Here is a 230,686-nt window from a genome sequence, read left to right on the forward strand (position 1 = left end):
AAGGACGTCCCTCAGAATCACGGATGATATAAGGATTGGTATAACCACTTGGGTCTACCATAGACCAATCTGTTACCACAACCGGAGTGGTAGGATCCAGGTTTACTGCTGAAGCCAAGGGTCCTCCGAATTCTTCGTTTGCACTTACTCCCTGAGATTTCACATGGGTATAGGCAAAGGTTTGTCCTATGGTCAGGTAGTCTGTGACTTTATGGGTTGAGTTGAATCTCGCATTGATTCTTTTGTAGTAAGAAATATCACTCAATACAATACCAGACTGATCAAAATATCCGAATGATGTATAGTAGGTTGATTTTTCATTACCACCCGTAATGCTTACTTCATGAGACGATTTTTCACCTGTTCCGAAAATCGCATCCTGCCAGTTGGTTCCTTTTCCAAATGATTCAGGATTAGTAAATCTAGGTGCTTGTCCATCATTAACAAAGCCTTCATTGATAATTTTAGCATATTGAGTGGCATCTAGAAGATCCAGCTTTTTTGAGGCGTTTGAAAAACCGTAAAAACCATTATAAGACAAAGTCAGTTTTCCTTTTTTTCCTTTTTTGGTTGTTACCAGGATTACCCCTTTTGCAGCAGAGACTCCGTAGATCGCGGATGAAGCACCATCTTTTAAGACTTCAATACTTTCTATATCCGACTGGTTAAGCCATCCGATATTGTCCACCACAATACCGTCTACTACCCACAAAGGACTGTTACTTCCCGCTCCAAAACTGGTAATTCCTCTTACACGTACTGTAGCAGCGGCACCAGGTTGTCCTGAATTGGTTACTACAGAAACCCCGGCAGCTCTTCCCTGTAAAACCTGTTCCGGTTTACCAGACGGAATGTTCTCTATATCGCTGGCTTTAATACTCGCTATAGCTCCTGTTACGTTACTTTTTTTCTGAGTACCATAACCGATAACTACCACTTCGTCTATTTTGTTTTCTTTCGCAAGTGTGTCCTTCGCCTTATTGGTTTGGGCACTGAAGTTGGCCGTAAAATAGAGGACGGCAACCACTCCTACGCTTCTTGATATTCTTACATTCATATACAGTTATTGTTTAATTCTCAAATTGAGACAATAAAAATATATTTTTTTTTAATTAATTAACATTCTATTCATAAATATTTTAATTTTTCTTTTATTTTTCAGGGTTAGAAGCCCTATCTTCGCATCAATATTTCATAAAATATCATAAAAAATTAATAAAGTTATCTCCCAAAATGATCGTCAAGCCATCCAAAATTTCCCTTCCATTAAAACTTACCTTTCTCATTTTTTCAATGGTTTTGAACTGTATGGGATTGGTGATTCTGCAGTTGTCAGAAGAGAAAATCACCTATGGAGAACTGGGGCTTTTAGAATCTTTTAAAGATCTGCCCATTGCTTTTATTTCCCTTTTTGCAGTAAGCTTTATCAATAAAACCGGTCCTAAAAAGGCATTGATTCTTGCCCTGGCCATTGTTGGATTCTGTTCCTGCCTTCTTCCTTTTGTAAAGGTTTTCTGGTTTTATAAACTGTGGTTTGCGATTATAGGAGCCTGTTTCGCTATTGGAAAAATCTGTGTTTTTGGGATTATAAGGAATAATATTTCGGATGAAAAATCCCTGGCTAAGACCATGAATAATGTAGAAGCCTCTTTTATGATCGGAATTTTCGTAGTGAATACCGGTTTTGGATGGGTAATCTCCAGCCAGTATTCGGAATTCTGGAAGTTTGGTTTCTTACTGATTGCTTTATTATCTGTGTTGACTATTTTTCTGCTTTCGAAGATAGAAATAGTAGAGTCCAAGCCTATGGAAAGCAAAAGTATTCTCTCAGAACTATCAGGGTTTACTACACCAGCAGTAGCTTTATTTTTAGGAGTGGTCTTTTTTATCGTCTTTGTAGAACAGGGATTCAATTCATGGCTTCCTTCTTTTTATAAAAACCACCTGAAAGTCAATTCTTTTTTTGCGCTTCAGGCCACTTCTTTTCTATCCATCTTTTCTTATGCCGGGCGAACGGTTACTGCCAATATTATCAAAAGATTTTCACTGCCCAGGTATTATATTACTTGTATGACTCTTATTATCACCTTACTGATCATTATACTGGGCATACAGTATTTTGATTCCGAAGATTCCAGATTCTTACTTTTTTTATTTCCGGTTATTGGCTTGTTTCTTTCACCCCTCTACCCTGTGATCAACTCAAGAATGATTGCGCAGGTGGATAAAGATAAAATCAATCTTTTCACCTCCCTTATTGTTATATTTTCCTCTCTGGGCAGCTCTGTAAGCTCTATTATTATGGCTGTTCTGTTTGAAAAGCAATTGTTGAATTATTATCCATTATACATCTTATCTTCTGTAATTCTGCTTTTTGTGATTAGTTTTATATATTTTACTGTCACAAATAGAAAATAGTTTTATTTTTACTGCCATGAAAATCAAAGACACAAAAAGTAAAGAAACGCTACAAGAACTCATTGACACGAAAGATTTCGTAGCGCATATTTCTGTTGACTGCACCATATTCGGCTTTCATAATAACATTCTGAAAGTTTTGCTTTTAAAATATCATGATCTGGATCTATGGTCACTTCCAGGTGGTTTTGTTTTCAATGACGAAGACCTTAGAGAAGCTGCTGAAAGGGTTTTGTTTGAAAGAACCCATCTTAAAGGATTATTTTTGAAACAGTTTCACACCTTTGGAAGGATAGACCGTACAGAGAACAATGTACATCAGATTCTCCTTAAAAATAAAGGAATAACCGTTCCTGAAGATCACTGGATCTTCCAGCGGTTCGTTACAGTGGGATACTGCAGCCTTATCGATTTTTCACTGACTGACACTTTCCCTGATGCTTTCAATGAAAGCTGCGAATGGTTTGAGGTAAACAACCTTCCTAAAATGGCATTCGACCATGACAGAATTATTGAGACAGGATTGGAATATCTGAGAATGAATATCAATACAGAGGTTGCAGCCAGTAACCTGCTTCCGGAAAAATTTACCATGAAAGACCTTCAGGCTCTTTATGAAACTATTTTAGGACAGAAATTCAGAAGAAATAATTTTCAGCGAAAAATTCTAAGTTTAAATATTCTGGACAGAATGGAAAAACTGTATGACGGCTCGGCCAATAAAGCGCCTTATCTGTATAAATTTAAAACTGAAGTTCATAACTCTACCAATCAGTATCCCATCTCTAATGATGAGGAGTCATAAAAATATAAATTTAACTAAAATTATAAACAAAGTAGCAGTAGCTCTCTGAAAATCAATAGTAAAACAAGTTTTTAAAAAAATTTTCCAGACACCACGAAAAATGTTACTTTTAACCAAATCAAAAAATCATGTCATATTATCCTCTTACAAGCATCCCTGATTATTATGGAATTGATGCTTTACTTACTGAAGAACATAAACTCATCCGCCAATCCGTAAGAGATTGGGTTGAAAGTTTTGTAATGCCGCAGATAGATCAGGCCGCTCAAAATCATACAGATATTCCTAATCTTATGAGAGAATTGGGGAAAATCGGAGCACTGGGACCTTATATTCCGGTTGAGTATGGCGGTTCAGGATTAGACCAGATTTCTTATGGTCTGATTATGCAGGAATTGGAAAGAGGAGATTCTGCAGTACGTTCTGCTGCTTCGGTACAGAGTTCATTGGTGATGTTCCCTATTAACGAATTCGGTTCTGAGGAACAGAAAAAGAAATATCTTCCAAAGCTTGCTGCCGGAGAAATGATCGGATCTTTTGGATTGACTGAGCCTAACCATGGTTCTGACCCGGGTTCAATGGAAACTTATTTTAAAGATATGGGTGATCATTATCTTTTAAATGGGGCTAAAATGTGGATCACCAACTCTCCTTTATGCGATATCGCTGTTGTATGGGCAAAAAATGAGGAAGGAAAAGTACAGGGATTAATCGTTGAAAGAGGAATGGAAGGCTTCACCACTCCGGAAACTCACAATAAATGGAGCTTAAGAGCTTCCAAAACCGGAGAACTGGTATTTAATGATGTAAAAGTTCCGAAAGAAAACCTTCTTCCTGGAGTAACAGGATTAAAAGGACCTCTATCTTGTCTGAACTCTGCAAGATATGGAATTTCATGGGGAGTAATCGGTGCGGCTATTGACTGCCACTGTACTGCTGTTCAGTATTCTAAAGAAAGAAAACAGTTTGGAAAACCAATTGGTTCTTACCAGCTTCAACAGAAAAAACTGGCTGAATTCCTGACAGAGATTACAAAAGCTCAGTTACTTTGTCTTCAGTTAGGAAATCTTAAAAATGCTCACAAAGCAACTCCTGCTCAGATCTCTATGGCTAAACGTAACAACGTACATATGGCCATTGAAATAGCAAGAGAATCCAGACAAATCCTTGGAGGTATGGGAATCATGGGTGAATTCCCGATGATGAGACATGCAGCAAACCTGGAATCTGTAATTACTTATGAAGGAACGCATGATGTTCATTTACTGATCACCGGATTGGATATTACAGGAATCAACGCTTTCTAAAAAAAGATAAAAATATAAATAGAGAGTCTGGCCCATGGTCAGACTCTTTATTTTACTCACTTTGCAGAGAATTGATATTCAATGAATAATTGTTGATATCATAAAGTTTTTGTGATTTTATTAAAATTATTACTTTAATACCACACAAAAACAAACAATATGAAAAAAATTACGATTTTTTTATTGAATCTTGCCGCACCATTTTACTTTGCACAGCAGGCTGGTGATGTTGTAAGTGCCGAACAGAAACTGGATTTAACACCACAGGGAGTCATCAATTTTATCGCCAGTAATCTTGGTGATCAGAATGCTCCGGAATTTGCCAACTATCTCAATGGCTTTAATGTAGGCTTAAAGGGTTACAAAATTACCTATTACACCAAAAACGAAAACAATGTTCTTGTAAAAGCTACAGGATTATTGATGTACCCTAACGTACCCTTCAAACTCTCAACAGTAGTATCCGATCACGGAACAACAGACAGCAGAAATAATGTTCCTTCTAATTTTAAAGGAGCTTTAACAGCAGGATTTGTTGTTGAACTTTCCTATGTACTCAACGGCTATATTTTGATGGCTCCCGACTACGTAGGGATGGGAACTGGAGATGGAGCTCACCCTTATGTAGATTATGCCACAGAGGCTGGTGCTACCATAGATTTTATAACCGCAGCGAATAAAGTATTGGCACAACTGAGCATTAAGCGTTATGATGAATATTTCTTAGCCGGATATTCTCAGGGCGCTCATGCTGCCATGTCTACATTAAAAAGATTAAGCATTTCAAATCCCAATAATATAAAATTCAAATATGCCTATATGGGAGACGGACCGTATGATTTCTCAGGAGTAACTTTAAATAAAGGAGTCCTTGAAAAAGATATCTACCCCTTCACCTCATTCCTGGCCAATGTACTTCATACCTGCAACAATACAGGTTATAAAACCTATAATAATGATATTTCAGAAGTTATTTCTGCAGAATATCTCGATAAATACAATTATCATGTTGTTCAGGATAACGGAGGACTTTTGTGGGGGCCTGTTATCTGGAGAAAGCTCTTTACAACCAACTTTGTAAATGATGTCACCAACAATCCCAATAACAAGCTAAGACTATGCATGAAACCTAAGGATGTGTATGACTGGTACAATAAAACTCCAATGACATTGGGACATTCTACTGTCGATTTAGCAATTCCGCCCGAAAATACTTCTAAAACTATTGATGTTCAGCGTGGCTATTATCCATGGTGGGATCTGAATAAGTATAAGCTGGATTCTTTTTACTGGGGACCACTGGGCCATGTGGGAGGAATTCTTCCCTTTACATTAGCTTCCAATGCTAAATTCAATACGCTGAGAAGCGGTGGACTTCTAAATGAATGGGCTATTGCAGGATCAATTTTCGGTAAACAATCAGCAGAGAAAACATCTGAAAAACCTTCCCTTCTGTCTTCACAGATCAAACCGGATCTGGGCAATATGCAGCTGGTAGAAATTACAGATTTTAATAAAGAAAAAGCACAGAGCAGAACGGCCAGCAATCAAAATTTATCAACTTTAAAAGACGGAGTTTATCTTTTGAAAGTATCGGAAAACAATGAAAATAAAATAATTCCATACATCAAAAATACCCCTCAGGAAGTTTCCGAAAACGAAATTGTACAATCTGTGAATGCATCGGTTTTGCAATTAAAAGTAGATCAGGAAGAACTTACTGCTGTACATATTTTTGATGAAAACAGAACCCTGATCAAAAGCATTTCCAAAAAGCAATATCGGGAAGACGGAGGAATCAACATTCAGGAACTGGAAAACAAAAACTATACGTTTGAAGTGGTTACTCCTTACTACAATCTTCAGTTCAGTAAAGCGGTGGGAGGAACAATATCATCAGAAAACAGTACTGATGTCTATACTCAGAGACAACAAATTGTAGCTAAATCCGGCAATGACATTAAAAACATCAGCATTTACAGCATTTCCGGAACTCTGATTATTCAGCAGGAAGTAAACAAACCATTGTTTGAATCCAGAAACTTAGAATCAGGAGTATATCTCGTACAAATCACTCTTTCTAATGGAAAAACCATTAATAAGAAAGTAAAACTGTAAAAACAATCACTCTTCATATCTCATTTCAAGTTAATTTTGGCACTTCAGCAATGAAGTGCTTTTTTATGGATGAGCAATTACAATAACTCCACTAAAAATAATTGGAGATAAATTTCATCTTAAAATACTAAAAATTACGTAATCCATTATTATTTATCATTTTACAACATCCATTTTTAACTTTTCACAAAAATTACATTAAAATAACATAAATGATTCTTGTCATTTATTTTGAATTATTCTAAATAAAATTAGCAAACTTACACTGAGGCTACTACTTTTGCCGAAAGAATAATGCCAGATGGTACATCATGACTCCCTATTCCGTTTGAGGATCCGATTTTTAAGTTTTCTTATTTTTATTATTACGATTACAACCGTCAAGTCACAAAACTTACAATTCACCATCACTTTTGAAATAAAAAGTCTTGATTCAAACTTAATCAATGGTTCTGAAATCAAGATCTACAACGACAAAAATTCCTATTCAGTTTCTACGAATGAAAAAGGAATAGCAGTAATTTCATTGATTCCCGGAAAATATAAAGCAGAAGCCTGGAAAAATGGGATCCTTGGATATTCCGGTAAGATATCTGTAACAAAAACAGAAACATTCATCTTACCGGTTCAGGAGAAACTCAACTCCATCGAAGAAGTGGTGATTACTGCCAAAGAAGGAAAAGGGCTTACCTCTTCTTCCATCATTAATCAGCGGGCTATGCAGCATTTGCAGCCGTCAAGTTTTTCCGATCTTCTAGAACTTCTCCCAGGTGGAAGATCCAATGATCCTGTTCTTAATCAGGCCAACAAAATCAGTCTCCGTGAAACCGGAAGGCCTGGTACTGATTACAATACTTCTTCCATGGGAACTACATTTTTGGTGGATGGTGCTCCTTTAAATTCTAATGCAAATCTTCAGTATTCCTATGATTTTTTAGACAAAACCAATAACGGACTGAAGCGAAGGCTTACAGTAAACAGTGGTGTTGATATGCGAACCATTTCTACAGATCAGATTGAAAGTGTAGAAGTTCTTCGTGGAATTCCTTCTGTGGTCTATGGAAATCTTACCTCAGGAATTGTAAAAATTACCAACAAATCCGGCTATACAAAATGGAAGGCAAGATTTAAAGCAGACGGTTACAGCAAACTCTTTGCCGTGAGCAAAGGTTTTGAAAATAAAGAAAAAGATCTGAAAATCAATACAGGACTGGATTATCTGAATGCAAAGACCGATCCAAGAGACCGATTGGAAAGCTATAAAAGAATCACCGCCCATCTTGGTATCATGAAAGAAAAAAAATATGATCATGGAACGGCAAAATGGCAAAGTAATCTCAGCTACACAGGCTCATTGGACGGTTCAAAATCTGATCCAGATATTGACTTGTCCGAACTGAACTCTTATGAAGTGAATAACCATTTTCTAAGCCTTTCCAATGTATTCAATTATACTAAAAACGAACCGTCCTTCTACCGTTCCACCGAAATTCAGGCAACGGTTAACCAAAGATTTGACAAAATAAAACAAACTAAGTTTATCCAGCTTGAAAATGCAACGGCCTTTCCCCTATCCAGGATCGAAGGAGAATATGATGGCTACTACCCTGAACCACGCTACATTTCAAATTATACAGTAGATGGAAAACCTCTTGATCTGTTTGTTAAAATGATCAATAATTTTCAATTTAATTCTCAATCGATGACGCATGAGTTCAATGCCGGATTCGACTGGCAAATGAGTAAAAACTGGGGCAAAGGACAATTATTTGACATCTACAGACCTATTGATCCCAAAGCTACCTTCAGGCCACGTGCGTATCGTGATATTCCTGCTTATATGACTTCAGCCCTGTTTCTGGAGTCTATCAACTCATTGAATGCAGGTAAGCATAAACTTACACTGGCCTTAGGATTAAGAGGAAACACCATGCTGAATTTACCCTCTTTCTTCAAAATGAACGGAAAGTGGTATGCAGATCCCAGAGCCAATTTTCAATGGGAACTTCCCTCTTTTGACTGGATGAACAAAAAAGCAACTTTAGCTTTAACATTAGGATATGGTAAGCAAAGTCTATTCCCGGATCTCAATCTTCTGTATCCGGAACTCATTTATAAAGACATCCAACAGCTTAATTATTTCCACAACAATCCAAACTACAGAAGAATCAATTATAAAACCCTGATTTACAATCCACAAAACCCAGATATAGAACCCGCTGTTAATGAAAAATTTGAAGCTAGAATAGATTTCAGTCTCGGCACACATCAGCTGTCTGTGACGGTTTTCAAAGAAAATATGCGTAATGCATTCCGTTCTATGAATGAATATGCTTTGTATCAGTATAAAAAATACGATACTTCAGGACTGAATCATGATGCCATCACTTCCCCGCCGGATGTGAATACACTTCCCTACCAGACAGTGAATGAAAACTTTCTCTATACCACTCAGCGAAATGGCAGCAAAGTAGATAAAGAAGGGATTGAATTTCAATATTCTTCCAACAGAATTCCCGTGATCAATACAAGATTTACTTTAAACGGAGCCTGGTTCCGAACAAAATATGGAAACAGTCTACCCGTATACAGAGGAAGAGATTTACTGATCAACGGAAGACCTTATCCTTATCTTGGATTATATGAAGGGATGGAACCCAATTCGGTGAATGAAGTATTGAATACCAATCTGATGCTGGACACTTATATCCCTCGTCTGGATCTTGTTTTTTCATCATCATTCCAGTTTTCTTGGTATTCTACGAGACAAATTCTTCCTATGAGCGGAATTCCAAGCCATTATGTGGATCAGAATGGTACTGTTCTCCCCTATAACCCGGATTCAGTAAAAGGAACTATTCTGGAAAGCCTGATCATTGCTCAGAATGAGGATGTATACAATACCACCAGAAGACCTATGGAAATGAATCTTAATCTGAAAGTGACCAAAAGCTTCAGAAATAAATCAGTGGTCGTTTCCATGTTTGCCAACCGATTATTCAGTTATTATACACCCTACAACATCAACGGATTTACCATCAACAGAAAAGGAGCTTATGATCCCTACTTCGGAATGGAAATCAATTTCAATTTATAAACAATTTCAATTCAATAAATTATGTTAAAACATGTATTAAGAACACTGTTCGTATTGTGTGCAGCATTTGCCATTACAGCCTGTTCTTCAGATTCCAATGAAGCTCCTGAAGCAAAAACCTCATTAAAGCTGGAGCTTAAAGTCGTTCCGGACAATATTCAGGTTAAAGAGTATAAAAATCTTACAATCAGCTTCAAAGAATTAAATTCAGGATTTACTATTACTCAGGAGCTTAAAAACAACAATATTTTGCAGGTTGTTCTACCTTCAGGAACGTATAACATTACTGCAGAAGGAAGCATTGTATATGGTGACAGCTCCGGATCGGTAGAAGCTAAAGTTGCCGGTGTACAGAACGGAATCGTTATCAATGGTAATGAAACCAGCAAAACGCTGGATCTCTCTTTGAAATCAGGTAACAGCAGTGATCTTATCCTTGAAGAAGTTTTCTTTACCGGAACAAAAACACCGCAGGGAGCAATGTATTTCGGTGATCAGTATTTTAAAATTACCAATAATACGGACAAGACTTTGTATGCAGATGGTATGCTGCTGATACAATCCAGTTTTATGACCAATGAAAAACAGGATTACAGCCCTAATATCATGGGAACTACTCTATCTGCAGGTGCTATCATCAGAATTCCGGGAAATGGAACCATGTATCCCGTAAAAGCCGGAGAATCTATTATTATTGCAGAAGATGCTATTAATCATAAAGATTTTAATCCTTCTTCTATTAATCTTTCCAATGCCAATTTCCAGATTTTCAAGGAAGACTCAGATGATATCGACAATCCGGCCGTTCCGAAAATGGTGAATGTTTTTGAAAAAATGGTGATTCATACCCAAGGATATTACGCTTATGCATTGGCACGTATGCCTCAGGGAATGACTAATGAAGCTTTGGTTGCTCAAAACTCTTATACTTACACGTATAACCTTACCATCAACGGTGATGTATATCCTATGGATGGAACAGCAGTTAAAATCCCCAATGAATGGATTACAGATGCCGTTAATTTAAGTGTACAGGATTCATTCCAATGGCTGGTAACGTCACCTTCTTTAGATATGGGATGGTCTTCCGTAACTACTTTTGACGGAGATAAAAACCGTTTCGGAAAAGCTGTCCGCAGAAAAGTGACAGGAAAAACAATGAATGGTAAAAATATCCTTAAAGACACCAACAACTCCACTACAGACTTTGAACATGGTGTAAAGCCATCTTTATTCAATTAAAATGAAATATTTTCTTTCCATATCGATCCTGCTCACCACCTTTTCGGGGATAAAAATGCATGCTCAGATCAATGACACTATCAAAGAGAAAGTGCGCGAAGAATATAGCTTTGAAAGGCTTATTAAAAACAGTCTCACCATTAATCCAGCCAGTTATGCAGGAGCAAGGAAGCACAGCATCACAACCTTTACTATATTGACAGAAAAAAGCAACACTCCCAATCAGCTGCAGCAAAAAGGAAAAGGAAAAAACTTATGGGGCGCAGAAGTGTACAGCTTACAGAAACTCGATGATAAAACATCAATTTGGGGAAATGCTTCTTACACACAAGGGAAAAATAAGCAGGTGATATGGAACGAAAATTCAGATTATGACCTCATCTACCCTTATGTAGCAGCGGACAGTGTGGGTGGTGATATGAAATTTGAAAACTATAGTTTTTCAGGAGGCTATTCTAAAAAAATCAATACCTATACTCTAGGGATTACAGGAAGTTACCAGGCAACATTGAGTTACCGAGATGCAGATCCACGACCGAAAAATACTGCCGCTCATTTTTCTCTGGCAATGGGAGCTGATAAACTGATCTTGGAGAAGTTCAGAGTCGGAGCTTATGTACATGCTGAAAAATATACTCAAAAACATTATCTGAGCTTTGTCAGCAATCAGGGATATCCTATGATTTATAATATGAGCGGACTGGGAAATTACAACGAGCTGCTTTCCGGAAAGCTTCGTCAGGCCTATTACGAAGGCTGGTCTTACGGAGGAGGTTTACAGATCTTTGAAGCAGACAACAGAAACTGGTATCTGAATATAGGTCTTAAAAAGTTTAATCTTGATAAATTATTGACAGAATACACAGACCTCAATGCCTCAAAAATTGATGAACAGCAGTTTACCTTTTCGGCTGGAAAATTCTTTGATTCAGGGAAAACAGTCTGGGGAATTTCTGCAGAAGGAAACAATACGGAAAGAAGAGGAACTGAAAACCTTTTCCTTAACGAGAACTCAAGAAATTATATACAGATTGGAAGTGTGGAAAAATACAACCATAAGATCAATACTATTATTTTCAAAGGACTTATACAGATGGGCAATGAAAAAACAAAATCGTCTCTGCTTCCCTTCTTTGGATGGATTCGGGAAAAAGAAAAGTACAGCAGTCCGGTATCAAGAATAGAATTAAGTAAGCTTATGTATGGAGCGGATTATCAATGGTTGAAAACATTCGAAAATCTACAGACCTTGTCTGTTGTAGCCGGACTTTCAGCAACCAATGTCTATCAAAAAGATTCGCTTTTCAACAATTCAGGAAAGCCTTCCATCAATACGATGCTTCAGGAAAACTATGCCTTCCAGTCTTCGGATTTCTGGCAGGCAAAACTTGATATTTATTTTCATTTTAACTTCCCTGTCGTGAAAAATGCTTTCGTAGGAGGCAAGATGATTTACAGTAATTTTAATAATGGCAGTAATACTTTGTTTGCCATCAGTATAGGAAGTATATTTTAAACACATGATGATAAAATTTTCAGATATTAAATTAGCCGTTGTTCTTGGAGGAATTTCCTTGTTTTTTATGCAGCACACCTTCCAAAAGTACAAGGTAGATTATGGAGAGGCTGTAGAACAATATAAAAAACCCGTAAAATACTGGCCCAAACCTACAGTGGATGCAGAAGTCAGCTGGAAAGAATTTGAAGCGATAGAATGGGATTCCAATTATTATGATACACAGGAGCTTCCCGAAGTAATGCTTGGAAAAAAACTGTTTTTTGATCCCAAACTGTCACAATCCAGTCAGGTATCCTGCAGCAGTTGTCACAACCCTGAACTGGGTTGGGCAGACGGTCAGGAAGTGGCGCTGGGAACCGATCATTTGCAGGGAAAAAGAAATACACCCTCTCTTTTCAATATTGCAGACCGCCAATCCTATTTCTGGGACGGAAGAGCCAAAACATTGGAAGAACAGCTCGTAGGACCTATTTCTGCTCATAACGAAATGAATATGAAGCCGGAAAAACTGGCCGGAAAACTTTCAAAATTTAAAGAATACAAGAAGCTTTTCAAAGAAGTCTATCAAACTGATAAGATTACATTTGATAAAATCGCTAAAGCTCTGGCTACTTTTCAAAGAACCATCAGAAGCCAGCCCAGCAAACTGGATAAATTCATCAAAGGTGATTATAAAGCCATGAGTGACAAAGAAATCTACGGAATGCACCTGTTCCGTACCAAGGCAAGGTGCATGAACTGCCACTACGGAAAAAACCTTACAGATGAATCTTTCCACAATATAGGACTCACCTATTACAAACGGGAATATGAGGATCTGGGTCTCTATCATATTACCAAGAATTCTGATGATACAGGCAAATTTAAAACTCCTTCATTGAGAGATCTTGACTATACCGCTCCATGGATGCATAACGGACTGATGGACGATATGCATGGTGTTGTCAGCTTATACAACAGCGGTATGCAGATGATTAACCCTACTCCGGAAGAAAAGAAAGCTGATCCTAATTTTCCGGTCACTGATCATCTGATAAAACCTTTACATCTGAATGAGCAGGAAATAGATGCTATTGTAGCATTTTTAAAAAGTATGTCCGGAAGCTATTACAAAATGCCAAGACCGGAAATCCCAAGAAAATAGATTAAATAATTGATTTTATAAACAGTAAATCCTTTTATCTAAATAAGCACTTTAGATAAAAGGATTTTTTAATATCTTCTAAATTGATAAAAGTTTTGTTTAAAATTTGAAGCCAATACTGAAATAGATCCTTGAAAAATCAAGCTGACTGTTTCTGGAAATATTCATGCTGATAGGACCGATCAGGGATTCGTAGCCCAGGTTCAATCCATACCCAAACATATCAAAACTGTCATTAAAAGGAGAAAACTCTTCACTCACCTTTCCATAGCTGAATGATGGAGTAAGATAGAGTTTTTTCATAATTCTGTACTGAAAGGATATTGCAGCCTTAGCCACAGAAGTCATCGGAAGTTCTTTCTGACGAAGACCGTTGAATTCAGGGCTTAGCAGATCATAATTATATTCACTCCCACCCAGGTTATATTTCTGATTCAGGAACAAATACGGAACTTTATCTTCTTTCTTGGAACCGAAACTCGTTCCCAAAAACACATTCGCTTTTACGGTCAGTCTTCTCGTGATGGGATAGAAAAAGTTCTCATTCAATGTGAATGAAACAAGGTTTTTAGGCTCAGAATAGTAAGATTCTTTCGGGTTAAGGATCAGATACAGGAGAGGCTGCACGGTATTCAGATCATAAAGCTCATACCGATCTCCGTAATAAAATCTCGTGCTCACCTGCAGATGATTCCCTTTTGTAGTAAAATATCTTTTATTAAGATTGTTCTGTTCAAATTTCAGGAAAGTATTGAAATTACTGTGATTATACAGCTTCTTGCTGTAATTATCTACTTTCGATTGATCTACCTTATCCAGTAAGCTGTACATTCTTTCGGTACTGAATTCTGTTCCCAATGATATATAGGCGTTGGGGTTGATATTATAATTCAGCGCAATCTTTCCGGTTATATTACGGTACATATGGTTAGGAAAACGATCACCTCCATCTTCATTTACATCATACAACCTGAAATTTAGGTCATTACTTTTAAGATGAACCATCTTAGCCTCCAGATCCAGCCATAGACGCTCTCCGCTATCCAGGAACTGCTGATAAGCAAGTTTCGCTTTGAAACGTTCGGAAATATCTACTGTTGCCAGAAATCTTGATCGGTTCAGAAGAATATTTCTGTAGGTATAATTGACAATGATTCCTACGGACTGCTCCGTATCATAGTGTAAGGCCAGTTTAAATGCCCCTTTTTTCGCTCTTTTCACAAATACATTCATCACAAGACCATCGTTTGCATTCGTGTAGGTATAATACACTTTAACGTACTGACGCATTCCAAACACACGGTCTATAGCTTCATTAACCGTTTTTGCATCGTAATACTTCCCTTCCGTAAGTCCCATCTGCTTTTTCAGTACTTCAATTTCTGCCGCGTCAGTAATAGGCGTTCCGTCTTCTTCGTTAAAAGTAAATTTTGTGGTAGGCAGTTTCACCTCTTCAATCATCGTATGCTCATATTGAATTCCGGCTTTTCGCTGCGCCTCTGCCAGAGCAACAAACTCGGGAAGATGTTTTCTCGCTTCAATCTCTCCTATTTTGATAATCTTTCTGTATCTGGCAAAATCCTTCGTGGTAATTTCCCCCAATGGATCTACAAAATCTACGAGAATATTAGAGAGTTCTTTTTGATGCTTAAAGTCTTCCACGGAACGGATGGCATGAGTCTGATAAATCATCTTCATCGGGTTTTCAATCTCCTTTTTCGTAAAAAGCCTGAAACCCGTGTATCCTCCAATCACAAAATCGGCACCCATCTCACGAACTTCATTGGCCGGATAATTACGGTCCAAACCACCATCCACCAAAAGTTTCCCATCAATATAAACAGGAGCAAAAGCAGCAGGAATGGCCAGTGTAGAACGAATGGCCAACGGTAATGATCCTTCTTTCTGCATCACCAGACCACCGTTTTCAATATCGGAGGAAGTAAGCTGAACAGGGATTCTCAGTTTGCTGAAATCGTTGATATGTTTGGCATTGAAAGTAAGCGTATTAAGAACCTCTCCCATGTACTGTCCTTCAATATAAGAACTCGGAAGAGTCGGAAATCCTTTCACTACAGGAAATTCAAGGATATACTTGTCATATTCGTCTTTCTCACTGATATTGACTTTATTGTAAGGAATTTTATTGCTCAGAATCCTGTTCCAGTCCATCTTATAGATCGTATGCTTCAGTTGGTCTGCATTATATCCCATTGCATACAATCCGCCCAGAATTCCTCCCATACTGGTTCCAGTGATATAATCTACTTTGATTCCCAAGGAATCAATCATCTTGAGAATTCCGATATGGGCAAACCCTTTTGCGCCACCACCACTGAGAGCAAGACCAAATTTGGTATCCTTAGTTACATTCTGAAGGGCAATATTCAGAGAATCATTCTTTTGCTGAGATTGGACAATAAGAGAAAAAGCAATAGCTAAAAATATCAGGATCTTTTTCATTGATGGTGTTTAATGTATCTGATGTAAACTTTAAAAGTTTTAACAAGCAGTAAAGATACACAAAAAAACGCCATATAATCTACATTATCAACAAAGTAAACAATTCTAATCCAGCCTATTCATCGAGAATAAACAAAGATTTGAACCCAATTAAAAGTAAAAATTTTTAATAAGTTTTTATAGTTTCTACGAAATTTATATCCGGATTAAGGATTTCCAGGATAAGGCTTTTAACAGATTTCATGGCATCATCAATATTTCCTTTATCAAACTGTAAGGAAACCATTCCCTTTTTGGCGTCTGCAAAACTCCATATTCCTGTTTCAATCGGGAATCCCCAAAACTCAGGAAGATGCTGAACAACGTAATGATAGATACAAAGCTGAAGCGCCTGTTTTCTGTCGCTGTTATGAAAATATTCATCTACATTATCCTGATCAATCTTTACATTGAGATTTTTAATCTTCGCTGTTTTGTAATCAATAATTCTTAGAGTACCATTCAACTTATCAATCCGGTCAATGAATCCGAAGAAAGAAATTTTATCATTTCCATCGAGAGGAAAATCTATATTTTCGAACCTCCTTTCAATGTCAATAATCTCCAGTTTATTGCCTTGCTTTATGAGTTCAAGATCATGATTCAACACATTTTCAATAACCTTTTTAGCAATGGCCTTATGGATGTAATTCATTCCTTTTTCATAGAATTCCGGCTGGTGCTTCAGTTTTTCAATAGCAATATTTATATATTCATCTACTGCTTTAACTGAATTCTTTAAATCACTTTCTTTTAAAACCTTACCCTTTAACACCTCATACACTTCTTGAAGTGAATAATGGACTAGATTTCCGTAATTTTTTATCGACAGCTCTTCTTCAATTTCATCTGTTTCCGAAGTATTTAAAATCTTGGAAAGGTAGAAATCAATCGGATTGTAAAGATAGCTCGTCAGGTGGGAAGCAGATACTTTTTCCTTCCATTTTTGAAGACGTTCCTGTACAATTTGTGTCTTGGAAATTTCTATCGGTTTGGTGGCAATAGGTTCAGAAGAATTTTCAATAATGAGATGTTCGATCTCATGAGAACTTTCCATTTCGATCTGGGTAATGAAACGGCTCTTCTCTCCGGTATTGACTCCGGAACTTAAGGCATTGTAAAGTAAATGTACATTCTTCGCATCCTGAATCAGTCTGTAAAAGTGATAGGCATAAATGCTGTCATTTTCAAGAAAAGTATGAAGATCAAAGAACCTTCGGATATCAAAAGGAATATAGGTATTCTGAGAGTTTCCAAGCGGAAGTTTTCCTTCGTTTACGGAAAGCAGAATAACGTTTTCAAAGTTCAGAAGACGCGTTTCCAGTAATCCCATGATCTGAAGTCCTCTCAGAGGTTCTCCCTGAAAGTCAATGCTCTCAGAATTGATATGCTGATTGATCAGAATTTCCAGCGTTTCCATTTTAATCTCAATATTATAGGGAGTCAGCTGGTTTTTGATGATTCTGAATGCATTTTCAAAGTGAGAGACATTCTCATACTGAATATCGTCTATATCAAGCCATTTTACCTGCTGGCAGAACTCAATAAGCATATCCAGATAGCCGTTGGTTCCTGTTGCTTTTTGAAGAAGGCCATAATAAGACAGCCCGCTCAGCAGTTCATGTAAAAGTTTCCTGGAAATATAGACAATATTCCTCTCTTCTACTTTGGCTTTAAAATCATTGATAATCTGTTCATCTTCTACAGATTTGGGCAGTTCTTCCAAAATGGGGAAAACATCTCTGTAATAATAAGACAGTTTGTTTTTTTCCAATTGTTTCTGCAGATAGAAAAGACGTTTCACCGCATTGGAGAAAGATAAGTTTTTCAACGGGAATCCCATTGTAATATTCAGATTATCAACACCATGCATCACATCAAGACTGGCAGGAAGAAGGTTTTCATCCAGCAGCACTACCGCAGTATTGGAGTAGGTTTTATTATTGATCTCTTTAAAGATCTCAGGCAGTACTTTGGTCTGGGTTACATTCCCGGACACTTCGTATACCTTAATTTTTTTAGGTTGGTTAAAATCATCTTCTATCCATTGAAAAGCTCTGTTATCATCAAATTCTTTCCATGTTTTATGATTTCTAAGGAATTTTCCGGCCTCCTGTCTCTCATCATCGAAATAATAGCGGTCTGCCTGAAAGAAGCACTGCGCTTTATTCCACTGCAAAAGGCTTCTTACAAGCTTTTCTTCTACCGGAGTAAAGGCATTGAAGCCACAAAAAACAAATTCTTCTTTGGTATTTTTTGCAAAGTCGGCAATCCTGGCTTTAGCCGCCTCGTGAATCATTCCGGAAGTTGCCCAGTTTCTCTCCTGCAGTCTCTCCTTGAGTACAGGGAGAAAAACGCTCATATTCTGCCAGAAATTAAGAAACTTTTTTCTTGGAACATCATCATCCTCTCCAAGGTCCTGAGCCCATTCTTTGATCCTTTCTTCATCAAACATATACTGCAGAACTGCCTGATCGCTATCTGAAAATTTGAGAATATCATCCCAATCCTTCTGTAAGGTGGGAAACCATTTCAGAAAATCGGAAAAATCATCTCTGGGGATAAGATTCAGACTTCGGTACACATCAAAAGAGAAAAGCCACAACGGAATCCCCTGAATAGTCTGATGATCCGCTATTTTATTGATAAGCTCCTCGATGGTAAAAAAGTTGGGAAGAAACCCTGAATAGTTATTTTCCTCCAGAATCTGTCTGATAAACACAATGGGACGTTTTCCGGGCAGAATAATATTAAACGCAGAAAGGTCAGTGTTTTGTGCTAGCAGTTCGTGAATGATCTTATTGAGGAATTTCAAAGGGTTTTATAGCTTTTTAAGTTATCTAGTTGTTCAGAAATCAACTGATTATATTCGTTCTGTTTTTCTTTATCAATTCCATGACGGGTTTCGCTGTCATAGGACATCTGAAAGTTTTTATAATCAATAGCGATTCCGTCATAAATGGCTTTGAAATATTTATTATAATCTCCAGAATTTTTAATTTTCTCAGCAACAGCTTTTCTGAATTTTCTCACAAATAATTCTGCAATATCAAAATGCTTTTGCTCATGAAGAAGAATATAATCATCCATTCTTTTGACATCTTTCCAGGATTTATCTTCATGAAACAGGGTTTTGATGGTAATCGTAACCGGCGCCTTTGGATCGGAAGATTTTTCAGAATAAAATTCCCAGCCACAATGGGTGTAAGCTGCTACATCAGGATTCTTTTTCTTGCTAACCGGGCTTTTAAAGTTATCCCATGTTAATTTTTTGCCTTCTTCCCAGATAATTTTCTGTCCGGATACAGCCTGCGCTGCCAATAAACATAATACAAAAGTCAATCTCATTATTCCACTACAATTGTTTTCGTGATCCAGTTATTTCCTCCATTCCAGAATTTAAAAGTATAAGTACCTTTTCTTTGAGGACTGAAGTTGATTTGATTCGCTCCCACGTAATTCCCTTGCGTACAAGGTCCGTTGGTAATATATTTATAGGAAGTAACTGTTCTTTCCAGATTGGTATTGTAAACATAATCATATCCGTAAAAACCCTCACAATGAGACGGATAAGTGGAATAAGTTTTAATGCTCTGTATTGCAAAAACATCCATGGTATCATTGACAATTTTTACGCTGTCTATTTTGATTTTACCAATAGATTCAATGGTATGATAATCATCATCATCACACGAAACCAGAAGCACGCCTAACACGAATACTGAAAATCCAATATTTAAAAGTTTTTTCATACCTTTTACTTTTCTGATTATTAACAAATATTAGCAAAAATTATTCCTTATTCACATAAAAATCAGGAATTAAAATTACCTTTTGATACATAAACTACTTTCTTCGTATCAAAAAATTCTTCATCAAAATAGTGTTTAAGATTGAAAATTTCACATTTAAGTCCGGCAAGCTCTTCAGCAAGATCACCGCCTTTCAAATATAAAATTCCGTTATGTTTAGGGTTAAACTGTTCTTTTTCAAATTTCCCTTTCAGCCATCTTAAAAATTCCGGCATTTGAGTTACCGCTCTGCTGACTACAAAATGGAATTTTTCTTTAAGCTTTTCTGCTCTTCCATGGATAGCCGTTACATTGGTCAGTCCTACTCCATCTGCCACAGCCTGTACCACGCTGATTTTCTTACCAATAGAATCAATCAGGGTAAATTCTGTTTCAGGAAACAGGATCGCCAGAGGAATACCTGGAAAACCACCTCCGGTTCCGATATCCAAAACTTTGGTTCCCGGTGCAAATTCCATCACTTTTGCAATTCCCAACGAGTGCAGAATGTGCTTTTCATACAGTGATTCCATATCTTTTCTGGAAATTACATTGATCTTTTCATTCCATTCATTGTACAGAGTTTCCAGTTTTGAGAACTGTTCTTTCTGTTTTTCAGTAAGATCCGGGAAATATTTTAATAGTAACGATGCAGACATGTGAATTATTATAAACCGCAAAAATAAGTTTTATTTCTCTTGTATTCAAATCTACTTTTCCTGATCCGGCAGTAAATTCTGGTTTTCAGCACAATCCATTACCTTGCAATTCCTGGTATAACAGGAACACTCAGGTTTCCTGACGGGCTCACACTCTGTACAGCAAAAATATAATTGTCTTTCGAAAGCGGAATCTTCATAGAAAGTTCAGTGGTGAATATTTTTTTCTGCCATACCGGACTGTCTGTTTCCCTTGCCAGCACATAATATCCTGCCGGAATTCCGGATTTTGGTTTTTCCCAATGTAAAGTTGTTGAATTTGTCAGTTCCTTCACATCCATTTCCACTTTCTCCGGTTTTGAAGTGGATTTTGCAAGGCTTGCCAATACGGCAACATTGGCTGCGACATTCTTTTTCAGATATTTGAAATCTATAAACTCAGGAAGATCACCATACTGCTTATTGTTTTCAATTCTTATGTCCTGATGCTGATGATCGTAATTTTCATAATATTCGGTCAGTCTTACAGAAGGGAATCCGTTATTCACAAAGCTGGTATGATCCCCTCCACGCAAAAACCTGTCATTTCTATAGATCAGCTTAATCTCCAATCCTTTGACATATTGCTCTGTAATTTCTTTGATATAACGAGCCAGCTGCCTGGATTCACTATCGTTTTCAAAACCAAGATTTCTGATTGTCATTGCCTTTTTATCAAGATCTTTGTAAGGCAGACCTTCGCTGAAAACACGAAGTATACGGGTGTTGATCTCTCCTGTTTCTCCTGCTTTGGGATTACCGATCATATCATTATTCAAAACAGCTTCCAGTTGCCCATTTTCTCTTTTAATTTTCTCGGCCAATTGCTTAGAGCCTAACAAAGATTGTTCTTCTCCCGAAAAGGCCACAAAAATGATAGATGCCGGAAACGAAGATTTGCTCAGTATTCTGGCAGATTCTATCACAGCACTTACTCCACTGCCGTCATCATTGGCACCAGGCGCTTTGGAAGTTCTGTTCATCACATCAGTAACTCTTGAATCCAGGTGCCCTCCGATCAGGAAAATTCTTTTATCATTCGGATCTATTCCTTTCAGAAACGCAACAGCATTTCCAAGATTTACCATTTTATCAATTCGTTTTCCATCCGGCTGAATATCTTCCTGTTGTAGATACACCTCCATTCTTCCTCCCGAATTTTTAGCATAATCTTTGAATTTCCTGATCACCCAGTTCCTTGCTGCCCCTATTCCGTGCTTAGAATCATCTATCGAACTCAAGGTATGTCGGGTTTCAAAGCTTACCAACTTGCCGATATATGATTTTAATGAATCTTCATTCACCTGTGAGACATATTTTTTCACTTCATCATCTTTTGAGTATTTCTGAGAAAAAACAGTACAGGAAATAAGTAATAAAAAAACGGAATATTTCATAGGACAGATCTTAGATGGTTAAAGATACAAAACCCTGTGCTGCAAAATCATTCCTTATGAGAATTTATTTTATTCTCTTTCAATAGGATTAGTGCCCAGTTTTAATATTTCTGCGATCACATCATCCATTTTTGCTCCATATTTTTTGAGCTTATTGATATCCAGCTGAGCAACATAACCATCCTTCAGCTGCATTTCCATTGTTCCGTTTTTGGAATCCACATTCATCGCTGCAATGTCTTCGGCCGGATTAAAAGTATAATTTTTAATAAGCTTTCTATATTCTTCACCACTCATCTGCTTATTATTTTTCGGTACAAAAGCTGTGATTGCATTAATTTTCTTAATCTGAACCAATTCGAAAACATGATCATTGTCCCCGTCCTTAATGGCAACAACAAGTCCCGGAAGACCACTGAATTTGTATGGGCCGTCACTTATGGGAAAATCCTTGCTAAACCAAGCTTCCCATGTTCTACCTTTATAATCTGCAACGGCCTTCTGACAGTTCAGATCATTGATCTTTTTAAACTCTTTTTCAATTTTCCATTTTGGGATTTCCTGATCTATAGTTACCAGACTTACGCTTTTGTATTTATCGAACAGGTTTATCGTCTTTTGGGAATAGTTTTTCTCGATAATATAGCCCAGGTTACGATCATAATTTTTGCCTTTCAACAACGCAGAGTAGTTTTTGTCTGCCCGATATACTGAATCTCTTTCATATTTAACAGCATTAGTGAAATAGGATTTCTTCCCATCCGTATCCAGATTCATATAATTGATCACTACAGAATCTTTTTTTTCAATAGCAGGTTTCATCTTATATTCATAGACAAAACGGTAATTCTGTGCATATAAAAGCGGCACGGATAACAAAAACAGTGCTTTGAATATCTTCTTCATGGAATTAAGTTTTTTGGCTAAAATAAGATTAAAATTAGTCCCATACATCAAAAGAAAAGATTTTTATAATCTAAAAGAAGATTTGACTAAAACCTGACAAAAATCTTTAAAGTACCCTTACTTTTATTACCTTCACAAGACGTTTTTATTATATATTTGTTAAAATTCAAAAAAATACAATGGACAAACTTTCAGATAGAGTAAAAAGATTAGGATACTCCCAGACATTTGTAATGTCTAACAAAGCCAGAGAAATGAAAGCCAGCGGAATAGATGTGATCAGCTTAACTCTTGGCGAACCGGATTTCGATGTTCCGGACAACATCAAACAGGCAGCATTCGATGCCATCAATCAAAATTACAGCCACTATTCTCCTGTTCCAGGATTTCTGGAACTGCGTGAGGCTATTGCATATAAATTAAAAAGAGATAATAATCTGGAATACAAACCTACCCAGATTTGTGTTTCCAATGGAGCTAAGCAGGCTATTATCAATGTTTTGGCAGCTATTATTAATGATGGTGATGAAGTTCTGCTTCCTGCACCTTACTGGGTAAGCTATGATGAAATGGTAAAAATGATGGGGGGAACTTCCGTAATGCTTCCTACGTCTTATGTTACCGATTTCAAAGTGACTGCAGAGCAGCTTGAAGAAGCTATCACTGAGAAAACCAAAGCTGTACTTTTCAGCTCGCCATGTAATCCGTCAGGTGGATATTATACTTATGATGAATTAAAATCCATCGCCAAAGTAATTGCCAAATACCCTCAGATAACAATAATTTCTGACGAGATTTACGAATATATCAATTACGAAACTAACACAACTTCCATTGCTCAGTTTCCGGAAGTTTATGAACAGACAGCCGTAATCAACGGTATGTCAAAAGCATTTGCGATGACCGGATGGAGAATCGGGTATTCTGCATGTCCGGAATGGCTGGCAAAAGCTTGTGAAAAAGTACAGGGACAGATGACCAGCGGCGCTAATACGGTAGCACAAAGAGCCTCTATTGTTGCCCTGAAAGCAGATCCTTCCGAATACAGATACATGATTGATGCTTTCAAAAAAAGAAGAGATCTTGTCTATGAACTGATCAAAGAAATCCCAGGATTCAAAGTAGTCCTTCCAAAGGCTGCCTTCTATTTCTTCCCGGATATTTCGTACTATATTGGAAAAACCCTGGATGGAACAGAAATTAAAAACTCTGACGACTTTGCCATGTTCCTTCTGGAAAATGCGCATGTCGGATGTGTAGGTGGATTCTCTTTTGGAAGTCCTGAATGTATCAGATTCTCTTATGCTGCTTCTGAGGAGGAATTAAGAGAAGCTATGAAAAGAATTAAAAATTTATTGGAAAAATTCAATTAACAACTTAATAACCCAAAATAAAACACGACAGCAATGAATCTGTTAAAAAAACTAACCATCGCTACAAGTATTGCCGCTGCAAGTTTCGCAGGATATGCTTTTGGCCAGGACTTCCAATGGAAAGAAGCGACTTCCAATGGCTACAAGTACAAATACGTGACCAACGACCCTACTTCTGCAAGGTATTACACTTTGAAAAACGGATTAACGGTTATTCTGAGTCCTACCAATAAAGACCCGAGAATACAAACGTATATTGCAACAAAAGCCGGAAGCAAAACCGATCCTGCAGACCACACAGGTCTTGCCCACTATCTGGAGCACATGCTTTTCAAAGGAACAAACCAGTTTGGATCTAAAGACTGGGCAAAAGAAAAACCTCTTTTAGACCAGATTGACGCTCTTTACGAAAAGTACAACCAGACTAAGGATGAAGCCAAAAGAAAAGAAATCTACAAAGAAATCGACAGGGTTTCCGGAGAGGCAGCAAAATTTGCAATCGCAAATGAATACGATAAAATGATGGCTGGTATGGGAGCTGATGGCACCAATGCCTTCACTTCTTTTGAACAAACGGTGTACACCGAAGATGTGCCTGCCAATGTTCTTGACAAATTTCTTGCTGTACAGGCTGAAAGATTCAGAGAACCGGTCTTAAGACTTTTCCATACTGAGCTTGAAGCGGTATATGAAGAAAAAAACAGATCTCTTGATGATGACGGAGATAAAGTTTTCGATACCATGTTTGCCAACCTTTTCCCTAACAACAATTATGGAAAGCAAACCACAATCGGAACCATTGAACACCTGAAAAATCCTTCTCTACATGCAATCAGAGAATATTATAACAACTACTACGTTCCCAATAACATGGGAATCATTATGTCCGGAGATTTTAATCCGGATGAAGTGATTGCAAAAATTGATAAGGCTTTCTCTTATATGAAGCCTAAAGCAATTCCTGAATATAAAGTTGGACAGGAAAAACCTATCACCGCTCCGGTTGTAAAAGAAGTGGTAGGACCGAATCCTGAAAACGTAATGCTTGGTTTCAGATTTCCGGGAGCTTCTACCAAAGATGCCAGAATGCTGAACCTTGTTGGAAATATGCTTACCAATGGGCAGGCCGGGTTAATCGATCTTGATCTGGTAAAAAAACAAAAATTACTTGGAGCTTACGCAGGGTCTTATGCTTTGAAAGATTATTCTGTTTTACTTTTACAGGGTAAGCCCACTGAAGGACAGTCTCTGGATGAAGTAAAAAACCTTCTTCTTCAGGAAATTGATAAATTAAGAAAAGGAGATTTTTCTGATGACCTTATCCAATCTATCGTGAACAATGAAAAGAAAGGGATTATTCAGAAAGATGAAAAATATTCGTCAAGAGCAAGCATTCTGATGGATGAATTCACTTCGGAGGTTGATCACAAAGCATCGCTTGAGTATGTTGATGAGATTTCAAAACTGACGAAAAAAGATATCATGGATTTTGTATCCAAATATCTTCAGAATAATAACTATGTTGCAGTCTACAAAAGAAAAGGTGAAGACAAGAGTATTGTAAAAGTTGATAAACCAACCATTACACCGGTTTCCGTTAACAGAGAAGACCAGTCTCCTTTCCTTAAGAAGATTGACGAAATGCCTGAAAACCCTATCGCTCCGGTATGGTTGAATTATGACAAAGACATCGCTAAAAACAAATTAGCTGCTGTAGATGTACTTTCTGTAAAAAATACAGACAATGCTCTGTTCAGAATGTATTATCACTTTGATTCAGGAAAATGGAATAACAAAATTCTTCCATTGGCAGCAGAATATCTTCAGTATTTAGGAACGAAAGACAAATCTTCAGAAGTGATCAGTAAGGAATTCTATAAACTTGCTTCAAGCTTCAATGTAAGCGCAGGAAACGAGGAAACTTATGTGTCACTGGAAGGCTTAAATGAAAACTTTGATAAAACCATTTCTTTATTTGAAGATTTAATCAAAAACTGTCAGGCAGACCAGGCTGCTCTTGATGCTTACAAAGTTAGGTTGAAGAAAGCCAGAGCGAATGCAAAACAAAATAAGGGAGTAATTATGTCCGGATTGAGAAGTTATGCTCAATATGGTGCTCAGAATCCTTTCAACAACGTACTAAGCGATGCTGAACTTGATGCATTAAAAGCAGAAGACTTAATTAATGTTCTTCATGATTTATTCAATTTCAAGCACAAAGTACTGTATTACGGACCAAAATCAGGAAATGATGTGGTAGCAGCTTTGAAACCTATCCACAAACTTCCTGCTACCCTGAAAGATCTTCCTAAATCTAAAACTTTCGCTCAGATCCCAACTGATAAGAACAAGGTTTTATTTGCTCATTATGACATGGTACAGGCTGAAGTGTTCTGGGTAAGAAATTCTGATCCGTACAATGCATCCACTACTCCAACCGTAAGTTTATTCAACAACTATTTCGGGGGCGGAATGGGATCTATTGTATTCCAGACTATCAGAGAATCAAAAGCACTGGCTTATTCTACGTATTCTTATTTTGCCCTTCCAAGTAAGAAAACAGACAAAGACATGGTGATGGCTTATGTAGGAACACAGGCAGACAAATTCAATGAGTCTACAACGGCGATGAATGAGCTTTTGACTACCCTTCCAAAATCTGAGCAGTTATTCGAAACAGCGAAAAGCGGATTGAAAAAATCAATTGCTTCTGAAAGAATTACTCAGGATGGAATCATCTTCTCTTATCTGAAATCTCAAAAGCTTGGAAACAACTTTGATATGAGAAAAAATGTTTATGAACAGGCACCAAAACTGTCTTTCACAGACATCAACTCATTCCATGATAAGGAAATGAAAAACAAGAACTACACCTACTGCCTTGTCGCTTCTCAAGACAAAGTAAATGAGGCCGATATGCAGAAATTAGGCGAAGTAAAAAAACTTAATTTAACTGAAATATTTGGTTATTAAAATAAACAAAAAGCCCTGATATCAGGGCTTTTTTATTTAACAACACACTAAAAACAATTATAGATTTTATTTATCGATTTTAGTTTGTTCGATAGATGAATCTTTCATATATTTGCATAAGAAATTTAAATATAAAAACAGAAAAATTATGTCTTTAGTAGGAAAAAAATTCCCAAATTTAACAATTGACGCAATGTCTGAAATGGGTGACGATTTAAGAATCAACATCCTTGATGAAGCAGTAAACAACCAGCAAAAAGTTCTTTTATTCTGGTACCCTAAAGATTTCACTTTCGTATGCCCTACTGAGCTTCATGCTTTCCAGGAGGCTTTAGGTGAATTCGAAAAAAGAAACACTAAAGTAATCGGTGCATCTTGTGATACTAACGAAGTACACTTCGCTTGGTTGAACACACCAAAAGATAACGGAGGAATTGAAGGAGTAACTTACCCACTTTTAGCTGATACTCACAGACAGTTAGCTAACACATTGGGAATTGTTGATCAGGACTTCGAATATGACGAAGATGGAAATGAAGTTTTCACAGGTTCTAACGTAACTTACAGAGCAACTTACCTTATCGACGAAACTGGGAAAATCTTCCACGAAGCGGTAAACGATATGCCTCTAGGAAGAAACGTAAAAGAATTCTTAAGATTAATCGACGCTTACACACACGTACAAAAGCACGGTGAAGTATGTCCTGCAAACTGGGAAGAAGGAAAAGACGCTATGAAAGCTGACAGAACTTCTACAGCAGAATACTTAGCGAAGAACTAATATAATGTGTTAATTTGAAAATGAGATAATTGGAGAATTATCAAAAATTATCTCATTTTCTTTTTACAAAGCATTAGCACATTTTCAAATTAACAAATTTTCAAATTACAATCATGTACACAGAATTAACCGAAGATACATTACAAAATATAGTGAACGACAATGAAAAAGTAGTTGTTCAATATGGCGCAACATGGTGCGGAAACTGTAGAATCATGAAGCCGAAATTCAAAAAATTAGCATCTGAAAATGACTCTATTCCATTTTTATATGTAGATGCTGAAAAGCTTCCTGAAAGCAGAAAATTAGCAAAAGTAGACAACTTACCTACTTTCGCCATCTTTAAAAACGGACAACTAGTGAACCAGGTTCAATCTAACCAGGCAGAAAGTTTAATTAACCTTTTTAATGAATTAGCATAATGAAATTACCCGTAATCAGACAGTTTTATCAGAATCAGACTCCTGAAAATCTTGAAAAGACTTTAGAAGTACTGGAAAGTTTCTGCGAATTCAGAGGAACAAGCGAAGAAGATCTGAATGTTGCAGGAGAATTGATCACCAACATCTGCGGAGCTTTAGAAGTTCACGCGAATGTACAAAACGGAATGAGCGAGAAAGATGCTTTAAACTCTTTTGCTCAGAAGGTTTTAGGATCAATTGACAAATAACATCTTTCGATTATTTTTAATCAAAAGACTGTAAAAACACAAACTATACAATACCTGAGGTTTTCCTCATTACTATACTTTTTTCTATTCTTTAAGAATCTTTTCTTTCAACTTAAAATGTACTTCAAAGGACTTTAACCAGTCACATGAAGCTGGAAGTTGTATGAAAAATTGTAAAGAATAACCAATTAAAATCCCGGTGATCATTTCATCAGGATTTTTTGGGTTTTTGGTTTAAAACACTAATAACACAAATGTTTTTCACAAATTTCACAAATATTAATAGAACTGTTCAAAAATTATCTATCAAAAAAATATACTTAATCATCCGTGTCAATCTGTAGAATCTGTGGGATACTTATAAGTTTAGGCAAAAGCCGTTGGAAGGCATCCATAAAATATAAAACGGGCTAAAGCCCGTTCCCATTGATCCTATTAAAATGTTTTAATTAGTGTTATTCGTGAAAACATTAGTGAACTTTGTGTTTAATTTTTTTAAAACCACAAGTAACACAAATATTCCATCACAAATAACACAAATAAATTATACACAATCATCCGCATCAATCTGTGGAATCTGTGGTTAAAAACAAACTAAAACCATTCCTATTGAATTTGTGTTATTCGTGAAATCATTAGTGACATTTGTGTTTAAATTTTGTGTTCAAATAATAAAAAATCCCGATGAAGAATCACCGGGACTATATTTTTAAAGCTAAGACAACTTATCAATTAGCTTCTTCTATTCATCAAAATACTCAGAATGTACCAGAATAAAAGCATAATTGAAGCAAAAAGCTGCAATGCCGCTCCTACATACTGATTCGTTCCATAGGAATCTTTTAATTTACTTGTCTGATATAGAATGGTAGCTGACGCTAAAATCACCATTCCAACAGAGAACCACAACCCAAGGTTAAATCCGAAGATCATCCCTCCTACAATTAATCCAATGGAAATAAACCCACCGATTACAATGATATTTCTTAAGAAAGAAAAATCTCTTTTAGAAGTGAATGCTACTGCAGAAATACCTGCAAACATTGCAATCGTTAAAGTAGCAGCCTGGAAAATTATGTTAGCTCCACCTTCAATTCCGGTTGCAATAAAAAGAAGTGGTAAGAAGATAATCGCTTCCAGTAAAATGTAAAAACCTAATCCCATATATTGGGTAGATTTACTTTGTGAAAGTGACCACTTGGAAGCTAAAACAGAAGCCAACCAGAAAACTCCGATAATCAGCAGCCAGATGTATCTCTGACCGAACATCATGGCAATCAATTCTACCGGAACAGTTTTTAATAGTATCGTTTCAACTCCAATAAATGCAAGAATAGATAAAGCAACATGCAAATATGTCTTCTTGTAAAAATTCGCTTTCTCCACATCTGAAGAATGAGCGACTAAAACATCTGTCATCATAGTTAATATTTTTTTAGTTAATCGAAAATAATTTCATCTATTTCGCAGGCAAAACACCCAGGATTTTACCATCATCTTCAAATACGGCTGTAATTGCCTCTTTCGAAGATGATTCTCCTGCATATTTATATTTAATACTTGGATGATTAGTGCCGTCCATCGTTTTATAATACCCAGCTTTTAAGATTTCAAGCTTTTTATTGAGATCAATACCTTCTTTGACTTTTTTAAGTACATCATCCGTAACAATTTCCTTTACCTTATCGGAAAGCAATCCATTAATGGTTGTACGGTCAGAAGCCTGTAAAGCCTCAACAAACTTCAGGAAGTTATCATTATACAAACTAACCTTCTCCTTACTTATACTCGCCTGCTGCTCTTTTTTGGGACTGTTTTCAACCTTTGCACCCGTTACTTTCTGTGCAAAAATCAACTGTCCGCTCACGAGAGCAAGTCCCAGCAATAATTTTTTCATAGTATTCATTTTTGTTCTGGTGAAATAAGTGATGGAAGATACGAAAATCAGACCAGTTCTAAAAATTTCATTGTATCTACATTATCTGCATATGTATCAAGACCTGGATTTTGTGCTTCCCCAAACGGAATAGCATTCAGTTCCAGCTCTCCTTTCGCCACTACACACTGAATATTTTCTTCATTTTCTGCAATAAAGCTTTTCATTTCATCCAACGATTCATATCTGCTGAAATTGATTACAGAAAGCGGACTGAAGAGTTTATCATCCTCTTTCAGCATTACAAAATTATTATCCCAGAATTTATCCTGATTCAAAAGATAAACCGCTCTGTTATAATCATAATTGTTGGCATATTTATTATGATTGATAATATCCTGGAAGCCTAAGAAGTTTTCAAACAACCTGTCAATCACAAAATCCTGCGGAATGAAAATTCTCGTCACATTTCTGCATCCTAATCCAAAATACTGGAAAATATCTTTCGCCAGAAGCTGCAGTTCTTCATTCGTTTCATCACCTTTCAAAACCGCAACGGAAGTTCTGTTCTTACGGATAATATTTAAATGGTTTTTAAAATAATACTCCAGATATCTTGCCGTATTATTACTTCCAGTAGCAATAACGGCATCAAAATTCTCTAATTTTTCTACAAATTCAAAAGCTACATTCTCATTGGAAAACTCATTCCACTTCTTTAATAAAAACGGAATCATATACTTATCCTTTGAAGAAAGCTTAATGACCGGAATATGATTGCCTAAAACAACAGAAATCACATCATGAAACCCTACCAAAGGGATATTTCCGGCTAAAATGAGCCCAACTCTTTTAGAAATTTTAGAGATTGAATAATTTCCAAGCCAGTTTTTGATATTTTCTTCAGTCAGAAGATCTGTCCATTGCTGTAAAGCAAATTTCTGATTATCAATGGTAAACCACGGATTCTCTATTTCAGATCTTTTTAACAATAATTCGATATCAGCATCATCTTCATTGTGATTTTCTGGTTTCTTAGCTAAAAACGCTTTTATATAACCACTTAATTTAATAAGTCCTAAAACTTGATTTTCGGTATTCATAATTACTTTAAAATTGGGTAAAATTTTGTAATTTTGTGCAAATTTAAAAAAAATTAGCGATGGCTATTAAAATAACTGATGAATGCATTAACTGTGGGGCTTGCGAACCGGAATGCCCAAACAATGCAATATATGAAGGAGCTGTAGATTGGAAAGCTTCTGACGGTACGGCTCTTCAAGGTACGATTACGATGCCGTCGGGACTTACTGTAGATGCCAATTCACCACAGGAACCCGTAAGTGATGATGTATACTTCATTGTAACAGATAAATGTACAGAATGTAAAGGATTCCATGAAGAACCTCAGTGTGCAGCGGTATGCCCTGTAGACTGCTGTGTGCCTGATGAAGATCACGTAGAATCTGAAGAAGCTCTTCTTAATAAAAAAGCATTCTTACACGGCGAATAAAAAATTCCGTCTCATTATCTGTGAGGCGGTTTTTTTAACCCAAAATCCAATTAAATCAAAATAAAGCAGAAGGATATCCAAGTCCCGAAGCACCCAAAAAATAAAAATATGAACAAAAAGCACAATTTCAGCGCAGGACCATGTATTTTACCACAAGAAGTATTTGAAAAATCAGCACAGGCTATCCTTGACTTTAACGGTATTGGATTGTCTCTTCTTGAAATTTCTCACAGAAGCAAGGATTTCGTGGCGGTAATGGACGAAGCGCGTGCCATTGTAAAAAGATTGATGAATCTTGGTGATGATTATGAAGTGCTTTATTTAGGAGGTGGTGCCAGCCTGCAGTTTGCAATGGTTCCTTACAACCTGATGAAAGTAGGAGGAAAAGCAGCTTACCTGGATACAGGAACATGGGCAGCCGGAGCTATTAAAGAAGCAAAAAAAGTAGGAACAGTAGATGTAGTAGGTTCTTCAAAAGAAGAAAACTATTCTTTTATTCCTAAAGACTATACGGTAGGTGCAGAATACGATTATTTCCACTGTACTTCCAACAACACCATTTATGGAACTCAAATGAAATCTTTCCCTGAAGTAGATACACTGATGGTATGTGATATGAGTTCTGATATTTTCTCAAGACAACTGGATTTCTCTAAATTTGACCTGATCTATGCCGGAGCTCAGAAAAATATGGGACCTGCAGGAGTTACTTTAGTCGTTATCAAAAAAGAAATTCTTGGGAAAACAGGAAGAGAAAACATGTTCTCCATCCTGGATTATTCTCAGCACATTGCTAAAGAATCTATGTACAATACACCACCGGTATTCCCTGTATACGCTTCTTTACTTACCCTTCAGTACCTTGAAAGAAATGGAGGAATTGCTGCTGCAGAACAGAGAAACGAAGCTAAAGCCAAGCTTTTATACGATGAAATCGACAGCAACCCGTTATTCGAAACCTTCTGTGTAAAAGAAGACCGTTCACTCATGAATGTTTCTTTCAAAATTACAGACGAAAGCAAGAAAGAAGAATTTGACAATGCATGGAAAGCTGCAGGCATCAGTGGACTAAACGGACACAGAAGCTTAGGCGGCTACAGAGCGAGTTTATACAATGCCTTACCTATCGAAAGTGTACAGGTTTTGGTGGATGTAATGAAGTCAATAAAATAGCTTATATTAGGCGACCGAAAAATAAAAGGATATCAGACAAAAGATGTCAGATAACAGAACTCAAAATCTAACTTCTGACATCTTCAATCTAACATCAATAAAATAACTCATGAAAGTTTTAGCAAACGACGGAATTTCAAAAGCAGGAGAAAAGACTCTAAAAGAAGCCGGAATTGAAATTCTGGACAATAGAGTGGCTCAGGATCACGTTATTAATTTTATCAACGATAATAATGTGGACGTTCTTCTGGTAAGAAGTGCAACGAAAGTAAGACAGGATCTGATTGATGCATGCCCGGGCCTTAAGATTATCGGAAGAGGCGGTATCGGAATGGACAATATTGATGTAGAATATGCCAAAAGTAAAGGCATCAAAGTCATCAATACGCCTACAGCATCTTCAAAATCAGTGGCTGAACTGGTTTTTGGACACTTCATTTCATTGGCAAGATTCCTTCACGAATCGAACAGATTGATGCCTCTGGAAGGAGAAACTCATTTCAATGCTATGAAAAAGTCATTCAGCAATGCGTATGAACTTTCAGGAAAAACATTAGGAGTAATCGGCTTTGGAAGTATTGGTCAGGAAGTCATAAAGATAGGAATTGCTTTAGGAATGAAAGTAACCGTTCTGACAAGAAGCCCGAAAACAGAAGTTCTTACGCTGAACTTCTTCAACGGACAGTCTGTGAACTTTGAAATCACTTCCACCAATGATATGGATGCATTCCTTAAAGATGCAGATTTCATCAGTATCAATACGCCGAAAACGAATGAGTATATTATAGACACCCCTCAATTTGAAAAAATGAAAGATGGAGTCTATATTGTAAATACTGCAAGAGGAGGTGTCATCAATGAAGTGACCCTTATCGATTTTATCGAGTCAGGAAAAGTAGCCGGAGCTGCATTGGATGTTTTTGAAAACGAACCAAGCCCGGAACTGCCTTTACTAATGAACCCTGCATTATCACTTTCCCCTCACGTAGGTGGCAATACGGTGGATGCGCAAGAAAAAATCGGTATCGAACTTGCAGAACAAATTATTAAGCTACAAAAAGAAACTATAAGATAAATATGCCTGTTTTTAAACCTTTCCGTGGAATAAGACCTCATAGAGACTTTGAGAGTACTTTCCCTACCCATCCACTGGATAATTTCACCCAGGAAGAGATCGCAGAGAAGGCTCAAGTTGAAAATACTTACATCAATATGATTAAACCTTATGTTGTAAGTAAATCTAAAGATATTGACCGGAACCTTCGAAAGATCCGTTCCACATTTGAAGAGCTTCTGGAAGAAAAGAAATTGGTCCAGGACAATTCAGCCTACTATCTTTATGAGCAGATCTACCCCAACAAACAGATGTTCAGAGGACTTCTGGGATTGGCAAGTATTGAAGATTTCTGGAATGGAAAAATCAAAAGACATGAAAGTACCATCCCGCAGAAAAAGGAAAAACTGGCTCATTACCTTGAAAAAGTAAACCTGCAGGCAGAACCTGTGCTTCTTACCTACCCTGCCAATTCAAAAATTGAATTGCTGATGAATCATGAGGAAAAAAATGTTCCTATCTTCAATCATGTAGATTCTATGGGTATCAGACATAAAATCTGGAGAATAGATAACCGTCTGAAGCTACAGCAGTTTAAAGAAGTGATTGATCAGATTGATTCGTTTTATATTGCTGACGGACACCACAGAATTGGTTCCACAGCAATCAATGCAAAATATCATAAGGAGAAAAATAAGAAACATAATGGTACAGAGCATTACAACTTTGTATACAGTTTCATTGTTTCCAACCAGTCGATAAAGATTCATGATTACAACAGAATCTTACATGACCTGAATGGTATTTCTCCGGCAGATTTCCTGAAAGAACTTGAGAAATATTTCCTGATTCACGAAAAAGGAGAAGCATCATACTACCCTTCTCAAAAATTCCATATTTCAATGTATATGGATGGGAAGTTCTATTCTCTTCACGTGAAGCATGATCTTCGTTCCAAAGAAATGTCTCTGGATAATCTGGATCACCATCTTTTAGATAAGTATATTTTCAAAAACATTCTGAAAATTGAAGATCCTGACAGCTCTGAACTTATTTCTTATGTGAAAGGAACTTCCAATATCAATGGAATTAATCTTTTAAAAGAAAGAGTAGACAACGGTGAAGGTAAAGTTGGTTTTGGAATTTATCCTGTAAGTTTTAATGATATGATTAAAATTTCAGACTTAAAATTAAGCATGCCTCCGAAATGTACATTTATTGAGCCAAAATTAATTACTGCTTTATTAATGTACGACATGAAACCTTAATAAATTCCTATTTTTTCCCTACTTTTATCAACGGAAAAGATAAGTAAATAATAAATGAAAAAAATATTCATTATACTTCCACTCTTTTTGAGTGGATTTTTATTTTCTCAGAAAAAACCACTTAAAAACCCGGCAAAAAAAGGTACCGTTGCCAAGTTCAACTATCATGATGAATTCAGAAAAATTTCAGATGAAATTATGACCAACGGTACTGCTTATGATAATCTTGGAGAGCTCACCAAAAGAATTGGTCCACGTTTCAGTGCAACTCCCGGTTATACCAAAGCCGTAGAATGGGCAGAAAAAAAATTCAAGGAAATCGGGATTAATATGATCTGGAGACAGGAAGCCAAAGCACCAGTCTGGATCAGGGGAAAAGAATCTTTACAGATCAAATCCGGAAATGGAGACTGGAAAAACATCAGAATGCTTTCTTTCGGAAACTCTGAAGGAACAGGCGGAAAAGATCTGGTGGGCGAAATCGTTTTAATCAATTCCACATCAGAGCTGAATGCTATGTCAATCGGCCAGTTAAAAGATAAAATAGTTTTTGTGAATGTTCCTATGGATCCAAAAATTATTAATACAAGTGATTCCTATTTACAGACTGCAAAATCAAAATTAATTTCCGCTTCTGTGATTGCTAAGACAGGTGCAAAAGCATTAATTATAAGATCACTGACCACTGCTAGTGACGATACTCCTCATGCTAAAATGATTTATTACGAACCAGATGATAAAGTTAAAATTCCAGCTTTATCAATTGGAGTAAGATCTGCAGATGAATTGGAGAAAACCTTAAAAAAACAAAAAGTTACGGCTAAAATCAACATGACAGCCGAAGCGAAGGGCGATACTACAAATCCTAATATCATTGCTGAAATTGGGGGCAAAAAAGATTCTAAAGTAATTGTTTTAGGGGCTCAGCTTGACTCCTGGGATATTGGTGAAGGTGCAGTGGATGATGGAACAGGCGTTGTGCAATGCATCGAGGTGTTAAGAACTCTGAAAGCACTTGGATATGAAAACAACCACACCATCCGTGTAGTTTTGTATGCCAACAGTGAAAACGGAGGCCAAGGCCGTGAGATGTATGCTGCGTATGTAAAAAAGAAAGACGAAAAACATGTATTTGCCCTAGGAACCGATGCCGGAGGCTATTCTCCACGAGGGTTTTCACTGGATATGTCTCCCCAGAGAAGAAGACTGGTGTATCCTTGGAAAGAATATTTTCTTCCATATGGTGTTTATGATTTTGATCAAACAGAGGCAATTCAGGATATTTCTCCTTTAAAAAAACTCGATATTCCTTTAGCGGAGCTAGTTGTAGATACTCAAAGATATTTTGATTACCACCACTCCGAGCAGGATACTTTTGATAAAGTAAATAAAAGAGAGCTTCTTCTTGGAGCTGTCACCATAACACAGATGATTTTTATGGTTGATAAAAACTGGTAACAATGAAAAAGATAGCAGAAACAGCATTATTGCTTTTTGGAATGGTTGTTTTTGGTCAGACCAAAGATGATTCCATCCAATTCAAAAGAATTTCCACTGAAATTCTGAATAACGGTCAAGGATACAATGAACTGAGAGAACTAACCAAAACTATAGGCAACCGTTTAAGCGGTTCCGAAGCCTATGAGAAATCCGTACAGTGGGCAGCTCAGAAGCTTCGTGATGCCGGAGCCGATAAAGTATGGCTTCAGGAAGTCATGATTCCGGTTTGGATAAGAGGAAAAGAGTCATTGCACATCAAAACTTCTAATGGAAATTGGAAAAGTATGAAAATGCTTTCCCTTGGAAATTCCGAAGGAACGGGTGGAAAAGATGTTTCAGGAGATATCATCATGGTGAAATCCCTGGAAGAATATGATAAGCTTCCTGCTGAAAAAGTAAAAGATAAAATTGTATTTTTCAACTACCCTTTTAATCAGGGAAATGTACAGACATTCATCTCTTATCGTGATGCAGGGGCTTATAGACGAACTGCCGCTTCATTAACGGCTAAAAAAAGAGGAAAATTTGCCATCATCAGATCTCTTTCTTCCGCTTTCGATGATGTGCCTCACACAGGAAACATGCGCTATGACGAAAATATTTCCAAAGTACCAGCCATAACCATTGGAAATATATCTGCTGATGAACTGGAAGCTTTATTGAAAAGCCAGAAAGTAACAGCAAAACTCAATTCCAATTGCGGAATGAAAGGAGAAAAGCTTTCTCATTCTGTGATCGGAGAAATTACCGGTAAAAAAGACCAAAGTGTTATTGTTGTTGGTGGACACTTGGATTCCTGGGATGTTGGAGAAGGTGCTCATGATGACGGCTCTGGAATTGTTCAAAGTATTGAGGTTTTAAGAACCTTTAAAAAATTAGGTATTCAGAATAATCATACCATTCGCGCCGTTTGTTTTGCCAATGAAGAAAATGGTACAAAAGGCGGAAAACAATATGGCAAAGTTGTCAAAGAAAACAACGAAAAACATCTCTTTGCTATAGAATCGGATGCTGGAGGTTTTTCACCACGGGGAATTTCTCTGGAAATGAACGAACCTCAAAGGAACCAGATCAAAAGCTGGATAAATCTGTTTCTACCTTATGGGGTTTACAACTTTGAAGGCAAATATTCCGGATCGGATATCGCTCCACTTCATGAAATGGGAGTTCCCACTGCCGAACTGGTGCCGGATCCACAACGTTATTTCGATATTCATCACACAGAAGAAGATACTTTTGAAAAAGTCAACCGAAGAGAGCTGTTGCTCGGTTCTGCGGTGATGACACAACTTATTTATATGATTGATAAAAATTGGTAAACAATGAAAAAGATACTAGGAACTTCATTATTGCTTTTTGGAATGGTCGCTTTTGGTCAGTCTAAAGAAGATTCTATCCAGTTCAGAAAAATCTCAACAGAAATTCTGAACAACGGAAAAGGATATACAGAGCTGAGAGAGCTTACAAAAAACATAGGCCACCGTTTAAGCGGTTCTGAAGCCTATGAAAAGTCAGTAAAATGGGCAGAACAAAAGCTTCGTGATGCCGGCGCTGATAAAGTATGGCTTCAGGAAGTCATGATTCCGGTATGGGAAAGAGGAAAAGAATCTCTGAACATCCAAACTTCCAACGGAAAATGGAAAAGTCTTAAAATGCTTTCTCTTGGAAATTCTGAAGGAACCGGAGGAAAAGATGTTTCAGGAGAAATCATCATGGTAAAATCTATGGAAGAATACGATAAACTTCCCGCTGAAAAAGTGAAAGATAAAATTGTATTTTTCAACTACGCGTTCAGTCAATCATTCGTAGAAACCTTTAAAGCCTATGGTGATGCAGCAAAATACAGAACTACCGCCGCTTCTCTAACTGCTAAAAAAGGAGGGAAATTTGCCATCGTAAGATCTCTGTCTTCTGCTTTTGATGATGTGCCTCATACCGGAGCCATGCGTTATGAAGACAAAGTTTCCAAAATACCGGCAGTTGCTATCGGAAGCACGACTGCGGATGAACTGGAAGCTCTACTGAAAAGCCAGAAAGTTATTGCAAAACTCAATTCCAACTGTGGAATGAAAGGAGAAAAACTATCCCATTCTGTGATCGGGGAAATCACCGGTAAAAAAGATCAAAGTGTTATCGTTGTAGGTGGACACCTTGATTCCTGGGATGTAGGCGAAGGCGCCCATGATGACGGAGCCGGAATTGTACAAAGCATTGAAGTATTAAGGACTTTTAAAAAATTAGGAATTCCGAATAATCACACCATCAGAGTTGTTTGCTTCGCCAATGAAGAAAACGGAGTAAAAGGCGGAATTCAATATGGTAAAACCGTAAAAGAGAAAAACGAAAAACATCTTTTTGCCATTGAAACAGATGCCGGAGGTTTCGCCCCAAGAGGTATTGCGCTGGATATGGATGATGCGAAAAGAAATCAGATTAAAAGCTGGTCGAATTTATTCCTTCCTTACGGAGTTTATAATTTTGAAGAGCGGTTTTCAGGAACAGATCTTTATCCGCTTCACGACATGGGAATTCCAGCTGCTGAGCTGATGCCGGATTCTCAACGTTATTTCGATATCCATCACACAGAGGAAGATACTTTTGAAAAGGTGAACCGAAGAGAACTTTTATTGGGAGCAACCGCTTTAACCCAGATTATTTATATGATTGATAAAAACTGGTAATACATATGAAACCGTCTTATAAAGGCGGTTTTCTTATTTTAATAGGAATGACTCTTTAGTTCATCATGAATTTTACAGTATTCCATTAGTGGAATTTGTGAAAAGATATTGGTGGTATTTGTGGTTCTTAAAATTAAACACAAATTACACGAATGATTTCACCAATAACACAACTTCTATAGGAACGAACTTTAGCTATAGCTTATAAGAATCCCACTGATCTCAAAAATTGATACAGATGATTGTATACAATTTCATTAATAAATTTTCAGACTTCTTTAATTAGTGACATTTGTGAAAAAATATTGGTGGTATTTGTGGTTCTTAAAACTAAACACAAATTACACTAATGATTTCACGAATAACACAATTTCTATAGGAACGGACTATATCCTTAGCTTAGATAAAGGAAGCCCGATTATCTTTATAGAAATCTTCCACGGGTTTTACTATAAATGTTTTTAAATTACATAAAACGAAATGTTTCTGTAATATTTTCTTTACTTCAGGTTATTTAAGATTAAAAACAGAAAATTTTTCTTTGTTTAAGGAAATAACAGATAAAAACACGTTTCACACTGATCTCATCAATCCCGTGAAACAATGTGTTAATCGCTAAAACAGAACTTTGGCATGATATTAGCATGTAAAATATTGAGAAAAAATTAAAAAAACACTAAGGATGAGAAAAGAGGTTTTCTGTGGATTTTCAGTTTTTCCACCGATTCAAGTTCATATCTAGTATATGAATCCTTTTTTTTCTACGATGCCGTAAAAGATACGGGTCCGTGATTAACTAACCCCCGTTAGTTCTTCACAGCAGTTTTGCACCCCGTATCTAACTGGTATCACAATAAGCAAGAGTCTTTATTGATTCGAAAAAAACAAAAATATCCCGGACTTTCAGCCCGGTGTTATGATATAAATAAATGGCAAAGTCATCGTGAACCTTAGCCCAGTAAAGGAATTTATTCTTTTTACCGTGATGAGTGCGCCTTTATCCTATTAATTAATGTATAACCCTTAAAATGTTAGTAATGATGAGAGCCTTTTTTGAAATGATTTTTAAGAGAAATGAAGATGCTGCAAAATTGCATATATGGAGCCTATTGCTGGTATTAAGTTTTGCTGCATTTTCTGTGTTGGTATACGCCTTAGAACCAAGCTTTAACAGCTTAATTATATACCTGACGGCATTTACCGCTTATATCGGGTTTGGCCTTGTATTCATCAGTTCCTTAGCCGGAACGAGTATGAAGAAAAGATAACAGAACATATAACTTTCAATTTATTTTTACTGAAAAAACCGTCCTATTTGGGGCGGTTTTTTGTTTACAGTCCTACTCCATTATTATATCATCAGTATTTCCAGCAAAAAAGCCACTCCTTCCGGAGCAGCTCTGGTGATAACAAAGTTATCTTAACATCGTAAAAACTTATTCTTTAAACAGATCCTTCATCATTTCTTCAAGGATCTTTTTGGTTTCTTCTTCAATCATTTTCCCTGACTTTTCAACAAGCTCTTCTCTGAAAGGTTCACAGCAGGCTTTTATTCCGAAACCTTCATCTGTTTTTACAAATTCCGGATGCATGCCATGTTCTTCGCATACTTCAGATTCTATTTCTTTCTTTATCTGGTCATAATTCAGGTTAAACATATTCTTTTATTTTGTTCTTTTAAGGGCATGATAAAGATAGAAGGAATAAAGTCTTGGCGAAATCCGTATTTCTACGGTATTTACAAAATAAAAAAACGTCTTTTTCAAGACGGCATTATTTTAATATCCTGGAATGAAATGAATTTTGGATTCTAATTCATACAACATGAGATCACTTTCAATTTTTGGTAAAAATAATACCTCCAATTCATACACTAAAACGCACTTAAACATTAGATATAGAGCAAAAAACTACAACCCAACCAACGTAATCCCTTCTTAACTAACACACTAATAAATGGTGTACATTTGATGTATGTACGTTTTCTAAAAAAAACAAAAAATATAAGCAAATTTGCCGACTGAAAAAAACACCCATACCGGGTAAATAATAAACTTTAAAACATATATGATGATTTCTAAAAAATTATTAGTTGGTTTACTATTTGTGAACCTTTCACTCTATGCTCAGAAAGGTAATGTAGGTATTAATACATCCAACCCAGGAACAACACTGGATATTAATGGAGCTATCACCACCCGTGAAACAACCTTACCCGTGAGTGGTAATACAGCCACCATCCCAAGCAATGTGAGTCAGGTACAACTTACGGGAGCAGCTACTGCAACAATAACTATTGCAGCACCGGCAGCACCTAATCCAGGTCAGCGTCTGATTGTGTATAATAATACAACAGGCGGATTTGATGCTATATTAAACGGAACTACTGTTCCTAATGATAAAATACAGGAATTCGTTTTCACGAATTCATCATGGAGGGCTACGACAGGCAGCGGAGGCACAACTTCTCCTTTTAATATTTATACAGCAGATGGTAGTCTTACAAGAAATAGAACTGTAACACAGGGCTCAAATACTCTAGCATTCACAGGCAACAAGGTAAATGCTTTTTCTATAGATGGAAATACTGTTTCCGTAGACGCTGCCAATCACCTCCTTGGTGTAGGAACAACCAATCCTGACACCAGATTAACCGTTCAAACACCTGATAATAGTTTTGGAATCAGTCACAGCAACGGAACCACTCATTTAAAAACCTATATCGGAGGAGGAGCGGCCTATGTAGGAACTACTACCGCTAATGACCTTAACCTGACCACTAACAACACATCAAAAGTAACAGTAACTTCAAACGGAAATGTAGGGATAGCGACAAACACACCGGACACCAAACTGACCGTACAAACACCGGATAATAGCTTCGGGATCAACCACAGTAATGGGGCCATTAATCTGAAAACCTACATTGGTGGAGGAGCTGCTTTTATAGGAACAACAACCGCTAATGACCTTAACCTGACCACTAATAATACATCAAAAGTAACAGTAACTTCAAACGGAAATGTAGGGATAGCAACAAACAACCCGGACACCAAACTGACTGTACAAACACCGGATAATAGTTTCGGGATCAACCACAGTAATGGGACCATCAATCTGAAAACCTACATTGGGGGAGGAGCTGCTTTTGTAGGAACAACAACTGCCAATGACCTTAATCTGACAACCAACAACAAGCCTAAAGTAACAATAACTTCAAACGGAAATGTAGGTATTAATCATAGCAACCCTGATCGCATACTGGATGTGAATGGGAATGTAAGAATCCGCAAGATAGATTTTGTCAATACTGCTCTTAATTCAGGAATTGTACTGGCAGACAGTGGTGGTGCTATTTCGCAAATCAGCGCCAGCAACTTTATCAATTCCCTGAAAATACCTAATAATATTTTTAATGCCCAACAAACATCATCTATCCCGACTTATATGCCAGGAAATGGGGCGATGAATACTGTAAAATTCGGATCAGTCAACATTAATACATTAAGCTCAGGTACCTGGAATGCATCAAGCAACACATATACAGTGGCAAAAACGGGGGTGTATCAGATTGTAGCAGGAGTAAAGCTTGAAAATATAGATCCAAATGCTGCAGTCAGTTTATATATTAACGCAGGCCAGGATAGCTGGGCATTTTCCGGCACCAAACTACTAGGAAATAAAAGGTCTTTTGGGGGAACCTTTGTAAAATTACTGAATGCGGGAGAAGTAATAAGCTGTGTAACAAGTTCAGGAGGAACAGCCAGCTATACTCAGGGTGTTTCTTTTTTACACATTATTTATACATCGCTATAGAACTTCTAATCAAACAAATTATAATAAGTTAGTTATACACTTTATTATAAACACATGAATCGTCTTAAAATAGATTGACATAAAACAAGACAATAATTAATCCGGAGAAGTATTGAGTTTCTTCGGATTTTTTATGCACTTTATCTGGTCGTAATTCAGGTTAAATATATTCTTTTATTAAGTTATAAGACAGAAGTGATAAAGCCTTACTGAAATATGTATTTCTATGTTTTTTTAATATAAAATTTAATGCTTACCACTTTAAAACTTATCCAGAATTTTCTTCGGTAAGATTTTCACCAGTTCTTTTTTATATTCCTTTTCAAGCATCACAAATTTCCATGCCTTTTTATCTTTTGAAACTGCACAGGCTTTCATACTGGCATTGATGAGATATGAACCTTCGTTGGCCAGGTACTTCACATTATTTGCACCATACTTGGCGGTTAAAGCACTGGTCATTTTCTTTTTCATCTCATCGTTTAATGAACTGACATTACATTTCAGCTTCAAAAAATAATGGGTAATAGAAAAATATTCACCGGTAATGAGTTCAGGTTTCTCAATATTGCCAAAATTTAAATCCTGTACTTCAATTTTCATGAATGGACTATTGTAAGTCATATTCAAAATCTGCGTCATCTGCTCTTTTGAAACTATGGTGAAGAATTTTGGATATATACCGTTTACCGCCTGATCTATTTGTTTAGATTGAATACTATTGACAAAATAAGTAAGTGATTTTTTTATTGCTGCATCGTCAGAATTTACCTTTGTCTGTGAAAAAGTCATCAACGACAACAGAACGAACAGAAACAGAAGTGATTTGGTTTTCATGGTTGAATGGTTATTATAATTTTAAGATTACTTTTACTGGAAAAACGGTTAATCCTTCCAGATCGTAAAATGGGTCGTAGCCTATACACCAATCGTTACAGAATATATTTGAACCCAATAAAAAAAGCCATCCTTCCGGACGGCTTTTGATATTATTTTGAAGATTCAATTATTTTACTTTTACAAGCTCAACATCGAAAACTAACCAGGAATTTGGAGGAATCACTCCTCCTGCTCCTCTTTCTCCGTAAGCCATTGCTGGCGGGATCAATAATGTAGCAGTTTCACCTTCTTTCAATAACAGGATACCTTCATCCCATCCTTTGATTACTCTTCCCATTCCGATTGGAATTTCGATTGGTTCGTTTCTCTTGAATGAAGAATCGAATTCAGTTCCGTCTACCAATTTACCTGCATAGTGTACAGATACATTGTCACCCGCTTTTGGAGCTTTACCATCAGCTGTTTTTGTGATTTTATAGTAAAGACCTGATTCAGTTTTTTGCATACCAGCTTTTAGGTTTTCAACCAATTTTTCCTGATTAGCTTTGAACTCTTCTTCTCTTTTCTTTTTTTCAGCTTCTTCTTTAGCGATGAAAGCTTTGTTGTTTTCTGCAATTTTAGCTTTTCCTTCGTTAAAAGTTTTAGCTGCATCATAATGCTTGTACTCATCACCTTTGCTGAAAACAGAAACCTTTTCTAAAACGATATCCGTTTTAGGTTTATCCTGAGCTCCTTTTTCAACATTAGCAATAGCATCAATTACATCGTTTCCTTTTACCACTTTTCCGAAGATCGTATGTCTTCCATCTAACCAAGGTGTAGCTACTTCAGTAATGAAGAACTGAGAACCGTTGGTGTTAGGTCCTGAGTTTGCCATAGAAAGAACTCCTTTTCCTGTATGTTTAAGGTCGTTTCTTTCATCCTCGAATTTATATCCAGGATCTCCCATTCCAGTTCCCTGAGGATCTCCTCCCTGGATCATGAAATCTTTGATTACTCTGTGGAAAATAGTTCCGTCATAGTAAGGAACTCCTTTAGCCTTAGCTTTGTTGTCGATTTTCCCTTCTGCAAGACCGATAAAGTTGGCTACAGTTACTGGTGCTTTCTTGTCTTCAAATTTTACAATTAAGTTACCTTTTGTAGTTTGAAGATTGGCATAAAGTCCGTCATTAAGACCTTCGTAAGTTTCTTTGTCTACGTTCATTTTTTTATAAATTGGGGTACAACTCATCAGCGAAATACTTGCCGCTGCCAGAATTATATTCTTGTTAAACAATTTCATGTATTATAGAGCTTTTAATTTTATGATTAATGGAATGTCGTTATCTATTTTCTTTTCGTCTCCATAGGTTCCGTAAGCCAAAGAAGACGGTACCAAAAGCGTTACTTCCTCACCATCACGTATAAAACGTAAAGCATTCTCCACCGCTCTCAGTTCATCAAAATGCCCGAATCTGGCATCTCTTCTTTCAAAAGGCTGATCGTAGATTTTCGTCTGATCAAAATCATACAGATCATAAGAATAGGAAATTGTAGTTTCATCTTTCCTTCTTTCCCTTTGATCATAGCCTTCTACCGTTACCCAATAATTAAGCTGCGTTGGATAATACTTCACAGACTGACCGCTGATCCAATCCTGAATCTGCCCTCGTTCTATGACATTCAAATTTTTCATCCTGTTCTTAGAAACATCCAGATCTTTTTGGCTTAAAACCCCGCCTACAGGGGGATGTGCCGTCTGTGCATTTCTGTTGCAGCTCAACAGGCTTATGGCTGATATGAAGAGTATTTTTCTCATAAACTTTTGCGAAAATACACATTTCGGGAATCAATTACAAAACTTGACACAGAAATATGTGTATGGAGGAATGTATTCATCTTCTATAAAACTATTCTTCTATTTTATATCAATGCATAAATACAAAAAAGCCGGGGAAAACCCGGCTTTCATATAGCTATTTAATTACTATTAAACTGTTTCAAGAGCGTGATCTACCATAACTCTCCATCCGAACGGATCTTCAGAAAGGTTATTTTGAAGGTCTACCAAATCTTTCTTAAGAAGAGCCGCATAGCTTTCTTCATCAGATAATCTTGGAAGCTCAAGTTTTTCACCCTGGTAACCTAAAGCCTGGAACTGTGTAGTTACTACTGCCGTACCTACTCCCCAAACTTCTTTAAGCTCATTATTCTTTAAAGCTTCAATAACTGTTTTCACAGGAATTGGCTCTACTTTTACTTCAATACCTCTTTTTTTAGCTAACTGGATGAAGCTGTCTCTTGTTACTCCATCAAGGATTTTCTCAGAAGTCGGAGGTGTATAGATCGTATCGTTAATTCTTACAAATACGTTCATTGTACCACTTTCTTCAAAATATTCGTGAGTAGCATCATCAGTCCAGATGATTTGCTCATACCCTTCTTCGATTGCCAACTGAGTTGGATAGAAAGAAGCAGCATAGTTACCTGCAGCTTTTGCGGAACCTACTCCACCGTTTGCAGCTCTTGAATAGTGATCAGAGATTTTCACAGATACCGGCTCAGAATAGTAGCTCTTTGCAGGTGTTGCAACAATAGCAAACATATATTTATTAGATACTCTTGCTTTCAAAGCTTCCTCAGTAGCAAAAATCAATGGTCTGATATAAAGTGACATTCCTTCCCCCTGTGGAATCCACTCTCTGTCAATATCTACTAACGCCTTTAATCCGTCTAAAAACATTTCTTCAGTCACTTCCGGCATAGCAAGACGCTTCGCTGACTTGTTGATACGTTCAAAATTCTTTTCAGGCCTGAAAAGGAAAACCTGCCCGTCTTTATCTTTATAGGCTTTCATACCTTCAAAACAAGCTTGTCCATAGTTTACTCCCATCATGGCAGGTGTAAATGGAATCGGACCGTAAGGAACTAATTTTACATCACCCCATTTTCCATCTTCGTACTCGCAAATGATCATATGATCAATAAAAGTACCACCAAATGAAAAATTGTTAGGGTCAAATGTAGAAATTCTGGAGTTTTCAGTTTTTTGAATTATCATTTTTTAAAATTTTTACGATGTTCTACAAATTTAACATAATTTTCTAAATATAAAAATTTTAGAGTAAATTTGACAAAAAAATAGCTTGAAAAGAGAAATAAAGACCACGAACGACGGCAGTAAAACATTGTTTATCAACGATTTAAACGAAAACTACCATTCTCATCACGGGGCACTACAGGAAGCCGAACACGTGTTTATCAAAAATGGACTAAATTTAATAAATGATTACGAAATTAATATTTTAGAACTCGGTTTTGGAACAGGTTTGAATGTTTTAGTAACAATTAATGAATATTTAAAAACTGACAAAAATCATGTCATCAATTATTTTTCGCTAGAAAAATACCCCATAAATGAATCCGAAGTTAAGGATTTGGCTTACTTTGAACTTTTCGATAACCCAGAGTTTAAAAATATTTATCAGAAAATTCATCTGGCAGATTGGGAAAAGTCAGTAGAAATCATTAGTGGATTCAATTTAAAAAAGATAGAATGTGATTTTTTCGACCTGAAAGACATTGATCTGCCAAAAATCAACCTTGTTTATTTCGACTGTTTTGGAGCCAGAGTACAGCCAGACCTTTGGGAAAAGCCATTATTCGAACTGGTATCTGACAAAATGGCCATTAACGGATTATTAACCACCTACTCTTCTAAAGGAAGTGTAAGAAGAATCCTTCAGGAATTAAATTTCCAGGTGGAGAAAAAACAAGGACCTCCGGGAAAAAGAGAGATGATAAATGCCATTAAGTTGTAGAAGGAAGCTTGAGGATGGAAGCTGGATGTTTACAGCCGACCGCTTAATTAATTTTTATTTTTTAAATAATAATCAATATATATAAGATACGTTAACCCAACTTCATTAAGAATAAATAGTGTTAAAACTTCCAGCTTCGCGCTTCCAATTTCCGGCTTTTTCCAACAAAATTCCTTACATTAGCTATACAAATATTATACATTATATATATGATAGACAAGATCAACATTAGAGTGTATGCCTGTGCGGTAAAAGATAAACAAGTTCTGACTTTATTTGAAGAATATGCCGGCGAACCTTTAATGAAATTTCCGGGTGGTGGATTGGAATACGGTGAGGGAGTACTGGAATGTCTGCATCGTGAGTTTGATGAAGAATTGAATGTAAAAATCGATATTCTGGAACATTTCTATACTCAGGAAAACTTTCTGGTATCCCGTTTCAAAGAAAATGAGCAGCTTCTTACCATATATTATATAGTAGATATCGTTAACGAAGAAGACTTTATTATTCTGGATCCCTGCATCGAAAAAACAGAATGGATTGATATCGATAGACCAGACAATCCCTTTCCTCTGCCAATAGATAAGATTGTATTCGATAAATTAAAAGAAAAATTCCTGTAAGTATTCTTACAGGAATTTATATTATTTCTTTACTTTAAAATCATTTGCTCCGGGATAAGGCTGCAGATAACCAGAATTCCAATTAGACTGCAGTAATGACTCTATAAATTCGTCACTTCTGTTGGCGTGAGGATCATAACGCTCTTTCAGATCAATATCAGCCATTTTTCCTTTTACATTCCACCAGAAAGCACTCCATCCTCCTCTTAATTCTTTGATAATCTCAAATACATTTTTTCCGGTTGCTCTGTTCATCAGCTTTGCAAAAACCTGTCCTTCGGTAGTGGTAAGATCTCTCAGTTGTTTTTCGTACTGATCAGCAAGCATATTCTGTCTTTCTCTTACAAACTTTCTTTTGGCTTTGCTGTCCATATCATTCATATCTTTCTGGATATCTCTGTACTGCTGGAGTGCAGTCACAAACAACGGATATACTCTGTACAGCTTTTTATTCAGAAAATAATAGTAATTCTTATCCAGCTGGTTATTAAATCTAGGTTTATTCACCAAAACCAGCTCATCCAATACTACTACCGGTTCGCCATTGATCTCATACACTTTGATCTTTTGCTGTTCGTCGTAATAATACTTATTACCAAATTCATCCACTTTAAGGGATTCAGGCGGGTACTGATTGAGTGGTTTTGCCACTATACCATCTTTCTGACCAAAAACACTGACTCCAAAAAAGAGAATAAAAAGGCAGATAATCTTACTAAAATTCATTATTTTTACACTTATAAGAAGAAAAATTAAACGCAAAAATCATTCCTTTTTATGAAATTTGAAAAGAAATCTTTGAAATTTTTAGAGAAATATTTAAACACATCATCTCCAACAGGTTACGAACACAAAGGACAAGAAGTCTGGATGGACTATATCAAACCCTATGTGGACAAAATAGAAGTAGACCATTATGGAACCTGCTATGGGATCATTAATCCGGAAGCTGAATTTAAAGTAGTGATTGAAGCACATGCTGATGAAATCTCATGGTACGTCAATTATATTACGGATGATGGATTAATCTACGTCATCAGAAACGGAGGTTCTGATCAAACCATCGCTCCTTCAAAAGTAGTTCATATTCACGGTGAAAACGGAATTGTAAAAGGAGTATTCGGATGGCCGGCTATTCATACAAGAACCAATCAAAATGAGCCTACTCCAAAAATCGAAAACATCTTTATCGACTGTGGTGCTACTTCCAAAAAAGAGGTAGAAGAAATGGGAATCTTTGTAGGATGTATGATTACTTATCCGGATGAATTCTTTGAAATGAATGACAGATATTTTGTCTGCAGAGCCCTGGACAATAGAATCGGTGGTTTCATGATTGCTGAAGTAGCCCGACTTTTAAAAGAAAATAAGAAATCAATCCCATTCGGACTTTATATCACCAATTCAGTACAGGAAGAAGTAGGTTTATATGGAGCAGACATGATTGCTGACACCATCAAACCGAATATTGCCATTGTAACAGATGTTACCCACGACACTACCACTCCGATGATTGAAAAGAAAAAAGAAGGAGATCAGAAATGTGGCGCCGGGCCGGTAGTATTCTTCGCTCCAAGTGTTCATCATACCATCAGAGAACTAATTATTGATACTGCAAAAACCAAGAAAATTCCTTTCCAGAGAGCTGCAGCAAGCAGAGCTACAGGAACCGATACAGATGCCTTTGCCCATTCTAATGGCGGAGTACCAAGTGCTTTAATTTCCTTACCTTTGCGTTATATGCATACTACGGTAGAAATGGTATCCAAAGAAGATGTAGGTAATGTCATCAAACTTATATATGAAACGGTTCTTAAGATTAAACCGGAAATGAAACTGAAGTATCATTAATTACAATGAAAAACGTCTTTTATCATCTATTTAAAAAAACCACTTTCATTTCTATTATAACCATTATAATAGTTACGCTTGGAATTCCTTTAATTGTTTATCAATTATTTACATTCGATTCAAGTGAAAGTTTGGGAATCACAATAGAGATAATTTTCCTTGTGGTCTTATTTGTATTGCTTATAATTGACAGGTTTTTACTCTTAAGCATTAACAATAAAAAGTTATCTGTCATAGAAGCGGTTTTAATAACAGGATATCTAGCCAATTATTATTTCACCCATGACCACTCATTTTCAATAGGATAATAAAAGTAAAAGTATAAAAAGTAAAAATGAAAACGAAGCTTATTGCTCCATCCCTTTTATCAGCAGACTTTGGGAACCTGCAAAGAGACATTGAAATGCTGAACAATTCTCAAGCCGACTGGTTCCACATTGACGTAATGGACGGCAGATTTGTTCCCAATATTTCTTTCGGTTTTCCGGTGATGAAAACTGTTCAGCAGCATGCTAAGAAATTTGTAGATGTTCACCTGATGATCGTAGAGCCTGAGAAATATGTTGATGAATTCATCAATCATGGTGCTGATCTTGTTTCTGTACATTATGAGGCATGTACTCATCTTCACAGAACCATTCATCACATTCAGAGCAAAGGAGCAAAAGCAGGTGTTGTTTTAAATCCTTCTACTCCGGTATTAATGCTTGAAGATATCATTGCAGATGTGGATCTTGTATTATTAATGAGTGTGAATCCAGGATTTGGAGGTCAAAAATTCATTGAAAACACTTACAAAAAGATTGCTGAAACCAAGGATCTGATCTTAAGCAACAACTCTACAGCGCTTATCGAGGTAGACGGAGGAGTAAACCTTGACAACGCTTCTAAATTATTTGAAGCCGGAGCTGATGTTCTTGTTGCAGGAAATGCTGTTTTCTCAGCAGAAAGTCCTGAAAGAACAATTGAACTTTTAAAGATCTAAAAATTATCTTTATAAAACAAAAAAGGCAGCCATTGGCTGCCTTTTCTCTTGTTTGGAAATTTAAGTCGTCTTGGTTATAATCTTTTTTTCAACTTATTTGAAAATGTTTAAAACTATCTTGCTAACAACACAAAGATCTGAATAAAACCCTACGTACACATCCGTAGAAACACCTAATTTAACAGTAAGTATTTTTACTTAATTCCATTATATTTTTCAAACTTCTTTATTCCAGACACAGGCACAAACCACCAAAATGATCGAAATAACTGAAAAGACCGTTCTGATATTATTCAGAAAATTCCATCTGTTTTCAAAATTTTCCCGCATCTTTCTGACAACTTCTGCTGTAGATCCGGATATATCAAACTTATCCAAAGTATCATTCATAGGAACATTTCCGGCAACAGTAACTCCAAAAACACCAATCAGATAAGCCAGTGTGGCCAGCAAAAGAAAAATAAAAACAGGCTGCTGTCCGCGGAGTAAAAAGGTAGATAAAGGAAGAAAAATCACTGTTCCCATAAAGCTCATAAAGAAAACAGGATTCAGAATTTCCCGGTTAATGTTCTGCATAGCCTTCAGGTATTCTGTATCAGAAAGTTTTCCCAGCCCTAGAACAACTGAGCACGAATAAGCATAGAAAAGTCCTCCTATCAGAGCAGTGAGGACAGCAGTAATGATCAATACTAATGTTGTCATTTTCATATATTTTGATTTTGGTTATCAGAGAATAGAATTAATAAGGATTCCATTTTTTAATGATATTCTGAGCGGTAAGAATCATTTCAGCATCCCAGTTTTCAGTTTTAAAATAATGAAAATCCTGATCTTTAATGGTTTCAACATTTACATTATCATACAGAAGCTGGGTAAGCCTTGACTGCTCTTCATATAAAACCAGATCTTCTAAAGGTTTTTCCGAAAGTTCCACTTCCATCTTGCTCCAGCTACTTTTTTCTTTCCCATTAAAATCTGAAGTTTCAATAATGGTTTTAACTTTACTAAAATCATTCAGGAAATCATCTTTTTCTTCTTCTGTTTTCAAAGTATACCCCAACCTTTCAATGATCACATATTCCAGATTTTCACACTGTGTAAGTACAGATGGCAGAACAGAAAGAATATCCTGAGGAATAATATCATCATGAGTATCCCTTCTCACCTGTTTTTTTCCATATACACTATCCTGCCAGCTTCCTCCGGAAAGATGAATTTCTTTTACCTTATCCAAAGGATATAAATCAATGATCTTCTGCATCTCTAATTCGAAATTACAGGATTGACAATAAATATTATGAAGATCAAGAATCAGAAAACCATTGGTATCTTCCGTGAGCTTGTCAAGAAAAATGCCTTGTTCTTTAACATCTTCAATAGAAAATGAAAATGCCAGATTTTCTATCCCTACAGGAATATTTACAGCATCCTGAAGTCTGTATAATCTGTCTTTTCCTATTTGTAAAGTTTTGGAATGTAAAGATACCGGCAATGGTACTCCCTGATGAAAATTCTCGGTATTCATGAAACCAAAATGTTCCGTGATATGATTGTATTTCCGCAGACGGACTTCTTCTTTAAGTTTTTTCAGCCATTTTTCCTGTCTGTCTGTCCAACTCGCATCCAATAAAGAATAATACACTCCATGTCCTATCAAACGGTTATTTTCTGCATAAAAATCCAATAGATCCCGAAGCCAGTCCGGTTCATTGGTATGATAAAGGGTATCAAAAGACCATTCCATTACTTCGATGGAATTATTCTGCAACAATGGCAAAATAGCAGAAACAAAATCCGCTTCCGCCATCATGGATACACCTAACATTGGCTTTCTCATCTTCTACCCCATTCCGCAAGCTGGACAGCCGTGCCCACGAAGCACAAGTGTATCTTTTTTAACAACCGGTTTGGGTGTTCCTGGTTTTTTCTTTTCAACCGTATCTGTAGATGTGGCTTTCTTCACTTTTTTAACAGGCTTTTTTGTTTTAGCTTCCGGTTTAGTCGTCTGCGCAGATACACTTACCGCTAATAAACTCGCCATCAATATTGCTGGAATTTTCATAATTTCTTTTTTCAGATACATTTTACAATAAATGTTCCATTTATAAAAATACAATAATAAGAAACGTTTTAACAACAATTATCAGTAAATATTAGAAACTATGCTATACTATAATGTTTTCTTTATCTATATTTAATGTTAAAATAAATCTATATATGAAAATCAGTCTGATTAAAGCTGTTTTCCTTGGATTGATATTATCTGCACATAGTATCGATGCACAGGTTCAGACAGTTGATAACAGCAAAAAAATGGAATGGTTCAACCATGCAAAACTGGGTATTTTTATTCATTGGGGAATTTATTCTGTCAACGGAATCTCCGAATCCTGGTCATTCTTCAATAATTATATTAACCACGAAAATTATATGAAACAGCTGAATGGTTTTTCAGCTTCAAAATATCAGCCGGAGCAATGGGTAAATCTCATTAAGGAATCCGGAGCAAAATATGCTGTCATTACAACAAAACATCATGATGGGGTTTCATTATGGAACTCTATGGCAGAAAAGGCGACAAGCATTCCTCAAAACTCTTTGACTAAGAAAGATGTTTTAAGTCCTTTTGTTTCCGCTCTGAAAAAATCAGGATTAAAAACGGGACTTTATTTTTCGTTACCTGATTGGAGCCATCCGTATTATGATATCAATACCCGGACGAAAAAACGCTACGAACTCAAAAATGATCCAAAGCGTTGGCAGAATTTCATCAGCTATTACCAAGGTCAGCTCAATGAACTTTCTACCCAATATTCTCCGGATCTTCTTTGGTTCGATGGAGACTGGGAACATACTTCCGAAGAATGGAAAGCTGCTCAAACCCTGGATTTACTCAAAAAATACAATTCCAATATTATCATTAATTCAAGGCTTAATCATCACGGAGACTATGATACTCCTGAGCAGGGTATTCCTGTTGTTCCACCACAAAATCCATACTGGGAGCTTTGCTACACCATGAATGATTCCTGGGGATATCAGCCTTTTGATAAAAATTACAAAACCCCCAATATGATTGTCAGAACACTGGCAGATGTAATTAGCATGGGAGGAAATCTTCTGCTTGATATTGGTCCGAAGTCAGACGGTACAATTCCCGATGAACAGATTGAGATTCTTAAAAACCTTGGTCGATGGACTTCCAAAAATCAGCATGCCATCTATGAAACAACCCGCGGAATTCCGTTTGACAACTATAAAGGAAAATCTTCACTGTCTACATCAAAGAAATCGTTATTCCTCTATCTTGAAGAGGCCAAAAACCTGACAAAAATTTATGGACTGGCAATAAAACCTCTTTCAGTAAAGATTATTGGAGATCCATCCGCTGTTGTTACAATGGATTATAATGCTGAAAAAACACTGACACTGAATTTCTCCAGTGTAAAATTTGACAAAGATGTCACTGTGGCAGAAATTACTTTTGACAGCCCTCCTGCATTTTTGAACGATTTTAAGAAGGAAAAATATTCTCTTCCCGAAATATTGGAAAACAAAAATACTCAGGAAGCAGCCTATGATATCGCTAATGCTCTGAACTATGATCAGAATTTAGTTACACATGAAGGTCTTACCAATGATGGCCTTGACATGAAAATAAAAAAAACGTCTAAAACAAATCCGGAAACCATAGAATGGATAAGCAAACATGCTGAAGCTTTATTTAATACAGGAAAAGGTCTTCCGGCTGGTCATTACTCAGGAATGAGCGCACTATCAAAAGACAAACAGACTCTTTACCTTTTTGTGGAAGGAGCACCTACCGGCCCTATTGCTCTGAAAGGAATAAAAAATGAAATTGCCAGAATAAGAGTTGTGGGTGAAGGTACCATGCTGCCTCACACCATCTACAACAAGCTGTACTGGAGCGACAGACCGGGAATTATTTATATTGATGTTCCAAAGGAAAAACTTGATAAGCAAATGACCGTCATTGCTGTTTTACTGAATAAACCTCTGGAACTCTACAGAGAAAATGTGGGAGCTATTGAAAACAATCTTTAGTATACCTGAAAGATCCATTCATATAAAAACAAAATCCGGAGAAAATTCTCCGGATTTTTTATTTTGTAAGATGATTTTCTTAGAAAATCTCTCTTCCTGAAAAATGGAATTGAGCTTCGATTAATGCATTCTCGTCAGAATCTGAACCGTGAACAGCATTTTCTCCGATGCTTCTTGCAAACATTTTTCTGATAGTACCTTCTGCAGCTTCCGCAGGGTTAGTAGCACCAATTAATGTTCTGAAGTCTTCAACTGCATTGTCTTTTTCTAAAACTGCAGCAACGATAGGACCAGAGCTCATGAATTCTACTAATTCTCCATAAAATGGTCTTTCAGCGTGTACTTCATAGAATTTTTTTGCATCAGCAACTGTAAGCTGAGTTAATTTTAAAGCTTTGATTTTAAAACCTCCTTCAGCAATCTTACCCAATATAGCACCGATATGTCCGTCAGCAACTGCATCAGGCTTAATCATAGTGAATGTAATGTTAGACATAAATGTATATTTTTTTTAATGGCGCAAAATTACAAAAAATATCTTTGATTTTTATTTTAATTTTTTTTTAACATAAAAATAACTTTTATTAAGAAATCGTAAACTAAACTTTGGCACAGTAATTGTTTATTCTATTGCGATTCTCATGTTTAATTTGAGTTTTCATGGTTATTAGTTTTTACCCAGCTTCGGCTGGGTTTTTTATTTTCAAAAAACAACCTTTATTTTTATCAATTTAATAAATTTTTAATCTAAATAAACTCATTTACAACATTATTGGAACTTTTATTGAAATTAATACAATACCCAAAAATCGAGTACTATCATTTTTCAGATTGGTTAAAATGTGACAAAAGTGGAGTTATGTGCCAAAAAAAGAGTGTCAGAAAGTAGAGTTATCTAAAAAGAGATTTTTTTTCATCAAAAACTAAAAAAAATAAGCTAAAAAAACATACATCTCAAAATAGAACTAAATCCAATCTTTAAAGAAATGATTTTTTTAGAATATTATTCCGACCTACTAACACGCAGAATAGTACAGATTGTCCGAATTAATCTGTAAGTGTCATAAAAAGTGAATGTTTACTAATTATTTTTGCGAAGCTTCTTCTGCCTCATCCATCAATTTGATGTAAGTTGCATAGCGGGAATGCTGAATCTCGCCTGTTTCAAGAGCATCGATAACGGCACATTTCGGTTCATTGATATGAAGACAGTTGTGAAACTTGCACTCTTCTCTCTTCTTGAAAATCTCAGGGAAATAATGCTGTACTTCTTCTTTTTCAATATCAATCATTGCAAATTCACGAACTCCGGGCGTATCAATAACGTTTCCACCAAAATGCCAGAAATGCATCTGGGCAAAAGTTGTGGTGTGCTTTCCTTTCAGGTGAGTATCTGAAATTTCAGATGTCTTTAAATTTAATCCCGGCTGTAAAGCATTCACCAAAGTAGATTTTCCACACCCTGAGTGGCCGAAAAATACTGAAGTTTTATCTTTAAGAATCTCCTGAAGCTGATCCAGATTCAATTTCGAATAGGAAGAAATTTCCAAAGTATCATATCCAATTTCCTGGTATAGGAATTCAATGTCCTTTACAATTTCAATTTCTTCTTCGTGTAAAACATCGATCTTATTAAAAAGAATGAGTGGGGTAATATTATAGGCTTCGCAACATGCCAGAAACCTGTCCAGAAATCCTAAAGATGTTTCAGGATGCTTCAGAGTAAAGATAAAGCATGCCAGATCAATATTGGACGCAATAATATGGGCTTCTTTTGAAAGGTTAACTGATTTTCTGATCAGATAATTGGAGCGCGGTTCAATTTTTGTGATCCATGCGATATCATCCTGCTCCAGTTGAAACTCAACAAAATCTCCTACAGCAAGTGGATTGGTAAGTCTGGTTTTTATTAATTTGAATTTCCCCCGGATTCTGGCCTCGAAAATTTTATTTGTTTCCAATTCCAAAACCTGGTACCAACTGCCTGTAGATTTAATGATTTTTCCTTTCATAGATAATGCTGGTGCAAATATACGCAATTAGGGCTTAGCATTCAGGAAATAGGTTTAAAAACACATGTTTCAATTGCCCTAAATGCTGATGTCTAAGCCCTAATTTATTTTTTAGCTGAAAATTTAGTAAAAGTTTTAACCTCTCTTACCTTTCTCTTCAACTTATCTTTCAATCATAATATTGTTCTGTACTTCAATAGACTCTTCGTGAATCGCTTTGAATACTTTTTCAATAAATTCCTGAGACATTCCTGTTTCTTTTGCTTTTTGAGTAGCGTATTCAGTGATCACTTTCCAACGTTCAGGCTGGAAGATTGCAATATCATTTTCCTTTTTAAGTTTACCGATTTTCTCAGAAATTTTCATTCTTTGAGAAAGAAGTTCAATTAACTGGAAGTCAAGATCAGAAATCAAAGTTCTGTGTCTTCCCATCTCTCCTTCAAAACCAGCAAGATTAGAACTTCTCACTTTCAGATTTCCGATAAGATCTGCAAGAACTTCCGGAGTAATCTGCTGAGAAGCATCACTCCACGCCTCATCAGGATTGCAGTGTGATTCAATGATCGCTCCCTGGTATCCTACGTTAAGCGCTTCCTGCGTAATATCAGCAAGACCAGTTCTGTTTCCACAGATATGAGAAGGGTCGATTAACATTGGAATATTTGGAAACTGGCTCTTGAAATCAAGGGCAATCTGCCAGTTCGGGTTGTTTCTATATTTTGTTTTCTGGTATGTTGAAAATCCTCTGTGAATAACTCCAAGGTTTTTAATGTCCTGTCCTAAAAGTCTTTCCAAAGCTCCGATCCATAATGCAAGATCCGGATTAACAGGGTTTTTCACAAATACAGGTTTATCTGTTCCTCTTAAAGCCATCGCAATTTCCTGTACTGTAAACGGGTTCACTGTAGAACGTGCTCCAATCCAAAGAACATCAACGTCTGCTTCCAGAGCTGCAAACACATGGTGTGCGTTGGCTACCTCAGTCGCTGTTTTAAAACCGTACTCTTCTTTTACTTTTTTTAGCCAGTTCAAACCGATCACTCCTACTCCTTCAAAACCGTTTGGTTTGGTACGGGGCTTCCAGATTCCTGCACGGAAAACGGATACATTGGCATTGGATTCTTTAATTCTCCTGGCCGTTTCAAGCATTTGAGCTTCACTTTCCGCACTACATGGTCCCGCGATCATTAAAGGCTGTGTAAGCTCATTGATCCACTCGTTTTTTAAATCATTTAAATTCATTATTCTAAATTTTTTTGTTTTTGTATATAATTTTTTCGTTAACAGCAATAGCCCTTTGGATTATAAAATTTAATTTATAATTCTTTTCAAAAAATGCCGTTCAAAAATTGTTTAAAGGAATCAGGAAAATAATAGGGCTCTACTTCTCCTGTATTTTTTGGAAAGAAATTCAGTTAACAGTACCAATAAAATCGGTAATACGTTCTGAAATTTCTATAATAAGAAGCAGAAAAACTAAAATAACCGCTAAAAAAGTAATTAGCGGGTGCAAAAAAAGACTGATATGTGTTAGTCAAATTTTCCATTTTATTCTGGAAATGTCTTTATTTAGCGTTTCTGGTTGTAATTTGTTTTTGTCAAAAACTTATTTTCGACAGAAATATTTGACAAATATATAAAAATTATGTCAAATCAAACTTCATTAAATCATCAAGATCTTTCAAAAGTGGATTTTTTTCTATAAATTTTTCAAACATTTTTCTTTTCGTCACCACCTCAATCTTCAGATTTTCAACGTCTCTGACGTATTCTACCTCAATAATATGATTCTGAATTTTTCTTTTAAAATGATTAAAAAATTCTCCACTTATTTTATCAAATTCTACTTTTGCAGAATCTGAAGGGAATAAAACTTTGATTTTATGCTCTTCAGCTTTTACCAATTTAAAGGTTTTGACAGCATTAAATACAAAATTATTTTTTACCTGAAGCTGTTTAAGCATAATTTTCCATTCCACCTGCAGATCTGTATCTGTAAAATGGTTCTGAGGAAGATTATCAGCTTTTACCACAACATCTTCTGTTGTTTCTACTTTATCTTCTTTATTCAAAAAGGAATTGATGCTGAAACCGGAAGAGATTCCCGGTCTTGACAATGGCTTGGTGGTTTTTGTTACCGAAACTTCCTGAACTGTCTGAGAAGCTGCAGGTTGTTGTTCTGCTTTAACTTCTTTCTTTTCCGGGGTTTTTTCCGGCATCTTCACCTCCTGTTTCTCACTGAGAAACGGAGCCAGTATCAGGAACTTTTTTTTTTAGTATCGCCTAAATTAGCTGTCAGTGAAGCCAGCTGCATTAAAGCAATTTCAACCGTAAGTCTTGGGTTTTTGGAATTCTTATAATTAATATCTGCATGGTTACAGATCTCAATACCATCAATAAGCTGCTGGGCGGCCCATTTCTGTCCTTGCTCTACAAATTTAGCCTTGGTCTTCTCTCCTACTTCAATGAGTTCCATGGTGGAAGCATTCTGTGCCATCATCAGATCTCTGAAATGATTTCCTAATCCGGCAATGAAAATATGAGGATCAAAACCTTTCTTTACAATCTCATTGAAAGCGAAAAGCACTTCAGGAATTTTGTTTTCCTTGGCGAGATCCACAATATTCAGATATTGATCATAATCCAGAATGTTGAGTACTTCGGCGGCTTTTGCCAGGGTAATATTTTTCTGGGAGAAGGTAGAAAGTCTGTCGAAGATAGAAAGTGCATCTCTTAATGCACCATCCGCTTTCTGAGCAATCAGGTACAGGGCGTCATCTTCATACTGGATATTTTCTTTTTGGGCAATATTTTTCAGATGATTCTGGATGTCTTCAATGGTAATTCTCTTGAAGTCATAAATCTGACAACGGGATAAAATTGTTGGAATAATTTTATGTTTCTCCGTTGTAGCCAAAATAAAAATAGCATGAGCAGGCGGCTCTTCCAGCGTTTTAAGGAAAGCATTGAAAGCGGCAGAAGACAGCATATGAACCTCATCAATGATATATACTTTGTATTTACCAACCTGAGGTGCAAAACGTACCTGATCTATAAGTTCTCTGATATCATCTACAGAGTTATTGGATGCAGCATCCAATTCATAGATATTGTAAGCAAAGCCATCTTCTGAAACCGAGCCATCTTTCTCATTGATCTTTCTTGCGAGAATTCTGGCACAGGTAGTTTTACCCACACCACGAGGACCGCAAAAAAGTAATGCCTGAGCTAATTGACTTTCTTCAATTGCATGTTCTAAAGTATCCGTAATATGGGATTGCCCTACAACCGTATCAAACTCCTGAGGACGATATTTTCTTGCAGATACTATAAAATTTTCCATTGGCCAAAAGTAAGAAATATAGTTTTAATTTGAAAATTAAAAGTTTTCAAATTATTAACAAAAACGTATTTCTGCTCAAATCGGAAAACTTTTAATTTCTACTTCTTTTTGCTGTATGCAAAGTCGATCAACTCAACAATAGCGGCTTCGACCTCTTTTCTTCCTTCTTCAGTTTTCAGATCGATACCACAAAACTTGTTGGCATTGTATCCTGTATAAAGGTTGAGATAGTAAGCTCCAGACACAATCAAAGCCATAATTGCTCTGTGTCTTGTTGCTACTCCTTCACCGAAGTAAGGATCTGAGATGTTTCCAAATAAAACTTCTCCAACCTCTTCACGTTGTTCAACCAATTTCTTAAGGATAGGTTTACTTTCTGAAAGCTCCCAAAGGATGATCTTCTGAAGTTCTTTATTTTTCTTCAGGTTTTCGAACTGGTTCAATACAACCATTTTAGTAAGTTCGTGCCCACCGTCTGAGAAATCCATATCAACATCCTGGTTGACCTGGCTCCAGTAATCCTGAGATTTGATATATTCATCGATCAGTTTATCAGTACTTCCAAAGTACTCATAGATCAATTTTTTATCAAATCCGGCAACGGCAGCAATCTTGCTTACTTTTAATCCGGAATATCCTTTTACTCTTAAAATTTTACCAACTGCAGCAAGCAGTTTCTGCTTTGTTTTTTCTTTGTCCCTAATGGGGCCCTGCACTACTTTTCTAGGCATAATTATTATTTTTTCGCAATATGCAATTTTTTATTAATATCATCAAACGCATTAAGCGTTTTGTCGAGATGTTCTTTTTCGTGTCTTGCCGTTACACTCATCCTGATACGTGCGTCTTTTCTTGGTACAGCCGGATAAAGAATCGGGTTGGTATAGATTCCCATTTCTATTAGTAGTTTTCCAACATCTCCTGTTACATAAGGATCTCCAATTTTTACGGGAACGATCGCGGAGCAGGTAACTCCTGTATCTAATCCTAAATCGTCAAGTCCTTTTTTGAAATAATTGATGTTATCCCAGAGTTTTTCTCTCCAGATGGGTTCTTCGTCAATTAAATCAATGGCTTTAACAATTCCTGCGGATGATGGTGGCGCTGTAGCTGAGAAGATCTGCTGGCGTGAATGGAATCTGATGAATGCAGCTATTTTTTTATCTGCAATGACATAACCTCCCAGATTTCCAAATGTTTTGCTGAATGTACCTGTGATGATGTCTACTTTATCCAATAACCCAGCCTGTTCCAAAGTACCTCTTCCGGTTTCTCCAAGGATACCAACACCATGTACGTCGTCTACCATTAGAAAGGCATTGTACTTTTTCACAAGGTTATAGATCTCATTAATACGGGAGGTATCACCATCCTGGGAATACACTCCGTCCACAATAACGAGTTTCGTACGGTACAGATTTTCAGATACCTTCAAAATGTGTTCCAAAGATTCCAAATTATTGTGCGGAAATGTTTTTTTATTGGTAAAAGCACATCCTTCGTGTACACTGGCATGCACTGCCATGTCTAAAATAGCAAGATCTTCTTTCTGCATTAAGCACTGTAAACTAGCGCTGTTAGCAGTATATCCGGTAGTAAACACTACGGCTTCATCTTCTGTTCTTTTAAAAAAACTTGAAATTCTTTTTTCTAAAGCATTGTGATAATCAAAGTAGCCACCGATAAGAGGTGTAGCTCCTGTTCCTGTTCCATATTTCTCTATTCCTTCGATAGCGGCCTGCTTTACTTTCGGGTGTTGTGTGAATCCTAAATAATCACTTGATACAAAACTAACAAATTCTCTGTTTTGGTCTGCAATATTTACATTCAGTATCGCATTGGTTCCTGAAGTGTTCTTCAGTCTGTAATTCATGTGTCCGTTAGACTTTACAAAGTCTAAATATTCATAAAAAATTTCAGCTCTTTGAGCCATATCATTATCTGGTATATTCTCAAAGTCTTTAATAGTTGCTGTTGTGAAATTGATGCTCATCCTTAATCTTGTTTGTTGTGGTTTAAAAGAAACAAATATATAACTATTTAAAAGGCTTAAGCGCCTCTGCTAAGATTAAATATTATTAAAGACACAATATTTATCTCTTATTATCTGGAAACCAAAGTATTTAAATATACATCTATCTTTTTTAACGTTTTTCGCTTTTGAATTAATTAGTTTTTTCTTACCTAAATTTAATAAAAAAATCAAACAATAAAGAAATATTAATACATAAATAATAAAAAAATGTAATTATTTTTCACAAACAGCTCATTTATAAAAGATTATTTTTTTATTATTTTAACATTTTAATTCACTAAACAGCCTTAAAAATACAACAATTCGAGCGTTCAAATCCCTATCCTGAGACAAAAAACAGCGTAAATCTCTTGCAACAACAATATTAAACAAAAAAAGTAGTCAATTTAAACTTTTTTGGAATTTCTGAAATTTCCGGGAGTAAAGCCGGTCATTTTTTTGAAAAATTTTGAGAAATTGGAAGGGTCATAAGTAAAAATACGGGCAATTTCTGCCACAGATTGATCGGATCCCACGAGCATTTGCTTGATCTGATCAATAATTTTTTCATCATAAAAGGAACAAGGATGCTGTCCGGTTTCTTTTTTAACGGTATCAGTAAGGTGCTTATGGGATACAGCAAGCTCTCTGGCGATCTCATTCAGTTCCATAAATTCAGGAACAGCACCGGAAATAACGTCCTGAATATGCTTGTCTAAAAAAGTAAAATACTGGCGGGTAATTTCTTCGCTTCTTTTCATCGTGTATGTTTCTTGCTAACGTGTATTCAAGATATAAATTTAATCATTAAGATACAAAATAACACGGTAAGCTTTTCGGATATTTCAAGCTGGATATTTAAGAAAAACTATCTTTAAAAGCTTGTGTAGAATTTTTTACCTTCAGCTTTTCCAGGATATTCTGACGGTGTCTGTTGACCGTATTGACGCTTATAGAAAGAAGACCTGCAATTTCTTTGCTTGCATATCCCTCTCCTATCCATTTTAAAACTTCCAATTCTCTGGGGCTTAAAATATTTTTATAATCAAGCTTATCTTTTACAACCACTTCCCCTTTTATGATATTAACAATCATAAAATCGGGAGTACCAGATGAAGTCAATGCAATATTATAAAGACAAAGAGCGAGCCTAAGCCTGCCGTTATCGGGCGAATAAATATAAAACATACGGTGTTTCACCCACCTGTAGTCTTCATTTTTATCCTTCATTCTTATTTTTGAAACCACACTATATGCCGTACGTTCTTTTATTTCCATGGTATCCAGCAATTTGAAAAAACGGAGTTCATGGATGTATTTTTTCAGGCGGTCATCAGGATGTATCTTTTTCAGCATTTCTTCTTCCCAGATGGAGTCTATTTCTGCAGGATTTTCATCCATCTTTAGCCCAAGTTCATCTGCTGCCGCAGATTTATAAATAAAACTCTTATTCTCCTGCATATCACTCAGCACACATATTGCACCTTCCATCTGAGCGTATGCTAGCGCTCTCTGTTTATAGATCTCCAGATCGAGTTGACATTTTTTCGAGGCGTTATCCAGTAATTGATCACTAAGCTGTTCACGGATTTCCATAATGGTTATTTATCAGTATTGACGCAAATGAAGTTTAATAATACTTTTGCTAAAATAATAATTTACCCTTAGAACTTATCCCAAAGAGAATGAAGAAACTGATTTTCGGCTTTTGCGCCTTATTCCTGATTCAAAAGTTTTCCGCCCAGAATCTTGAGAAAATGACCTGGTTTAATGAACCTGAAAAATGGGAAATCAAAAACAATAGTCTTTCTATGTTTGTAACGCCACAGAGCGATTACTGGAGGGTTTCACATTATGGATTCACGGTAGATGACGCCCCTTTCTACTACGCCACGTATGGTGGTGAATTTGAGGCAAAAGTAAAAATAACCGGCAGTTATAAAGCAAGATTTGACCAGATGGGGCTTATGCTGAGAATAGATCAGGAACATTATATCAAGGCCGGAGTAGAATTCGTAGATGGCAAGTACAACCTCAGCACTGTGGTCACCCATAATAAAAGTGACTGGAGTGTCATTACATTAGAAAAAACGCCTCCTGCCATATGGATAAAAGCGGTAAGAAGACTGGATGCTGTTGAGATATTTTATTCTTTTGATGATAAAAATTATATCATGATGCGAAATGCACCTCTTCAGGATAACATTCCTGTAATGGTTGGATTAATGGCAGCCTGTCCGGACGGAGAAGGATTCAGCGCTGTTTTTGAAAACTTCAGAGTAAAACATCTGCCGGATCAGCGCAGACTCAAGTGGCTTGAAACCCATCAATAACGATTGAATTACACTTCAATATACAGTCAATTTTATTCACCTCCCATCATTTCCGGGAGGTTTTTTTGATTTAAAAAGGGATTCTGAATGTTTAAAAATAAAAAAGAGACTGCTTACTTTTAGTACAGCCTCTTTTGTTTTTGAGATAAAAACCGTTTGTGTTCTTAGAATCATTATTTTGACAATAAAGCTTCTTAATTGTTGTGAGAATATTTTTGCAAAAATATGAATATCCATAAGCCCTGACAAAGTTATCATGTAGAATAAACCATCTTTTTTTTGTCGAAGTTTTACTACAAAATCAATTAAACAAAACTTTAACCATTAATTTAAAAACCAATAAAATTATTCAGACATGATAATATTTCTCATTTATAAAATTCTAAAACAATTCAGAAATCCAGCACAATACAGAGATCTATAAAAGATGATTTAAAATGAATGTGATATAAATTTATCACTTATTATTGAAATATGATAATTTATCAAAAAAAATTGAATGGCTTATTGTCTGCAATACATGATAAAACTTATGGAAAACAAAATATGCAATACTAATTTATCGCCATAATTTCACTATTTTTACACGATCAAAAAATATAAAACACAAAAGACCAGAAAACTTCAATGATAAAAATTTATTCTCAATCGTTCCTGCCCTTTAAAAAAACTTTGACTTGTACAAATACTATTATTAACCGTCTATTGCATTAGCAGCAGATATAGATCAGTTTTGCACATATATGAGAGTTTGGGCATTAATTTTTGCTTGTATCTATCTAAACATTTCCGGGCAGCACTATACATCTACGTGGTATAACATAGATAACGGGCTTCCCCAAAGCAGTGCAAAGGCCATTGTCAAAGACAAATATGGCTTCATCTGGATTTCTACTGAAAACGGGCTGGTACGGTATGACGGGAGTTCTTTTATTACCTTTAATAATTTCAAGGTAAATAATCTTCATTTTGGCGAGTTTATAGGAGATCCGTGCCTTGACAGCATCACCGTTCTTAATAATTTCCAGGAAAATAAAATCATTATCAGAAACAGGTTTCCAAAGCTGGCAAGCCTTACTAAGGGTGATAAAATGACCTATTCTAACGGTACTGATATCCTGCACCGCATTGCCAATAATATCATTACATCGGATTTCTATAATGACATCCAATATTTTATTCAGCTAAGAAATTCTGTTTATCATTTTACAGAAAAGAATGCCATCATCTATAAGGAAGGAAAAAAGGAAATAAAAATTGCTTTCCCTTTTACCAATAAAGACCTGAACTACATTTTTGTGCTGAATAATCACCTGTTCGTTAATGATCTGAAAAAAAGAAAAACCTACTCCATTTACAAGGGGCATCTTTCTGTTTCTGATCAACCTACACTTTTTAATCATCCTGACACTAAAATCTATTGGCAACAGATTACCAATCAGACTTTTATTATCAATCATGACAATATTTACCTTTTAGAAGGAAATGAAAAGGATCTCCGTTTGAAATTTCTTGTCAATTTTGAAGAAATCGGTAATCACTCCTATTGCTCCATGTACTATGATGAGAGTTTCAACAAATTGTATCTGGGAACTCTCAATAATGGGTTGAATGTGCTGCAACTTTCCAATTTCTATGTTTCAAGGAAAGAGGCCGATTTTTCCAGTAATGTATATTTCGCCTCCCTTCCTTTCAGTCAAAATACGATTATTGCTGAGGACGGAACAGAATTCGGAAGAAATGGGATTGTAAAAAACCATCTATTCGGAAACAATGACGATTATCTGATGATGTATGACCATTCCGGAAATATTCTGATCAGAAAACGAAACAGCATTATCAGGTTTTATAAAAATTCCGGATATAAAAAGAAGGATTCTACTTTTGTTAAAAAAGGGCTTGAAACGTTTATGAAAAGCGGAAACCTTTATGGAACTACCTTTACAGATCTTTCCGGAACTCAGCTTCATCTTTACAGAAAAGATATATTTAAACAACCGGACTTCACCTATACTTTCAAAAGTTATGTCAATATTTTTCATCAATACAATGAGAATGAAATTCTGACAGGAAACAGTGACGGACTTTATTCCATAGCACTGGGCAGCAATACTATAACTCCGTTAATCAAAAACATCCATGTTAAAAGTATTATCAGAACAAAGGATCATCTGATATGGATTACAACAGAGAAAAACGGCTTCTATCTATTCAGAAATCATAAGCTTATCAAGATGCCAAATGACGTGAACGGTTATCTCCAGTCGGCTCATTATATTCTTGAAGATCAGAAAGGATATTATTGGATTTCTTCGAATAACGGAATGTTTAAGGTCGCTAAGAAACAATTACTGCAGTATGCGGAAGGCAAAAAAGCTCCGGTTTTTTATTATCGTTTCACCAAAAAAGACGGTTTCCTGACCAATGAATTTAATGGAAGTTCAGAACCTAACGCCTACGCTCTTCCGAACGGAGATTTTGTATTTCCTTCAATGGACGGCTTTGTATTTTTCAATCCGGAAAATATCCAGACTTATTATCCGGGAAGAAATAAAATTTACATTGAACGGGTCAAAATCGGAAATTCTGAGCCTCAGTATTTTCATCAGATCCTTGATTTGAAAAATGATTACAAAACAGCGGATGTCTTTATTGATATTCCTTATTTTTCCAATCCTGAAAACCTTTATATTGAAGCAAAAATATCAGGAAAAGAAAACACTGAATGGGAAAAAATTGCCACAGGAAAAGAGTTAAAATATACCATCAGCAACCTTTCTCCCGGAGATTACACCCTGAGTGTAAGAGTATTGATTTCTGCTGACGGGAAATATGAAGAAAAGGCAATACATTTTAAAATTCAGCCTCTTTTTTATCAGACCTTGCTTTTCAGGGTGTCTGCATCCATTATTATCCTTGTTATCATCATCATTATCGTTCAGTTAACCACTAATTTTCTAAGGATAAAAAATAAAGCTTTAAAACAGATTGTTCATAATAAAAACTCTGAACTGAAGGAAACCTCTCTTCACCTGGAAGTCGTAAAAAATAACCTGCAGAAAGAAACGGAATATCAGAAGAAACTGGTGGAAACTATCAGCCATGACATTACCACTCCGATCAGATTTATTGCCATGCTTTCTCAGAAACTGCATGAGTCTGATGATGTGGAACTTCAGAAAAAGTACTTTGACAGTATTTATAAATCTTCCGAACAACTGTATCAGTTTACCCTGAATTTGAAAGAGTACACCGAACTTTATAAGGCTGAAAATATTTTTGAAGAAAAGGAATATCCCATCAACAGAATTCTGGAAATCAAGAATAAATTATTCTGTGAAATTGCAAAAGAAAAAGGGACTACAATTACCAATCTTACTGAAGGTATTATATTTTCTAAGGTAAATGAAAGTATCTTAACCGCTATTATTCATAACATCCTTGATAATGCGGTGAAAAATACCTTTGAAGGAAATATAACCCTTACTGTTACCGAAAACCCACAACAATCCACCATACTCATTACTGATACAGGAACAGGAATGTCTGAAGAACAGATTTCCATTTATATGAACCTGTTCAGAAATCCAAAACTGGAAACTCCCAGCTTTAAAGGGAAAGGATTGGGTCTGCATATGGTTATCCATCTGGTAAAAAAGATCAATGCTGAAATGAACTTCAGACAAAACCATCCTAAAGGAACTGTTGTGGAAATAACACTCAAAAAAAACTAATCTTTATGAATGAAAGAATTTTAATCGCTGATGATCATTATGTGGTAAGAGCAGGAACTTCTCTGGTTCTTGAAACTGCTTATCCGGGACTGAATATAGATTTTGCGGAAAATTATGACCAGGTGAAAAAGAAACTGGAAGATCAGCGGTATGACCTTATTATTTTAGATATTGATATGCCGGGAACTCAGTATAAAAAAATGGTTCCTGAGCTTAAAGATATACAGAATGACCTTAAAATTCTCATATTCTCAGGATATGACAAAGATGTAGCCATCCAATATATCAGAGAAGGAGCTGAAGGCTATCTGAATAAACAAAGCAGTGAAGAGGAAATTAAAAATGCGGTGAAAACAGTAATTGAAAAAGGATATTTCTATCCTGCAGAGCTGATTGGTCTTATTATTCAAAACAAAAGAAATAATCCCGTAGAGAAGTTATCATCCAGAGAATACGAAATTTTCAAACTTCTGGCGGATGGCAATGGTAATCTGGAAATCGCCAACAGGCTCAATATTCAGATGTCTACAGTAAGCACTTATAAAAAAAGGATTTTTCAAAAGCTTAATGTTGGAAATATTGCAGAACTGATCAAAGTCTATGAAATGATGCATTAAAAAACGGGGCCGGAACTTCATAGTATTCCAGCCCCAGAAAAAACACAAATCTCATTAGATTTTTAAACAGCTAACCCATTGATTTTGTATAATTTTATAGAATCATTGTATTTTTAGAATCTTCAGGTGACTAATTAATACAGTCTCTGTACGGAGAGAAACAATTCTCTTGTGTTATCAGAAGTATTGGAATCTGTGGTTGTAGCATCACTGCTTCCTGTATTAGATTTGTTATCTACGCGGAATGCATAGTACACTCTGTACCACCTTGGTTCCGGTTCTTGTATGGTAATATCAAATGTTACGGTTTCATTATTGGTCTGAGTAAGATAAACACCATCATCAAACTGCCTGTAAGCTCCCGGTGATAATTTAATATTTCCGTTGTCAGAATCACCGGTATGGGTAGACATTTCTGAGACCCAGATTTTCACATCTGAAGTTCCTACATTATAAAGTCTCGGATTAAAAGTGGTAGCCGCTCCCGTACCTGCTGAACTGCTGTTAAATTGTGCATCCAGTCTTAAGAAACCACCCAAAACAGGAAGGTCAGTAAGATAGGTACTGGCTAATGTGGTAGCTCCGGAAGTGCCTGCAGGAATGCTTCCATGATAGTAGATTAAATCTCCGATCGTAATGTCATCATCTTTTCCTCCGAAAGCAAATTTCCAGGTGGTTCCGTTGAACATATAATAACCGGCTTTATCTACTTTTGCCGTTTTTACTGAAGGGGCAGTTACAGCCTGAGTGACATAGACCAACGCTCCGGTTTGAGCCGCTAAATAGACATCATCTTTAGCTCTTAACTGGTCTCCTGTCATTCTGGGAGCCATTACACCATCAGGCACGGTAGCCACGTCCGGTTTTCCTTCTACATGTAATGTTACTTTAGGGGAATCTGTATTAATACCAACCTGGGAATATGCAGCTATTGAAAAACACATCATTATGCTGGCAAGAGGTAATTTTATTTTTTTCATTTTAGTATATTTGTTTAAAAATTATTTGATTTATTTAAGAATTGAATAAATCATTTAGGGTCAATTGATAGATCATCAATCAGCCTTTGTTGAGCTAGCTGGTGCAAAGTTATCTGCATTCATAAATCAAACTCAGCAATAACCAATGAAAAACCGGAAACGGCTCAACAAAACACAAACATCTAATAATCAAAATATTAATCCAGTCATTTTCTGAAAATTGACTGTTATGGAAACCAATTGAAATGATTTAAAATTACCTCTTACCACAAATGACCACGGAAAAAGACATAAAAATTGAACAGTACAAAAGACAGCTCGTGTATTATTATAATATTCTGATGTCTGTCATACTTGCTGTATTTGGTTTGATATACACTTTTATCATTCCGGATAAAATAATGGCATGGTATCTTTTTGGGGGACTTTTTTTAATGGTCTATACGTATCTGATTGTACGCAAAACCTACTCGGTGAATGTCATGGTACATTCTTACATCATCATTGCTACTCTATATAACTTTTATATCATGCTGGCTTTCTGGAATAACTCTATAGCGAGTTTTGTCTGGCTTATCCCTATTCCCCTGGCAGCTTATGTTTTCTTTGAAAGAAAGTACGTATTTATTTACAGCATGTTTGTTTTGTTGAATATTATCGCAGGATACCTTATTTCCAAAACCTTCAGCTTTAAATTCCCGATACACAGACCTGAAGATGTGAGAATTACCGATACCATCCTGATGATTTCCAATGTAGCTGTAATATCACTCCTGCTCTATTTTAAGGATAAAATAAAACGTGTTGAAATTTACCATGAAATTGAGGAAAAGAGTTCAAATACTGTAATTCAGCCAGCTTCTGTGATAGAGAAAGCGCCTTTTGCAGATGAACTGTTCGAAAAAATTGAATCAGTGATGAGAGAAAAACAGCTGTATAAAGATGTTAATTTTAATATTTCAAAACTTTCTACAGAAATGGATATTAACAGCAGTTATATTTCAAAATCAATTCGTGCTAAAGGATATCCCAACTTCAATAATTACCTGAATATGCACAGAATTGAGTGTGTAAAAAGGTTACTTCATGAAAATGATATTGAAAAAGTAACCCTTATGTATATTTACACAGAGGCTGGCTTCTCTAATCAGTCTACTTTCAACAGGGTTTTCAAACAGATGGAGAATATAACGCCTTCAGAATACATCAACAGTCTGCAGCTTCACTGATTTGTTTCACCAATATATATCATTGAGATAATGATTTTTAAATTCGGAAAATAATCAGGAAATTTACAGAACTTAATTTTTCTGTCAAACCACTGCATTTTAATTGCAAAAAAATCATGAATTCATCTGAAAAAGCACTTCAGGGAAGCTCACGTTTCCGATATATAAAACTTTGTATTTTCTTTTCAGGACTCTCGGTTTTTGCACAACTTTATCTTTTCCAGCCGATGCTGCCAATGGCTGCTGAACAGTTCGGAGTGTCTGTAGGTGATACTTCCCTTCTGGTATCATCATCCACCATAGGTATGGCATTGGGATTACTGTTTTTTGCTTTTAAAGCAGACAGTTATTCCAGAAAAAATCTCATGGTTTTTTCGCTGATTTCATCTGCAATCTTAACTATTATTTCTACCTGGATTCCAAGTTTAAGTCTATTGATTGCTATCGGAGTATTGAAAGGATTTGTTGTTTCAGGCGTCTCAGCAGTTGCCCTTGCCTACCTTACAGAAGAAGTGGATGCTCTGGCAGTACCTGCAGCCATCAGTATGTATCTCAGCGGAAATACAATCGGTGGAATGAGCGGAAGGATAATGGCGACTCTTTTTGCAGGGGAATTCGGATGGCGTAACGCTGTTCTTCTGATTGGTGTAGAAAGTTTTATACTCGGTGCTGTATTCTGGAAACTGTTTCCGGAATCAAAATTTTTCAATCCTCTGAAAACAGATTATCATCTTAAGGTAAAACAGATGAAGTTCTTTCTTACCAATCCTTACATGCTTCGTTTATATTGTACTGCAGCTTTATTAATGGGTGTTTTCGTAAGTGTTTATAATTACCTGACATTCAGACTAGAGGCCAAACCATTTTCATTAAGCCACTTTATCATTGCCTTTATCTTTCTCATGTATATTTTTGGAGTTTTCGGGACGATGATCGTAGGGCGCCTTTCAAGGAGGTTTCCCATGAATACTATCCTTAAAGCATCCATCCTGTCTATGATTATCGGAGCGGCTTTATTGCTGTCTGAAAACATTTATATTCTTATTTTCGGACTTGGGCTTTTCACCCTTTCATTCTTCGCTGCCCATACTATGGCCAGCCAGATGACCGCTTTGTATGCCAAACGTGGGAAATCTTCAGCCACTTCTATTTACTGGCTCTTTTATTATTTTGGTTCAAGTATTCTGGGAAGTGGTACTGGTTATCTGCTTCATGCCTATTCCTGGAATGTTTTCATAGGGGTTCTTATGATATCCGTTATTATAGCTCTTCTTCTGACAACTTTTAATACCACTCCAAAATCAAGAATAAAAAACTAGTACCACATAGATACCACATCCTATTTTACAGGAATATGCGATAATTCGCGCATAGGTGTACTATTTTAACATATCATTAATTTTTTATAGCAAAAATTTAACCTAATCTTCACCAAAACAAGGCTTAACAATACAATGCCGGGCATACTATTTGCTGTTTATCTGAGACCATATCATCAACTAAAATTCAAAATATTATGAACGTAGCAGATCTAAAAATCAAGAACTTGGTAGAGTACAAAAATCAGATTTATACGATCACTGAGATCTTTCACAATGTTGAGCAGGCTTATTTTGTTAAAATTGAAAATGATATTCAGAGTATTTCAGTTCCGGCAGCCTCCATCAAACCTATTAAGATTACTGAAGAATGGCTTGAAAAGCTTGGATTCTCAAGAACATACAGTTCTGAACAGAGCATCCGATATGAAAGGCCGGAACCCTTTATAAAATACGATATAGACCTGAGTTCCAGAAAAATACTGGAAGGACTAAAAATATACGGGAACGCTATAAAATGTAAATACATCCATGAGTTTCAGAATATTTTCTCAAGCTTATTCGGAAAGGAAACTGTTTTACATTATGGTTATTTGAAAACAGAATCGTAGTTAAATAGTTCTTAGTTGAGGAAGACCACAATTTAGCCCGTAAATTGTGGTCTTCTTATGTATAGACACTTCATTCGGGTAAATCGGGATCATTTAATATTTACGTAAATTTGTACCTGTACACTATAGGTACTAAATTTCATGATGGATACAGATACAATACTTTCACAACTGATAGCACACTTTAAGGAAATCGTCTCTTTAGAAGAAAAAGACATTCAATGTATCATGTCCAAATTAGAAATTATACCGCTTAAAAAGAAAGACTATCTGCTTCGCGAAGGACAGGTTTCCAGACATATGCGCTTCATTGCACAGGGAAGTCTGTATGCCTATCATATTGATGAAAAAGGAAAAGAAAATACCACTCAGCTAGGCATTGAAAACTGGTGGGTAAATGACCTTTACAGCTATCTGAGCGAGCTGCCATCAAGAATGTTTATTCAGGCCAATGAAGATACCACCATCATCCAGATCAGTAAAAATAATCTGGAATCATTGTACAAAGAAGTTCCGGTTATCTCAGAATTCTGGCGTCTGAAAATGCAGTCTGCTTATGTTACTTTACAGGAAAGAACTTTTGAGCACTCTCGTGTTGATGCCTACACTAAATACAGAACATTTGTCACTACTTATCGTAATATCGAACAGCGTTTTCCTCAATACATGATCGCTTCCTACCTTGGAATAACGGTAGAATACCTCAGCTATCTGAGAAAAAAACACCTGTCTGACGTTTCTTAAGATTTCTTAAGTTTATTCCCCTCCGGCCTGAATAATTTTGCTCACAGAAATTTAATGAGTGAAATATGAAGGCAAAAATCATCGCTATAACAGCCCTTGCATCAGCTTCCCTGAACCTGAATGCACAGAAACTCTCCTATACCCCAGATCTTGTTTTAGGACATCGTTCCTATACTTATATGCACAATATCAATTATCAGCTGAATGAACGGTTGAAATTGAACAATCTTACCCTATTTGATACGGAATATACCAAGGACAAAGAAAACATATTCTTCATCAGAAATACCCTCTCCTATAATCTTACCAAAAGACTGAGTGCCAATGCTGCATTTGGAATGAAAAACCCGGGAGCATTTTTCAGTGCTTATCTGCAGTATAAAATTATCCAACCCTCTTATTCTCTCTCCTATTCTATAGGAACTACGTATCAGAAAGGATTTTCCCTGGAACAGTCTATATCATTTGAGTACACCCCTTATCTGACAGAAAATTTCAAAGGATATTTCAGTGTACTCGCTATTGGGAATCTCGATAACAGTGGATATCCCAGAGGGCTGCAGTTTGTCAGACTGGGAGTAAAACAGGATAAAATGATGTACGGACTAGCTTCCAATTTCGACCAGTTTAACAACGCAAAAAAGACCCTGGAAAATATCGGGGCATTTGTAAAATATAACTTTTAAATAATTATAAGAAATGAAAAAGAACATTGATTTAGGGCTACTTATCACCAGAATAGCAATTGCATTTCCCATGTCGGTTTATGGAATCAGTAAATTGATCCATGGAGTTGGGTTTATTGAAGATATGATGACTATGCACGGCCTGCCATCATTCTTTGCATATGGTGTATTTGCAGGAGAAATTATAGCTCCTGTACTGTTGATTATAGGATTCCGGGCTCGTCTGGCAGGGTTGATCTTTGCTGCCAATTGTTTCACGGCTACTATTCTGGCACAAACAGCCAATATTTTTAAGCTTAATGAATTCGGAGGCTGGGCTTTGGAACTTCTTGTAATTTATATGCTTGTAAGTTTAAGCTTTTTCTTTACCGGAGCAGGAAAATATGCAGTTTCTACCCAAAATAAATGGGATTAAAATACTCAGAAATTTTCTATTCACTATTGATAAATCAGAGTCTCAGGATTCTGGTTTATTTTTTTATTTTTACATTAAACTGAATTATTCTGATATTATTTTTTTGAGAATGTCCTCGTTATAAAAAGTCGGTCGTCATGTATATGAATCAAAAAATTAAAAACAATGAAAGAATTCTTATTAGTCTTCCGCGCAGATTACAAATCTATGCCTAAGACATCACCGGAACAGATGCAGGCCAATACCCAAAAATGGATGAACTGGATAGCAGGAATCGCTGCTCAGAATAAACTGGCAGACAGAGGAAACCATTTGGAAGCAACAGGACAGGTTTTAAAATCTGACGGAATCATTGCAGATGGTCCGTATACCGAAATTAAAGAGTCCATTATGGGCTATACAATCATCAACGCGGAATCTGTTGAAGAAGCCACAGCTTTGTGTAAGGAATGCCCTATTCTGCTATTGGGTGGAAGTGTAGAAGTGAGAGAGATTAGTAAACTGTAATATTAACATCAGAATTTGATACAGCCTTTTCATTAGTCATGGTCAATCCCAATGAAATAACCCCGCATTTATTCAGAACTGAGTACAGCAAAATAGTTGCAGTGCTTTGCAAAACCTTTGATATAAAACATATCGAAATTGCAGAAGATATTGCCAGCGACACCTTTCTGAAAGCTTCCGAGCATTGGCCTATCAATGGACTTCCGGATAATCCCACAGCGTGGCTTTACACAGTAGCAAAGAATAAAACGAAAGATTATTTCAAACATCTTTCCGTGATTGAAAAAAACAAACATGAAGATGTAAAAACAACTGAAAAGGAATTTCCGGCAATAGACTTTGAGACCAAAAACATCTCTGACAGTCAGTTGGAAATGATTTTTGCGATCTGTAACCCAATCAATTCCCAGGAAACCCAAATATCCCTGGCATTGCAGATTCTCTGTGGTTTCAGTATAGAAGAAATTGCCAATGCTTTTCTCTCCAAAACAGAAACCATAAAAAAACGGTTACAACGGGGACGACAAGCTCTCAGAACGCATCATTTTACAATAGATTCTTTGAGTGAAAAGGATATTCATCAGCGCTTGGAAACCGTACTGACTACTTTATATCTGCTGTTTAATGAAGGGTATTTTTCCAGAACCAATAATCTTTTAATCCGGAAAGACCTTTGTCTGGAAGCGATCAGACTTACCCTGATTCTTACTGATCACCCATTTACCAACACTCCTAAAACCAATGCTTTGCTCGCTTTGATGTGCTTTCAGAGTTCAAGGCTGGAAGCTAGAACCAATGATGAAGGAGAAGCTATTCTTTTTGATGAACAGGACGAAGCATTATGGGATCAGGCATTGATTGAAAAAGGTAACTATTATCTGATAGAAGCCTGCCAAACTCACAGCAATGAAGTTTCAAAATACCATCTTGAAGCAGGAATTGCTTATTGGCATACCACACCTGCCAGCCCAGATAAATGGCAGCATATTTTAAATCTGTACAATCAGCTTATCATTATTGAATATTCTCCTGTTACTGCTTTAAACAGAGCTTTTGCTTTTTCCAAAGTCTATGGAAATGAGAAAGCACTTGTTGAAGCAGAAAAACTCAACCTCATCAGCAACGGGTATTATCATGGTTTACTCGGATATTTATATTCTGAACTTCATATTGATAAGGCGATTCATCATTATGAAGAAGCCATTCGTCTGACAAAATCAAAACAGGAAAAGCAGACTTTGCAGAAACATATTCATCTTTTACAACAACCAAAGTAGAATATAAATAAAAAGCCTTCCGATCAATAACCGGAAGGCTTTTTTAATTATTGATCATCTGCCATATTGAGAAAAAAATCTTCTTTTCCCATAAGGTATATATTAATCAATGCATGCCTGTTGATCTCGATACGATCGCCGTTGGTAATTTTATATTTCTTCTGCATCGGTTTTTGATTAAAATAAACCGCACCTGAATCAAGCAGGAAGTTCAATTTAGATGATGAAAGGTCTAAACAGGTTCTGAGTACTGTTGAAACTCTCATATTAAAATTAAAAAGAGACTGTATTTGAAAAGAAACGATCTCGCTCTCCATATGGATCAGATTTTCTACCGGAAGATTGGGATATAGAATTTCATATTCTACACTTTCCCAGTCAGCCTCTACATTATTTTTTCGTATTAATTCCTGTGAAAAAGCATATTGCCAGGCAATTTCCGTATTGTTTTCTGAAAATTTGTTGAATATTTCTTTACTGATGGATTCTGTTCTGATCCTTGAAAACACCGTCATATTATAGGTGTTGTTGCATTTTACACATCGGTAAATCAGCCAAATATCAATATTCTTTTTTTGTGCATTTAATCTGAATTTATCGCTGCATTGAAATCTTTGGCTGTCACAATGATTGCATTTCTTTTTGAGTAAGGGAGTATTTTGCGCTTTTACCTCCCAGATATGTTGGATACTCATAACTTATAATCGTGCTTAGTATTCTTTGTTTGATTTTTTCCATAATATTCACGCATTACAAGGGGTTATATATCCGGATTATAGCTCGAAGAGTATTTCTTAAGCTATGCCTTGCTGTATATTTCAGTTTTGATCAATACTCAAAGCAAAAACAGCAGATAAAATCACCCTTTACAGGTAATACGATAAATAATATGATGAAACGAAAACCTGTTCGGGTAGAATTACCCAAACGAAAGAACGATCAGCCTGTGGTTACTGAGACTGATACTAAGCGATAATAAGTTTAAGAGTGGTTCTCAAAACGAGTTATTTACTTGGTTATGATAAAAGTAATCAATTTTATTGAAGAACAGAGCATTTTCACAGGTAAATTCAAAAAGTAAAAATTTAAAGCTTTTAAAATGAACCATACAACAAAGAAAAATTGAACTGTACAACAAACCTCTCCTTTCCATTTCTGCCGAACTTTGTGGTATTAAAATCATCAAAATGAGACAGATTAATAAAATTTACGTAAACGGAGAATTCGTTACTCCAAAAGGAACAGAAACTTTTGATCTTATCAGTCCTGTTACCAATCAAAAAACCGGAGAGGTAGTTTTGGGAAATGAAGAAGATACCCGAATGGCTATTGCAGCAGCAAAAAAAGCTTTTAAAACATTTTCAAAAACAACTAAAGAAGAGAGAATAAGCCTTCTTAAAAAACTGCATGCAGCGGTAAGCAAAAGAGAAGATGAACTGGTTTTGGCTATGGTGAATGAATATGGCGGAACATTACAGTTCTGCAGAATGAGTGTTCAAAATGCAATCTCTGCCTTTACAGCCACCATCAATACCTTGGAATCTTATGATTTTGAAAGAACAGTAGGACATTCTAAAGTACGTTTTGAATCTTTAGGTGTGGTTGGAATTATCACTCCTTGGAATGCCAGCAACAGCTTCATCTGTAATAAACTGGCTACTGCCATTGCTGCCGGATGTACAGCCGTCATCAAACCCAGTGAAATGAGTGCTGCACAAACCCAACTGCTTACCGAATGTTTTCATGAAGCAGGCTTACCGGAAGGAATTTTCAACATCGTTAACGGATTAGGAAATATAGTAGGAAATGAAATTACCCAGCATCCTGATATCGCTAAAATATCATTCACTGGCTCTACATTAACGGGAAAAGCAATTGCCAAAGGAGCGGTAGATACCATGAAAAGAGTAACCTTAGAACTTGGCGGAAAGTCTCCTAATATTATCCTGGAAGATGCCGATCTTGATGAAGCAATTCCTATGGCTGTTTTCGGAGCTTATATGAACAACGGACAGGCATGTATTGCTCCTACCCGACTTCTTGTTCCGAAAAACAGACTGAATGAAGTGAATGCACTGGCTAAAAAAGCTGCAGAACAGGTAAAAGTAGGAAATCCTAGCGAAGAAGATACTCTTGTAGGCCCAATGGTGAGCGCCAAACAATTTGAAAGAGTACAAAGTTATATCCGTTTGGGACAGGAAGAAGGCGCTGTTCTGCTTGCAGGTGGTGAAGGTAAACCGGAAGGTCTTGAAAACGGTAATTTTGTAAAGGCAACCATCTTTACCAATGTTCGTAATGATATGCGTATTGCTCAGGAGGAAATTTTCGGACCTGTACTGTCTATTATTCCTTATGCTAATGAAGAAGAAGCTATTGCTATTGCCAATGATACCACATATGGCCTGGCAGCTTATATCAGCTCTGCCAGTCAGGAACATGCCGAGCGTGTAGCTGCACAGATTGATGCCGGAAGAATCTGTATTAATGGGTTTGCCCATGATCCTTATGCTCCTTTCGGTGGATTCAAGCAAAGTGGTATCGGACGTGAGTTTGGTGTATTTGGATTGGAAGCCTACCTGGAACCCAAAGCAATCCTGGCATAATATGATATTCTTCGCAGCAAAATATCTCATGATTGTTTTGCTGCGAAGATTCTATCATCCTAAAAAAGTTTTGTAAGTTTGAATAAGAATCTATCAAAAAAATACCTGATTGAACCATGAGCGAAAATAATATTCCTTTTCCCATCAATTATTCCTGCCATTTTTCAGAATTCAGGGAAGGAGAACAGTTTGCGCGGATTCACAGTCTGGGTCTTGTTCTTTCCGGAGAAATGGAACTGAATGACGGAATCACAAAAACGATATTTAAAGAAGGAGAACTCTATTCTGCAAGGAAAAACAGTTTATTGAAATTCGCAAAATATCCTCCTAAAAATGGAGAAATCAGAACCATATCCATCTATTTTGATGATGCCATGCTTCATGATTTCAGCCGCGAGTATGGATATCAGGCCGAAAAGAAAGACAATGTTCCTGCTTATATAAAACCAGAGCAAAAGGCATTACATTCTTTTATGTATTCATTATTGCCTTATGAAGACCTTCCTGCTTCTGAGGAAATCCTTCGGCTTAAACAGAAAGAAGCCCTCCTCTTGCTATTGAATTATGATCCAGGTCTTAAGGATATTTTATTTGATTTTTCTGAACCGTATAAAATAGATATTGAGAGTTTTATGAATAAAAACTTTCATTTCAATGTCAATGTAGAGCGCTTTGCTTACTTAACCGGGAGAAGCCTGTCTGCGTTCAAAAGAGATTTTCAAAAAATATTCGGAGTCCCGCCAAGACAGTGGCTGCAACTTCGCAGATTAAAAGAAGCCCATTTTCTGCTCACTCAAAAAGGAAGATCTGTTTCTGATATTTATCTGGATCTTGGATTTGAAAATCTATCCCATTTCTCGTTTGCGTTTAAAAAACAGTTCGGCTATCCGCCAAGTGCATTACAGGCAAAATAACTTAAATCTCCTCTAAAAAGAAATACCTAAAAGCAAGAATCACCAGAATAACGACCGCTATTGTAATGATTTTCATTTTCATATCGCTCTTAAGATTTTCCGGAGCGTAACGCAGTGTTTTTTCATCAAGATAAAAGTCTTTGTATACTTCAGGATTGATTTTCAGATCCGGGCGAAACACATGGACCCCTTTCAAAAAATGACCGATAAGATCATATCGGTTTTTAAGCGGAAGCACATCCAGATTGATCAGTTTCTTTTGAGGGTCTCTGTTTTCATCTTTTTCATGAACATACAGATTCTTTCTGAAATCGCTGTACTTTCCAGAAGCACGGGATTCTGAAAATATATCTTTTGTATAAGGATTATCACTCTTTACCAAATCATAATATTTGATTGCTGACAGCACTTCATCATTCCTGTTGAGAAACAGAATTCCCTGATGATTGATGAGCAGACCATTGATTTTTTCATCCTGATTCCTCATCATTTCATATACCAGCCAACCCGCCAGTGAACCTGCAATAAGAAACAGTAATAAAAAGATCATATCAGAAGCGGTGTCTGTAGAAGGATCGGATAGGGCATCAATAAAAAACCTCAGTAAAACAACAGCAATAGCCGCAAAAAGAATGACAATACTCCATCTCACTCCGGCAATGTATTGAGGATTATAGGTTTCCGATCTCATTTCAGGAAATGCTTCTTTCATGGTTTTAATGTATAGTGTATTAGTTTGATCAGCTTTTAACATCTATTTAAAAGATCATATGTCAAAATTTGCCGAGCTGCAAAAATAGAATATAAAAATGAATAGAATATTATAGGATATCCATTATTTTAGCCTTTAAAAATAACAGATCGTGCTATGAAAATCATAACACGATCCGAAATATAGAATCTAATTATTTTAAATTTTTCTAAACAGCATATTCTACTGAAGCTTCTTTAGCAGCGGCAACCATTGCGATTAAAGCTTTTTCAGTTTCCTCCCAATGTCTAGTCTTCAGTCCGCAATCAGGATTTACCCAAAGCTGATTGGCAGGAATGACATTCTGAGCCTTTCTCAGCAGTTCAATCATTTCTTCTTTTGACGGAACTCTCGGTGAGTGAATATCGTATACTCCGGGACCAATTTCATTCGGATATTTGAAATCTGCAAAAGCATTCAGCAGCTCCATCTGAGAACGTGAGCATTCTATGGTAATCACGTCAGCATCCATATCGGCAATGTTTTCAATAATATCATTGAACTCAGAATAACACATATGCGTATGGATTTGGGTAGCATCTTCTACTCCACTTGCTGAAATTCTGAACGCTTCCACAGCCCATTTCAGATAATTCTGCCAGTCTGTTTTTCTTAACGGAAGTCCTTCTCTGATCGCAGGTTCATCAATCTGAATAATTCTGATCCCTGCTTTTTCCAGATCCACCACTTCATCACGAATCGCCAAAGCAATCTGCTTACACGTTTCTGAACGAGGCTGATCATCACGGACAAAAGACCACTGTAAAATCGTAACCGGACCTGTCAACATTCCTTTTACCCATTTTTCAGTCTGAGACTGTGCATATTCAGACCAATACACGGTCATCGGAGTTGGTCGGGAAACATCACCAAAGATCACAGGAGGTTTCACACAACGGCTTCCGTAGCTTTGTACCCAACCGTTTTTAGTGAATACAAATCCTTCCAGCTGTTCTCCGAAGTATTCCACCATGTCGTTACGTTCAAATTCTCCGTGAACCAGTACATCGATTCCGATGTCTTCCTGCCAGCGAATTGTTCTCTGCGTTTCTTCTTTCAATAAGGCATCATATTGCTCTGCAGTAAGCTCTCCTTTTTTAAATTTAGCTCTCCAGCTTCTTACTTCTGTGGTTTGCGGGAATGATCCTATGGTTGTAGTTGGAAATAAAGGAAGCTGCAATACTTCCTGCTGTTCTTCTTTACGGATCTTGAAGGTATTTATTCTTTGAGCATCTTTTTCAGTAACTGCATTCGCTCTTTGTTTTACCTGATCATTATGAATAAGAGAAGAAGTTCTTCTGCTTTCAATTGCTTTTTTATTTTCTTCGAATGCTTCAAGAATTTGTCCATTTTCCGTTCCGGATGCCAGCTCTTTAAGTGTTACGACTTCTTTTACTTTTTGTTTTGCAAAAGCCAACCAGTTTTTAATTTCAGGATTAAGATTGGTTTCAAAATCAAGGTCACAAGGAGAATGAAGCAATGAGCATGATGGTGCAATCAGAATTCTTTCAGATCCTAATTTCTCAACCGCTTTTCTGATGAATGACAATGATTTTTCATAATCATTTTTCCAGATATTTCTACCGTCAATTACCCCCAATGAAAGGCTTAAACTATCCGGAATAACATTCAGAATCTCATCAAGTTGTTCAGGATTCCTCACCAGATCAACATGCAATGTATTTACAGGAAGGGAAACAGCAAGTGATGCATTATCTTTTAATCCGTCAAAATATGTAGCTACAATAAATTTCAGTTTCGGGAAACGTTTTCTGATTTCAGCATATACGGAAAGATAAATTTCTTTGGCTTTATCTGTTAAATCCAAGGCCAGGAAAGGTTCATCAAACTGAATCCATTCTGCTCCCTGATCCTGAAGTTTAGTTAAAATCTCTGTATAAACAGGAAGAAGATTTCCCGCCAGCTCCAATTTATCGAAGCCTTCTTCTTTTTCTTTTCCTAATAACAGATAAGAAACCAACCCGATAATCACCGGTTTTGCATTAATTCCAGCTTGTTTTGCTCCGGCAAATTCATTGAAAATCTTATCTGAGCTCAGTTTAAACTGTTGATTTTTATAAAATTCCGGAACGATATAGTGATAGTTGGTATCGAACCATTTGGTCATTTCCATGGCAGTGATATCCAATCCGTCTTTCTGATATCCTCTTGCCATCGCAAAATAAAGATCCAACTCAGTATTGTTCTTTTTAAGCACCACTTCATGATAACGCGTTGGAATTGCTCCTACTACAAGGCTCATATCCAAAACCTGATCATAGTATGAAAAATCATTACATGGGATAAGGTCTATCCCTGCTTCTTTCTGGATATTCCAGTTTTGGTTACAGATCGTTCTTCCGGTATTCAGAAGTTCTTCCAAAAGGATTTTACCTGACCAATACTGTTCACAGGCTTTTTTAAGTTCTCTTTTGCTACCAATACGCGGATAGCCAAGGATGTGAGTTTGCATTTTTTTAAACTTTTTAATTAAACTTATTGGGAAAGTTCTTTAAAAGGCTTCGTAATGTTTTATCGGAAGAAGTTTCAGGAAAGTCATGACATAACAGACAGCGTAATTTCCTTAAAAAAAGAAAATACTCAAATCCGATATATCATCTGTATGACCCCAAAGCTTCAGACCGCGAAAGCATTGTCAATTCAGTAAAGGCAAGTCTCCTGACTTGTAACAGTTTCCGTCATCCTTCCCGCTTTTGGCAGTGGATCTACAAGGACAGAAACCTTTGGTGTGTTACTTACAGTTGCGCGACAGCTCGTGATTTGCACACGATTCCCTATTAATCTACCTTAAGTAAAACCTTTCCTGTTTGATGAAGTATCTGTAAAGAACTGTACTTTTACTCTTGACCATGGTCATCAGTAAAAGTTTTTAATTTTGTGTAAAATTAACAATACAGAATAAAAATACAATTAACATTAAATAATTAAGCAAATTAAACTTTTAAAAATAAAAATCAAAGCATATAATTCTGTACATTTGACTGTTTTAATCATTTAAAAGAATAATATTCTGTGGAACAACTCGATGATAAGGATTTACAGCTGCTCAGGCTGCTCCAGAAAAATGCTAAACTGACCGTTAAGGAACTTGCAAAAGAAGTAAACCTTTCTACCTCACCTGTTTTTGAAAGGGTAAAAAGACTGGAACAGGATGGTTTTGTTAAAAGATATGCAGCGGTTCTTGATGCTGAAAAACTGAACCGTGGATTTACAGTTTTCTGCCAGATCAAGCTCAAAATTCATGACAGATCCGTAGGTCATGATTTTGTAAAAGAGATTTTAGAAATTGAAGAAGTTGCCGAATGCTACAATATTTCCGGAGATTTTGATTTCCTTTTAAAAGTTCAGGTAAGAGATATGAAACACTATCAGGATTTTGTATTCAATAAGCTGGGATCTGTAGATTCCATAGGGAGCACCCACAGTACGTTTGTGATGGCTGAAGTGAAAAATAACCATGGGCTGACTATTTAATGGAATAAAACCGGAGAACCCATTTATTCTTCAATCCACTTTCTGAAAGCAGATGTATTGCTCTGGCTTGTGATAAGATGATCTTTCTGCCCTTTTATCTGAACGGAAAGTGTATTTTTATTGTATCGCTCTATTCTTTCAATATGATTTTTCTGAACAAGTTCACTCCGGTTGATCCTGAAAAAATCTGAAGAATTAAGCTGAATTTCGATTTCCTTTAATGTAGATTCATTCAAGAGATGCTTTTTTCCTGCTTTATCAAAGGCAAAAACAACTCCTTCTTCTGCTCCAAAGAAAGAGATCTCTTCCGTATTGATAAAATAAAGTCCCTGATGTGAACTGACCGTGAATCTTTTCTTATAGTTTTTCTGCGTATGGTTATTGCCCAGCATTTCCTGAAGTTTTGCCAAAACATTTTGCGGTTCTGAATGAGTTTTTCCTAATAAAAGAAATTTATCCCATGCTTTTTGGAAACGGTTCTGTGAAAAAGGTTTTAGTAAATATTCAATCCCATTGCTTTCAAAGGCATTCATCCAGAACTGATCATATGCTGTGGTAAAAATAACCGGACATGAAATATTCACCTGGTCATAGATTTCAAAGGCATTTCCATCCAATAGTTCAATATCGGAAAAGATCAGATCAACAGATGAGTTTTTTAAGAAAGCAATAGCCTGTTCTACGGTATCAATTTCCGCAACAATTTCAATAGGAGTTTCAAGTTCGCTGATGAAACGCTTTAATTTGTTTCTTGCAGGAATTTCGTCTTCGATGATTACAATTTTTATCATATTTTATGCTGGAATTATAGGAATGGTAACTGAAAATTGAGTTTCTGTTTTTAAAATATCTACCTGCTGATCAGTTGATAAAACGTATTGCTCTTTGAGATTATTCAGTGCCCTTCCTGAAGTTTTTTTACGGTTTCTTTTAGGGATTACATTATTCGAAACGGTTATTGTCTTGTCTATTTTTATTGTGATCCGGACAGGTTTATCAACAGTACCAAGGTTATGCTGAACCGCATTTTCAAGTAACAATTGTAATGAAAGCGGGATAATATAACCTAATGATTTAACAGAATTGATTGTTAATGAATAAGCATTTCCGTATTTGTATTGTATCAGGTTAAAATATTTCTGTGCAAAGGCCAGTTCTTCTTCCACAGACACTATTTTTTTATCGGAAACATCTAAAACATAACGGTATATTTCTGCAAATTCATTCAGAAAATCCGAGGCCTTATGTTTATCTTCTTCTATTAGCTGATCCAGAATATTGAGATTATTGAATAAAAAATGAGGATTAAGCTGGGTTTTCAGTTGATTAATTTTACTTTCAGACAGAGCATGATCATACACAGCCAGTTGTTTCTGATATTCAGCATTCTTTTTGTAATAACGGTAAGCCAGAAAAAAACTTCCATAGATAAAACCTCCGATCAAATCTGAAAAAGTAGAAAGAATAACAACCTCCTGATTAAAATTTTTCTCAATTTTTCCAAAAATAAGAGCAATCACAAAGCCTATTATTTTCATCACCAACAAGTAAGTCAACAATGAAAAACTGAATATTTTCAAGACTTCTGCAATACTGAACGTTGATGATTTCTGCCAGTTTTTAATAAAAAAATCGATTACATAAAACAAAATACACGCAGTGATGAGGGTAACAACCGCTGCTTCAGGTGTGAAAATATACCAATCCAGTGTTCTTCTTATACCAATACGGGTATGAATAGACTGTACGTAGGCAAACAAAAGGATAAACAGCAGGAAATATCTGTTTTGATTAATCTTTTTTAAAATGGTTTTCATCGGTTTTATGAAGGATCACTTTTTTACAAAAATAGCCCTATATTTTTACAGGGCTGTTTTTTACAATATTATTTTTTCTTTTCAGGAAATGATGCGGTAACGTTTCCGTTATCATCTAAAAAATCCAGTTTGGCTTCATTATTTTTATCTACACAGAATCTGGCTCTTGGCTTTCCTTTGCTGTCAAATAAAAACAGTCCGTTATGTTCATCTTTGGTTTTCCCAAGCATCATTCTTGGTGCTCCTCCGACAAGTCCCTGCTGTTCATATTCTTTATATTTTTTCTGTGCAGCTTCAGGATCTTTCATCTGATCCAGCTCCGCAAAGATTTCCCCTGTTTTGATTTGTGATTCTTTTGAAGGACGGTCATTAAAATAAAGCCCGCTGGACACTACTCTTTTGTCTCCTTTTTTATAATCCTGGGTCAAAAGCTGCATGACCTGATCACCATCATATTGATCGTAAGTTAGGGATAATCCAGAACTGTGCCCGTTTTGATTTTTCTGTCCGTCATAAATAAAACCTCCACATTCAATCCCTTCTTCATTAAAAAAGAGCATACCGGAACGTTTCTTTCTTGTTTTATTGGTAGGCCTACTGTTTATTTTTTCTTCTCCTGTAGGAAATTTTCCAACATTGGTAATAACCATCTTTACCGTACCGTCTTTTTCGACGATATTGATTCTTTCCACATCTATTTCAGTAAATTTCTGATTTCCGGATGTCTTAAAGGCTGAAGCGGTTAAAAATACAATTCCAATGACTGCTGTAAAGGCAAATGTTCTTAAAAAAATGAGTTCTCTGTTCATACTGTTATCTTGTTAATTGTTTTTGTTTTGACAGGTCAAAGCTATGATAACCCTGTCTGCCATTCAATCAGAAAACAATGAACTAAGGAAATAAAGAAATAAATGAAGGACTTTCACCATTGAGTATTTTTGTATTCTTCTTCTTTCGTACTTGATCCTGTAAATAAAAACACCCATCAAAAAATGACGGGTGTGATATAATGGTAATTTTCAGCAATTAATTGGCTGCCGGATCAATAAGCGTTGGTGTTAAACCTAATGATTTCAAGAGATTTTTACTGTCAAAAAACAATATTGCATAATGCTTACCTTTTTTAAAAATCAGTTTTGACCCACCTGGAAATTCACTGCCAGCTCCTAATTTTTGTGTTTTAGCATTGTATTTGGTGAACCTGGTTTTACTATCCTGCAATGTACTTTTATTCAGGACAAGGCCAAAAGGAAGCCCTTCCACCACTAAAAATTTATTGTCTGAAGTTGTGAAAAACATCTCATTGACAGCGTTATCTTTTCCAAGACCACAATAAAGCTCCAGCCCTGTTTTCATTGGCCATTTTGCATATTTTTCTTCATTGGCATCTTCATAAAAAACAGTTTTTACATTCAGTGCTTTTGATATTTTATCGGGTGTCTGTGGGAAGATAAATTCTGAATTTTTATCCAATAAAGAATTCAAAGCGGCTGTTTTTTGTGAAAATGCCGTTACACTTAATGCCAGAAAAAAGAGGGTTACAATGAAATGGAATGGTTTCGTCTGCATGAGAATATTTTAAAATTTTAATGATTTGATGATTAAAGGTATTAAAATTACACAATTTGTCTGATATAATTCTACGTGATTCCCGATTCTACTTCTTTTGCTGCAAATTGAACACCGTACCAGCAGGATCAGTAATCCAGTGCATGTTGTCAGGAAGTTCTTCAATTTCGTCACAGGTTTCCACACCATTTGACCGCAAGTATTCTGTTGCTGTTTCTACGTTAGGGACGGTGAGTTGTAACCAGGTTTCGGAATGCGTATAATTGTCGACACAATCCAGCCAAATAATATTATTTCCGAATTTTACTTCGTGAGTTCTGGAAACCGTAGGATTATTAATTGGCCTTTCTTCTACTTCTAATTTTAAAATTTCTCTGTAGAAGGCAACTGTTTTTTCATATTTATTTTTGGGAATTTTTATAGCGATATTAATTCCTGCTTCAAATTTTGGATTCATCCTCAAGCTATTTTAAAAAATTATTCAGATAGTTCAGAATCATTGCCGTCTGCATCATCAGACTTACGTGAGTTTGTCCCGGAGCAATAGCCAATTGAGATTTCGGCATAGCTCCCATGTCTGCAAAAACATCACCGCCTAATAGTTTATAGGTTTTTGAGAGTTCTGTTTTGTCCAGTCCATCATTATCACCAGCTATGATTAAAACCGGTACCGGAATTTTAGAAATATTACTATCGCCAAGATCAAAAGGTTGTCCGGCAGAAGCCATCATCTGCTCCAGAAATGGAGTCCATTTTGTTTTATCTGGTGCGACAGCATTATAGGCAGTATGCATAGGACTGTTTGTAAAGAGGTCGGGTTTCATTCCTTCCAATGCTTTATTGACTTCGGGCAGCCAGCCGTTAGTTTTATATGTTGACGAAATAATAACCAGTTTGTTCAGCCTTTCCGGACTTTGTATCGCTAATTGATAAGCCACTTCCCCACCAAAGCTGTATCCTGCAACATCAGCTTTATCAATTTTCAGATAATCCATAACCTTTGTAACATCACTGGCCAAAGTAGCGTGTGATAATTTCCTTTCCGAAAACGGAGTATGTCCATGTCCCTGTAATTCAAGTGCTATTACTTTTCTGTTTTTAGACAGTTCCGGGATCAGCTCGCCCCAATTCAGGTCAATCGTCATAAAGGCGCCATGTAACAGTACAATAGGCTTTCCTTTACCATAGACTTCATAATACACTTTGATTCCGTTGGCAGGCGCATAGCCGCTTTCAGAAGGTTTTATTTTCTGTCCATATACCTTAGATATCGTAAGAACAATAATTAAAACCAACAGTGCAGAGAATTTGAATAAATTTTTCATAATAGTATCAGATTTGGTGGATTAAACTTTTAATCAAAATTACCAAGTCAATCTGAAAACGGACTTGTCACAGGGCAAGATTTTATTGAGATGAAATGAATTTTAAAAAACTGAATCTCAAAACCTTTCCTATTAAATTATTTTACACAATTCCACAAAACAGATACAAAACATTATATAATTAATCAATTAAAAATAAATATTTTCACGATAATTCTACAATAGTTGATAAAATTTGATTAATTTCGAATAGAACTAAACTTAAAAATTATTATGAAAAATTTAAAGAAAATCGAAAGACAGGAATTGAAAACAATTAAGGGTGGAATTGACTGCAGAGGTGGTCAGCTATGTTTAATCGGTGGTAAGTGGCAATGTATGCCATACGACGGATGCGGTGGTGGAAACCAACCTTAATTTTACGTTTAACGCAATTACTTGACTATGAAAAATTCTAAAAAAATTTCAAGAGATCAGTTGAAAAGTATTAACGGCGGAGCAGTAAGTTGCTCTGAAGCGTGTTGCCCACCTCCGGGAATCAAAAGATGTCCGTGGGTGATTTGTATAGTACCATGTGAGATTTTAAGTTAAAAACTATATTCTCAAAAAATAAACCCTGTGATTCGTATGAATTACAGGGTTTATTTTTTGAGAATATCTTTCATTTTGTAATGCTCAATTGCCTTTTGTTTCAGGGGATTTATACTCCATTCTTCCCATTCACCAGTATAAGGATTATAACCACATTTCAAAGGTTTGGATATATCGAGGCCTTCATTGTTTATGTTTGTTTGTTCAGTATAGGCTCTACAGTCGGTACAAATATAACGGAATTCACAATCTTTGCAGACTTCAATACTGTCTTTAGTTAAGTTCCAATATTTCTTATATTCAGGATGATTGAGAGCATTTTCCAATGTTGTATCTTTTATGTTTCCGAAACTTTGAGGCATGGAGGGGCAGTTTTTAATGTTGCCTTCTATATCTATTGCTATTTTTTTGTGAAGGCAGGAATTATGTTGCTTTGCTTCAAGATAAAAGTTGCGATTAAGATTGATATTTTTTAAATCAACCAATCCACAACTTAGAGGGATATTAATTCTATTTTTAATGATACTTAGTTGAACATGTTCTAAAGTTTGAGAACCCTGTTCATCGGATGAATGCAATATAAAATGGAGAAATTTATTAGAAATGCTATAATGATTCTCTTTGATAAATATAACCAATTGTAAGTCATAATTTGCAACAAGTGACAGTTCATTAATACTAGAATCATTAAGCAAGCTTAATTTCCTAATTACTTTTATTATATCGTTTAATTCCAGTTCTGAAAATCTGATTTGTAGATATTTAATTCTCAAATCACAAATTTGTTGTAACAGCACATTATCTAGGATATCTGAATTGTTGATATCCAAAATTAAATAATCAACAAAAGAAGGGGTTTCTTTAAATTCTGATGTATTCTGAAAAGTTGACAATTCTTTCTTAGAATTTAGAATAACTCTCTAAGATGAAATTAAGGTACTCTTCTAATACTTGTGAGCTTTCATTATCTAATTGTTTTTTTAATACAGAATAGTTTTGATTTTCATTTGATAATAAATCAAAAAGAGCAATTGGAATAAATTGTAAAAATCCAGTACTAGCATCTAAAATAATAGAATTTTTAGCACCTCTAGTAATTTTAACTGAATCAAATAGTTTTAAGAACATGTTTAATACAAAAGGGAATAATGTTTTTGTGGACGAAAAATCTTTGTTTTTCTACTTTGTTTATATTTATTTTCGGAATATTTAACCTGAGACACACTGTTACTTTTCTCCCATTCTTGTAGAGAATATTCAATTCCTTTTAAGTATAGTTTTTCTTTCATAATAAATCTGCAATATATTTTTCTATTTGATAATTCCCGTAATGACTGACTTGGTGAAACTGTCCTAATGGATTCACTTCTAAAAAATAGTACTCTTCATCAGACTTTAATAAATCAACTGTTCCACACTTTAAGTCGAGTTTCTTTGCTAATTTTAAAATTCTCCTTTTCAGCTCTGGTGGAAGCACAAAAGGGAGGTACTTTTTGTCTTTCTCTTTTATGTTCCTAATATCAACACCACCCGAAAAATCAAATGTAGCAATTGCCCAAATTTGTTTTTCAAAAAAAAACACCCTTATTTCATAAAGACAATGAATTTTTCTTTGGATTAATGAAGGTATAATATTTTCTTCTTTATCATGAATATTATTTAGGTCTACTTCACGTGTATAATTCAGATACAGGTCATTTTCAACGATAATTGGTTTCATTTCAGAAACTGCCTTTGTAATATAAGCCTGAGACATGTTAATCTGTCCCAAGTCATCTAATCTTGATAAAATGTAAGTATCGGGGATTTTTAAGCCTAGAGATTTTGCCAAAAATAAAATTTCTAACTTATTAACTTCTTTAGTAAAAAGATTTCCAAAGATACGAACCCCATTTATCTTAAAATAATAGTAAATAAACTCCGATATAGATTTGAGTTCCGAATTATAAAAATCAACTAAATTACTATCTATTTCACCTGTTATTGTATCATAATAAACTCCCCCATTTCTATAGAATACTGATTTGAAGTCTTCCAATTTATACTCAATTTCTCCAATAAAAATTTTGAAAACATCATTTTTAAAGTCAAAAAAAACTTTGTTAATATGTTGATTCTCACTTAGACGAACAAATTCTTTATTTTGATAAGACAACCAAGTACAAATCTCATCGGTCATAGTATCATTATCTAAACTAATGAGCAGTATCATCCAATTTAATTAAGTTCTTTTTAAATTTCTCAACATCATTGCTATTGTTAAAATTCCATCCCTCAATAACATTATTTGAGAAAACATAATCTTTATTATTCAAATTGAAAATACTCTTACGAATTTCATCTTCCGTAGATGATAAGCCTATTAGCTTTCTTTTCTCATTAACCACTCTTATTTTTTTTAAAGATACTTCTGTTCTGTTTTCTGGTAAAAAATCTTTACTAATATAACAACAATCAATTTTCCCATCATTTGTAATAAATTGAGAGATTTTAAAGTACGAATAATTACTTGTGTTATTATTTAAATCAAGCAGAAAACCTGCAATATCAGGTCTTATTTTGCCTTCATTCACAGCTTTTATAATTTCATCAGAAAAGTTTACTCGTTGAGGACTATACAAATTACTTGCTAACTGATGCCAAATGATAAGATAGAAGTCATGAAAATAAACCCAACTTTTCATTTTCAAACCTATATTATATTCGTTAGGAAATCCTTTTTTTTTGATTAGTTTCAATAAGTTAATAGAAGCAATACTATCGTTTTTAGTAAGTCCTTTTTTGTATACCTGATAATTTCCTTTTGATAATTTCCTGTAATACTGATCTACATTAACTAAAGAATCTAAGCTCTTCTTATAGTTTAAGTCTATTGCATTTTTGCAAGATATTGCTTTGTACTTTTCAATACTTTTAAAGTTATCTGTTACAAAATCATCATCAAACTTTTTTCCTAAACATTTTAAAGATTGATAACGTGCATATGCCGCTTCTAAATCACTTGTTTTTAAAGCAACTGTCATACTATTTTGCAAATCTTTAGCATGGGGGTACTTAAATTCGTTAAATGCTTCTTTGTATAAGTTGTTTGCTTTAAGCAAGTCATTATTAATAATCCTATTTTCAGCCTCATTAGTTAATTCATAATATTTTATCAGAGTTTTATCTTTTAGCTCTAAAGCTTGAGACTTACATAATACAGCCAGAAATAAAAAAATGTATGATATTGATTGTTTCATATACTTAAATAAAAAAATGAAAAAGTCTTACCAGTCTTGTAATAGTCTTAAATCTGGTAGATTCTCTAAGAGGCCTACAAATTAGGCCGATAAACTAAAAAAAGCTGACCCTTTAGGACAGCCTTTTAAAAATGTTTTTTTAACACGATTTGTCAGGAACATCATTAACATTGACATACTTATAACTTCCATCAGGGTAAAAAGCATCACTTGAATAAGATAGACATTGTCCATTATAACACATTTCCCCAGCACCAGTTGTTTGAAAACCTAAGTCATAAGAATGCAAAGCAGGACCTCCTTGTCCTCCTAGAACAGTCGATAATTTCTCATTTTGAAGTTGAAAACTTCCTAATTTTTGTAATGATTTTGTTTTCATCAAATAAATTTTTAAAATATTAATATTTTGTTATTAGATTCATTGTAAATCACATTATTCCTCAATGAATCATATAGCAAACAAACACATTCCCCGAAACAAAATCAAATTTTATTAGATAAATTTTAAAATTTTAGTTTTTCAAATTATTTAATATATTAACACAAACATTCACAATAGTTTACATTTCATAAAAAAATAATATGACTGCCATCTCATTAACTAACTGATTGGTTTTTTGATTTAAATTTTAAACATTTATCATTTGTATTTACATACTAATCTGATTAAAAAAATACTACTTAATAATCAATATTAAGAACTCATTTCAGGATTGGTTCATATTTATATAGAAAAATAGTGTACTATTTTCAAGGTATAGGATCAATAATAGGATCCAAAATAGAAAATAATAAGAGCTTACTAAATATTTCTAGAAGATAACAGGATAAGAATTTGGTTTTAGTCAGAATATAAATCCTTATTTAAGTAAATACTTTTTAATAATTATGTTGATTATATAAAAGTTCAGAAAAATGGAAAGAATAAAAAATAAAAAACCTACTGATTTTATCAGTAGGTTTTGTTAATACTCGCGGAGAGTGAGGGATTCGAACCCCCGGACCTGTTACAGTCAACAGTTTTCAAGACTGCCGCAATCGACCACTCTGCCAACTCTCCTTTAACTCCGGTAGTACCGTTGTTTTCAGTGGTGCAAATATAGAAAGTTTTTTATTACTGACAAAATATTTTTTCAATAAAATTCGAATTTTCTGGAGTTTTACAGGGATAGCCGTGTTCTCAGCCTAAGAAAACATAGGCACTACAATCTCAACATCAGATATTTAAACTCAGAAATAAAATATTTCTACTTGGATCTTTTTTTTTCATATTTTTTATCCGTAATAATATTCGGTAGTAACATCTCCGCTGAAAGCTGGGTATGCATCCTGTTTCTCCATATGTAGCTCAAATAATCTTTCGCCGTTTTGACTTCCTCCCCGAATCTTTAAAGAATGCCATCCGTTTTCCAACGATAGCGTAATACTGTTTTCCTCATTAATGGTAGTAATATCTTTTAAATAGCCAATTCCTACAATTTTTACTTCATTATTAGCCGTCTGAAAAACCCAGCCTCTTGACTCTACCTCTACTTCACTATCATTCAGGATTTTTTCCTCATTTACAGAAACCCGGAATGCATAATAGTCTTCCTCTACCCCTATAATTGGAATAGCAATTCCTGATTTTGTTATTTCATCCCCATGTTCGTTTTCTACAAAATATTTTAAAATATTATTACCGGAAAGGTGATTTTCTTCCAGATATTTTGCTAAAAGTTGTGGACTAAACACCACAAAACCTTTAAGTTCTGAGAATATTTTTTTCATAATATATTTGAATTGGATTTGGATTAAATATTTAAATTCTATTGCTGTGCTTTTGGCTTACTGTCCATTTCACATCAATACAGCACTCAGGTTTTTCTTGAAATTTCAGATAAATAATTGTCTTGTTCTATGAGAAAATCATTAATTATGACAACAACTTCATCTATATTTTTTAAAAATATTTCCTGGTATTCTCTTGCCGGTTTATCCAAACTGTAAACAATTTGGGAATATTCATATTTTGATAATCCGATATAGATATAATAAGGTTTTTCGGAATTCCGATTGTAGGTAATGTCTATAAAAAGTTTTCCTCTTACTGCTGAAAAAATCAATTCTATATCATCATACAAACCTTCATCTCTTATCAGATTATTATAAACAATGGTCCAGCTTGAAATTTTTAAGGGGATAAGCTCTTTTTTTGATGGATTCAGATATTCTGATAATGCATTGTAGAATTTATCAATTTGGTGACCTGTCTCTATCGTTTTATAAATAGTTGCATCATCATGATGCCATTCCCCTAACCTTCTGGATAGCATGCAGAAATCAAAAGAATATCCTACAGTGCTATTTTCATAGGAAACTGAAATAGTTTTTCCTGTAATATGATTTACAGCACTAAACAATAAAGTATCATCAAAAGGGATATCCTCTATATTATAATTTTTGTCTATAAAAACGTTTGCATCAATACTCCATCCGCCTTCCACCTGAATTCCAGTATTTACGATTCCTTTATCTTTCATTGTTATGGATAATTTGCTTTTTTTATATAACTATTGGCATCTGCTTCTGATATCGGATGACTGTGTATAGTACCGGAAGCTATTTCCACTCTCATAAATCTTGTTTTTTCTCCCAAGTTATACCCTATATCGGTAGGATGTTCATAAATATAGTAAGTAACTCCTCCATTCGGCACCACATTTCCTTTTCTCATGGCGTCAAATGCAGCTTTTTTCTCAAAATTTTTAAAGTTATCTTTCACTACATCCGGAAAATATGAGCCTTCAGGTTTACCACCTACTCCTTTAATACTTCTGGCTTTAGCATCTTCCATAGAAGTTGCCTGAATATGTTTGGTAGCATGTATAGAGGGAGGTGTAGGTCTTTTTGCTTTTATAATTGATCCTCGTTCTGCTTTTCTTCGTGACCATCCTCCGTCAACCTCTATTAATCCCAGTGGATCAATTTCCGAATTACTATCATGAGTATAAGCATACAGGTTAGGATTATCTCCGAGCGGACCTATTGGATCCTGAGAAAGATAAGTCCCGCTTTTCCCATCATAATACCGGAATCTATTATAACAAAGTCCCGTCTCTTCATCTTCATACTGTCCTTGTTGTCGGAAAGGAATGAAGGATTCATCACCTTTTACATTTTCAATTCTTCCGAAAATATCATAGTCTGCACTCCAGACCAGATTTCCATCCTCATCATAAGCCTGCGCAGGTCTCCCTATATAATCTGAAATAATTGAGGTCTTTCTGTTTCCTTCAATCTTTGCAGACGGCACATGGCTCCCTGTTTCATAAACCCATGTTATTAAATTCTCTATGGGCTCTTGCCTATTTATAATATTTCCTTCATCATCAATTTCATTGGCAGGTCTTTCCTCAATATTATAATTCCATTCATGTAAAAGAACATTACCATCCCAAATATAACGAGTTATTTTCTGCCAGCCAATTTTAGAAATTCTTCTCCCCAATGCATCATACTCAAAGTTCACTTCCTTGCCATCCGGACGCTTTACTTTAGCCAGCATTCCATTAGCACTCCAGGAATAAGCCCAGTCACCGGATTCCCATTCAGTTTTTTGAATTTCTGCTGAGGAAGTATCGTTCACATTAGGAAGAATAACACCTTCAGGCATTTTCGGACGGCTAAGCCAATCTGAGGCAATGGCTTTGTAATAAGGATGAGCGCTGTTTGATTTTTCCTGATGTTCTGACCTGACATTATTGATCACCCTTTTACTCTTTAATAACAAATTTCCTTCTTCATCATAATGATAAAACCAGTTTTTGTCGCGCATCAGCTTTCCCCCTTTATCATAGATACGGTCGGTACGTTTTATACTTTCATATAAGCAGCCCGTTTCATCAGGGTTTTTATGCTGAACTTTTCCGTTGGAATATTCTGCTGCTGCAAGACTTCCGAATGCATCATAATCAAATCTTGTTCTACCACTTTTTACTTTGTCAAGTATAGTCAATAACCGATTTCCTTCTCCCCATATATAGTCTTTATGAAAAGTAGTATTTGCTTTATGAGTAATTACTTTCTGGCTTATAGGCATTCCGGTATGATCGAATTCAAAAGTACTTTCCACATTCCCGGTCATTTCACGGGAAAGGATTTGCTCATTTTTACGGGTTTCAACATTCATCTGCCATGGTAAAATTACCTCTGTAGTGCTGGCGGAAATATTTCTAAGCTGTCCCAGATCAGTATAGGAATAATCAATTTTCGCTCCTAAGCTGCTTTCCAGACCAATAAGATTAGCCTGCTGATCATATTTATATTGAACTAAATGTTCCCCTTGTTTTTCATGGATAATCTGACCCAACTGGTTTCTCTGAAAGCTAACACTGCTATCTTCGTTATCCGCTTTGATAAGCAGTCCTGAAGTATCATACTGATATGCCTCCCAGGTTCCGTCCGGATAATCCACCTGCGTTATTCTTCCTGCCAGATCATATTCATAAAAGATTGTATTTCCATGAGGGCTTCTTCTTTGGGTTATCAAGCCATCCTTATCACGGACAAAGACTGTTTTGCGTCCCTCAAAGCCGGTTTCACCAATAATTTTGTTATTATTATCTCTTTCAAAAATATAGACCTCTCCTTTTTCATTGGTCATACTTACTAAATTTTCGTAAGCATCATAGCCAAAGGCTAGTGTTTCTTCTTTTTTACTGGTGAGTGCATTCCGGCGGATCTGCCGCTTCAAGCTTCCCATTGGGGTATAGCTCATCAACCATTCTGCACGTCCATCTGTAGCATAAACCGGAAGGTCATAAGCATCGTAGCGAAGTTTCAATGGCAATTGCCCCTGTTCATTCACTTCAACCACCCTTCCCATTTTATCTCTGTTCCAAAGAGTTCTGCTTAAAGGTTTCGGACTAAAGACCAACAACCTTCCATAGTCATCAAATTTCCAAAATTGCTCAGTTCCGATAGTATTGGTAAGCTGAATAAGCTGCCCTCTTTCATTATATTCGTAAGATGCCGTAACATTTTCCCTTATGCATCTTTCCGGAAGCCTTTTCCCATCAGCATACTCATAATAAACATTTTCTTCTGCTGCATCTGTATGACTGATTAATCTTCCATGCGCATCATAATTCCATGTTTCAGAAGCTCCCGAAGGTGAAAAACGGGCAATAACCTGTCCAAACTCATTATACTGATAATGATATTCTTCTCCATCAGGACTGTGAAAAGTCTTGATATTTCCCATTTCATCATACGTATACCCCTGAACACGTCCTTCCGGACTTCCTATCATTTTCAGTTCATTGTATGCTGTAAAGTCATACCAGGTTTCCCCACCTTCTCCATCTACTTTTTTATACACAAGAAAATGATCATCATAATAATAACGTTCTGTTTTATTATCTCGTTTAGGGTATATTACTTCTGTGAAGCCTTCTTCATCATTATAATGAAAACGTCCTTCCATATATCCATCCAAGCCTTTAGTATATACTACCCTACCTTTTTTATCATATTTCCAGATATAGCTCATCCCATTTCGGTTGACTCTTCTTACAATTTGATTTTTCCCATTATAGTCAAAGACGATTGCTTTTTTGTGAATATCCCAGATATGGGTAAGATTCCCACACTCATCATAACTGTAACGGACCTGCAGATCTTTTTGGTTTTTATAGCAATAATAAACATCTGTTATCTTTTTATGCTCAGGGTGAATAGTGGTTTCTATACTCGTTTCGGTACTAACATCTTTTATCCTTTTTAGAACAATGCTGTGACCTTCATACTCATATTCACGAATGGTTCCGTCACCATATTCGATCCTGGTTACTTTGTATATCACTCCTTCTGTAGCATGATGAAAGCGTTTATAGGTGTAGATATCAGTGCCTTTGCGAACAACCCAGATACTGCTATCAGGTCTGTACTGCCAGATTTTCTGATCTCTGAAATAGGTCATTTCTTCTCCGATTTCAGGTACAGAAATGAGCATGGCTATATTTTCTTCAGGATGCATCCATCCGGCAAATTTGTTATTCTCTTCAGGAAGGATAAACAGATCATGATTATTAAAAACACCGTTTCCTAAAGGCCCAAAATCATAAGGTCTATCGCTGTGCCATTTATTTTTCCAGGTTAAAGGGGTGTTCCCCAGAATTTCGAAATCCTCCCATTCAAAAAACATAGCACCCGTTGCAAAATTAACAGGTTCCAGTCCCCAATGACATAATTTTTTAGAAAGAGCATTTGAAAATTTAAACTTATTGAAAGGAGCTTTTTTAAGGACACTGTTATTAAGCTTTTTTAAACCATTCGCTCCCAGTTTTCCTATTTTCTTGGTTAAACTTCTCATTAAAAACATTCCGGCAAGACGCATCAGCATTTCTCCCGGTGTATAAGTATGAGGAATAAAGGCTCCTCCCACCAATACAGGTCCACCCGTATTGATCTGGATATACATGCTTGAAAAGTTATTGTAGAAAGCAAAATAAGCTAACGGATTTTTCTTTGGTTTATCCGGCATTGCAGGCAGCATGGTCATTCCGAAAGGAAATCCCATACAGGTTAATACCTGTTGAGGCTGATTTCCACTCATTTTACTTCCCTGCGCCAAAACAGTCTGTGAACCGTAATACACTTCTCCTTCATGGGGAGCTTCCTGAGGGAAAGGAATGATATATACCGGAATAAGTGACGTGATATGTCTGAATGGAATAACCACTCCCATCACACTGGTTGTGGTAGTTGCTTTATGTCTTCCATGAACATATATTGAACCTCCCATCGGAATACTTTCCGGAAGAGAAGGCATCAGGTTTCTTGCAAATTGCGGAACCGGAATCTTGATAGTAATATAATCCATAATATCAAAAACAATCCCGATAAACGGATGCGGCAATGGCAAAGGAATAAACATGAAAGAAGGTGGCGGTGGAATGAGCGTCCAGTGAATATCAATGGCCAGCACGATATCAAAATGCTTACTGGTATGCTGAATGGCTGTGGAAGGCATTGCAGGATTATTGACCTTAATCAGTTTCACTTTGCTTTCCGGAGCTGCTCGCTCTGCAGTAACAGCACTGTCTCCACCTCCACCTCCGCTACTTTTTGCAGGCTGATCTGCATCTCCGCCCGCAATGGACTTCACCATAGAAACAGGATTCAGGGAATCAAAATTATTTTTCATTCCGTTCTTCCAACCCTGTGTGGTTTTATCCCAACTTACCGAAGAAACATCTGTGTTTACCTTCAGGGAGCGGTCCGGGTTCATGTCCGGCTTTTCTACTTTGATGGGTTTTACTGTTTTTTTATTCAGATCTGCCATGATTCTTTAAATTTGAGATTACCCTGCTTTTGGTTTTTCCACACTCACCTTCCAGTCATCACCAAAATAAGTCTTCATTTCATTGTCCAGTATTGTTTTTTTATCGGTATCACCTTCATATTTGAGAATAAGCATTGAGGCTACAGACCTCAGGCTGCTCTGTTCTCTTGCTGAAGGATCCATCAATTTTGCTATATCCAGACATTTTTCAAAATATCTGATCATTTTATCTTTTGTCAGAACCGTATCATTCAATGTAGCGATGATTCTGTAACATTCAATAGCCATAGCATATTCTCCTGTTTTCTGAGCGGTTTCTGCAGCTTTTTCAAATATTTTTTCTGCTTTGGATTTTTTGGAGTTTCCTAACAGATAACTACCATAATTCATATACATCTGAACTGCCAAAGGGCTATCCGGTTCTACTTCTTCTAATATTGTGCGGTAAGTATCTTCTGCCCTATCTTTCTTTCTATCTGCTGTATAAGCCTGGGTAAGCATAAAGTAGGCAGAAATTTCACCCTGTTTATTCTTTTGTTCTTTGGCCAGCTTCACTGCTGTTTTCAATGCATGTTCTGCTTCTTTGAATCTTTCTTTGCTTAAATGATTACTGGCTATAAGAATCTGCTGTTGAAAATCCGTATCCGGGCTGTTCTTCTTGCGATTGGTATGAGCTGCCGTATTCTGCATTAACTGATGAATGTCTACCTCTATTCTGAACCTGTGAGCTGAAGAGATTTCCGGCAAAGTTCTGTAGGTGTGATGTTCTGCCCAGACCAGCTTAATATCTTTATTTTCTGACACTTCACAGATCCTGCACCATTCTTTCACCCACAAAGAAAGTTCTTCGGTATCACTGATCCTTAGCGGAGCAATGTAGATGTAAATTTTAGAATCCTGAATATTAGGGAAGTTTTTCTTTAATTCCATCAAAGGATAAAATGCCTTATACGCATCTGTTTTAAAGTTTTCTTCCGGTTTTTTCAGATCCCATGGAGGAATATTCTCTTCGCTTTTTTTCAACATCTCATAGAACTCAGTCCATTCATCCAATAAGGTTTGTCCGAAAGAGTTCATTCCATTAAATTCCTGATAGTGGAGTAAAAAAACATCGTCACTTTCTTCATCTTCAGAAAGTTTCGATTTGATAAATCCGTCAAAAAGATCCGTTTCATGTTTTTCTCCTATACAGATCAGCATAGGTTTTTCTTCATTTTTTGAAACGACTTTCTGCCATTGTCTTTTTAACTTCACCAACTCCAAATCTACTGGATTCATCTGCTTTAATTCAGTTTTACAGTTCCACTTACAATATTTGTTTCACTTCCGCCTCCAACATTGATTTTTCCTCCACTGCTAAGATTGGCTTCAGTATCCCCCCTCATAGAAAGTATATTGGTTCCGATATCCAGCGTATCAGATTTAATTCCGACGCCCGAAGTAGGTTCACCGTCTTCAGGTCCTACTCCAACTCCGATACTCGTTGTTCCGCCAACACCAATATTAACTCCCTGTACAAATATTTCTTTTCCTTTAATCTGAATATTGCCATCTTTATCCATATAGATCGAACTGCTTCCGCAATTCAGCGTAATGGAAATTTTGCTGTCTATCGTTATATTTCCGGCTCCATCCAGAAAAACAGAATTTTGATCTTTATCTTTTACGGTAATTCCACCAGCATCATCCAGGCTCATGGTGTGCCCGCTTTTACTGCTTAAGCTTTTAATATTATTTCCGGCTCCACCGCCTCCGCCAACGCCTCCATGGAACATTCCTCCCATCACAAACGGACGGTCAGGATGTTGATGGGCAAAATTGACCACTACCTGATCTCCTTCTTCCGGAATCGCCATGAAACCACGATTTTTACTCACTTTTTCGCTTCCTCCGCCATCTGGGGTCATTACCCTGATATATTCTGTTGTGGTAGAACCATTTTGCCAGTCGAACTGTACTTTAACTCTACCCTGATTCAAAGGATCTACATTGGAAATTACTTTGGCAAATTGCGCATCTGCTTTTGGGGTATGAAACTCCGGACGGGGAATAAATCCGGTATCAGAAGCTATTGCTTCAAAAGTTCCTGTATAATATCCTCTGGCATCTACCTCATGATACATATCTGTAATCATCAGTTTGGTAAAATAGGTCGTTTCACTGCTTTCCGCTTTTCTCATTTCTATATCCGCGATACAGCCAGGATAAAGAAATGGCACTGTGGTAATTCCTGAAATAACAAATACTTCAGCAGCCTTACTGCCGGCAGTTCCTTTCTGGGAATTTTCCACATCCATGAAAGACACCGCTTTTATGGGAGCTACTCTTAACGATGGAGTGGTAAAAGTTTTTTCTGAAATTTCATACGCTCTTTTGGCAATATCTGAAGTATGATTAATTTTTGAATTTCCTGCTGTCAATTTTTCATTTTTACTACTGTTATAGCCATAAAATGAAGGATTCACGTGCTGAGCTTTCATTTTTATCTTGACATCACTCACACTGCTTCCATAAGTAAGCTTCACAGGTTTTTCCTGAGGCGGAAGCTTTCCGAAATGCAATACTTCACCATCGTAATAGAACTGTTCACCATAGGCTTCTGCAATTCTGGCCAGATAGTTATAATGAGTCTCTTCATATTGTGAGCTGTAAGAAACATTTCCATGGGCTGCATCTACTCTGAAATCAAAACTGTTTTGTCCTAGCCCTTCCTTGATCACCTGATCTGCAATACTGTTAAGACTGATTTCCTGTGCTCCTCCAAAACTTTGAATATGAGGAGCTGCGTCCAAAAGAACCGTAGGGCTTGATCCTGTAAGAACAATATTTCCCAGGCTTCCTTTTTCCTGGCTGAAACCTACTTCTGTGATTACCCCTACAAAGTTTCTTTCAGGGCCATCTTCCACGTCTTTATATCTGAAAATTACGGTAATTCTTTTTCCGAGAAAGTTTTGAGCTTCTTCCAGATTGTGATTTTCTGAACTTCCTAACGTATCGTGAGCCAGCATCAGATCGAATTCATGATGCTTTACAGCACTTTGTTTTAATTGAAAATGCTTGAAATGTTTTATCACTTTTCCGTCAATTACGATTTCAAGTTTTACCACACGATTGATCCCAGCAACCTGGTTTCCCGGTATTGTACTGGCATTATAAATTCCTGAAGTTGGCTGTTTGGACCATACTTTATCTTCTACCAGTGTGGGAGGGTTCGGTTGTTTAATCTGATTCATAAACATTTGAGAACCGTTTTGAACCAGGCCTGTATACGCCTGAGCCTGAGCCATTTTTTCTGTAGCTTTCTTAACGGTTCCGCTCGATTTTTCCTGTACTTCCTGAGCTGCTTTGTTGACAGCCTGATCTGTCAATGTTTCTTTAATATTCTTTACAGCTGAAATTTTATCTTTGGAAACAGGCATTTTGGGTGAATGATCGTCCTGAAACATAATTGTAATATTTTGATTGATTGGGTGTCAGTTTTTTTAAGTCTGAAATTGATCTGGACAACAAAGTTCAGATACATTTTTCATTATCCGCACTCCATTGGTAATGGTGAAATCCGGATATTGGGATCAGAACAGGGTGTTAAAAAGGAAAAATATAAGAGTAAGCTTACTTTATAACCCTGTTGAATTTCAAGATTTCTCTTGATGTTATTCTTGTAATATGTGGGTTTTAATCATTATTAATTTTTTGTAATTGGATTGGTGGTATTACAAAGATAAAACGGTAATCGCTATTCAGAAAATTTTCATCAGGTAATCTGAAATTTTGTCGTAGTTCTACGACTTTTTATAAATAATTCTAAAGTAAATGATTAAAAAAAAAGAAATAAACACCTCTATATCAAACAAATATTTAACAATTTTTAATAAATGAAAACAATTAATTTATCACTTAAATTAGAAATAAACTAAAATATAAGATCTTTTAACAACAAAAACCAGCTGTACACTGGCAGCTGGTTTGTATTTTTAATAGTCTGAGACCTCTTATAATTTTACACTGATCTCCTGCACTTCCTCTGCAGAAAGTCCATAAATCTGAGGTGTTTTTACATCCAGAAGGTTCAGGTAGATGTATAATTCTGCCCTGTGGTGGATTTCATGTTCTATCATGGCACGAAGCCATTTCCATACGGAAATTTCACTATTGGCAGGTGTGAGACATTTTCTGGTAAGATCTTCGTCTGATAGTCCTTCAATAATTTGAAGAGTCTGTCTGTGCATTTCATTGAAAAACTTCACTGTATTTTCATAACCGTCGGCAAGATCTTTACCACATCCAGGATAAGCACTTCTCCTTCCTGTAATGGTTTCTCCATACATATACCGTTCAATGGCAGCAATGTGCCTTATCTGATCGCCAATGGTAAATTTCCCGGGTTTATAAGAAAAATCAATATGTTCAGGAGGAACAACTTCAATAATACGGTTGGTTCTTTCTCTTATTTTCCCATAATACTCAAGGAATGAGTGTACAGTTTTTATTTCCATATCTTTTGCTTTTTTCCGTAAAGTGAATATAAGAAATCTAATGATATTGGGTTTAGGGTTTTATTGTAAATCAGTCATAAGATTAAAAAAATCCCCAATAAGTGAGCCCAAAATTTGGAAGCTCAATAAATAACCAATATTTTAGTTAAAAAATAACCATGATGAAAAGAGGAATTTGCTTGTGTATTATTCTATTAAGTTTTAAAAATCTTACTGCCCAGTCTGCCAAAATTGATACTGAAAAACTTCTTGAATATTATGAAACACAACGTTATGCTGATGCAGCTACTTATCTTCAGAGCATATATCCCGGAGATACACAGGATATAAAAGCCCTTTCACAAATCGCTTACTGTAATATGATGGCAGGAAAACTTCCGGATGCAGAGAAAAGTTATTTGAAAATCAATACCATTCAACCCAACAACCTGCCTACTCTATTCAGCTTAGCAAGTATTAATTCCAGACGTGGAAATGTTTCTAATGCCAAAACCTATCTTCAACAGATCATTCAGCTTGACAGTCTTAATTTCAGTGCTTATAAACAACTTGCTGCTTATGCGGAAACACCTGAATCCAGACTTAATTATCTTAAAAAAGCCAATTCCCTGAATGCCACCGATCCTGATGTGGCATATGACCTTTCCACAACTTACAGCGGTCTCAAACAATATCAACCCGCTTATGATGTATTGAAAACAGCAATCGTTGCTGACACTGAAAACTTTACTTTACAACAGGCACTCCTGCCGGTTGCCAACCAGCTCACCAAATATCCGGAAGTGATTGAAATTGGTGAAAAGCTTCTGAAAAATCATGCTGATGTCAATGTAATGAACGATATGGGACAGGCTTATTTTTACGTAAAGGATTATCAGAAATGCATTATGCTTTACAAAACAATGGAAGATATGGGAGTACAAAATGAAGGCACATTATATTTTCTGGCATTGAGCTATCGTGAACTGAAAGATTATAAGAATGCGGCCATCTATGCCCAAAAGACTATTGATGAAGCTATTTCAGACCACACCAACCTTTACTATGCTGCGCTGGCGGGTATTTATGAAGCCCAAAACCAATATAACGAGGCGGTGACGGCTTACAAAAGAGGATTGACTTTTGGGACCAGCAATATTATTTATTACCGTTTGGGACTTCTTTATGATCTCAACCTGAAACAGCCTAAGAATGCAGCAACATACTATCAGATGTATCTTAAAAACAATCCTGATCAGAACAAAGAAAAAGAACAGATTGCCTATGCAAAAGGAAGAATTCCTGTATTAAAATAAATTCAAAAAGAGATAAAAGCATTTTGTGATTATAGTCACAAGTGGAATGTTCAATGAACCTTAATTTTGTATTCAACAATAAAACAATCTTTATGAGCAATACCATTCAAAACATTGCAGAACAGTTTATCCACTATTTAAATGAAGAAAATTTTGACAAGGCGGAAAGCTGTCTCGATCCTGACTTTAAATTTATTGGAGTATTGGGTAAGAGAGAAGGAGCTTCTGTTTATATGAAAGATATGAAACAGATGAAGTTTAAGTATGAAATTCTCAGGGCTTTTACTTCCGGTGAAGATGTATGTTTTTGGTATAATATTGACATGGGAGAAAAAACTATAGAATCTTCAGGATGGTATCACATCCAGAATGGAAAAATCCAAACCTTAAAAGTTCTGTTTGATCCGAGACCTTTATTGGATCAATAAATATACATTTAAAACGCTGTCCCTGTTCATCTATCTTAATCGTCATAAAAAAAAGAATATGATTATGAAAGAATTTGCATTGATCTTCAGACTGAAAGACATTTCTGATTTTAAACCTTCTCCTGAACAGATCCGGGAGCGCATGATCTGGCTTGGAAACATCGCTGCCCAAAACAAACTGGTAGATGAAGGAAATACTTTATTACCCGCTCCGGGAGCTGCCAAAACCGTAAAACCTGATAATATGGTAACGGATGGCCCTTATACCGAGATCAAAGAATTCATCAGTGGATATATTATTGTATGGGCAGAATCTATTGATGAAGCCGTTGAAATAGCGAAAGGAAACCCAATTTTTAAAATTGGAGGAAATATTGAAGTTCGTGAAATTTTGAAAACGAGTAAGTAAGATGGAGGTTAGAAGATGGAAGCTGGAAGGAATTGCAGTTTAAGTTGAAAATTTCTTCATGCATTCAGCATTGCTTTAAATCCAGCCTGCTTTTTTTCTCCAAACTGTATATTCAACGTCTTTGCTATCAATTTCCGGAATGACTTCAGGTTCCGGAATTTTGTTAATATCTGATTCAGGCAGGACCCGCAGATTTACCTTTTCACGCTCTGCATTTAAGTTTTCTTTGTTTTCTACAGGATAAATTGTTCCTTCAGAGGTCAACTGTGTCCCATACTTTTGGGGTTTACTCTGAAAAACCTGAATCCGGTCGTATAAATAAGCTTTATGCAAAGGATTAATATCATTACCATGTTCTTCCATCATAGCATAACATGTTTTCATAAATTCAGGTTCACCGATGGCATGCTGGATAATCAGCCAGGTTGCATCATTAGCTTTCTCGCCGACTTTTGAGATGGTAGGATACCCTATTTCTGTTATAATTTCCCGCAGTCGTTTCGCATTGGCTCTATGAATATTTTCCATTTCAGGATGATAGCCTCCGGATAATTCTCCGGCCAGCAATAGTTTTTCTCTGACGGAGAGATCCTGGTCAGCCATTTCGATCAGTTCTTTTTCAAAAGGAAGATTGTTCATATAATAGTTGATAAATGATGATTGATGAATGAGCGTCTTTCTCTATGTGATTTGATCAAGAATAAAGTGCGCTCTGTTTTCTACTGAAACTTTAGGAACTTCGATAACAGTATAACCATATTCCTGATAAATGTCTTTCATACACTCAAAGGTTTCTACTGCTTTTTCAAAGGTTTGTTTTCTTTCAGGATCGTTTTCATAAATCTCTTTCCATGGGGGAAGAATGAAAACATTATGATGATAAACCATTTCTCTTGCTTTTGCTACCATAGATACCGGAATTGAAATGTGTTCAAGTTTCATATAGCCCAACGTATCCAATATCCCACGGTCAAAGAAAACAGGTTTCTTATGGGGCATCTTGCTTATTTCCAGGTAGGTTTTTACAGATTCTTTAAACATCAGTTCTGCAAAAAGCTCTTTATCAAGCCACGGAAGCCCTTCACCACCGGAATCCATCTGTTCTTTAATGATTTTCCTTCCTTCTTCAGGCACAGTTATCAATTCATGCCGGTTTAATTCATCCAGCAACGTTGTTTTTCCTGCTCCGGGACCTCCTGTAATGATATATAATGTTGATATATTCTGTTTCATGGATTTGAATTATAGTATAAAAAACTCCATGCATAACAGAAATTTCATACTGTGGAGTTTATCTATTATTTTTAATGATACTTTTATAAGTGTTTATGCGATCTTCTTCCCGGTACATATTACACAAAATCAGAAGATCATCTGTACTGTACTTTTGAGAAATCTCATCTAATCTCTGACCAACAGATTGTGGTGTTTCTATAATAATTCTGTTTAAAGTAGTAAAGAATTCTTCTTCATCCTTTGTTCCCAAAATTTTCTGTTCCACCACTTCCGGAGAAAGAACCGCATTGGGACTTGCCAATTGTCTGGATTGTAAAAACTGATAGGCCATTCCATAAGCATTCCGTCTGGCATCTTCAATTTTGTCCGCTACTGATACAGCCACAGCAACCTGTAATGAAGGCTGAGGAAAATATTGCGTGCTATCAAATTCTTTGAGATAGGTATTGGTATTTTCCCTTCCATATTCACTATTCATAAAAGCAGCGAATGAATATCCTATCCCGTGTTTGGCTGCTTCTCTGGCAGAAGTCATTCCTGAACCCAGCCACATAATTTCCGGAATATGCTGTACATGGGTCGGCTGTGCAATAAGCCCATCATATATCCCTTCTTCATCTTTTATGAATTGAATGATCTCTTCCAATTTGGTTTCCATATTGGATAAAATGACTGGTTTATGATTGTTCAGTGCCATTACAGCATCCTTTAATCCTCCCGGTGCTTTTCCAAGTCCGAGAATAAAACGCTCAGGATACAAGGTTGACAACATTTTGGTCCATTCTGCAATTTTATAGGCAGAATAATTTCTCATCATGATTCCTGCTGTTCCTACTTTGATCAGGTTTGTTTTACTGAGAACAATAGCAGCTAAAAGTTCAGGGCTGGAGCTTGCATACGCTTCTACTCCATGATGTTCAGAATACATAATACTATGAAAACCTATCTCTTCCGCCAATACAGCAAGATGAAGACTATTTTTCAATGCAGATGCTGCATGATCTCCCATTATTGCAGGTGACTGATCTAATATCCCCAATTTCAGCTTCATACTATTGAATCAATTTTATGGTGAAGTTATGAAAAAACCTTCCGCTTATCGGAAGGTTTCTTTATAAAAAGTGATTATGCACATAAAAGGGTTCCACAGCCACCACCGCCGCCGTTTCCATTAAGATAATAACAGATCGGGGTTGGACAACCACATGCCATACATTCACTGGCTGCAGGTGGACGACCTCCTGTGATTGATTTTAAATTTTGTCTTGCGATTTTCTTTAGATTTTTCATAATAAATAAGTTATTAGTTTGAAATGACAAAGTAGTAAAAAAATGGCAAATCAACTTTAAAACAAGCTGTTAAATAGTATTAAATTTTATAATAAATAATTCATCCCCATTAAATAGTCTGAAAAGTATTAAAACAATAAACCCTCGCAGTTCAGCAAGGGTCTATTTTATTTTATAAATGCAGACTTTCTCTATTATTCCTGCATAATTTTTTTAACCTCATTAAATTCACTTTCAATAACAGCATCTGGTTTATATGTTGATAATGAAACAATCACGTTAGTCAACAGAGAAAGCATAAACCCAGGAATGATTTCGTACCAGTCCTTCAGGGGATGTTGTAGATAAACCCAAGCCAATACTGTGATTCCTCCTACCATCATCCCGGCAAAACCTCCCTGCCATGTTGCCTTTTTCCATAAAAGAGACAGCAGGATCAGCGGTCCGAATGCAGAACCAAAGCCAGCCCATGCATTTCCTACCAGATTAAGAATACTATCCTTAGGATCAAGGGATAAAAGTACCGCAATGACAGCTACGAGTAAAACAGAAAGTCTGCTCGCCATTAATAATTGCTTAGACGTTGCTTTTTTATTCAGAAAGGCTTTGTAAATATCTTCTGTTAATGAACTTGAAGTCACCAATAACTGAGAAGAAATCGTACTCATTACTGCTGCCAGAATGGCTGTAAGTAAAAATCCTGCAATAAACGGATGGAATAATATACGGGAGAAATAAATGAAAATAGTTTCTGCCTCCGTCTTTGATCCGTCAAACTTCATCATGGTATTCATATCAAACTTTTGCAGATAAGCGATTCCTACCAATCCTATGGCCAGGGCTCCGGCAACAGTAAAGATCATCCATGTAATCCCGATGCGTCTTGCTTTGATCAAATCTTTCGGTTTATCAATGGCCATAAAACGTACCAGAATATGAGGCTGACCGCAATACCCTAATCCCCACGCCAATAAAGACACAATACTTACGGTAGTTGTTCCTCTGAACAGATCCAGATATTTTGGATTTTTTGCTTCAATCAGAGAAAACGTCTCTCCCACACTTCCGATTTGGGTAATCGCTACAATCGGAACAATCACCAATGCCAATACCATAATAGTTCCTTGCACAAAATCAGTAAGACTTACTGCCAGAAAACCACCTAAAAAAGTATACAGCACTACCACCAGACTTGTCAGGAGCAAGCCTACAGTATAATCCATCCCGAAAGCTGATTCAAATAATTTACCTCCGGATACCATTCCTGCAGATGTGTACAGGGTAAAAAATACCAGAATGAAAATAGAGGATGTGATTTTCAGAAGCTGATTTTTATTTTTAAACCTGTTTTCAAAAAATACAGGCAGCGTAATGGCATTCTGTGCCACTTCTGTATAAATTCTGAGCCTTGGAGCTACAATAATATAATTAAGATAGGCTCCAATGGTTAAACCTATCGCAATCCAGGAACTTGAAATTCCGGACAGATACATTGCTCCCGGAACGCCCATCAAAAGCCATCCGCTCATATCGGCTGCTCCTGCAGACAATGCTGTTACGGCAGCTCCCATTTTTCGGCCGCCAATTAAAAATTCTTCTGAATTACTTGTTGATTTTCTATAAGAATATATGCCTATACCTATCATTAATAACAGATACAACCCCACAGAAATCCCTTCATATACTTGCATATCATTATTTTTACGAAGCCGAATATAACCTTTTTTTGAAAAAGGCAGAATTTCCTCCCATTCATAGAATCTTATGAAAAGGCTAAAAAAATCAGAAAATCAATGAAATTTTAACACACAACCAACAATATAATCAAGGATAAAAGAAATTCATTCTCAGATCCTTCTTATTAATTATCCATTTATAAAAATGTTATTTATTAGCCGTTTTAAACTTTATAAGAAGTTTCTCGTCTCTTAGAGGATGACCTTCTTTAGAAATAAAGCCTTTGTTGGTAAGCACAAACTCATACTCTTTATTCGGTTTAAGATCTACTAATATCAGCAAAGTTTTATTATTATTTTCCATCCCGGCTATTTTGGTCATCGGATTATATTCTTTTCCCTTATCAGATAAGTTGAAGGAATATTTTCCAGGAACCATTTCCTGCGAAAAAGTAATTCTGAGCTCTTTGGTATCGGCATTTACCTCTACGGAACCATTGGCTGGCTCTATTTTCACTACATACGGTAATTGATTTTGATATTCTTTAACAAGCGTACTGGCTTTTTCTTTGAAAAACTTTGATTTGTCCAGAAAGTCTTCAACCGCTTTATTATCGCTATAGTTCAGTTCAATAATATCTTTTATAGCCTGTTTTTTATCTTTGGTATTCTGGTAATACATTTTACTGATCACATACCCTACATAATATCCTAAATCCGCACCCTCTCCTTTTTGTCTTCCATTATAAAACCAGTCGGCAAGATTACCGGTAAACATTTCTTTTTTAAACCGGGCTTTAATTTCAGCTTCATGAGCCATTCCGTAGGAAATATATTTTCTTTGCGGAGATTCATTCATCACAAGTCCGGCAATCAGATCGCATGATCCTTCCTTTATAGCCTGATTTAAAACCCTATTTTGATATCCGGTCTGCTGGGTATGGATATATTCGTGAATATTCAGGGAAACGATATTATCCAGAGACTGATTGGCAAACATACCCTTCAACCATTCATCTTTAAATTCTGAAACATCAGTAGACCCAATTCCGGTGGCAAGTTCTGCACCTACCAATACCATATTTCCGCTCACAGTTCCTCCAGCGTTAAGCCCACCGATGGTAAAATACATTTCAGCATCTTTAAGTTCAGGATACAATTGCTTCAGCCTGACAACACCGGCTTCCAACTCTTTGGTTTTGGTTTTTATTGTTAAGGTATTCGGCCTTACTGAATTCCAGAATTTAGGATATTTTTCTATGACTTTTACATACACACTATCGTTATAATCTCTGGCATTCATAAAAGCTTTTAAGCCTTTTGTTGCTTTATCAGTATATAATCTTTTGATCAAATCCAGCTTTCCGGAGTAATCATTTGTTTTTTGAATGCTGTCATAAGCTACCCAAAAGTTATCAATATCTGAAGTAAAAATCCTGGTTGATTTCTGTGAAAAAGCAGTGGCAAATACAAGTGAAAAAATAATTGTAGTAAAACGTTTCATGGTTATTTTTAATACGACAATTATACATACAATTATTGTATTTCACAACCATCTTTTACCGTATAAACACTATAAATTTTAAAAGAACAGCAGGCAATATCATATTATAATAACTCAAAAAAAAGCAAAGCCAAAACAGGTGCTTTATTATTTATTTATATTAATTCCAAATAATTTTAATTCTTTCCATTTTATTGTCGCAAATATTTAATACTTTAGCTTAATAATTTGAACAAATGGGAATAATCCTTAAACCAATTGATATTGTAGATGACATTTCACAAGAAGATTTCCGTGAAAAATATCTAAAGCCATGTAAGCCAGTGGTAATCAGAAATATGGCAAGAAAGTGGCCCGCCTATCAAAAATGGACGATGGATTACATGAAGGAAGTAGTAGGCGACGTTGAAGTTCCCCTTTATGACAGTTCCAAAGCAGATCCTGCCGCTCCTATCAATACTCCGACTACGAAAATGCCTTTTCGTGATTATGTGGACCTTATTCAGAGAGAGCCTACAGATCTGAGAATTTTCTTCTTTGATCCTATAAAATTTGCACCCAAACTGTTGGACGACTATGTTCCGCCAAAGAATCTTATGGGTGGATTTTTAGATAAATATCCAAGTATGTTTTTCGGAGGTAAAGGTTCTGTGACTTTCCTTCATTATGATATCGACATGCCGCATATTTTCCATACTCACTTCAATGGAAGAAAACATGTCCTTCTGTTTGAATACAAATGGAAAACACGTTTGTATAAGCTTCCTTATGCCACCTATGCACTGGAAGATTATGATATTGCCAATCCTGATTTTGAAAAATTTCCGGCTTTGGATGGTATTGAAGGAATTGAGTGCTTCCTGGAACACGGAGATACATTATTCATGCCTACAGGTTGGTGGCACTGGATGAAATATCTGGATGGATCTTTCTCTATTTCACTGCGTGCATGGGATAAAAGCTGGGCTGTAAAAGCACATTCTCTTTGGAATCTTGCTGTACAGCGTAATTTTGATAATTTCATGAAAGGCCGATACAAAAAAAGGTATATGGACTGGAAAGAAAGAAAAGCTGTAGAAAGAGCTCATATTGCTTTGAAAAAAGGGCTTCCAAAAAAGTAATAAAGCTTTTTTAAATAATTAATGAGTGGATGATTTAACCTGAATCATCCACTTTTTTATTATCTTTTAAGATGCAATTCAAAAATTAGTTAAATTGCAAAACGTTCCCTTAATACAAATACACATCTATGTTTGAAAAATTGATCGATAGCTTTGAGAAGCTATGTCTACAAATTATTATTGAAATATTGTTGGTTCCGGTAACCATCTTCAAGCTATTTCAGGACCCCCACCGCTGCTATGACCTGTCTGCTCACGAGATGGAAAAAGAAGAGGCTGAACGTTTTCACGACTACCTCTCTCCTATCAAATTGTCTGTTTATACCTCTGTGATTGTCTCTGTGGTTTTAATGGATTATGGCGGTGAGCACAATATTATTTCAAAAATAAAGGGGCTAAGTATGGTAGAAAAAGCGTTGTTTATATTTTTGATGAATAATATTACCGCGGTAGCATTCAGTGTTGCTTTATTATGGTACAAAAAAGAGAAAATCAATACAGTAACCTTCCGGACGTTATTATTTTCTTTTATTTATACCACTGTGTATACCTCTACTCCTTTTTTTATATTAATCAGTTCGGCAATGTTTCTTGGGCAAACTATGAATGTAGATGCTTATATACAAAATCTGAGCAAGATAAATAACTATGGTACAAGAGAATACCTGTTCTTTTTGGTCTTTCTGGTTTTTATTATCATTGGAATTATCGGAATTTTCAAGCTTTTCAAAGCGTTGCATTATATTCTGAAAAATAACTTCAGCTATCATCCTTATATTGTATGGTTTTTTACTGTACTTTTCTTTGTTATTCAGCTATATTATACAAAAGGATTTATTTAAAAACCAACACCTACCAGTCTGTTCATATTTTATTTAAATTTGTAAAAATTTTACATCATGCCCAAACCTCGCGAAAGAATAATAAGCACTGCCATGGTTCTCTTCCATAGACAAGGTTATAACAATACGGGCATCAATCAAATTATTGATGAAGCTGATGTATCCAAAGCAAGTTTTTACCAGCATTTCAAATCTAAAGATGATCTTTGTATTGAATTTCTCAATAAAAGGTATGATTACTGGGTGTCTGAACTTGAAAAATTCACATCCGAGGCAGAAACATTGCAGGAAAAGTTTCAGAAATCCTTTGATTTTCTGATTTACATGAATAAAAGAGAAGATTTCAGGGGATGCAGCTTTCTGAATATTCTGTCGGAAATTCCTGCTGATAAAGAAGAAATTCACAAGGTAATCCGTAATCATAAAAATAAATTGAGAGCATGTTTCAATGAAGACATTCAAAACGATATGATTTCAGCACACATCTATCTTCTTTTTGAAAGCTCTATACTCACCAGCCAGCTTTACAGATCGAATGAACTGATAGAAAAATCTAAAATAATCGTACAGGATATATTAAGCACTTCACATTAATCCAGATCAAGTATGCACGTTCCCGATATTCATTCTTTTCTAAAAGCTGATCTTCATTTATTAAAAGAGGTTACTTATCCTGCTAAAACAATCCTGCTTGAGGAAGGAAAAATTTCGGATAAGATGTTTCTGGTAAAAAACGGAGCTTTAAGGGTATTTTTCTATCAGGACGGAAAAGAACTTACCTTGGATTTTATAACAGAAAATCAGGCTGTCTCATCTTTTGACAGTTTCCTTAATAGTATTCCTTCTGATTTTGTTATTGAAACACTGGAACCTGCTACAGTCTATGAACTTCATGCTGACCCATTTCACAAACTCATGAAAGATCAGGAATTTCAGCATACTTTTCATCCGCTTTTTTACAAACGTTTCAGTGAAATCAATAAACGGCTGATCTCTTTTATCAGAGACTCTCCTCAGGAAAGGTATCAACAGCTTCTCAAAAACAGACCCGAGCTTCTTCTGCGCTTTCCACAGCATTATATTGCTTCTTATCTTGGGATTACAAGTGTTTCATTAAGCAGAATACGCAACCGTAGGTAATTTCTTTACAATTGTTATCGTTCAGTCATGAGTCTGTAAGGTAATTTTGTTTCAAAATAATAAAGTTATGAAACATTTTATCCAACAGGTATTCCAGGAAGTATTAGAAAATCCGGTATTTGACGAAGTATTAATCGAAAAATATTTTTCAAAACAATACATTCAGTTTGTAGATCATGCTCAACTGAATTACGAGGAATTTGTTCTTCACATCAAAAAGCTCAAAGAAAAAATAGCTGAGCAAAAGATGGAAATCATCACGTATGCTGAAAACGGGAATATCATATTTACGAACCACATAGCGAAATCTACACTAAAAGATGGAAGTAAGGTTGTACACAAAGTATTGGCAGAATTTACCATTCAAAATCATCAGATTATACGATGTGACGAAATGACTTTACTCGTGGAAGGAGATGAAACTGAAAAAAATTTAGGATCCGAAAGGTAAACAATCACTGTGTATTTCCTTTCAACACACCGTTTCTATGTTAACAATTCTTAAGATAATCTTAATTTTCTCTTCAACTTCTTTTCCAAACAGACGTTTAATTTTGCTCTGATTTTTATCTAAAACTAAGAAAAGTGAGAAAAATTTTTACATCTGTTTTATTTTGTGCTTCTATTTTTTTCTATGCACAAACCGGTTCTTTGTCCGGAAACATCAATGACGATTCTAAAATTGCCCTGCCTGGAGCCAAAATCTCTCTAAGTCCGGGAAATATATATACTACCTCGGATGAACATGGAAACTTTGTATTTCTCAATGTTCCTCCGGGAAGTTATACCATGAAGATTGATTATATGGGTTATGGAGTTCATGAATATAATGTAACGGTAGAGCCAGAAAAAAACACCCGCCAGAATATTATTTTCGACAGGAAAGAAACATCCATTGCTGCTATTGTAGTTTCGGGAGCAACACTGAAAAATCAGGCGAGAGCTTTAAACAAGCAAAAAAACAACGCTAATATCACCAATGTGATTTCTTCCGATCAGATCGGACGTTTTCCTGATGCCAATATTGGAGATGCACTGAAGCGTGTTCCGGGAATTACGATACAGAATGATCAGGGGGAAGCCAGAAACCTTATCATCAGAGGACTTGCTCCCAATCTTAACTCCGTTACTTTGAATGGAGACCGAATTCCGTCTGCTGAAGGAGACAACCGTAATGTCCAGATGGACCTTATTCCTTCCGATATGATTTCTACCATTGAAGTTAATAAAACCCTGACTCCGGATATGGATGCCGACGCCATCGGAGGTTCTGTAAACCTTATTACCAGAGCTTCCCCGAATGGCCAAAGAATCTCTGCAACCGTTGCCGGAGGATACAACCCTATCCGTGAAAAAGGAAATTATACTGCCGGATTTGTCTATGGAAACAGGTTTTTAGATAAAAAGCTAGGCGCTGTATTCAGTTTCTCCTATAACAACAATAACTTCGGTTCTGATAATATAGAACCTGTATGGAGCCAGGCCAATGATCTTGCACAAACCGTTTATGTAAGCAAAATGGGAGTACGCTATTATAATGAACACCGTATCAGACATAGTTTTGATCTTAATATGGATTATGAATTCAATTCCAAAAACAAGATCTACGCTTCTGCGATGTACAACTTCCGGAATGATAAGGAAACCAGAATGGCATTGGGATATAAAATAAAACCTGTTTACAATGCCGATGAAACTGAGATTACAGACTGGAAAGGAAGTATCACCAGACAGAATAAAGGAGGTGATGCCAATAATGACAATACCCGTCTGGAAAAGCAGAAAGTTCAGAATTATGCCTTAAGAGGAGAACATTTATTAGGATCTAAAGTAGATCTTGACTGGTCCGTCAACTATGCCATCGCCAGTGAGGATAAGCCTCATCAGCGTTATATAGAGTTTGAAAACAGCAAGATGAACTTCTCTCCCGACCTTAGCAATCCTGAAAAGCCAATGTTCAATCTTCTGGCAGCAGATAATCTGGGCAGCTATAAACTGAGTGATCTTTCGGATGCCAATAACTTTACCCAGGAAAAAGAATTAGGTGCAAAAGTGAATGTACGTTTTCCTTTTTCCGTGATTGATGGTCAGAAAGGACGTCTTCGTACCGGTTTCCGTATGCGTTTGAAGAAAAAGGAAAGAGAGAATGATTTCTACGCTTTTACTCCGGTCAACAGTATGGGAAGTCTTTTATCTGTACCCACCATCAATCTTAATGGCGAGAACTTCCAGCCAGGAAATTATGTTCCGGGAGCTTTTGTTGATCCAGCTTTCCTGGGTGGACTGGATTTATTCAATCCAAATCTGTTTAACGGCAAGCTGAAACCTGAAAAATATCTTTCCAGCAATTACAATGCAAAGGAGCAGATTTATGCAGGTTATATCCGCTGGGATCAGGATTTCAATGATAAACTATCGATGATCGTGGGAGCCCGTATTGAAACTACCCAGATTGATTACACTGGAAACTATGTGATGAATGAAAAGGATCTGGTAGGACAAATCAATAATACCAATACCTACACCAACGTACTTCCGAATATATCTTTTAAATATGTTCCGATGCAGGATCTTGTCCTTCGTGCAGCATTTACTACGGCTCTTGCCCGCCCGAATTACTACTCACTGGTTCCTTATCTGAATGTTATTTCAGAAGATGAAATTGTTGCTGCCGGAAATCCGAATCTGAAAGCAACGTATGCCTACAATTTTGATTTCATGGCAGAGAAATACTTCAAGTCTGTCGGGATTCTTTCCGGAGGTATTTTCTATAAAAACCTGAACGATTTCATTTATACTTATTCGAAAAGAAATTATACTGCCAATGACTTTGCCAATGATTTTGCAGGACAAACCAACCCTATTCCTGCCGGGGAAAGCAATTGGAAATTTACCCAGCAGCGTAATGGTGACAATGTAGATATTTATGGTTTTGAAGTCGCTTTGCAAAGGCAGCTTGATTTCATTCCCGGAGCTTTCTGGAAGGGACTTGGAGTCTATGTGAACTATACGTACACCAAATCTAAAGCAAAAGGAATTACCAATGAAGATGGGGTGGAAAGAACGGATGTAGGACTTCCGGGAGCTGCTCCTCATATGTTCAACGGATCTCTTTCATGGGAAAATAAACGTTTTTCAGCAAGAGTTTCCATGAACTATGCTTCTCATTATATTGATGAGCTTGGCGGCAAAGCATTTGATGACCGTTATTACGACAAACAGTTCTTCCTTGATGCCAATGCTTCCTACAAGATTACCAGCCAGCTGAGAATTTTTGCGGAAGCCAATAATCTGACTAATCAACCGTTAAGATACTACCAGGGAATCCAGAGCAGAACCGCTCAGGCTGAATATTACAGACCGAGGTTTACGATGGGAGTGAAATTTGATTTTTAAAATACACATGAAAAACATACATTATCTACTGGCTCTTTCAGTTCTTCCTTTTGTGATCAACTGTACAGGGCAGAAAGAAGTTATAGAAAAATTAAAACCTACCGTTATTACAGAAACGGTGGTTCATGATACGGACGATCCTGCCATATGGATTAATCCTCAGGATGCTTCAAAAAGTATCATCATCGGAACAGATAAAGATACTGATGGCGGATTGTATGCCTTTGATCTTAACGGGAAAATTATCAATAAAGTGTTAGGATTGAAACGTCCCAACAATGTTGATCTTGAATATGGTTTTATTTTAAATGGACAAAAAACAGATATCGCAGCGGTAACTGAAAGGGAAACCAACAAAGTAAAATTATACTCGCTTCCTGAACTAAAAGAAGTGGGAGAAATCTCTGTATTTGAAGGAGAAACAGAACGTGGTCCGATGGGAGTTTCAATGTATAAAAATCCGGAAACCGGGGATATATTTGTGATTGCAGGAAGAAAATCCGGTCCGGCTGACGGCTACCTTTGGCAGTACAAGCTAACGGAGAAAAACGGATCTATTACAGGAGAAGTTGTCCGTAAATTTGGGAAATACAGCGGTTTGAAAGAGATTGAAAGCATCGCTGTAGATGACGAAATGGGCTATATCTATTATTCTGATGAGCAGTTTGGGGTTCATAAATATTATGCTGATCCTGGAAAAGGCAATGAAGAGTTATCGGTATTCGGGAAAGGAGATTTTAAATCTGATGTGGAAGGAATTTCGATCTATCCTACTGCTAAAGGGAAAGGATATATTCTGGTTTCCAATCAGCAGAATGATACTTTCAATGTCTATTTAAGAGAAGACCAATCAAAAGGAAGAATAGCAGAAATTCCGGTTTCTACACTGGAAAGTGATGGATCTGAAGTGACAAACGTTAACTTAGGTCCGAAATTCCCTAAAGGCGTTTTTGTTGCCATGAGTAATGGTAGGATATTCCACTTTTACGACTGGAGAATGGTTGAAAAAGCTATAAAATCTGCAATGAAAGCGGATAATAAAAAATAATCTTTAACCATTAAGGTTGATAAGGTTTTAAGAGTATTAAGTTGAGTGACATTAATGAGATTGCTTCACCTTTGGTTCGCAATGACAGGTTGCTCATCTTAATACTCTTCATTTTTTCATTCTTCTTAATGGTTTATGATCTTAAAGTTTTTCAACGCAAAGGTTATTTTAAATGATCTAATATTTTAAGGGTGCAAAGAAAGAGTCGATTTTCAATCGACTGATGAAGCAAAAGTTTTATTCTTAAGCGTCGTAAGCAGCTCTGCAGCTTTATTTTGCGTTTTTAACACTACTTTTCTATTCCACATGTTTTCTCAGAAACTCCGCGGTATATGATATTTTATTTTTCAATAGCTCCGGTGGAGTTCCTTCAAACAATACTTTACCACCAAGTTTCCCTGCACCAGGCCCCATATCAATAATCCAGTCTGCTTTCGAAATAATATCAAGATTGTGTTCTATAACAATCAATGTATTATTCTGGTCTACAAGCCCATTAAAAAACGTAAGCAACTTTTGGGTATCACTTGGATGCAGCCCGGTACTCGGTTCATCAAGAATAATGATCTGATTGGTATTTTTCAGTTCTCTTGTTAGTTTCAGACGTTGTCTTTCACCTCCGGAAAAGCTATCCAGCCTTTGTCCTAATGTCAGATAATCAAGACCTAATTGTATCAGCAGATCAAAATTTTTGAGAACAAATTCTTCCTTAAAAAAATCAGTGGCCTCAGAAACCGTCATATTCATCACTTCCACAATTGTTTTCCCGTTATAGGTATATTGCAATACATCCGGATCAAATCCAGATCCTCCACAAACTTCACAAGGCTGTTCAATATCATCCATAAAAGCAAGGTCAATTTTTTCTATTCCCAATCCTTTACAATTTTTGCAGCCTCCTTCACTATTCCTGCTGAAGAGTTTATCTGAAACATGATTGGATTGTGCAAAAAGCTTACGCACAATATCTGATATTCCGAGATAAGTAAGCAAATTGGAACGGGCGCTTACAGCAAACAGAGATTGGTCAATAATGGTCACCTCCGGGTAAATTTCTGGCAGAATTCGATTAATCAGAGTACTTTTCCCAGATCCTGCAACTCCCGTTACTACTGTCATTACGCCGGTTGGGATATTTACAGTCACGTTTTTAAGATTATACCTGTTGGCATTTTTAATTTCAAGATAACCGTCTGGCTTTCTGAATTTTTGTTTTACAGATGGTTTTACAGCAAAATAAGAACCTGTCTTACCTGCCGAGTTTTTTAGATTTTTAAATGTTCCGTTATACACCACTTCTCCTCCATTTCTTCCTGAACCTGGGCCTATATCAATCACCCGATCCGCCATTTTGATCAGATCCGGATCATGCTCTACGATTAAAACAGAGTTTCCTTTATCTCGGATCTGCTGTATAATGGTGGCAATATTTTGCAGATCCTTTGGATGAAGCCCAATACTAGGTTCATCAAAAATATACAAAAGGTCTATCAGGCTGTTTCCCAGACTCCGAACCATTTTTATACGCTGAGATTCTCCTCCGGAAAGCGTATTGGTGCTTCTCTCCAGAGTCAGATACTGCAATCCAATCGTGATGATATTCTGCAGCTTTACGGAAAGCTCTTTGATGACGACTTCATATGCTTTTGAATCTAGTGAGGTAATAAACTCAAGCAGTTCATCCACTGAAAGGGCCATACAATCTGCAATACTTTTACCTTCGATTTTACATGACAGTATTTTTTCATTCAATCGTTTTCCGTTGCATAACGGACATGCTTTGGTAATAACAACATGGTTCAGGGCGTCTTTTCTTGTAATGTTTTCTTTTGAATCTTTTTTCAGAAATGCTTTTTCAATCCTTGGAACAATTCCTTCATATTTTACCGTTTTTCCCCATTCTTTATCAGGATGTTTCGGTTTGTGTTCCTGTGCATACAGCAGGATTTCCCATTCTTTATCGGTGAAATCCTTTAATTTTTTATCGTTATCGAAATAACCGGACAAAGTATATCTTGTTAAACGCCATCCTCCAGGCTGAAAAGTCGGGAAACGGACTGCGCCTTCGTGTAAAGATTTTTCACGATCAATTAAAGCATTGACATTCAATGTCTGAACAAAACCTAATCCTTCACATTCAGGGCACATTCCCTGGGGATGATTGAATGAAAATACATTGGAATATCCTACAAAGGGCTCTCCCATTCTCGAAAACAGCAGCCTCAGCGAGGCAGACACATCTGCTGCTGTTCCCACAGTAGATCTGGCATTTCCACCCAACCGTTTTTGATTGATAATAATGGGAACATTCAAATTTTCAATTTTATCTACATCAGGCACCCCATAATGCTGCAGGCGGTTTCTGATAAAACTGTTCTGGGTTTCATTAATCTGTCTTTGTGCTTCAGCCCCAATGGTTTCAAAAACCAAAGATGATTTTCCGGATCCTGACACTCCTGTAAAAACCACAATCCTGTACTTTGGAATTTTTATGGAAATATTTTTGAGATTATTCTGCCGGGCATTAGTAATTTCTATATTTTCCATGATAAAAATGTTTAACTTTGTTAATAATTAACTAAGTTAAGTATAATTCTCATGAAACCCATTGAAAAAGAATTTTTTAACACATTTACTGATTTCCAATGTCTTATTCTGGCTCATATGAATCGGGGCGACATTAACGGAGTAACTGCTGCTCATTATAATATTATTGAATTTATTATGAGGAAAGGAACAGCAACAGGAAGGGAAATATCATTGGCTTTCAACATTAGCCAGGCAGCCATTTCAAAACAGCTGAAGTTTCTGATCGGTCAGGATTTGATTGTCCGGGAACAGGAGAAAGCAGACCACAGGAAATTCAATCTTTCAGTAACGGATAAAGGAAGGTTTATTGTAGATAATTCTGAAACGTTCCGTAAGGCTATCACTCATCAGACGGCTTCTATACTTACCTCTGAAGAATTAAAAAACTTTAATTATCTGCTGGACAAAGTACTGAATCATCTGAAACTTTAATACCAAGAGTTACTTATAGGTTCCGAATACCCTGTCCCAGATAGAAGTATAAAATCCAAAGTTTTTGCTTTCATCCAAATGGTGTTGGTTGTGAAATCTGGTTGTTCCTACAAAGAAGCGGTCAAAAGAAGCTGGAAAAAACTCTCTGTTCAGATGCCCTATGGTTCCCCAGATAAGATTAAGTAAAAGATAAACTGAAATGGAAATTACAGAAAAATCATAGCCTATAAGTAAAACCAGCATCATCAGTCCGAATCCTATGGTTTCAAAAGGATGCAGAACAAAAAGACTCAAAAAATTGGTACTGATATGTTCATGATGTTTTCCATGCAAAACTTTATAGATAAAAGGTAAATGGGCTGCACAATGAAATAAATACATCAGAAAATCCATTAAGAGAAGTAAAACAGCTATTTCTGATATTATTCCAATTACAGATTCTGTTTGTCCCAGCACTATCCATCCGTTTTTCCATAAAAAAGCTCCCAGAAGCATTACAAAGCTGTTACATACTATGGTAAGCAGACTAAGATAAAAGTCAGATCGGGTAACAGGATGATTTTTTTCCTGCAACTGACTTTTACGGCAAGTCTTTTCGATAAAAATATACAACCCTATAGAAAACAGATATAGGAAGATATTAGCAATCAGACTGAATATAATCCATTGTGGCCAGGAAAACTGCCAAAATATCTGTAAATAACCGGAAAGTTCTGTTTGATTAAAATTCATAAGCCCTTCATCCTTCAGCTTGATGTCATAAAGGTATGAATTTCAAAGTAAAATTAATCGATAAAGTATATTCCATACCTTATTTCTGTCTTGCTTTTCTTCTCAGTTCCCGCAGTCTTGATGTCAGTTTCTTTCTCAGATCATTATGATATTCGCGGTAGTTTTTGATGCTGTTTTCCAGATTCTTTTTATTCATCAAATACTCTTCATACAGATTCCTCAGTTCTGAAATCTGGGTAACCACATCCGAAGGCTGGCTTTCAGGATCTTCTGCAGCTTCTATCAGCAGACGGTAATATTCGATACGGCTGGTCAGGTTCATGTGAAGTTTTGGTTCTATTCCCTGCATGATTTTATCATTTTAGTTATTTTGTGAATTGGTGAAGGATAAAGATATTTTTTATATTATTTTTTGTTTTTGGATTCAGCTTACTTCTCCATCATAACCGGAGGCACGTCACTCTGAAATAAAATTTTGATATTTCCATTCTTTTCGTAAGCTGCCGATTTGAAATATCCTCCGTTAAGAGCAGAAGAAATAAGCGTTTCGTTAGGATCTCCCAAAGGTAATAATGGAAGTCCTGCAAATTCATTGACAATCACCTGTGGTGAAATTCCATTGCTGTATTCTCCGCCTCCGTTGGCATTAAATACTTTATAGATCACCGGATGAATCTGCCAGGAAATTTTTCTCGGTTTACGCTTGTCTTCCACGACAAATCCAGCCATATCTTTCCCCAGCGTAGTATCTCCCAGCTGAACGACCTGCATATAAGGTTTCAGGTTATTCACCACAATTTCGGCAGCAGAAGCTGTACTGTTGGATGTGAGGATAAAAACTTTCTGCAATCCCAAAGCATTCGCACGCAAAGTTGTAAAGTCCAAAGCTTTGGGATCGTAAGCAATCTGTTGGGCAAATGTTCTTTTTACTTCACCTCCGTTTTTATTTCCTTTAAAAATGATGAACGGTGAACCGGATGATAATCCTGAAGGAATCAGGGAACAAAGTGCTGCGGCAGATGATACCGAACCTCCATAATTATATCGAAGATCCAGAATTAATTCCTTCACTCCGGCGGCTTTCAATTCCCCAAACTTTTGATATAGCGTTTGAGTCATTCCGTCAGGGAAATCATAGATGTACAGATAACCTACTTTTTTACCATTTTTTTCAAAAACTTTGAATAAAACAGGCTGTTCAAAAGAGAAGCCATAGTACACGGTGATGTTTTTTTCATCCGTAACACCTCCGTTTTGCCACTTTCCAACGGTAAGTTCTACAACCGTCTGGTCTTTAATGGATGAAGCCATTGCTTCGGCATTCGCAGCAGTCATTACTTTTCCATTCACTTTGGTAATGATCATTCCTCTTTCCAGCCCTGCATTGAATGCCGGAGAATTTTGGAGCACCAGCTTAACTACCGCAACAACCTCATTATTGGCAAGCTGAACAACGGTATAATCAAAACCGTACATATTCCTTATTGAACGTGGATACGAAGAGGAATCTTCCGTATTCACCATGAAAGAAAACCGATCTTTGGAAGACAATAGGCTTTTGAAAAAATCTTTTACAGGAAGCTGATAATCCGGCTTTGCAGGCATCTCATCTGCCCAATAATAATACCGTTTCATACTGTCCTGAACCCATAGATTCACAGATTCTGTACTTCCCTCTGGAAAAACGGGTGCGCTTTCGTCATTATTATTGGTACACGAAATGAGAAAGACTACGATGGCAATATATTGAAGTTTTAAAAAGTTTTTCATATACAATTACAGATATTCTGCTACGTCAATATCTCCTTTTACCACCCATTCTCCATTTTCCATTTTTTCCTGAAGTACAATCATATTGGCGCCCGTGTGTTGTTTTAATTTCACCTGAATCATTTTAGATCCTGCGTAAGGCTCTGTAGTTCCCGGTTTGTATAATTCAAGATATATGGGAGCTGTCGAGCTGAAGAAGCTATAGATTTTCACTGCAGTAAAGTTGTCTTTTCCTATATTATCAAACTCGGCAAGCACTACTCCGTTTTCTCTTTTCAAAATGCCCTTTACATCTTTCAGAGAAGTTCCGGAAAATTCTCCCAGGTTAGGAAAAATAAACTCAAAACCTACTTTCCCGAGATTCACCTGAGGTTTTACCGCATAAGTCTGCAGGTAAATTCCCGGAAGATTAAAGAAATAGAGGTCTTTATAATCATTTATATTGTCATAGGTAATATTGTATTTTGCAATTTCGGTGCCTGTTTCATTGTTGTAGACAGACAGTTTATTGGTTTCTCCCTGATCCAGAACAAACTGAAGCTGGGTTTCAATTTTATTGGTGTAGGAGGTTTGCCCTGCAATGGATACAGGCTGTCCGTTCAACCTCAGCTGAAGGACATCAGGTTTGGAAAATCCTTTGATATTAACCTCTCCGGGTTTCTGTATTTTATCATACAGCTCCATCGTATTGCTGTCTGTACATGAAAAAAGTGCAGTGAAAAACAGTAGTAGTGCAAAGATTTTATTCATCTTTTTCAATTATTTCTTGTAAAACTTTAAAAATATTGCCCAGCCCATGAGCCGGGCAATATATAATTATAAAAAAACTAGTTGGATATATTCTGGATACTCTTCTTTCAAAGACTATCCATTATTTTATATAAAATTTCATGGTGTTTCTAAAAATCAGATTCTAAAGGGGCAGAATGATTATTTTTTAATAAACTTCAGTCTTTCCGTAGTTTTTCCATCCGTAATTTCAACGATATACGCTCCTGATACAATACCGGCCATATTAATCGCTTTAGCATATGGAGTGGTCAATACTTTTTGTCCTGCTGCATTGTAAATATTGACTACAGTTGTATTTTCTTTCAATGCCGGGTTAAGCTTCAGCTGTAAAGATTCTCTTACCGGATTTTCTGCTATTTGTGTAAGTGTTTTGTTTCCTTTTACATCCTTAGTTCCCAAAAATGAAGTAGCATAAATTCCTATTTCATCAATATTGATGTTCTGGACATTATTTCCGCTTGTTTTTCTGTTTGACCACATTCCGATATAGATCTTTTTTCCTGCAAAAGCAGAAAGATCAACAAGAGATTCTACAAACTGGGTAAGATCTGCCGGAAAAGGATTGGCTGAGTCACCTACCTGTATTTTATACATACTCTGAACATCATTTCCATCTGTATCTACTGTCATCGCCTGGAAGTCCGACAATGTAGGAACCTCTTTCTGCGGTGTGCTTACATAGATAAAAAGTTCTCTGGCAACAATCGTATGAGTAGACCTCTGTCTCCCGATATAAGCGGCCAGCGTAACAGTTCCTGCAGTATTGGTAAGATCAATCTGAGGAGAAATAATCCAGTCATTTTCTGTAGCAAATCCTGTAGCATTTCCGGTTGGAACCAAATTGATAGAGTGACGGAGAACTCCGGTGCTTCCATAAGTTAAGTTAGTTCCGTTGTGATAAATGTTCTCCCCCTGCACCCATCCGTTGCCATTGTTGTTCAGGTCATGAAAGGTCCATCCCTGAAGATCGGCAGGAGCGTCAAAAGAATTTCCCCATACCAGAGACTGTGCTGCAGCCAGGTGAGATAAAAACAGAACAGATGATAAAATTATTTTTTTCATAATGCTGATTATTAATGTTTTTGAAGTAAAAGCAAGGAAGCAGCATGTGCTGTTCCCTGCTTTTTAAAAGTTTTTATTATTCTACAATAGAGAAATTGTATTTTGTCCAAAGTCCCTGGAAGTTTCCACAGTTTCTTGGAGATACATTCCAACCACCTTCGTTGAAGAAAGGCTGGCTCATACCCCATAGAGATGCAGGAGTTCCAGTTAACAGATTAGCTGCAGGGATTCCTGCTGTTCCTGTACCTGTAACAGAAGTAGTAAATCCGTGAACCTGGATTGTGCTGTAAGCTGAAGCTGAAGAAAGTTCAGAACCTGTACCTTCTACTTTGATTCCTACAGGATATCCTGTAACGACAGCGTTATTTAATGTTAATCTTCCGTGTCTTCTGATGTGGATACCGTTTTCATATAAAGCACCTTTAGTAGAGTTCTTAGAACCAACGATAGTAAGGTTGTTGATTACGGGGTGAGTTAACAATGTTGTAGAAGAACCGTCTGCGTTGTTATCAAGCTCGATACCGTTAGAGTCAGGGCTTGATCCGCTAAGACTGTGTGTAGAGTTGTAATCTGCCAAAGCTAATGCACAAGTGATTGTTCCTGTATATCCGTTATCGAAGTCGAAGTTATCATCATCTGCAGCAAAAGAAACAAGGTTTGAAGCGTTTACAGTACCACCGAAGAATTCAAAAGAGTCATCTTTCCCGAAAGATACCTGAATATGATCCAAAGTAGTTCCGTTTCCAACACCTCCTAAAGTAAGACCGTTGATTTCGTTTCCTGAGTTTGGCGCTAAAAGATCGTATCCTGCAAACTCAATACGTACATACTTCAATGTTCCTCCGTTATGAGAAGCATTGGTACCTCCGTAATAGAAATCAGGACCAGATAATCCTTCAATTGTTTTTGTGAAAGGGGTGTTGGTAGGAGCATCTCCTAAGATGATAACTCCACCGAAGTCACCAGGAGCAGCAGTTGTATCTTCGTTTCCATCTAACAATTTGTAGCTTGTGAAAATGATAGGTTGAGTTTCTGTACCTGCTGCGTTGATTTTTCCTGTTTTAGAAATTACCAAAACTCCTGTAGCTGTATTGTTTGTGCTTGGCTTAGCTTTAATGAATGTACCCGGCTGGATTGTTAATGTAGCACCATTTTTTACAGTTACCACTCCATTAAGCTCAACCACCCCACTCCATGTAGTATTTGAAGTAATATCACCGCTTACGCTGGTTACCGGAAGCGCAGAAGCTGTAAGGTACTCAGCAGAAGTAGATTTCATTTCGAATGGAGAAGATGAATCTGCCAGTTGATCGTTTTGACAAGCTGTAAGAGATAATGCTGCCACTGCAATTAGAGTTAGTCTTTTCATTGTTATAATTTTTAGTACAATCCGGCTGTGTTATTTTTATACCAGATCAGTTTTTTAATATTCAGGAATATCTTCCTCTCTATTCCTTCGATTTGTTTTTTGGTGTTCATCCCATCGCTGCAGGAGGAACTGCATTGCGGGCGTTCCCATGAGAATCGCTAATGCCTGGGAAAAGCTGTTAACGTCCGGTTTTTTCAGAACTGTACTGCTGTGCGCATCATCAGTATTATTTCAGTTTTTGATCAGGTTCCCGAAAACCTGTACGCTTCTATAATTAAGATATCTTTCTATGCTGTAGTATCCGGTGTATTTATTATTAAAAAGTATAATTCACACTTAGGCTGAACATTCTTCCGCTGTAGGCCCGGAACATAATCTTATCAATATTTTTATCATACTTGTCTGTGGCTCCGGGAAGAAGCTCCCAGCCTTCTCTTTCTGTCCCTACATTACTTCCGCCACCATTTTTTGCAGCCAGATAAGAATTGAAGTTGTTATAATATTCCTTTACCCTGTTGAATAGGTTTCTTACATTAAATTTCACTTCAAAATTTCTGTTACGAAGGAATTTATATGAAATCTGAGCGTCTGCTACGGCATAAGGACGCTGAATTTCCTCTCCTTTATAAGCATATCCTACTGTAATGTACTGGTCTCCTTTAGCGTTATATAGGAAACTCATCCCAAAACGGTTTCCATCATAGACCAGTCCAAGATTGTAGGCATAAGGAGTCTGCCCGTACAGCGGCCGTTTTACTTCATAGGTTTCATCATTATCGCCCGTTTTATACAGGTCTTTAAAAGCCACTACTTTGGTATGGTTATAAGTGAAGTTTCCGCTTATGAATAGCTTTTCCAGAAAAGTTCCGTCAGCGATAAATCCTAAACTTTTTCTTACCTCAGCTTCCACTCCTATCAGTTTTGCATTTTTTGAATTTCCATTGTACAGGAAAAGATTTCCTTCACTTGAAATATGACCTTCACGTTCTATCGGCCTATCTATATTTTTATAATACAGTCCTGCAGAAAATATTTCTCCCAACCCTGGAAACCATTCAAATTTGAAATCATAATTATTAATGACTGAGGATGTCATTTCTGTATTATAAATTAAACCATTAGCTATCGGATCGAAATATGGAAGTCCTGTTCTTTCATTGAACTGAGGACGGATCACAGATCTGTTGTAAGCAAGCCTCAGATTGATTTTATTGGTAGGACTGTAGGTAAAATTCGCAGAGGGCATCCATTGCCATGGTTTATCATCTATTGCTGCTCTCACGATGTATTTGGAATCGGAAGGATCCAGCTGCTGAGAAATCAGATCATACTTAAAATATTCTGCACGAAGTCCCCATACTAATCTTAGTTTCTTCCAACGGTTATCAAACATCAAAAAAGCAGCATGTTGATTAACCTTTCCTTCATACTTATCATTTTTATAGAGTCCTCTGGTTTCCCAGCCAATACCACCCGGAACATAATGGGAACCATCAAACCAGTCAGCAAGCGAACCATACATCGTCAAATAATTCTTCTCGCTATTGGGAACGTCCCGGTTTTCGTCAACACGAAGAAAAAACTTCTGCTGTTGGTTGGTATTGTTTTTTATAGCTCCGGCATATCCGGCTTTAATGGTATTTTTAAAACTTCCTGCATCCATATCCCATTTTACAGAAGCACCATAGTTGTAATCTGTTTCTCTGTTTTCAATATAGCCTCTGTAGAAATCTGCGCCGGAATTGTAGATCTTATGAAACGCCAGAATTTCCCTTCCGATAAAGTCATATCTGGTAATATACTGAGTGTAATCTTTGGTATCTGAAGCTACTCCTGTGCGGGCTGCAAACCAACTTACCTCAGCATTTCCAATTTTATGGTTTCCTTCCAGTTTATTTTGTAAAAAGGTTTGAAAAATCGGGTAATTGGTATTATCAGTATAAGGCCTGTCTAAGTTTTTGATCTGAGCTGGATCATTATTGGGAATAATTCCGTTATAGAAATAATTATAGGCTAATTCAGCGTTGGCAGCCATTCCACTACCCGTTGAGTATTCGTTCCAGCCTGTTACTCTTGTCAGGGTATTATCAAAAATATGAGTGTATGAATTACGGAATGAAATTCTACTTTTCCCCAACTGCAAACCGAAATTTAGCATCCCTGCAAGCGTTGAATTGTAATTATAGGAAGCTCCACTGTTTTTGAAGTTATAAAACGGAATCTGTCCGTTCGCATCAGGCATTCCTGTAGTATCCAGCCAGTTTCCCCTTCCTGTATGGTCAATATCCAGTTTGTTTTGCTCATTTCTGATGACAAATGCTCCGGCAAATCCCCATTTATTATTATTTTTAAGAGAGTAGGTTCTTCCCACTGCCAGCTGTATATTAGATCCCATGTCACCTCTGGTTTTATAGGTGCTGAAATTGTCATTGGTAAACTGCCTGGACTGTTCAAAAAACCTTGGATCTGTCCAGTTCATCGGCTCCAGTCCTTTTGGAAAATCTCTTGTCCCGTCATCATATCCGAAATAATCATACTTTCCACGCTTACGGGTCAGAAATTCTTTGAAGGCCGACTGATCATTATACGAAGTTCCCAACGTTACGGTTGTAAAATTTTCATTGGGAATATCTTTCGTTCTCACTTCTACATAACCTCCTGCAAAACTGGCGTTCATATCCGGAGTTGCAGACTTGCTTACCACCACACTTTCTACCATTGCCGTAGGAATGATATCAAATGAAAAGTTCTGGTTATAAGCTTCGGTACTTGGCAGGTTGATTCCATCCATGGCAGCAGTGTTCCAGCGTTCTCCCATAGATCGTACTACTACATACTTATTATCAATAGTGGTAATTCCGGTTACCCTTTTCAAAGTTCCTCCTACATCGCTGTCCGGTGTTTTGGAAATCTGTTCCGCAGAAATACCATCACTCATCTGCGCTGCTTTCTTCTGCTGGGCAAGAAGTCCTGCCTGAGTATCTGCTTTGCGGGCAGCAGTAATCACAACTTCTTTGATGTCTGTAATTTTATCCGAAGCTTTATTTAAAGCAAATGAAACAGCATTGGTTTCTTTGTTCGTTACAGATAATTTTTCAACTCTCAGCGTATTATATTTAGGTGCTTTTATTGTCAGATTATAAGTTCCCGAGGGAAGATCTATGGTAAAGTCACCGTTATTATCAGTGACCACTGTTTTCTGAGCTACAGTAACTTCTGCTCCGGTAATGGGATTTCCTACTTCATCCACTATTTTACCGGAAATTCGTCCGTTTCCCAATGCAGAAATAGTAGAACTTTCATATTTTATCGAAATAAGATCACCATGCAGTCGGTACACAACAGGAAGTCCGTTGGTAATATCCTTCAGACAGTTGTTGACAGAAATATTTTCGCATTTCACTCCCTTTACCTTCAGCTCTTTAATATCAACCTTGGAATACGCCAGTCTCATTCCCGTTTTTCCGGCAAATTCTTCTAAAACTTCAATCAACGGTCTGTTGGCAGGTACAGAAAATGTCACTTTCTGCACCAGCTCCTGAGCTTCTGCGGCTACAGTAAAAAATAAGGCTGCTATGGTAATCCCACATTTCAAACTTTTCATACTTAATAGTGTTCTCTTGATTATGATTATTTAATTTTTTTTGAATAATGATTTATTTCTTAAGGATATAGGTGTTTTCTTTTTTCTGTACTTCCAACCCGAGGATAAAGGCCAGAGATTCAATATTTTCGCCAACGGTTCCCCCGGTAAAATCTGCCGTAATCTTTTTATTCTCAGCTTCTTTAGGATACAGTACTTTCGTATTATAACTGCTTTCCAAAACGGCAACTACTTCTTTTAAAGGAACATCGTTAAAACTCAAAGACAATACTTCAGAAACCTTTTTGACTGATTTTTTTACCGGTTTCAATGAAATAACTGCTGTAGTATGAGCAATTCCGAAATTGGTCCACTTCTGATTCGGTGCAAGGAAAGAAACCGCAACTCCAGGAGAGGATACCGCTACCTTGCCTTCATACAGATCCACCGCTTTATTCTTCCCTGATTGTGAGATTTTAAATACCGTTCCTAATACTTTGGTACTGAAGCCATCCGCACGAACGATAAAAGGATGTGTTTTAGATTTTGCGACAGAGAATATGGCATCTCCTTTTAAATCCACTACTCTGGTAGACGCAGGAAAAGATTTTTCTACAGTCAGTACAGCGCCTGGTAAAAGAGTAACTACAGATCCGTCTTCAAGATGAACAATACGGTTTCCGGATTTTGCAGTATATACATCAGGCTTAATGAACATGGTGAAGGTAAATATTCCACCCAATGATAAAAGCAGAATAATAACTGCAGCCATTTTATAGAGATGCGTTGTAAAGCTTTTTACAGATGAAATAGAAATACTATCTGTTTGAGGAAAGTAATACTCCAGTCCGGACAATACTCTTTCTTTGGATTCTTTCATATGAGTAGCATCCAGATTTTTTTCTGTCTGAGTTCTCCATTGCTTTAAAAGTTCATTTTCTTTTTCAGAGATTGAGTCTTCCGAAACTTCCCGTTCCCAAAGTCTGAAAACAAAGGCTTCAATATTTTTATATGGTAAACGTTTTTTCATAAGGTCTTTCATGTATTCACAGATACTTCTATCTATAAGACAGTGAAAATGAAAAACTTCCCCAGGGCATCCTTAACGTTATATTCACATTACAACCAAATTGTTAATAATTTTCATCCTTTTTCACATTTACTCAACATTAACGTCACATTTGAGTCCTGTTTTTCAGAAATATTTAATCTTATCACACCCAAAGTTCACAAAAAGTTAATTTTCCTTTAGGTAATTTTGTATCACAATATGAGCCCAACAGACTATACATTATTAAAGAAAATAAAATCAGGCGACCGTCCTGCATTTATGCTGCTGTATGACCGATACTGGGATAGTCTATATCGCTTTGTTTTTGTACGGACACGGGATAAAGAAGTCTCTGAAGAAATTCTTCAGAATCTATGGATGAAGATTCTTGAAAATACAGACGTGATACAAACCGATGAAACAGAAAGTGCCAAAGGCTACCTTCTCCGCCATCTTCATTACCGGATTATTGATTTTTATAACAGCTATAAAAAAGCTCCTCCTACTCTGAGTATTGATGAGTTTGATATTCCGAATGAAATTGAAATGGCAGATTCAGATTATTTTGAAATTCTTGAGGAAAATGAAATTTCTGCTTTGCTATCCATGATTGATGAGGTGGTTTCTCAGCTTCCCTCAACAGAGCAACAGGTCTACGATATGAGAATCAGAAAAAATATGTCTGTGAATGAAACAGCAGAAGCACTGGGAATCAGCAATAAGACCGTGAGCAATAAACTAAGCAAGGCTTTGGGAGAAATCCGTGAACAGCTGAATCCGGAGTATAAGTCTTCTAAAAAACTGGTTTCTATTCTATTGTTGATGGAGGTTTTGACGAGGTATTAATAGGGTTGCGGGATGCGGGATTCGAGGATATTTCAATGCTCAATTTGCTGCGCAGTCAATAGTCAATTTTTACAACATCATGTAAAATTCACAGCGAAGCGGATTCACTATTCACCTTTCACTTTTAAAGTCAATGGTCAATTTGCTACGCAGTCAATCGTCAATTTTTTACACCCATTATCAAAATTCACAGCGAAGCGGATTCACTATTCACCTTTCACTTTTAAAACCAATGGTCAATTTGCTACGCAGTCAATCGTCAATTTTTTACACCCATTATCAAAATTCACAGCGAAGCGGATTGACTATTCACCTTTCACTTTTAAAGTCAATGGTCAATTTGTTGCACAGTCAATCGTCAATTTTTACATCCACTATCAAAATTCACAGCGAAGCGGATTGACTATTCACCTTTCACTTTTAAAGCCAATGGTCAATTAGCTGCGCAGTCAATAGTCAATTTTTACAACATCATTTAAAATTCACAGCGAAGCGGATTGACTATTCACCTTTCACTTTTCTCTATTCACCAAACACCGGTAGAAAACCAGTATTAAAGTCCAGGATTTTAAAATCGGCAAGATTTGAATCTATACTTTCATCATTATTGGTAAAAATGATAGTCTGCATTCCTGCTTCTTTTGCTGCCTTAAGCCCTGACTGACTGTCTTCAATAGCAATACAGTGTTCCGGAGAAACTCCCAGATTTTTTGCAGAAGTAAGATACACGGCCGGATGAGGTTTTCCCTGTGTTTCAAACTCGGATGAGTGAATGGTATCAAACAAATCACGAACCTGAAGCTTTTCAAGAACCGCATGAGCTACACGCAAAGGAGCATTGGTAGCCAACCCTATTTTATATTCTTTACTCTTAAGATTTTTAATAAACTCCTGTACACCAGACATTGTACAGTCCTGACCTTGAATCATTTCGATTACTCTCGTCACTACTTTATTTTCGAGATCAGAGGAATCAAAATTTTCCCACGGAAATCTTTCATACCAGAATTCAGTAACTTCTTGTGTAGTCATATATTTGGTCTGTGCTGCCAGATCATCCGTAACCTGCACTCCATAGGATGAAAATACATCCAGTTCTGCCTGAGTCCAGAATTGTTCTGAGTCTATCAGAACTCCGTCCATGTCAAATATTACTGCTTTTAAAGCCATTTCTTGAATGATAAATGTGAGTTATGAATGATGAATTATTGGCTGATTTTATACACGCAGCGCTGTCCACCGGAAATGATGTGATCTACTCTTTCCACTTTGTACTCCTTTCCTATCAACGATTGGAAATTGGATAATTCAGCACGGCAGAAGCCCTGGCATTCGGTTGCAGCAGCACATATCGGACAATGGTTTTCAATCAGAAAATAATCTGTACCTTCTTTTTTCCATTCTGCCATATAGCCTTCATCACTACGGACTTTTGCAAGGGATTCAAGACGCTGTTCCAGAGATTTTGTCTTAGAAAGCACTTTCTCATACCGTTCATGGGTGTTTTTTTCCCTGTCACTGATCAATAATTCCAAAGCATTTTCACCCAAAAGATTTTTCACTGATTTCAAAATCTGAACGGTCACATCTGCGTGCGTATCAGGGAATTGAGACAATCCTTTCTCTGTAAGCGTATAGTAAGTAGAAGGACGGCCAACTCCTTCGCTCTTCACTGAAGACCGGATCAATCCTTCCTGAGCAAGGTTGAGCAACTGCTTTCTTGCCCCTTCTTTAGTGATCGACAATTCTTCAGCAATAAGAAGTGAGGTGGCTTCACCCCTCATCTTTAAAAACATCAGAATACGATCTGCTGCCGGCTTCTTCATTTGACAATATTTAGGTTGTTTTATTTTTCAACAACAAATATAGTCATTTTCTATAATTTCAAAAAAACAAAGCTAAAACAAAGATTTACAACATTTTAATTATCCAAATCACAAAACCAATAAAACAACCTAAAAGTTGTTTTATTGAAATATATTTCTACCTTTGTGACATAGTAATCAAAAAAATAAATACGATGAACCCATTTACATTACCACAGTTACCTTATGCGTATGATGCTTTGGCTCCTTTTATAGATAAAGAAACAATGACGATTCACCATCAAAAGCATCATCAGGCTTATGTAGATAATCTGAATAATGCTCTGGCACAAACCAACGAAACGAATCCTGATCTGGATTCCTTATTGCAAAGAATCAGCGAATACAGTCCTGCTATAAGAAATAATGGTGGTGGCCACTATAACCATTCTTTATTCTGGGAAACTCTTTCGTCTCAGCCTAAGCTTATTCCTGAAGGGATGCTTCATGATGATATTACAGCCACTTTCGGAAGTCTTGACAATCTTAAAGCAGAAATGAAAAAAACAGGTTTGTCACAGTTCGGTTCCGGATGGGTATGGCTTTTTGTAAAGTTCAACGGATCACTGGCCATCAGTTCTACTCCTAATCAGGACAATCCGATGATGGACATTCTTCCCACAAACAGAGGTTTTCCGATTCTTGGAATAGACGTTTGGGAACATGCCTATTACTTGAATTATCAGAATAAGCGCGCAGATTATCTGGATGCTTTCTGGTCTGTACTTGATTGGTCTGCTGTTGAAAGAAAATATGAAGAGGCTTTATCAAAAGTAAGATAAGTAACACTGAAAGTAAACAAACTATGACTGAGGAAAATTTTATCAATAAAGCAAAGGCTTCAGGCATTATTGCCCTTGACCTTTCAGAATACAAACCCACTACGGAAATTGTAGAACTGGATATCAAAGATCATCTTTTTATGGGAATGATTGTGAAGGAGAAAGAATTTAAGGAATCTATTGCTGCGGTGGATTTTTCTATATACAACGAAAAAGCAGTAGGAATTATCTGCTCTACGGATGCCATTATTCCACCCTGGGCTTACATGCTCATTATGGAAAAACTGTCTCCTTATGCTTCTTATGTAGATTTAAACAATGCAGAAACAATATTACTCGATCTCTGGAAACGACGTCTTATTTACGCTGACCTTAAACAGTATAAAAATCAGAAAGTGGTTGTCCGGGCAAGTACCAGTCATGATCCTGCCCTGTATTTATTAGCAGCAGGATTATTAAAACCTCTGGTAAAAACACTGATGTACGGCGAGATAGGATTACCTAAAGTAATTTTTAAACAATAAAAAAATGAAAGCAATCATATTCAACGGATCACTGGAAAGAAGAACTTTATCTACTTCCGGACTGATTTCAGATTATTTGTCGGAACGTCTGAAAACGCTGGGAATTCAGACTGATATTTTTACGCTTGCGGATTCCGGTATTCCTTTATTTGATGTTACCCTTACCAAGACTCCTTTGGCTGTAGAACGTATGACTCAAATGTTCACTGATGCTGATCTACATATCTGGCTGGCTCCTCTTTACCATGGAAGCATTCCGGGCGTGATGAAAAACTGTCTGGACTGGCTTGAAGTGACCGCCAACAGGTATGAGCCTTATCTTACGGATAAAACTGTGGGATTGGTATGCTGGGCAGATGGTCTGCAGGCTATGCAGGGAATCAACGCCATGGATTCTATTTCCAAATCATTGCGTGCCTGGCCATTGCCATTCAGTGTTCCCATTGTAAGATCCTCATTATTTGCAGCTGACCAATCCACTCAAATTTCGGAACTCTATTCCGGTAAGTTTGATAAGCTTATCAGCATTGCAACCTCTAAAAAAATAGAAAAAACGACTATAAACCATTCATAACATGATAGAAACAGATATACTGATCATTGGTGCCGGCCCTGCAGGGTTATTTACGGTATTTGAAGCCGGCCTTCTCAAAATGCGCTGCCATATTATTGATGTATTGCCACAGATGGGAGGCCAGTTATCAGAATTATATCCCAAGAAACCTATTTTTGACATTCCCGGATTTCCAAGTGTACTTGCCGGAGAACTTATTGATAACCTGTATGAACAGATCAAACAGTTTAAACCAGGCTTTACCTTTAACGAAACAGCCAGACATCTTCTCAAACTGGAAGAAAATCTTTTTGAAGTCATTACCGATAAAGGAACAAAACACCGAGCGAAAGCCGTTATTATTGCCGGAGGACTGGGAAGTTTTGAACCTAAAAAACCACCTATTGAAAATATTTCAGCTTTTGAAGAGCGTGGAGTTAATTATTTCATCAAAAATCCGGAAGACTATGCCGGAAAACATGTGGTAATTGCCGGAGGTGGAGATTCAGCGCTGGACTGGACGATTCATCTTGCTGAAATAGCTTCCTCTCTTACTCTTATTCACAGAAGAAATGAGTTCCGTGGCGCACTGGATTCTGTTGAAAAAGTAAAAAAATTAAAACAGGAAGGCAAAATCAACCTGATTACTCCTGCAGAAGTGGTAGGATTAAATGGTGAGGATTGTTTAAAGGAAATTCTGGTTGAAAAAGAAGGCACAATTCAATCCATTGAGACGGATTACTTTATTCCTCTATTCGGATTGGTTCCCAAGCTTGGACCTCTGGTAGAATGGGGACTGGAGCTGGAAAAGAATGCCATAAAAGTGGACAACAGCACCGATTTTCAAACCAATATTTCGGGAGTCTATGCTGTGGGTGATATTAATACGTATCCTTATAAAATGAAACTGATCCTGTGCGGATTCCATGAAGCAGCCATTGCCTGTCAAAGTATTTATCAGCGTCTTAATCCGAATAAGAAATTTGTTTTAAAATATACCACAGTAAGTGGAATCGAAGGTTTTGACGGAACAAAAAAACAGGCAGAAAAACAGGTAGTAGCCACTATTGACTAAGCATTATGGAGAATGAAATTACAATTACGGTTATCGACCAAAGTGGTATTTCCCATACTTTATTATGTCCTTTAGAAATGGGGCTTACCCTTAAAGATATCTGCAAAGCTTATGAATTACCTATGGAAGCAATGTGTGGAGGTATGGCCATGTGTGCTACCTGTCATTGCTTTATTCTAAGTGAACCCATTCCTCTTCCTGAAAAAAATGATATTGAAGAAGCCTTGTTATCAGAATTGTTTACCTCCAAAGCTACCAGCAGATTAGCCTGCCAGCTTTACCTTACAGCTCAAATGGATGGGTTGTCGGTGGAAATTGCTGCAGATTAATGAGTTAAAAATAAAAAATAGCACACTTTATGCTGCTATTTTCAAAGAACAGTGTTGAACTGCTGTAATTAAGTTTAGCGGGGATTTCCGAACCGTTCAGCGTTGAAGAAATCCCTTTTTTAAACCCTTTAAATTCAAACAATATGGCTATAAAAATAACAGATGCCTGTATCAACTGTGGAGCCTGCGAACCTGAATGCCCTAACTCAGCCATTTATGAAGGTGCTATCGACTGGCGCTGGAAAGACAAAACCAAGCTTTCAGGACATATTACATTCCCCGACGGCACAGAAGGTGATGCCGATGCTTACCATCCAGCTGTTTCGGATGAAGTGTATTATATTGTATCCGGAAAATGTACGGAATGTAAAGGCTTTCATGAAGAACCTCAATGTAAGGCTGTATGCCCTGTAGACTGTTGTGTAGATGATCCTGATCACAGGGAAACGGAAGAAGTATTATTAGACAGGCAAAAATTCATGCACAGTGCTTAAACTTCTATCTTTTATATTTAATTTCAACAAAGGCGGGTTTTAACCCGCCTTTTTATATTCTGTTCATTCGGCTTTAGCCTAAACTTATTTTGCTTTAATCTCAGTGTAAATCTTCTGAGTGAAAGGAGTTTCTACCCCTGTTTCAGCACCATATTTCAATACAGCACCTGCAAATAATTCCAACTCGTTCTCCTTCTTTCCGGAATTGATATCAAGCTGTAAGGAAGTTGGAGTTTCAAAGGGAAATGTAGAGGCTTTCTTAAAAGTAGCGTCAACAATATCTTCCTGAAGATCTATTCCTTTCTTAGCAGCAATCTGTTTGATTTCTTTCATAATTCCGGTGGCTTCATTCTTTTGCTGTTCGTCATTACATACGGCTCCCATAGACGAGTTATGCTTAGCTGTGACCAATCCAAAGCTTGCTATGAATATGAATTTTGTCCAGATATCTTTTAATGAATTATCTTTAAAATCAAATTCAATTTTACTTTCATTCAATACATCCGTTACCCATTCCACCGGGGTAGAAAAATGCTCAGGATCTCTTCCCACAATAATTTTCCCTGCATTACCTTTATGTTCTACAGTTCCTCTTTCCTTAATATGAGAAGCTACATACACACAGGTTGGAAGAACAGTATGATCAGGAATAATAGTGCGTATTCTGTCATAGATGTCCGCTCCGTTCATCATCGGAAGAAGGACAGTATCTTTATGAATGACTGACAGTAATTGCTTACAGACATTTTCAAGATCATATTCTTTTACACAGATCAACACCAGATCAGGATTTTTGATCTCACTGATGTTCTGCACAATATCATTAGGATGCGTCTGTGAATTGGAATGCTCCGGAGACAGCAACGTCAATCCGTTTTCTTTTACTTTATCATAAGTTTCTCCTCGGGCGACAAAAGAAACGGTATATTTTCCTGTAGTTTCATTGGTCTGATTGATTTTAAAACCAAAATAACCACCTACACCACCCAATCCTACTACTACAATATGTTTTTTGTTCATGAAATTATTTTTAAGCAAAGATCAGCGATGATTTCAAAAGTATCACTTGACAAATGAAAAGAAATTACAGTTTGTGAATATCTCTTCTGATCCTGCTCAGTGAACTGTCTTTAATTCCGAGGTAAGAAGCAATGATCTTCAAAGGAACATGCTGAAAAATATCCGGATCTTTCTTCATCAGGTTAAAATATCTTGTGGAAGCCTTCTGACTCGCCATTTCGATCAATCTGTCATGAATATTATAATAATTCAGAACAAAAAGAAGCCTGCTGAACTCTCTGAACTCGGGAATATTATGGAAATTATGCTGTACATTTTCCAATCCCGTTTCCCAGAAAACGCAATCGGTTACGGTCTGGTATATTTCTTTGGTAGGCTGCTGCCTGAAAAAGGACAGAAAATCATTAACAAAGCATGGAGCTGTATAAATATTCGTTGTGATCTCCTCATTATCTTCATTCAATATAAATGAACGGACATACCCTTTTTCCAGAAAATAGGTTTTGGTACTGATCGCATTTTTATCCAGTAAAACAGTATTCGCTTTTAAATTAAAATGACTGAATTTTTCAGTAATTTTTTCAACTACCTCAGCTTGGATACTGAATAAGGAATGAAAGTAGGTATTAAGTGATGATTTGTCCATTAAAATGTCCTCATAAATATACTTTGAGCCATCTAAAGTAACAATAATTCGTGGAAGTATAGTTAATTTGAAGCGGTAAAACCATCCCGTCAAAAATTCTTTGAATTTTCACCACCCCTCCAAAGGAGGGGAATTTTTCACATCATTAGAAATGATCCTCCTAAAAACCGTTAAGACTTACATGACCATTGGAATTATTTCAATTTCACTGCTTTTGTTGCTATGAAAGTAGGCAGATACTGATCAATTAAAAAGCGTGGATTGGGCTGCATTTCTTCTGTAAAATCTTCAATCATAAAACCAGCTTTCAACTGTCCTCCAATAAGATCGGAAAGGGTATGTCCGAAAACCAGAGCTTCATTATTTTCCAGTTTTCTGTTGATCTGATCCTGATTCAAATCTTTTATATCGGCATAAGGAAGCCTATATTTAGGTCTTATAATTCCATCTTTTATATCCTGAGGATTTCGATCTGCTACGAACACTACAGGATTAAAAAAACTTGCAAGTAGTACACCTCCTTTTTTCAATACTCTGTAAGCTTCTCTCCAAACCGGATTCACATCTTCCACATAATGATTGGATATGGGATGAAATACAATATCAAAAGTTTCGTCTTCAAATGAACTTAAATCTCTCATATCACCCTGAACCGTTTGCAACGATAATCCATCACGTTCTGCTACCTTTTCATCTTGTCTCAGCTGTTCTCCGGAAATATCAAAAACTACAACAGAAGCTCCTGCAGCAGCCAAAACCGGAGCCTGCTGTCCTCCTGCAGATGCCAGGCACAGGATCTTCTTTCCTTTTACCTCTCCCAGCCATTCTTTATTCAGTGGTTTTGGGGTCAGGTGAACCTCCCAATCTCCTTCTTTTGCGTTATTAATTATTTCGGTGCTTACCGCTTTTGACCACTCATTCTGTGCTAATGCCTGTTTGTTCCAGGCTGATTCATTGTGCTGTAAAAAATCTATTTCTTGCTCCTTCATATTTTTTATTTTCTGGTCATTTAATTGTCAATTTACAAAAATATTGTATTCGGAAGCCATTCAACTGGTACAGATTTTCTAAAATGTACTGGTCCAGTTGAACCCTTAAGAATCATAATGAATTTTATTGGGCTTTGCAGTTTATCACAAATTTTGTAATTTTCTTCTTCAAAAACAATCTGCGCAGATCATCATTATGGACAATGATTTCACTTACACCTTCATCGAACCTGACAAAGAGATCGCAGATTTTGTTGAAAATCTGGGTACTTTTCAGAATCTTTCGGATGAAGCTAAGGAAGTTGTGATCATTCCTGATGGAAGAATTGATTTATTTTTCTCACAATCGGCTTCAGAGCCTTTTCATATTACTCTTCTCGGACTGGAAACCTATCCTGAACAAAGATATATCGCTCCTCATACAACAGCTTTTATCGTTAGTTTTAAACCTCTTGCTGTGGAATATATTTTAAATACTTCCATCGCTGATTTATTGAATATCGGAAAAGAGCTTTCTCCTGATTTCTGGAATTTTAAAGCTGACGATATAAAGGATTTTAATCATTGCTGTACGAAAGCCACTCAAAAAATAAAAGAACTGCTTCCTCAGAAAATAGATGAAAGAAAAATCAAACTTTTTGAATTGGTGTATGCTTCAAAAGGGGAAATGACCGTACAGGAACTTTCTGAAAAAACAGGCTGGAGCAGCAGACAGATCAACCGGTACTTTACCAAACAACTTGGTTTATCATTAAAAGCCTACTCTACTATTTTGCGTTTCAGAGCATCATTGGAACATATTGCGCAGGGGAGGCTTTTCCCGGAACTGAATTATACTGATCAGAATCATTTCATCAAAGAAGTAAAGAAATTTTCAGGAGTTGCTCCTAAAGAATTATCCAAAAATAAAAACGACCGATTTGTACTATTATCAGTATTGAAAGGAAAATAAATTTGCATTGTAAAATTTAAATAAACAATGCTGATAGACAATAAATCAATAGCAATCGTTGGTGGTGGTCCTGCAGGACTTACACTGGCAAGACTTTTACAACTGAAAGGTGCAGATGTAAAAGTATATGAAAGAGATTTTAATAAAAATGCCCGTGTACAGGGCTCTCCTCTTGACATGCATGAAGATTCTGGGCTGGCAGCCATTCGCAAAGCAGAATTATTGGAGGAATTTAAAAAGACTTTTCGTCCCGGAGCAGACAGAACACTGATCATGAATGAAAAAGCCGAAATATTTTTTAACGATCATGAAACAAAGCCTGAAGAAGATTTCGGCCATGAACATTTTCGCCCTGAAATAGATCGCGGTCCATTAAGAAATATGCTGCTGGAATCTCTATTTCCTGAAATGGTAGTCTGGGACAGTCATTTTCTGTCTATGGAGCGTCATAATGAAGGCTGGCTGCTGCATTTTAAAAATGGAAATTCTGTGTACGCTGATCTTGTCATTGCTTCAGATGGCGCCAATTCTAAAATCCGACCTTATCTCACTGATAATAAACCTGTTTATTCAGGAATCATTATGCTGGAAGGAAATATTTCAAAAGAAAATGCTCCTCAGATTGACGCTTTAATCAAAGGGGGGAAAATAATGGCATTCGGAAATTCTCAAAATATCTTACTGGGACAAAAAGGCAATGGAGATCTCGGATTTTATGCAAGTTTTAAAGCCGATGAAAACTGGCCTACCACTAGCGGTCTTGATTTTTCTGATAATACACAGATGCTAAAATGGTTCAAAACAGAATACTCGGAATGGGCTTCTATCTGGGAGGAACTTTTTAAAAATGCAAAAACTCCATTTATTCCACGTTTGATTTACTCTATGCCTTTAGATCAAACATGGGAAGCTCAATCCAACCTCACATTGATTGGGGATGCAGCCCACGTAATGCCACCATTTGCTGGAGAAGGCGCTAATATGGCTATGCTGGATGCCCTTGAACTGAGTGAATATTTAACGGATAACCATTATCATACTTTACAGGAAGCCATTTCCGGTTACGAACAGGCAATGCGGACAAGAGCTGCGATTGCCACGGAAGAATCCCTTGAAAATGGAGAACGAATGCATTCTGAAAAGTCATTAACCACTATGCTTGATTTTTTTAATAGCCATTTGGATTAATTATCCTCAAAAATCAAAAGGCTGCCTTCTGTTGAAGACAGCCTTTTTTCCCTCTTGAAATAATTCTTTTTCTCTCCGCTTTTAGATCCTGATACGGAGATTCATTCGTGCTGTTTATTTTTTGATTAATTTGGTGTTGTAAGTGTTTTTCTCATCTTTTATAGTGATCACATACATTCCTTTTACAAGAGAAGCTACATTGATTTTTCCATCAATCTTACCTTCCTGAACAAGTCTTCCATCTGCGCTATAAATTTTGTAATCCCCTTTACCTTTAAGGTTTTTCACTTCTACAAATGTATCTGCAGGGTTAGGATAAATAGATACCTCTGATGATTTTGTATCTACCGTTTCTCTCACAGCAAGGGTGCTCGCAGTAATTTTCACAGGAAGATCCATAATACCTCCGGCCTGGCTTGCCAGCTCACCACATACGCTACTCAAGGCACTTGTTGCAAATTTACCAACCACTCTCATTCTTAACACTTTATCTCCAGAGTAAGTGGTAGCAGGAACGATGAAGTTAAAGCTTGGTAGCCCTATATTACCTGCATTTGTTGTCGCAGAAGTCTGTCCTACCCTTTCTGTAGATTCAAATACTCCGTTTCTATTGTAATCAATCCAGGCAGATACATTTACCGGCATTCCGTTTTGCAACAGATTCCCTATTCTAGGCGTAAGCGTATAGGTACTGCCTTGTGTCAAATTAACAACCTTAGTAAGATCTTCGCTTAAATCTTTGTAGGATCTTGCTGTAAGATCACTATAATCAAGATTTGCAACGGTAACTTTTAAGATGGATCCTACATAAGGCGAACCTGAATTTAAAAGGCAGTAATCAACTCCTGTCTTTAATCCTTTTGTTTTGAATGTATAATTATTTGAGAAAGTCCCGGAAACAGAATTAACTACAGCCGCTACCTGTACTTCATAATTGGTTTCATCTTCTAAATTATTCAGAACTACAGAATTTGCCTGGCTCACAGCATTAGACCAGTTTCCTGTTCCTGTTTTTCTGTAATTAACAGAGTAAGTCGCTCCCGGAACACTATTCCAGGATACTCTTGCTGTTGTTTTGAAAATCTCAGTATCTATTGTAGAAATGCCTGTAGGTGCTGATGTAGGAGATGTAGGTGCACTGCCCACGTTTATAGCAGGAGAAACAGCATAGAAGATATTTCCTACAGCTGAAACTCTTAGTTTTATAGCTCCATTTATATTTCCTGGCATTTGTGCGCTATAACTTCCTGTGTTTGGTGTTGCAGCAACCAGATTTGTCCAGGTTGTTCCATTATCTGTAGTGTAATCAATTTTCACACTCGCTGTATTATAAGGTGCAGCATTTGTATTGGCAACATCCCAATAGATTGTATTTACAGCATCATTATACAATACTGAAGATGCAGTAAGCCCATTGAATTTGAACGGTCCATCATTCCCTACAGTCACTGTAGTTGTTGAACTTGAAACCATAGGACGCTGCGCGTTTTGGTCTCTTACTGTTACAGCATAATTTAATGTTCGGGGGATATAAGATACCGTTTCCCATGATTGCTTGTCTGTTAGAGTTCCATTCATAACACTCGCTAACTTTGGAAAATATCTTCTTCCGTTTGCCGTACCAGGAACTGATCTTGTTAAAGCTCCTTTTGGATTGTATCCCCATCCGCTATCTCCTGAAATTGTAGAAAACTCATCTGTACTGTCATTCTGTTCCCAGGTATAGTTTACAAGATCATTTTCTGCATCAATGGCTAAAGCTTCAAGATAATAAGCGGTTCCTTTAGGAATACTATAAGCCACCAAAGGATTAATAGCAGGTGCCGTATTATTGTTTATATTTTGAGAGGCTCCACAATTAAGCTTATTTTCCAGATTCGTTAGCACCTGATCAATGGATTTATAATGGAAATATCCATCTGCATTAGCCTGCACATTATCATAGGTAATCCCGGCATAGCCCATAATAGTAGTACCTCCTCCAGGCTCTACATTGGCTCCCTGATTGGCATCTGTGACAGAAGTATTTGAAAATGTGTGATTAGCTCCCAATTGATGTCCCATTTCATGCGCTGCAGTAAAGTCAAAAACTTCACCTACAGGAACAGGTCCCTGGGTGTAAGCAGAACCTTTTTTTATTTCAGTATTAGTGGCAGGATCTACACAGACAATTCCGATTCCTCCTGCATTTCCGCTTCTTTCTGCGTTTTGATTAAGAACATGCCCGATATCATAGTTAGCATTTCCTACTACAGAGGTAAGGGTCTGTTGCAGTTGGAGATTTAAATTATTAGAGTAAGGATCTGTAGCCGGATCAAGATAGATGATATCCGGAAGATTCTGAACGGTTAAATGAGCCCCGAAATCACGTTCAAAAACTCCGTTTATGCGGGTCATCGTATTATTCATGGCAGCCAGCACTACTCCTTTCTTTACGTCGTCGGTTGCATTGGCCGGAGTTCCTGCTGCAGTTAACTGATATTGGCTGTATTCTCCTGTAACGGACAATGCCATTCTAAAATCTCTGTATTTTGTATTGGTAGGTCTGCTGGCGATTCCAACTCCGGAAAGCATTTTTTTACCATTCTCTATCAATTTATTAATATTCTTAAAATCACGTTCTCCTGTATCACATTTAAAGCCGTGCTCTCCCTCATTCTTTGTTTTATAGAATACTCCATAAGTTTGTTTATCAGCACTTATTGGCTCTATAAACTGGAATATACCATCTTTAATGATCATCGACTGCATATCATTGGGAGATGTACTGAATCTTACATACTTAGACGGATCATCTACGCCCACTCCTACATATGATCCAAGCTGATATCTTTCTGCCAGCGACACATCCATTACAGGATTGCTGTAAACAGCAAATTTTTCAATCTTCCCTTCTACAGTAGGTAAAGAAATAATTACCGGTCTTGCACTTTTCCCGGTTTCTTCAGCATTTCTTAGCATTTCTCGAAGAGATTTCAGATCCACTCTATAAGAATGTTGTACTTCTACTCCTTCTCTTATCTGTGAGGTTTTCTGAGAGACAGACTCCCATCTCTGAGCATTGAAAACCGTAAAACAAGATGCTAATGCACAAACGAATAAAATTCTTTTTTTCATAGATTTATTTATAATTACTTTGGTTGTATGATTGTAGGTTGATCATTTTTTATCAAAAGATCATTTTGGATTCTAATTAATACACTTAAGCATTATCATAAGTTCAACAAAATTAAATCAATGATGAAAAATTCACAACAAATCACTCCACAAAACTTGTATATTCTAAATAAAAAACAAAAATAAATGATACTACACACATACAGCAGCAATGACAAATATTTAATTATCAACCACTTACATTTAATACCCAATTTTGTCTTAAATAGTTCTGTTTTTATGAGTACCTATTATTAAAAATTTCCATCTAAAGACGGATGAAAAAAACAATGCTGAAAATCAGATGAAAAAACGATGAATTAAAAAAAGAGTAATCAAAAACGCAGTGTAAAAAAGGGAGAGATTCCAAGAACTCTGGCTCTTTTTCAAAAATAAGTCAACAAATCGACAATAAATTACAATCATTTAAATATCAGCAATTTAAACAACCAAATACACCATGTAGTACCCATGTAGTATAGTCTTTTTTCTTGTTTTCATTAAAAATTTTCATATTTGACCATTGAGACCACTAAAAAAACCGAGTGGTGAAAAGAGAATATTTTCGAGTACTGTCTGACCTGATAAATCAGACAGTTTTTTTTTGGATTATTTTAAGGTATCAAAGAAATGATAAATATCTGTTTCTCCCGGAATATTCAATTTTTTTCTGATCCTGTATTTTTTCTGCTGAATACTCCTATGCTGAACCATCGTATAGTTTGCTATTTCTTTAGAGGTAAAATGAAGTTTAAGCATTGCACAAAAAATCAATTCAGAATTTTCAAGATTGGGATTAATCGTTAAAAGCTGAGCAATAAACTCGGGGTAAGTTTCTTTAAAACGATCCAGAAATTCAGGGTCATTTTTTTTACCCAGTTCTATAATTTCTTCCTGTTTATTGTCATTCATTCTTATTTTCAGGTTTTCAGCTTCTTTAGCAAGAACTTTTTTCCGTTTTCTTAAAGTAAGAATAATTCTCCAGGCATATAATCCCAGCAGGCAAAGACCAATAAACGACAGAGAAACAATCCAATAGATTTTACTTGTATGATGATGAGCATCCTGTTGGGCAACTGTAATAAAAGACTCCATATCCTGATTGATGGTAGCCAGCAAAGAGCTATTGGTCCGGTAAAAAGCATCTGTATAGGCTTCCAAATAAAAATAAGCCTTTTCTTTATCACCGGTACGTTCATATAACATTCTGAGATCGTTATAGATATACTTACCATAATAAGCATAGACACGTTTTGTTTTATCATTGATTTTCAATGCTTTATTCAGAGCCTGTTCTGCCTTATCATATTGTTTATAATAAAGAAAATATTCCCCCAGAATGGTATTGGCATAAAGAGCTATTCCGTCCTCTTTACCTCTCATATTGGCTTTGTTGTAAGCCGTCATTATATATTTATAGGCAGAATCTTTGTTTCTCCGTATATAAACATAATCACTGATAGCACAATCTGTAAGACCTGTATTATCCAGTTTTTTCGCTTTATGGAAATATTCAAGGGCCTTTCCATAGTCTTTTTTTTGAACAAGATAAATAGCCTGTCTGAAATAAATACTGAAAAGCAGATCATTTTTAAGTTCTGACGGATCACTTTTCTTTATAAAGTTCATGGCTTCATTATTATATTGAAAAGCTTTATCAAGCCTTCGAAGCTCTATATTGAAACGGCCATAGACGTTATAAAATCTGGCTTTGTGGATGTTGTCCTCCGAATCATCCAGAATCTCTTTTGCATTATCAAAGAGAATTTGTGATTTCTGAAAATTTTCCAGGGATATATTGAGTTCTGCCAGATTGATATAGCAGAGCGCCTTCCCATCCGCATAATTCATTTCATCGGCCTTTTTGTAATATCTCTTATTAAGATTAATCAATGAATCATACGCTCCGGCAATTCTGAACTTTTCATTCTGTTTCAGCAAGGCAACGTCAAATTTCTTTTCAGCCTCTTTCTTTGAATGAGAATGGCACGAAACTAAAACAAACAGTAAAACAGAAAGAAAAATACGCATCATAGGTTTCTCTAATTAAGCTAAAATTCCTGTATAAATCATGATTAATAATGATCTTTTTAGAATAACAATCCTGTTTAATTTTAAAGTTCTCAATGGTTATTTCTGATAAGATCAACAATAAAATCTTTTCATAAAACAGAATCCTGCTGCTTTTATTGTGATATATTTCTTTATTCTGCTAAGTTTTCAAAAAAGTCATAAATATCTGTTTCTCCGGGAATATTCAGTCTTTTTCTGATCCTGTATTTCTTCTGTTGAACAGATTTATGTTGTACAAAAGTATAATCTGCAATCTCTTTGGATGAAAAACGTAATTTCAGCATGGCACAGAAAGCCAGCTCTGAATTTTCAAGATCCGGATTGATCTCCAGCAGCGACTTAATAAATTCAGGATAGAATTCTTTAAATTTCAACAAGAAAGAAGAATCATTCCTTTTAGCCAATTCAATCACTTCCTGTCGCTGCTTTGTCTGAACATGGTTTTTCAACGTATCGGTTTGCTCTTTTAAAGTATTCTTCTTCTTTTGTAACCTGTTAATTATTTTCCTCACATATACCCCTGAAACGGTTAGTACTGTGATAGACAATGCAATAAATAACGGAAGATCATTTTTATGCCAGTCTGATTCCTGCTTCATTTCTGAAATAAAATCTTCGGTAGCTTTATTCATAACGACAAATCGTTCTGCATCAAACCTTCCTTCCTCTTCCATATATTTCTTCAGATAAAAATAGGCCTTACCTCCGTCATTCTTTTTCTTGTATAATTCTGCAAGTGCTTTGTAAACTTCTTTTATATGGGAAGAATAGGTTCGTCTTGTCTTAATGTTGATCTCCAGGGCTTTTTTAAGGGCTTTTTCAGCCTCTTCACTATTATCAATTTCATTATAATAATATCCCATTGTATAATACACCCAAAGAGATTCCACATCCGTTGTTTTCTGGCTGATCATTTTTTCATCTGCTCTGGCAATGTATATACCCGCAGAATCAGGTTTATGGGTAAATAAATAATATTGTGCCACCATACAATTGGTATACGCCGAATTTTCCAGCATATTTGCTTTGGTAAAACATTTTAAAGAAGTTCCATACCATCCTTTCCATGCATAGTAAATTCCTTTGTTTACATAAAGTCTTGGCAGAAGTTTCTGGGTAAGTTTCGTTTTTTTTGCCTGTTTTAAATAATAAAATGCTTTGCTATTACATTCTATAGCCTTATCATTGAGTTTAAGGTGAGAATAATACAGGCTGTAATCATCATAGAAGACTGCTTTATGGTAAGTATTTTCAGAATTGAACAGATCTTTTTCTGCTTTATTGAAAAAGAACCGGGCTTTTTCATAATTCCCTGCAGAAACATTTACACTTGCCATATTCAGATAGCAGAGTCCTTTTCCTCCTGTATACCGCATTTTGGCGGCTTTCTTCAGATATTCTTTATTAAGCCGGACAAAAGCTTCATATTCACCGGACAGTTGAAGTTCTGAACTTTCAGTCAATAGAGATACATCAAAGTTTTCTCTCTCTGCATTTTGAGGTTCACTATGACATGAAAATATAGCCAAAAATATTCCCATGCAGATTGTAAAGGCTATTATTTTCTTTATACCTTCTGAGTTTATCTTTATATTTTTAAAAATGATTAAGTCAATTTTTCCCATCACCACTTTTCCCTATATATCTACATATCTACCTATTCACTTATTTACAAATAAGTTGATAATTTTCTACCGTTATTTAAATATTATTCCCCAATGAGTGTTATAAATATACATAATTTATCATGTTCCTTATGAAATAAACGAGTTATTTCGCAAAAATGTAACATTCAAATAAAATAATGTAATATTCCTCCTTAAACAAGCACTTTTTTAAATTTGAAAGACTGCATTTACATGCTTTTCTGATCAAAAAGTGTATATTTTGTTTATAATAAGACTATCTGAAATGAAAATTGTTACAAATAGATGAGATGGTTTTAAAATTTTAATCAATTATTTAAAATTCTGTTGCTAAATAAAATTATCTCCATCTTTGTATATATATAAATGAAAACCTGATCAGCATGAATATTATTAGCTATCGAAAACTTCTTCCCGAAGAAAGCAAAACATACCGTACCATCCGTCTGGAAAGTCTGGAACAGTTCCCGGCATCATTTGGAGCCAACTACCATGAAGCCTTGAAAATTGAAAAATTTCAAATAGAAAAAGATATTGAAGAACAGACTTTTGGAAGATTTGTATTGGGTGCCTACGCAGATGGTCTGCTTATAGGCATATGTACTTTTGTTAAAAATGAGGAAAACTCTGGCATGATTTACCAAATGTATGTAAAAAAGGAGTTCCAAGGAAAGAATATAGGTCAGGGATTGATTGAAGCTGTTATTCATGAAGCAGGAAAACAATTTAATGATATTGAAATTTTTTTAGAAGTTGCCCCTGGAAATGACAGGGCTTACAATTTATACAGAAAGACAGGATTTTTGGAAGTAGAAAAAACTTCTGCCCAACATATCAGCAATTGTCTCATGATGAAATATATGCCTGAATAAAAATTGAATACCCCTCAAAATCCTGATGCAGAAACCTAGTACTGCATAGTTAAATATTATAATGGAATCAGGCTATTTACTAAATTTAACAACGAAAAAAGGATACAGCTCTATACCATACAATGTATCATTAATTTTTAAGTTAAATTAAAACATGAAAACGGAAAATTTTGAAACAATATGTGATGATGGTGTAAAGCTTAAAGGTATTCTTCTTATTCCGGATCATCCAAAAGCAGTGGTTCAATTTAACTGTGGCACCGGAACAAAAAAAGAATTCTATTTGTCTTTCCTCACCTATCTTGCTGAAAATGATTTTCTGTGCTGTCTTTGGGATTACAGAGGAAGCGGAGATTCTTTTTCCAGAAATCTGAAAACCTGTGAGTTCACCTTTTCAGATTATGGAGTAAAAGATATGCCCGCCATCAAAGATTTTTTAAATAAAAAGTTTCCCGATCTTCCTTTTATGATTGTAGGGCACAGTGCCGGAGGCCAGCAAATCGGATTTATGAAAAATCTGGATAATGTAAAGGGAATGATCAATTTTGCCGTATCTGCAGGCTATTATATGAATATGCCGTTCTCATACAGAATGAAGGCTTATTTTTATTTTTATATGTTTGCTCCCATAAGTGTTCTGATGACAGGATATGTAAAAGCCAAAACCTTTGGATTAATGGAAAACCTGCCCAAAAATGTAGTGTATGAGTGGCGAAACTGGCTTGAAAAGAAAGATTACTTTTTCGATGCTCAATTTTATGGTACCACTGTTCCTATAGGGCATTTCAAGAATTATACATTCCCCATTCATCTATTCTGGACCACAGATGATACGATATCCAGCCAGAAAAACACTGAAACATATTGGCAGCACATTGACAGTAAAGAAGATATTACTTTCACAAAACTGATTCCTTCGGAATTAGGATTAAAAAAAATTGACCACTTTGGTTTTTTCAAAAAAAATATGAAAGACAGGCTTTGGATACATGTCGTAGATAAATTGAATCATTTTATTTAAACATGTAATTCTGAATGCATTCATTTTAACTTGTATTGATCTCACAAAATTAAAATCTCAGTATAAAGAAAAACGGACAAACCATTATAAAATAGTTTGTCCGTTTGTTGTGACCCGGCTGGGATTCGAACCCAGGACCCATACATTAAAAGTGTATTGCTCTACCAGCTGAGCTACCGAGTCGGCCATTTACTTTTTCAAGCAAATCCCTTTATTTAAGGGACTGCAAAGATAGAAACTTTTTCTTTATTTACAATACTTCCCCGAAATTTAAAGACCTGAATCTCGTTAACTTTTACAGAATCAGAGACAAAAATTTTACTACTTCTGCCACAGATATAAATTTTAAATTTCAAATCTTGTAAAACGGATAAAAAAAAAGACTTTCAATAAAAAAGGATTATTCTATTGAACAATCCTTTTTATGATAGAAACCAGAGTTTCTGTTAAAGCTACTTTCTTTCCTAAAATTTTTTATAAATTTTCTTTGAAAAAAGGAACAACTTTTTCTAATGCCTGTCTTACCGGCTCAGGCTGGTCATAAAGATCATAATGGGAAAAACCTTTTATAACTAATAATTCTTTTTTCTCTGATGCAGCACGACGAGTAATTTCGTATCCGTCCCTATATGCTCCGAATCCTCCTGGTTTATCTCCTACCACTACCAGAATGGGTTGGGTCAATAAGGTTTCTGCAAGATAAAACGCATCCCAGCCCATTCCTATGCCTAAACGTGAATATACAGCACTTGTGGCTCCTCCAACAGTCTGCCCTCTTGAAGTTTTATAATAATCCGTAGCCTCCAGTACATCTATATCTTCAATCCCAGCAGCTTTACCTACTTCCACACTTTCAGGCAACATATTGATAGTCAACAAATCACCACCCTTGGCTTCAGAACTTCTTTGTGCAGCTATCTGGCCCAGGACTTCCATAGGGCTTCCGCCTGCAAAACCGTCACGTAAAAGACGTCCAAAGTTGACTCCGGTAATGGAAACCACTGCTTTAATACGGCGTTCAGTCATCGCAATATTCAAAGAATATGCACCTCCTCCACAAACTCCCATTATCCCGATTTTTTCAGCATCTACATAAGGCAGAGTTTCCAGATAGTCGATGGCATAACGTACATCGTCTGTACGCTGGTATGGATTTTCAATATATCTGGGTGTTCCTCCACTTTCTCCCTGAAAAGAAGCATCAAATACCAACACAACAAACCCTGCTTCTGCTAATGCTTTACCATAAACATTTCCTGCTGTCTGTTCTTTGCAGCTTCCAATAGGATGCATGGAAATAATGGTTGGATATTTTTTATTCTGATTAAAGCCGGATGGAAAATGCAAAATTCCAGCATTGTCCCAAGCTATGTTTTTAAATGTTATTTTTTGTGTATTCATTGTGATTAAATTGGGTAATGTTTATAATTTTTCAGAAAAGAAAGTTACCAGCTGATCAACAGCCTCATTCACATTATTTTCTCTGTCGTACAATGACATATGGTTTGCTCCTTCTATGATATATTTTTTCTTATCTGCAGTTGCTGCAATATTTAGAAGATCATCACTCATCCAAGCGCTTCCTGCCACACTTCCTACAATTGCCAGCAGAGGTTGTGTGAAGAATGATTCTGCTTTATTGTAAGCATCATAGGTAATAATCTGGGTAAGGCTTCGTAATGTTGCCCATCCCGGAGCTGTAGGATATTGGCAGCGGTCTGTATGATAATATTCCCATGCTTCCCGCAATTCTTCGTTAGGAGCATCTTCTTCTTTCATAGGGGCTAAAGGCATAGTCTGCAGTCCTTCTTTTGCGTCATTGGTTCTTGCACCGGCTCCTGCCATAAGATATGGCATTGCATCAGCATCTTTTATATTATTTTCCCAGCCATTACGAAACATGGAACCAATATTTACAGCGCTTACCATTCCTACCGCTTTAATTCTGTGATCGTTAATGGCTGCATTTGCGGTATAGCCAGCACCGGCACAGATACCCATCGCTCCTATCCTTTCTGCATCTACATAAGAAATAGTGGTCAGATAATCTATTACCGCACTTATATCCTCCGTTCTGATATAAGGATTTTCCAGCTGACGTGGTTCACCTGTACTTTCACCCGGATAAGAAGCATCATAAGCAATAGTGAGCCAGCCTTTTTCTGCCAGTTTCTTTGCATATAATCCGGATGCCTGTTCTTTTACGCCACCACCGGGATGCGAAACGACTATCACCGGATACTTTTTATTTTCATCAAATCCTTCGGGGAAATTGACAATTGCTGATAAGGTAATATCCTGTCCGTTTCCATTTTTAATACTGATTTTCTTTTGTAACATGATCTTATTTTTTAAATTAAAATATTTGTTATTTTGATAGAACAAAGTTACCATGAGTACCTGCTCAGATATGTAGACAGATTACTCTAAAACGGAGACTTTTTACAGTTTGTAATTTTTCTCCAATAAAAAAAGCAACCTCAAAGGCTGCTTAATATGCAATAGTTCAGATGTTTTATGGCTACATTCCTCGGAACACTTTCGGAGACATACCGGTTTTTTTACGGAAAAATCTCGCAAAATAATTAGGATAATCAAACCCCAGACTATAAGAAATTTCACTGATGGAAAGTGACGTATTTTTAAGCTTGTCTTTTGCCTGTTTTAATACAAAATTATGAATATGCTCTATAGGCGATTCGCCGGTAAAATGCTTGATCAGATCTCCAAAATAATTAGCAGACAGGTTGGCCTTCTGTGCAAAAAATGCAACAGACGGAAGACCTGAAACTTCTTCTTTCTGACTGAAATACTGTTTCAGATTTTCATAAAAATTTTCAATTACTGAATCATAAATACTGCTTCTTGAATCAAACTGTCTGTCGTAAAACACTTGTGTATAAGACAAGATCAAGGTAATATAAGACAGGATAATATCTCTGGAATAGTTTTCTTTTTGGAATTCATTATATGCCTTTTTATAAAGATCCCACAGGATTTCCTCCTCTTCTTTTGTAAGAAATAAAGCCTCATGGTTATTGTAGTGAGGGAAATTATATTCTTTTGCCAGTTTATTGATATATTTGGCGCTTACCAGAATATTATAGCCTGACTTAGGAGTATTAATATCCCAATCCAGATTGTTCTGCGGACAATCAACATACATAAAGGACTTTGCCTGATCTTCCAAAAAATCGGTCTTCTTAAAGTTCTTTTCCAAAGGTGGTTTTATAGCCAGCAAATAGAAATCTATGGTAACGAGATCAGATTTCAACCTTATATTTTGCTCGTTTTCAAAATTGATGATAAGCAAATCTTCATTTTTAGGTTGAGCAACGTTCAGATATGATGCAAATTCTTTTATATTAAATATTTTATTAGCCATTGCTTCAGAAATAATGTGTATACAAAAGTAGTTTCTTTATCAACTAACATAAGGATACATTTTAAGGTAAAAAAGAAATATTTTACTGATTTTCAAAAACGGGTGCTTTTATCATCTTCATCTCATGTATTGATGGTATAAAATAATAAGGTTATCAGAATGACGAAAATTAAAAATATTAAATAAAACAGAATACAAAAAAAGCTTCAACGTATGTTGAAGCTTTTTTCAAGTGACCCGGCTGGGATTCGAACCCAGGACCCATACATTAAAAGTGTATTGCTCTACCAGCTGAGCTACCGAGTCGGCCACTTACTTTTTTAAGTAAAACCCTTTGTTTAAGGGACTGCAAAGATAGAAACTTTTTCTTTATTTACAATACTTTCCGAACATTTTATGCCTGTGATTCTGCTAACTTTTACAATATCAGATATAAAAATTTTACACACCTCAGAAGGTTCTTAATGTAAATTTCAAAAATGAACCAAAAAGGCTTCCGATGAAAAATTGAAAACTGCAAATCCCTTTGCTACTCGCGGACGATCAGTAAATCAATTTTATTTTCTTAAAATTTGAAACAACCTTAATATCAATAATTTGCTTTTTTCAAATAAATTTACTATATTGATGGATGAAAAAAAATGAACGTCAGGATAATATAACACACGCTGGCAAAATTAACGAACGAACAAAAGCATTGGAAGTCCTTGAAAAAGCGAAAAAAGTACAAGGAAAAATTACATTTCTCCGCCAGGGAGTCGGGAGAAACTTTAAGCCCAAGAATGAGGAATAAAGATATAGCTGAATTTCAATTGCAAAAAGTACGAGTACAATCAACTGGTCCGTTAATTTAAATAATCGGCCATTTTGAAACATTATAGCAAACACTATAAATAAAAAACCTGCAAAAATAATTTGCAGGTTTTTTAATGCTTTTGAAAATTTTCATTTTCACATTGTGACCCGGCTGGGATTCGAACCCAGGACCCATACATTAAAAGTGTATTGCTCTACCAGCTGAGCTACCGAGTCGGCCACTTACTTTTTCAAGTAAATCCCTTTGTTTAAGGGACTGCAAAGATAGGAAAACACTGTTTAAATCCAAATTTTTCTATGCTTTTTTGTGATAAATCTCACCACTTTAAATTTAAACACCTGTTTATAAATTAATTACGCTTACTATTTTTTTCAATAAAATTACAGAATGAGCAATCGTTTAATTAAAAATAAAATTTCCGCCAATTTTTACGGTTGACGAAAATTTTAAAACCCATCTATTTTTCTGTTACACTCAACTTTCAGATTTTCTATTCTGATATTCAAAAATCTCGATAATATTATCCATTGTCTCCTTACCCAGATGTTTTCCAATCAGATAAAGAGCAGCGTCAATTCCAGCGGTAATTCCAGCTGTAGTTATCAACTGTCCCTGATCCACATAACGAATATTCCTGATCACATTTGCCTCCGGATTATACTGTTCTAAAGTATCTAACAACATGCTATGGGTAGTAATATCATGGTTTTCAAGGATGCCTGTTCCGGAAAGCAGCATACTTCCTGTACATACTGTAAACACTACAGTTCCGGTATTGTAATAAGTTTTAATCCATTTTAAAACGGTTTCCTGAAAATCCATATCCTGGATATATTTCATAATGTGTTCCGGATTTGCTCCGGGAACCACAATCATATCCGGCTTAGGACAGGTATGAATATCGTAAGTAGGAATAGCAGCCATCGTATTGGCTTCCATATACACGGGTTCTTTTGTTTTTCCGACTGTAAAGCAATGATAAGAGTTGGGATGTACAACATTCGCCTTAACGAAAACATCCAAAGGACCATTTAAGTCAAGAGCTTCTACCTGATCATAAATTAAAAATGCGACATTCATTGTTTTAGTGTCTTTTTTCATAATTCTTTTATTTTTAAGATGATTATTTTTTTGAGTAAAGGCATAGTTCTTCCCTACCGATCATTGAGAATGGTCAGTTTCATTTTAAATCAGAACAGAAAAAAATTATTCTGTAGTTTTAAACGCTTTCCGATATTGAGCCGGAGAAAGGGAAATATTTTTAAGGAATACCCGGCGAAGCGAAATGGCATTGCTAAATCCACATTTAACGGCAATCATATCAATGCTCATCTCAGTATATTCCAGCATATTTTTAGCCTGATCCAGTCTCATTTTTTCAAGAAACCGGCCGGGAGTCATTCCTGATTCTTTTAGAAAGACTCTGGAAAAATTACGGGGACTCATATTCAGTGACTCAGCAATATATTCTACTGTTATAGCTTCATTCAGCTTATCTTTCAACAGGTCACGGACTTCTTTTGTAAAAGGAGACATTATTTCATATTCCGGCAGTGCATCTCCAAACTGCGACTGCATTCCGGCTCTTTTTAAAGGCAGAACAAGATGACGGGCAACTTCTATGGCCAATGGTTTTCCAAAGTCTTCTTCCAAAAGTGCCAGCGCAAGATCCATCCCGGAAGAAACACCTCCCGATGTATAGATAGGTTTATCACGAATAAAAAAAGGATTGACATTCACCTCTAGTTTGGGATAAGACTTCTGCAATGTATCTGCAAATTTCCAGTGGGTAGTTACCTGCTTACCATCCAACAGCCCTGCTTTGGCAAGAACAAATGCCCCAACGCAGACAGATCCCAACCGTCTTACGTCTGATTTTATATTCTGAAGATAATGATAGAGATCGTGGCTGATTTCCTCCAGTACACTCAACGCTGTCCCAGCTACCAGTAAAGTATCTACAGGAAAATCAATATCATAAATGGTATGGCTGCATGATAACGGCATTCCTGAACCAGAATAGATAATCTTCTCTGATGTTCCGGAAACGAGATATACATGATAGCCAATATCCTCTTTATCAATGTTCAGAAAACGGTTGGCCGCTGTAAAAACATCCCATGGTCCGGCGATATCAAGCAGCTGTACCTGTGGTAATGCCAGAAGTACTATATTTTTCATTCCTGTATGTTGTCCTTCTTTCTTCATATCTCGTTCTGTATGAGTACAAATGTAGAGAGAAAGGATCTTGTCTGCAATGACAAAAAACATACAATTCCGGCCAGAAGCGTTCATCCTTTTTCTAACAAAATAAAAGAGACTGCCTTATCAGACAGTCTCAGCACTCTACTATAAAATTAGCTAACAAGCTATACTTTTAAACTATGATTATCTCACTTATGCAGGTGACAGTCTGCGGGATTTCAGATAAAGAGCAGTACGATTGAGATAGGGAAAAAGAAAAATCAATAACAGCGAGGCAGCAAGAAGCCACACCATCATTTCATAATAATCCATCGCAAAGCGAACATGATCCTGAACATTCATCCTGGCTACCAACAGTTTATCGGCAGCTTTTACCGCTTTATCATCAGGCATTCCTCTTGCAATAAGTTTAGCCGTCTGCTGATGAAGAAAATTTTTAACTTCAGGATCAACAGCTGTTAAATGATCCTGAAAAGCGTTATAATGACGACTTTTTTCAAAGAGTTCAAAAAAATTGATAAGAGCAATACTGATACAAAATCCGAGATATCGTATGGCTAACGCTGTTGCAGCAGCGGAAGGTCCAATAACAGAGGGAACGGAAGAAATAATATAAATAATGGTCGGAACCATTATCAATCCTACCCCTAATCCCTGAAGAAATAGCGGAACGTAATAATTAAACTCATCAGCCTGAACATCAAAAGAATAATACATTAATCCATGAAAGATCAATAGCATTAAAAAACCTGGTCCCCAGATATACCGAATATTTTTCTTTTGCAAAACCATACAACAGGCAATAATGACCCCGATAATCAACCCTGCAAGATTGAACATATTAATATAGGATATATGGAATGGATCTAAATGCAGTTCTGATGCAAAGTAAGTGTTGACAATCCCCGAAGCAAATCTGCAGATATACATGACAAAAAGAATCAGTAAACCTACTTTAAAGTTCCTGTATCTGAAAACCTGCAGATCAATATAAGGTCTTTTAATAGCCTGCTGACGGAATATGGAGATTCCTGCTAAAACAATAATTCCGATTATACTTCCTAAAATCCGGCTATCTTCCAGCCAATAATATTCCTGACCAAAAATGGTAATATATCCTACCAAAACCAATATCGTACTGAAAAGTCCAAAACTCTGCCAGTCCAGTTTATACAGGTGAAATCTTGCATGGGTTCTGTAATTACTCATAGCCAGAGTCAGGAAAATAAGTCCCGGAAGATAAGAGAAGATGGCTGTTTTATAAACGATATTAAAATTATAGGAATCTATGAGGTCTGCGGTAATCAGATTATTGAATGGCAAAGCACAAATTAAGATTCCAAAAAATACTGAAAAACTGATCTCCCGCCCTCTTTCACTGCTCAATCTTGTAAAAATAAGAGTCAGGGAAAGGTTTACATTTCCGGCAAATAACATTCCCTGCATAAAACGAACCGGAAACAAAATATAGACTTCACGGGTGAAATAGCATATCAGGCAAGCCAGAATCTGCAATGTGGTGAACAGAAGAAAATATTCTTTTGCGGCCAGAAAACTGAAAAATCGTCTTTCCAGACTGTAAAAACCTACATATCCTGCATAAAACAAAGCTACTGAAAACTGGATGTCTGCTGGTTCACATCCATAATATCCGGCTGCTGCATTCACATTAGACAATGGCAGAAAAAAGATAATGATTCCCGGAAGTGTCATTGAAAAAAGGATGATCTTCACCAACCATTCCGGAGCCCATTTTTTGAAATAGGGCATTTGTCTTTTAGCCATTGGAATGCTTTTTATTGGCGTAAACATTCACATTCATTCCTACTTTCAGAACATCAATCTGGCTTCTTTGTCCATCCACTCTGATTCTTACAGGAATACGCTGTACAATTTTCACGTAATTTCCGGTAGAGTTATCCGGTGGAAGCAATGAAAAACTTGAACCTGTTGCCGGAGAAAGGGAAATAATCGTTCCCTGGAATTCTTTGTCCGGATAAGAATCCGCCACAATTTTCACATGATCTCCGATATGCATATCCTTGATCTGAGTTTCTTTATAATTGGCTACCACCCATTTATCAGTTTCATTATTGACTATAAAGGCCAGCGTTTCTCCGGCATCAATCATCTGCCCCACTTCTACAGTTCTACGTCCCATTCTTCCATCATATGCTGCGGTCACTGCGGTATAACTTACATCCAGTTTATGACGGTCTAGCAGTGCTTCCAGTCTTGCAATTTCTGCTAAAACAACTGTTTTTTCTGCCCGTATATCATTAATTTTAGATACTGAAGCAGCATAATTATCCTGAGAAGACTGATAATCGCTTTCATTGACATCCAGCGTTGCTTTCACATCTTCAAGACGTTGTTTGGTAGCAGATTCTTCATCATAAAGCTTTTTATATCGGTTATAATCAAGCTGCTGTTTCCAGACTTTTGCTTTGCTTGCATCTACCTGAGCCATTGCTGCTGCAGCTTCCTTTTCTGTAGTTCCTGTCGTGCTTTCCAATACTCTCAGTTGGGCACGCGCTTTCTGAATGGCAGCCTGAGTCTGTTTTTCCTGAAGAATATATTCGCGGTTATCAATAATCAAAAGAGTATCTCCTTTTTTAACTTCCTGGTTTTCCTCAAACTTTACTTCAACAATGAAACCTCCGGCTCTTGAAATAATAGGATTGACATATTCCTGAACCTGTGCATCATTGGTCTGCTCATATGCATAATAATTTTTTAAGGTAAAACCGCCCCAGACAGCAAGTGCGGCAACGATTACAACTGAAATCCATCCTGTGATCTTGGTGATCATTCTATCGGTGGGAGTATATTTTTTTTTCATTGTATTATAAAACGCCTGTAATGTTTTGTAGTAAATAATAATTGTTCTGTGCCATAATTTTGGCCGCTTCCAGTTCAAATTTTGTCTGAAGCAGCTGTATATCTGCATCCAGCAATTCTGTAATAAGAGAAGTCTGGCTGAAGTAAGTATTTTTGATAATACGTGCATTTTCCTTTGCCTGAGCGACATTGGCTTCTGCCACTTTTATCTGTTCCAAAGCTTCCTGGTAACGCAGATAAGCTTCTTTCACCTGTTGTCTTACTTTATCTTCCGTATCCTTGTGTACTTCCTCTTCTTTCTCAAACTCCAGCTGGGCAGCTTTTACTTTATGGGTGTTATGGTAAAGGGATGAGATGGAAAACGATGCTTTAATTCCAACGATTCCCAGAGAATACCAATAAGGATTGTAGGGATAAAGGAAAATCTGCGGATTGGCGTAATAAAACTCACCATACATCCCTACTTTAGGTCTTACATTGGCTTTTACCTGCTTCAGTTTGATTATACTAAGCGCTGTCTGCTGTTCAGAAACATGATAGTCAAAAGAATGATCCAGAGCCAGCTTCAGATACTCATTATAAGTTGTATTCTCATTCCACTGATTAAACGGTGCTTCTGGGATAACAATCTGCTCATCCGGAATTCCAAGAATAATATTCAGTTTCTGCATGGCAATGAGGATATCATTTTCTATAGTCACCAGAGCCATTTTTCTTTTGGAAAGTTCGAGTTCAATTCTTAAAACATCACTTTTTAAAACCACTCCATTTTTATAAAGAGTCTGTATCTCTTTAAGCTGTGTTTTCTGATCAGTGATGTCCTGTTTGATAAGATCTCTGAAGATTAATGTTTTCTGTAATTCAAGATAAAGCGCTGCAGTTTTGTAATGAATATCTGAAACGGACTTCTCTTTCTGAATATCCTTAATTTTCTGAAGGGTCTGATTTTCCTTAATCTTAAGATTCAGCTTATTTCCGTTATAAATGTTCAGGTAAAAATCTGCTCCGGCTCTGTAAAGTGTATGAATCACTTCATGCTGTGTTGGTTTGGAAAAAATTCCATTCTCATAGATGGGAATGTTGGACGCTTTTTCTGCAGAACCTTTGACTTCTATTTCCGGGAGACGCTCTCTTTTGGCATCTTTTACTTCGGCTTCGGCAATGTCTACGTTGATGGTATTGATTCTGATATGACGGCTGTTTTCTTCCGCTTTTTGCCATGCGTCTTTTAGGGAGAGTCGTATGGTATCCTTTGTTGGACTGCCGGTCTGAGCTGATATAGTGGAGGAAATTCCAAGCATCAGCAATCCGGCGACATAAATTTTCATTTGAATTTTTGAATTATTACACTGCAAATTTATTGGCAATCCGGAAATTTTATTTATCTAAAATAGTCAACTTTTACATGATTCCGGCCAAATGATTATATTTGTATTTTCTTTGGGATTTTAAACTTTTTTATGGGATTAATTGCTGCGCTTCCGGACATTGATAAAGACGATAAAAGTGTATTTGTTATGCACGAAAAATCAGAAAAACTGATTCCTTTTCACAAACATACCAAAGGACAACTGAGCTATGTGGAAGGTGGAATCGCCTATATTACGATTGACAACAGGACCTATGTGGTTCCGGCAAGACATTTCTTCTGGATTCCGCAGGGAATGGAACATATTTTAGAGATCGGACATACAGCAACGGTTCTGCGTTCTCTTTATTTCTATGCCCATGATGATGTCTCAGATCCTTTCTACAGCAGACTGGGCATTTATCCGGCATCAGAACTCCTGATCCAGATGATCAAATATTCTGAAATCTGGGATGAAAAACACGTAACGGCAAAAGATGAAAATTTTGAATTTTTAGTTGCTTTAAAAAAAATTCTTCCCAAAACTCACAAACAGCCATTGCCCATTATTCTCCCCGCCACCCACAACAAACAGATGATGAAAATTGTATCTTATCTGGAATGGAATATCGGGGAAAAATTGACACTGTCCAATGTCAGCAGCAGATTTGGGTTGAGTGAGCGTTCGCTATCACGGCTTTTCAAAGCGGATATGGATATTTCTTTCCTCCAGTATTTAAAAACATTAAGAATCATCAAAGCCATTGAGCTGCTTTTAAATACAGACAAACCCATCAATGAAATTGCTGATGATGTGGGCTACAGCTCTATCAGTGCCTTTAGTGATACTTTTCATGAGTTTACCCAATCACGACCATCAGATCTTAGAAAGAGTAATAAAGCGACTCAAAACATGATGGGCTAAACACTCCACGTATGATCTTCATCAGATTGAGAAAAAAATAAAAGACTAATTTATCTTTTATTAAAAATATCTTTCTATATTTGTCCCATAAAACTCAGTAAAATGTTTTCAAAAACGTGCGAATATGCTTTAAGAGCCTTGATCTATATTGCCCAGCAGTCTAAAAATGGCAGCAGGGTCGGGATTAAGGACATTTCAAAAAGCATCCATTCGCCAGAGCATTTTATTGCTAAAATTTTGCAGGATCTGAGCAGAAAAGGATTTGTACAATCTGCCAAAGGTCCGAACGGAGGTTTCTATATGGATCAGAAAAACCTGAATACTTCCATTGCCGATATTGTCAGAGAAATTGACGGAGACAAACTTTTTACCGGTTGCGGTCTTGGGCTTGATCAGTGTTCGGAAACGCATCCGTGCCCACTTCATGACCAGTTCAAAAGTATCCGACAGGATCTCCGAATCATGCTTGAAACCTCAAAAATTCAAATGTTTGTCGATAATCTGGATTTACAGCTTACTCATTTGAGAGCGTAAAAAAATTTAAACAAATAAAAGATAAAAAGATCTTTTAATATTAAATAAATCAAAATGAAATTAGAACTTAAAAATCCTTTCGTATTGATGTTACTCTGTCTGATTACCGGAATGTTTCTGACTATAAGTTTTCTGGAGACACCGTTGAAGTTTCAGGTTCCCGGAATTACCCTTCAGATTGCATTAGGATTAGGAAAGCTCATGTTTGGACTTTCTTCAAAAATACAATGGGGATTTCTTATTGTAATACTGCTATTGATGTCTGTCAGTTGGAAAAATCATACGAAAATTGATTTTATAATCCTGATTATTCTATTTTCCATACTTGCTATAGAACAATTCTGGCTGCTGCCAATACTTGATTCCCGGGTTGATTTACTTTCATCAGGAAAAGCATTACCTCCTACTCCATTACACGACTATTTTATTTATGCTGAAACCGCGAAAGCATTAATGCTCACCACAGCAATCATTTTACAATTCAAAAGAAATACAGTTCAATAATAACACTATGCATTATGAAAACACTCGTTCAAAATACCATTATTGTATTGACTTTAACCACATTATTATTTTCCTGTTCCAAACCGGAAACTACTCCCATTCCACAGGCTGAGCCTTATTCTGAACAACAAGTTGTCCAACCACAGCCAGTCGAAACAGTCCCTGAAGCTACAGCTTCCTCAGATGCTACAAAACATGGAGGATTGAAATTAATTGAAGGAACAGATTGCCTAACCTGTCATAAAATAGACTCAAAATTAATAGGGCCTTCTTATCAGGAAGTTGCTGCAAAATATTCGGATGCAGATCTCGATATGCTGGCACAGAAAATCATTGACGGTGGCAAAGGCAATTGGGGCGAAATTCCCATGACTCCTCATACAGGATTGAGTAAAGAGAATGCCAGACAGATGGTAAAATATATTTTATCTCTTAAAAAGTAATTAAAAAATTTTAAAATAATAAAAGACAAAAAAGTATTATATTATGAATACAAGAACAGACTTTATAGGAAATATGGTGGCTGAAGATTTCAGAACAGCCGCAATTTTTAAAAGACATGGTATCGATTTCTGTTGTAAAGGCGGAAGAACCATTGAAGAGGCATGCAGTAATAAGAAACTTGCTCCTGAAAAAATTTATGAAGAACTGGAAGCACTTCCAAAAAATGAAGGTTCTGCAATAGATTTCAACAGCTTGCCTCTGGATCTTCTGACAGATTATATTGAGAAAACCCATCACCGCTATGTAGAAGAAAAAACTTCTGTTTTGCAGGCATTTCTTGATAAACTGTGCAAAGTACACGGAGGAAGACATCCTGAACTGTTTGAAATCAATTCTTTATTTAATGAATCGGCACACGATCTGGCTGCCCATATGAAAAAAGAAGAACTCATTCTGTTCCCGTTTGTAAAAAATATGGTGAAGGCTAAAATATCCGGAAGTCCTCTTCCAAAGCCTCATTTTGGAACCGTAGAAAATCCGGTTCATATGATGGAACATGATCACACCATAGAAGGTGACCGCTTTAGAAGGATTGCGGAAATTACCAACGAATATCTTCCGCCCGCAGATGCCTGTAACACTTATAAAGTAGCTTTTGCTATGCTTCAGGATTTCGAAAATGATCTGCATAAACACATTCACCTTGAGAACAATATCCTTTTCCCAAAAGCCATCCGACTGGAAAAAGAATTTGCCGTTGAATCTTAAAAATTAATACAGAATGACACCTAAAAAACTTTGGATATGGCTTGCTGTAGTAATGGTTGCTTCGTTTGCTGTTCTTATCTTCTACGGAACTGAAATTTACAGAAAAATCCCACCCATTCCGGACAAAATAGTCAGTACAGATGGAACGGTGATTGCAACCGCGCAGGATATTAAAGACGGACAGAATGTCTGGCAGTCTATTGGTGGACAAACAGTGGGAAGTATCTGGGGACATGGTGCCTATATTGCTCCGGACTGGACGGCCGATTACCTTCACCGGGAATCTGTTCTGCTGCTTGATGAACTGGCAAAAAAGGATGGTAAAGTTTACAAAGAACTTCCGGATGAAGAACAGGCCAAATATCAGGTTTTGCTGAAAAAAGAACTTCGCACCAATACTTTTAATGAAAGTAAAAATGAAATTGTATTCTCCCCGGAGCGGGCTGAAGTGCAAAAACAGCTTTCACAGTATTATTCAAAATTATTCATGAATGATGCTTCCATGGCAACACTTCGGGATCAGTACGCCATTCCTGAGAATACCATCAAAGACACCGGAAGAATTGCCAAAATGAATGCCTTCTTTGCATGGAGCACATGGGTTTGCATCACGGAAAGACCTGGAGATGATGTGACCTATACCAATAACTGGCCGCATGATGAATCGGTTGGAAACGTTCCTCCTCCTTCACTGCATTTATGGTCAGGGTTCAGTATATTACTTTTATTAGGTTCAGTAGGCCTTTTGGTATTTTACCATGCCAGAAACAAGGAGGAAGAAATCAGTGAAGCTCTGCCGCTGGAAGATCCTCTTCGAAATATGAAACCGACCCCTTCTATGAAAGCCACGTTGAAATATATTTGGGTCGTTGCTCTGTTGATCCTTGTTCAAATGCTTGCTGGTGTAGTTACAGCCCATTATGGTGTGGAAGGAAGCGGATTTTACGGGATTCCTTTGGACCAGTTTTTACCACAGTCGGTTTCCAGAAGCTGGCACGTACAACTTGCGATATTCTGGATTGCCACTTCATGGCTGGCCACAGGACTTTATATTGCTCCAGCAGTTTCAGGGCATGAACCGAAATATCAGAAACTGGGAGTGAATATATTATTCGGAGCCTTACTGATTGTTGTCCTGGGGTCATTAACCGGGCAATGGCTTGGGGTGATGCAAAAGCTTGGTCTGGTAGATAATTTCCTTTGGGGACATCAGGGATATGAATATGTAGAACTGGGAAGAGTGTGGCAGATCCTACTACTCATCGGGCTTATTCTCTGGCTGGTTTTAATGGTCAGAGCATTGCTTCCCGCTTTAAAACGCAAAGATGGAGACCGTCACTTGCTGACCTTATTTACCCTTTCATCCGTAGCCATTGCCTTATTTTATGGAGCAGGATTAATGTATGGAAGACAAACTCATATGGCGATTGCAGAATACTGGAGATGGTGGGTTGTTCATCTTTGGGTAGAAGGATTTTTTGAAGTTTTTGCAACGGTAGTGGCTGCCTTTTTATTTACAAGACTGGGATTATTAAGGCTGAAATCTGCCACCAATGCTGTTTTATTTTCTACCATTATTTTTCTTGGCGGAGGAATTCTGGGGACATTCCACCATCTGTATTTCAGTGCTACTCCTACTGCTGTACTCGCTTTAGGAGCTACTTTCAGTGCGCTGGAAATAGTACCGCTTGTTCTGATAGGGTATGAAGCCTACCAGAATTATCAACTGAGTAAATCAACCCAATGGATTCAGGCTTACAAATGGCCTATCTACTGCTTCATTGCCATGTGCTTCTGGAATTTCCTTGGTGCTGGAATCTTTGGATTTGCCATCAACCCTCCTATCGCATTGTACTATATCCAGGGACTGAATACCACTGCAGTACATGGTCATGCCGCTTTGTTCGGAGTTTATGGAATTTTGGGAATCGGATTAATGATGTTTGTTTTGCGAGGACTTTATCCTGACCGTCAGTGGAATGATAAATTAATTGGCTGGGCTTTCTGGATGATTAATATCGGATTATTGGTGATGGTAACCATCAGTCTTCTTCCAATAGGCATCATGCAGTCTGTAGCCTCTATAAAAGAAGGTTACTGGTATGCACGTTCTGCAGAGTTCATGCAGACGGACATTATGCATTTTCTGAGATGGATGCGTGTGCCGGGAGATATTTTGCTGGCTGCCGGTGAACTGCTTTTAGTTATTTTCATTATCGGACTGAAATTTGGCTGGTCGTTGAAAGAAAAACGATAGTATGAATGATTCAAATCTCATAGGATTTTAATCTGTGATGTTTAATGATTTTTACATTACTTTAATTTTTAACGCAAAGGAATATTATCATTATGTTTATTTTAAGGAAGCTAAGAAGAGCGACTTTGTCGCGGATGAAGCGTTATGGTAATACATCCGCTTAAAAATGATCAATGAAATTGATCAAACCTCTTTGCTCTCTTACAATCATAAGAATTACAGATAAAGCTTTACGTTGATCAAATGAGATACTATTAACTCATCCTGATTTATATTAAAAAAGCCTTTAAATATTGAATTTAAAGGCTTTTATTTAAGTTTTACTGTGTCACTTTCATCATCGCGTTTGTAATTTCAATTTCTTTTTTTCTGGAATATGTGGAATCAAAAGGTTCCATAACATTGAATAAATACTGATAAAAAGGAGCAATCTGGCGTACATTTTCAGCTTCCTTCCCTGCTTTTTCTTTACCCATCTGCTGAAGCCCTTTTATAAAAACACTGAATTTCTTATCAATAGGTTCCATTGATTTTAAAAGGTAAGCATGCGCTTTTTCATTCTGTCCCAAAGTTTTGTAGGCATCTGTAACGGCTGCCACAACGAGTGCATATTCCATCGGTTTAGACCTCATCTGTCTTTTTGCCATTGCTTTAAATGAAGGAGAAAGATTCTGGTAATAATCATATTCTTCAAATATTCCTTTTTTGAGCATTTCTGCCAGCTGAAGACCTTTTTGCTCCTTTCCTGCAACAATATATCCGGTAACCATCGCACTTAATGAACGTGGATCATTGTATTTCTCCACAGGAATTTCTTTTGCGGCAAGATCCAGTAACTCCAATGCTTTAGCTTTCTGCCCATTGACAACCAATGCAGACACTGCCCTGCTCACAGACATTCTGTAGCCCAAGATATTTGACGTAGCCGTTTCATCATAATAAATACTCTGATCTTTAAAATTTCCCCATCTGAAGTTTTTCACCACCTGATAAAGAGAATTGGCATCTACCCTTCCTTTGTCTCCATCCGGACTCTGTGGAGTATGAACAGGAACCAGTCTGTAGCTGAAACCATCAAACTGAAGATATTCATCCAGATAAAAAATATTTTCACTGTCATACATTCCGCCTGAAGAGAAATTGATCGGACGTTTCCAATCGAAATTGGCAAGCATATCCAACATCATCAGATTACTTTTATAAAGTGTGTTGGCTTCATAATTAATCGTGATCTGATCTACTGCTTTTGGAAGATCAGCCTGTGTAATGATCCCAGCTTTCACAGCATTTTCTTTATTTACAGGAAGAATAAATTTACTCACCGGAAGAATATTGTATTTTTCATATTGTTTTTCTCCGAAGTACATTTTCAGCAATTCATCTTTTTCGGATGACTGTAATTTCAGAAATTTCATAGCATCTTTCAATGTCAAAGAATCCTGGGTCAGATATTTTCTGAATTCCTGGAAAGCAGTATCCGGAGCACCTTGTTCTTTCAGCATTTGGAAAAGTTCTTCCCAGTTTTCTTTTTTCATCAGATATACCTGATCATTTACCCCATCTCTATATTCTTCATGCGTTAATTCACCCGGAATCCCCTTCGCATTGTAAGTTCTTCTTTTCACCTGATCAATATTCCATGGAGTGGCCAAAAGGGTAAAATTGACCGTTTTCACATCATCTCTGAATCTTTCTGTTTCCTGAATGGCCCATACCGGAAAGGTATCATTATCACCATAAATGAAAATAATATCATCTTTCGGCAACGACCTTAAAAATGAATAGGCATAATCACGAGCTGCTGTTTTCTTGCTTCTGTCATGCGAAGTGTAATTCTGAAACCCCATCATCAAAGGAATTCCTAATAAAATAGTTCCCAGAACAATGTTAGCGGCATTGGATTTAACCTTAGACTGAATCAGCCAAAGTATAGCTCCTGCTCCCAGACCTATCCAAATGGCAAAGGCATAGAATGAACCTACCATGGCATAATCTCTTTCCCTTACTTCAAATGGCTTTACGCCAGTGTAAAAAACAATTCCCATACTTGTCAGAACAAACAGCGAAAGCGTCGCATAAAATCTTCCAAAATCTCTGTTAAGCTGGAAAAAGAAACCTATCAAACCTAAAATCAACGGTAAAAAGAAAAACTTTACGGTACTTTCATTTTTAAATTTGGCAGGCATATGATCCTGATCTCCCCATAAGGCATTATCAATAAAAGAAAATCCCGAAATCCAGTTTCCATTGGTATTTTCCATATGTCCCTGAAGATCATTCTGTCTTCCTACAAAGTTCCACATCAGATATCTTACAAAGTAATATCCGTTCTGAAATGATATAAAATAATCCATATTCTGAGCGAAGGATGGACGTTGCACCTTGATAAGATCATAAGGCTTCACTTTCAGATAATCTTCTGCTGTGATAGAATCTCCTTCATATTTTGCTCTCAGTTCTTCGAAAATCCTTTTCGCTTCCGGATTGTCTGCAACATCTTCATTGTCATAATTAAAAGTAAAATCAGGAGCTCCATATAAAGAAATGTAATTGGCAGTCACCTCTTTATCTTCATTGAACATCCTTGGCATGAAGCTGATGTGAGATTTATTAAAAACATAGTTGAATCTCTCCCCCGTTTTTCTGTAAGTTCCGGTTTTTTCATCTTTTTCGTAAATATCTCCGGTGATGTCTCTTTTGTAACTTCCGTCTTCATCTTTTTCCATTCCGTTTTTATCAAGAAATGCAGTGTAATTCTGTCCGTAAATGGTAGGCCAGTCACCGTATTGCACTCTGTTATAATAATCTCTCATTCCGATGGCGGTATCGGGATCATTAAGGTTCATCGGAGGATTGGCGTTGGCTCTTATCGGAATCACCAGCCAGCATGAAAATCCGATGATCATATAGACCAGAGATAAAACAACAGTCTGATAGAGTTTTCTTTTTGTTTTTCTCGCATATTTAATCAGAAGATAGCTTATGACGGTCATGAGAACAAATGCCACAATGGTCCCTGAATGGAAAGGAAGTCCCAGTCCGTTCACGAAGAAGATTTCAAGCTTTCCAAACATTGTCATGATCAAAGGGAAGATCATCTTGAATACGAAGGCAAGAATTCCAAGTGTAACCAAATTGGCCACTATAAAACTCTTCCACGAAAAAGTATAATTTCTGGCATAATACACCAGGCATATCGCCGGAATAGCCAACATACACATCATATGCACTCCTACGGAAAGCCCAATAATAAAGAAAATAAGAATAATCCATCTCTCGCTGTCTACTGCTTTATATTCGTTTTCCCATTTGGTGATAAGCCAAACCAGCAAAGCAATAAACATGGAAGCCATCGAATACACCTCTCCTTCTACTGCTGAAAACCAGAATGTATCTGAAAATGTAAAACATAAAGCCCCTATCACTCCGGCAAAAAGAATCGATATTTCCTGATGCTTTGTAATTTCTTCAACATCTTTATATAAAAGTCTTCTTAAAAAGTGGGTAATTGTCCAGAACAGAAACAAAATAGTAAAAGCACTGAATAACGCTGACATCGCATTGATTACAATAGAATAATGTTCTGCATTCCCTAATGCAAAAATACTTGCTACAGCTCCCATAATCTGGAATAAAGCAGCTCCCGGAGCATGGGTTACCTCCAGTTTCACGGCTGAAGAGATATACTCTCCGCAATCCCAAAAACTCAGGGAATGTTCTATCGTTGAAAGATAAGTAATAAGCGCAATAGCGAAAAGGAACCATCCCAGTACGGTGTTCCATTTTTTAAAAGACCAGTTTTTCATATCATATTTTCCAATATGTATATGACAACTGGCGGAAAAGGTTTATTACATGGATATTCGTAAAAATTCTTTATTTTCTCAATTTTATTTTGGGAAAACCTTTTTCTATAGGCTCAAAATACTTTTTAATGTTATTATATTTGTATTTTGAAGTCAGTAGTTCTTCAGTTTTTTCTGAAATCCTTTCATCATGTAAAATCAGTAGATTATTTTCAAACTCATATTTTCCAAAATAATGCCGGCTTTCACCATGCCAGTATTCATTGATCCTGTAAGTTTTGTCTTTGTATAATTTAATTTCATATCCATTAGATTTCAACTGGGGGCCAGGAGAAATATAACCTGAATATTTTACTTCCTTTTCAGATTGAACACTATTCAAATAAAGGTTTATTCCAAAAAAAGCAACTAAAAAAATCAATAATAAATTTGTGACTTTATGCTTCTCTTTATTTTTTGATTCATAAATATAAATCAGAATAAAATTGACAAATATGAGTCCTGTTACTAAAGGAATAATAATAATGTTAGAATTTGACGCCGTAAAATCATAATAAGTATGAGTATAATGAATAAGAAGTAAGAAAAGTAAAATTACAGTTCCATATTTAATTAACACTTTCATATCACATTCTCATCAGTCGGATTAATACGTATTATTCAATCCTCCATCCAAAGGAATACTTGTTCCGGTAAGGTAATTTGAATATTCCGAAGCCAGAAAAGCCACCAGATGACCATATTCCTCAGGCTGTCCGAATCTTTTCATAGGAATTTTATTTTCCCTCGCCTTTTTTATTTCCTCTGCTGCTGCACCACTTTGCTGAGCTTCATGAGCCACCAGTTTTTGAATTCTTTCAGTATCGAAATACCCTGTTAACACATTATTTACCGTGATATTATGCTGTGCAATCTCATTAGAAAGGGTTTTTGCCCAAGCAATTACTGCAGAACGGATAGAATTGGACAAGGCCAGATTTCCAATCGGTTCTTTTACTGAAAGAGAAGAAACATTAATGATACGCCCTTTTTTCTGTTGAATCATATGAGGCAAAGCCAGTAATGTTGTTTCGCAAACAGTTTTAAAGAGAAGGTCAAATGCTTTCTGATAGTCATCGGTATTTTTATCCACTGCCAACCCCGGTTCCGGACCATTGGTATTATTCACCAGAATATCTATCGAATGATCATTAAAAAATCTTCCTATAATTTTCTTATAACTTTCAAAATCTGAAAAGTCTGCTACGAGATAGCTATGTTTCTGATCAGGATTGATGACTGGCAGTGCAGCAACGAAATCTTTAAGTTTTGTTTCATTGCGGGACATAACGGTAACATTGGCTCCGCATTTTGCCAGTTCAATGGCAATTCCGGCACCGATTCCCTGCGTAGCTCCGCCTACTAAGGCATTTTTTGAAAAAAGTTGAATATTCATAAGATCTTTGGATATCGTAATTGGTATAGGATAAATGTAAGAAAAAACCTCCAAATTATATTTTGAAGGTTTAATTTTTTAAGGACTGTTTCTCATTTATTTTACCACTGTAGCCTCAAGTTCCACCTTTAAAGTCTCAAACAAGCCTTTTACTTCAAGCATCGTTACTGACTGTTGAATCTGATGTCTGCCAATCCATTCCTGAAGAATAGGAAAATAAGGCCAGAGTTCTTCAGTAGAAGTTGTGTAGATATTGAGTCTTACAATACCATCACATTCATATCCTGCTGAGCGGATCACTTCTTCCAGATTGGCAATAGCCTGTTCCAGCTGGGATTTCATATCCTAGTACTGGATGTTCCATCAGGATCGATAGCTGCCTGTCCCGAGCAGTATAAAGTACTTTCAACATTTTTTACTTCTACAGCCTGAGAGTAGCTTCTCTCATCCTGCCATTTCCATGGATTAATAGTTCTTTTTTCCATTGTATTGAATTTAGAATTACCATGCAAAATTGCAGAACAGAGGCTTCAAATCTATGTGATCCGAATCACAATTATTCTGTGAGCGTCCTCACAATTCTACAGAGGCAGGCGGCTCAACGTTTCTCTGGATACGCCTAAATAAGCAGCCAGAAGAGATTTTGGAACCCGTTGAACCAGCGAAGGATATTTTTTCAAAAGCTGGTCATACCTTTCCTTTATTCCGGTGGTCATCATGGAAACGGTACGCTGCTGAGCGGTAATAAAACCCATATAGGCTTTTTCAAGGAAGAAATGTTCCAGTTTCGGAAGCTGTGCACAGAGTTTTTTATAATCATCCAACTTAATGCATAATACTTCTGTATCTTCAATGCATTCCAAAGACATGGTTGCTGTGGTTTGCTGATAATAAGCCGGAAAATCGGTTTCCCACCAGTCTTCCATGGCAAATCCTACAATATGTTCTTTTCCTGTTTCATCTGTATAAACGAGCTTCAAAAGACCTTTCAATACAAAATAGTTGTAAGGGACTGCTTCTCCTTCCTGTATTAAAAACTGATGCTTTTTAAATTTTTTATAAGTAAAACAGGATGATATGAACTCAAATTCATCATCGTTAAGAGGAACTATTTTTTCGATGTGAGTTCTTAGCAGATGCAGCATATTCTGTTTCTTATGATATAAAAATATGATTTAAACCGTTAAGGCTTTTGTTTCAAAAGCTCATCAATCTGTTTATAAAATGAATCTTTACTGTAGTCTGCCAATCCTTTATGATGAAGGCGTATTTCTCCTTTTTTATCCAGTACAACAGTGGTTGGTAGAGATCCACTATACAGTACATCAGGGATATTTCCAGCCGGTGAAAGAAAAGGAACGGTAAAGCCTTTTTCTTTTAAATAAGATTTTCCAAGAGCTGCATTATCGTCCAGATTTACCGTAAGAAATACCATATCCGGATTGTTTTTGTACTGATCATACAGTTTCTGAACAGACGGAAACTCGGCACGGCACGGAGGACACCATGATGCCCAAAAATTAATGAATATCACTTTATTCTGTAATGCAGAAGCATCTATAATCTTTCCTTCTTCATTTTTCAGCATCAATCCGGCATAGGAAACCTTAGCTGCATTATTCCGGGTTTCTTTTGGTTCTGATATACTGGAATTGAGAATTCCTGTGGAAGCCACCTGTCTCATCAGCCATGCCTTTGCATCTTTATTCACCAAAATGATAATAAACAATACTGCAAGTACTGCTGTAGAGCCATTTTTTCTTAACCAGATCTTCAGATTTTCCATATTCTCCCGCTTAATTCCCAGCCAATATAGGATTAATATTTTGATCAAAAGACAGGAAAGATTGTTTTTAAAACAAAAAAGCCTTCAAATACTAAGATTTAAAGGCCTTTCTCTGTGTTTTATTTCAAGTTATCATCATGGTAAGATTCTTTAAAACTATATTTTATTCAACAGTTTCTTTCTGAAAAAGAAAAACAGAGAACTGAAAAATGTCAGGTACGCAATATTGAATATCGCTCCTCCTACCCATCCTGAAAAAGGAAGCGGCAAAAGATTTTTTATAGGAATGATAAACAAAGTAAGCGCAAATGGAGTCAGCAGAGCCATCCATCTCGGCAGCAGGGTTTTATTGAAAAGAATACAGATAGCAAAGGAAATCCATCCGACTGCCAGTACACCAATAGCTGCTCCCCAGGCGATGTTCAGCATTTTCATAAAACCTCTTCCCGTCTCCAGAAGATAAGGGTGAGAAGCAGAATCTGTATGGTAAACCGCTTTATAAATCTCTCCCACATAGAAGAATCCTGCATGTCCTAAAGGTGATAAAACAGCTCCTGCCAGTAAGATCCAATACACAAATACTGCATACCATTTTTGAGTGTCTTTAAAAAACTGATACACCAGCCACGTGGCAGGAAGCAGTAAAGGTCCTGTAAGAGCACCAATCAAAGCCCCAAACATCAACCTCGGAGTGGAACCTTCCAGCATTAAAGTTGCAAATTCTACATTTACCTGATCTGCATAGGTCTTTGAAAATAATGGATAATCCGAAGGGTTCGGATCAAATCCCGCAACATAAATATCACCAATGATCCAACATATTGACACTGCTATCGCTGCAGCAAAAGACCAGTTTATTTTACCTGAATATTTCATAATTTTTCAACAATTAATTTTATATAAGATGTACATCGTTTCATTATTTCTTTCTCTTATTTAAAAGCAAATTTCAATTATTAAGAATCATTCTAAATAATTATTACCTTTGTGCAAACTTAGTCTAAACATTCAACAGAAAAGGTCTGTAAAACGGAATAAAAAGTCCGTAAAAAGGAAATTCTAACAAAAGAAAAGGAAATGACAGTACGACTATATGATGAAAACTTTGGGAATATGCTTATGCAGCGAGATTATCCATCCTCTTATTTCTTACATGATGGTGGCATTCAGGAATGCATTACCCAGCTCATTCCTCCTTATGGGAATGGTTTTTATCACGAAATAAGTTTTGCCAATGTTCACATCAGTTTTGGAAATATTTCATTAAACAAACGGCTTCAATTCTACTTTGAGAGTGATCTTGATTCGGTAGAAATGCATTTTACCCTGAAAGGAAAAAGCAAAGCAGTTTCGGGTAACTTCCAGAAAACAGTAGTTTTTGACAGCTACCAGCACAACATTATTTATGCCCATCATATGGAAGGCAGAATGGAATTCGAAGGTCCTGAAATGTATGTATTTGAAATCAACCTTGCTCCTGAGTTCTTTAAAAAATTTCTGCCAGAAGATTCAGGATTGTTTGAAATATTCAGAAGTTCGATTGAAAAGAAAAATTCATCCCTTATTCAGACTGAGCATAACCTTATCACCCATGAAATGTACCAGATTCTGAACGACATCATTCATTGCAACAGGAAAGGGACATTCAAACGAATTTATCTTGAGGCTAAAGTAAGTGAACTTCTTCTGTTGCAGCTTGAACAGTTTTTTGACAGTGAATCCTTACCTTCTTCTCTTCAGAAAAAAGAGATAGAAAAAATGTATGCAGTGAGAGATTATATTGTAAAGAACCTGAATGCAGAAAGCTCTCTGAATGATCTTGCACATCTGGTAGGAACTAATGAATTTACTTTAAAGAAAGGGTTCAAAGAGCTTTTCGGCACTACCGTTTTTGGATTCTGGAATGATCTCAAAATGGAACAGGCCAAAAGAATGCTTCTCGACAGTGATCTGAATATCAGTGAAATTTCTGATCATATCGGCTATAAAAATCCGAGACATTTTTCATCAGCATTTAAAAGAAAATTCAATATCCTGCCAAGCCAGCTCAGAAGCAGATAGCATCGTACAGTCTTTTAAAAGCTCATTTGTATTTTTTTGGTACCGGATAATAATAAAAACTAAAGAACAGCCGTTAATAATTTGTTTTTCAACAAAACCAACAGAAAAACAACAATAAATCAATATACAATGCATAATATTATTGTTTATGTAACCATCTTATTTTATCCTTGCTTTTACCATTTCCGGAAAGCTGTTTTTTCACCGGATTTATTTCATAATTAAATTGTTACGTGTAACAAATCCCCTATTCATCCAACTAATCATACATCAATTAAACATTAATTCCTATACAAGAGATCTACTACTTTAAAATAAACTAATGCAAACATCCTTTTTAAAAATCACCGCAGCCACTGCTGCGCTCTGTTTCAGTACCGTGGCAATAGCCCAACAAACGTATTCCGTAAGTGGAACCGTGAAAGACAAAAAAAACGGTGAATTGCTCATCGGAGTATCTGTAAAAGTAAGTGAAGATCCTACCATCAATGTTGTAGCTAATGAGTATGGATTTTACTCACTTTCCTTACCTGAGGGAAATTACACCCTGATTATTTCCTATCCCGGATACCAGGATTTTGAACAGCAGATCAAAGTAGATCAGAATATAAAAGTTGATCTTCCCCTACTCCCGTCAGAAACTGTAGCAAAAGCAATTGATGAGGTGGTGATAACCGGCATTAAAAAGGATAAAAACCTGACTTCGGCTCAAATGGGAGCAGAAACGTTAAGCATTAAAAATATAGAAAAACTTCCTGTTCTGTTTGGTGAAAAAGATGTGATGAAAACCATACAGCTTTTACCAGGTATTAAAAGTAGTGGTGAAGGAAGCAGCGGGTTCAGTGTAAGAGGAGGTGCTACCGACCAGAACCTGATTTTACTGGATGAAGCTCCGGTTTATAATGCCTCTCACCTTCTTGGCTTTTTCAGTACATTCAACAGTGATGCCCTGAAAGATGCCAGCATCATTAAAGGAAACAGCCCCGCACAATACGGAGGCCGCCTTTCTTCTGTATTAGATGTTAAAATGAAAGACGGAAACAATAAAGATTATAACATCAACGGAGGAATCGGACTTATCAGTAGCAGATTGAGTGTGGAAGGTCCTATTCAGAAGGAAAAGTCTTCATTCATTGTTTCAGGAAGAAGAACGTATGCCGATTTGTTTCTTAAAACCAATAAAGATTATAAAGACAACAAGTTATATTTCTATGATCTGAACCTTAAAGCCAATTATCAGATCAATGAAAACAACCGTATTTACCTGTCGGGATATTTTGGAAGAGATGTTCTGGGATTGGGAGATACTTTCAATACAGACTGGGGAAATACTACGGCAACCTTGAGATGGAACAGTATTATCAGCAGTAAACTATTCTCCAATACGTCATTCATTTACAGTAATTATGATTATAAGATCAGTCTGAAAAATGATGATACTGTATTTGATTTAAATTCAAAAATCCGTGACTGGAATCTTAAGCAGGACTTTACCTGGTTTGCAGGAAACAAACATTCTGTACGTTTTGGTCTGCAGTCTATTTATCATACCCTTACTCCGAGCAGTGCTTCCGGTACTACTGTGAGCAGCTTTACAAGAAATCCGAGATATTCATGGGAGAATGCTGTTTACATCAATGATGATTATAAAGCAACGGAAAAGCTAACGATTAATTATGGAGCAAGACTTTCCATGTTCAGTGTATTGGGAGGTGATACATTCAATACTTACGAGAATGGTGTGCTCACCGACAGTAAATTCTTAGAAAAAGGAAAATTCGGGAAAACCTATGTGAATATTGAGCCACGTATTAGTGCCAACTATCGTATCAACGAAGTCAGCAGTGTAAAAGGAGGTTATTCCAGAAATACCCAGAATCTTCACCTTCTGAGCAACAGCAACAGTGGAAATCCTACCGACCAGTGGATAGGAAGCAGTTACACGGTAAAACCAGAAATTGCAGATCAGATCAGTCTTGGTTACAGCAGAAATTTCAACAATAACAATTATGAATTAAATGCTGAGATTTATTATAAAGACATGAAAAACCAAATCGACTTCAAAAACGGGGCTCAAATTGGTTTTGACACTGGAGCGGATGTAGAAAGTGAATTGCTATTCGGAAAAGGAAGAGCTTACGGATTGGAGCTTATTGCCAAAAAGAAAAGCGGAAAACTGACAGGATGGATTTCCTATACTCTTTCCAAAACAGAAAGAAAGATTGACGGAATCAATAATAACGAATGGTACAACGCCAGAATGGATAAAACCCATGACCTTTCTATCGTTGCCACCTATCAGCTTAATCCAAAGTGGAGTTTTTCAGGACTTTTTGTATATAGTACAGGAAATGCTGTTACCTTCCCTACCGGAAAATATGAACTGAACGGACAAACCATATTCCAGTACAGTAATAGAAATGCAGACAGAATGCTGGCGTATCACAGAATGGATCTGAGTGCGACTTATGAACCAAGTACGAACAAACGATTCCGTGGTTCATGGACATTCGGTATTTACAACCTATATGGTAGAGAAAATGCCTACACCATCAACTTTGAAGACAATCCTGACCGTCCCGGAACAACACGTGCGATGCAGACCTCTTTATTCCGTTGGGTACCCAATATCACTTATAATTTCAAATTCTAAATCATGAAAAATACATTATATATCATAGTATCTCTCCTTGCATTAACTTCTTGTGAAAAAGAGATCGACCTGGATCTGAATGATCAAAGCGGAAACATTGTCATTGAAGGAAATGTAACCAATCAATCAGGACCTTATACTGTAAAAATCACCAAGTCAGTAAGTTTTTCATCACCTAATCAATATCCGGCAGTCACTGGCGCTCAGGTTATTTTAAGTGACGATATGGGACAAACAGAAACCCTTCATTATGTAGGAAACGGAATCTATCAAACGACTACGTTCGCCGGAGAGCCTGGCAGAACTTATACTTTAAAAGTTCAGGCCGAAGGAAAACAATATACGGCTCAGAGTAGAATGCCTGAAGTAGTTTATTTTGACGGATTACAGCAGAGTTCTTTCAAATTTGGAGATAAAACCACGTATACTCTTCTACCATTATTTACAGATCCATTACCATTAGGAAACCGTTACCTTTTTAGCTTTACCATCAATGATCTTACTAAAAAGTACATGAATACTTTTTCAGATAATGTGAATAACGGATTACCCAATCAACAGCCTTTAATTCTTCCTAATGATGATAATAAAGGCAGAGATCATGAAGTGGTAGTGGGAGATAAAATTCATGTAGAAATGCAATGTATTGATAACAATATATTCACGTATTATAGTTCTTTACTTCAGATTTCAGGGGGCAATGGCGGAACTGCTACTCCTACCAATCCTCCAAGTAATATCAGTAATGGAGCATTGGGATATTTTTCAGCCCATACGACAGATACACAAACTTTTGTCATCGAGCAGATGACTACTCCATAAATTTAAAAAAGGATATTCCAATGATGGGAATATCCTTTTTTTATTCTCTGTTCTATCTTAATCTCCTTTTTAAAGCATAATATCTGTACAGAAGCTTATCATACCGGATCACACAAAACAGAAACCCTGCTGTAACCATCAGTGTTTTGAGACGGATCATGCTATACCCGAAACCGCCAATAATGCATCCTGAAAAAAAGCAGGCAATAATCACCAGTTTAAGAGTAATGTTCTTTGTAAGCTGTCTTTTTTCATTTTCCCGTTCTTTAAAGAAAAGTTTGGAAAGTTCTATTCCCAGATCAGTAAATAATCCCGTAAGATGAGTCGTTCTCACCACAGACTGCGATACTCTTGTTACCAATGAATTCTGAACTCCCATTGCAAAAAGCAAAAGGCCGGCAGTGGTATAAGGAGATATTGATAGTTTCAGTGTTTCATCATCTGATATTCCTACGAAACCTAATATCAGAATTTCAGTAATCAAAGGAATAAGATGTGGACGGAACATGCTATGTCCGGAAGAAAATTCGACCATAAAGCTTGAACAGAATGCTCCTCCCAGAAAACAGATAATGAAGACAAGATAAGTGAGAGCTTCACTGTAATGACTGAGTAGAATTTCTTCCGAAAAGAAGGCAAAGTGCCCCGTTATGTTGGTGGTAAGTACTTTAACAGACAATACTCCTACAATATTCACTATTCCGGCAACAAACGAAAGTGCTGATGCCAGCTTAAGATTATGAAAATAGGTTCTGTTTCTCCCTCTGTGCCTGAACATTCTAAATTTCTATAAGGGTTGTGTATTGTGCTTTTTTTATTTTACTCAAAAAAAACAGCTGGATAAAATAAATAAGCAAAAAAAATAAATTAGAAATGTCAGCATAAAGCCGTGAAAAACATGTCTACTTAAATATTTATCCAGTGTTCTTTATAGACTTACGAAATCCCTTTAACGTAAAATTCTACTTTTTCCATCACAAATAACAGATCGGACGATGAAGTGAAAATATCTTTCAAAAACCTCTCTGAAATGTTCTGTTTCTTATTTCAGTACCAATTTTATTACTTTTGTAAAAGTAATTCGTTCAGAAAAAAAACCTTGTGACCTACATGGGTTTAAAATGTGATTTAAGTTAAAAACTGAACGCTGATTCAAGAGCCTGTATAGAAAAATTATGATCTCAAAATTTATTTTTAATAATCAATATCTTTTTGATGAACTCCCGGAGTATGATAAAAATCTGCTTACAGGAGCTATGAAAACCAAAAACTACCGTAAAAATGAACCCATATTTACTGACGGGACAAAACCTAATGGCATTTACTATCTGAATGAAGGTAAAATAAAGAAATATAAGGTTGATAATGACGGAAGGGAACAGATTATTTACATCTACAGTTCCGGCGAATTTTTCGGGTATTCTGCGATCCTGAGCAATGAATCTTATGGAGATACAACCTCAACACTGGAAAATTCGGTCATTTCCTTTATTTCGAAAGACAGCTTTCTGGATATTCTTGGCCAGTCATCAGTACTTTCAAGGCTGTTACTGAAATCTTTGAGTCATGAATTCAGTGTGATGGCCAACCTTATTGCTGTTTTATCTCATCGCACCGTAAGAGAAAGAGCAGCTCTCAGCTTGCTGATTCTTCATGACAAGTATAAATCAAATGATGCTCCTGATGACGAAGTATTTATTACTCTTTCCCGTGTGGATCTTGCCAATATGGTAGGAACTGCCAGAGAAACTTTAGCCCGTATCATCAATGACTTTAAGCAGGAAAAACTCATCAGATCCGAAGGACGGAAAATACAGATCACGGACTTTAAGCGCTTAATTCATATTGCTAATTTTTACTAATAAAGGCATTCTTGTTAAAAATCTTTCATTTCTACTGACAGTCTGTTGTCATAAGCACCTGTTACCTTTGTTGAAAATTAGTTTAAAAAGTATCCTTATGAAACTTACCTCATTAAGAATGATCAGCAAAGACATTAAAGCAGCCGTAGCATTTTATGAACAGATCGTGGGTATAACTGCCACATGGTATACGGAAGATTTTGCAGAACTTTCTACAGATTCTATCACTATCGCTATCGGAAGTACACGAACAATGAAAATGTTCTCGGAAGGTCTGACAGACTTCGCAGGAACAAAATCAACCATCATCGAATTTTTGGTTAAAAATGTAGATGAAGAATATGAAAGAATCAAAAGTATAGCTTCCGAAATTATTCAGGAGCCCACAACAATGCCATGGGGAAACAGATCTCTCCTGTTCTGTGATCCGGATGGCAATATGATCAACTTTTTTACTCCTGTGAGTGAAGAGGCTGTGAAAAAATTCAGTTAGATTTTTCATCCATCAACACAAAACTCGCTGAAGTCTTCAGCGAGTTTTTTATAAATATATTGATTTTGTTTTAATTTATTTCCCAAGGAATTCAATGGCTTTTCCTACAAATGCATCATGGTATTGATAGAAAGAAGCATGCCCTGAATCCGGGAAAATCACCAGTTCTGCATGGTCTAGATGCTGAGCCATATTTTTCGCATTCTGAACAGATACCGGAAGATCGTTTTCACCATGAACAATCAGTACCGGATTTTTAATCTTTTGAATTTCCGTAAGGGCATCAGCATTAGGTTGAGCCCAACTCAATACAGCGGTAAACTGCGAGTTTGAAGTGGCATCACTTAAAGGAAGATCCCTATCTGTAGTTCTAAGCTGAACCCTTGCGAAAGATGCTTTTCCTTCTGCAATGCTTTGAGCAGATTCTGTAAAACCGAATTTCAGGAAGGAAGCTTCCGGGCTTAATCCCGCTGTTCCGGCAATAATATTAGGTAGATTAGATAACCCGATTGCTCCCTGTGGACCAGTACCTGTCAAAATCACTTTATTGATCAGGGATGGATGGGTCAGTACAATTCTCTGTGCAATAAATCCTCCCATAGAAAATCCCATGATATTCACTTTGGTATAATGTAAAGCTTTAATAAAATCTACTGCATCATCGGCCATCGCCTGAACAGTATTGGGCGTTGTCCCTTTTGAGGAAGCGACACCTTTATTGTCAAAGATAATTACCTTATACTTCCTGGCCAATCCATCAGTCACTGCAGGATCCCAGTCATCCATTGAACCTCCCAATCCCGGAAGAAGAACCAAAGGAACTCCGTCTTCTTTTCCTAAAACACGGTAGGCAATGGCATTTCCATTAACGGTTACGAATTGGGTTTTGACAGTTTGGTGGCTGTTGTTTTGTATCTCCTGTGTCGTGGGAGGCTCATTTTCTTCAGTGCAGGATACAGTCACTACTGTAAAAAGAGTTAAACATAATAAGCTTACAGCTGAGATTTTTCTGATTGTTTTCATTGTCTTTTATTTTTGTATGATTATGGTGCAAACATAAAACACAAAAACAGGCAGAGCACTCACAAGCTTTATCAACAGGACATTTTAGCAGCTCAGTTAGACATTTTACAAGGTGAAAATAAAAAGTAAAAAAACAAAACAATTTTTAAAGTTCCTGAGCTGATCTCAATGCATAAAGGGCATCCATCGCTTTTTCAGCATCTTTTTCAGCTACAAAAATATGATCATGAAAATAAGCAGCAACTACGTTACAACTGACATTCTCATTTTTCAAAGCATTGGCAAAAGCTGCAGTAAGCCCTACCGCTTCCAGAGAAGAATGAATATTCAAGGTAATCCAGGAAGAAATATAACTATAGTCTAAAGACCATTCATCTGCAATATTTTTTTCTAAAACAATAGTAACCGCTTCAGCTTCCCGAAAGAAGAACAGAATTCTTCCGATATCCGGTATTCCACCTAAAGTTTCAACAGTACAAAATACATATTCTCCGGTATTCAATACTGGTTCCATATTCTGAATCAGTACCGCTAAGTCTTTTTCTCCTGACATCTTTTTTTGATACAAAACTAAGGCATCGATGGCAGCATTTGTTTATCATTTGATAAAAAACACAAAAAGGAGGCTGTATGCCTCCTTTTGTGTTTGTAATGTAACCTATCACTGAACCTCACTATATGTGTTTGTGTTTTTTTCTGATCATTTGGCTTTTTTAAGAAGTCCGGTTAAGGTTATTCATACACTTCTTTAATTTCATCAGTGTTTATTAATTTTTCATCATTTGTGTTTCTATAACTACCGTTTTACTATTTGTATAGTTATAATCATTTGTTGTTTTGTGTATGAAACTTAAAAAGTTTAAAAGCATTTCTCAGTTGCTTTTTCATTACTTAAATTTCACATTACAAAGGAACAACATTCCCAAATAAAATCCCCTATAAACCCCATCGATACATATCGACCGACTTATAGATATTTATCGATGAAATATAATATTCTGACTCTTTGAAGTGATGATTACCTTGAAACACTATAGTTTATGATGGGTTTTGACAAGTTCTACAAGCTCAACCATATTTTCGATCTTTAGTTTTTCAAAAATATTCTTTTTGATTGTGCTTACTGTATTTTGTTTGATATTCAGACTGTTTGAAATTTCCAGGTTTCCATATCCATCAGCATAAAGTTCTGCAATTTCCATTTCTCTTTTGGTTAAAATGTTGAGTGGACTTATCAGATCCGGGTTGTAAACAAACTGTACCAATAGATTTCGTAAAAGAGCAGAGAAATATTCTCCCTTCTCGATAAAGGTTGTGATCGCTTCCCTTACCTCTTCCTCTTCACTCAGTTTACTCAGATAACCATCAGCACCGGCTTTGATGAATTTAAGACCATGCAGCTCTTCTTCAAGTCCTGTAAAAATCAAAATTTTAAGATCAGGATTTACACTTTTCATCTGCGGTAAAATATGAAGACTGTTTCCGTCCGGGAAATGGGCATCAATGATAGCCATCTCTATTCCTTTTGATTCTATAAGCTCCAATACCTGATGTAGAGATGAAGTCTGATACACTTTAGCGTTAGGAACAATATCACTGATCACAATTTCCATTCCCTGGCGTACAATACTGTGGTCGTCTGCCAGAAGGAATATAATCTCTTTATTTTGAATTGGTGTTTCCATTATTATTACTATTTAAATTGATCCTGAATGTCACTTTAGTTCCTTTATGCAATTTGCTTTCCACGGATATATCGCCATCGAAAAGTTCTACAATTTCTTTTACCAGATTAAGCCCAAGTCCCGCTCCCAGATTATCTACTTCATCAGAAACCATTCCCTGATAATAAGGATCAAAAATTTTACCAAGATCTGATTCTGATATTCCTACTCCGGTATCTCCTACCGTTGTGATCAGGGTAATTTTATTGTCTCCTAGAGACTCTGTTGACATTACGAGGTCAATCTGCCCGTTTTCTGTAAACTTGTTGGCATTTCCAAGAATATTCATGAAAATCTGATTGATTCTGATATTATCCGAATACACCACTACATTTTCAGGGATTCTGTCTGTAACCGCAAACCTGTTGTTTCTCGTTTCCAGATAAGGGGTAATGACCTTTACAATAGAACTTATTTCATCTTTAAGATTAAAAACTGACTGTATAAGCTCTTTTTCAGCATTTTCGTTTTTGGTATATTCCAGAATCTGGTTAGATTGAAGAAGCAAAGTGCTGTTGGTAAACTTGATGGATTTAAGATAATCCTTTATCGTTTCATCTTCAGTAGTTCTGTGGATTTTATCAATGAAAATATTGATGATTTTCAAAGGAGACCTCAGATCATGGCTTAACATTCCCAGAATCCTGTTTTTGAAATTAAGATTCTTTTTAATCTCTTTATTAGCAGCATCCAGTTTTTGTTCATAAACAAACGCCATTCTTGTAAAATACATGATCAGAATAGAAACAATAAACATCAGAATCATCAGTCCCAATACCAGATAAGTCCTTATCTTGTTATTATTCGAACTCTGTTCGTTGTATTCTCTTTCCAGTTCGGATTTGAAATCCTTAATGGCATTTTCGTATACTTCTATTAAGTTATTACTATACACCAAAAGCTTACTGAAATTGCTGTAAAATTGTAAATTATTTTTCTGACTAAGAGCTGCAAGGAGCTGAACCTTCTTTACTTCGGCTGCATAATGCTTGTCAATAGACTTTATCGTATTGTCCATTTTGGATTTTACCTGAGAAAGATCTATAGTTTTATTATTGGTCATCGTAATCACCGTACTCTCCTTCTGAACATCTACTTTCCCTGTTACGGCATCTTTCAAGCGTCCAAAAAAACCTTTCTTTTTAACTGTATCAGCATACGTACGGGTTTGAATCTTGAAATCCTCAAAATCATTTTTATACTTGGCAGGCTCATACTGTTTATCTTCAATTTTTGCCGGTGGATTCAGGGAAGTCTGGTAAACAGAATCTATTAAGTTCTTTAGTTTGGCCGTCTTCAAAGTATCCTGGCTGTGAAGTGCCAGATTTTTTTTCAATCTTGGGCTTGTATTTTCGTATTCACCAATTTTATCAAAATTAGTCTTAAGTTTTCTCAACGACTGGAAATATAGCTGCAGATCATTATTATCCTGGGTAGCCATATATTTTTGAAGATGATCCTGTGCATCCATGAAATCTTTCCTGGAATTATCAGTCAATCCTCCCAATGCACGGCTTTCCTCAAGCTGATCTTTAATAAACTTCAGCTTCTTCCCGTTGACAAATTCATTGTAGAAAAATATGGCAATAATGACCTGTATCAATAAAATACAAAGGATCAAAGAGTAATGAACAAGTTTTCTCAATTTAAAATTTAAGAATTTATTTTTCATATTTGTTTATCAGTTAAATTAATTTCCTGATGACATAAGTCCATTAGATATTAGCCTTTAACAATATAGCATTATTTTCAATAATTTCATAATATGCATATATCATTCAATTGGCAAAGTTAAAGTAATTTTTGTCTTCTTATAATAATGAATATTTGATTAAACTCACAGAATTTATTTTTTTTTACTATTAAAACGCTTTCTAAACACTCAGTTTTATGTATGTAAATCTATTTTTTTAGATCAATTGCAAAAAGTTGAGGCTCAGCAAAATATTATTTTTCTGTTCATTTTATTACAAATAGTAAACAATAAGTCAAAAACAATGATCAGATAATTCATATACCACTTATTCTATACCCGCTTTATAATTGCTGAAACAGCCTTCCGGACATGGATTTCCTGGCATTCCGTATTTCTACTCAATGCAATATTTGGTTATTTACACTCTAAGAACTTATTCCCTCTTCTTTGTTACTTTGAAATGCTTATTAACAGTGACCATATTCAATGGAAAACCAGAATATTCACATGTACCGGAAGATTCGTCTCTACACTTAATCTATCGTAGCAAATAAGGTTCGGAGAGTATTAATAATCAGTAATGATGGTACATTCCTTCATATTGATGTCTTTACTTTTCTGTACCCCTTCTTACGATTATAAAACATAAAACAAATAACCTATGATTACAGAAAACTATGACGTAATCGTCATTGGCGGAGGAGCAATAGGACTTGCTACGGCTTATCATCTCGGCCAGCGTCAGGCTAAGACTTTAGTATTGGAACAATATACTTTTGTGAATCAGTTGGGCAGCTCTGCTGGAGTATCACGTCAGTTCCGGATTCCTTATCCGGATGAATATATGGTACAAATGGCTTTAGATGCACAGCCTTATTGGGATGAACTGCAGAAAAAGACAGATACCCAATTGCTTGATAAGGTAGGAACCCTCTGGTTTGGAGATCCTGAAGTACACTCCACCGAAGGAAATATTGCTGAAGCAGAAAAAGCCTTACAAGCTTTAGGAGTTCCTTATACTACTTTAACATCAAAGGAGATTGAAGAGCAGTATCATTTCAAAAACCTGCCGGATAATTATACAGGACTGTTTCAACCCGATGGTGCCAGTATCAATTTTAAAGCAACTATTGAAACACTTTTAGATCTTTGTCAGAAGGAAGAAACCGTAGAACTAAGAGAAGATTCTCCGGTATTTGAGATCAAACAAAACGGTGATCTTTTCGAGCTTACCACTCCTAATGGTATTTATATCGCCAAAAAGCTGGCCATCATTCCCGGACCTTATATCAACAGTGTGATCAATCTGCTTGATTTCAAAATAGAAGCCACTTACTGGAATATGTCTTCTGCTTATTTTAAAAAGACCGACCCTACGATACAATATCCAACATGGTTTGTATTTCAGAATGCAAGCGGAGAAAACGGGAATCAATTCTACGGATTTCCTTCCGTGGAATGGGATCATCCTGAGTACATCCGTGTAGCACCGGATTTTGTGATCAAACCTTTGGAAGAACCAAGCGACAGAACATTAATTCCAAATCCCCAGGAACTGGCTTACACTTCCGAATGGATAAAAAACCATATGACTGGCCTCAGCATTGTTCCGGAGTATACTTCAACATGCCTTATCGCTTTGAGTACCATCCCCAATAAAGAACTGCTGATTGATTTTGCTCCATCTTATGTTCCCAACCACAAAAACATTGTGGTGTACGCTACCGGATGGGCAGCCAAATTCACTCCTTTCTTAGGAAAAATCATGTCGGATCTTGCATTGGACGGACATACGGATTTCGATATTACACCCTTCCGATTAGGATATAAATATTTCTTAGCACTTTAAAATTATAAAACCATGAATCAAGAAAACGTAAATAAAAATACACCACTGTATCCGGGAATGCAACCCGATCTGAAAATAGAAGTAGCCATCATCGGTGCAGGAACTTCAGGATTATATACCGCTTTCCGTTTGGTAACAGATAATAAGTACAAAGCTCATGAAGTACAGATCTTCGATATGAGTGACAAATTAGGAGGAAGACTTGAATCCGTAATTATGCCGGGAATGAATTTCTGGGGTGAACTTGGAGGAATGCGTTATCTGACTTCTCAGGAAATCGTAACAACACTGATAGAAGGTTATCCATTGAAAGAAACAGATCTGAACAAAAGAACCCCTGTTCTGAAAGATAAAATGACTCCTATTCCCTTCCATATGGGAGATCCTGAGAAACTGTTGATGTACATCAGAAAAGAACGTTTCAAACAAAATGCATGGACAGAGGAACAAGCGCATAACAACAAACTGATTACCCGCTATTTTCTGAATGAAAATGATGAAGGTTTCAGTTCTGATCAGCTATTCAACAAAATTATCTATAATGTTTTAATGGCAGATCCATGGGTAGCTGAAACCTATAAAGATCTGATTATTGCTGACCCTAACGGTTATGACTATACATTCAAACTAACCAGCCGCGACTGGGATGCTATAAAACCAAGAATGGTTTATAACTTCCCTGGCTCTCCTTATGACAAACGCCTGGTAAACGATATCGGTTTCTGGAACTTAATCAAAGACCAGGTTTCTCAGGAAGGATATGAATTCTTAGCTAATGCCGGCGGATATTATTCCAATACCATCAACTGGAATTCTGCAGAAGCGTTTCCCTATATGGTAGGAGATTTCTCTGCTGGTACTACCTACAAAACCATTGAGGAAGGCTATGACAGTATTGCTTATGCAGTAGCCAACACGTATATGGAATATGAAGGAGCACGTATCTGGTCTGAAAACAAACTGATTACTTTCACCAAAGATCATCATTTGACCGCTACTCATAAATACGAGTTAACTTTCCTGAATATACAAAGCAACGAAACATGGAAAGTCTACGCCAATTCAATCGTATTGGGTATGCCAAGAAAATCACTTGAACTTCTGGATCAGAACAATTTCTTTTTTGATGCCAACAGACACCAGAAACTGAACGAAAATATCCGCTCTATCATTATGGAGCCCGCATTTAAAATCCTCATGGGCTTTGAAGGTCCGTGGTGGCGAGAAGATCTGGGAATCGATTCCGGACATTCTATTACAGACTTACCGATGAGACAGTGCTATTATTTCGGTACCGATACTGAAACCAAAAACTCAATGTTATTGGGAAGCTATGGAGATATGGAAACAGAAACATTCTGGAAAGCTCTTTCGGACGACAAAGTTCTGTTTAAAGTAAGAGCTGCCAGATCTGCCTCCTTAGAAGAATTGCATAAGTTCGATGATGTTCAGGCTACAGAATTCATGGTGAATGAATTGATGAATCAGCTGAAAGAATTACACGGGATAGATATTCCACAACCCTATGTAACGTATTTCAGAGACTGGACAGATGATCCTTACGGTGCAGGATACCATGCATGGAAAGCAGGTTTTTCCGTAAAAGATGTGATGCCTTATATGAGAAAACCGTTAATGGATGAACAGATTCATATTATCGGAGAAGCGTATTCTGATCAGCAAGGCTGGGTGGAAGGTGCTTTCTGTGAAGCAGAAAAAATGCTTCAGACCCATTTTAAATTAGACTGGCCCTACTGGTTAGATCCTGAATATTATTTAGGATGGTAACCATGGATCAATAGTAAGATGATGTATATAGTAAGCTCCGGATAATTCCGGAGCTTTTATTTTTCCCCTGCAAAATAGAGCCTCAACAAATTATTAAAGAAGAATCATTTTAATAACCTTTGAGGTTTTAATAGAGACATCCATTGTATTAAAAATTAATTTATTACATTTGTATAACTAGTTATATAATTAATTATACTTATGGATTTATTTGAAAAAACAGGAAAGATTGCATTAGGTAGCAGATTACGGTTTATGGCTTCCAATATTACAGAAGAAGCATCAAAGATCTATGAACTGTATGATGTAGACTTTTCTCCAAAATGGTTTCCGGTATTCTTTGTACTTTCCGAAGAAGGTTCAAAAACGATTACTGAAATTGCTGAAGAAATAGGACATTCTCAACCTTCCGTGACAAAAATCATCAAAGAAATGATTTCTGCAGGACTGGTAAAGGATAATCAGAAATCTGATGATAAAAGAAGAAATATTGCAGGACTTACGGAAAAAGGAATAGAACTTTCTGCCAAAATAAAAGTTCAGTGTACAGATATTGATCATGCTATTGATGAGATGATCAGTGAAGCAACACACAATCTTTGGGAAGCTCTTGCAGAATGGGAACATTTGTTTGAACAAAAATCTTTGCTTGCAAGGGTAAAAGATCAGAAAAAAGCCCGTGAAAGTAAAAACGTAAAGGTCGTTGAGTATGAACCGAAATACCAATCAGCATTCAGAGCACTTAATGAAGAGTGGATCTCAAAGTATTTTGAGATGGAAGAAGCAGATTATAAAGCGCTGGACAATCCTGAAGAATATATTTTAAATAAAGGAGGAAAAATCCTTGTAGCCTTATACAATGAAGAGCCTTTAGGGGTCTGTGCTCTTATCAAAATGGAAGATCCCGATTATGATTTTGAGCTGGCAAAAATGGCTGTTTCTCCAAAAGCACAGGGAAAAAATATAGGCTGGCTGCTGGGACAGGCCATCATCAAAACTGCCAAAGAATCCGGTGCCTCAAAAATATATCTCGAAAGCAACACTATGCTGAAGCCCGCCATTAATCTGTATTATAAACTGGGATTCCAAAAAGTATCCGGTCGCTCAACCCCTTATCAGCGCTGTAACATTCAAATGGAATTATCTCTAAAAAATTAAGATATGTACGATAAAAAAGTAGCCATTGTCATTAAAGATGATCTCTTGCCATGGCAAAAACTGAATGTTGTTTCTTTTCTGGCGGGAAGCATTGCTATTGAATTTCCGGAAACTCATGGTGAAAAATTTGTCACCGCTGATCATGAGGAATTTTTAGCTTTTATAAAACATCCTACCCTCATCTATAAAGCAGACAATACAGAAAAACTTCAGCGGGCATTCCGTCGTTCAAGAGACCGTGAACTGTCCATTGGAGTTTATACCCAACAGCTTTTTGCCACCCGCTCCGGTGAGGAAAATGTTCTTGAGATTGCAAAACATCCTGCGGATCATCTGGATCTTGTTGGTATTATCGTGTATGGAGAAAACAAAAAAGTAGATAAAGCGCTGGATGGATTAAAATTTCATGAATAAAAACCAATCATTATGTACGATAGAATAAAACAAAGCTTTGACAAACAGGGAATCATGAAAACGATTGGTGCCCAATTAGAAGAAGTTCAGCAGGGACAGGTGAAAATTACCTGCAAATTTTCTGAAAACCTGACCCAACACAACGGCTTTTTTCATGCAGGCGTTCTGACAACTATTGTAGACAGCGCCTGCGGATATGCAGCTCTAACCACAATGCCTGAAAATGCCAATGTATTGACTGTTGAGTTCAAAGTTAATTTTATGAAACCAGCCACTACGGATAAGCTTGTTGCCATTGGAAAAGTTCTCCAGGCAGGTAGAACGCTTACCATCTGTGAAGGATATGTCTATGATCAAAAAGAGGAAAAGCTCATTGCAAAAATGACCGCAACCATGATTGCTATTCATTCATAAAACAAATTTTCTCCCATAACATTTAAAATGCACAAATAAAGATTTGTGCATTTTTCAGTATAAATAAATGATATAGAATGTTTTTTAACCCTATCAAAACAGCAGACTATTATATTCTTATTCCATATCACCATCATTAGTATTTTCTATTTTTCTAAGGAAATCTTGCCATGATATTTTCCTAACTTTTCAGTTTGAAACGAAATAAAGAATACTTCAGACAATTCATTACATTTTCTGAAATATTCAATAGCAAATAACTGCAAAACCTCTTTATCATCTTATGACAGATAAAAATTTTAATCCCGGAAAAGGATTTATATTCAGTAAACATGTGCCGGAGGAATTATCACATTTTGACCGCGTCTTTGATGTTTTCAAAGATTTGCTTACCCACACCTCCGGAGATATTGAAGAAGCTTTCGAGTGGCTGGACATGCTTGATCAGGAATATGATATTTTCAGTGATGAATACACCCTTCAGGATTTTGAAGAAGATCTGAAAAAACGAGGCTACATCAGGGAAGAAGATCCTGAAGAAGGCAACACAGGAAGTGGAAAAGGTAAAAATATATTAACTCCGAAGCTTGAAGCTGCGCTTCGTGAATACGCACTGGATCAGATTTTTGGAAAACTGAAGAAAAACGGAGCAGGAAATCACCGGACCAACAAAACAGGAATCGGCGATGAAAGAGATGGAGAAAACCGTTCCTTCCAATACGGAGATGATCTTGCTGCCGTGAATATGACGGAAAGCTTGAAAAATGCACAGATCAACAACGGAATCTCAGACCTTCGCCTGACAGAAGAAGACCTCATCGTAGAAGAAACCAAACATAAGGCCCAAATGAGTACCGTTCTGATGATCGACATCAGCCACTCGATGATCCTGTACGGTGAAGACCGGATTACGCCAGCCAAAAAAGTTGCCATGGCACTCGTGGAATTGATCAAACGTAAATATCCGAAAGATTCCATTGATATCATTGTTTTTGGAAACGAAGCCTGGCCCATTAAGATCAAAGACCTTCCCTATCTGAAAGTAGGCCCTTATCATACCAATACCGTAGCCGGACTTGAGCTGGCCATGGATATTCTCCGCAGAAAAAGAAATACCAACAAACAGATTTTTATGATCACCGATGGAAAACCCAGCTGCATTCAGCTTCCTAGCGGTGAGTTCTATATGAATAGCTTTGGCCTGGATGAAAAAATTGTTAACCAATGTTTCAACAGAGCAGCACAGGCAAGAAAACTGAAAATTCCTATCACCACCTTCATGATTGCTCAGGATCCTTATCTACGTCAGTTTGTGGAAGAATTCACAGCTCAAAACAAAGGAAAAGCATTCCTGACTGGATTATCAGGCTTAGGACAGATGATTTTTGAAGATTACGAGAAAAACAGAATAAGAAGAATATAAAGATCAGATTTTAAATCATTTAACATAAAAACCTGATCCGACAAATAGTATTACAAGACAATGAAAAACGATATTACATTCAAAGAATTAAAAAAATCCGGCTATACTCATAAAACAATTAATGAGGAAATCCAAGCCAATTTAATTGCAAGAATTAAAGCTAAAGAACCTGTATTTGAAGGACTTTGGGGCTATGAAGACACGGTAGTTCCTCAATTGAAAAAAGCCATTCTTGCCGGTCACCACATCAATTTATTGGGACTGCGCGGCCAGGCAAAAACCAGGATTGCAAGAAGCATGGTTAATCTGCTTGATGAATATATGCCCATTGTAAAAGGATCCGAAATTAATGACAGTCCTTTTCACCCGATCTCAAAATTTGCCAAAGATCTGCTTGCTGAATTAGGAGATGAAACTCCAATTTCGTGGGTACACCGCTCTCATCGTTTCTATGAAAAACTGGCTACTCCAGACGTAAATGTTGCAGATTTAATTGGTGATATAGACCCTATCAAAGCGGCTACGTTGAAACTACCCTATTCTGATGAACGTGTTTTACATTACGGAATGATTCCACGTGCCAACCGTTCTATTTTTGTTTTAAACGAATTGCCGGATCTTCAGGCCAGAATCCAGGTTTCCCTGTTTAATATTTTGCAGGAAGGAGATATTCAGATCCGGGGATTCCAGCTGAGAATGCCGCTTGACATTCAGTTTGTTTTCACAGCCAATCCTGAAGATTATACCAACAGAGGAAGTATTGTAACCCCGCTGAAAGACAGAATCGGATCTCAGATCTTCACCCATTATCCAAAAACTATTGCTCTTGCAAGACAGATTACGGAGCAGGAAGCATTGATTTCGGCTGAAGATAAAGCTCAGATTCAGATTCCTGATCTTGCGAAAGATCTTTTGGAAGAGGTTGCTTTTGCAGCACGTATCAGCGAATATGTGGATGCAAAAAGCGGTGTCAGTGCACGTCTTACCATCAGCGCGATGGAAAACTTAATCGCAGCAGCCAAACTGCGCCTGATTGAATCCGGTGCAGAAAGAACCACTGTACGTCTGCTTGATTTTATGTCGATCATTCCATCGATCACAGGGAAAATTGAACTGGTCTATGAAGGAGAGCAGGAAGGAGCAGATTATGTAGCCAAAATCTTAATTGATAAAGCCGTCATCACCCAATTTGAAAGTCTGTTCCCTCGTATTTCAAAACTGGAAAAAGAAGGAATCAAAACACCATACACAGAACTGATCAGATGGTTCAACAAAAATCATTTAGAACTGAACTACAATGATACGGATGAAGAATTTTATGCTAAACTTGATAAGATAGAACCTCTGACAACTGTAGTGGAAGAAAATGCTTCCAAATTGAGCAAAGAAGACCAGAATTTCTGCAAAGAACTGGTGCTTTGGGCATTAACCATCAGCAATAAAATTGACAAATCTGAAAATCAGAATGCATTCACTTTTGATTCTCCCGGGATTGGCCAATTCTTACGTAACTAAAAATCAGTAAAATAATATAAAAGTAAAACCTTCAGTTCAGCTGAAGGTTTTTTATTTGTTTCTGAAAGACTTTATCCCCACCCTTGTCAAGGTTTAGAAATCAGAAATCAAAAGTCTTATAAATTTGATTATGAATACGATTATTTTAGATTTTATACCAGATTGTCATTTTTAAGTACAGCAGAACCGAAAGGATTGTCCACCAACCATAACCACTCTCCTTCTTCATTTCTTTTCATGATACAGGATGTATTGCCTGTCATATGAATAGAATGTCCATCCGGAGCAGTTCCCGTTATTTCCCACTGATCCTGCCACATCGCCAGATCATTTACAACAGTGATATGCGGAGTTTCACCTTGAATATCCAGTTGTAAGCGGCAAATCTCATTCATTGCCCTTTCTATCTGCTCGAGTCCCCTCCACTCTCTTCCATCACGGTCTATGTAGACTGCTTCAGGATGAAAACAGCTTAATGCTCCTTTTACATCTCCGCTTCTGATGCAATACCGAAAATAGGCTACCGCACCAGTTTCTGTTTTTCTGTTAAACTCCTGCATTACTTCACATTTCTGGCGTCCATTTCTCTTTTCAAACCTTTCTTACCTTTATTCCAGCTATTGGCTACAAAAAAAGCAAGAAGTATCGGTAAGAAAGTAGTGAAACTGATCCCTTTGGTTATAGTACTGTAAATAGCAATTCCAGCCAATACTCCCAGGATGATAGCATTCACAACATTTCTGGCTTCAATAGTTCTTTTTTTCTCTATCAGCTCCTGATCGGTTAATTCTGACAAATCTTTTTCCATATTTAATAGTAATTTCTTGGTTTTTTGTTTTAAAACGGTAAAATTCATTTTTTTTAAATCTATTTTTACCGAAAGCTAAAATACAATATTGTCAAGATATTTTTTTATTTCTTTTATTTGTAATTTATTTCATACCACCAGTTTCGGAAAAATTTCAATGCTTATGGAAGACAACCTGAATTGTATTTACAGAGTTATCAATTTCATGGAAAAGAATTACGATCAGCCTGTTTCTGTAAAGGAACTGGAAGACATTTCTCATTATTCTTACCGGAATATCCAGCGCATTTTCAAGTACAGCTGCGGAGAGACAATAGGTGCTTTCCAGCAAAGATTAAAAGTAGAAAATGCTTATAAACGGATTCTTTATACTCAGGAAAATCTTACCTCCATTGCCATTGAAGTAGGTTTTGCCAATATCGCTTCTTTTTCCAAAGCCTTTAAACAACATTTTGGGATTTCTCCTAAAGCTGCAAGACAAAGTAAAGAACAGCTCCTTTGTGGAGATGCAATCATTCCTGTTACCTCAGAGGTCTTGCTGGAGCCCGAAATTGTATATCTAAAGCCTGTACAGGTATATTATCAGAGCATTAACACCTATTATAACAATGAAGAAATTGAAGTGCTGTGGGAAAAGTTCATGGAAAATGATTTCCCTGACTCCGGAATAGAATATTTTGGAGTTATAGCCGATGAACCATTAATAAAAACTGAAATCAACTGCCGCTATGATGCATGCTCATCTGTTCAATCCGGAAATAAAAAGCTTCCTTCAAAAATGATATTCGGGGGAAAATATGCCCGTTTTACCCATCATGGAAGCTATGAAACAATAGACGACACCTATACAAAGATCTATTCCCGCTGGATTTTTAATTCAGGTCTTGAGTTTTCACACACTCCAATCATTGAAAAGTATGAAAATCATGCTGAAAATGAAGACGACCAGGAAAAACAGCTGACCTATATTTTATTGCCATTGAAGTAAGTTGTCAATTTGGGACAACTTTCAAAACTTTTGCTGATCTAATTTTGCCCTGTTAAAAATAGATCAATTATGCAAAAAAAGAAAATCATGTTCCTGTTATTACCCGCTCTTCTACTTTCCTGTTCTCAAACAGATCCTATAGAGAATCCGGATACAGTGAACCCTGCAACAGCTCTTTATAAAATGCCGGAAGAGTCTGCAACCCATGAAGGAACCTGGCTTCAGTGGCCACACCAGTATCAATACGGAACGACCTACCGAAACCGTCTGGATGCCACCTGGGTAGCCATGACCAAAGAACTTGTACAGAGTGAAAAAGTTCACATTATTGCTTATGACGGTGCAGAAAAGAATCGTATTGTAGGGTTACTCAACACTGCAGGAGTTCCTCTTACCAATATTAACTTCAAAATTTATCCGACAGACGATTTCTGGGTAAGAGATAATGGTCCTATTTATGTAAAAGACCAGAACGGACAGTTGTTTATTCAGGATTGGGGATTTAACGGTTGGGGAAATAAGGCAGATTACAGCAAATGTAACGCAATTCCATCTAAAATATCAGCAGATACGAATATTCCAAAAATCAATCTTAATTCAGTCATGATCAATGAAGGAGGAAGTGTGGAAATTGACGGAAACGGAGTGTTGATGGCTTGTAAAAGTTCTATCCTGAATAATAACAGAAATCCGGGAATGACACAACAACAGGCAGAAGCCATATTTACTAAAAACCTCGGAGTAACCAAATTTATATGGCTGAATGGAAAAGCCGGTCTGGATATAACCGACATGCACATCGATGGGTTTGCCCGATTTGCCAATTCATCTACCATTATCACAATGAATCCTGACGATCTTGCCTACTGGCAGGTTCCCAATGGAGATATTGATAAACTGTATGATGCAACCACAAAAACCGGAGCTGCCTATCAGTTTGTAAAAGTGCCTTTAACAAGAAATGATGTGATCACTACTTACGGGAAAAATGTAGGTCGTGCTTCATACATCAATTATTATATTGCCAATAACCGTGTATTGGTTCCTAATTATAATGACCCGAATGATGCAGTTGCCAACAATATTATCCAACAGCTCTATCCTGGCAAACAGGTAGTTGGAATTGATTGTCGTAACTTATTCGCTAATGGAGGAATGGTGCATTGCGTCACCCAGCAACAACCTCAATAAAATAATAGTCAAAATAAAGCCTGCTCATTTTCAGCAGGCTTTACTGATTCAGAGATTCTGTCATCAAAAAATAGCGTAAATTTGCTCTGTCCATCCCGAAAAAGATGGTTTTCTATTATACGTATTATGAAAAAAACAGCACTTTCTTTATTGGTTCTTCTGAATATTGTTTGCCAGGCACAGAATTTTGATGTAATTCCCTTAGGAATCTATGGTGGTGAGCAGGAAGACAATTTATCAGCCTATCTGGTAGGCGCTCCAAAAGACAATGCATTTCTCTGCCTTGATGCCGGTACCGTAAATGCCGGAATCCGAAAAGCGATTGAGCTGAAAAGTCTTGAAGGATCAGCAGAAACGGTTTTAAAGGATCAGATCAAAGGATATTTTGTATCCCATGGCCATCTCGATCATTTATCAGGCCTTATCATCAATTCTCCGGCTGATTCTAAGAAAGATATTTTCGCCATAGCTCCTGTGATTCAAATTTTACAGAATCATTACTTTATTACAGATACCTGGATCAATTTTGCAGATCAGGGACAGAAACCTATCCTTGGAAAATACCATTATAATGAGTTGCAGGCAGGAACTGAAATTCCCGCACCTAAAACACCATTTTTTATAACAGGTTACGAATTGAGCCACGTAAATCCTTACAAAAGTAGTGCTGCATTGGTAAGAAGAGATGATCACTACCTGCTTTATCTGGGAGATACAGGTGCTGACCGTATAGAAAAATCTGACCGTCTGGATCAACTTTGGAATATGGCAGCTCCTCTTGTTAAAAAAAGACAGCTCAATACGATATTAATTGAAGTTTCTTTCCCCAACAGTCAGCCAGAACATCTTCTGTTCGGACACCTTACTCCTAATCTGCTGAATGAGGAATTGAGCAAGCTCAAAGAAAAGACGGGACAAAGCAGCCTTGAGGGTCTCAATATCGTGGTTACTCACAGAAAGCCTACAGGCGATAATCCTGAGCTTATCAAAAAGGAATTATTGAAAAACAATCCTTTAAAAGTAAATTACATTTTCCCTGAACAAGGCAAAAAAATTAGTTTACCCTAACAATAACTTAAAAGATGAAGCCTGTTTCTGCTTCATCTTTTTTATTTCAGATATCACCAACGATCTAATTAAACTTTAAATAAATGAAAATCAATAATTTAAATATTAAAAATTAAAATTATGAAGTTTTTTTATTGTTTAATTAATTTATCATCGTAATATTGCAATATAAAATAATATCATGGGCGTTACTAAAACAGAAATCTATACTGACGAGCAGAATAAGCTGGCTTCTCTGCTTAAAGTTTTGGGACATCCGGCAAGAATCGCTATTTTACAGTATATCATTAATCAAAAAGCATGTATCTGTAATGATCTTGTTGAAGAACTTGGATTGGCTCAGGCAACGATCTCTCAACATTTAAAAGAGCTGAAGAATATAGGAATCATCAAAGGTTCCATTGAAGGAAAATCTGTATGCTACTGCATTAATGAAAACAACTGGAAACAGTTTCAAAATGAATTCAACCTGTTTTTTAATCAGGATGTTAGTATAAAACAATGCTGTTAAGGCATTTTTTTTGAATCAATATATCGTAATATTGCAATATAACACTATTAATTATAACACTAAATTTTAATCTACTATGAGACTATCAGAAATTAAAGAAATTCTCCCTACTCTGGAAAATGTTGAATTTCAATTGGAAAACGGACATTTTGTTCCTGAACATTTCCATGTAACAGAAGTGGGACAGATTATAAAAAACTTCATCGATTGCGGCGGAGTCATCAGAAATGAAAAAGTGGTCAACTTCCAGCTTTGGGATGCCGATGATTACGAACACCGTCTGAAACCTGGGAAACTGCTTCATATCATTCAGCTTTCTGAAGAAAAGCTCGAGATAGGAGATACCGAAATTGAAGTTGAATACCAGGGAGAAACCATTGGAAAATATGATCTGGAATTTAACGGAAAAAACTTCGTACTGAAAAATAAAACAACAGCCTGCCTTGCCCGGGAAGCCTGCGGAATTCCTTCCGAAAAACAAAAGAAAAATCTGTCTGAACTATCTGTAAACCCAACATCAGCCTGCACTCCGGGATCAGGATGCTGCTAATTAATTTTATTAAAATATTATGTATCAAGAATTATTAAATACGGTTCAATCACTGAAATGGGACACTATAGATACCGATAGAAAAGAGGTTTTGAAACCGTTGATCTGCTTTATCCAGCAAAAAGTGGATGATAGCCAAGAAATCAACCTGAATTTTATCTGTACCCACAATTCCCGACGAAGCCATCTGGCACAGGTTTGGGCACAGGCAGCAGCTTCTTTCTTTACCATTCCGCAAGTCCATTGCTATTCCGGAGGAACGGAAACAACGGCATTATTTCCTAAAATCGCGGAAGTTTTAGCAGAACAAGGCTTTTCAATTTTCAGCATTGCAGATACGACCAATCCTGTCTATGCTGTAAAATATGATGATAACAGCCTTCCGATAATTGGCTTTTCAAAAAAATATGACAGTCCGTTCAATCCTGTATCCGGCTTTGCAGCAATTATGACCTGTTCGCAGGCAGATGGCGGATGTCCTTTTATTGCCGGTGCAGAAAAAAGAATCCCGATTACGTTTGAAGATCCCAAGATTTCAGATAATACTCCGGAACAGACAGCTGTTTATGCTGAAAGAAGCTTACAAATTGCAGCAGAAATGTTCTATGTTTTTTCTAAAATCAAAAAATAATCATGCAACCCAAATTAAAATTTCTTGACCGCTATCTTACCTTATGGATCTTTCTGGCTATGGGGATAGGGATTGCTTTGGGACATTTTTTCCCTGCTATTCCTGGTTTCATCAATTCGCAGTCTGTAGGGACCACCAATATTCCTCTGGCTATTGGGCTCATTCTGATGATGTATCCGCCATTGGCTAAGGTTGACTATACCCTTCTGCCGTTGGTTTTTAAAGATAAAAAAGTAATCGGCATTTCTTTATTGCTCAACTGGATTATTGGCCCGGTTCTGATGTTTGCTCTTGCCATCCTTTTTTTAAGACATGAACCGGATTATATGTCAGGCTTAATCCTCATTGGACTGGCCAGATGTATTGCCATGGTTATTGTCTGGAATGATCTCGCCAAAGGTAACAGAGAATATGCAGCATTATTGGTGGCTTTAAACAGCATCTTTCAGGTGTTCACTTACAGTTTTCTGGTTTGGCTGTTTATCAATGTACTGCCTACTCAACTTGGCCTGGCAAGCTTTAATGTGAATGTTTCTATGAGGGATATCACAGAAAGCGTATTGATTTATCTGGGAATTCCTTTTCTGGCAGGTTTTCTTACCCGCTATTTTCTGATTAAATCAAAAGGCGCAGACTGGTACAACAGAAAATTCGTGCCTAAGATATCTCCTGTGACATTGTATGCCTTGTTATTTACCATCGTACTGATGTTTAGCTTAAAAGGTTCCAAAATACTGGAATTACCTATGGATGTCATTAAGGTAGCCATCCCATTGGTGATCTATTTTATTTTGATGTTTTTTGTAAGTTTTATCATCAACAAAGCATTAAAAATCCCTTATGATAAAAATGCATCTATAGCCTTTACGGCTACCGGAAATAATTTTGAACTGGCAATTGCTGTGGCCATCTCAGTCTTTGGTATTCATTCATCACAGGCATTTGTAGGAGTTATTGGTCCATTGGTAGAGGTTCCGGTGTTGATACTTCTCGTAAAAGCAAGTTTATTTATGAAAAAGAAATGGTATCATTAATAAGCTGAATATATTTCAATTTATAAAATACAAAAGCCTGCAGATAGCAGGCTTTTGCGACGTATAGGAAAATAAAAAATTTGGAAATTTTAAACCCTAAATCCCGGAATATTTTAATAAAAACCGAGGGAATGCTTTATTAAAATAGTTTTCCAACAGGATAAGATATTCTTTTTAGTGTGTGTTCTTAGAATCGGAAATGCAATACCTTTAAGTCCAAAATATTGTACCTGTGTATTACAATCCTAATTTCTTTTTGATGGCTTCCATTTCTGCTTCCATCTTTTTGATTTTGGTTTTCTGTCTTTCTATCTCAGCCTGCTGATCCTGAATGGCTTTTGTAAGGGCAGGTACAAGTGAAGCATAATCGACAGCCCAGGCTTCTTTGGTATCATCTTTTGGTTTATAGACGGCTTCAGGAATTACTTTATAAAGGTCCTGTGCGAGAAATCCTATTTTATGCTGAGTCTTCTGTGCAGGATTCACAGCTGGTTTACCTTCCTTAATCTGATTATTGGCAGACAGCTCGTATTGTTTCGGCTGCAATGCCATAATGGAAGTAAGACCATACCCTATTTCTTTAACCTGAGTTTTTAAACGCATGTCCGAAGTATTGACAAAACCACCTGCAGCACTCACCAGTCCGTTACCATCAATTGTCACTTTTGTGCTTCCGTTATAACTATATTTGAACCCTTCCGCCCCAAGATAAATCTGGGTTACAGAGCCATTCAACGTGTTGTAGCCGCTTAAATCAAGATGTCCTTTGGTGGCCGCCACTTTATTTCCGCCAATACCGCTAACTTCCGGTCTGTTCATATTGATATCTCCATTACCATCAATGTCAAGCATACTGCTAACGCTGTTGCTATAATAGTATCTAAGACCTGTAGTACCCACCGTTACCTGAGCAAATGCAGGATTATTACTATTTCCTTTTAAAGTAAGAAGACCATTGAAAGCGTTCACTGAATTACCTGCAGCCCCAAACGCAGTAATATCACCGTCTCCATTGAAGTTAAGCTTTCTGTCTCCATTAAAAAGATAATCTCCTCCATTGGCCTGGCTGAGCTTCAACTGGGCAACATTATTATTTCCCGCTATCGTTAGCGCTCCTCCTATATTGTTTATGATTCCCGCATTAGCTCCACCTTCTGTTGTTTTGGTAGAAGAGTTCAGGAACATATCCATAGAACTTCCAACATCATTAGTGAGCCTTAAAAGAGCGGAAGCATTAGTCCCGGAATTCGTATTGCTGATGGATGTCAGTCCCACACCATCTACATTGCTTCTGAAATACAAAGCTTTGTCCAAATAATCAATTGCTGTATTCTGTAAAAGTGTACCGCCAAGTCTCACATCCTGTCCTACAGCTGTAAGTCCGTTGCTTGCCGTTACATTGGCACTTCCTGAGATATCCCATGTAGAAGCAGCTCCCGTAAGACCAGTACTGATCAGCTGAAGGCTCTGATTAGGACCTACTGCCATACTTGCATTACCATTAATTGTTTCTGAAGCTGCAGGAGTTATTATAATGGTAAAAGCCGTATTATTCCTGATCGTATACATACGGCCTTTGAAGTTACCTGCACCGGATATCCCTGCTGGCAAAGTAAAAACAGCATTCGTAGTTCCGTTATACGAGATATGAAAATCCGCAGAAGTCATTGTATAAGCTGCGGAAGTAACAGCGCTGTATTTTGCAGCTAAAGATCCGTTAATATCCAGTGTTGAACCTGGTTGAGCAGTATTGATTCCAACACTTTGAGCAGACACAATACCATAAGAGAGCAAAGCCACTGCTACTGATAATGTAGTAAAGTTTTTAAACATTATTATTTGATTATGAGTTATTAATGAAGTGAAGAAATCTTAGGAAAAACAATTGCAGATTCAGAGCCTTTTCAAGACATTGAAGACTTCAGTCATGGGTCTTCCCGAAAGACTTGAATGAAGAAAATCATGATTATATTTTTTCATTGTTTCCCGTTTTTATTTAGTACAAAGCTAAATTTTCACAACTCCTTTTTGAAAAAATAGATGTAAAGAAATTTCCATTTGAATGTGGAAAAATTATTACAAAACAGGACCGTAAAAAGTCATTATTTATTTGTATAAAAATAGAATCCGAAATAATTTTTTCAGGAATATCAGGGAGCTTCATGATGAAAATGAATTATCTTTATATTTCACAAAATTTTTACAACCTATGAAGTTAGAATTATATCAGATAGATGCTTTTACAGAATCTATTTTCCATGGAAATCCGGCTTGTGTTGTTCCATTAAAAAATTGGTTACCCGATGAAATCCTTTTAAAAATAGCCCGTGAAAATGCTGTAGCAGAAACCGCTTTCTTTATTGACAATGGAAATCGTGTTCATCTGAGATGGTTTACCCCGGAAATAGAGATGGATTTATGTGGGCATGCGACTCTTGCTACTGTTCATTGTCTTATGTCCATCTTACACTATCCGGGTGATAGAATTATTTTTGAAACAAAAAGTGGTGAATTAACGGTAGATGTTAAAGATGGGATGTATTATATGGATTTTCCGTCAAGAATGCCCGAAGCCTCTACTCTTCCGGATATTATATCCAGATCGCTCAATATACAGCCTAAGGAAGTCTTAAAAGCAAGAGACTATGTGCTGGTATACGATTCTGAAGACGATGTAAAAAATATCCGCATTGAAAGGTCCATTTTTGATCTTATCAATCTGGATCCGGGCGGTGTTATCGTGACAGCAACAGGCACTGATTGTGATTTTGTTTCAAGATATTTTACCTCGCAGTCTTCTATTCTTGAAGATCCGGTAACCGGCTCTGCGCACTGCTCACTCATCCCGTTCTGGGCATCAAGATTAGGAAAAGAGAAGCTTTTCGCCCGCCAGATCTCTGAAAGAGGTGGACAGCTCTATTGTGAGAACAAAAATGAGAGGGTAATTGTGGCAGGGAAAGCCAAAACATACTCTGTGGGATATTTCTGGGTAGAGTAAGAGAATACAATATAAAAAAATAGTACCATGATAAAATCTGTCAATATCAAATTGTTATTAGTCCTTCTTGCCATTATTTTTGCATTTGATTTAGTATTTATAGCTATCGATCATAGTTCCTGGCGGTTTTTTACCAAGCCACTGTTGTTGCCTATTATTATCTGGTTGTATTTTACTTATTCTAAACAAAATGTATTTCGGATCAACCAATGGTTTTTGTCTGGATTAATTTTGAGTTTTTTGGGTGATGTGTTTTTGTTATTTGAATGGGGATTTATGCCCGGTTTGGGCAGCTTTTTGTTGGCTCATATTTGTTACATCATTTATTTTTTTAAGATTAAAAAGAAAAATGTATGGAGTTGGCTTCCCTTTGTTTTTCTATATTTAGGCTCATTTATTTACTATATATATCCTTATTTAAACGAAATGAAGATACCCGTGGTGATTTACGGAATTACCATTGCTACGATGCTGTATTTTAGTATCCGTACTTATTCTTCATTGTTAATCCTGGGAGCTATTTTGTTTGTAATATCAGATTCTGTATTGGCCATTAATATGTTTGTACAGCATAGTATTGGGAAAGAACTTGTTGTGATGATTACTTATGTTTTAGCCCAATTGATGTTGATGTTGGGAGTGATTGATATTGAAAAAAAGAACAGAATTATTCGATAAAGTAGAAGACTTATGAAAAGAAAAGATAACCGATTTTTTTCATAGTATTGGGCTATTCTGTCCATTGGATTTTACTGATCCTGTTACTTATTTTATTCCTGTGTTTATCTTGTTGATAATTAGATTAGCATTTGATTACTGTTATAGTTTTTACAATAGCATTCGCTGATGTTCATGGAAATACAAACTATCTACTTTTAGAAACATTGCTTATATTTGAATCGTCTCGATAGCCATCGATTTATTTTAAAAATGACAGTTATTCAAAATAGAAAAATGAAAATCATCATTACTCTTTTCCTTTTTATCTCCGGAATTTTATTTTCTCAAAATCAAAGATTTGTCTATGAATATTCATTTAAGATGGATACATTAAACAAGGATAAGGTGGAAAAGGAGATTATGAATCTTGATATCACTAAAAAAGGATCTTATTTTTACAGCGCTTTGCTGATTGTGAGGGATTCTCTTTTCAATGCAGAGATGGAAAAAGGGAAAATTTCAAATACTTTCACTATTGATTTCAGGAGTATCAAACAACCGAAAGTCAATTTCAGAATTACCAAAACATATCCAGGCCTGGAAACGGTATACCACACCTCGCTTAATGCCAGTAATGTTGCAGTGAAAGAGTTGAATACAATCAGCTGGACCGTTTTTCCTGAAACAAAAAATATCGAAGGTTTTAAAGCTCAGAAAGCCGCCACTCATTTCGGAGGAAGAAACTGGATTGCATGGTTTACCAATGATGTTCAGATTCAGGATGGACCTTATAAATTCTGTGGCCTGCCCGGCTTGATTTTAAACATTCAGGATGAAGATGAAACACACATTTTCAATTTAGTCGGAAGCCAGAAGCTTAAGGATGGTTTTTCGCTTATTGATGCTAAAACGGCAGAAGTTTTCTTAACAAAGGAAAGGTTTAATCAACTTTGGAATGAATATGTGCAAGATCCTGCTAAAAATATCAGGCTAATGCATGCATCTTCCGAAATGTCTGAAACCATCATGTTCGATTCTAATACCAAAAGTCCCTTGACGAAACAAGAGCTGATCAGAAACAAAGAAACACGGGCAAAAGAATTTTTGAAACGATTCAATAATTTTATAGAAAAGGACCTTTACAAATAAAGATCTATTCTTCCATATTGATTATTTTATCCAATACCTGCTTTTTTCTATTCTCTAAAGTTCCCGTTACTTCCAGAATCTCATTGCTAAAATCTCCCATCCAATCCTGCAAAATATCGTTTACTTTATATCTTAGATCAGGTAAATCCGATTCCTGACAGACGATTACATCAATTGGTTCTATGGGTACAAAAACCAAAAGATCAATCTCAGCAATTGATGCGGCCATTTCTTCGTAGAAAGCAGAAATATTCTCCTTTTTATTGATCGCATACATGTATGCCAACAGATCTAATGGGCAGCGGTCAAAAATCACGTTGTCATCACTATTCTCTATTTGTTCTAAAGAGAAATTGAATTGCTCAAGATAATCGTCAAATGTTGGTATTTCTGAAAACAAATATCCCTCCTCTTCAAGCTGTAAGTAAGGTTCATTTATAAACTCATAGTGAGTTAAACTTTCAGCTATTTCCTCCGCCAACGTTGTTTTTCCGACTCTATGAGAACCTGTAAAAGCTATCCGCATACTTTTAAGTTTTTAAAAAATTAAATTAGTTATTTTATTTCACTTAAAAATATAGTCTTGCTCCAATGATTTCTCTGGTAGTTTACAAAATAAAAAATCCTGTACGAATATCGTACAGGATTTACTTTTTTGCGGAGAGTGAGGGATTCGAACCCCCGGACCTGTTACAGTCAACAGTTTTCAAGACTGCCGCAATCGACCACTCTGCCAACTCTCCCTAAACTCCGGCTATACCGTTGTTTTCAGTGGTGCAAATATAGAACGATTTTTAATTTCTGCAAAACTTTTCTAACACAAATTTTAACAAAACTTAATAATAGACTAGAAATCAAGGGAATTATTTTCGATTAGTTTAATAATTTATTACTAGTATAATAATCGTTAAGGTTTGCAACATATATAAATATCTGTATTAACCTCATAACAACTCGAAATTAACGAAGAAACAAACCAAAGAATTTGAATAACTTCATTTTTCTCTTTAAAATCTTCTCCTCGTTTTAGCTTTTGTAACCTATCTTCAAGTTCTGATTTTGAAATAAAATTAATAACAATGTAAACTCTTTTATTAATATTTGGGTAAGTCTGTATAGTTTTAAAATATGCTATTGCATCAGAAGAAGTCTGTCCAGTTCTAATTCGTTGAATTTGAGTTTCAACTTTATTATTTACATATTTCATATTCCAAAAAGTTTCTTTTACTCCCCATTGATCAATAGAAGGACTTAAATTTCCTAAATTCTTTAACGCTTGACCAATAATATCCTGGAAATCAGATGCAGAAAAATTAGAATCTTTATATTTAGAATGAAAAAATGCTATTGAATCCTCATTCAATCCAATATGGTCTGCCCATTCTTTATAAAGGTCATCACAAATAAAATATGTATACTGACTTTGAAATTTGTTTTCAACAAATCCTAAAATGGAGTTACTATCAAAATTACTAGAAGTATCCATAAAGGTTCCTTTTTCACTGACCACATCATTAAGTTCTGAAAAAGGTATAAATATTTTAAGAAGAGAATCAATATTTCCAAGTAACCTATTATCTTTAAATAGTTTTCGATTACAATAAATTAATTCTGGCTTGTTAAAAGTAATTATATAACTTTTAGACCAGTTTAAAACGGAAAGAATAGGAAAACACAAATCATTTTCATATTCAATATATACTTTTGATAATTTTTTTGAACGAAGTCTAATTGATTTTGGATATAATACTAAAAATAAATCATTAATAACATTAGTTTTTACTCTATAACCATCTGCTAAGTTTTCAACTTCTAATAAATATTCAAATTTTTTTAAAATATTTAATAAATCAAACTCTATTATTAGATCTTCTTTTCCTTTTTTTTGTTTAATTTTTATATAAGCTCTTTGTATTTTATTTTCTTCATAATCTTTGTACAATTTGCTTAAAACAATTAAAACAGATGTTGGTATTAAGGATTCTTGGAATTTTGAATAATCAACAGCTTTTGCAAATGAAGATAAAAAACTAACCTTGGGTGTATAATCTTTAATCTTTTCAATTACAAAACCTGCCCAATTTAAAAAGCCTTCAAAATCATTTTTAGGTCCTAGCTGATTTATTCTTGATGAATTAAGAGAGAGTGCTACTTTTTGTTCTTCATTTCTAAGTCGTACATTATTTAAGGTATAATTCTGTAAACCAAAACTCGAAACATTCTCTTGTAAATTCGTTGATTCTAGGCTTTTTTGCCTTATTGCCCTATCAGATATATTCATGTTATCCATACTTACTTTTTCAAATGATGTATTTTCATCTGAAAATATAGAAGTCATCATTTCATAATCTAATGGCTCAAATAAATCAAGAAAATCATTAATTTTTGAAATGTTTCTTCTAGCAACAACAACATGACTCTCAAAATCAAATATACATATATAAGCTAATTTTGTTTCTTCCCAATTATCAACAGGTTTATCTATGAATGATGGCTTTTTAAGATATTTAAAAACTATAACAGAATAAAAAAGTTTTGTATTCCCATCTAAAGTCTTTTGCTGTTTCTCAATATTGATTAAAGGATTTCCTTTTTTTTCTTTAGCAGCATTACTAAGAGTTTCTTTTATTAATTTTTTTGACAAAAATCTAGCATCTTCTTTAATAAAAAAATAGGCATTCTCATGTAGTATAATATTCGCTAGTAATTCTGAATTTGTCATTTAATGTTATTTAGTTTAAAGAAAGCTAATATAAAAACATTAGAAATCAAACAAATACGGTTTCCCGTAATACAAAAATTTACAGCTGTAGTCACAAACACTCACATTTTTCACTACATTTGTAAAAACACAGGTATCCTATGACAATGGAAAAACTAAGAACTCTAAGAAAGCAGAAAGGCTATACTCAGCAACAGATTGCTGATCTTCTTGCCACCGATGTCTCCAACTACAGTAGAAAAGAAAATGGAGATGTCAGAATATTTGATGACGAATGGGAGAAACTGGCTAAAGCTTTAGATGTTCCTGTAGAAGATATCAAAGAAGAGAAAACATCTCAAATACAACACAATGACAAGCCTACACTTAATGATAATTCAAGTATTAATTACAATCAATACTGTAATATTCCAGAATATTTATTAGAAAACCAGCAGGAATACATTAATCTTCTGAAAGAGCAGATTAAAGCTTTAAAAGAAGAAAATGAAAAACTAAAAAAGGGATAATCACCTCCACATAAAGAACAAAAACGGCTTCCAATGGAAGTCGTTTTTATTTTATACCTGTAAAAAGCTACCTATTCCCGATCAACAATGGCAATAAAGCTGTTTTTTAAAAAATCAGACGGATATACAAACTGATCTCCATCTTCTCCCTTTACTACAATAGCACCCTGTTCATCATTGAGGCATTTGTCCAATTGGGTTTTCATGTCATTAAGTGCTCCATTAGGAACTTCGATGATATAAGTTCCGGTAACGTGGGTAACCTTTATGATTTTTGTTTCCATTTTATTTTTGATTTGAGGCTAAATTTAGGAATTTTACTTTAGGTATAAAGCCGTTTCAGGAAGAGATACGAACGGATGTACCGAAATACAACTTTCAGAGGGTAAAATACCATAAGTTTCTTGCCTAAAAGGGATACCCGTCAGTAATCAGAATAGAGTATATTTGTAGACATTAAAAACTAATAATACTATTTTCAGATGTTTACTCAATCCTTTATTAAAAACGCGGTTGTTACCGCCTCATTAGCCTTCTCTTCTATAGCTTTTGCCCAAAAAATGCCTATGTCTGTGCTTCCTTCCGGTCACCTCGTAGTGGGCGCTGAAGTGGATGGCAAAAAAGGAAATTTTATTTTTGATACCGGAGGAGGAATCAATCTTTTCCTGGGTAATTTTTCCAAAAACCTGGAGCCCAAAGAAACGTATAACTACCTGACCGCTTTCAGGGCAACCGGAGAAAAGATGACTATTCCTTTGTTCAAATCAAAAGAGATTATTTTTAACGGTAAAAAATTTAAAGATACCTGGTATTCCACTCATGATATGGAAATCAAAGGAATTGACGGTTTGATTTCCCTGCCCATGCTCTATGACACAGAATTCATCATTGATTATACCACGAAAGAACTGATCTTTCCTAAAGAAAAGCTGAACGGTAAGAAGGTGATGGACATTCAGCTGTCTACCAATGCAGACCAGTCTCTGGATATTACCACCTATGTTCTCTTGAACAACAAGTACAGGATCAATATTCTCTTGGATTCCGGATCAGGAAAAGATTCTTTCTGGCTGAATGAAAGCCTGATGAAAACGTTGGATATCAAAAAAGAAGGTCTGAATGTAGTTGAAAAGAAAAGCGAATTTAATCCCGATGTAACCACCAGGTTTTACAAAAGCGATATTGGCTCTATTTCTACCCCTTTTGCTACCGTAGAAAAACCTGCTGTGTTTTTTGTAGAAGGCCTTATTTATGAAGGCAAAACAAGTATCAACTGGCTGGGTAAAAAACTGGGATTCAATCTTAAGGAGAAGAAGATTTATATTTTGGATTAAAAATTACATCAATACAGTAAAACTGTCCTTCTGACGAAGGAAGAATCTCAGACATGAGTAAGATTCTTCCTTCGTCAGAAGGACAATGTGGAAAAGTGTGCTGAGAAAACAACCCCGTCAAAAATTCTTTGAATTTTCGCCACCCCTCCGGAGGATGGGAATCATTACGTCTTCACTTGTGATATATGTCGTAATATGGGTTCTCAGCAGTTTTTCAGGGAAATAATGCTGGCTACTCTCCTGCCGGTTCGAATAATTCAATTTTATTTCCTTCCGGATCCAGGATGTGTACAAACTTTCCGTATTCATACGTAGCAATTTCATCCAGAACGGTTACGCCTTCTTTCTTTAACTCTTCTACTAATGCTTCGATATTCTCTACATGATAATTGATCATAAATTCTTTAGCAGAAGGCTCAAAATACTGGGTAGATTCTTTAAAAGGGCTCCACAGCGTATATCCTTTCTTATCGGATTCTTCATCTTTCCAGTCGAATTTGGCGCCATATGGGCTCGTTGGTAATCCCAGATGGGTTTTATACCATTCATTTACCTGTTCCGGGTCTTTACACTTGAAGAAGATTCCTCCAATAGCGGTTACTCTTTTCATTTTTTATTCGTTTTTTATTCAGTTGATCGTTTCTTTAATGCAAATACAATACGTTTTGCAATTTCACAAATATATCAATGTTTTGGCGAGTTGTTAACTGATTTTTTTTAATTTTTGATGAAGATTGTTGGGAAACGCTAAGACGCTAAGAACATAAAAAAACCATTGCTTTAAGGCGCAAAGATTTTATCTCCGATAAAATTGATAAATGCACATTTTAAGTCTCTCGCTGATTTTGCAAATGAAGCAGATAAATTATTATGAAAAAAATCTGCGCAATCTGCATGATCTGCGAGAACATTATATAATATTAAACCATTAAGATGAATTAAATAATTAAGAATATTAAGATGAGGCACAACACTTTCTAAAACATCTTGGATGTTTCCTTAACTTCCCTTCACGACTTCAATATCCTTAATGGTTTAAAATGATTTCAAAAAACTCTGTGCTTTGAGCTAATCTTTGAAAATTTGGGATAAATTATTGTTGGAAACGCTAAGACGCTAGGAAAATAAAAAACACATTGCTTTAAAGCGCAAGGATTTTATCTCCGATAAAATTGATAAATGCAAATTTTTAAGACTCTCGCTGATTTTGCAAATGAAGCAGATAAATTATTATGAAAAAAATCTGCGTAATCTGCATGATCTGCGAGAACATTGTATAATATTAAACCATTAAGATGAATAAATAATTAAGAATATTAAGATGAGGCACAACACTTTCTAAAACATCTTGGATGTTTCCTTAACTTTCCTTCACAGCTTCAAGTTTCTTAATGGTTTAAAATAATTTAAAGATCTCTTCTCCTTTGTGTTTTCCAATAAAAAAAGCGCACCCATCGGGTACGCTTTGTATTGTATAAACTGAATAGTATTAGTGTAATTCAGCTAAATATTTTTCTGCATCCATTGCAGCCATACATCCGCTTCCTGCAGCTGTAATAGCCTGTCTGTAGATATGATCCTGAACGTCTCCGGCAGCAAATACACCTGGAAGATTCGTTCTTGAAGAACCTTTTTCAGTCACGATATATCCGTTCTCATCAAGATCTACCTGACCTACAAAGATATCCGTATTCGGCTTGTGACCGATGGCGATAAAGATCCCTTCAACATCCACTGTAGATTTCTCCTGAGTTTGGTTATTGATGATTACAGCTCTTTCTACAAGGCTGTTTTCTCCTTCAATCCCGATTAATTCATGATGGAATTTCACTTCGATATTCGGAGTACTTTCCACTCTGTGAACCATTGCTTTTGAAGCTCTGAAAACGTCTTTTCTCACCAACAGCGTTACTTTCTTACATAGTTTTGCAAGGTAAGTAGCTTCTTCAGCAGCTGTATCTCCCGCTCCTACTACTACAACGTCTTTTCCTCTGTAGAAGAATCCGTCACACGTAGCACAAGCAGAAACTCCACCTCCTGCATATTTTTTCTCATCATCAAGACCTAAATACTTTGCTGTAGCTCCTGTAGAGATGATTACTGTCTTAGCAAGGATTTCTTTGTTCCCTGCATATAATTTGTGAACACCGCCTACTTCCTTAGAGAATTCAGCTTTAGTGATCATTTCGTAATGAACTTTGGTATCAAATCTTTCTGCCTGTTTTTGCAGATCCATCATCATTTCAGGACCTGTAATCCCGGCTGGATACCCTGGGAAGTTGTCAACTTCTGTAGTGGTTGTTAATTGTCCGCCCGGCTCCAAACCTGTGTATAATTCAGGTTTTAAGTCTGCTCTTGCTGCGTAGATAGCAGCGGTGAAGCCAGAAGGCCCAGATCCAACGATCACACAATCTAAAATGTTTTGCTCCATAATTTACTTTGTTCGAAAAGATTTAATTTGAATTAAGACCGCTAATTTCGGAATTTTTAATTTCTTTTTAAAGTTATTTTAATGATACTTGTCAATATCTGATATGTTGAATTTCGATGGCAATTGTTGTGGGTGAGTTTCGCGGTTCGGGTTCCGGGATTCGGGGTGCCAGTTATTGTGCTGCGGGTGTTAGGTTGGTAAGAAAATTTAAAACTTTTTTCTACTAAACCTCAAACCTCGAATCACATATCCCGTTACCTCGCAACACGTATCACGCAACTCGTTACCTCGTATCTCGCAATTCGCCTCACACCTTCATCTTAATCTTATCTACATTAATGATCTTGTACACCAATTCTCTGATCAGTTCAGCTTCCCCCATATTTACCGCTCCAAGTCCTTTTCCTTTCATATCAAACTCGCGCAAAATGGAAATTACTCTTGTGGCATGTTTCAGAGGGTAAAGTCTTGCACTTTCTGCATAGTCTTTGATAAAATACGGATTTACTCCCATCTGTGAAGCAATGGTCTGAGGAGACTGCCCCGCCATAGTCTGGTAAATAATAACGTTTGAAAAATAATTGTAAAGGCTTGCCAGCATCATAACAAAAGGATTATTCTTCGGGTTTTTACCCATAAAATGAGCAATTTTAAAAGCCGTATTGGCATTTTTAGTTCCCAAAGCCTTCTGAAGCTCAAAAATATTGTATTCTTTACTGATTCCGATATGATTTTCAACAATGGTTCCGTCAAGGATTTCTCCTTCTTTAAGGATCATCTTCAGTTTGTTCAGCTCGTTGGAAATTCTTGAAAGGTCATTTCCAAGATATTCTGCCAGAAGATGAGAAATATTAGGAGCTGTATTGATTTTCAGCTTTGCACATTCATCCGAAATCCATTTCGGTAAGTTGCTTTCCTTTACAGATTCACTCAGGAAAAGCGCTTTGGCTTTATCTAAGGCTTTGGCTGCTTTTTTTCTGCTATCCAGTTTCTTGTGCTTATGAGCAAAAACCAAAACAGTAGAAGGAACAGGGTTGTCTACGTAAGATTCCAGAATTCTGTTTTCCTCTTCATTGAATCGTAAATCCTGAGCTTCTTTCACAATAATCACCTGCTTATCTCCCATCATCGGAAACTGTCTTGCCAGAGAAAGAACTTCCTGATAAGAAGTATCTTTTCCGTAGGTAACGGTTTGGTTGAAGGCTTTTTCATCTTCTTCCAAAAAGTTATGTTCAAGGGCTTTTACAGCAACATCAATGAAGTAAGCTTCTTCTCCGTGGAAAAAATAAATAGGTAAAACTTCTTTATTTTTAATATTTTTGAGGATTAAATCTAATTCTTTCATCTTATTAATGGAACTTCCAAAACTGAATTTTCAGGAAACTTTTGATTTTAAATTCAAGAAAGACAAAGATAAGTTTTTTATTTATGATTTGGTTCGCAAAACTTATCTTCTGCTCACTCCTGAGGAATGGGTCAGACAGCACTGGATACATTATTATCTCACTGTAAAATCCTACTCCACATCTGCCCTGATAACCGAAAAAAAGATTGTTCTGAATGGCCTTACCAAAAGAATTGACCTTTTGGTTACTGAAAAAACAGAACCCGTAATTCTGATTGAATGTAAAGCTCCGCAGATCAAATTAACGGAAAAAACATTTGAACAGACTGCCCGATACAATTCCATTATCGGAGCAAGAGAAATTATTCTGACCAATGGACTTCAGCATATCAATGCTTATTATGAAGACGGACAGTATCAGTTTTACAGACCGGAATAAAAATAGCAGTAAATCACAACAATATTAATTATTATGAAAATAAAAAACATCATATTCGATTTCGGAGGAGTACTCATGGACTGGAATCCAAGATATTACTTCAAAGATTATTTTAATGATAACGAGAAAATGGAATATTTCCTCGAAAATATCGCCCAGGATGAATGGAATATTGAACAGGACAGAGGAAGAAGCCTTGCCGAAGGAACGGAAATTCAGGTAAAAAAATTCCCGGAATGGGAAAAAGAAATCCGTGCTTTCTACGACAACTGGACGGTCATGCTGAAAAGCGATATTCCACAGAATGTAGAAGTTCTCAGAAAACTTAAAAACACGGAGTATAACCTTTTCGGGTTAACCAACTGGTCTGAAGAAACCTTCCCTTACGCCCTGGAAAACTATGATTTTTTTCAGATTTTCGAAGGTAAGATTGTCGTTTCCGGAACTGAGAAACTGATCAAACCTGATCCTAAAATCTGGCACGTTTTATTAGAAAGATATAATATCAAGGCTGAAGAATCGGTTTTTATAGATGATAATACAAAGAATATCGAGATGGCAAAATCTCTAGGCTTTACGACAATTCAGGTTTTCCCAGCTACAGACTTAGCCCAAGAATTGAATAAATTGGGTGTTGAAGTGTAATCTTTTTAAATATTTCCTTATTTTTAATCTGTTTTACAACCTATTCATTCACAAATAATTAATTATGATACGTTCCATCTTATTAACATCGATGATCATAGCTTCAGGAAGTCTTTTCAGCCAGAAGCTTAAACCTGTTTCCTATCAGGACGGTTCCCAGAAACTGAATGGCCTCATCACGTCCAATGCAGGAAAAAAACTTCCGGGAGTACTGATTCTTCCAGCCTGGAAAGGTATTGATGAAGAAGCTAAAACAGCCGCTATTGAACTTGAAAAGCAAGGTTATATTGCTTTTATTGCTGATATCTACGGTGAAGGAAAAATTCCTGCGGATAATGAATCTGCTGCTAAAACTTCAGGATATTACAAGCAAAACTATCAGGAGTATCAGAAAAGAATTTCACTGGCCTTGGAACAACTGAAGAAAAACGGAGCGATTTCTGATAAAGTAGCGGTTATCGGCTACTGTTTCGGAGGTACGGGAGCATTGGAATCTGCAAGAGGACATCTTCCTGTAGCAGGTGTGGTTTCCATCCACGGAAGTCTGGGCAGAGATCAGAGCAGAAAAAATGAGACTTTGAGTGCTAAAATCCTGGTTGAAAATCCGGCAGATGATAAAAGTGTAACTCCTGAGGATTACAATAACCTCATCAAAGAAATGAATGAAGGAAATGCCGACTGGCAGATCATCACATATGCCCATTCCAAACATACATTTACCGATCCGAAATCACCGGATTACAATGCAACAATGGCCAAAAGAGCTTGGAATCATACGCTGCTCTTCCTGAAAGAAATTTTGAAATAAACATAAAAAAAGGCAAATTCATCAGTTTATGAATTTGCCTTTTAATTTTTATATTTTAGCCTTATTGTGGCTTAGCTTGTAGCTCAACGTCATATTTCTTTGGAGAATATTTGGTCAGAGAACCTGTTGCAGCATCAATTCCTACTCCTATTGCTCCTCCTAGAATAATATTCAGTAAAGTCACGGCATTAAAAGTTTTTGTTAACTTTATTTCCTGCTTCTCAAATCCTTCTTTTTCAAATGTAACCATCTGCTTCCCTAAAGCTCTTGGGATTTTAGTGGTACAAGGGGTTGTACACTTTTCTATTCCTTTGTGAAATACTTTTGCTCCTTCAGGACTTGAAGAAAAAGCGATTGAATCCTGAGTTCCTGTAAAAATGGTTGCACATGAAGTGGTAGAAAGAGCGATTGCCAGCATGAATACAATCGATAATTTGTTTTTCATAGATTTTAGTTCATTTTTTTAAGTCCGCGAACTTACAAAATAATTCAAAAACAACCGCTATTAACTGGAGTAAATATTTCTTTAGAAACAGTATTCATCATGGTTTCAGTATTATAAATCACAAAAGCGCACAAAAGTGCGCCTTCTCATCAATATTAGTTTTTACCGGTACAAATTTATTTCTTTATCAATTGTAATGAACCAGAGTTTCCGTTGCTGGAACTCCAGTTCACATAATAAGTTCCTGATACTGAAGTTTGAATATCTATAGGCAGTTTAACAGCTCCGGCTTCAATATCCGTCTTATATCCATATACTGTTCTGCCTGCGATATCTGCAACGATGACAGTAATGGTTTCTCTTCCTGAAGCAGTGTATGAAAGTTCTGATAACCCGTTGCTTGGGTTTGGATAAAGTTTCGCTTTATTCTGCCCGGATGTACTTGATTTACTAGCTGTCAGAGTCGGAGGATTACACGGGTTAATATCACATATGTGGCAGAGAAATTTAGTACACTGAAGAAGGTAATTAGTAGTAGACTTACGGGTAAGTGTTACCCCATACCCGTAGCTTCTATTAGGATTATTAACGGTATTAGGTCCCCCATAATGAAATAATCCTGGGTCCATCTCAGGCGACCAGCACCCGGGAATAATGGTTGTAGCTCCATCAATTGCCATTGGAATGGGATAATATCTGCTTGTTAATCCAGGATTAGAAAATGAAACTTTAAAAGTACGTATTACAGGAGGACTTCCTATAGTTGTAAAGACATCTGGAAGTAAAAAATTCTGACTAGTAATCTGACCTGCAGGGAAATCTTTTTTTTCTACTATTGTACCTGTCTTAAACTCCAATGATACGGGAGAAGGAACATATCCAGGAGCATTGGGTAATGGGACTGGGGATTGGTCTTCTCTCTTTACACTTACTGTTGTGCCTGAAGGATTAACGGGAACAAACTGTGCACTTAAAGCCGTACTGCAAAATAAAGCAGCAAAAATAAGAAGGTTTGTTTTTCTTCTTTTTAAAAATGAATCTGATGATCGAAAGATCTTAGTTAAAGTTTTTTTCATAAGATAATATTTTTGTGATGGCGTTCTTTCTTATCACGGGACGCCGTTACCGATAAACAGGTACAAGTTGTCTCTTTTTTAAGGAAATAAAAAGAACTAATGAGCAAGTGAGCAGGAAAAAATCCCAGACGAGTATTTTGATCCTTTTACTGAGACAAAGAGCTGTAAATATGATACATGAAGGTATCTCTCATTGTGGAGAAATTTCTATATTAGCCTGAAAACTATGTATCATTACCTCCTCATATTATTCCTGTTATTTCAAAGTCTGCTGATGTACAGCCAGAAGCCGCAGCTTCGTCATTATAGTTTAAGTGACGGATTACCAAGCAATACCGTATACTCTGTATATCAGGATAGCAAAGGATTCATCTGGTTTTGTACAAGCTGGGGAATTTCCAGATTTGACGGACATCATTTTGAGACGATCACCAGTAATCACGGACTTCCTGATAATGAAACTTTTCAGGCATGGGAAGACTCCTGGCAGAGATTATGGGTAAGTACCTACAACGGAAGCCCTACTTATATTTATAATGGAAAAGTATATTCGGTACAGAATGATAAACTATGCCGTCTCATGGAAAAAAGAGGAATCAGCTTTTATGATATTGTTCCAAGATGGGACCTGTATTCTGATCGGTACAAAAAATATATCATAGGTAAAAACAGCATTTCCAATCCTAAAGACAGCACATCACAGTCTCCTTACTTACATTTTTCTGATCAAGGAAAAGATTACTATGTGTCAACAAAGAGAATCATAAGAAAGAATTATCCGGGATCAACAATCATTCATACCTTTAAAGAAAAAGCGGTTAGAACATGTTTCTATTTCAAAGGTCATCTTTATACAAGACATCTTAATATCTTATATGATGTTGTATTTAAAGGAAACAAACCAGTGGCAAAAAAAATTGAAATGCCCAGCAATATCCTTGATCTTACAATAAGCAAAAATGGTAAAATATGGAGTTGTACGACAAGCGGAATTCTGGAGTATGATCCTGATCAGACAACAGGTCAAAACCCCAGATACATTGCAATGAAAGACATTGTAAGTTACAGCAGTTTTATAGACAAGCAGGGTAATAGCTGGTATCCTACCAATGAAGGTGTTTATATGCAGCCTGCCAACAAAACACTGATTTATACTACAACTGACGGGCTTATAGATAATAATGTTTTAATAGTAAAATATCTGCCACAGGGAAAACTTTTGGCAGGATATAGCAACAGTGCTATTATGATAAGAGACAAAAACAGTTTCAAACCATTATATACACTGGGCGACGGACAATGGAACAGACTCAGATATATTTCACCTCTTGATAATAACACGTTTTTAGCAGGAACAGACAGAGGTTTATACCAATGCAGCCTGACCGGAAATCCAAACACAAAAATTCTGGAATTTTCTCAAAAATCAGCTTCTATCAGAAATAACACCGTACTCATAAGCCAAACCAGCAGCGAAAAAAAGAATCAGCTTATTTATGATCTTAAAGAAAAGAAATTCACCAAATTACCCGAATTGAGTACTACCACTATAGCTGCCCCGGCAACCGCTATTGATGAAAAAGGAATCTATTGGCTAGGAACCGTGCAGGGTTTATTTTATTATAATTCCTTTTTAAAAAAATTCATTCACGATCCATCTTTAGGCAAGAATCGCATCACCTCTTTGAATTTCCTGAAAGGCAGACTTATCATCAGTACTCATTCCGATGGCGTTTTCATTCGGGATAAGCAAAGGGTAATCAAGTTGAATACAACGAATGGACTCATCAGTAATATTTGTGAAAAAGCCTATGTAGATGAGAAAGAGAGATTATGGGTCAATACAGACAAAGGATTATCCAGAATCACTTTTGATAACCGTATGCACTACTCTATTTATCACTTCTCGGCTGCAGACGGAGTACCCAGTCATATGATCAATAGTATTACATTCGGTGAAGGAAAAGCTTTTCTTGCTACATCAAATGGGATTATTGTGATCAATCAGGACCAGATCAGCAAAAGCCAGCCTTACAATGTATATTTCCTGAAAGCTTCTTTCAAAGACAGTATTGTTTATTATCCAAAAAAGATCAGTCTCAAATACAATCAGAATAATGCTCAGATCTCTTATACTGCTATTTCTTATCTGGATGAGAAGGATATTAAATATAAATACCTTCTGTCCGGAGCAGAGAATGATACCGTAATTACAGAAGAAAGCACCTTAAATCTGGGGGCTTTAAAACCAGGTAACTATCAGCTCAACGTTTGGGCTTCTGGAAAAAATAATATCTGGAATACAAGACCCGCAGTACTTGCTATTATTGTAAAACCTCCCTTTTGGGAAGAACTTTGGTTTATGGGAGGAATATTTCTTCTACTGCTGATCTTACTAATTGTCATTTACAGACACCGTGTCAATATTATCCGCAAAAAAGAAGCTGAGAAAACCGAGAGAAAAAAGATGATTGCTGAGCTGGAAATGCAGGCGCTCCGTGCACAGATCAACCCTCATTTTATCTTCAATGTATTGAATGCCATCCAGAATTATTATGGTAAAGAAGATGAATTAAACGCCAATTATTATATGGCCGCTTTTTCAGACCTGATACGCAAAACACTTACCCACTCCAAAGAACACTGGAATACCATTGAGAAAGAAATGGCTATGCTGAAAACGTATATTGAACTGGAACAGATGCGTTTTAAAAACCATTTTACTTATGAAATTTCTGTAGAACCTGCATTGGAGCAAATAAAAATTCCTACGATGTTACTTCAGATCTATACTGAAAACTCTATCAGTCATGGATTGAGACATTTGAAAACAGGGGGAATTCTCAGGATATCCTGCAGCAGAAGTGAAGATTCCATCATTTGTATTGTGGAAGATAATGGCGTGGGATTCGAAAAAGCCCGTGAGTTTGACAGCAGACCAGACGATTATAAATCTATGGGATTGAAAATTACCGCCGGAAGAATTTCTGCCATCAATGAACTTTACGGAACATCTATTTCTACAGAAATTACTGATAAAAAAACGACAGACCCAGCAATACAGGGAACCATTGTCAGAATAACCATTAAAAACACACCTTTCCTATGAGTAAAATAAAATCCATTGTTGTAGACGATGAACAGGAATCCCGTGAAACTCTTCTTCGTTTCTTATCCAAATACTGCACGGATGTTGAAATAATCGGGCAAGCCGATTCTGTAAATGAAGCCGTGGAAGTCATTAGAGAAAAGTCTCCGGAACTGGTATTTCTGGATGTCAATATGCCTGTGGAAAATGGTTTTAAACTATTTGAAAAAATATCTGATATTAATTTTTATACAGTATTTGTTACAGCTTATGACCAGTACGCCGTACAGGCATTTAAACATCATGCGGTCGATTATCTTCTGAAACCGATTGTAATTCACGAATTGATTATTACAGTGAACAGGGTTGCCAGACTTTTGGAAGATCGAAATAAAATACAGCAATTATCCGCTCTGTTACAGCATATTAAAACCCCTGTAGAACAGAGCAAGATTGCGTTGCCAACGATGGAAGGACTTGTCTATGTACATACCATGGATATTGTACGCCTTCAGGCTGATGATAATTATACGTCCATCTTTTTCAAAGGAGGAAAAAAAATGATGATCTCCCATACATTGGCTTATTTTGAAGAAACACTGAAGGATCAGGGTTTTGTCCGTATTCATCATCAGCATCTCATCAATCTTCAGCATGTTGAAAAATACATCCGTGGGCGAGGCGGTTATATCATCATGAGTGATGAAACTTCTTTACAGGTATCTCAGAGAAAAAAGGATGAGTTTCTACGGATTATTAAAAGAATGAAATAATAGAAAAAGGCAAATTCGCTGAAATTCGCCAATTTGCCTTTTTATGTTTTGATTTTATTAATTCATTTCTTATTCTTCCCTATTTACCAACTCCATAGAGAAAGCAGGCAGGCAGATTGCAAGGTATTCACAAGGTTCTGAAAATGGGTTGCTGTAACGGATTCTCGCTCCTTTTTCAATAAGAATACTTTGTCCTTTTTCCAATGTAACAATTTCACCGTCTATTTCAAATTGCTTTTTCCCTGAAATAATGTAGGTAAATTCATCAAATTCAGGAGTCTGGTGAGGCTCACTCCAATCCGGTGGGGCTACCATGTGAGCAATTGAAACATTAGAATTCCCTGTAGAGTTTCCCCAGTGTTCTTCGATCAGTTTTCCGTCTGTAGTAGGGACTACAAATGGGGACTGCTGGATTTTATATTTTTTCATGCCCAATCTTCTTTTTTAATTTCATACACGAAATTGGTTCTTGTAGGCTCTGCAAAATAAGCCACTTCTTCTTCAGCAATTTTTTGCCCTCCCAATCTTTCCAACGCTGTCTGCGAACGGAAATTCTCTTTTCCAATGTGGAAATGAACTTTGTCTACAAACTGGAAGATATAATCCAGCATCAGCTTTTTCACCTTAGGATTAATGCCTTTTCCCCACGATTTTGTTCCATAGAAAGTATACCCGATGAAAATATGATTGTCCCCTTCATCAAAATCATAATAACGGCTGCTTCCCAATACATCTCCGGTTGCTTTCTCCATAATTTTGAAAGCTCCTTTACTCTCCATAGCTCCTTTGAAAAAGTTTTCAAAAACTTCTCTCTTGTAACGGTCTTTGTTGGGATGTTGTTCCCAAACTTTAGGATCGGAAGCTACTTCATATAAAGATTCAAAATCCCCTTGCTGTAAGGGGATTAATTGAAATTCTTCATTCTCTAAAACAGGCTGAACAGAAAAATTCATTAATTAGCTCTTTTTAGTAGAATCTGATTCTATTTTCTTGATTTCTTTCAGTTTGTCAGAAATCTTGATTACGGTGTCTAATTTGGATGGCTTCAATGGAACTTCTGCCTGAGCCATATCCCATTTGATGACCAGGTTTCCTGTATTTTCATCAGTAGGATTTAAAGTGATTTCAAACCACTCCTGCTTGTCAGTCAACTTGTTAACCGGTACCGTAACATCTACTACATCCTGTTTTGGATCGTAAGTATAAGCTCCCCACTGTTGGAAATCTTTATTAAGGATCACTTTCCATTCTTTTTCTGTAGGAACGATGAATAATCCGTATGTTCCTGCAGGCACTGTTTTCCCTCCAAAATTAACGGCCTGTCCGAAAGTAATTTTTGTAGAAGAGTTCGCTCCCGCTCTCCAAACCTGACCATAAGGAACCAATTCTCCAAAAATCTTACGTCCTTTCACTCCTGGTCTTCCATAGTCGATAGAGATCTTGGACATAGAAAACTGCTGCTCAACCTTCTGGCGCGGACTTGCTGCCGGCACAGAATAATCCTGAGCAAAACTGAATGCTGAAACTGAAATGCAAACTGCTATTATTAACTTTTTCACGTGTAAATTTTTGCTTAAAATTACAAAAATCAAAACGAAATAGCTTTCCCAAACTTCGTTAAATTTTGTTTTACCGATATTTTTCTATGAAGGTATTTTTTAACCAAATCCTTTTTAAAAGTAAATAATCAACTATTGAACAATTTATTTTTCTTAATCGTTTTCCCTTTTCTCAATTGGATGGAATGAAAAACAGAAGGAACATCATTGGTCCAGGTTTTCAATATCAGAAGAATAGCAATAATCTCTGCTCGGGTAAGCAACCCAACCCAAAAACAAAGGTTGAACAGAATGACAGACTGACATTGTAAAATAACCTGAATCAATGTTCCAAAAAGTAATAAAGTCCAGATTTTGGCTCCAATAGAGTGTGTCGCCACTTCCTTTCGGAATTTTAAAAAGCTTACCAGATAAATAAGGGCTTCAGATCCTGCAAGAATAATTATTTTGGAAGCGTTTGTTTTGAAAAATTCAGGACATTGTATATACGCTGCAACTCCTACCGAGATAAAGAAAATCTGATCAACAGTAGAATCCATACGTCTGAGTTTCTGAGTTGAAACCTGAAGATGCCTTGCAATAATTCCATCAAAAATATCAGTCAATAATCCGATAGATAACAGAATAACAGTAATGATCTGATAGTTTTCGATTTTAAATACACTTAAAGAAATGATGATAAACCCAATAATCAGCCTGGAAAAAATTAAGATACCTGGAATTTTCGATTTCATAAAAAGATAGAAAAACTTATTGTAAATGGCGAAAGATAAGGATAAAATTCTTTTTATATTTCTAAAACAAAATAGCCTTTTCCAATTCCAGTAATTTTTGCTTTCTCCAGATTCCTCCTCCATAGCCTGTTAATTGTCCGTTGCTGCCAATTACGCGGTGACAAGGGATTATAATGGATATCTTATTCAGACCATTGGCATTGGCTACGGCTCTTACGGATTTAGGATTTCCCAGAATATCTGCCTGCTCCTGATAGCTTCTTGTTGCACCGTAAGGAATTTCCTGAAGAATAGTCCAGACTTCTTTTTGGAAAGCTGTTCCTACAGGAGAAAGAGGAACTGTAAATACGGTTCTTTTCCCTTCAAAATACTCTTTCAATTCTTTTTCCAGCGTAACAAAATGAGGATTTTCTCCTTGTATAATATTTGCTTTAAAATAGCTCGCAACATTTTTCAGTTCTGTGGGAAGCGCTTTTCTGTCGGAAAATTCTAAAAGACAGATTCCATGTTCATCGGCACAGGCTATCATTGTTCCCAGCATGGTTTCTATTCTCTTGAGATCAATGATCTTTTCCATGGTATTATTCTTAGGTGATACGCCAAAAATATTTTTAAAACTCTCATTAAAACCGCTCAGACTTTCATATCCTGTGTCAAATGCGACCTCTGTAACGGATCCTCCCTGTTGAAGTTTTTTAAAGGCAGTATTGAGCTTTGACATTCTCTGAAAAGCATGAAACGTGATCCCATGGTGTTTCAGAAACCATCTGCGGACTGTTGCGGGTTCCAGACCTCTCTTTACAAGATCATAATCTTTAAGCTTTAATGTAGGATCGTCGGCAATTTCTTTCAATAAATCTTTGATATCCGGAGGTGTAGCGTTGAGATTTTCCAAGGGTCTGCACACTTTACAAGGACGGTACCCTTTGAGCATCGCATCTTTGGTATTGGAAAAAAACTCTACATTTTCAAATTTCGGTTTCCTTGCGGTACAAGTCGGTCTGCAGAATATTCCTGTGGTTTTTACACCCATCCAGAATATCCCTTCAAATGAAACATCTTTGGTATAAGATGCCTCGTACATTATTTTTCCTGTGAGTTCCATCATTCAATAAAAAGAGGTGAAAAACTTTTTCCGTTTGTAATTTTCTGACTTGCTTTTTCAAGCTCTCTGTAGATATGTCTGTACATGAACGCACCTGAGGTAACTCTTTTTACACCTAATTCTTTAAGCGTATCAAAATCGGGTAAATCCGGCAGCGCCATAACATTCACAGGAAGAAAGGTTGCTTCTGTGATCATTCTGATGTCGTTTTCAGAAGTCATTCCCGGAATGAAGACACCATCAGCATCAAGTTCTTCAAACAGTTTAATTCTTTCTAAAGTTTCTTCCAATGCATTTTCAATATTTAATAAAAAAGGGTCTGTACGTACATTGATAAATACCTTACCTCTGTTTTCTCCTAATTTGATGAAAATATCTTTTAATCTTTTATAGAAAACATCTCTGTGTAGCAGTTTTCGTGTTCCTTCAATAACATTGGTATCTTCAATATTAATCCCCAATACTCCAATTTCCATAAGTTTCATGATATTCGAAACAACGGTATCATTTCCAAGACCATATCCTGATTCCAGATCGACCGACAGAGGAATTAAAACGGAAGCTTTGATCCTCTTAATGATATAAAAATATTCTTCAAAGGTCATCTGTTCTCCATCTTCATATCCTAAACTCAGTGCGACTGCCGAACTTGAGGTTGCTAATGCTTTATAGCCCAGCTTTTCGTATGCCTTTGCGCTTTCTACATTCCATACATTACCCAATAGTAACGGTTCTTCAGTATGATGTAACTGTTTAAAACTGATCATAATTTTTTTATTCAAAAGTAGAAAGATTACTCTCTGCTCTACAACCGAAAAATGAACACCTATTTTTTATAATTCTCTGAATCCGAACTTTTATTTTAAAATAGAATCGCTTTTTCAAGCTCCAGCAGCTTTTGTTTTCTCCAGATACCACCAGCATACCCAACCAACTCGCCGTTTGAGCCTATCACCCGATGACAGGGAATTAAAATCGCAATTTTATTGATCCCGTTGGCTGTTCCTACGGCACGTATCGCCTTGGGGTTTCCCAGTATTTCTGACTGTTGTTTATAAGTCCTTATTTCTCCCATCGGGATTTCGCGAAGAAGCTGCCATACTTTTTCCTGAAACTCAGTTCCTGTAGTGAACAATGGAACTTCAAAATGGTTTCTTTGTCCGTCAAAATATTCTTTCAGTTCGTTTTCAAGCTGAACAAAATGAGGATGTTCTTTTTCTACAATTTCTACCTTTAAAATCTTTGATAAAGCCTTCAGTTGTTTTTCAATATTTTTCCGATCTGTAAATTCCAGCAGACAAATCCCCTGATCTACGGCACAGGCAATCATTTCGCCCAACGGGGTTGATATATTTTTTTGGTGTATAATTTCCATTAGCTTAAAATTAAGCTTTTTGGAAATCATAATTTCTTTTTAATGCGTTAAAATTCTTTTTATCTGTTCAACATGCCTTGCATTATGATAAATAACAAAACGAAAGGTATCTCCCAACTTCAATTTGATCAACTTTGAAATACTGATACTTGTTTTTGTCTTTTCTAAATCAATATATTGCGCTTTCTCCAATAACTCAAGTAATTTTCCTTGATGGTTAATGAAGG

Annotated in this window: 212 protein-coding genes, 5 tRNA genes, 1 pseudogene and 1 riboswitch (2 of these 219 only partly in view); of the genes and pseudogenes, 101 read left to right on the forward strand and 117 right to left on the reverse strand. The window is 36.4% G+C overall.

The window, feature by feature from the left end; all coding sequences use genetic code 11:
• A protein-coding gene (locus tag ACMA47_RS01815) for a SusC/RagA family TonB-linked outer membrane protein (protein WP_413928425.1) crosses the window boundary here: on the reverse strand, window positions 1-1,057 show its 5' portion. Its footprint begins 1,865 nt before the window's first position; 1,057 of the gene's 2,922 nt are visible here — the first part of the coding sequence; its start codon is at window positions 1,055-1,057; the stop codon falls past the left edge of the window.
• A gap of 176 nt (window positions 1,058-1,233) precedes the next feature.
• Here ACMA47_RS01815 and ACMA47_RS01820 point away from each other — a divergent pair, with 176 nt between their 5' ends.
• The 8 genes from ACMA47_RS01820 to ACMA47_RS01855 all read left to right on the forward strand — a co-directional run bounded on the left by ACMA47_RS01820 (window position 1,234) and on the right by ACMA47_RS01855 (window position 13,650).
• Window positions 1,234-2,418, forward strand: a complete 1,185-nt coding sequence (locus tag ACMA47_RS01820; protein ID WP_413928426.1) for an MFS transporter — start codon at window positions 1,234-1,236, stop codon at window positions 2,416-2,418.
• Window positions 2,419-2,434: 16 nt separating this feature from the next.
• Window positions 2,435-3,223, forward strand: a complete 789-nt coding sequence (locus ACMA47_RS01825; RefSeq protein WP_051934549.1) for an NUDIX hydrolase — start codon at window positions 2,435-2,437, stop codon at window positions 3,221-3,223.
• 128 nt (window positions 3,224-3,351) lie between these two features.
• The gene (locus ACMA47_RS01830) at window positions 3,352-4,530 is read left to right on the forward strand and encodes an acyl-CoA dehydrogenase family protein (protein WP_034698448.1); all 1,179 of its coding nucleotides are present in this window, start codon (window positions 3,352-3,354) and stop codon (window positions 4,528-4,530) included.
• Between the two features lie 159 nt (window positions 4,531-4,689).
• On the forward strand, window positions 4,690-6,648 hold the full coding sequence (locus ACMA47_RS01835; protein WP_413928427.1) for a T9SS type A sorting domain-containing protein: 1,959 nt from the start codon (window positions 4,690-4,692) through the stop codon (window positions 6,646-6,648).
• A 301-nt stretch (window positions 6,649-6,949) separates the two neighbouring features.
• A complete protein-coding gene (locus ACMA47_RS01840; RefSeq protein WP_413928428.1) occupies window positions 6,950-9,745 on the forward strand; it encodes a TonB-dependent receptor plug domain-containing protein in 2,796 nt (931 codons plus the stop codon).
• Between the two features lie 21 nt (window positions 9,746-9,766).
• On the forward strand, window positions 9,767-10,987 hold the full coding sequence (locus ACMA47_RS01845; RefSeq protein WP_413928429.1) for a DUF4876 domain-containing protein: 1,221 nt from the start codon (window positions 9,767-9,769) through the stop codon (window positions 10,985-10,987).
• Window position 10,988: 1 nt separating this feature from the next.
• Entirely contained in the window at window positions 10,989-12,503 is a 1,515-nt protein-coding gene (locus tag ACMA47_RS01850; RefSeq protein WP_413928430.1) for a DUF6850 family outer membrane beta-barrel protein, read from the forward strand.
• Between the two features lie 7 nt (window positions 12,504-12,510).
• Entirely contained in the window at window positions 12,511-13,650 is a 1,140-nt protein-coding gene (locus ACMA47_RS01855; RefSeq protein ID WP_413928970.1) for a cytochrome-c peroxidase, read from the forward strand.
• A 99-nt stretch (window positions 13,651-13,749) separates the two neighbouring features.
• On the opposite strand, the gene ACMA47_RS01860 is transcribed toward ACMA47_RS01855, so the two are convergent.
• From ACMA47_RS01860 to ACMA47_RS01890, 7 genes are all read right to left on the reverse strand, one after another.
• Window positions 13,750-16,113 carry a patatin-like phospholipase family protein gene (locus ACMA47_RS01860; protein ID WP_413928431.1) on the reverse strand — a complete coding sequence of 788 codons (2,364 nt, stop codon included), beginning with the start codon at window positions 16,111-16,113 and terminating at the stop codon, window positions 13,750-13,752.
• A gap of 166 nt (window positions 16,114-16,279) precedes the next feature.
• Window positions 16,280-18,967 carry a PD-(D/E)XK nuclease family protein gene (locus ACMA47_RS01865; protein ID WP_413928432.1) on the reverse strand — a complete coding sequence of 896 codons (2,688 nt, stop codon included), beginning with the start codon at window positions 18,965-18,967 and terminating at the stop codon, window positions 16,280-16,282.
• On the reverse strand, window positions 18,964-19,500 hold the full coding sequence (locus tag ACMA47_RS01870; protein WP_413928433.1) for a DUF922 domain-containing protein: 537 nt from the start codon (window positions 19,498-19,500) through the stop codon (window positions 18,964-18,966). The genes ACMA47_RS01865 and ACMA47_RS01870 overlap by 4 nt, the downstream gene beginning before the upstream one ends.
• Window positions 19,500-19,904 (reverse strand): hypothetical protein, encoded by a 405-nt coding sequence (locus ACMA47_RS01875; RefSeq protein WP_034698481.1) that lies wholly within the window; start codon window positions 19,902-19,904, stop codon window positions 19,500-19,502. Before ACMA47_RS01875 ends, ACMA47_RS01870 begins: the two co-directional genes overlap by 1 nt.
• 62 nt (window positions 19,905-19,966) lie before the next feature.
• Window positions 19,967-20,602, reverse strand: coding sequence for a 16S rRNA (guanine(527)-N(7))-methyltransferase RsmG (gene rsmG / locus ACMA47_RS01880; RefSeq protein WP_413928434.1), 636 nt, complete (start codon window positions 20,600-20,602; stop codon window positions 19,967-19,969).
• A gap of 98 nt (window positions 20,603-20,700) precedes the next feature.
• Complete coding sequence (locus ACMA47_RS01885; RefSeq protein ID WP_413928435.1) at window positions 20,701-22,038, reverse strand: M20/M25/M40 family metallo-hydrolase; 1,338 nt, start codon at window positions 22,036-22,038, stop codon at window positions 20,701-20,703.
• A 69-nt stretch (window positions 22,039-22,107) separates the two neighbouring features.
• Complete coding sequence (locus ACMA47_RS01890; protein ID WP_413928436.1) at window positions 22,108-22,944, reverse strand: GLPGLI family protein; 837 nt, start codon at window positions 22,942-22,944, stop codon at window positions 22,108-22,110.
• Between the two features lie 179 nt (window positions 22,945-23,123).
• Between ACMA47_RS01890 and ACMA47_RS01895 the strand changes: the two genes are divergently transcribed.
• From ACMA47_RS01895 to ACMA47_RS01915, 5 genes are all read left to right on the forward strand, one after another.
• A complete protein-coding gene (locus tag ACMA47_RS01895) occupies window positions 23,124-24,317 on the forward strand; it encodes a pyridoxal phosphate-dependent aminotransferase (RefSeq protein ID WP_413928437.1) in 1,194 nt (397 codons plus the stop codon).
• Window positions 24,318-24,350: 33 nt separating this feature from the next.
• Window positions 24,351-27,290, forward strand: coding sequence for an insulinase family protein (locus tag ACMA47_RS01900; RefSeq protein WP_413928438.1), 2,940 nt, complete (start codon window positions 24,351-24,353; stop codon window positions 27,288-27,290).
• A 148-nt stretch (window positions 27,291-27,438) separates the two neighbouring features.
• A complete protein-coding gene (locus tag ACMA47_RS01905) occupies window positions 27,439-28,071 on the forward strand; it encodes a peroxiredoxin (RefSeq protein WP_034698496.1) in 633 nt (210 codons plus the stop codon).
• A 113-nt stretch (window positions 28,072-28,184) separates the two neighbouring features.
• Complete coding sequence (locus tag ACMA47_RS01910; protein ID WP_413928439.1) at window positions 28,185-28,493, forward strand: thioredoxin family protein; 309 nt, start codon at window positions 28,185-28,187, stop codon at window positions 28,491-28,493.
• Window positions 28,493-28,741 carry a DUF6952 family protein gene (locus tag ACMA47_RS01915; RefSeq protein ID WP_002980002.1) on the forward strand — a complete coding sequence of 83 codons (249 nt, stop codon included), beginning with the start codon at window positions 28,493-28,495 and terminating at the stop codon, window positions 28,739-28,741. Before ACMA47_RS01910 ends, ACMA47_RS01915 begins: the two co-directional genes overlap by 1 nt.
• A 732-nt stretch (window positions 28,742-29,473) precedes the next feature.
• Here the strand turns inward: ACMA47_RS01915 and ACMA47_RS01920 are convergent.
• Genes ACMA47_RS01920 through ACMA47_RS01930 form a run of 3 tightly spaced genes read right to left on the reverse strand, consistent with a single transcriptional unit; the run spans window position 29,474 to window position 31,720 of the window.
• Window positions 29,474-30,163: a Bax inhibitor-1 family protein gene (locus tag ACMA47_RS01920; RefSeq protein WP_413928440.1), complete on the reverse strand. Its 690-nt coding sequence runs from the start codon at window positions 30,161-30,163 to the stop codon at window positions 29,474-29,476.
• Between the two features lie 37 nt (window positions 30,164-30,200).
• On the reverse strand, window positions 30,201-30,638 hold the full coding sequence (locus ACMA47_RS01925) for a peptidylprolyl isomerase (protein ID WP_413928441.1): 438 nt from the start codon (window positions 30,636-30,638) through the stop codon (window positions 30,201-30,203).
• A 47-nt stretch (window positions 30,639-30,685) separates the two neighbouring features.
• Window positions 30,686-31,720, reverse strand: coding sequence for an acyl-CoA reductase (locus ACMA47_RS01930; protein WP_413928442.1), 1,035 nt, complete (start codon window positions 31,718-31,720; stop codon window positions 30,686-30,688).
• 59 nt (window positions 31,721-31,779) lie between these two features.
• Here ACMA47_RS01930 and ACMA47_RS01935 point away from each other — a divergent pair, with 59 nt between their 5' ends.
• The 8 genes from ACMA47_RS01935 to ACMA47_RS01970 all read left to right on the forward strand — a co-directional run bounded on the left by ACMA47_RS01935 (window position 31,780) and on the right by ACMA47_RS01970 (window position 41,074).
• Window positions 31,780-32,130 carry a 4Fe-4S binding protein gene (locus ACMA47_RS01935; RefSeq protein ID WP_034698512.1) on the forward strand — a complete coding sequence of 117 codons (351 nt, stop codon included), beginning with the start codon at window positions 31,780-31,782 and terminating at the stop codon, window positions 32,128-32,130.
• A 108-nt stretch (window positions 32,131-32,238) separates the two neighbouring features.
• The gene (serC, locus tag ACMA47_RS01940) at window positions 32,239-33,303 is read left to right on the forward strand and encodes a 3-phosphoserine/phosphohydroxythreonine transaminase (RefSeq protein WP_306596229.1); all 1,065 of its coding nucleotides are present in this window, start codon (window positions 32,239-32,241) and stop codon (window positions 33,301-33,303) included.
• A 109-nt stretch (window positions 33,304-33,412) separates the two neighbouring features.
• Window positions 33,413-34,378: a D-2-hydroxyacid dehydrogenase gene (locus ACMA47_RS01945; protein WP_413928443.1), complete on the forward strand. Its 966-nt coding sequence runs from the start codon at window positions 33,413-33,415 to the stop codon at window positions 34,376-34,378.
• A gap of 2 nt (window positions 34,379-34,380) precedes the next feature.
• Window positions 34,381-35,625 (forward strand): DUF1015 domain-containing protein, encoded by a 1,245-nt coding sequence (locus tag ACMA47_RS01950; protein ID WP_413928444.1) that lies wholly within the window; start codon window positions 34,381-34,383, stop codon window positions 35,623-35,625.
• Window positions 35,626-35,679: 54 nt separating this feature from the next.
• The gene (locus ACMA47_RS01955; protein WP_413928445.1) at window positions 35,680-37,083 is read left to right on the forward strand and encodes a M28 family peptidase; all 1,404 of its coding nucleotides are present in this window, start codon (window positions 35,680-35,682) and stop codon (window positions 37,081-37,083) included.
• Between the two features lie 2 nt (window positions 37,084-37,085).
• Complete coding sequence (locus ACMA47_RS01960) at window positions 37,086-38,444, forward strand: M28 family peptidase (protein ID WP_413928446.1); 1,359 nt, start codon at window positions 37,086-37,088, stop codon at window positions 38,442-38,444.
• Window positions 38,445-38,447: 3 nt separating this feature from the next.
• Entirely contained in the window at window positions 38,448-39,806 is a 1,359-nt protein-coding gene (locus ACMA47_RS01965) for a M28 family peptidase (protein WP_413928447.1), read from the forward strand.
• Window positions 39,807-40,843: 1,037 nt separating this feature from the next.
• Window positions 40,844-41,074 carry a hypothetical protein gene (locus ACMA47_RS01970; protein ID WP_413928448.1) on the forward strand — a complete coding sequence of 77 codons (231 nt, stop codon included), beginning with the start codon at window positions 40,844-40,846 and terminating at the stop codon, window positions 41,072-41,074.
• A gap of 168 nt (window positions 41,075-41,242) precedes the next feature.
• Here ACMA47_RS01970 and ACMA47_RS01975 read toward each other — a convergent pair whose 3' ends face one another.
• Entirely contained in the window at window positions 41,243-41,464 is a 222-nt protein-coding gene (locus ACMA47_RS01975) for a hypothetical protein (RefSeq protein ID WP_413928449.1), read from the reverse strand.
• A gap of 409 nt (window positions 41,465-41,873) precedes the next feature.
• Here ACMA47_RS01975 and ACMA47_RS01980 point away from each other — a divergent pair, with 409 nt between their 5' ends.
• Window positions 41,874-43,622 (forward strand): hypothetical protein, encoded by a 1,749-nt coding sequence (locus ACMA47_RS01980; RefSeq protein WP_413928450.1) that lies wholly within the window; start codon window positions 41,874-41,876, stop codon window positions 43,620-43,622.
• Between the two features lie 261 nt (window positions 43,623-43,883).
• On the opposite strand, the gene ACMA47_RS01985 is transcribed toward ACMA47_RS01980, so the two are convergent.
• The 4 genes from ACMA47_RS01985 to ACMA47_RS02000 form a co-directional block, all read right to left on the reverse strand.
• On the reverse strand, window positions 43,884-44,459 hold the full coding sequence (locus tag ACMA47_RS01985; RefSeq protein WP_413928451.1) for a hypothetical protein: 576 nt from the start codon (window positions 44,457-44,459) through the stop codon (window positions 43,884-43,886).
• Window positions 44,460-44,628: 169 nt separating this feature from the next.
• Entirely contained in the window at window positions 44,629-45,666 is a 1,038-nt protein-coding gene (locus tag ACMA47_RS01990) for a peptidylprolyl isomerase (RefSeq protein WP_253316723.1), read from the reverse strand.
• An 81-nt stretch (window positions 45,667-45,747) separates the two neighbouring features.
• Window positions 45,748-46,260, reverse strand: a complete 513-nt coding sequence (locus ACMA47_RS01995; protein WP_034698528.1) for an FKBP-type peptidyl-prolyl cis-trans isomerase — start codon at window positions 46,258-46,260, stop codon at window positions 45,748-45,750.
• A gap of 171 nt (window positions 46,261-46,431) precedes the next feature.
• Window positions 46,432-47,502 (reverse strand): branched-chain amino acid aminotransferase, encoded by a 1,071-nt coding sequence (locus ACMA47_RS02000; protein WP_034698529.1) that lies wholly within the window; start codon window positions 47,500-47,502, stop codon window positions 46,432-46,434.
• Between the two features lie 85 nt (window positions 47,503-47,587).
• Here ACMA47_RS02000 and mnmD point away from each other — a divergent pair, with 85 nt between their 5' ends.
• Together mnmD and ACMA47_RS02010 are read left to right on the forward strand one after the other, a co-directional pair.
• On the forward strand, window positions 47,588-48,262 hold the full coding sequence (mnmD, locus tag ACMA47_RS02005) for a tRNA (5-methylaminomethyl-2-thiouridine)(34)-methyltransferase MnmD (protein ID WP_413928452.1): 675 nt from the start codon (window positions 47,588-47,590) through the stop codon (window positions 48,260-48,262).
• 209 nt (window positions 48,263-48,471) lie between these two features.
• Window positions 48,472-48,888, forward strand: coding sequence for an NUDIX hydrolase (locus tag ACMA47_RS02010; RefSeq protein WP_253316672.1), 417 nt, complete (start codon window positions 48,472-48,474; stop codon window positions 48,886-48,888).
• A gap of 21 nt (window positions 48,889-48,909) precedes the next feature.
• On the opposite strand, the gene ACMA47_RS02015 is transcribed toward ACMA47_RS02010, so the two are convergent.
• The gene (locus ACMA47_RS02015) at window positions 48,910-49,614 is read right to left on the reverse strand and encodes a DUF4294 domain-containing protein (RefSeq protein WP_413928453.1); all 705 of its coding nucleotides are present in this window, start codon (window positions 49,612-49,614) and stop codon (window positions 48,910-48,912) included.
• A gap of 51 nt (window positions 49,615-49,665) precedes the next feature.
• Between ACMA47_RS02015 and ACMA47_RS02020 the strand changes: the two genes are divergently transcribed.
• Both ACMA47_RS02020 and rpe read left to right on the forward strand, forming a co-directional pair.
• The gene (locus ACMA47_RS02020; RefSeq protein ID WP_413928454.1) at window positions 49,666-50,739 is read left to right on the forward strand and encodes a M42 family peptidase; all 1,074 of its coding nucleotides are present in this window, start codon (window positions 49,666-49,668) and stop codon (window positions 50,737-50,739) included.
• 334 nt (window positions 50,740-51,073) lie between these two features.
• On the forward strand, window positions 51,074-51,724 hold the full coding sequence (rpe, locus tag ACMA47_RS02025) for a ribulose-phosphate 3-epimerase (protein WP_034698534.1): 651 nt from the start codon (window positions 51,074-51,076) through the stop codon (window positions 51,722-51,724).
• Between the two features lie 216 nt (window positions 51,725-51,940).
• Here rpe and ACMA47_RS02030 read toward each other — a convergent pair whose 3' ends face one another.
• Genes ACMA47_RS02030 through ACMA47_RS02040 form a run of 3 tightly spaced genes read right to left on the reverse strand, consistent with a single transcriptional unit; the run spans window position 51,941 to window position 53,786 of the window.
• Window positions 51,941-52,426 (reverse strand): DUF1772 domain-containing protein, encoded by a 486-nt coding sequence (locus tag ACMA47_RS02030; protein WP_413928455.1) that lies wholly within the window; start codon window positions 52,424-52,426, stop codon window positions 51,941-51,943.
• Between the two features lie 37 nt (window positions 52,427-52,463).
• Window positions 52,464-53,561 carry a DUF692 family multinuclear iron-containing protein gene (locus ACMA47_RS02035; protein ID WP_413928456.1) on the reverse strand — a complete coding sequence of 366 codons (1,098 nt, stop codon included), beginning with the start codon at window positions 53,559-53,561 and terminating at the stop codon, window positions 52,464-52,466.
• Window positions 53,562-53,564: 3 nt separating this feature from the next.
• Window positions 53,565-53,786, reverse strand: a complete 222-nt coding sequence (locus ACMA47_RS02040; protein ID WP_413928458.1) for a hypothetical protein — start codon at window positions 53,784-53,786, stop codon at window positions 53,565-53,567.
• 155 nt (window positions 53,787-53,941) lie between these two features.
• Between ACMA47_RS02040 and ACMA47_RS02045 the strand changes: the two genes are divergently transcribed.
• Entirely contained in the window at window positions 53,942-55,789 is a 1,848-nt protein-coding gene (locus ACMA47_RS02045; protein WP_413928459.1) for an alpha-L-fucosidase, read from the forward strand.
• A 79-nt stretch (window positions 55,790-55,868) separates the two neighbouring features.
• Here ACMA47_RS02045 and ACMA47_RS02050 read toward each other — a convergent pair whose 3' ends face one another.
• From ACMA47_RS02050 to ACMA47_RS02090, 9 genes are all read right to left on the reverse strand, one after another.
• Window positions 55,869-56,285: a nucleoside-diphosphate kinase gene (locus ACMA47_RS02050; protein WP_034687444.1), complete on the reverse strand. Its 417-nt coding sequence runs from the start codon at window positions 56,283-56,285 to the stop codon at window positions 55,869-55,871.
• A 589-nt stretch (window positions 56,286-56,874) separates the two neighbouring features.
• Window positions 56,875-57,801, reverse strand: a complete 927-nt coding sequence (gene rsgA / locus ACMA47_RS02055; protein WP_034698541.1) for a ribosome small subunit-dependent GTPase A — start codon at window positions 57,799-57,801, stop codon at window positions 56,875-56,877.
• A gap of 162 nt (window positions 57,802-57,963) precedes the next feature.
• The gene (locus ACMA47_RS02060; protein ID WP_034698544.1) at window positions 57,964-59,043 is read right to left on the reverse strand and encodes a chorismate mutase; all 1,080 of its coding nucleotides are present in this window, start codon (window positions 59,041-59,043) and stop codon (window positions 57,964-57,966) included.
• A gap of 401 nt (window positions 59,044-59,444) precedes the next feature.
• The gene (locus ACMA47_RS02065; protein WP_413928460.1) at window positions 59,445-60,020 is read right to left on the reverse strand and encodes a hypothetical protein; all 576 of its coding nucleotides are present in this window, start codon (window positions 60,018-60,020) and stop codon (window positions 59,445-59,447) included.
• 38 nt (window positions 60,021-60,058) lie between these two features.
• Window positions 60,059-61,144 carry a DNA polymerase III subunit gamma/tau gene (gene dnaX, locus ACMA47_RS02070; protein ID WP_034698546.1) on the reverse strand — a complete coding sequence of 362 codons (1,086 nt, stop codon included), beginning with the start codon at window positions 61,142-61,144 and terminating at the stop codon, window positions 60,059-60,061.
• A 98-nt stretch (window positions 61,145-61,242) separates the two neighbouring features.
• The gene (locus ACMA47_RS02075) at window positions 61,243-61,875 is read right to left on the reverse strand and encodes a TetR/AcrR family transcriptional regulator (protein WP_034698548.1); all 633 of its coding nucleotides are present in this window, start codon (window positions 61,873-61,875) and stop codon (window positions 61,243-61,245) included.
• Window positions 61,876-61,880: 5 nt separating this feature from the next.
• On the reverse strand, window positions 61,881-63,137 hold the full coding sequence (locus tag ACMA47_RS02080) for an aminotransferase class I/II-fold pyridoxal phosphate-dependent enzyme (protein WP_413928461.1): 1,257 nt from the start codon (window positions 63,135-63,137) through the stop codon (window positions 61,881-61,883).
• A 428-nt stretch (window positions 63,138-63,565) separates the two neighbouring features.
• Window positions 63,566-63,919, reverse strand: a complete 354-nt coding sequence (locus ACMA47_RS02085; RefSeq protein ID WP_413928462.1) for a helix-turn-helix domain-containing protein — start codon at window positions 63,917-63,919, stop codon at window positions 63,566-63,568.
• A 97-nt stretch (window positions 63,920-64,016) separates the two neighbouring features.
• Window positions 64,017-64,754, reverse strand: a complete 738-nt coding sequence (locus ACMA47_RS02090; RefSeq protein WP_413928463.1) for a LuxR C-terminal-related transcriptional regulator — start codon at window positions 64,752-64,754, stop codon at window positions 64,017-64,019.
• 89 nt (window positions 64,755-64,843) lie between these two features.
• Here ACMA47_RS02090 and ACMA47_RS02095 point away from each other — a divergent pair, with 89 nt between their 5' ends.
• The 3 genes from ACMA47_RS02095 (at window position 64,844) to ACMA47_RS02105 (ending at window position 69,842) form a co-directional block, all read left to right on the forward strand.
• Window positions 64,844-65,491 carry a DUF1349 domain-containing protein gene (locus ACMA47_RS02095; RefSeq protein WP_413928464.1) on the forward strand — a complete coding sequence of 216 codons (648 nt, stop codon included), beginning with the start codon at window positions 64,844-64,846 and terminating at the stop codon, window positions 65,489-65,491.
• A gap of 743 nt (window positions 65,492-66,234) precedes the next feature.
• Window positions 66,235-69,225 carry a sensor histidine kinase gene (locus ACMA47_RS02100; protein ID WP_413928465.1) on the forward strand — a complete coding sequence of 997 codons (2,991 nt, stop codon included), beginning with the start codon at window positions 66,235-66,237 and terminating at the stop codon, window positions 69,223-69,225.
• Window positions 69,226-69,230: 5 nt separating this feature from the next.
• Window positions 69,231-69,842 carry a response regulator gene (locus tag ACMA47_RS02105; RefSeq protein WP_034698570.1) on the forward strand — a complete coding sequence of 204 codons (612 nt, stop codon included), beginning with the start codon at window positions 69,231-69,233 and terminating at the stop codon, window positions 69,840-69,842.
• Window positions 69,843-69,976: 134 nt separating this feature from the next.
• Here the strand turns inward: ACMA47_RS02105 and ACMA47_RS02110 are convergent, their stop codons facing one another.
• Window positions 69,977-70,822, reverse strand: a complete 846-nt coding sequence (locus ACMA47_RS02110) for a hypothetical protein (RefSeq protein ID WP_413928466.1) — start codon at window positions 70,820-70,822, stop codon at window positions 69,977-69,979.
• 272 nt (window positions 70,823-71,094) lie between these two features.
• On the opposite strand from ACMA47_RS02110, the gene ACMA47_RS02115 reads away from it, so the two are divergent.
• The 8 genes from ACMA47_RS02115 (at window position 71,095) to ACMA47_RS02150 (ending at window position 77,610) form a co-directional block, all read left to right on the forward strand.
• Entirely contained in the window at window positions 71,095-72,051 is a 957-nt protein-coding gene (locus ACMA47_RS02115; protein WP_413928467.1) for a helix-turn-helix domain-containing protein, read from the forward strand.
• 116 nt (window positions 72,052-72,167) lie between these two features.
• Window positions 72,168-73,370 carry an MFS transporter gene (locus ACMA47_RS02120; RefSeq protein WP_413928468.1) on the forward strand — a complete coding sequence of 401 codons (1,203 nt, stop codon included), beginning with the start codon at window positions 72,168-72,170 and terminating at the stop codon, window positions 73,368-73,370.
• 197 nt (window positions 73,371-73,567) lie between these two features.
• On the forward strand, window positions 73,568-73,981 hold the full coding sequence (locus ACMA47_RS02125; RefSeq protein ID WP_407846312.1) for a hypothetical protein: 414 nt from the start codon (window positions 73,568-73,570) through the stop codon (window positions 73,979-73,981).
• A gap of 141 nt (window positions 73,982-74,122) precedes the next feature.
• Complete coding sequence (locus ACMA47_RS02130; RefSeq protein WP_413928469.1) at window positions 74,123-74,725, forward strand: Crp/Fnr family transcriptional regulator; 603 nt, start codon at window positions 74,123-74,125, stop codon at window positions 74,723-74,725.
• Between the two features lie 65 nt (window positions 74,726-74,790).
• Entirely contained in the window at window positions 74,791-75,411 is a 621-nt protein-coding gene (locus ACMA47_RS02135; protein WP_413928470.1) for a hypothetical protein, read from the forward strand.
• 13 nt (window positions 75,412-75,424) lie between these two features.
• Window positions 75,425-75,826, forward strand: a complete 402-nt coding sequence (locus ACMA47_RS02140) for a DoxX family protein (protein WP_306596210.1) — start codon at window positions 75,425-75,427, stop codon at window positions 75,824-75,826.
• Between the two features lie 165 nt (window positions 75,827-75,991).
• Window positions 75,992-76,333, forward strand: coding sequence for a YciI family protein (locus tag ACMA47_RS02145; protein WP_413928471.1), 342 nt, complete (start codon window positions 75,992-75,994; stop codon window positions 76,331-76,333).
• Window positions 76,334-76,371: 38 nt separating this feature from the next.
• Complete coding sequence (locus ACMA47_RS02150; RefSeq protein WP_413928472.1) at window positions 76,372-77,610, forward strand: RNA polymerase sigma factor; 1,239 nt, start codon at window positions 76,372-76,374, stop codon at window positions 77,608-77,610.
• 47 nt (window positions 77,611-77,657) lie between these two features.
• Here the strand turns inward: ACMA47_RS02150 and ACMA47_RS02155 are convergent, their stop codons facing one another.
• Complete coding sequence (locus ACMA47_RS02155; RefSeq protein WP_413928473.1) at window positions 77,658-78,305, reverse strand: DUF1062 domain-containing protein; 648 nt, start codon at window positions 78,303-78,305, stop codon at window positions 77,658-77,660.
• A gap of 492 nt (window positions 78,306-78,797) precedes the next feature.
• On the opposite strand from ACMA47_RS02155, the gene ACMA47_RS02160 reads away from it, so the two are divergent.
• Together ACMA47_RS02160 and ACMA47_RS02165 are read left to right on the forward strand one after the other, a co-directional pair.
• On the forward strand, window positions 78,798-80,213 hold the full coding sequence (locus ACMA47_RS02160) for an aldehyde dehydrogenase family protein (protein ID WP_413928474.1): 1,416 nt from the start codon (window positions 78,798-78,800) through the stop codon (window positions 80,211-80,213).
• A gap of 116 nt (window positions 80,214-80,329) precedes the next feature.
• Window positions 80,330-81,127, forward strand: a complete 798-nt coding sequence (locus tag ACMA47_RS02165) for a helix-turn-helix domain-containing protein (protein WP_306596206.1) — start codon at window positions 80,330-80,332, stop codon at window positions 81,125-81,127.
• Window position 81,128: 1 nt separating this feature from the next.
• Here the strand turns inward: ACMA47_RS02165 and ACMA47_RS02170 are convergent, their stop codons facing one another.
• Both ACMA47_RS02170 and metE read right to left on the reverse strand, forming a co-directional pair.
• Window positions 81,129-81,839, reverse strand: coding sequence for a hypothetical protein (locus ACMA47_RS02170; RefSeq protein WP_413928475.1), 711 nt, complete (start codon window positions 81,837-81,839; stop codon window positions 81,129-81,131).
• Between the two features lie 208 nt (window positions 81,840-82,047).
• On the reverse strand, window positions 82,048-84,351 hold the full coding sequence (metE, locus tag ACMA47_RS02175) for a 5-methyltetrahydropteroyltriglutamate--homocysteine S-methyltransferase (protein WP_413928476.1): 2,304 nt from the start codon (window positions 84,349-84,351) through the stop codon (window positions 82,048-82,050).
• A 178-nt stretch (window positions 84,352-84,529) separates the two neighbouring features.
• Window positions 84,530-84,716: riboswitch (cobalamin riboswitch) on the reverse strand.
• A 195-nt stretch (window positions 84,717-84,911) separates the two neighbouring features.
• Between metE and ACMA47_RS02180 the strand changes: the two genes are divergently transcribed.
• The gene (locus ACMA47_RS02180; RefSeq protein ID WP_413928477.1) at window positions 84,912-85,373 is read left to right on the forward strand and encodes an Lrp/AsnC family transcriptional regulator; all 462 of its coding nucleotides are present in this window, start codon (window positions 84,912-84,914) and stop codon (window positions 85,371-85,373) included.
• Between the two features lie 23 nt (window positions 85,374-85,396).
• On the opposite strand, the gene ACMA47_RS02185 is transcribed toward ACMA47_RS02180, so the two are convergent.
• The 6 genes from ACMA47_RS02185 to ACMA47_RS02210 form a co-directional block, all read right to left on the reverse strand.
• Entirely contained in the window at window positions 85,397-86,164 is a 768-nt protein-coding gene (locus tag ACMA47_RS02185) for a LytR/AlgR family response regulator transcription factor (protein WP_413928478.1), read from the reverse strand.
• A 3-nt stretch (window positions 86,165-86,167) separates the two neighbouring features.
• Window positions 86,168-87,190, reverse strand: coding sequence for a sensor histidine kinase (locus tag ACMA47_RS02190; protein WP_413928479.1), 1,023 nt, complete (start codon window positions 87,188-87,190; stop codon window positions 86,168-86,170).
• A gap of 68 nt (window positions 87,191-87,258) precedes the next feature.
• Complete coding sequence (locus ACMA47_RS02195; RefSeq protein WP_413928480.1) at window positions 87,259-87,999, reverse strand: hypothetical protein; 741 nt, start codon at window positions 87,997-87,999, stop codon at window positions 87,259-87,261.
• A 217-nt stretch (window positions 88,000-88,216) separates the two neighbouring features.
• The gene (locus ACMA47_RS02200; protein ID WP_413928481.1) at window positions 88,217-88,759 is read right to left on the reverse strand and encodes a hypothetical protein; all 543 of its coding nucleotides are present in this window, start codon (window positions 88,757-88,759) and stop codon (window positions 88,217-88,219) included.
• A gap of 88 nt (window positions 88,760-88,847) precedes the next feature.
• A complete protein-coding gene (locus ACMA47_RS02205) occupies window positions 88,848-89,216 on the reverse strand; it encodes a VOC family protein (RefSeq protein ID WP_413928482.1) in 369 nt (122 codons plus the stop codon).
• Window positions 89,217-89,223: 7 nt separating this feature from the next.
• The gene (locus ACMA47_RS02210) at window positions 89,224-90,084 is read right to left on the reverse strand and encodes an alpha/beta fold hydrolase (protein ID WP_413928483.1); all 861 of its coding nucleotides are present in this window, start codon (window positions 90,082-90,084) and stop codon (window positions 89,224-89,226) included.
• 273 nt (window positions 90,085-90,357) lie between these two features.
• Here ACMA47_RS02210 and ACMA47_RS02215 point away from each other — a divergent pair, with 273 nt between their 5' ends.
• Together ACMA47_RS02215 and ACMA47_RS02220 are read left to right on the forward strand one after the other, a co-directional pair.
• Window positions 90,358-90,501 carry a bacteriocin-like protein gene (locus ACMA47_RS02215; RefSeq protein WP_002980068.1) on the forward strand — a complete coding sequence of 48 codons (144 nt, stop codon included), beginning with the start codon at window positions 90,358-90,360 and terminating at the stop codon, window positions 90,499-90,501.
• A gap of 27 nt (window positions 90,502-90,528) precedes the next feature.
• Window positions 90,529-90,675, forward strand: coding sequence for a bacteriocin-like protein (locus ACMA47_RS02220; protein WP_413928484.1), 147 nt, complete (start codon window positions 90,529-90,531; stop codon window positions 90,673-90,675).
• Window positions 90,676-90,725: 50 nt separating this feature from the next.
• Here the strand turns inward: ACMA47_RS02220 and gwsS are convergent, their stop codons facing one another.
• The 12 genes from gwsS to ACMA47_RS02280 all read right to left on the reverse strand — a co-directional run bounded on the left by gwsS (window position 90,726) and on the right by ACMA47_RS02280 (window position 105,737).
• The gene (gene gwsS / locus ACMA47_RS02225) at window positions 90,726-91,568 is read right to left on the reverse strand and encodes a grasp-with-spasm system SPASM domain peptide maturase (RefSeq protein WP_413928485.1); all 843 of its coding nucleotides are present in this window, start codon (window positions 91,566-91,568) and stop codon (window positions 90,726-90,728) included.
• Window positions 91,569-91,575: 7 nt separating this feature from the next.
• The gene (locus ACMA47_RS02230) at window positions 91,576-91,803 is read right to left on the reverse strand and encodes a hypothetical protein (RefSeq protein ID WP_413928486.1); all 228 of its coding nucleotides are present in this window, start codon (window positions 91,801-91,803) and stop codon (window positions 91,576-91,578) included.
• 157 nt (window positions 91,804-91,960) lie between these two features.
• Window positions 91,961-92,854 (reverse strand): hypothetical protein, encoded by an 894-nt coding sequence (locus ACMA47_RS02235; protein ID WP_413928487.1) that lies wholly within the window; start codon window positions 92,852-92,854, stop codon window positions 91,961-91,963.
• A gap of 16 nt (window positions 92,855-92,870) precedes the next feature.
• Window positions 92,871-93,914: a hypothetical protein gene (locus ACMA47_RS02240; protein ID WP_413928489.1), complete on the reverse strand. Its 1,044-nt coding sequence runs from the start codon at window positions 93,912-93,914 to the stop codon at window positions 92,871-92,873.
• A 139-nt stretch (window positions 93,915-94,053) separates the two neighbouring features.
• Window positions 94,054-94,293, reverse strand: coding sequence for a hypothetical protein (locus ACMA47_RS02245; protein ID WP_413928490.1), 240 nt, complete (start codon window positions 94,291-94,293; stop codon window positions 94,054-94,056).
• 596 nt (window positions 94,294-94,889) lie between these two features.
• A tRNA-Ser gene (locus tag ACMA47_RS02250) sits at window positions 94,890-94,974 on the reverse strand.
• A gap of 215 nt (window positions 94,975-95,189) precedes the next feature.
• Window positions 95,190-95,684, reverse strand: a complete 495-nt coding sequence (locus ACMA47_RS02255) for a hypothetical protein (protein ID WP_413928491.1) — start codon at window positions 95,682-95,684, stop codon at window positions 95,190-95,192.
• Window positions 95,685-95,770: 86 nt separating this feature from the next.
• Complete coding sequence (locus tag ACMA47_RS02260) at window positions 95,771-96,436, reverse strand: hypothetical protein (protein WP_413928492.1); 666 nt, start codon at window positions 96,434-96,436, stop codon at window positions 95,771-95,773.
• A 2-nt stretch (window positions 96,437-96,438) separates the two neighbouring features.
• Window positions 96,439-101,241 carry an RHS repeat-associated core domain-containing protein gene (locus tag ACMA47_RS02265; protein ID WP_413928493.1) on the reverse strand — a complete coding sequence of 1,601 codons (4,803 nt, stop codon included), beginning with the start codon at window positions 101,239-101,241 and terminating at the stop codon, window positions 96,439-96,441.
• A gap of 18 nt (window positions 101,242-101,259) precedes the next feature.
• On the reverse strand, window positions 101,260-102,519 hold the full coding sequence (locus ACMA47_RS02270) for a tetratricopeptide repeat protein (RefSeq protein WP_413928494.1): 1,260 nt from the start codon (window positions 102,517-102,519) through the stop codon (window positions 101,260-101,262).
• A gap of 5 nt (window positions 102,520-102,524) precedes the next feature.
• Window positions 102,525-104,687, reverse strand: a complete 2,163-nt coding sequence (locus ACMA47_RS02275) for a type VI secretion system Vgr family protein (protein WP_413928495.1) — start codon at window positions 104,685-104,687, stop codon at window positions 102,525-102,527.
• Window positions 104,688-105,233: 546 nt separating this feature from the next.
• Window positions 105,234-105,737, reverse strand: coding sequence for a DinB family protein (locus ACMA47_RS02280; protein WP_413928496.1), 504 nt, complete (start codon window positions 105,735-105,737; stop codon window positions 105,234-105,236).
• A gap of 158 nt (window positions 105,738-105,895) precedes the next feature.
• Here ACMA47_RS02280 and ACMA47_RS02285 point away from each other — a divergent pair, with 158 nt between their 5' ends.
• The 3 genes from ACMA47_RS02285 (at window position 105,896) to ACMA47_RS02295 (ending at window position 107,869) form a co-directional block, all read left to right on the forward strand.
• Window positions 105,896-107,032: a tetratricopeptide repeat protein gene (locus ACMA47_RS02285; protein WP_413928497.1), complete on the forward strand. Its 1,137-nt coding sequence runs from the start codon at window positions 105,896-105,898 to the stop codon at window positions 107,030-107,032.
• A gap of 92 nt (window positions 107,033-107,124) precedes the next feature.
• Window positions 107,125-107,460 (forward strand): nuclear transport factor 2 family protein, encoded by a 336-nt coding sequence (locus ACMA47_RS02290; protein ID WP_413928498.1) that lies wholly within the window; start codon window positions 107,125-107,127, stop codon window positions 107,458-107,460.
• 64 nt (window positions 107,461-107,524) lie between these two features.
• Window positions 107,525-107,869, forward strand: coding sequence for a YciI family protein (locus ACMA47_RS02295; RefSeq protein WP_413928499.1), 345 nt, complete (start codon window positions 107,525-107,527; stop codon window positions 107,867-107,869).
• A 75-nt stretch (window positions 107,870-107,944) separates the two neighbouring features.
• On the opposite strand, the gene ACMA47_RS02300 is transcribed toward ACMA47_RS02295, so the two are convergent.
• The 6 genes from ACMA47_RS02300 to ACMA47_RS02325 all read right to left on the reverse strand — a co-directional run bounded on the left by ACMA47_RS02300 (window position 107,945) and on the right by ACMA47_RS02325 (window position 113,575).
• On the reverse strand, window positions 107,945-108,508 hold the full coding sequence (locus ACMA47_RS02300; RefSeq protein ID WP_413928500.1) for a DUF6624 domain-containing protein: 564 nt from the start codon (window positions 108,506-108,508) through the stop codon (window positions 107,945-107,947).
• Between the two features lie 42 nt (window positions 108,509-108,550).
• Entirely contained in the window at window positions 108,551-109,102 is a 552-nt protein-coding gene (locus tag ACMA47_RS02305; protein ID WP_413928501.1) for an AAA family ATPase, read from the reverse strand.
• Window positions 109,103-109,160: 58 nt separating this feature from the next.
• The gene (locus ACMA47_RS02310; protein ID WP_413928502.1) at window positions 109,161-110,156 is read right to left on the reverse strand and encodes an MsnO8 family LLM class oxidoreductase; all 996 of its coding nucleotides are present in this window, start codon (window positions 110,154-110,156) and stop codon (window positions 109,161-109,163) included.
• A 74-nt stretch (window positions 110,157-110,230) separates the two neighbouring features.
• Window positions 110,231-110,395, reverse strand: a complete 165-nt coding sequence (locus ACMA47_RS02315; RefSeq protein WP_156106547.1) for a bacteriocin-like protein — start codon at window positions 110,393-110,395, stop codon at window positions 110,231-110,233.
• A 194-nt stretch (window positions 110,396-110,589) separates the two neighbouring features.
• Window positions 110,590-112,086, reverse strand: coding sequence for a sodium/proline symporter PutP (putP, locus tag ACMA47_RS02320; protein ID WP_413928503.1), 1,497 nt, complete (start codon window positions 112,084-112,086; stop codon window positions 110,590-110,592).
• Window positions 112,087-112,279: 193 nt separating this feature from the next.
• Window positions 112,280-113,575 carry an Ig-like domain-containing protein gene (locus tag ACMA47_RS02325; protein ID WP_413928504.1) on the reverse strand — a complete coding sequence of 432 codons (1,296 nt, stop codon included), beginning with the start codon at window positions 113,573-113,575 and terminating at the stop codon, window positions 112,280-112,282.
• A 236-nt stretch (window positions 113,576-113,811) separates the two neighbouring features.
• Here ACMA47_RS02325 and ACMA47_RS02330 point away from each other — a divergent pair, with 236 nt between their 5' ends.
• From ACMA47_RS02330 to ACMA47_RS02360, 7 genes are all read left to right on the forward strand, one after another.
• The gene (locus ACMA47_RS02330) at window positions 113,812-114,696 is read left to right on the forward strand and encodes a cupin-like domain-containing protein (RefSeq protein WP_079241341.1); all 885 of its coding nucleotides are present in this window, start codon (window positions 113,812-113,814) and stop codon (window positions 114,694-114,696) included.
• A 128-nt stretch (window positions 114,697-114,824) separates the two neighbouring features.
• The gene (locus ACMA47_RS02335; RefSeq protein ID WP_413928505.1) at window positions 114,825-115,538 is read left to right on the forward strand and encodes a hypothetical protein; all 714 of its coding nucleotides are present in this window, start codon (window positions 114,825-114,827) and stop codon (window positions 115,536-115,538) included.
• Between the two features lie 57 nt (window positions 115,539-115,595).
• Complete coding sequence (locus ACMA47_RS02340) at window positions 115,596-116,132, forward strand: TetR/AcrR family transcriptional regulator (RefSeq protein WP_413928506.1); 537 nt, start codon at window positions 115,596-115,598, stop codon at window positions 116,130-116,132.
• A gap of 12 nt (window positions 116,133-116,144) precedes the next feature.
• Complete coding sequence (locus ACMA47_RS02345; RefSeq protein WP_413928507.1) at window positions 116,145-116,678, forward strand: Crp/Fnr family transcriptional regulator; 534 nt, start codon at window positions 116,145-116,147, stop codon at window positions 116,676-116,678.
• Between the two features lie 67 nt (window positions 116,679-116,745).
• Entirely contained in the window at window positions 116,746-117,129 is a 384-nt protein-coding gene (locus ACMA47_RS02350; protein WP_413928508.1) for a hypothetical protein, read from the forward strand.
• A 134-nt stretch (window positions 117,130-117,263) separates the two neighbouring features.
• Complete coding sequence (locus tag ACMA47_RS02355) at window positions 117,264-120,074, forward strand: TonB-dependent receptor (protein ID WP_413928509.1); 2,811 nt, start codon at window positions 117,264-117,266, stop codon at window positions 120,072-120,074.
• A gap of 7 nt (window positions 120,075-120,081) precedes the next feature.
• Window positions 120,082-121,122 (forward strand): phytase, encoded by a 1,041-nt coding sequence (locus ACMA47_RS02360; RefSeq protein ID WP_413928510.1) that lies wholly within the window; start codon window positions 120,082-120,084, stop codon window positions 121,120-121,122.
• A 297-nt stretch (window positions 121,123-121,419) separates the two neighbouring features.
• On the opposite strand, the gene ACMA47_RS02365 is transcribed toward ACMA47_RS02360, so the two are convergent.
• Window positions 121,420-123,669, reverse strand: a complete 2,250-nt coding sequence (locus ACMA47_RS02365) for an ATP-binding cassette domain-containing protein (protein WP_413928511.1) — start codon at window positions 123,667-123,669, stop codon at window positions 121,420-121,422.
• Window positions 123,670-123,720: 51 nt separating this feature from the next.
• On the opposite strand from ACMA47_RS02365, the gene ACMA47_RS02370 reads away from it, so the two are divergent.
• A complete protein-coding gene (locus ACMA47_RS02370) occupies window positions 123,721-124,143 on the forward strand; it encodes a MarR family winged helix-turn-helix transcriptional regulator (RefSeq protein WP_413928512.1) in 423 nt (140 codons plus the stop codon).
• Between the two features lie 9 nt (window positions 124,144-124,152).
• Here the strand turns inward: ACMA47_RS02370 and ACMA47_RS02375 are convergent, their stop codons facing one another.
• From ACMA47_RS02375 to ACMA47_RS02410, 8 genes are all read right to left on the reverse strand, one after another.
• The gene (locus ACMA47_RS02375) at window positions 124,153-124,875 is read right to left on the reverse strand and encodes a sterol desaturase family protein (RefSeq protein WP_413928513.1); all 723 of its coding nucleotides are present in this window, start codon (window positions 124,873-124,875) and stop codon (window positions 124,153-124,155) included.
• A 79-nt stretch (window positions 124,876-124,954) separates the two neighbouring features.
• A complete protein-coding gene (locus ACMA47_RS02380; protein ID WP_413928514.1) occupies window positions 124,955-125,224 on the reverse strand; it encodes a hypothetical protein in 270 nt (89 codons plus the stop codon).
• An 80-nt stretch (window positions 125,225-125,304) separates the two neighbouring features.
• Window positions 125,305-126,645 carry a S41 family peptidase gene (locus ACMA47_RS02385; RefSeq protein WP_413928515.1) on the reverse strand — a complete coding sequence of 447 codons (1,341 nt, stop codon included), beginning with the start codon at window positions 126,643-126,645 and terminating at the stop codon, window positions 125,305-125,307.
• A 6-nt stretch (window positions 126,646-126,651) separates the two neighbouring features.
• Window positions 126,652-127,395 (reverse strand): hypothetical protein, encoded by a 744-nt coding sequence (locus ACMA47_RS02390; RefSeq protein WP_413928516.1) that lies wholly within the window; start codon window positions 127,393-127,395, stop codon window positions 126,652-126,654.
• A 180-nt stretch (window positions 127,396-127,575) separates the two neighbouring features.
• Window positions 127,576-128,499: a T9SS type A sorting domain-containing protein gene (locus ACMA47_RS02395; RefSeq protein WP_413928517.1), complete on the reverse strand. Its 924-nt coding sequence runs from the start codon at window positions 128,497-128,499 to the stop codon at window positions 127,576-127,578.
• Window positions 128,500-128,575: 76 nt separating this feature from the next.
• A complete protein-coding gene (locus ACMA47_RS02400; RefSeq protein WP_413928518.1) occupies window positions 128,576-129,868 on the reverse strand; it encodes a hypothetical protein in 1,293 nt (430 codons plus the stop codon).
• A gap of 316 nt (window positions 129,869-130,184) precedes the next feature.
• Window positions 130,185-133,472 (reverse strand): TonB-dependent receptor domain-containing protein, encoded by a 3,288-nt coding sequence (locus ACMA47_RS02405; RefSeq protein ID WP_413928519.1) that lies wholly within the window; start codon window positions 133,470-133,472, stop codon window positions 130,185-130,187.
• A 52-nt stretch (window positions 133,473-133,524) separates the two neighbouring features.
• Window positions 133,525-134,481 carry a FecR family protein gene (locus tag ACMA47_RS02410; RefSeq protein ID WP_413928520.1) on the reverse strand — a complete coding sequence of 319 codons (957 nt, stop codon included), beginning with the start codon at window positions 134,479-134,481 and terminating at the stop codon, window positions 133,525-133,527.
• Between the two features lie 240 nt (window positions 134,482-134,721).
• On the opposite strand from ACMA47_RS02410, the gene ACMA47_RS02415 reads away from it, so the two are divergent.
• The gene (locus ACMA47_RS02415) at window positions 134,722-135,348 is read left to right on the forward strand and encodes an RNA polymerase sigma factor (protein WP_413928521.1); all 627 of its coding nucleotides are present in this window, start codon (window positions 134,722-134,724) and stop codon (window positions 135,346-135,348) included.
• A 522-nt stretch (window positions 135,349-135,870) separates the two neighbouring features.
• Here the strand turns inward: ACMA47_RS02415 and hxpB are convergent.
• Together hxpB and ACMA47_RS02425 are read right to left on the reverse strand one after the other, a co-directional pair.
• Window positions 135,871-136,518: a hexitol phosphatase HxpB gene (hxpB, locus tag ACMA47_RS02420; RefSeq protein ID WP_413928522.1), complete on the reverse strand. Its 648-nt coding sequence runs from the start codon at window positions 136,516-136,518 to the stop codon at window positions 135,871-135,873.
• Window positions 136,519-136,553: 35 nt separating this feature from the next.
• Window positions 136,554-137,174 (reverse strand): helix-turn-helix transcriptional regulator, encoded by a 621-nt coding sequence (locus ACMA47_RS02425; RefSeq protein ID WP_413928523.1) that lies wholly within the window; start codon window positions 137,172-137,174, stop codon window positions 136,554-136,556.
• A gap of 194 nt (window positions 137,175-137,368) precedes the next feature.
• Between ACMA47_RS02425 and ACMA47_RS02430 the strand changes: the two genes are divergently transcribed.
• The 6 genes from ACMA47_RS02430 (at window position 137,369) to ACMA47_RS02455 (ending at window position 140,970) form a co-directional block, all read left to right on the forward strand.
• On the forward strand, window positions 137,369-137,995 hold the full coding sequence (locus tag ACMA47_RS02430) for a superoxide dismutase (RefSeq protein ID WP_413928524.1): 627 nt from the start codon (window positions 137,369-137,371) through the stop codon (window positions 137,993-137,995).
• 23 nt (window positions 137,996-138,018) lie between these two features.
• Complete coding sequence (locus tag ACMA47_RS02435; RefSeq protein ID WP_413928525.1) at window positions 138,019-138,519, forward strand: DUF2480 family protein; 501 nt, start codon at window positions 138,019-138,021, stop codon at window positions 138,517-138,519.
• A gap of 4 nt (window positions 138,520-138,523) precedes the next feature.
• Entirely contained in the window at window positions 138,524-139,093 is a 570-nt protein-coding gene (locus tag ACMA47_RS02440) for an NADPH-dependent FMN reductase (RefSeq protein WP_413928526.1), read from the forward strand.
• Between the two features lies 1 nt (window position 139,094).
• Window positions 139,095-140,147, forward strand: coding sequence for an NAD(P)/FAD-dependent oxidoreductase (locus tag ACMA47_RS02445; RefSeq protein ID WP_413928527.1), 1,053 nt, complete (start codon window positions 139,095-139,097; stop codon window positions 140,145-140,147).
• 5 nt (window positions 140,148-140,152) lie between these two features.
• On the forward strand, window positions 140,153-140,476 hold the full coding sequence (locus ACMA47_RS02450; protein ID WP_413928528.1) for a 2Fe-2S iron-sulfur cluster-binding protein: 324 nt from the start codon (window positions 140,153-140,155) through the stop codon (window positions 140,474-140,476).
• A gap of 143 nt (window positions 140,477-140,619) precedes the next feature.
• Complete coding sequence (locus tag ACMA47_RS02455; protein WP_076594417.1) at window positions 140,620-140,970, forward strand: 4Fe-4S dicluster domain-containing protein; 351 nt, start codon at window positions 140,620-140,622, stop codon at window positions 140,968-140,970.
• 84 nt (window positions 140,971-141,054) lie between these two features.
• Here the strand turns inward: ACMA47_RS02455 and ACMA47_RS02460 are convergent, their stop codons facing one another.
• The 3 genes from ACMA47_RS02460 to ACMA47_RS02470 form a co-directional block, all read right to left on the reverse strand.
• On the reverse strand, window positions 141,055-141,990 hold the full coding sequence (locus ACMA47_RS02460; protein ID WP_413928529.1) for a ketopantoate reductase family protein: 936 nt from the start codon (window positions 141,988-141,990) through the stop codon (window positions 141,055-141,057).
• 64 nt (window positions 141,991-142,054) lie between these two features.
• Window positions 142,055-142,636, reverse strand: a complete 582-nt coding sequence (locus tag ACMA47_RS02465; RefSeq protein ID WP_413928530.1) for a Crp/Fnr family transcriptional regulator — start codon at window positions 142,634-142,636, stop codon at window positions 142,055-142,057.
• A 194-nt stretch (window positions 142,637-142,830) separates the two neighbouring features.
• The gene (locus tag ACMA47_RS02470) at window positions 142,831-143,625 is read right to left on the reverse strand and encodes a class I SAM-dependent methyltransferase (RefSeq protein WP_413928531.1); all 795 of its coding nucleotides are present in this window, start codon (window positions 143,623-143,625) and stop codon (window positions 142,831-142,833) included.
• A 196-nt stretch (window positions 143,626-143,821) separates the two neighbouring features.
• On the opposite strand from ACMA47_RS02470, the gene ACMA47_RS02475 reads away from it, so the two are divergent.
• Both ACMA47_RS02475 and ACMA47_RS02480 read left to right on the forward strand, forming a co-directional pair.
• Window positions 143,822-144,577, forward strand: a complete 756-nt coding sequence (locus tag ACMA47_RS02475; protein WP_413928532.1) for a helix-turn-helix domain-containing protein — start codon at window positions 143,822-143,824, stop codon at window positions 144,575-144,577.
• 27 nt (window positions 144,578-144,604) lie between these two features.
• Window positions 144,605-145,765 (forward strand): FAD-dependent oxidoreductase, encoded by a 1,161-nt coding sequence (locus ACMA47_RS02480; protein WP_413928533.1) that lies wholly within the window; start codon window positions 144,605-144,607, stop codon window positions 145,763-145,765.
• A gap of 114 nt (window positions 145,766-145,879) precedes the next feature.
• Here ACMA47_RS02480 and ACMA47_RS02485 read toward each other — a convergent pair whose 3' ends face one another.
• The 3 genes from ACMA47_RS02485 to ACMA47_RS02495 all read right to left on the reverse strand — a co-directional run bounded on the left by ACMA47_RS02485 (window position 145,880) and on the right by ACMA47_RS02495 (window position 152,535).
• A complete protein-coding gene (locus ACMA47_RS02485; protein ID WP_413928534.1) occupies window positions 145,880-148,882 on the reverse strand; it encodes a reprolysin-like metallopeptidase in 3,003 nt (1,000 codons plus the stop codon).
• Between the two features lie 648 nt (window positions 148,883-149,530).
• Complete coding sequence (locus ACMA47_RS02490) at window positions 149,531-150,955, reverse strand: tetratricopeptide repeat protein (RefSeq protein WP_413928535.1); 1,425 nt, start codon at window positions 150,953-150,955, stop codon at window positions 149,531-149,533.
• A gap of 170 nt (window positions 150,956-151,125) precedes the next feature.
• Window positions 151,126-152,535: a tetratricopeptide repeat protein gene (locus ACMA47_RS02495; RefSeq protein ID WP_413928536.1), complete on the reverse strand. Its 1,410-nt coding sequence runs from the start codon at window positions 152,533-152,535 to the stop codon at window positions 151,126-151,128.
• Between the two features lie 488 nt (window positions 152,536-153,023).
• On the opposite strand from ACMA47_RS02495, the gene ACMA47_RS02500 reads away from it, so the two are divergent.
• Together ACMA47_RS02500 and ACMA47_RS02505 are read left to right on the forward strand one after the other, a co-directional pair.
• Window positions 153,024-153,512, forward strand: a complete 489-nt coding sequence (locus ACMA47_RS02500; protein ID WP_413928537.1) for a GNAT family N-acetyltransferase — start codon at window positions 153,024-153,026, stop codon at window positions 153,510-153,512.
• Between the two features lie 154 nt (window positions 153,513-153,666).
• Window positions 153,667-154,533, forward strand: a complete 867-nt coding sequence (locus ACMA47_RS02505; RefSeq protein ID WP_413928538.1) for an alpha/beta fold hydrolase — start codon at window positions 153,667-153,669, stop codon at window positions 154,531-154,533.
• 110 nt (window positions 154,534-154,643) lie between these two features.
• Here ACMA47_RS02505 and ACMA47_RS02510 read toward each other — a convergent pair.
• From ACMA47_RS02510 to ACMA47_RS02530, 5 genes are all read right to left on the reverse strand, one after another.
• A tRNA-Lys gene (locus ACMA47_RS02510) sits at window positions 154,644-154,716 on the reverse strand.
• Between the two features lie 291 nt (window positions 154,717-155,007).
• On the reverse strand, window positions 155,008-155,934 hold the full coding sequence (locus ACMA47_RS02515; protein ID WP_413928539.1) for an alpha/beta hydrolase: 927 nt from the start codon (window positions 155,932-155,934) through the stop codon (window positions 155,008-155,010).
• A 21-nt stretch (window positions 155,935-155,955) separates the two neighbouring features.
• Entirely contained in the window at window positions 155,956-156,873 is a 918-nt protein-coding gene (locus ACMA47_RS02520; protein ID WP_413928540.1) for an alpha/beta hydrolase, read from the reverse strand.
• Window positions 156,874-157,054: 181 nt separating this feature from the next.
• Window positions 157,055-157,918: a helix-turn-helix domain-containing protein gene (locus ACMA47_RS02525; protein ID WP_413928541.1), complete on the reverse strand. Its 864-nt coding sequence runs from the start codon at window positions 157,916-157,918 to the stop codon at window positions 157,055-157,057.
• 233 nt (window positions 157,919-158,151) lie between these two features.
• A tRNA-Lys gene (locus ACMA47_RS02530) sits at window positions 158,152-158,224 on the reverse strand.
• A gap of 325 nt (window positions 158,225-158,549) precedes the next feature.
• Between ACMA47_RS02530 and ACMA47_RS02535 the strand changes: the two genes are divergently transcribed.
• Window positions 158,550-158,711 carry a hypothetical protein gene (locus tag ACMA47_RS02535; RefSeq protein WP_156106559.1) on the forward strand — a complete coding sequence of 54 codons (162 nt, stop codon included), beginning with the start codon at window positions 158,550-158,552 and terminating at the stop codon, window positions 158,709-158,711.
• A 166-nt stretch (window positions 158,712-158,877) separates the two neighbouring features.
• Here ACMA47_RS02535 and ACMA47_RS02540 read toward each other — a convergent pair.
• The 6 genes from ACMA47_RS02540 to ACMA47_RS02565 form a co-directional block, all read right to left on the reverse strand.
• Window positions 158,878-158,950: transfer RNA gene (locus ACMA47_RS02540), tRNA-Lys, on the reverse strand.
• Between the two features lie 259 nt (window positions 158,951-159,209).
• Window positions 159,210-159,836: a DJ-1/PfpI family protein gene (locus ACMA47_RS02545; protein ID WP_413928542.1), complete on the reverse strand. Its 627-nt coding sequence runs from the start codon at window positions 159,834-159,836 to the stop codon at window positions 159,210-159,212.
• 105 nt (window positions 159,837-159,941) lie between these two features.
• Entirely contained in the window at window positions 159,942-160,943 is a 1,002-nt protein-coding gene (locus ACMA47_RS02550) for a GlxA family transcriptional regulator (protein ID WP_413928543.1), read from the reverse strand.
• Window positions 160,944-161,132: 189 nt separating this feature from the next.
• Complete coding sequence (locus ACMA47_RS02555) at window positions 161,133-162,725, reverse strand: beta-carotene 15,15'-monooxygenase (protein ID WP_413928544.1); 1,593 nt, start codon at window positions 162,723-162,725, stop codon at window positions 161,133-161,135.
• A complete protein-coding gene (locus ACMA47_RS02560) occupies window positions 162,718-163,782 on the reverse strand; it encodes an HlyD family secretion protein (protein WP_413928545.1) in 1,065 nt (354 codons plus the stop codon). Before ACMA47_RS02560 ends, ACMA47_RS02555 begins: the two co-directional genes overlap by 8 nt.
• A 4-nt stretch (window positions 163,783-163,786) precedes the next feature.
• Window positions 163,787-165,109 carry a TolC family protein gene (locus ACMA47_RS02565; protein ID WP_413928546.1) on the reverse strand — a complete coding sequence of 441 codons (1,323 nt, stop codon included), beginning with the start codon at window positions 165,107-165,109 and terminating at the stop codon, window positions 163,787-163,789.
• A 132-nt stretch (window positions 165,110-165,241) separates the two neighbouring features.
• Here ACMA47_RS02565 and ACMA47_RS02570 point away from each other — a divergent pair, with 132 nt between their 5' ends.
• From ACMA47_RS02570 to ACMA47_RS02595, 6 genes are all read left to right on the forward strand, one after another.
• A complete protein-coding gene (locus tag ACMA47_RS02570) occupies window positions 165,242-166,054 on the forward strand; it encodes a helix-turn-helix domain-containing protein (protein WP_413928547.1) in 813 nt (270 codons plus the stop codon).
• Window positions 166,055-166,156: 102 nt separating this feature from the next.
• On the forward strand, window positions 166,157-166,588 hold the full coding sequence (locus ACMA47_RS02575) for an RrF2 family transcriptional regulator (protein ID WP_413928548.1): 432 nt from the start codon (window positions 166,157-166,159) through the stop codon (window positions 166,586-166,588).
• Window positions 166,589-166,642: 54 nt separating this feature from the next.
• Window positions 166,643-167,092: a hypothetical protein gene (locus ACMA47_RS02580; protein ID WP_413928549.1), complete on the forward strand. Its 450-nt coding sequence runs from the start codon at window positions 166,643-166,645 to the stop codon at window positions 167,090-167,092.
• A 14-nt stretch (window positions 167,093-167,106) separates the two neighbouring features.
• Complete coding sequence (locus tag ACMA47_RS02585; protein WP_413928550.1) at window positions 167,107-167,535, forward strand: c-type cytochrome; 429 nt, start codon at window positions 167,107-167,109, stop codon at window positions 167,533-167,535.
• Window positions 167,536-167,578: 43 nt separating this feature from the next.
• On the forward strand, window positions 167,579-168,304 hold the full coding sequence (gene ric / locus ACMA47_RS02590) for an iron-sulfur cluster repair di-iron protein (protein WP_413928551.1): 726 nt from the start codon (window positions 167,579-167,581) through the stop codon (window positions 168,302-168,304).
• A 13-nt stretch (window positions 168,305-168,317) separates the two neighbouring features.
• Window positions 168,318-170,561: a nitric-oxide reductase large subunit gene (locus ACMA47_RS02595; protein WP_413928552.1), complete on the forward strand. Its 2,244-nt coding sequence runs from the start codon at window positions 168,318-168,320 to the stop codon at window positions 170,559-170,561.
• 320 nt (window positions 170,562-170,881) lie between these two features.
• Here ACMA47_RS02595 and ACMA47_RS02600 read toward each other — a convergent pair whose 3' ends face one another.
• The 7 genes and pseudogenes from ACMA47_RS02600 to ACMA47_RS02630 form a co-directional block, all read right to left on the reverse strand.
• Window positions 170,882-174,367, reverse strand: coding sequence for a DUF2723 domain-containing protein (locus ACMA47_RS02600; protein ID WP_413928553.1), 3,486 nt, complete (start codon window positions 174,365-174,367; stop codon window positions 170,882-170,884).
• A 70-nt stretch (window positions 174,368-174,437) separates the two neighbouring features.
• Complete coding sequence (locus tag ACMA47_RS02605; RefSeq protein ID WP_413928554.1) at window positions 174,438-174,992, reverse strand: hypothetical protein; 555 nt, start codon at window positions 174,990-174,992, stop codon at window positions 174,438-174,440.
• Window positions 174,993-175,013: 21 nt separating this feature from the next.
• Window positions 175,014-175,802, reverse strand: coding sequence for an SDR family oxidoreductase (locus ACMA47_RS02610; protein WP_413928555.1), 789 nt, complete (start codon window positions 175,800-175,802; stop codon window positions 175,014-175,016).
• 96 nt (window positions 175,803-175,898) lie between these two features.
• Window positions 175,899-176,287, reverse strand: a pseudogene (locus tag ACMA47_RS02615) (RidA family protein).
• A gap of 96 nt (window positions 176,288-176,383) precedes the next feature.
• Entirely contained in the window at window positions 176,384-176,947 is a 564-nt protein-coding gene (locus ACMA47_RS02620) for a Crp/Fnr family transcriptional regulator (protein ID WP_413928556.1), read from the reverse strand.
• 38 nt (window positions 176,948-176,985) lie between these two features.
• Window positions 176,986-177,588, reverse strand: coding sequence for a TlpA family protein disulfide reductase (locus tag ACMA47_RS02625; RefSeq protein ID WP_413928557.1), 603 nt, complete (start codon window positions 177,586-177,588; stop codon window positions 176,986-176,988).
• Window positions 177,589-177,744: 156 nt separating this feature from the next.
• Complete coding sequence (locus ACMA47_RS02630) at window positions 177,745-178,464, reverse strand: DUF6796 family protein (protein WP_413928558.1); 720 nt, start codon at window positions 178,462-178,464, stop codon at window positions 177,745-177,747.
• Window positions 178,465-178,665: 201 nt separating this feature from the next.
• On the opposite strand from ACMA47_RS02630, the gene ACMA47_RS02635 reads away from it, so the two are divergent.
• The 3 genes from ACMA47_RS02635 (at window position 178,666) to ACMA47_RS02645 (ending at window position 183,124) form a co-directional block, all read left to right on the forward strand.
• Window positions 178,666-179,649, forward strand: coding sequence for a helix-turn-helix transcriptional regulator (locus ACMA47_RS02635; RefSeq protein WP_413928559.1), 984 nt, complete (start codon window positions 178,666-178,668; stop codon window positions 179,647-179,649).
• 322 nt (window positions 179,650-179,971) lie between these two features.
• Window positions 179,972-182,302 carry a TonB-dependent receptor gene (locus ACMA47_RS02640; RefSeq protein ID WP_413928560.1) on the forward strand — a complete coding sequence of 777 codons (2,331 nt, stop codon included), beginning with the start codon at window positions 179,972-179,974 and terminating at the stop codon, window positions 182,300-182,302.
• 3 nt (window positions 182,303-182,305) lie between these two features.
• Window positions 182,306-183,124, forward strand: a complete 819-nt coding sequence (locus ACMA47_RS02645; protein WP_413928561.1) for a DUF4249 domain-containing protein — start codon at window positions 182,306-182,308, stop codon at window positions 183,122-183,124.
• A gap of 52 nt (window positions 183,125-183,176) precedes the next feature.
• Here the strand turns inward: ACMA47_RS02645 and ACMA47_RS02650 are convergent, their stop codons facing one another.
• On the reverse strand, window positions 183,177-183,902 hold the full coding sequence (locus ACMA47_RS02650) for a YoaK family protein (protein ID WP_413928562.1): 726 nt from the start codon (window positions 183,900-183,902) through the stop codon (window positions 183,177-183,179).
• A gap of 397 nt (window positions 183,903-184,299) precedes the next feature.
• Between ACMA47_RS02650 and ACMA47_RS02655 the strand changes: the two genes are divergently transcribed.
• Both ACMA47_RS02655 and ACMA47_RS02660 read left to right on the forward strand, forming a co-directional pair.
• Window positions 184,300-184,986, forward strand: coding sequence for a Crp/Fnr family transcriptional regulator (locus ACMA47_RS02655; RefSeq protein ID WP_413928563.1), 687 nt, complete (start codon window positions 184,300-184,302; stop codon window positions 184,984-184,986).
• 97 nt (window positions 184,987-185,083) lie between these two features.
• Window positions 185,084-185,479: a VOC family protein gene (locus ACMA47_RS02660; protein WP_413928564.1), complete on the forward strand. Its 396-nt coding sequence runs from the start codon at window positions 185,084-185,086 to the stop codon at window positions 185,477-185,479.
• 75 nt (window positions 185,480-185,554) lie between these two features.
• Here ACMA47_RS02660 and ACMA47_RS02665 read toward each other — a convergent pair whose 3' ends face one another.
• The 4 genes from ACMA47_RS02665 to ACMA47_RS02680 form a co-directional block, all read right to left on the reverse strand.
• On the reverse strand, window positions 185,555-186,502 hold the full coding sequence (locus ACMA47_RS02665; RefSeq protein WP_413928565.1) for an alpha/beta fold hydrolase: 948 nt from the start codon (window positions 186,500-186,502) through the stop codon (window positions 185,555-185,557).
• Between the two features lie 145 nt (window positions 186,503-186,647).
• Entirely contained in the window at window positions 186,648-187,055 is a 408-nt protein-coding gene (locus ACMA47_RS02670) for an ACT domain-containing protein (protein WP_413928566.1), read from the reverse strand.
• A gap of 478 nt (window positions 187,056-187,533) precedes the next feature.
• Window positions 187,534-188,187, reverse strand: coding sequence for a response regulator transcription factor (locus ACMA47_RS02675; protein WP_413928567.1), 654 nt, complete (start codon window positions 188,185-188,187; stop codon window positions 187,534-187,536).
• Window positions 188,165-189,898, reverse strand: a complete 1,734-nt coding sequence (locus tag ACMA47_RS02680) for a sensor histidine kinase (protein ID WP_413928568.1) — start codon at window positions 189,896-189,898, stop codon at window positions 188,165-188,167. Before ACMA47_RS02680 ends, ACMA47_RS02675 begins: the two co-directional genes overlap by 23 nt.
• 685 nt (window positions 189,899-190,583) lie before the next feature.
• Between ACMA47_RS02680 and ACMA47_RS02685 the strand changes: the two genes are divergently transcribed.
• The 7 genes from ACMA47_RS02685 to ACMA47_RS02715 all read left to right on the forward strand — a co-directional run bounded on the left by ACMA47_RS02685 (window position 190,584) and on the right by ACMA47_RS02715 (window position 198,483).
• Entirely contained in the window at window positions 190,584-191,771 is a 1,188-nt protein-coding gene (locus ACMA47_RS02685; RefSeq protein WP_413928569.1) for an FAD-dependent oxidoreductase, read from the forward strand.
• Between the two features lie 12 nt (window positions 191,772-191,783).
• Window positions 191,784-193,559, forward strand: a complete 1,776-nt coding sequence (locus tag ACMA47_RS02690) for a flavin monoamine oxidase family protein (RefSeq protein WP_413928570.1) — start codon at window positions 191,784-191,786, stop codon at window positions 193,557-193,559.
• A 201-nt stretch (window positions 193,560-193,760) separates the two neighbouring features.
• Window positions 193,761-194,717 (forward strand): GNAT family N-acetyltransferase, encoded by a 957-nt coding sequence (locus ACMA47_RS02695; RefSeq protein ID WP_034698829.1) that lies wholly within the window; start codon window positions 193,761-193,763, stop codon window positions 194,715-194,717.
• A 3-nt stretch (window positions 194,718-194,720) separates the two neighbouring features.
• The gene (locus ACMA47_RS02700; RefSeq protein ID WP_413928571.1) at window positions 194,721-195,131 is read left to right on the forward strand and encodes a DUF2000 family protein; all 411 of its coding nucleotides are present in this window, start codon (window positions 194,721-194,723) and stop codon (window positions 195,129-195,131) included.
• Window positions 195,132-195,143: 12 nt separating this feature from the next.
• Window positions 195,144-195,545: a PaaI family thioesterase gene (locus ACMA47_RS02705; protein WP_413928572.1), complete on the forward strand. Its 402-nt coding sequence runs from the start codon at window positions 195,144-195,146 to the stop codon at window positions 195,543-195,545.
• A gap of 283 nt (window positions 195,546-195,828) precedes the next feature.
• Window positions 195,829-196,968 (forward strand): vWA domain-containing protein, encoded by a 1,140-nt coding sequence (locus tag ACMA47_RS02710; protein ID WP_407846086.1) that lies wholly within the window; start codon window positions 195,829-195,831, stop codon window positions 196,966-196,968.
• Window positions 196,969-197,028: 60 nt separating this feature from the next.
• Complete coding sequence (locus tag ACMA47_RS02715; protein WP_413928573.1) at window positions 197,029-198,483, forward strand: sigma 54-interacting transcriptional regulator; 1,455 nt, start codon at window positions 197,029-197,031, stop codon at window positions 198,481-198,483.
• 152 nt (window positions 198,484-198,635) lie between these two features.
• On the opposite strand, the gene ACMA47_RS02720 is transcribed toward ACMA47_RS02715, so the two are convergent.
• Window positions 198,636-199,043, reverse strand: a complete 408-nt coding sequence (locus ACMA47_RS02720; protein WP_413928574.1) for a YybH family protein — start codon at window positions 199,041-199,043, stop codon at window positions 198,636-198,638.
• Window positions 199,043-199,291 (reverse strand): hypothetical protein, encoded by a 249-nt coding sequence (locus ACMA47_RS02725; protein WP_034698843.1) that lies wholly within the window; start codon window positions 199,289-199,291, stop codon window positions 199,043-199,045. The genes ACMA47_RS02720 and ACMA47_RS02725 overlap by 1 nt, the downstream gene beginning before the upstream one ends.
• A 163-nt stretch (window positions 199,292-199,454) precedes the next feature.
• Here ACMA47_RS02725 and ACMA47_RS02730 point away from each other — a divergent pair, with 163 nt between their 5' ends.
• The 7 genes from ACMA47_RS02730 to arsB all read left to right on the forward strand — a co-directional run bounded on the left by ACMA47_RS02730 (window position 199,455) and on the right by arsB (window position 205,264).
• Window positions 199,455-200,279, forward strand: a complete 825-nt coding sequence (locus ACMA47_RS02730; protein ID WP_413928575.1) for an AraC family transcriptional regulator — start codon at window positions 199,455-199,457, stop codon at window positions 200,277-200,279.
• 69 nt (window positions 200,280-200,348) lie between these two features.
• Window positions 200,349-201,470, forward strand: coding sequence for an agmatine deiminase family protein (locus ACMA47_RS02735; RefSeq protein ID WP_413928576.1), 1,122 nt, complete (start codon window positions 200,349-200,351; stop codon window positions 201,468-201,470).
• A 126-nt stretch (window positions 201,471-201,596) separates the two neighbouring features.
• A complete protein-coding gene (locus tag ACMA47_RS02740) occupies window positions 201,597-202,538 on the forward strand; it encodes a 3',5'-cyclic-nucleotide phosphodiesterase (protein ID WP_413928577.1) in 942 nt (313 codons plus the stop codon).
• 181 nt (window positions 202,539-202,719) lie between these two features.
• Entirely contained in the window at window positions 202,720-203,049 is a 330-nt protein-coding gene (locus tag ACMA47_RS02745; RefSeq protein ID WP_413928578.1) for an ArsR/SmtB family transcription factor, read from the forward strand.
• Between the two features lie 76 nt (window positions 203,050-203,125).
• Entirely contained in the window at window positions 203,126-203,599 is a 474-nt protein-coding gene (locus ACMA47_RS02750; RefSeq protein ID WP_413928579.1) for a DUF6428 family protein, read from the forward strand.
• A gap of 19 nt (window positions 203,600-203,618) precedes the next feature.
• Window positions 203,619-204,230, forward strand: coding sequence for a low molecular weight phosphatase family protein (locus ACMA47_RS02755; protein ID WP_413928580.1), 612 nt, complete (start codon window positions 203,619-203,621; stop codon window positions 204,228-204,230).
• Between the two features lie 2 nt (window positions 204,231-204,232).
• Entirely contained in the window at window positions 204,233-205,264 is a 1,032-nt protein-coding gene (gene arsB / locus ACMA47_RS02760; protein ID WP_413928581.1) for an ACR3 family arsenite efflux transporter, read from the forward strand.
• 237 nt (window positions 205,265-205,501) lie between these two features.
• Here the strand turns inward: arsB and ACMA47_RS02765 are convergent, their stop codons facing one another.
• Window positions 205,502-207,097, reverse strand: coding sequence for a tail fiber domain-containing protein (locus ACMA47_RS02765; protein WP_413928582.1), 1,596 nt, complete (start codon window positions 207,095-207,097; stop codon window positions 205,502-205,504).
• 376 nt (window positions 207,098-207,473) lie between these two features.
• Here ACMA47_RS02765 and ACMA47_RS02770 point away from each other — a divergent pair, with 376 nt between their 5' ends.
• The 3 genes from ACMA47_RS02770 to ACMA47_RS02780 all read left to right on the forward strand — a co-directional run bounded on the left by ACMA47_RS02770 (window position 207,474) and on the right by ACMA47_RS02780 (window position 210,071).
• Window positions 207,474-208,262: a PhzF family phenazine biosynthesis protein gene (locus ACMA47_RS02770; RefSeq protein WP_413928583.1), complete on the forward strand. Its 789-nt coding sequence runs from the start codon at window positions 207,474-207,476 to the stop codon at window positions 208,260-208,262.
• Between the two features lie 27 nt (window positions 208,263-208,289).
• Window positions 208,290-208,940, forward strand: a complete 651-nt coding sequence (locus tag ACMA47_RS02775; RefSeq protein WP_413928584.1) for a lysoplasmalogenase — start codon at window positions 208,290-208,292, stop codon at window positions 208,938-208,940.
• A 276-nt stretch (window positions 208,941-209,216) separates the two neighbouring features.
• Window positions 209,217-210,071, forward strand: coding sequence for a GLPGLI family protein (locus ACMA47_RS02780; protein WP_413928585.1), 855 nt, complete (start codon window positions 209,217-209,219; stop codon window positions 210,069-210,071).
• Window positions 210,072-210,075: 4 nt separating this feature from the next.
• On the opposite strand, the gene ACMA47_RS02785 is transcribed toward ACMA47_RS02780, so the two are convergent.
• The 3 genes from ACMA47_RS02785 to ACMA47_RS02795 all read right to left on the reverse strand — a co-directional run bounded on the left by ACMA47_RS02785 (window position 210,076) and on the right by ACMA47_RS02795 (window position 212,793).
• Complete coding sequence (locus ACMA47_RS02785; protein WP_413928586.1) at window positions 210,076-210,597, reverse strand: AAA family ATPase; 522 nt, start codon at window positions 210,595-210,597, stop codon at window positions 210,076-210,078.
• 132 nt (window positions 210,598-210,729) lie between these two features.
• A tRNA-Ser gene (locus ACMA47_RS02790) sits at window positions 210,730-210,814 on the reverse strand.
• 164 nt (window positions 210,815-210,978) lie between these two features.
• Window positions 210,979-212,793, reverse strand: coding sequence for a hypothetical protein (locus ACMA47_RS02795; protein ID WP_413928587.1), 1,815 nt, complete (start codon window positions 212,791-212,793; stop codon window positions 210,979-210,981).
• 146 nt (window positions 212,794-212,939) lie between these two features.
• Between ACMA47_RS02795 and ACMA47_RS02800 the strand changes: the two genes are divergently transcribed.
• Window positions 212,940-213,302 carry a helix-turn-helix domain-containing protein gene (locus ACMA47_RS02800; RefSeq protein WP_413928588.1) on the forward strand — a complete coding sequence of 121 codons (363 nt, stop codon included), beginning with the start codon at window positions 212,940-212,942 and terminating at the stop codon, window positions 213,300-213,302.
• 71 nt (window positions 213,303-213,373) lie between these two features.
• Here ACMA47_RS02800 and ACMA47_RS02805 read toward each other — a convergent pair whose 3' ends face one another.
• Entirely contained in the window at window positions 213,374-213,586 is a 213-nt protein-coding gene (locus tag ACMA47_RS02805; RefSeq protein WP_034697565.1) for a hypothetical protein, read from the reverse strand.
• 198 nt (window positions 213,587-213,784) lie between these two features.
• Here ACMA47_RS02805 and ACMA47_RS02810 point away from each other — a divergent pair, with 198 nt between their 5' ends.
• Entirely contained in the window at window positions 213,785-214,636 is an 852-nt protein-coding gene (locus tag ACMA47_RS02810) for a hypothetical protein (RefSeq protein WP_413928589.1), read from the forward strand.
• 232 nt (window positions 214,637-214,868) lie between these two features.
• Here the strand turns inward: ACMA47_RS02810 and ACMA47_RS02815 are convergent, their stop codons facing one another.
• From ACMA47_RS02815 to holA, 3 genes are all read right to left on the reverse strand, one after another.
• Window positions 214,869-215,246 (reverse strand): VOC family protein, encoded by a 378-nt coding sequence (locus ACMA47_RS02815; protein ID WP_034697564.1) that lies wholly within the window; start codon window positions 215,244-215,246, stop codon window positions 214,869-214,871.
• A gap of 879 nt (window positions 215,247-216,125) precedes the next feature.
• The gene (gene trxB / locus ACMA47_RS02820; protein ID WP_413928590.1) at window positions 216,126-217,067 is read right to left on the reverse strand and encodes a thioredoxin-disulfide reductase; all 942 of its coding nucleotides are present in this window, start codon (window positions 217,065-217,067) and stop codon (window positions 216,126-216,128) included.
• Between the two features lie 307 nt (window positions 217,068-217,374).
• Window positions 217,375-218,412 (reverse strand): DNA polymerase III subunit delta, encoded by a 1,038-nt coding sequence (gene holA / locus ACMA47_RS02825; protein WP_413928591.1) that lies wholly within the window; start codon window positions 218,410-218,412, stop codon window positions 217,375-217,377.
• 7 nt (window positions 218,413-218,419) lie between these two features.
• Between holA and ACMA47_RS02830 the strand changes: the two genes are divergently transcribed.
• The 3 genes from ACMA47_RS02830 to ACMA47_RS02840 all read left to right on the forward strand — a co-directional run bounded on the left by ACMA47_RS02830 (window position 218,420) and on the right by ACMA47_RS02840 (window position 220,304).
• Window positions 218,420-218,851: a type I restriction enzyme HsdR N-terminal domain-containing protein gene (locus ACMA47_RS02830; RefSeq protein ID WP_034696216.1), complete on the forward strand. Its 432-nt coding sequence runs from the start codon at window positions 218,420-218,422 to the stop codon at window positions 218,849-218,851.
• Between the two features lie 33 nt (window positions 218,852-218,884).
• The gene (locus ACMA47_RS02835; protein WP_413928592.1) at window positions 218,885-219,496 is read left to right on the forward strand and encodes an HAD family hydrolase; all 612 of its coding nucleotides are present in this window, start codon (window positions 218,885-218,887) and stop codon (window positions 219,494-219,496) included.
• A gap of 64 nt (window positions 219,497-219,560) precedes the next feature.
• On the forward strand, window positions 219,561-220,304 hold the full coding sequence (locus ACMA47_RS02840; protein ID WP_413928593.1) for a dienelactone hydrolase family protein: 744 nt from the start codon (window positions 219,561-219,563) through the stop codon (window positions 220,302-220,304).
• Between the two features lie 61 nt (window positions 220,305-220,365).
• On the opposite strand, the gene ACMA47_RS02845 is transcribed toward ACMA47_RS02840, so the two are convergent.
• Window positions 220,366-220,749 (reverse strand): PEGA domain-containing protein, encoded by a 384-nt coding sequence (locus tag ACMA47_RS02845; RefSeq protein WP_413928594.1) that lies wholly within the window; start codon window positions 220,747-220,749, stop codon window positions 220,366-220,368.
• Between the two features lie 176 nt (window positions 220,750-220,925).
• Entirely contained in the window at window positions 220,926-221,825 is a 900-nt protein-coding gene (locus tag ACMA47_RS02850) for a T9SS type A sorting domain-containing protein (protein ID WP_413928595.1), read from the reverse strand.
• Between the two features lie 226 nt (window positions 221,826-222,051).
• Between ACMA47_RS02850 and ACMA47_RS02855 the strand changes: the two genes are divergently transcribed.
• Entirely contained in the window at window positions 222,052-224,934 is a 2,883-nt protein-coding gene (locus tag ACMA47_RS02855; protein ID WP_413928596.1) for a histidine kinase, read from the forward strand.
• Window positions 224,931-225,686, forward strand: coding sequence for a LytR/AlgR family response regulator transcription factor (locus ACMA47_RS02860; protein ID WP_413928597.1), 756 nt, complete (start codon window positions 224,931-224,933; stop codon window positions 225,684-225,686). The genes ACMA47_RS02855 and ACMA47_RS02860 overlap by 4 nt, the downstream gene beginning before the upstream one ends.
• Before the next feature lie 69 nt (window positions 225,687-225,755).
• On the opposite strand, the gene ACMA47_RS02865 is transcribed toward ACMA47_RS02860, so the two are convergent.
• The 8 genes from ACMA47_RS02865 to ACMA47_RS02900 form a co-directional block, all read right to left on the reverse strand.
• A complete protein-coding gene (locus ACMA47_RS02865) occupies window positions 225,756-226,115 on the reverse strand; it encodes a cupin domain-containing protein (protein WP_413928598.1) in 360 nt (119 codons plus the stop codon).
• Entirely contained in the window at window positions 226,112-226,639 is a 528-nt protein-coding gene (locus ACMA47_RS02870) for a GNAT family N-acetyltransferase (RefSeq protein WP_413928599.1), read from the reverse strand. Before ACMA47_RS02870 ends, ACMA47_RS02865 begins: the two co-directional genes overlap by 4 nt.
• 3 nt (window positions 226,640-226,642) lie before the next feature.
• On the reverse strand, window positions 226,643-227,245 hold the full coding sequence (locus ACMA47_RS02875; protein ID WP_079241242.1) for a DUF2911 domain-containing protein: 603 nt from the start codon (window positions 227,243-227,245) through the stop codon (window positions 226,643-226,645).
• A 128-nt stretch (window positions 227,246-227,373) separates the two neighbouring features.
• Window positions 227,374-227,979, reverse strand: a complete 606-nt coding sequence (locus ACMA47_RS02880; RefSeq protein WP_413928600.1) for a CDP-alcohol phosphatidyltransferase family protein — start codon at window positions 227,977-227,979, stop codon at window positions 227,374-227,376.
• A 61-nt stretch (window positions 227,980-228,040) separates the two neighbouring features.
• Window positions 228,041-229,087, reverse strand: a complete 1,047-nt coding sequence (locus ACMA47_RS02885; protein ID WP_413928601.1) for a bifunctional transcriptional activator/DNA repair enzyme AdaA — start codon at window positions 229,085-229,087, stop codon at window positions 228,041-228,043.
• Window positions 229,084-229,851, reverse strand: a complete 768-nt coding sequence (locus tag ACMA47_RS02890) for an isocitrate lyase/PEP mutase family protein (protein WP_413928602.1) — start codon at window positions 229,849-229,851, stop codon at window positions 229,084-229,086. The genes ACMA47_RS02885 and ACMA47_RS02890 overlap by 4 nt, the downstream gene beginning before the upstream one ends.
• 95 nt (window positions 229,852-229,946) lie before the next feature.
• Window positions 229,947-230,459, reverse strand: coding sequence for a methylated-DNA--[protein]-cysteine S-methyltransferase (locus ACMA47_RS02895; RefSeq protein ID WP_413928603.1), 513 nt, complete (start codon window positions 230,457-230,459; stop codon window positions 229,947-229,949).
• A 39-nt stretch (window positions 230,460-230,498) separates the two neighbouring features.
• A protein-coding gene (locus ACMA47_RS02900) for a DinB family protein (protein WP_413928604.1) crosses the window boundary here: on the reverse strand, window positions 230,499-230,686 show its end. 358 nt of this gene lie beyond the right edge of the window; only the last 188 of its 546 coding nucleotides appear in the window; its start codon lies beyond the right edge, outside the window — the gene reads right to left on this strand; the stop codon is at window positions 230,499-230,501.

The organism is Chryseobacterium sp. T20 (genome assembly GCF_047345655.1).
In the GTDB taxonomy this organism is placed as follows: Bacteria; Bacteroidota; Bacteroidia; order Flavobacteriales; family Weeksellaceae; genus Chryseobacterium.

Excerpts from the sequence above, each read along its gene's own strand:
- ACMA47_RS01820 (WP_413928426.1), top strand. The coding sequence starts at position 1,234 with ATGATCGTCAAGCCATCCAAAATTTCCCTTCCATTAAAACTTACCTTT.
- ACMA47_RS01825 (WP_051934549.1), top strand. The coding sequence starts at position 2,435 with ATGAAAATCAAAGACACAAAAAGTAAAGAAACGCTACAAGAACTCATT.
- ACMA47_RS01830 (WP_034698448.1), top strand. The coding sequence starts at position 3,352 with ATGTCATATTATCCTCTTACAAGCATCCCTGATTATTATGGAATTGAT.
- ACMA47_RS01835 (WP_413928427.1), top strand. The coding sequence starts at position 4,690 with ATGAAAAAAATTACGATTTTTTTATTGAATCTTGCCGCACCATTTTAC.
- ACMA47_RS01840 (WP_413928428.1), top strand. The coding sequence starts at position 6,950 with ATGGTACATCATGACTCCCTATTCCGTTTGAGGATCCGATTTTTAAGT.
- ACMA47_RS01845 (WP_413928429.1), top strand. The coding sequence starts at position 9,767 with ATGTTAAAACATGTATTAAGAACACTGTTCGTATTGTGTGCAGCATTT.
- ACMA47_RS01850 (WP_413928430.1), top strand. The coding sequence starts at position 10,989 with ATGAAATATTTTCTTTCCATATCGATCCTGCTCACCACCTTTTCGGGG.
- ACMA47_RS01855 (WP_413928970.1), top strand. The coding sequence starts at position 12,511 with ATGATAAAATTTTCAGATATTAAATTAGCCGTTGTTCTTGGAGGAATT.
- ACMA47_RS01860 (WP_413928431.1), bottom strand. The coding sequence starts at position 16,113 with ATGAAAAAGATCCTGATATTTTTAGCTATTGCTTTTTCTCTTATTGTC.
- ACMA47_RS01870 (WP_413928433.1), bottom strand. The coding sequence starts at position 19,500 with ATGAGATTGACTTTTGTATTATGTTTATTGGCAGCGCAGGCTGTATCC.
- ACMA47_RS01875 (WP_034698481.1), bottom strand. The coding sequence starts at position 19,904 with ATGAAAAAACTTTTAAATATTGGATTTTCAGTATTCGTGTTAGGCGTG.
- rsmG (WP_413928434.1), bottom strand. The coding sequence starts at position 20,602 with ATGTCTGCATCGTTACTATTAAAATATTTCCCGGATCTTACTGAAAAA.
- ACMA47_RS01885 (WP_413928435.1), bottom strand. The coding sequence starts at position 22,038 with ATGAAATATTCCGTTTTTTTATTACTTATTTCCTGTACTGTTTTTTCT.
- ACMA47_RS01890 (WP_413928436.1), bottom strand. The coding sequence starts at position 22,944 with ATGAAGAAGATATTCAAAGCACTGTTTTTGTTATCCGTGCCGCTTTTA.
- ACMA47_RS01895 (WP_413928437.1), top strand. The coding sequence starts at position 23,124 with ATGGACAAACTTTCAGATAGAGTAAAAAGATTAGGATACTCCCAGACA.
- ACMA47_RS01900 (WP_413928438.1), top strand. The coding sequence starts at position 24,351 with ATGAATCTGTTAAAAAAACTAACCATCGCTACAAGTATTGCCGCTGCA.
- ACMA47_RS01905 (WP_034698496.1), top strand. The coding sequence starts at position 27,439 with ATGTCTTTAGTAGGAAAAAAATTCCCAAATTTAACAATTGACGCAATG.
- ACMA47_RS01910 (WP_413928439.1), top strand. The coding sequence starts at position 28,185 with ATGTACACAGAATTAACCGAAGATACATTACAAAATATAGTGAACGAC.
- ACMA47_RS01915 (WP_002980002.1), top strand. The coding sequence starts at position 28,493 with ATGAAATTACCCGTAATCAGACAGTTTTATCAGAATCAGACTCCTGAA.
- ACMA47_RS01920 (WP_413928440.1), bottom strand. The coding sequence starts at position 30,163 with ATGATGACAGATGTTTTAGTCGCTCATTCTTCAGATGTGGAGAAAGCG.
- ACMA47_RS01925 (WP_413928441.1), bottom strand. The coding sequence starts at position 30,638 with ATGAAAAAATTATTGCTGGGACTTGCTCTCGTGAGCGGACAGTTGATT.
- ACMA47_RS01930 (WP_413928442.1), bottom strand. The coding sequence starts at position 31,720 with ATGAATACCGAAAATCAAGTTTTAGGACTTATTAAATTAAGTGGTTAT.
- ACMA47_RS01935 (WP_034698512.1), top strand. The coding sequence starts at position 31,780 with ATGGCTATTAAAATAACTGATGAATGCATTAACTGTGGGGCTTGCGAA.
- serC (WP_306596229.1), top strand. The coding sequence starts at position 32,239 with ATGAACAAAAAGCACAATTTCAGCGCAGGACCATGTATTTTACCACAA.
- ACMA47_RS01945 (WP_413928443.1), top strand. The coding sequence starts at position 33,413 with ATGAAAGTTTTAGCAAACGACGGAATTTCAAAAGCAGGAGAAAAGACT.
- ACMA47_RS01950 (WP_413928444.1), top strand. The coding sequence starts at position 34,381 with ATGCCTGTTTTTAAACCTTTCCGTGGAATAAGACCTCATAGAGACTTT.
- ACMA47_RS01955 (WP_413928445.1), top strand. The coding sequence starts at position 35,680 with ATGAAAAAAATATTCATTATACTTCCACTCTTTTTGAGTGGATTTTTA.
- ACMA47_RS01960 (WP_413928446.1), top strand. The coding sequence starts at position 37,086 with ATGAAAAAGATAGCAGAAACAGCATTATTGCTTTTTGGAATGGTTGTT.
- ACMA47_RS01965 (WP_413928447.1), top strand. The coding sequence starts at position 38,448 with ATGAAAAAGATACTAGGAACTTCATTATTGCTTTTTGGAATGGTCGCT.
- ACMA47_RS01970 (WP_413928448.1), top strand. The coding sequence starts at position 40,844 with ATGATGAGAGCCTTTTTTGAAATGATTTTTAAGAGAAATGAAGATGCT.
- ACMA47_RS01975 (WP_413928449.1), bottom strand. The coding sequence starts at position 41,464 with ATGTTTAACCTGAATTATGACCAGATAAAGAAAGAAATAGAATCTGAA.
- ACMA47_RS01980 (WP_413928450.1), top strand. The coding sequence starts at position 41,874 with ATGATGATTTCTAAAAAATTATTAGTTGGTTTACTATTTGTGAACCTT.
- ACMA47_RS01985 (WP_413928451.1), bottom strand. The coding sequence starts at position 44,459 with ATGAAAACCAAATCACTTCTGTTTCTGTTCGTTCTGTTGTCGTTGATG.
- ACMA47_RS01990 (WP_253316723.1), bottom strand. The coding sequence starts at position 45,666 with ATGAACGTAGACAAAGAAACTTACGAAGGTCTTAATGACGGACTTTAT.
- ACMA47_RS01995 (WP_034698528.1), bottom strand. The coding sequence starts at position 46,260 with ATGAGAAAAATACTCTTCATATCAGCCATAAGCCTGTTGAGCTGCAAC.
- ACMA47_RS02000 (WP_034698529.1), bottom strand. The coding sequence starts at position 47,502 with ATGATAATTCAAAAAACTGAAAACTCCAGAATTTCTACATTTGACCCT.
- ACMA47_RS02010 (WP_253316672.1), top strand. The coding sequence starts at position 48,472 with ATGATAGACAAGATCAACATTAGAGTGTATGCCTGTGCGGTAAAAGAT.
- ACMA47_RS02015 (WP_413928453.1), bottom strand. The coding sequence starts at position 49,614 with ATGAATTTTAGTAAGATTATCTGCCTTTTTATTCTCTTTTTTGGAGTC.
- ACMA47_RS02020 (WP_413928454.1), top strand. The coding sequence starts at position 49,666 with ATGAAATTTGAAAAGAAATCTTTGAAATTTTTAGAGAAATATTTAAAC.
- rpe (WP_034698534.1), top strand. The coding sequence starts at position 51,074 with ATGAAAACGAAGCTTATTGCTCCATCCCTTTTATCAGCAGACTTTGGG.
- ACMA47_RS02030 (WP_413928455.1), bottom strand. The coding sequence starts at position 52,426 with ATGACAACATTAGTATTGATCATTACTGCTGTCCTCACTGCTCTGATA.
- ACMA47_RS02035 (WP_413928456.1), bottom strand. The coding sequence starts at position 53,561 with ATGAGAAAGCCAATGTTAGGTGTATCCATGATGGCGGAAGCGGATTTT.
- ACMA47_RS02040 (WP_413928458.1), bottom strand. The coding sequence starts at position 53,786 with ATGAAAATTCCAGCAATATTGATGGCGAGTTTATTAGCGGTAAGTGTA.
- ACMA47_RS02045 (WP_413928459.1), top strand. The coding sequence starts at position 53,942 with ATGAAAATCAGTCTGATTAAAGCTGTTTTCCTTGGATTGATATTATCT.
- ACMA47_RS02050 (WP_034687444.1), bottom strand. The coding sequence starts at position 56,285 with ATGTCTAACATTACATTCACTATGATTAAGCCTGATGCAGTTGCTGAC.
- rsgA (WP_034698541.1), bottom strand. The coding sequence starts at position 57,801 with ATGAAAGGAAAAATCATTAAATCTACAGGCAGTTGGTACCAGGTTTTG.
- ACMA47_RS02060 (WP_034698544.1), bottom strand. The coding sequence starts at position 59,043 with ATGAATTTAAATGATTTAAAAAACGAGTGGATCAATGAGCTTACACAG.
- ACMA47_RS02065 (WP_413928460.1), bottom strand. The coding sequence starts at position 60,020 with ATGCCGGAAAAAACCCCGGAAAAGAAAGAAGTTAAAGCAGAACAACAA.
- dnaX (WP_034698546.1), bottom strand. The coding sequence starts at position 61,144 with ATGGAAAATTTTATAGTATCTGCAAGAAAATATCGTCCTCAGGAGTTT.
- ACMA47_RS02075 (WP_034698548.1), bottom strand. The coding sequence starts at position 61,875 with ATGCCTAGAAAAGTAGTGCAGGGCCCCATTAGGGACAAAGAAAAAACA.
- ACMA47_RS02080 (WP_413928461.1), bottom strand. The coding sequence starts at position 63,137 with ATGAGCATCAATTTCACAACAGCAACTATTAAAGACTTTGAGAATATA.
- ACMA47_RS02085 (WP_413928462.1), bottom strand. The coding sequence starts at position 63,919 with ATGAAAAGAAGCGAAGAAATTACCCGCCAGTATTTTACTTTTTTAGAC.
- ACMA47_RS02090 (WP_413928463.1), bottom strand. The coding sequence starts at position 64,754 with ATGGAAATCCGTGAACAGCTTAGTGATCAATTACTGGATAACGCCTCG.
- ACMA47_RS02095 (WP_413928464.1), top strand. The coding sequence starts at position 64,844 with ATGAAGAAACTGATTTTCGGCTTTTGCGCCTTATTCCTGATTCAAAAG.
- ACMA47_RS02100 (WP_413928465.1), top strand. The coding sequence starts at position 66,235 with ATGAGAGTTTGGGCATTAATTTTTGCTTGTATCTATCTAAACATTTCC.
- ACMA47_RS02105 (WP_034698570.1), top strand. The coding sequence starts at position 69,231 with ATGAATGAAAGAATTTTAATCGCTGATGATCATTATGTGGTAAGAGCA.
- ACMA47_RS02110 (WP_413928466.1), bottom strand. The coding sequence starts at position 70,822 with ATGAAAAAAATAAAATTACCTCTTGCCAGCATAATGATGTGTTTTTCA.
- ACMA47_RS02115 (WP_413928467.1), top strand. The coding sequence starts at position 71,095 with ATGACCACGGAAAAAGACATAAAAATTGAACAGTACAAAAGACAGCTC.
- ACMA47_RS02120 (WP_413928468.1), top strand. The coding sequence starts at position 72,168 with ATGAATTCATCTGAAAAAGCACTTCAGGGAAGCTCACGTTTCCGATAT.
- ACMA47_RS02125 (WP_407846312.1), top strand. The coding sequence starts at position 73,568 with ATGAACGTAGCAGATCTAAAAATCAAGAACTTGGTAGAGTACAAAAAT.
- ACMA47_RS02130 (WP_413928469.1), top strand. The coding sequence starts at position 74,123 with ATGATGGATACAGATACAATACTTTCACAACTGATAGCACACTTTAAG.
- ACMA47_RS02135 (WP_413928470.1), top strand. The coding sequence starts at position 74,791 with ATGAAGGCAAAAATCATCGCTATAACAGCCCTTGCATCAGCTTCCCTG.
- ACMA47_RS02140 (WP_306596210.1), top strand. The coding sequence starts at position 75,425 with ATGAAAAAGAACATTGATTTAGGGCTACTTATCACCAGAATAGCAATT.
- ACMA47_RS02145 (WP_413928471.1), top strand. The coding sequence starts at position 75,992 with ATGAAAGAATTCTTATTAGTCTTCCGCGCAGATTACAAATCTATGCCT.
- ACMA47_RS02150 (WP_413928472.1), top strand. The coding sequence starts at position 76,372 with ATGGTCAATCCCAATGAAATAACCCCGCATTTATTCAGAACTGAGTAC.
- ACMA47_RS02155 (WP_413928473.1), bottom strand. The coding sequence starts at position 78,305 with ATGAGTATCCAACATATCTGGGAGGTAAAAGCGCAAAATACTCCCTTA.
- ACMA47_RS02160 (WP_413928474.1), top strand. The coding sequence starts at position 78,798 with ATGAGACAGATTAATAAAATTTACGTAAACGGAGAATTCGTTACTCCA.
- ACMA47_RS02165 (WP_306596206.1), top strand. The coding sequence starts at position 80,330 with ATGAGCGAAAATAATATTCCTTTTCCCATCAATTATTCCTGCCATTTT.
- ACMA47_RS02170 (WP_413928475.1), bottom strand. The coding sequence starts at position 81,839 with ATGAAAGAAGCATTTCCTGAAATGAGATCGGAAACCTATAATCCTCAA.
- metE (WP_413928476.1), bottom strand. The coding sequence starts at position 84,351 with ATGCAAACTCACATCCTTGGCTATCCGCGTATTGGTAGCAAAAGAGAA.
- ACMA47_RS02185 (WP_413928478.1), bottom strand. The coding sequence starts at position 86,164 with ATGATAAAAATTGTAATCATCGAAGACGAAATTCCTGCAAGAAACAAA.
- ACMA47_RS02190 (WP_413928479.1), bottom strand. The coding sequence starts at position 87,190 with ATGAAAACCATTTTAAAAAAGATTAATCAAAACAGATATTTCCTGCTG.
- ACMA47_RS02195 (WP_413928480.1), bottom strand. The coding sequence starts at position 87,999 with ATGAACAGAGAACTCATTTTTTTAAGAACATTTGCCTTTACAGCAGTC.
- ACMA47_RS02200 (WP_413928481.1), bottom strand. The coding sequence starts at position 88,759 with ATGCAGACGAAACCATTCCATTTCATTGTAACCCTCTTTTTTCTGGCA.
- ACMA47_RS02205 (WP_413928482.1), bottom strand. The coding sequence starts at position 89,216 with ATGAATCCAAAATTTGAAGCAGGAATTAATATCGCTATAAAAATTCCC.
- ACMA47_RS02210 (WP_413928483.1), bottom strand. The coding sequence starts at position 90,084 with ATGAAAAATTTATTCAAATTCTCTGCACTGTTGGTTTTAATTATTGTT.
- ACMA47_RS02215 (WP_002980068.1), top strand. The coding sequence starts at position 90,358 with ATGAAAAATTTAAAGAAAATCGAAAGACAGGAATTGAAAACAATTAAG.
- ACMA47_RS02220 (WP_413928484.1), top strand. The coding sequence starts at position 90,529 with ATGAAAAATTCTAAAAAAATTTCAAGAGATCAGTTGAAAAGTATTAAC.
- ACMA47_RS02230 (WP_413928486.1), bottom strand. The coding sequence starts at position 91,803 with ATGTTCTTAAAACTATTTGATTCAGTTAAAATTACTAGAGGTGCTAAA.
- ACMA47_RS02235 (WP_413928487.1), bottom strand. The coding sequence starts at position 92,854 with ATGACCGATGAGATTTGTACTTGGTTGTCTTATCAAAATAAAGAATTT.
- ACMA47_RS02240 (WP_413928489.1), bottom strand. The coding sequence starts at position 93,914 with ATGAAACAATCAATATCATACATTTTTTTATTTCTGGCTGTATTATGT.
- ACMA47_RS02245 (WP_413928490.1), bottom strand. The coding sequence starts at position 94,293 with ATGAAAACAAAATCATTACAAAAATTAGGAAGTTTTCAACTTCAAAAT.
- ACMA47_RS02255 (WP_413928491.1), bottom strand. The coding sequence starts at position 95,684 with ATGAAAAAAATATTCTCAGAACTTAAAGGTTTTGTGGTGTTTAGTCCA.
- ACMA47_RS02260 (WP_413928492.1), bottom strand. The coding sequence starts at position 96,436 with ATGAAAGATAAAGGAATCGTAAATACTGGAATTCAGGTGGAAGGCGGA.
- ACMA47_RS02265 (WP_413928493.1), bottom strand. The coding sequence starts at position 101,241 with ATGGCAGATCTGAATAAAAAAACAGTAAAACCCATCAAAGTAGAAAAG.
- ACMA47_RS02270 (WP_413928494.1), bottom strand. The coding sequence starts at position 102,519 with ATGAATCCAGTAGATTTGGAGTTGGTGAAGTTAAAAAGACAATGGCAG.
- ACMA47_RS02275 (WP_413928495.1), bottom strand. The coding sequence starts at position 104,687 with ATGTTTCAGGACGATCATTCACCCAAAATGCCTGTTTCCAAAGATAAA.
- ACMA47_RS02280 (WP_413928496.1), bottom strand. The coding sequence starts at position 105,737 with ATGGAAATAAAAACTGTACACTCATTCCTTGAGTATTATGGGAAAATA.
- ACMA47_RS02285 (WP_413928497.1), top strand. The coding sequence starts at position 105,896 with ATGATGAAAAGAGGAATTTGCTTGTGTATTATTCTATTAAGTTTTAAA.
- ACMA47_RS02290 (WP_413928498.1), top strand. The coding sequence starts at position 107,125 with ATGAGCAATACCATTCAAAACATTGCAGAACAGTTTATCCACTATTTA.
- ACMA47_RS02295 (WP_413928499.1), top strand. The coding sequence starts at position 107,525 with ATGAAAGAATTTGCATTGATCTTCAGACTGAAAGACATTTCTGATTTT.
- ACMA47_RS02300 (WP_413928500.1), bottom strand. The coding sequence starts at position 108,508 with ATGAACAATCTTCCTTTTGAAAAAGAACTGATCGAAATGGCTGACCAG.
- ACMA47_RS02305 (WP_413928501.1), bottom strand. The coding sequence starts at position 109,102 with ATGAAACAGAATATATCAACATTATATATCATTACAGGAGGTCCCGGA.
- ACMA47_RS02310 (WP_413928502.1), bottom strand. The coding sequence starts at position 110,156 with ATGAAGCTGAAATTGGGGATATTAGATCAGTCACCTGCAATAATGGGA.
- ACMA47_RS02315 (WP_156106547.1), bottom strand. The coding sequence starts at position 110,395 with ATGAAAAATCTAAAGAAAATCGCAAGACAAAATTTAAAATCAATCACA.
- putP (WP_413928503.1), bottom strand. The coding sequence starts at position 112,086 with ATGCAAGTATATGAAGGGATTTCTGTGGGGTTGTATCTGTTATTAATG.
- ACMA47_RS02325 (WP_413928504.1), bottom strand. The coding sequence starts at position 113,575 with ATGAAACGTTTTACTACAATTATTTTTTCACTTGTATTTGCCACTGCT.
- ACMA47_RS02330 (WP_079241341.1), top strand. The coding sequence starts at position 113,812 with ATGGGAATAATCCTTAAACCAATTGATATTGTAGATGACATTTCACAA.
- ACMA47_RS02335 (WP_413928505.1), top strand. The coding sequence starts at position 114,825 with ATGTTTGAAAAATTGATCGATAGCTTTGAGAAGCTATGTCTACAAATT.
- ACMA47_RS02340 (WP_413928506.1), top strand. The coding sequence starts at position 115,596 with ATGCCCAAACCTCGCGAAAGAATAATAAGCACTGCCATGGTTCTCTTC.
- ACMA47_RS02345 (WP_413928507.1), top strand. The coding sequence starts at position 116,145 with ATGCACGTTCCCGATATTCATTCTTTTCTAAAAGCTGATCTTCATTTA.
- ACMA47_RS02350 (WP_413928508.1), top strand. The coding sequence starts at position 116,746 with ATGAAACATTTTATCCAACAGGTATTCCAGGAAGTATTAGAAAATCCG.
- ACMA47_RS02360 (WP_413928510.1), top strand. The coding sequence starts at position 120,082 with ATGAAAAACATACATTATCTACTGGCTCTTTCAGTTCTTCCTTTTGTG.
- ACMA47_RS02365 (WP_413928511.1), bottom strand. The coding sequence starts at position 123,669 with ATGGAAAATATAGAAATTACTAATGCCCGGCAGAATAATCTCAAAAAT.
- ACMA47_RS02370 (WP_413928512.1), top strand. The coding sequence starts at position 123,721 with ATGAAACCCATTGAAAAAGAATTTTTTAACACATTTACTGATTTCCAA.
- ACMA47_RS02375 (WP_413928513.1), bottom strand. The coding sequence starts at position 124,875 with ATGAATTTTAATCAAACAGAACTTTCCGGTTATTTACAGATATTTTGG.
- ACMA47_RS02380 (WP_413928514.1), bottom strand. The coding sequence starts at position 125,224 with ATGCAGGGAATAGAACCAAAACTTCACATGAACCTGACCAGCCGTATC.
- ACMA47_RS02385 (WP_413928515.1), bottom strand. The coding sequence starts at position 126,645 with ATGAAAAACTTTTTAAAACTTCAATATATTGCCATCGTAGTCTTTCTC.
- ACMA47_RS02390 (WP_413928516.1), bottom strand. The coding sequence starts at position 127,395 with ATGAATAAAATCTTTGCACTACTACTGTTTTTCACTGCACTTTTTTCA.
- ACMA47_RS02395 (WP_413928517.1), bottom strand. The coding sequence starts at position 128,499 with ATGAAAAAAATAATTTTATCATCTGTTCTGTTTTTATCTCACCTGGCT.
- ACMA47_RS02400 (WP_413928518.1), bottom strand. The coding sequence starts at position 129,868 with ATGAAAAGACTAACTCTAATTGCAGTGGCAGCATTATCTCTTACAGCT.
- ACMA47_RS02405 (WP_413928519.1), bottom strand. The coding sequence starts at position 133,472 with ATGAAAAGTTTGAAATGTGGGATTACCATAGCAGCCTTATTTTTTACT.
- ACMA47_RS02410 (WP_413928520.1), bottom strand. The coding sequence starts at position 134,481 with ATGAAAAAACGTTTACCATATAAAAATATTGAAGCCTTTGTTTTCAGA.
- ACMA47_RS02415 (WP_413928521.1), top strand. The coding sequence starts at position 134,722 with ATGAGCCCAACAGACTATACATTATTAAAGAAAATAAAATCAGGCGAC.
- hxpB (WP_413928522.1), bottom strand. The coding sequence starts at position 136,518 with ATGGCTTTAAAAGCAGTAATATTTGACATGGACGGAGTTCTGATAGAC.
- ACMA47_RS02425 (WP_413928523.1), bottom strand. The coding sequence starts at position 137,174 with ATGAAGAAGCCGGCAGCAGATCGTATTCTGATGTTTTTAAAGATGAGG.
- ACMA47_RS02430 (WP_413928524.1), top strand. The coding sequence starts at position 137,369 with ATGAACCCATTTACATTACCACAGTTACCTTATGCGTATGATGCTTTG.
- ACMA47_RS02435 (WP_413928525.1), top strand. The coding sequence starts at position 138,019 with ATGACTGAGGAAAATTTTATCAATAAAGCAAAGGCTTCAGGCATTATT.
- ACMA47_RS02440 (WP_413928526.1), top strand. The coding sequence starts at position 138,524 with ATGAAAGCAATCATATTCAACGGATCACTGGAAAGAAGAACTTTATCT.
- ACMA47_RS02445 (WP_413928527.1), top strand. The coding sequence starts at position 139,095 with ATGATAGAAACAGATATACTGATCATTGGTGCCGGCCCTGCAGGGTTA.
- ACMA47_RS02450 (WP_413928528.1), top strand. The coding sequence starts at position 140,153 with ATGGAGAATGAAATTACAATTACGGTTATCGACCAAAGTGGTATTTCC.
- ACMA47_RS02455 (WP_076594417.1), top strand. The coding sequence starts at position 140,620 with ATGGCTATAAAAATAACAGATGCCTGTATCAACTGTGGAGCCTGCGAA.
- ACMA47_RS02460 (WP_413928529.1), bottom strand. The coding sequence starts at position 141,990 with ATGAACAAAAAACATATTGTAGTAGTAGGATTGGGTGGTGTAGGTGGT.
- ACMA47_RS02465 (WP_413928530.1), bottom strand. The coding sequence starts at position 142,636 with ATGGACAAATCATCACTTAATACCTACTTTCATTCCTTATTCAGTATC.
- ACMA47_RS02470 (WP_413928531.1), bottom strand. The coding sequence starts at position 143,625 with ATGAAGGAGCAAGAAATAGATTTTTTACAGCACAATGAATCAGCCTGG.
- ACMA47_RS02475 (WP_413928532.1), top strand. The coding sequence starts at position 143,822 with ATGGACAATGATTTCACTTACACCTTCATCGAACCTGACAAAGAGATC.
- ACMA47_RS02480 (WP_413928533.1), top strand. The coding sequence starts at position 144,605 with ATGCTGATAGACAATAAATCAATAGCAATCGTTGGTGGTGGTCCTGCA.
- ACMA47_RS02485 (WP_413928534.1), bottom strand. The coding sequence starts at position 148,882 with ATGAAAAAAAGAATTTTATTCGTTTGTGCATTAGCATCTTGTTTTACG.
- ACMA47_RS02490 (WP_413928535.1), bottom strand. The coding sequence starts at position 150,955 with ATGATGCGTATTTTTCTTTCTGTTTTACTGTTTGTTTTAGTTTCGTGC.
- ACMA47_RS02495 (WP_413928536.1), bottom strand. The coding sequence starts at position 152,535 with ATGGGAATATTTTTGGCTATATTTTCATGTCATAGTGAACCTCAAAAT.
- ACMA47_RS02500 (WP_413928537.1), top strand. The coding sequence starts at position 153,024 with ATGAATATTATTAGCTATCGAAAACTTCTTCCCGAAGAAAGCAAAACA.
- ACMA47_RS02505 (WP_413928538.1), top strand. The coding sequence starts at position 153,667 with ATGAAAACGGAAAATTTTGAAACAATATGTGATGATGGTGTAAAGCTT.
- ACMA47_RS02515 (WP_413928539.1), bottom strand. The coding sequence starts at position 155,934 with ATGAATACACAAAAAATAACATTTAAAAACATAGCTTGGGACAATGCT.
- ACMA47_RS02520 (WP_413928540.1), bottom strand. The coding sequence starts at position 156,873 with ATGTTACAAAAGAAAATCAGTATTAAAAATGGAAACGGACAGGATATT.
- ACMA47_RS02525 (WP_413928541.1), bottom strand. The coding sequence starts at position 157,918 with ATGGCTAATAAAATATTTAATATAAAAGAATTTGCATCATATCTGAAC.
- ACMA47_RS02535 (WP_156106559.1), top strand. The coding sequence starts at position 158,550 with ATGAAAAAAAATGAACGTCAGGATAATATAACACACGCTGGCAAAATT.
- ACMA47_RS02545 (WP_413928542.1), bottom strand. The coding sequence starts at position 159,836 with ATGAAAAAAGACACTAAAACAATGAATGTCGCATTTTTAATTTATGAT.
- ACMA47_RS02550 (WP_413928543.1), bottom strand. The coding sequence starts at position 160,943 with ATGAAGAAAGAAGGACAACATACAGGAATGAAAAATATAGTACTTCTG.
- ACMA47_RS02555 (WP_413928544.1), bottom strand. The coding sequence starts at position 162,725 with ATGGCTAAAAGACAAATGCCCTATTTCAAAAAATGGGCTCCGGAATGG.
- ACMA47_RS02560 (WP_413928545.1), bottom strand. The coding sequence starts at position 163,782 with ATGAAAAAAAAATATACTCCCACCGATAGAATGATCACCAAGATCACA.
- ACMA47_RS02565 (WP_413928546.1), bottom strand. The coding sequence starts at position 165,109 with ATGAAAATTTATGTCGCCGGATTGCTGATGCTTGGAATTTCCTCCACT.
- ACMA47_RS02570 (WP_413928547.1), top strand. The coding sequence starts at position 165,242 with ATGGGATTAATTGCTGCGCTTCCGGACATTGATAAAGACGATAAAAGT.
- ACMA47_RS02575 (WP_413928548.1), top strand. The coding sequence starts at position 166,157 with ATGTTTTCAAAAACGTGCGAATATGCTTTAAGAGCCTTGATCTATATT.
- ACMA47_RS02580 (WP_413928549.1), top strand. The coding sequence starts at position 166,643 with ATGAAATTAGAACTTAAAAATCCTTTCGTATTGATGTTACTCTGTCTG.
- ACMA47_RS02585 (WP_413928550.1), top strand. The coding sequence starts at position 167,107 with ATGAAAACACTCGTTCAAAATACCATTATTGTATTGACTTTAACCACA.
- ric (WP_413928551.1), top strand. The coding sequence starts at position 167,579 with ATGAATACAAGAACAGACTTTATAGGAAATATGGTGGCTGAAGATTTC.
- ACMA47_RS02595 (WP_413928552.1), top strand. The coding sequence starts at position 168,318 with ATGACACCTAAAAAACTTTGGATATGGCTTGCTGTAGTAATGGTTGCT.
- ACMA47_RS02600 (WP_413928553.1), bottom strand. The coding sequence starts at position 174,367 with ATGAAAAACTGGTCTTTTAAAAAATGGAACACCGTACTGGGATGGTTC.
- ACMA47_RS02605 (WP_413928554.1), bottom strand. The coding sequence starts at position 174,992 with ATGAAAGTGTTAATTAAATATGGAACTGTAATTTTACTTTTCTTACTT.
- ACMA47_RS02610 (WP_413928555.1), bottom strand. The coding sequence starts at position 175,802 with ATGAATATTCAACTTTTTTCAAAAAATGCCTTAGTAGGCGGAGCTACG.
- ACMA47_RS02620 (WP_413928556.1), bottom strand. The coding sequence starts at position 176,947 with ATGCTGCATCTGCTAAGAACTCACATCGAAAAAATAGTTCCTCTTAAC.
- ACMA47_RS02625 (WP_413928557.1), bottom strand. The coding sequence starts at position 177,588 with ATGGAAAATCTGAAGATCTGGTTAAGAAAAAATGGCTCTACAGCAGTA.
- ACMA47_RS02630 (WP_413928558.1), bottom strand. The coding sequence starts at position 178,464 with ATGAAATATTCAGGTAAAATAAACTGGTCTTTTGCTGCAGCGATAGCA.
- ACMA47_RS02635 (WP_413928559.1), top strand. The coding sequence starts at position 178,666 with ATGACAGTACGACTATATGATGAAAACTTTGGGAATATGCTTATGCAG.
- ACMA47_RS02640 (WP_413928560.1), top strand. The coding sequence starts at position 179,972 with ATGCAAACATCCTTTTTAAAAATCACCGCAGCCACTGCTGCGCTCTGT.
- ACMA47_RS02645 (WP_413928561.1), top strand. The coding sequence starts at position 182,306 with ATGAAAAATACATTATATATCATAGTATCTCTCCTTGCATTAACTTCT.
- ACMA47_RS02650 (WP_413928562.1), bottom strand. The coding sequence starts at position 183,902 with ATGTTCAGGCACAGAGGGAGAAACAGAACCTATTTTCATAATCTTAAG.
- ACMA47_RS02655 (WP_413928563.1), top strand. The coding sequence starts at position 184,300 with ATGATCTCAAAATTTATTTTTAATAATCAATATCTTTTTGATGAACTC.
- ACMA47_RS02660 (WP_413928564.1), top strand. The coding sequence starts at position 185,084 with ATGAAACTTACCTCATTAAGAATGATCAGCAAAGACATTAAAGCAGCC.
- ACMA47_RS02665 (WP_413928565.1), bottom strand. The coding sequence starts at position 186,502 with ATGAAAACAATCAGAAAAATCTCAGCTGTAAGCTTATTATGTTTAACT.
- ACMA47_RS02670 (WP_413928566.1), bottom strand. The coding sequence starts at position 187,055 with ATGTCAGGAGAAAAAGACTTAGCGGTACTGATTCAGAATATGGAACCA.
- ACMA47_RS02675 (WP_413928567.1), bottom strand. The coding sequence starts at position 188,187 with ATGGAAACACCAATTCAAAATAAAGAGATTATATTCCTTCTGGCAGAC.
- ACMA47_RS02680 (WP_413928568.1), bottom strand. The coding sequence starts at position 189,898 with ATGAAAAATAAATTCTTAAATTTTAAATTGAGAAAACTTGTTCATTAC.
- ACMA47_RS02685 (WP_413928569.1), top strand. The coding sequence starts at position 190,584 with ATGATTACAGAAAACTATGACGTAATCGTCATTGGCGGAGGAGCAATA.
- ACMA47_RS02690 (WP_413928570.1), top strand. The coding sequence starts at position 191,784 with ATGAATCAAGAAAACGTAAATAAAAATACACCACTGTATCCGGGAATG.
- ACMA47_RS02695 (WP_034698829.1), top strand. The coding sequence starts at position 193,761 with ATGGATTTATTTGAAAAAACAGGAAAGATTGCATTAGGTAGCAGATTA.
- ACMA47_RS02700 (WP_413928571.1), top strand. The coding sequence starts at position 194,721 with ATGTACGATAAAAAAGTAGCCATTGTCATTAAAGATGATCTCTTGCCA.
- ACMA47_RS02705 (WP_413928572.1), top strand. The coding sequence starts at position 195,144 with ATGTACGATAGAATAAAACAAAGCTTTGACAAACAGGGAATCATGAAA.
- ACMA47_RS02710 (WP_407846086.1), top strand. The coding sequence starts at position 195,829 with ATGACAGATAAAAATTTTAATCCCGGAAAAGGATTTATATTCAGTAAA.
- ACMA47_RS02715 (WP_413928573.1), top strand. The coding sequence starts at position 197,029 with ATGAAAAACGATATTACATTCAAAGAATTAAAAAAATCCGGCTATACT.
- ACMA47_RS02720 (WP_413928574.1), bottom strand. The coding sequence starts at position 199,043 with ATGCAGGAGTTTAACAGAAAAACAGAAACTGGTGCGGTAGCCTATTTT.
- ACMA47_RS02725 (WP_034698843.1), bottom strand. The coding sequence starts at position 199,291 with ATGGAAAAAGATTTGTCAGAATTAACCGATCAGGAGCTGATAGAGAAA.
- ACMA47_RS02730 (WP_413928575.1), top strand. The coding sequence starts at position 199,455 with ATGGAAGACAACCTGAATTGTATTTACAGAGTTATCAATTTCATGGAA.
- ACMA47_RS02735 (WP_413928576.1), top strand. The coding sequence starts at position 200,349 with ATGCAAAAAAAGAAAATCATGTTCCTGTTATTACCCGCTCTTCTACTT.
- ACMA47_RS02740 (WP_413928577.1), top strand. The coding sequence starts at position 201,597 with ATGAAAAAAACAGCACTTTCTTTATTGGTTCTTCTGAATATTGTTTGC.
- ACMA47_RS02745 (WP_413928578.1), top strand. The coding sequence starts at position 202,720 with ATGGGCGTTACTAAAACAGAAATCTATACTGACGAGCAGAATAAGCTG.
- ACMA47_RS02750 (WP_413928579.1), top strand. The coding sequence starts at position 203,126 with ATGAGACTATCAGAAATTAAAGAAATTCTCCCTACTCTGGAAAATGTT.
- ACMA47_RS02755 (WP_413928580.1), top strand. The coding sequence starts at position 203,619 with ATGTATCAAGAATTATTAAATACGGTTCAATCACTGAAATGGGACACT.
- arsB (WP_413928581.1), top strand. The coding sequence starts at position 204,233 with ATGCAACCCAAATTAAAATTTCTTGACCGCTATCTTACCTTATGGATC.
- ACMA47_RS02765 (WP_413928582.1), bottom strand. The coding sequence starts at position 207,097 with ATGTTTAAAAACTTTACTACATTATCAGTAGCAGTGGCTTTGCTCTCT.
- ACMA47_RS02770 (WP_413928583.1), top strand. The coding sequence starts at position 207,474 with ATGAAGTTAGAATTATATCAGATAGATGCTTTTACAGAATCTATTTTC.
- ACMA47_RS02775 (WP_413928584.1), top strand. The coding sequence starts at position 208,290 with ATGATAAAATCTGTCAATATCAAATTGTTATTAGTCCTTCTTGCCATT.
- ACMA47_RS02780 (WP_413928585.1), top strand. The coding sequence starts at position 209,217 with ATGAAAATCATCATTACTCTTTTCCTTTTTATCTCCGGAATTTTATTT.
- ACMA47_RS02785 (WP_413928586.1), bottom strand. The coding sequence starts at position 210,597 with ATGCGGATAGCTTTTACAGGTTCTCATAGAGTCGGAAAAACAACGTTG.
- ACMA47_RS02795 (WP_413928587.1), bottom strand. The coding sequence starts at position 212,793 with ATGACAAATTCAGAATTACTAGCGAATATTATACTACATGAGAATGCC.
- ACMA47_RS02800 (WP_413928588.1), top strand. The coding sequence starts at position 212,940 with ATGGAAAAACTAAGAACTCTAAGAAAGCAGAAAGGCTATACTCAGCAA.
- ACMA47_RS02805 (WP_034697565.1), bottom strand. The coding sequence starts at position 213,586 with ATGGAAACAAAAATCATAAAGGTTACCCACGTTACCGGAACTTATATC.
- ACMA47_RS02810 (WP_413928589.1), top strand. The coding sequence starts at position 213,785 with ATGTTTACTCAATCCTTTATTAAAAACGCGGTTGTTACCGCCTCATTA.
- ACMA47_RS02815 (WP_034697564.1), bottom strand. The coding sequence starts at position 215,246 with ATGAAAAGAGTAACCGCTATTGGAGGAATCTTCTTCAAGTGTAAAGAC.
- trxB (WP_413928590.1), bottom strand. The coding sequence starts at position 217,067 with ATGGAGCAAAACATTTTAGATTGTGTGATCGTTGGATCTGGGCCTTCT.
- holA (WP_413928591.1), bottom strand. The coding sequence starts at position 218,412 with ATGAAAGAATTAGATTTAATCCTCAAAAATATTAAAAATAAAGAAGTT.
- ACMA47_RS02830 (WP_034696216.1), top strand. The coding sequence starts at position 218,420 with ATGGAACTTCCAAAACTGAATTTTCAGGAAACTTTTGATTTTAAATTC.
- ACMA47_RS02835 (WP_413928592.1), top strand. The coding sequence starts at position 218,885 with ATGAAAATAAAAAACATCATATTCGATTTCGGAGGAGTACTCATGGAC.
- ACMA47_RS02840 (WP_413928593.1), top strand. The coding sequence starts at position 219,561 with ATGATACGTTCCATCTTATTAACATCGATGATCATAGCTTCAGGAAGT.
- ACMA47_RS02845 (WP_413928594.1), bottom strand. The coding sequence starts at position 220,749 with ATGAAAAACAAATTATCGATTGTATTCATGCTGGCAATCGCTCTTTCT.
- ACMA47_RS02850 (WP_413928595.1), bottom strand. The coding sequence starts at position 221,825 with ATGAAAAAAACTTTAACTAAGATCTTTCGATCATCAGATTCATTTTTA.
- ACMA47_RS02855 (WP_413928596.1), top strand. The coding sequence starts at position 222,052 with ATGTATCATTACCTCCTCATATTATTCCTGTTATTTCAAAGTCTGCTG.
- ACMA47_RS02860 (WP_413928597.1), top strand. The coding sequence starts at position 224,931 with ATGAGTAAAATAAAATCCATTGTTGTAGACGATGAACAGGAATCCCGT.
- ACMA47_RS02865 (WP_413928598.1), bottom strand. The coding sequence starts at position 226,115 with ATGAAAAAATATAAAATCCAGCAGTCCCCATTTGTAGTCCCTACTACA.
- ACMA47_RS02870 (WP_413928599.1), bottom strand. The coding sequence starts at position 226,639 with ATGAATTTTTCTGTTCAGCCTGTTTTAGAGAATGAAGAATTTCAATTA.
- ACMA47_RS02880 (WP_413928600.1), bottom strand. The coding sequence starts at position 227,979 with ATGAAATCGAAAATTCCAGGTATCTTAATTTTTTCCAGGCTGATTATT.
- ACMA47_RS02885 (WP_413928601.1), bottom strand. The coding sequence starts at position 229,087 with ATGATGGAACTCACAGGAAAAATAATGTACGAGGCATCTTATACCAAA.
- ACMA47_RS02890 (WP_413928602.1), bottom strand. The coding sequence starts at position 229,851 with ATGATCAGTTTTAAACAGTTACATCATACTGAAGAACCGTTACTATTG.
- ACMA47_RS02895 (WP_413928603.1), bottom strand. The coding sequence starts at position 230,459 with ATGGAAATTATACACCAAAAAAATATATCAACCCCGTTGGGCGAAATG.